Origin of the sequence: Pseudomonas sp. NPDC090208, assembly GCF_044746785.1 — a bacterium.
Classification (GTDB): domain Bacteria; phylum Pseudomonadota; class Gammaproteobacteria; order Pseudomonadales; family Pseudomonadaceae; genus Aquipseudomonas.
This window is the reverse complement of record NZ_JBIVCU010000003.1, coordinates 115,344-346,029: the sequence shown is the minus strand read 5'-3', so window position 1 is coordinate 346,029 and position 230,686 is coordinate 115,344. Positions and strand designations below refer to the sequence as shown.

General features: G+C 58.7%; 200 protein-coding genes and 6 pseudogenes (2 of these 206 only partly in view). 86 read left to right on the top strand and 120 right to left on the bottom strand.

The window, feature by feature from the left end; all coding sequences use genetic code 11:
* Positions 1-3,310, bottom strand: partial view of a hypothetical protein gene (locus tag ACIPL0_RS07315; protein ID WP_400731498.1) — the 5' portion only. 3,062 nt of this gene lie to the left of the window's left edge; the window shows 3,310 of its 6,372 coding nt (coding positions 1-3,310); the start codon lies at positions 3,308-3,310; the stop codon falls past the left edge of the window.
* 513 nt (positions 3,311-3,823) lie between these two features.
* Positions 3,824-4,294, bottom strand: coding sequence for a hypothetical protein (locus ACIPL0_RS07310; RefSeq protein ID WP_400731497.1), 471 nt, complete (start codon positions 4,292-4,294; stop codon positions 3,824-3,826).
* A 339-nt stretch (positions 4,295-4,633) separates the two neighbouring features.
* Here ACIPL0_RS07310 and ACIPL0_RS07305 point away from each other — a divergent pair, with 339 nt between their 5' ends.
* Both ACIPL0_RS07305 and ACIPL0_RS07300 read left to right on the top strand, forming a co-directional pair.
* Entirely contained in the window at positions 4,634-6,772 is a 2,139-nt protein-coding gene (locus ACIPL0_RS07305) for an AAA family ATPase (protein WP_400731496.1), read from the top strand.
* Positions 6,769-8,553 (top strand): UvrD-helicase domain-containing protein, encoded by a 1,785-nt coding sequence (locus ACIPL0_RS07300; protein WP_400731495.1) that lies wholly within the window; start codon positions 6,769-6,771, stop codon positions 8,551-8,553. Before ACIPL0_RS07305 ends, ACIPL0_RS07300 begins: the two co-directional genes overlap by 4 nt.
* An 861-nt stretch (positions 8,554-9,414) precedes the next feature.
* On the opposite strand, the gene ACIPL0_RS07295 is transcribed toward ACIPL0_RS07300, so the two are convergent.
* The 5 genes from ACIPL0_RS07295 to ACIPL0_RS07275 all read right to left on the bottom strand — a co-directional run bounded on the left by ACIPL0_RS07295 (position 9,415) and on the right by ACIPL0_RS07275 (position 18,128).
* Positions 9,415-11,397, bottom strand: a complete 1,983-nt coding sequence (locus ACIPL0_RS07295) for an ATP-binding protein (protein WP_400731494.1) — start codon at positions 11,395-11,397, stop codon at positions 9,415-9,417.
* Between the two features lie 266 nt (positions 11,398-11,663).
* Complete coding sequence (locus ACIPL0_RS07290) at positions 11,664-12,509, bottom strand: hypothetical protein (RefSeq protein ID WP_400731493.1); 846 nt, start codon at positions 12,507-12,509, stop codon at positions 11,664-11,666.
* Positions 12,506-13,747 (bottom strand): hypothetical protein, encoded by a 1,242-nt coding sequence (locus ACIPL0_RS07285; RefSeq protein ID WP_400731492.1) that lies wholly within the window; start codon positions 13,745-13,747, stop codon positions 12,506-12,508. Before ACIPL0_RS07285 ends, ACIPL0_RS07290 begins: the two co-directional genes overlap by 4 nt.
* Positions 13,744-14,406, bottom strand: coding sequence for a hypothetical protein (locus ACIPL0_RS07280; RefSeq protein ID WP_400731491.1), 663 nt, complete (start codon positions 14,404-14,406; stop codon positions 13,744-13,746). Before ACIPL0_RS07280 ends, ACIPL0_RS07285 begins: the two co-directional genes overlap by 4 nt.
* Entirely contained in the window at positions 14,403-18,128 is a 3,726-nt protein-coding gene (locus tag ACIPL0_RS07275; RefSeq protein ID WP_400731490.1) for an ATP-binding protein, read from the bottom strand. The genes ACIPL0_RS07280 and ACIPL0_RS07275 overlap by 4 nt, the downstream gene beginning before the upstream one ends.
* Before the next feature lie 180 nt (positions 18,129-18,308).
* Here ACIPL0_RS07275 and ACIPL0_RS07270 point away from each other — a divergent pair, with 180 nt between their 5' ends.
* Both ACIPL0_RS07270 and ACIPL0_RS07265 read left to right on the top strand, forming a co-directional pair.
* Positions 18,309-19,181, top strand: coding sequence for a WYL domain-containing protein (locus ACIPL0_RS07270; protein WP_400731489.1), 873 nt, complete (start codon positions 18,309-18,311; stop codon positions 19,179-19,181).
* Between the two features lie 386 nt (positions 19,182-19,567).
* The gene (locus ACIPL0_RS07265) at positions 19,568-20,710 is read left to right on the top strand and encodes an AraC family transcriptional regulator (RefSeq protein WP_400731488.1); all 1,143 of its coding nucleotides are present in this window, start codon (positions 19,568-19,570) and stop codon (positions 20,708-20,710) included.
* Positions 20,711-20,794: 84 nt separating this feature from the next.
* Here the strand turns inward: ACIPL0_RS07265 and ACIPL0_RS07260 are convergent, their stop codons facing one another.
* From ACIPL0_RS07260 to ACIPL0_RS07235, 6 genes are all read right to left on the bottom strand, one after another.
* Complete coding sequence (locus ACIPL0_RS07260) at positions 20,795-21,544, bottom strand: SDR family oxidoreductase (protein ID WP_400731487.1); 750 nt, start codon at positions 21,542-21,544, stop codon at positions 20,795-20,797.
* A gap of 101 nt (positions 21,545-21,645) precedes the next feature.
* Positions 21,646-22,260, bottom strand: coding sequence for an isochorismatase family cysteine hydrolase (locus ACIPL0_RS07255; RefSeq protein ID WP_400731486.1), 615 nt, complete (start codon positions 22,258-22,260; stop codon positions 21,646-21,648).
* A 169-nt stretch (positions 22,261-22,429) separates the two neighbouring features.
* A complete protein-coding gene (locus ACIPL0_RS07250; RefSeq protein ID WP_400731485.1) occupies positions 22,430-22,885 on the bottom strand; it encodes a MarR family winged helix-turn-helix transcriptional regulator in 456 nt (151 codons plus the stop codon).
* A 162-nt stretch (positions 22,886-23,047) separates the two neighbouring features.
* On the bottom strand, positions 23,048-23,584 hold the full coding sequence (locus tag ACIPL0_RS07245) for a carbonic anhydrase (protein WP_400731484.1): 537 nt from the start codon (positions 23,582-23,584) through the stop codon (positions 23,048-23,050).
* A 33-nt stretch (positions 23,585-23,617) separates the two neighbouring features.
* Complete coding sequence (locus tag ACIPL0_RS07240; protein WP_400731483.1) at positions 23,618-24,361, bottom strand: SDR family NAD(P)-dependent oxidoreductase; 744 nt, start codon at positions 24,359-24,361, stop codon at positions 23,618-23,620.
* A gap of 78 nt (positions 24,362-24,439) precedes the next feature.
* Positions 24,440-25,318, bottom strand: coding sequence for an NmrA family NAD(P)-binding protein (locus tag ACIPL0_RS07235; protein WP_400731482.1), 879 nt, complete (start codon positions 25,316-25,318; stop codon positions 24,440-24,442).
* Between the two features lie 355 nt (positions 25,319-25,673).
* Between ACIPL0_RS07235 and ACIPL0_RS07230 the strand changes: the two genes are divergently transcribed.
* From ACIPL0_RS07230 to ACIPL0_RS07220, 3 genes are all read left to right on the top strand, one after another.
* Complete coding sequence (locus ACIPL0_RS07230) at positions 25,674-26,600, top strand: LysR family transcriptional regulator (RefSeq protein WP_400731481.1); 927 nt, start codon at positions 25,674-25,676, stop codon at positions 26,598-26,600.
* 115 nt (positions 26,601-26,715) lie between these two features.
* Positions 26,716-27,270, top strand: coding sequence for a TetR/AcrR family transcriptional regulator (locus ACIPL0_RS07225; RefSeq protein ID WP_400731480.1), 555 nt, complete (start codon positions 26,716-26,718; stop codon positions 27,268-27,270).
* A 471-nt stretch (positions 27,271-27,741) separates the two neighbouring features.
* Positions 27,742-28,677 carry an AraC family transcriptional regulator gene (locus ACIPL0_RS07220; protein WP_400731479.1) on the top strand — a complete coding sequence of 312 codons (936 nt, stop codon included), beginning with the start codon at positions 27,742-27,744 and terminating at the stop codon, positions 28,675-28,677.
* A 12-nt stretch (positions 28,678-28,689) separates the two neighbouring features.
* Here ACIPL0_RS07220 and ACIPL0_RS07215 read toward each other — a convergent pair whose 3' ends face one another.
* Complete coding sequence (locus ACIPL0_RS07215; RefSeq protein WP_400731478.1) at positions 28,690-28,998, bottom strand: LysR family transcriptional regulator; 309 nt, start codon at positions 28,996-28,998, stop codon at positions 28,690-28,692.
* A 484-nt stretch (positions 28,999-29,482) separates the two neighbouring features.
* Between ACIPL0_RS07215 and ACIPL0_RS07210 the strand changes: the two genes are divergently transcribed.
* The 8 genes from ACIPL0_RS07210 to ACIPL0_RS07175 all read left to right on the top strand — a co-directional run bounded on the left by ACIPL0_RS07210 (position 29,483) and on the right by ACIPL0_RS07175 (position 41,756).
* The gene (locus ACIPL0_RS07210) at positions 29,483-30,346 is read left to right on the top strand and encodes an NmrA family NAD(P)-binding protein (RefSeq protein WP_400731477.1); all 864 of its coding nucleotides are present in this window, start codon (positions 29,483-29,485) and stop codon (positions 30,344-30,346) included.
* Positions 30,347-30,857: 511 nt separating this feature from the next.
* The gene (locus ACIPL0_RS07205) at positions 30,858-32,099 is read left to right on the top strand and encodes an efflux RND transporter periplasmic adaptor subunit (RefSeq protein WP_400731476.1); all 1,242 of its coding nucleotides are present in this window, start codon (positions 30,858-30,860) and stop codon (positions 32,097-32,099) included.
* 6 nt (positions 32,100-32,105) lie between these two features.
* The gene (locus ACIPL0_RS07200) at positions 32,106-35,291 is read left to right on the top strand and encodes an efflux RND transporter permease subunit (protein ID WP_400731475.1); all 3,186 of its coding nucleotides are present in this window, start codon (positions 32,106-32,108) and stop codon (positions 35,289-35,291) included.
* A gap of 1 nt (position 35,292) precedes the next feature.
* A complete protein-coding gene (locus tag ACIPL0_RS07195; RefSeq protein WP_400731474.1) occupies positions 35,293-36,780 on the top strand; it encodes an efflux transporter outer membrane subunit in 1,488 nt (495 codons plus the stop codon).
* Between the two features lie 248 nt (positions 36,781-37,028).
* Complete coding sequence (locus ACIPL0_RS07190; protein WP_400731473.1) at positions 37,029-37,661, top strand: isochorismatase family cysteine hydrolase; 633 nt, start codon at positions 37,029-37,031, stop codon at positions 37,659-37,661.
* A gap of 237 nt (positions 37,662-37,898) precedes the next feature.
* Positions 37,899-38,654 carry a gluconate 2-dehydrogenase subunit 3 family protein gene (locus ACIPL0_RS07185; protein ID WP_400731472.1) on the top strand — a complete coding sequence of 252 codons (756 nt, stop codon included), beginning with the start codon at positions 37,899-37,901 and terminating at the stop codon, positions 38,652-38,654.
* 15 nt (positions 38,655-38,669) lie between these two features.
* Positions 38,670-40,442 carry a GMC family oxidoreductase gene (locus ACIPL0_RS07180; RefSeq protein WP_400731471.1) on the top strand — a complete coding sequence of 591 codons (1,773 nt, stop codon included), beginning with the start codon at positions 38,670-38,672 and terminating at the stop codon, positions 40,440-40,442.
* A 12-nt stretch (positions 40,443-40,454) separates the two neighbouring features.
* A complete protein-coding gene (locus ACIPL0_RS07175; protein ID WP_400731470.1) occupies positions 40,455-41,756 on the top strand; it encodes a c-type cytochrome in 1,302 nt (433 codons plus the stop codon).
* Between the two features lie 76 nt (positions 41,757-41,832).
* On the opposite strand, the gene ACIPL0_RS07170 is transcribed toward ACIPL0_RS07175, so the two are convergent.
* The 3 genes from ACIPL0_RS07170 to ACIPL0_RS07160 form a co-directional block, all read right to left on the bottom strand.
* On the bottom strand, positions 41,833-43,134 hold the full coding sequence (locus tag ACIPL0_RS07170; protein WP_400731469.1) for a diguanylate cyclase domain-containing protein: 1,302 nt from the start codon (positions 43,132-43,134) through the stop codon (positions 41,833-41,835).
* A gap of 129 nt (positions 43,135-43,263) precedes the next feature.
* Entirely contained in the window at positions 43,264-44,487 is a 1,224-nt protein-coding gene (locus ACIPL0_RS07165) for a hypothetical protein (RefSeq protein WP_400731468.1), read from the bottom strand.
* A 42-nt stretch (positions 44,488-44,529) separates the two neighbouring features.
* On the bottom strand, positions 44,530-44,976 hold the full coding sequence (locus ACIPL0_RS07160) for an NUDIX hydrolase (RefSeq protein WP_400731517.1): 447 nt from the start codon (positions 44,974-44,976) through the stop codon (positions 44,530-44,532).
* A 245-nt stretch (positions 44,977-45,221) separates the two neighbouring features.
* Here ACIPL0_RS07160 and ACIPL0_RS07155 point away from each other — a divergent pair, with 245 nt between their 5' ends.
* On the top strand, positions 45,222-46,259 hold the full coding sequence (locus ACIPL0_RS07155) for an ABC transporter substrate-binding protein (RefSeq protein WP_400731467.1): 1,038 nt from the start codon (positions 45,222-45,224) through the stop codon (positions 46,257-46,259).
* 5 nt (positions 46,260-46,264) lie between these two features.
* Here ACIPL0_RS07155 and ACIPL0_RS07150 read toward each other — a convergent pair whose 3' ends face one another.
* From ACIPL0_RS07150 to ACIPL0_RS07140, 3 genes are all read right to left on the bottom strand, one after another.
* Positions 46,265-47,068, bottom strand: a complete 804-nt coding sequence (locus ACIPL0_RS07150) for a LuxR C-terminal-related transcriptional regulator (protein WP_400731466.1) — start codon at positions 47,066-47,068, stop codon at positions 46,265-46,267.
* Positions 47,069-47,182: 114 nt separating this feature from the next.
* Positions 47,183-48,415 (bottom strand): ethanolamine utilization protein EutH, encoded by a 1,233-nt coding sequence (gene eutH / locus ACIPL0_RS07145; protein ID WP_400731465.1) that lies wholly within the window; start codon positions 48,413-48,415, stop codon positions 47,183-47,185.
* A gap of 112 nt (positions 48,416-48,527) precedes the next feature.
* Entirely contained in the window at positions 48,528-49,292 is a 765-nt protein-coding gene (locus ACIPL0_RS07140; protein WP_400731464.1) for an SDR family NAD(P)-dependent oxidoreductase, read from the bottom strand.
* A gap of 222 nt (positions 49,293-49,514) precedes the next feature.
* Between ACIPL0_RS07140 and ACIPL0_RS07135 the strand changes: the two genes are divergently transcribed.
* Complete coding sequence (locus ACIPL0_RS07135; RefSeq protein WP_400731516.1) at positions 49,515-50,420, top strand: alpha/beta fold hydrolase; 906 nt, start codon at positions 49,515-49,517, stop codon at positions 50,418-50,420.
* 843 nt (positions 50,421-51,263) lie between these two features.
* Here the strand turns inward: ACIPL0_RS07135 and ACIPL0_RS07130 are convergent.
* The 7 genes from ACIPL0_RS07130 to ACIPL0_RS07100 form a co-directional block, all read right to left on the bottom strand.
* Positions 51,264-52,649: an efflux transporter outer membrane subunit gene (locus ACIPL0_RS07130; RefSeq protein WP_400731463.1), complete on the bottom strand. Its 1,386-nt coding sequence runs from the start codon at positions 52,647-52,649 to the stop codon at positions 51,264-51,266.
* Positions 52,646-55,804, bottom strand: a complete 3,159-nt coding sequence (locus ACIPL0_RS07125; protein WP_400731462.1) for an efflux RND transporter permease subunit — start codon at positions 55,802-55,804, stop codon at positions 52,646-52,648. Before ACIPL0_RS07125 ends, ACIPL0_RS07130 begins: the two co-directional genes overlap by 4 nt.
* A gap of 3 nt (positions 55,805-55,807) precedes the next feature.
* The gene (locus tag ACIPL0_RS07120; protein WP_400731461.1) at positions 55,808-56,941 is read right to left on the bottom strand and encodes an efflux RND transporter periplasmic adaptor subunit; all 1,134 of its coding nucleotides are present in this window, start codon (positions 56,939-56,941) and stop codon (positions 55,808-55,810) included.
* Positions 56,942-57,105: 164 nt separating this feature from the next.
* Complete coding sequence (locus ACIPL0_RS07115; RefSeq protein WP_400731460.1) at positions 57,106-57,711, bottom strand: DsbA family protein; 606 nt, start codon at positions 57,709-57,711, stop codon at positions 57,106-57,108.
* Between the two features lie 108 nt (positions 57,712-57,819).
* Positions 57,820-58,722 (bottom strand): LysR family transcriptional regulator, encoded by a 903-nt coding sequence (locus ACIPL0_RS07110; protein ID WP_400731459.1) that lies wholly within the window; start codon positions 58,720-58,722, stop codon positions 57,820-57,822.
* Between the two features lie 96 nt (positions 58,723-58,818).
* The gene (locus ACIPL0_RS07105; RefSeq protein WP_400731458.1) at positions 58,819-59,805 is read right to left on the bottom strand and encodes a DNA-binding protein; all 987 of its coding nucleotides are present in this window, start codon (positions 59,803-59,805) and stop codon (positions 58,819-58,821) included.
* Positions 59,806-60,319: 514 nt separating this feature from the next.
* Positions 60,320-60,604 carry a helix-turn-helix domain-containing protein gene (locus ACIPL0_RS07100; protein WP_038409822.1) on the bottom strand — a complete coding sequence of 95 codons (285 nt, stop codon included), beginning with the start codon at positions 60,602-60,604 and terminating at the stop codon, positions 60,320-60,322.
* An 82-nt stretch (positions 60,605-60,686) separates the two neighbouring features.
* Between ACIPL0_RS07100 and ACIPL0_RS07095 the strand changes: the two genes are divergently transcribed.
* From ACIPL0_RS07095 to ACIPL0_RS07085, 3 genes are all read left to right on the top strand, one after another.
* Complete coding sequence (locus ACIPL0_RS07095) at positions 60,687-61,145, top strand: hypothetical protein (protein WP_038409824.1); 459 nt, start codon at positions 60,687-60,689, stop codon at positions 61,143-61,145.
* Between the two features lie 78 nt (positions 61,146-61,223).
* Positions 61,224-61,700, top strand: coding sequence for an antitoxin Xre/MbcA/ParS toxin-binding domain-containing protein (locus ACIPL0_RS07090; RefSeq protein ID WP_400731457.1), 477 nt, complete (start codon positions 61,224-61,226; stop codon positions 61,698-61,700).
* 55 nt (positions 61,701-61,755) lie between these two features.
* Positions 61,756-62,517, top strand: coding sequence for an SIR2 family NAD-dependent protein deacylase (locus ACIPL0_RS07085; protein ID WP_400731456.1), 762 nt, complete (start codon positions 61,756-61,758; stop codon positions 62,515-62,517).
* 601 nt (positions 62,518-63,118) lie between these two features.
* Here the strand turns inward: ACIPL0_RS07085 and ACIPL0_RS07080 are convergent.
* Entirely contained in the window at positions 63,119-63,307 is a 189-nt protein-coding gene (locus ACIPL0_RS07080; protein WP_400731455.1) for an AbrB/MazE/SpoVT family DNA-binding domain-containing protein, read from the bottom strand.
* 1,073 nt (positions 63,308-64,380) lie between these two features.
* Here ACIPL0_RS07080 and ACIPL0_RS07075 point away from each other — a divergent pair.
* Positions 64,381-64,890, top strand: a complete 510-nt coding sequence (locus ACIPL0_RS07075) for a ProQ/FinO family protein (protein WP_400731454.1) — start codon at positions 64,381-64,383, stop codon at positions 64,888-64,890.
* A gap of 67 nt (positions 64,891-64,957) precedes the next feature.
* Here ACIPL0_RS07075 and ACIPL0_RS07070 read toward each other — a convergent pair whose 3' ends face one another.
* The 3 genes from ACIPL0_RS07070 to ACIPL0_RS07060 form a co-directional block, all read right to left on the bottom strand.
* Positions 64,958-69,427 (bottom strand): PAS domain S-box protein, encoded by a 4,470-nt coding sequence (locus ACIPL0_RS07070; protein WP_400731453.1) that lies wholly within the window; start codon positions 69,425-69,427, stop codon positions 64,958-64,960.
* Between the two features lie 35 nt (positions 69,428-69,462).
* Positions 69,463-71,151: a putative bifunctional diguanylate cyclase/phosphodiesterase gene (locus ACIPL0_RS07065; protein ID WP_400731452.1), complete on the bottom strand. Its 1,689-nt coding sequence runs from the start codon at positions 71,149-71,151 to the stop codon at positions 69,463-69,465.
* An 85-nt stretch (positions 71,152-71,236) separates the two neighbouring features.
* Positions 71,237-72,856 (bottom strand): methyl-accepting chemotaxis protein, encoded by a 1,620-nt coding sequence (locus ACIPL0_RS07060; RefSeq protein ID WP_400731515.1) that lies wholly within the window; start codon positions 72,854-72,856, stop codon positions 71,237-71,239.
* 431 nt (positions 72,857-73,287) lie between these two features.
* On the opposite strand from ACIPL0_RS07060, the gene ACIPL0_RS07055 reads away from it, so the two are divergent.
* From ACIPL0_RS07055 to ACIPL0_RS07045, 3 genes and pseudogenes are all read left to right on the top strand, one after another.
* On the top strand, positions 73,288-74,856 hold the full coding sequence (locus ACIPL0_RS07055) for a diguanylate cyclase (protein WP_400731451.1): 1,569 nt from the start codon (positions 73,288-73,290) through the stop codon (positions 74,854-74,856).
* A gap of 73 nt (positions 74,857-74,929) precedes the next feature.
* A pseudogene (locus ACIPL0_RS07050) lies at positions 74,930-75,352 on the top strand (potassium channel family protein).
* Between the two features lie 124 nt (positions 75,353-75,476).
* Positions 75,477-75,707, top strand: coding sequence for a hypothetical protein (locus ACIPL0_RS07045; protein WP_400731450.1), 231 nt, complete (start codon positions 75,477-75,479; stop codon positions 75,705-75,707).
* Positions 75,708-75,734: 27 nt separating this feature from the next.
* Here ACIPL0_RS07045 and ACIPL0_RS07040 read toward each other — a convergent pair whose 3' ends face one another.
* Positions 75,735-76,271 (bottom strand): cytochrome b, encoded by a 537-nt coding sequence (locus ACIPL0_RS07040; RefSeq protein WP_400731449.1) that lies wholly within the window; start codon positions 76,269-76,271, stop codon positions 75,735-75,737.
* 181 nt (positions 76,272-76,452) lie between these two features.
* On the opposite strand from ACIPL0_RS07040, the gene ACIPL0_RS07035 reads away from it, so the two are divergent.
* From ACIPL0_RS07035 to ACIPL0_RS07005, 7 genes are read left to right on the top strand one after another with little or no spacing between them, the layout of a single operon-like run.
* The gene (locus ACIPL0_RS07035) at positions 76,453-77,130 is read left to right on the top strand and encodes a thermostable hemolysin (protein ID WP_400731448.1); all 678 of its coding nucleotides are present in this window, start codon (positions 76,453-76,455) and stop codon (positions 77,128-77,130) included.
* Entirely contained in the window at positions 77,120-78,601 is a 1,482-nt protein-coding gene (locus tag ACIPL0_RS07030; protein ID WP_400731447.1) for an AMP-binding protein, read from the top strand. The genes ACIPL0_RS07035 and ACIPL0_RS07030 overlap by 11 nt, the downstream gene beginning before the upstream one ends.
* The gene (locus ACIPL0_RS07025; protein WP_400731446.1) at positions 78,598-79,287 is read left to right on the top strand and encodes a TenA family transcriptional regulator; all 690 of its coding nucleotides are present in this window, start codon (positions 78,598-78,600) and stop codon (positions 79,285-79,287) included. The genes ACIPL0_RS07030 and ACIPL0_RS07025 overlap by 4 nt, the downstream gene beginning before the upstream one ends.
* Positions 79,274-80,083, top strand: a complete 810-nt coding sequence (locus tag ACIPL0_RS07020; protein ID WP_400731445.1) for an SDR family oxidoreductase — start codon at positions 79,274-79,276, stop codon at positions 80,081-80,083. The genes ACIPL0_RS07025 and ACIPL0_RS07020 overlap by 14 nt, the downstream gene beginning before the upstream one ends.
* On the top strand, positions 80,080-80,721 hold the full coding sequence (locus ACIPL0_RS07015) for a tetratricopeptide repeat protein (protein WP_400731444.1): 642 nt from the start codon (positions 80,080-80,082) through the stop codon (positions 80,719-80,721). Before ACIPL0_RS07020 ends, ACIPL0_RS07015 begins: the two co-directional genes overlap by 4 nt.
* A gap of 10 nt (positions 80,722-80,731) precedes the next feature.
* Positions 80,732-81,394 carry a response regulator gene (locus tag ACIPL0_RS07010; protein ID WP_400731443.1) on the top strand — a complete coding sequence of 221 codons (663 nt, stop codon included), beginning with the start codon at positions 80,732-80,734 and terminating at the stop codon, positions 81,392-81,394.
* A complete protein-coding gene (locus ACIPL0_RS07005; protein WP_400731442.1) occupies positions 81,391-82,755 on the top strand; it encodes an ATP-binding protein in 1,365 nt (454 codons plus the stop codon). Before ACIPL0_RS07010 ends, ACIPL0_RS07005 begins: the two co-directional genes overlap by 4 nt.
* A 64-nt stretch (positions 82,756-82,819) precedes the next feature.
* Here ACIPL0_RS07005 and chrA read toward each other — a convergent pair whose 3' ends face one another.
* The 4 genes from chrA to ACIPL0_RS06985 form a co-directional block, all read right to left on the bottom strand.
* The gene (gene chrA / locus ACIPL0_RS07000) at positions 82,820-84,037 is read right to left on the bottom strand and encodes a chromate efflux transporter (RefSeq protein WP_400731441.1); all 1,218 of its coding nucleotides are present in this window, start codon (positions 84,035-84,037) and stop codon (positions 82,820-82,822) included.
* 951 nt (positions 84,038-84,988) lie between these two features.
* Entirely contained in the window at positions 84,989-87,067 is a 2,079-nt protein-coding gene (locus ACIPL0_RS06995) for a PAS domain-containing protein (protein ID WP_400731514.1), read from the bottom strand.
* A gap of 476 nt (positions 87,068-87,543) precedes the next feature.
* A complete protein-coding gene (locus tag ACIPL0_RS06990; RefSeq protein WP_400731440.1) occupies positions 87,544-87,858 on the bottom strand; it encodes a hypothetical protein in 315 nt (104 codons plus the stop codon).
* Positions 87,859-87,899: 41 nt separating this feature from the next.
* Positions 87,900-88,553, bottom strand: coding sequence for a hypothetical protein (locus ACIPL0_RS06985; protein ID WP_400731439.1), 654 nt, complete (start codon positions 88,551-88,553; stop codon positions 87,900-87,902).
* Positions 88,554-89,517: 964 nt separating this feature from the next.
* On the opposite strand from ACIPL0_RS06985, the gene ACIPL0_RS06980 reads away from it, so the two are divergent.
* The gene (locus ACIPL0_RS06980; protein ID WP_400731438.1) at positions 89,518-89,730 is read left to right on the top strand and encodes a hypothetical protein; all 213 of its coding nucleotides are present in this window, start codon (positions 89,518-89,520) and stop codon (positions 89,728-89,730) included.
* 153 nt (positions 89,731-89,883) lie between these two features.
* Here ACIPL0_RS06980 and ACIPL0_RS06975 read toward each other — a convergent pair whose 3' ends face one another.
* From ACIPL0_RS06975 to ACIPL0_RS06965, 3 genes are all read right to left on the bottom strand, one after another.
* Entirely contained in the window at positions 89,884-90,378 is a 495-nt protein-coding gene (locus ACIPL0_RS06975; protein WP_400731437.1) for a DUF1543 domain-containing protein, read from the bottom strand.
* Positions 90,379-90,404: 26 nt separating this feature from the next.
* On the bottom strand, positions 90,405-90,797 hold the full coding sequence (locus ACIPL0_RS06970; protein ID WP_400731436.1) for a VOC family protein: 393 nt from the start codon (positions 90,795-90,797) through the stop codon (positions 90,405-90,407).
* Between the two features lie 117 nt (positions 90,798-90,914).
* Positions 90,915-91,154, bottom strand: a complete 240-nt coding sequence (locus ACIPL0_RS06965) for a hypothetical protein (RefSeq protein WP_400731435.1) — start codon at positions 91,152-91,154, stop codon at positions 90,915-90,917.
* 189 nt (positions 91,155-91,343) lie between these two features.
* Here ACIPL0_RS06965 and ACIPL0_RS06960 point away from each other — a divergent pair, with 189 nt between their 5' ends.
* From ACIPL0_RS06960 to ACIPL0_RS06950, 3 genes are all read left to right on the top strand, one after another.
* Entirely contained in the window at positions 91,344-91,778 is a 435-nt protein-coding gene (locus tag ACIPL0_RS06960) for a hypothetical protein (RefSeq protein WP_400731434.1), read from the top strand.
* A gap of 215 nt (positions 91,779-91,993) precedes the next feature.
* On the top strand, positions 91,994-92,305 hold the full coding sequence (locus tag ACIPL0_RS06955; protein WP_400731433.1) for a hypothetical protein: 312 nt from the start codon (positions 91,994-91,996) through the stop codon (positions 92,303-92,305).
* Positions 92,306-93,053: 748 nt separating this feature from the next.
* Positions 93,054-93,563 (top strand): ProQ/FinO family protein, encoded by a 510-nt coding sequence (locus tag ACIPL0_RS06950; RefSeq protein ID WP_400731432.1) that lies wholly within the window; start codon positions 93,054-93,056, stop codon positions 93,561-93,563.
* A 569-nt stretch (positions 93,564-94,132) separates the two neighbouring features.
* Here the strand turns inward: ACIPL0_RS06950 and ACIPL0_RS06945 are convergent.
* Positions 94,133-96,088: a putative bifunctional diguanylate cyclase/phosphodiesterase gene (locus ACIPL0_RS06945; protein ID WP_400731513.1), complete on the bottom strand. Its 1,956-nt coding sequence runs from the start codon at positions 96,086-96,088 to the stop codon at positions 94,133-94,135.
* Positions 96,089-96,695: 607 nt separating this feature from the next.
* Between ACIPL0_RS06945 and ACIPL0_RS06940 the strand changes: the two genes are divergently transcribed.
* Positions 96,696-97,124, top strand: coding sequence for a DUF2231 domain-containing protein (locus ACIPL0_RS06940; RefSeq protein WP_400731431.1), 429 nt, complete (start codon positions 96,696-96,698; stop codon positions 97,122-97,124).
* The gene (locus ACIPL0_RS06935; RefSeq protein WP_400731430.1) at positions 97,121-98,416 is read left to right on the top strand and encodes a PQQ-dependent sugar dehydrogenase; all 1,296 of its coding nucleotides are present in this window, start codon (positions 97,121-97,123) and stop codon (positions 98,414-98,416) included. Before ACIPL0_RS06940 ends, ACIPL0_RS06935 begins: the two co-directional genes overlap by 4 nt.
* A gap of 151 nt (positions 98,417-98,567) precedes the next feature.
* Here the strand turns inward: ACIPL0_RS06935 and ACIPL0_RS06930 are convergent, their stop codons facing one another.
* From ACIPL0_RS06930 to ACIPL0_RS06900, 7 genes are all read right to left on the bottom strand, one after another.
* On the bottom strand, positions 98,568-98,867 hold the full coding sequence (locus ACIPL0_RS06930) for a DUF6021 family protein (protein WP_400731429.1): 300 nt from the start codon (positions 98,865-98,867) through the stop codon (positions 98,568-98,570).
* Between the two features lie 15 nt (positions 98,868-98,882).
* A complete protein-coding gene (locus ACIPL0_RS06925) occupies positions 98,883-99,134 on the bottom strand; it encodes a DUF1652 domain-containing protein (protein ID WP_400731428.1) in 252 nt (83 codons plus the stop codon).
* 179 nt (positions 99,135-99,313) lie between these two features.
* Positions 99,314-99,664 (bottom strand): RcnB family protein, encoded by a 351-nt coding sequence (locus ACIPL0_RS06920; protein ID WP_400731427.1) that lies wholly within the window; start codon positions 99,662-99,664, stop codon positions 99,314-99,316.
* A gap of 149 nt (positions 99,665-99,813) precedes the next feature.
* Positions 99,814-102,015 carry a xanthine dehydrogenase family protein molybdopterin-binding subunit gene (locus ACIPL0_RS06915; RefSeq protein ID WP_400731426.1) on the bottom strand — a complete coding sequence of 734 codons (2,202 nt, stop codon included), beginning with the start codon at positions 102,013-102,015 and terminating at the stop codon, positions 99,814-99,816.
* Positions 102,008-103,012: an FAD binding domain-containing protein gene (locus ACIPL0_RS06910; protein WP_400731425.1), complete on the bottom strand. Its 1,005-nt coding sequence runs from the start codon at positions 103,010-103,012 to the stop codon at positions 102,008-102,010. The genes ACIPL0_RS06915 and ACIPL0_RS06910 overlap by 8 nt, the downstream gene beginning before the upstream one ends.
* Complete coding sequence (locus ACIPL0_RS06905; protein WP_400731424.1) at positions 103,009-103,536, bottom strand: (2Fe-2S)-binding protein; 528 nt, start codon at positions 103,534-103,536, stop codon at positions 103,009-103,011. Before ACIPL0_RS06905 ends, ACIPL0_RS06910 begins: the two co-directional genes overlap by 4 nt.
* Positions 103,537-103,667: 131 nt before the next feature.
* A complete protein-coding gene (locus tag ACIPL0_RS06900; protein ID WP_400731423.1) occupies positions 103,668-103,877 on the bottom strand; it encodes a hypothetical protein in 210 nt (69 codons plus the stop codon).
* Positions 103,878-104,013: 136 nt separating this feature from the next.
* Here ACIPL0_RS06900 and ACIPL0_RS06895 point away from each other — a divergent pair, with 136 nt between their 5' ends.
* Both ACIPL0_RS06895 and ACIPL0_RS06890 read left to right on the top strand, forming a co-directional pair.
* Positions 104,014-104,199 carry a response regulator gene (locus ACIPL0_RS06895; protein ID WP_400731422.1) on the top strand — a complete coding sequence of 62 codons (186 nt, stop codon included), beginning with the start codon at positions 104,014-104,016 and terminating at the stop codon, positions 104,197-104,199.
* A gap of 392 nt (positions 104,200-104,591) precedes the next feature.
* Positions 104,592-104,978: a termination factor Rho gene (locus ACIPL0_RS06890; protein WP_400731421.1), complete on the top strand. Its 387-nt coding sequence runs from the start codon at positions 104,592-104,594 to the stop codon at positions 104,976-104,978.
* Positions 104,979-105,387: 409 nt separating this feature from the next.
* On the opposite strand, the gene ACIPL0_RS06885 is transcribed toward ACIPL0_RS06890, so the two are convergent.
* Positions 105,388-106,722, bottom strand: coding sequence for a cation:proton antiporter (locus ACIPL0_RS06885; RefSeq protein WP_400731420.1), 1,335 nt, complete (start codon positions 106,720-106,722; stop codon positions 105,388-105,390).
* 529 nt (positions 106,723-107,251) lie between these two features.
* On the opposite strand from ACIPL0_RS06885, the pseudogene ACIPL0_RS06880 reads away from it, so the two are divergent.
* Positions 107,252-107,908: pseudogene (locus tag ACIPL0_RS06880) on the top strand (DNA polymerase ligase N-terminal domain-containing protein); the annotation flags it as partial.
* Between the two features lie 14 nt (positions 107,909-107,922).
* Here ACIPL0_RS06880 and ACIPL0_RS06875 read toward each other — a convergent pair.
* The 17 genes and pseudogenes from ACIPL0_RS06875 to ACIPL0_RS06795 all read right to left on the bottom strand — a co-directional run bounded on the left by ACIPL0_RS06875 (position 107,923) and on the right by ACIPL0_RS06795 (position 124,029).
* Entirely contained in the window at positions 107,923-108,156 is a 234-nt protein-coding gene (locus ACIPL0_RS06875; protein ID WP_400731419.1) for a hypothetical protein, read from the bottom strand.
* Between the two features lie 357 nt (positions 108,157-108,513).
* A pseudogene (locus ACIPL0_RS06870) lies at positions 108,514-109,206 on the bottom strand (SDR family oxidoreductase); the annotation flags it as partial.
* Positions 109,205-109,345: pseudogene (locus tag ACIPL0_RS06865) on the bottom strand (sulfite exporter TauE/SafE family protein); the annotation flags it as partial. The pseudogenes ACIPL0_RS06865 and ACIPL0_RS06870, both read right to left, overlap by 2 nt.
* Positions 109,346-109,353: 8 nt before the next feature.
* Positions 109,354-110,238, bottom strand: a complete 885-nt coding sequence (locus ACIPL0_RS06860; RefSeq protein WP_400731418.1) for an MBL fold metallo-hydrolase — start codon at positions 110,236-110,238, stop codon at positions 109,354-109,356.
* A 60-nt stretch (positions 110,239-110,298) separates the two neighbouring features.
* Positions 110,299-110,748, bottom strand: a complete 450-nt coding sequence (gene cynS, locus ACIPL0_RS06855; protein ID WP_400731417.1) for a cyanase — start codon at positions 110,746-110,748, stop codon at positions 110,299-110,301.
* Positions 110,749-110,793: 45 nt separating this feature from the next.
* Positions 110,794-111,717: an ABC transporter ATP-binding protein gene (locus tag ACIPL0_RS06850; RefSeq protein ID WP_400731416.1), complete on the bottom strand. Its 924-nt coding sequence runs from the start codon at positions 111,715-111,717 to the stop codon at positions 110,794-110,796.
* On the bottom strand, positions 111,707-112,558 hold the full coding sequence (gene ntrB, locus ACIPL0_RS06845; protein ID WP_400731415.1) for a nitrate ABC transporter permease: 852 nt from the start codon (positions 112,556-112,558) through the stop codon (positions 111,707-111,709). Before ntrB ends, ACIPL0_RS06850 begins: the two co-directional genes overlap by 11 nt.
* Positions 112,559-112,570: 12 nt before the next feature.
* The gene (locus ACIPL0_RS06840) at positions 112,571-113,968 is read right to left on the bottom strand and encodes a CmpA/NrtA family ABC transporter substrate-binding protein (RefSeq protein ID WP_400731414.1); all 1,398 of its coding nucleotides are present in this window, start codon (positions 113,966-113,968) and stop codon (positions 112,571-112,573) included.
* Between the two features lie 27 nt (positions 113,969-113,995).
* Complete coding sequence (locus ACIPL0_RS06835; protein ID WP_400731413.1) at positions 113,996-115,327, bottom strand: FAD-dependent oxidoreductase; 1,332 nt, start codon at positions 115,325-115,327, stop codon at positions 113,996-113,998.
* Complete coding sequence (locus ACIPL0_RS06830) at positions 115,324-116,469, bottom strand: acyl-CoA dehydrogenase (protein WP_400731412.1); 1,146 nt, start codon at positions 116,467-116,469, stop codon at positions 115,324-115,326. The genes ACIPL0_RS06835 and ACIPL0_RS06830 overlap by 4 nt, the downstream gene beginning before the upstream one ends.
* Before the next feature lie 59 nt (positions 116,470-116,528).
* Positions 116,529-117,077, bottom strand: a complete 549-nt coding sequence (locus ACIPL0_RS06825) for an OsmC family protein (RefSeq protein ID WP_400731411.1) — start codon at positions 117,075-117,077, stop codon at positions 116,529-116,531.
* Positions 117,078-117,331: 254 nt separating this feature from the next.
* A complete protein-coding gene (locus tag ACIPL0_RS06820) occupies positions 117,332-118,921 on the bottom strand; it encodes a sigma-54 interaction domain-containing protein (protein ID WP_400731410.1) in 1,590 nt (529 codons plus the stop codon).
* 201 nt (positions 118,922-119,122) lie between these two features.
* Positions 119,123-120,127: an NADPH:quinone reductase gene (locus ACIPL0_RS06815; RefSeq protein WP_400731409.1), complete on the bottom strand. Its 1,005-nt coding sequence runs from the start codon at positions 120,125-120,127 to the stop codon at positions 119,123-119,125.
* 133 nt (positions 120,128-120,260) lie between these two features.
* Positions 120,261-120,737: a DUF1348 family protein gene (locus ACIPL0_RS06810; RefSeq protein WP_400731408.1), complete on the bottom strand. Its 477-nt coding sequence runs from the start codon at positions 120,735-120,737 to the stop codon at positions 120,261-120,263.
* Between the two features lie 254 nt (positions 120,738-120,991).
* Positions 120,992-121,891 (bottom strand): LysR substrate-binding domain-containing protein, encoded by a 900-nt coding sequence (locus tag ACIPL0_RS06805; RefSeq protein ID WP_400731407.1) that lies wholly within the window; start codon positions 121,889-121,891, stop codon positions 120,992-120,994.
* 238 nt (positions 121,892-122,129) lie between these two features.
* Entirely contained in the window at positions 122,130-122,957 is an 828-nt protein-coding gene (locus ACIPL0_RS06800; RefSeq protein WP_400731406.1) for a pirin family protein, read from the bottom strand.
* Positions 122,958-122,967: 10 nt separating this feature from the next.
* Positions 122,968-124,029: an alkene reductase gene (locus ACIPL0_RS06795; RefSeq protein ID WP_400731405.1), complete on the bottom strand. Its 1,062-nt coding sequence runs from the start codon at positions 124,027-124,029 to the stop codon at positions 122,968-122,970.
* 101 nt (positions 124,030-124,130) lie between these two features.
* On the opposite strand from ACIPL0_RS06795, the gene ACIPL0_RS06790 reads away from it, so the two are divergent.
* Positions 124,131-125,012, top strand: coding sequence for a LysR family transcriptional regulator (locus tag ACIPL0_RS06790; RefSeq protein ID WP_400731404.1), 882 nt, complete (start codon positions 124,131-124,133; stop codon positions 125,010-125,012).
* Positions 125,013-125,039: 27 nt separating this feature from the next.
* Here ACIPL0_RS06790 and ACIPL0_RS06785 read toward each other — a convergent pair whose 3' ends face one another.
* Positions 125,040-125,933 (bottom strand): helix-turn-helix domain-containing protein, encoded by an 894-nt coding sequence (locus ACIPL0_RS06785; protein ID WP_400731403.1) that lies wholly within the window; start codon positions 125,931-125,933, stop codon positions 125,040-125,042.
* A 205-nt stretch (positions 125,934-126,138) separates the two neighbouring features.
* Here ACIPL0_RS06785 and ACIPL0_RS06780 point away from each other — a divergent pair, with 205 nt between their 5' ends.
* Both ACIPL0_RS06780 and ACIPL0_RS06775 read left to right on the top strand, forming a co-directional pair.
* Entirely contained in the window at positions 126,139-127,590 is a 1,452-nt protein-coding gene (locus ACIPL0_RS06780) for an aldehyde dehydrogenase (RefSeq protein WP_400731402.1), read from the top strand.
* Between the two features lie 20 nt (positions 127,591-127,610).
* Positions 127,611-128,390, top strand: coding sequence for a coniferyl-alcohol dehydrogenase (locus tag ACIPL0_RS06775; RefSeq protein WP_400731401.1), 780 nt, complete (start codon positions 127,611-127,613; stop codon positions 128,388-128,390).
* A gap of 90 nt (positions 128,391-128,480) precedes the next feature.
* Here the strand turns inward: ACIPL0_RS06775 and ACIPL0_RS06770 are convergent, their stop codons facing one another.
* The 7 genes from ACIPL0_RS06770 to ACIPL0_RS06740 form a co-directional block, all read right to left on the bottom strand.
* Complete coding sequence (locus ACIPL0_RS06770; RefSeq protein ID WP_400731400.1) at positions 128,481-129,428, bottom strand: transporter; 948 nt, start codon at positions 129,426-129,428, stop codon at positions 128,481-128,483.
* Between the two features lie 141 nt (positions 129,429-129,569).
* Positions 129,570-130,523, bottom strand: coding sequence for a fumarylacetoacetate hydrolase family protein (locus ACIPL0_RS06765; RefSeq protein WP_400731399.1), 954 nt, complete (start codon positions 130,521-130,523; stop codon positions 129,570-129,572).
* An 8-nt stretch (positions 130,524-130,531) separates the two neighbouring features.
* Positions 130,532-130,909, bottom strand: coding sequence for a YciI family protein (locus tag ACIPL0_RS06760; protein ID WP_400731398.1), 378 nt, complete (start codon positions 130,907-130,909; stop codon positions 130,532-130,534).
* Positions 130,902-131,876: a VOC family protein gene (locus tag ACIPL0_RS06755; protein WP_400731397.1), complete on the bottom strand. Its 975-nt coding sequence runs from the start codon at positions 131,874-131,876 to the stop codon at positions 130,902-130,904. The genes ACIPL0_RS06760 and ACIPL0_RS06755 overlap by 8 nt, the downstream gene beginning before the upstream one ends.
* Before the next feature lie 12 nt (positions 131,877-131,888).
* Positions 131,889-132,203, bottom strand: coding sequence for an NIPSNAP family protein (locus tag ACIPL0_RS06750; protein ID WP_400731396.1), 315 nt, complete (start codon positions 132,201-132,203; stop codon positions 131,889-131,891).
* A 5-nt stretch (positions 132,204-132,208) separates the two neighbouring features.
* Positions 132,209-133,102, bottom strand: coding sequence for an NAD(P)-dependent oxidoreductase (locus tag ACIPL0_RS06745; protein ID WP_400731395.1), 894 nt, complete (start codon positions 133,100-133,102; stop codon positions 132,209-132,211).
* A gap of 232 nt (positions 133,103-133,334) precedes the next feature.
* Entirely contained in the window at positions 133,335-134,240 is a 906-nt protein-coding gene (locus ACIPL0_RS06740; RefSeq protein WP_400731394.1) for a LysR family transcriptional regulator, read from the bottom strand.
* 142 nt (positions 134,241-134,382) lie between these two features.
* Here ACIPL0_RS06740 and salA point away from each other — a divergent pair, with 142 nt between their 5' ends.
* The 4 genes from salA (at position 134,383) to catA (ending at position 139,310) form a co-directional block, all read left to right on the top strand.
* Positions 134,383-135,675: a salicylate 1-monooxygenase gene (gene salA, locus ACIPL0_RS06735; protein ID WP_400731393.1), complete on the top strand. Its 1,293-nt coding sequence runs from the start codon at positions 134,383-134,385 to the stop codon at positions 135,673-135,675.
* Between the two features lie 76 nt (positions 135,676-135,751).
* The gene (locus ACIPL0_RS06730; protein WP_400731392.1) at positions 135,752-137,155 is read left to right on the top strand and encodes an MFS transporter; all 1,404 of its coding nucleotides are present in this window, start codon (positions 135,752-135,754) and stop codon (positions 137,153-137,155) included.
* Between the two features lie 21 nt (positions 137,156-137,176).
* Positions 137,177-138,298: a muconate cycloisomerase family protein gene (locus tag ACIPL0_RS06725; RefSeq protein ID WP_400731391.1), complete on the top strand. Its 1,122-nt coding sequence runs from the start codon at positions 137,177-137,179 to the stop codon at positions 138,296-138,298.
* A gap of 76 nt (positions 138,299-138,374) precedes the next feature.
* Positions 138,375-139,310 (top strand): catechol 1,2-dioxygenase, encoded by a 936-nt coding sequence (catA, locus tag ACIPL0_RS06720; RefSeq protein WP_400731390.1) that lies wholly within the window; start codon positions 138,375-138,377, stop codon positions 139,308-139,310.
* Positions 139,311-139,380: 70 nt separating this feature from the next.
* Here the strand turns inward: catA and ACIPL0_RS06715 are convergent, their stop codons facing one another.
* The 9 genes from ACIPL0_RS06715 to ACIPL0_RS06675 form a co-directional block, all read right to left on the bottom strand.
* Positions 139,381-140,535 (bottom strand): acetyl-CoA hydrolase/transferase family protein, encoded by a 1,155-nt coding sequence (locus ACIPL0_RS06715; protein ID WP_400731389.1) that lies wholly within the window; start codon positions 140,533-140,535, stop codon positions 139,381-139,383.
* Between the two features lie 223 nt (positions 140,536-140,758).
* A complete protein-coding gene (catC, locus tag ACIPL0_RS06710) occupies positions 140,759-141,037 on the bottom strand; it encodes a muconolactone Delta-isomerase (protein ID WP_400731388.1) in 279 nt (92 codons plus the stop codon).
* Positions 141,038-141,088: 51 nt separating this feature from the next.
* Positions 141,089-141,412 (bottom strand): 4-methylmuconolactone methylisomerase, encoded by a 324-nt coding sequence (locus tag ACIPL0_RS06705; protein ID WP_400731387.1) that lies wholly within the window; start codon positions 141,410-141,412, stop codon positions 141,089-141,091.
* Between the two features lie 39 nt (positions 141,413-141,451).
* Positions 141,452-142,747: an MFS transporter gene (locus ACIPL0_RS06700; protein ID WP_400731386.1), complete on the bottom strand. Its 1,296-nt coding sequence runs from the start codon at positions 142,745-142,747 to the stop codon at positions 141,452-141,454.
* A 177-nt stretch (positions 142,748-142,924) separates the two neighbouring features.
* On the bottom strand, positions 142,925-143,599 hold the full coding sequence (locus tag ACIPL0_RS06695; protein WP_400731385.1) for a 3-oxoacid CoA-transferase subunit B: 675 nt from the start codon (positions 143,597-143,599) through the stop codon (positions 142,925-142,927).
* Positions 143,596-144,285: a 3-oxoacid CoA-transferase subunit A gene (locus ACIPL0_RS06690; RefSeq protein ID WP_400731384.1), complete on the bottom strand. Its 690-nt coding sequence runs from the start codon at positions 144,283-144,285 to the stop codon at positions 143,596-143,598. Before ACIPL0_RS06690 ends, ACIPL0_RS06695 begins: the two co-directional genes overlap by 4 nt.
* A gap of 257 nt (positions 144,286-144,542) precedes the next feature.
* Positions 144,543-145,445 carry a LysR substrate-binding domain-containing protein gene (locus ACIPL0_RS06685; RefSeq protein WP_400731383.1) on the bottom strand — a complete coding sequence of 301 codons (903 nt, stop codon included), beginning with the start codon at positions 145,443-145,445 and terminating at the stop codon, positions 144,543-144,545.
* Positions 145,446-145,562: 117 nt separating this feature from the next.
* On the bottom strand, positions 145,563-146,456 hold the full coding sequence (locus tag ACIPL0_RS06680) for an MBL fold metallo-hydrolase (RefSeq protein WP_400731382.1): 894 nt from the start codon (positions 146,454-146,456) through the stop codon (positions 145,563-145,565).
* Between the two features lie 138 nt (positions 146,457-146,594).
* Positions 146,595-147,791, bottom strand: coding sequence for an acetyl-CoA C-acetyltransferase (locus ACIPL0_RS06675; RefSeq protein WP_400731381.1), 1,197 nt, complete (start codon positions 147,789-147,791; stop codon positions 146,595-146,597).
* Positions 147,792-148,023: 232 nt separating this feature from the next.
* On the opposite strand from ACIPL0_RS06675, the gene ACIPL0_RS06670 reads away from it, so the two are divergent.
* The 4 genes from ACIPL0_RS06670 (at position 148,024) to ACIPL0_RS06655 (ending at position 151,414) form a co-directional block, all read left to right on the top strand.
* Positions 148,024-148,851: a MaoC family dehydratase N-terminal domain-containing protein gene (locus ACIPL0_RS06670; RefSeq protein WP_400731380.1), complete on the top strand. Its 828-nt coding sequence runs from the start codon at positions 148,024-148,026 to the stop codon at positions 148,849-148,851.
* Positions 148,852-148,906: 55 nt separating this feature from the next.
* Positions 148,907-150,070 (top strand): acyl-CoA dehydrogenase family protein, encoded by a 1,164-nt coding sequence (locus tag ACIPL0_RS06665; RefSeq protein WP_400731379.1) that lies wholly within the window; start codon positions 148,907-148,909, stop codon positions 150,068-150,070.
* Positions 150,071-150,082: 12 nt separating this feature from the next.
* The gene (locus ACIPL0_RS06660; RefSeq protein ID WP_400731378.1) at positions 150,083-150,892 is read left to right on the top strand and encodes an HpcH/HpaI aldolase/citrate lyase family protein; all 810 of its coding nucleotides are present in this window, start codon (positions 150,083-150,085) and stop codon (positions 150,890-150,892) included.
* A 282-nt stretch (positions 150,893-151,174) separates the two neighbouring features.
* The gene (locus tag ACIPL0_RS06655) at positions 151,175-151,414 is read left to right on the top strand and encodes a DUF2790 domain-containing protein (protein ID WP_400731377.1); all 240 of its coding nucleotides are present in this window, start codon (positions 151,175-151,177) and stop codon (positions 151,412-151,414) included.
* A 156-nt stretch (positions 151,415-151,570) separates the two neighbouring features.
* Here ACIPL0_RS06655 and ACIPL0_RS06650 read toward each other — a convergent pair whose 3' ends face one another.
* The 7 genes from ACIPL0_RS06650 to ACIPL0_RS06620 form a co-directional block, all read right to left on the bottom strand.
* Complete coding sequence (locus ACIPL0_RS06650) at positions 151,571-154,066, bottom strand: RND family transporter (RefSeq protein WP_400731512.1); 2,496 nt, start codon at positions 154,064-154,066, stop codon at positions 151,571-151,573.
* A 2-nt stretch (positions 154,067-154,068) separates the two neighbouring features.
* Positions 154,069-155,166 (bottom strand): WD40/YVTN/BNR-like repeat-containing protein, encoded by a 1,098-nt coding sequence (locus ACIPL0_RS06645; protein WP_400731376.1) that lies wholly within the window; start codon positions 155,164-155,166, stop codon positions 154,069-154,071.
* A 123-nt stretch (positions 155,167-155,289) separates the two neighbouring features.
* Entirely contained in the window at positions 155,290-156,663 is a 1,374-nt protein-coding gene (locus tag ACIPL0_RS06640) for a DUF1329 domain-containing protein (protein WP_400731375.1), read from the bottom strand.
* A gap of 32 nt (positions 156,664-156,695) precedes the next feature.
* Positions 156,696-158,366 (bottom strand): DUF1302 domain-containing protein, encoded by a 1,671-nt coding sequence (locus tag ACIPL0_RS06635; protein ID WP_400731374.1) that lies wholly within the window; start codon positions 158,364-158,366, stop codon positions 156,696-156,698.
* Between the two features lie 147 nt (positions 158,367-158,513).
* Entirely contained in the window at positions 158,514-159,278 is a 765-nt protein-coding gene (locus ACIPL0_RS06630) for an SDR family NAD(P)-dependent oxidoreductase (protein ID WP_400731373.1), read from the bottom strand.
* Between the two features lie 207 nt (positions 159,279-159,485).
* Positions 159,486-159,941: an SRPBCC family protein gene (locus ACIPL0_RS06625; RefSeq protein WP_400731372.1), complete on the bottom strand. Its 456-nt coding sequence runs from the start codon at positions 159,939-159,941 to the stop codon at positions 159,486-159,488.
* An 86-nt stretch (positions 159,942-160,027) separates the two neighbouring features.
* A complete protein-coding gene (locus ACIPL0_RS06620; RefSeq protein ID WP_400731371.1) occupies positions 160,028-160,792 on the bottom strand; it encodes an SDR family NAD(P)-dependent oxidoreductase in 765 nt (254 codons plus the stop codon).
* A gap of 262 nt (positions 160,793-161,054) precedes the next feature.
* On the opposite strand from ACIPL0_RS06620, the gene ACIPL0_RS06615 reads away from it, so the two are divergent.
* Positions 161,055-161,993 carry a LysR substrate-binding domain-containing protein gene (locus ACIPL0_RS06615; protein WP_400731370.1) on the top strand — a complete coding sequence of 313 codons (939 nt, stop codon included), beginning with the start codon at positions 161,055-161,057 and terminating at the stop codon, positions 161,991-161,993.
* 1 nt (position 161,994) lies between these two features.
* Here ACIPL0_RS06615 and ACIPL0_RS06610 read toward each other — a convergent pair whose 3' ends face one another.
* Positions 161,995-162,903: a LysR family transcriptional regulator gene (locus ACIPL0_RS06610; RefSeq protein ID WP_400731369.1), complete on the bottom strand. Its 909-nt coding sequence runs from the start codon at positions 162,901-162,903 to the stop codon at positions 161,995-161,997.
* 87 nt (positions 162,904-162,990) lie between these two features.
* The gene (locus ACIPL0_RS06605) at positions 162,991-163,371 is read right to left on the bottom strand and encodes a nuclear transport factor 2 family protein (protein WP_400731368.1); all 381 of its coding nucleotides are present in this window, start codon (positions 163,369-163,371) and stop codon (positions 162,991-162,993) included.
* Between the two features lie 358 nt (positions 163,372-163,729).
* Between ACIPL0_RS06605 and ACIPL0_RS06600 the strand changes: the two are divergent.
* Positions 163,730-164,486: pseudogene (locus ACIPL0_RS06600) on the top strand (alkene reductase); the annotation flags it as partial.
* A 393-nt stretch (positions 164,487-164,879) separates the two neighbouring features.
* Here the strand turns inward: ACIPL0_RS06600 and ACIPL0_RS06595 are convergent.
* The 3 genes from ACIPL0_RS06595 to ACIPL0_RS06585 form a co-directional block, all read right to left on the bottom strand.
* Positions 164,880-165,272: a RidA family protein gene (locus ACIPL0_RS06595; RefSeq protein ID WP_038410449.1), complete on the bottom strand. Its 393-nt coding sequence runs from the start codon at positions 165,270-165,272 to the stop codon at positions 164,880-164,882.
* 81 nt (positions 165,273-165,353) lie between these two features.
* A complete protein-coding gene (locus ACIPL0_RS06590; protein ID WP_400731367.1) occupies positions 165,354-165,848 on the bottom strand; it encodes a nuclear transport factor 2 family protein in 495 nt (164 codons plus the stop codon).
* Between the two features lie 199 nt (positions 165,849-166,047).
* On the bottom strand, positions 166,048-166,806 hold the full coding sequence (locus tag ACIPL0_RS06585; protein ID WP_400731366.1) for an SDR family oxidoreductase: 759 nt from the start codon (positions 166,804-166,806) through the stop codon (positions 166,048-166,050).
* Positions 166,807-166,986: 180 nt separating this feature from the next.
* Here ACIPL0_RS06585 and ACIPL0_RS06580 point away from each other — a divergent pair, with 180 nt between their 5' ends.
* Positions 166,987-168,414, top strand: a complete 1,428-nt coding sequence (locus ACIPL0_RS06580; RefSeq protein ID WP_400731365.1) for an MFS transporter — start codon at positions 166,987-166,989, stop codon at positions 168,412-168,414.
* A 42-nt stretch (positions 168,415-168,456) separates the two neighbouring features.
* Here the strand turns inward: ACIPL0_RS06580 and ACIPL0_RS06575 are convergent, their stop codons facing one another.
* The gene (locus ACIPL0_RS06575; protein ID WP_400731364.1) at positions 168,457-169,308 is read right to left on the bottom strand and encodes a LysR family transcriptional regulator; all 852 of its coding nucleotides are present in this window, start codon (positions 169,306-169,308) and stop codon (positions 168,457-168,459) included.
* A 118-nt stretch (positions 169,309-169,426) separates the two neighbouring features.
* Here ACIPL0_RS06575 and ACIPL0_RS06570 point away from each other — a divergent pair, with 118 nt between their 5' ends.
* On the top strand, positions 169,427-170,305 hold the full coding sequence (locus ACIPL0_RS06570; RefSeq protein WP_400731363.1) for an NAD(P)-dependent oxidoreductase: 879 nt from the start codon (positions 169,427-169,429) through the stop codon (positions 170,303-170,305).
* A gap of 183 nt (positions 170,306-170,488) precedes the next feature.
* Here ACIPL0_RS06570 and ACIPL0_RS06565 read toward each other — a convergent pair whose 3' ends face one another.
* Positions 170,489-171,424, bottom strand: coding sequence for a LysR family transcriptional regulator (locus ACIPL0_RS06565; protein ID WP_400731362.1), 936 nt, complete (start codon positions 171,422-171,424; stop codon positions 170,489-170,491).
* 196 nt (positions 171,425-171,620) lie between these two features.
* On the opposite strand from ACIPL0_RS06565, the gene ACIPL0_RS06560 reads away from it, so the two are divergent.
* Genes ACIPL0_RS06560 through ACIPL0_RS06530 form a run of 7 tightly spaced genes read left to right on the top strand, consistent with a single transcriptional unit; the run spans position 171,621 to position 175,788 of the window.
* Entirely contained in the window at positions 171,621-172,211 is a 591-nt protein-coding gene (locus ACIPL0_RS06560) for an NADPH-dependent FMN reductase (protein WP_400731361.1), read from the top strand.
* 14 nt (positions 172,212-172,225) lie between these two features.
* Positions 172,226-173,092, top strand: coding sequence for a pirin family protein (locus tag ACIPL0_RS06555; RefSeq protein WP_400731360.1), 867 nt, complete (start codon positions 172,226-172,228; stop codon positions 173,090-173,092).
* 20 nt (positions 173,093-173,112) lie between these two features.
* Positions 173,113-173,715 (top strand): malonic semialdehyde reductase, encoded by a 603-nt coding sequence (locus ACIPL0_RS06550; RefSeq protein ID WP_400731359.1) that lies wholly within the window; start codon positions 173,113-173,115, stop codon positions 173,713-173,715.
* Between the two features lie 19 nt (positions 173,716-173,734).
* Complete coding sequence (locus ACIPL0_RS06545; RefSeq protein WP_400731358.1) at positions 173,735-174,346, top strand: NADPH-dependent F420 reductase; 612 nt, start codon at positions 173,735-173,737, stop codon at positions 174,344-174,346.
* Positions 174,343-174,747, top strand: coding sequence for a hypothetical protein (locus ACIPL0_RS06540; RefSeq protein ID WP_400731357.1), 405 nt, complete (start codon positions 174,343-174,345; stop codon positions 174,745-174,747). Before ACIPL0_RS06545 ends, ACIPL0_RS06540 begins: the two co-directional genes overlap by 4 nt.
* Positions 174,744-175,559 carry an oxidoreductase gene (locus ACIPL0_RS06535; RefSeq protein ID WP_400731511.1) on the top strand — a complete coding sequence of 272 codons (816 nt, stop codon included), beginning with the start codon at positions 174,744-174,746 and terminating at the stop codon, positions 175,557-175,559. The genes ACIPL0_RS06540 and ACIPL0_RS06535 overlap by 4 nt, the downstream gene beginning before the upstream one ends.
* Positions 175,468-175,788, top strand: a complete 321-nt coding sequence (locus ACIPL0_RS06530; RefSeq protein WP_400731356.1) for a DUF2790 domain-containing protein — start codon at positions 175,468-175,470, stop codon at positions 175,786-175,788. The genes ACIPL0_RS06535 and ACIPL0_RS06530 overlap by 92 nt, the downstream gene beginning before the upstream one ends.
* A gap of 137 nt (positions 175,789-175,925) precedes the next feature.
* Here ACIPL0_RS06530 and ACIPL0_RS06525 read toward each other — a convergent pair whose 3' ends face one another.
* Positions 175,926-176,465 carry a carboxymuconolactone decarboxylase family protein gene (locus ACIPL0_RS06525; protein ID WP_400731355.1) on the bottom strand — a complete coding sequence of 180 codons (540 nt, stop codon included), beginning with the start codon at positions 176,463-176,465 and terminating at the stop codon, positions 175,926-175,928.
* A 116-nt stretch (positions 176,466-176,581) separates the two neighbouring features.
* On the opposite strand from ACIPL0_RS06525, the gene ACIPL0_RS06520 reads away from it, so the two are divergent.
* Positions 176,582-177,544, top strand: coding sequence for a cupin domain-containing protein (locus tag ACIPL0_RS06520; RefSeq protein WP_400731354.1), 963 nt, complete (start codon positions 176,582-176,584; stop codon positions 177,542-177,544).
* 78 nt (positions 177,545-177,622) lie between these two features.
* Here ACIPL0_RS06520 and ACIPL0_RS06515 read toward each other — a convergent pair whose 3' ends face one another.
* Both ACIPL0_RS06515 and ACIPL0_RS06510 read right to left on the bottom strand, forming a co-directional pair.
* On the bottom strand, positions 177,623-178,393 hold the full coding sequence (locus ACIPL0_RS06515; RefSeq protein ID WP_400731353.1) for an SDR family oxidoreductase: 771 nt from the start codon (positions 178,391-178,393) through the stop codon (positions 177,623-177,625).
* A 36-nt stretch (positions 178,394-178,429) separates the two neighbouring features.
* Complete coding sequence (locus ACIPL0_RS06510; RefSeq protein WP_400731352.1) at positions 178,430-179,404, bottom strand: zinc-binding alcohol dehydrogenase family protein; 975 nt, start codon at positions 179,402-179,404, stop codon at positions 178,430-178,432.
* A 1,140-nt stretch (positions 179,405-180,544) separates the two neighbouring features.
* On the opposite strand from ACIPL0_RS06510, the gene ACIPL0_RS06505 reads away from it, so the two are divergent.
* Positions 180,545-181,042, top strand: a complete 498-nt coding sequence (locus ACIPL0_RS06505) for a YkgB family protein (RefSeq protein ID WP_400731351.1) — start codon at positions 180,545-180,547, stop codon at positions 181,040-181,042.
* A gap of 15 nt (positions 181,043-181,057) precedes the next feature.
* Here the strand turns inward: ACIPL0_RS06505 and ACIPL0_RS06500 are convergent, their stop codons facing one another.
* A complete protein-coding gene (locus ACIPL0_RS06500) occupies positions 181,058-181,960 on the bottom strand; it encodes a LysR family transcriptional regulator (RefSeq protein ID WP_400731350.1) in 903 nt (300 codons plus the stop codon).
* 122 nt (positions 181,961-182,082) lie between these two features.
* Between ACIPL0_RS06500 and ACIPL0_RS06495 the strand changes: the two genes are divergently transcribed.
* The 5 genes from ACIPL0_RS06495 to ACIPL0_RS06475 all read left to right on the top strand — a co-directional run bounded on the left by ACIPL0_RS06495 (position 182,083) and on the right by ACIPL0_RS06475 (position 189,195).
* Positions 182,083-183,183: a tRNA-dihydrouridine synthase gene (locus ACIPL0_RS06495; RefSeq protein ID WP_400731349.1), complete on the top strand. Its 1,101-nt coding sequence runs from the start codon at positions 182,083-182,085 to the stop codon at positions 183,181-183,183.
* Positions 183,184-184,377: 1,194 nt separating this feature from the next.
* On the top strand, positions 184,378-184,827 hold the full coding sequence (locus tag ACIPL0_RS06490; protein ID WP_400731510.1) for a (2Fe-2S)-binding protein: 450 nt from the start codon (positions 184,378-184,380) through the stop codon (positions 184,825-184,827).
* Positions 184,824-187,016, top strand: coding sequence for a molybdopterin cofactor-binding domain-containing protein (locus ACIPL0_RS06485; RefSeq protein ID WP_400731348.1), 2,193 nt, complete (start codon positions 184,824-184,826; stop codon positions 187,014-187,016). The genes ACIPL0_RS06490 and ACIPL0_RS06485 overlap by 4 nt, the downstream gene beginning before the upstream one ends.
* 9 nt (positions 187,017-187,025) lie before the next feature.
* Complete coding sequence (locus ACIPL0_RS06480; protein WP_400731347.1) at positions 187,026-188,225, top strand: cytochrome c; 1,200 nt, start codon at positions 187,026-187,028, stop codon at positions 188,223-188,225.
* Between the two features lie 16 nt (positions 188,226-188,241).
* Positions 188,242-189,195 carry an XdhC family protein gene (locus tag ACIPL0_RS06475; protein WP_400731346.1) on the top strand — a complete coding sequence of 318 codons (954 nt, stop codon included), beginning with the start codon at positions 188,242-188,244 and terminating at the stop codon, positions 189,193-189,195.
* A 291-nt stretch (positions 189,196-189,486) separates the two neighbouring features.
* On the opposite strand, the gene ACIPL0_RS06470 is transcribed toward ACIPL0_RS06475, so the two are convergent.
* Positions 189,487-189,726 carry a hypothetical protein gene (locus tag ACIPL0_RS06470; protein ID WP_400731345.1) on the bottom strand — a complete coding sequence of 80 codons (240 nt, stop codon included), beginning with the start codon at positions 189,724-189,726 and terminating at the stop codon, positions 189,487-189,489.
* Between ACIPL0_RS06470 and ACIPL0_RS06465 the strand changes: the two genes are divergently transcribed.
* Positions 189,716-189,940: a hypothetical protein gene (locus tag ACIPL0_RS06465; RefSeq protein ID WP_400731344.1), complete on the top strand. Its 225-nt coding sequence runs from the start codon at positions 189,716-189,718 to the stop codon at positions 189,938-189,940. The genes ACIPL0_RS06470 and ACIPL0_RS06465 overlap by 11 nt on opposite strands.
* Before the next feature lie 194 nt (positions 189,941-190,134).
* A pseudogene (locus ACIPL0_RS06460) lies at positions 190,135-190,266 on the top strand (aldehyde dehydrogenase family protein); the annotation flags it as partial.
* A 107-nt stretch (positions 190,267-190,373) separates the two neighbouring features.
* Here the strand turns inward: ACIPL0_RS06460 and ACIPL0_RS06455 are convergent.
* From ACIPL0_RS06455 to ACIPL0_RS06435, 5 genes are all read right to left on the bottom strand, one after another.
* Positions 190,374-192,452, bottom strand: a complete 2,079-nt coding sequence (locus ACIPL0_RS06455; protein ID WP_400731509.1) for a PAS domain-containing protein — start codon at positions 192,450-192,452, stop codon at positions 190,374-190,376.
* Between the two features lie 155 nt (positions 192,453-192,607).
* Positions 192,608-193,141 (bottom strand): TetR/AcrR family transcriptional regulator, encoded by a 534-nt coding sequence (locus tag ACIPL0_RS06450; RefSeq protein ID WP_400731343.1) that lies wholly within the window; start codon positions 193,139-193,141, stop codon positions 192,608-192,610.
* 87 nt (positions 193,142-193,228) lie between these two features.
* Positions 193,229-193,981, bottom strand: coding sequence for an SDR family oxidoreductase (locus ACIPL0_RS06445; protein ID WP_400731342.1), 753 nt, complete (start codon positions 193,979-193,981; stop codon positions 193,229-193,231).
* Between the two features lie 344 nt (positions 193,982-194,325).
* Complete coding sequence (locus ACIPL0_RS06440) at positions 194,326-194,550, bottom strand: 4-oxalocrotonate tautomerase family protein (RefSeq protein WP_400731341.1); 225 nt, start codon at positions 194,548-194,550, stop codon at positions 194,326-194,328.
* 52 nt (positions 194,551-194,602) lie between these two features.
* The gene (locus ACIPL0_RS06435) at positions 194,603-195,313 is read right to left on the bottom strand and encodes an SDR family NAD(P)-dependent oxidoreductase (protein ID WP_400731340.1); all 711 of its coding nucleotides are present in this window, start codon (positions 195,311-195,313) and stop codon (positions 194,603-194,605) included.
* A gap of 79 nt (positions 195,314-195,392) precedes the next feature.
* On the opposite strand from ACIPL0_RS06435, the gene ACIPL0_RS06430 reads away from it, so the two are divergent.
* Positions 195,393-196,277, top strand: coding sequence for a LysR family transcriptional regulator (locus ACIPL0_RS06430; protein ID WP_400731339.1), 885 nt, complete (start codon positions 195,393-195,395; stop codon positions 196,275-196,277).
* 558 nt (positions 196,278-196,835) lie between these two features.
* Here the strand turns inward: ACIPL0_RS06430 and ACIPL0_RS06425 are convergent.
* Positions 196,836-197,810, bottom strand: a complete 975-nt coding sequence (locus tag ACIPL0_RS06425; protein WP_400731338.1) for a DNA-binding protein — start codon at positions 197,808-197,810, stop codon at positions 196,836-196,838.
* A gap of 78 nt (positions 197,811-197,888) precedes the next feature.
* Between ACIPL0_RS06425 and ACIPL0_RS06420 the strand changes: the two genes are divergently transcribed.
* A complete protein-coding gene (locus ACIPL0_RS06420; protein WP_400595793.1) occupies positions 197,889-199,013 on the top strand; it encodes a site-specific integrase in 1,125 nt (374 codons plus the stop codon).
* A gap of 583 nt (positions 199,014-199,596) precedes the next feature.
* Positions 199,597-200,637 carry a DNA-binding protein gene (locus ACIPL0_RS06415; RefSeq protein ID WP_400595795.1) on the top strand — a complete coding sequence of 347 codons (1,041 nt, stop codon included), beginning with the start codon at positions 199,597-199,599 and terminating at the stop codon, positions 200,635-200,637.
* Between the two features lie 1,335 nt (positions 200,638-201,972).
* On the opposite strand, the gene ACIPL0_RS06410 is transcribed toward ACIPL0_RS06415, so the two are convergent.
* Genes ACIPL0_RS06410 through ACIPL0_RS06400 form a run of 3 tightly spaced genes read right to left on the bottom strand, consistent with a single transcriptional unit; the run spans position 201,973 to position 205,482 of the window.
* Complete coding sequence (locus ACIPL0_RS06410; RefSeq protein ID WP_400595797.1) at positions 201,973-202,956, bottom strand: AAA family ATPase; 984 nt, start codon at positions 202,954-202,956, stop codon at positions 201,973-201,975.
* Positions 202,949-204,835, bottom strand: coding sequence for a Mu transposase C-terminal domain-containing protein (locus tag ACIPL0_RS06405; protein WP_400595799.1), 1,887 nt, complete (start codon positions 204,833-204,835; stop codon positions 202,949-202,951). The genes ACIPL0_RS06410 and ACIPL0_RS06405 overlap by 8 nt, the downstream gene beginning before the upstream one ends.
* On the bottom strand, positions 204,832-205,482 hold the full coding sequence (locus ACIPL0_RS06400; RefSeq protein WP_400595801.1) for a hypothetical protein: 651 nt from the start codon (positions 205,480-205,482) through the stop codon (positions 204,832-204,834). The genes ACIPL0_RS06405 and ACIPL0_RS06400 overlap by 4 nt, the downstream gene beginning before the upstream one ends.
* A gap of 806 nt (positions 205,483-206,288) precedes the next feature.
* Here ACIPL0_RS06400 and ACIPL0_RS06395 point away from each other — a divergent pair.
* A complete protein-coding gene (locus ACIPL0_RS06395; RefSeq protein ID WP_400595803.1) occupies positions 206,289-207,248 on the top strand; it encodes a site-specific integrase in 960 nt (319 codons plus the stop codon).
* Positions 207,249-207,256: 8 nt separating this feature from the next.
* On the opposite strand, the gene ACIPL0_RS06390 is transcribed toward ACIPL0_RS06395, so the two are convergent.
* The 4 genes from ACIPL0_RS06390 to ACIPL0_RS06375 form a co-directional block, all read right to left on the bottom strand.
* Positions 207,257-209,659, bottom strand: coding sequence for a TonB-dependent siderophore receptor (locus ACIPL0_RS06390; RefSeq protein WP_400595805.1), 2,403 nt, complete (start codon positions 209,657-209,659; stop codon positions 207,257-207,259).
* A gap of 67 nt (positions 209,660-209,726) precedes the next feature.
* Positions 209,727-210,692, bottom strand: a complete 966-nt coding sequence (locus tag ACIPL0_RS06385) for a FecR domain-containing protein (RefSeq protein WP_400595807.1) — start codon at positions 210,690-210,692, stop codon at positions 209,727-209,729.
* A complete protein-coding gene (locus ACIPL0_RS06380) occupies positions 210,689-211,192 on the bottom strand; it encodes a sigma-70 family RNA polymerase sigma factor (protein ID WP_400595809.1) in 504 nt (167 codons plus the stop codon). The genes ACIPL0_RS06385 and ACIPL0_RS06380 overlap by 4 nt, the downstream gene beginning before the upstream one ends.
* Positions 211,193-211,263: 71 nt before the next feature.
* A complete protein-coding gene (locus tag ACIPL0_RS06375) occupies positions 211,264-211,953 on the bottom strand; it encodes an N-acetylmuramoyl-L-alanine amidase (RefSeq protein ID WP_400595811.1) in 690 nt (229 codons plus the stop codon).
* Between the two features lie 302 nt (positions 211,954-212,255).
* Between ACIPL0_RS06375 and ACIPL0_RS06370 the strand changes: the two genes are divergently transcribed.
* Together ACIPL0_RS06370 and ACIPL0_RS06365 are read left to right on the top strand one after the other, a co-directional pair.
* The gene (locus ACIPL0_RS06370) at positions 212,256-213,551 is read left to right on the top strand and encodes a patatin-like phospholipase family protein (protein ID WP_400595813.1); all 1,296 of its coding nucleotides are present in this window, start codon (positions 212,256-212,258) and stop codon (positions 213,549-213,551) included.
* Complete coding sequence (locus ACIPL0_RS06365) at positions 213,536-215,218, top strand: hypothetical protein (RefSeq protein WP_400595815.1); 1,683 nt, start codon at positions 213,536-213,538, stop codon at positions 215,216-215,218. The genes ACIPL0_RS06370 and ACIPL0_RS06365 overlap by 16 nt, the downstream gene beginning before the upstream one ends.
* Here ACIPL0_RS06365 and ACIPL0_RS06360 read toward each other — a convergent pair.
* Positions 215,215-216,066, bottom strand: coding sequence for a cupin domain-containing protein (locus ACIPL0_RS06360; protein ID WP_400595817.1), 852 nt, complete (start codon positions 216,064-216,066; stop codon positions 215,215-215,217). The genes ACIPL0_RS06365 and ACIPL0_RS06360 overlap by 4 nt on opposite strands.
* Positions 216,067-216,141: 75 nt before the next feature.
* Here ACIPL0_RS06360 and ACIPL0_RS06355 point away from each other — a divergent pair, with 75 nt between their 5' ends.
* The 6 genes from ACIPL0_RS06355 (at position 216,142) to ACIPL0_RS06330 (ending at position 221,842) form a co-directional block, all read left to right on the top strand.
* The gene (locus ACIPL0_RS06355; protein WP_400595819.1) at positions 216,142-216,297 is read left to right on the top strand and encodes a hypothetical protein; all 156 of its coding nucleotides are present in this window, start codon (positions 216,142-216,144) and stop codon (positions 216,295-216,297) included.
* Positions 216,298-216,419: 122 nt separating this feature from the next.
* Positions 216,420-216,917 (top strand): YkgB family protein, encoded by a 498-nt coding sequence (locus ACIPL0_RS06350; RefSeq protein WP_400595821.1) that lies wholly within the window; start codon positions 216,420-216,422, stop codon positions 216,915-216,917.
* 126 nt (positions 216,918-217,043) lie between these two features.
* Positions 217,044-217,934: a LysR family transcriptional regulator gene (locus ACIPL0_RS06345; RefSeq protein ID WP_400595823.1), complete on the top strand. Its 891-nt coding sequence runs from the start codon at positions 217,044-217,046 to the stop codon at positions 217,932-217,934.
* Between the two features lie 432 nt (positions 217,935-218,366).
* Positions 218,367-219,089 carry a helix-turn-helix transcriptional regulator gene (locus tag ACIPL0_RS06340; RefSeq protein ID WP_400595825.1) on the top strand — a complete coding sequence of 241 codons (723 nt, stop codon included), beginning with the start codon at positions 218,367-218,369 and terminating at the stop codon, positions 219,087-219,089.
* A gap of 111 nt (positions 219,090-219,200) precedes the next feature.
* A complete protein-coding gene (locus tag ACIPL0_RS06335) occupies positions 219,201-219,581 on the top strand; it encodes a RidA family protein (protein WP_400595827.1) in 381 nt (126 codons plus the stop codon).
* A gap of 266 nt (positions 219,582-219,847) precedes the next feature.
* The gene (locus ACIPL0_RS06330; protein ID WP_400595829.1) at positions 219,848-221,842 is read left to right on the top strand and encodes a U32 family peptidase; all 1,995 of its coding nucleotides are present in this window, start codon (positions 219,848-219,850) and stop codon (positions 221,840-221,842) included.
* Positions 221,843-221,970: 128 nt separating this feature from the next.
* On the opposite strand, the gene ACIPL0_RS06325 is transcribed toward ACIPL0_RS06330, so the two are convergent.
* Genes ACIPL0_RS06325 through ACIPL0_RS06310 form a run of 4 tightly spaced genes read right to left on the bottom strand, consistent with a single transcriptional unit; the run spans position 221,971 to position 225,974 of the window.
* Complete coding sequence (locus ACIPL0_RS06325; protein ID WP_400595831.1) at positions 221,971-223,101, bottom strand: ABC transporter ATP-binding protein; 1,131 nt, start codon at positions 223,099-223,101, stop codon at positions 221,971-221,973.
* The gene (locus tag ACIPL0_RS06320; RefSeq protein ID WP_400595833.1) at positions 223,094-223,894 is read right to left on the bottom strand and encodes an ABC transporter permease; all 801 of its coding nucleotides are present in this window, start codon (positions 223,892-223,894) and stop codon (positions 223,094-223,096) included. Before ACIPL0_RS06320 ends, ACIPL0_RS06325 begins: the two co-directional genes overlap by 8 nt.
* A complete protein-coding gene (locus tag ACIPL0_RS06315) occupies positions 223,891-224,823 on the bottom strand; it encodes an ABC transporter permease (RefSeq protein WP_400595835.1) in 933 nt (310 codons plus the stop codon). The genes ACIPL0_RS06320 and ACIPL0_RS06315 overlap by 4 nt, the downstream gene beginning before the upstream one ends.
* Positions 224,824-224,846: 23 nt before the next feature.
* Entirely contained in the window at positions 224,847-225,974 is a 1,128-nt protein-coding gene (locus ACIPL0_RS06310) for an extracellular solute-binding protein (RefSeq protein WP_400595837.1), read from the bottom strand.
* 339 nt (positions 225,975-226,313) lie between these two features.
* On the opposite strand from ACIPL0_RS06310, the gene ACIPL0_RS06305 reads away from it, so the two are divergent.
* The 3 genes from ACIPL0_RS06305 (at position 226,314) to ACIPL0_RS06295 (ending at position 230,055) form a co-directional block, all read left to right on the top strand.
* Positions 226,314-227,123, top strand: a complete 810-nt coding sequence (locus ACIPL0_RS06305; RefSeq protein WP_400595839.1) for a creatininase — start codon at positions 226,314-226,316, stop codon at positions 227,121-227,123.
* Between the two features lie 194 nt (positions 227,124-227,317).
* Positions 227,318-228,697 carry a GABA permease gene (gene gabP / locus ACIPL0_RS06300; protein WP_400595841.1) on the top strand — a complete coding sequence of 460 codons (1,380 nt, stop codon included), beginning with the start codon at positions 227,318-227,320 and terminating at the stop codon, positions 228,695-228,697.
* Positions 228,698-229,038: 341 nt separating this feature from the next.
* On the top strand, positions 229,039-230,055 hold the full coding sequence (locus tag ACIPL0_RS06295) for a GlxA family transcriptional regulator (protein WP_400595843.1): 1,017 nt from the start codon (positions 229,039-229,041) through the stop codon (positions 230,053-230,055).
* A 138-nt stretch (positions 230,056-230,193) separates the two neighbouring features.
* On the opposite strand, the gene ACIPL0_RS06290 is transcribed toward ACIPL0_RS06295, so the two are convergent.
* Positions 230,194-230,686: the final stretch of an MFS transporter gene (locus tag ACIPL0_RS06290; RefSeq protein WP_400595845.1), read on the bottom strand. Its footprint extends 836 nt past the window's final position; the window shows 493 of its 1,329 coding nt (coding positions 837-1,329); its start codon lies off the right edge, out of view — the gene reads right to left on this strand; it ends in the stop codon at positions 230,194-230,196.

Genomic DNA, 230,686 nt, shown 5'->3' with positions numbered 1-230,686 from the left:
GCAGCTCTGGGCGCAACATCATACGCTCAGCAAACTCTAGATCCGGCTGCAAATCGGAGGCTCCCCACCTACCATGAATTCGCTTAGCGATGCGTAGAACGAAATCTGGGTCTAATTTACGGCCTACTAGCAATAGCGCGCAACGAGCGGCTGCCATGGCAAGCGCACTGGCACTGTGATCGCGCGCGAGACGCCATGTGCTGCTCTCTTTGTGCCTCGTCGCTTGTTCAAGAACATTGGCGATTGTGTCGTCACTCTTCCCGGACATCGCTATTGCAGTCGCCGCATAGATGGGATACAGCATACTGGTGAGCTCGTTTAGCTTACGATCTGCCTTCTCTTGGTAATGGGTATCGCGGCGGTCCTTTTTCTCCGCGGGCTCGGGCCGGGTCTCGTAGAGGTCGTCAGGTTTCAACTTCTCGCCGGTACGGGCCGCTCGGAGTGCGTGCGCTCGAAGAAGTAGATCCATATGACGTGTGTTACTGGTATGAACCTTGTCGACTCTCCGGTTCTCAGGCAAAAGTACAACATCCAAGAAACCATCTACATCAGTCGCATATAGCGGGTCTGCAGCAAGAAGCTCACAAGATGTCATGGCCACATCCATCATCCATGACCACAAGCTTTCCAGCAGACTGCGTGCATTCTGACGCTTGGGAGATAACATCCAGCGCCTGCAAAAAGCTCTCAGGCTGCCCGCGAGCCTTTTGTTATCAAGGGGAGCACCGGAAACCGCCAAGGGCACGAGTACAAAAAGCTCTTCCCAGGGTTTGAGATGATGTGTGTCAAGTATCCCCTCAAGCAGACCCAAGCCATCTTGCGCAATCAGCCGCGGAATAAGGTATCGCGCCACCAGCAGTCGAACCCGCTTTGGCTTCCATTTCCACAGCGACTGCAAAGCAGACTCTGGCCCATTGCTGCGAAGCGCTGCTTCAACGCTAGCTGCAACGTCTGTGACCTCAAGCCGCCAATCGCAATGCTCGGTATTTTGAATGTGGGCTTTACGTACCGCCATCCACGCTTCGATCAATCGCTGCCCTTCATGCAACGAAATTTGATCACCGTTGAGCGAGTCAATCACTTGTTTGTGGAGCAGGAAAGCGCCGTGGTACCCAATTTGTTTCGGATCGGTAAGGACGAGCCTTCCTGCAGTGTCAGCAGCAAACCGTACCGCAAGGTCTGGATTATTAGACAGGAGTGTCCGTAGCGCGCGCTCAGTCTTGAGCCCTTCGCCTCCGATGAGTACGAAGCGCAGCGCGCGCTCACTATCGCCCGCCCCCCGACAGAAGGAGATAGCTAACCTTAGGCGCGTAAGTTCCGCTTCGCGCCGCTTCACCGGATCATCAATTGCAGCCGGCGAAGGCTCGCGTTCAACGAGATCAAGCAGCTTATTGCCCAAGCCAGACGCAGCGAGTACACCTGCGACGTGCTGCGCAGCGTAAGAATCGCTTTCGCAGCGGCTCAACAGCCAATCAGCAGCGCTTTGGGTTACTTCGCTTAGCATTGCCTCCCCCGCTTCGCGGACGAAGTGCTCGAAGTCTTCGTCCGCAAAGCCGACAGTGTTTCCAGTGAGCCGAATCGCTGGGGCCATGTCGGTGCAGATGTCAATTAGCGCTGGCACCGGGATACCAATGATCTTACTGAGATCCTCTATCGGTACCGGCCGCGCAAGAGCAATGAGCCCCGCACAAAACCTTGGAAGGTCTGTTGCGATTCCGTTTTTCCCTAGGGCTCGCTCAAACTGCTCGCGAAATACTTGATCCAGTGACCTGCCCGCGGGCAAGAGGCGATCAATCGCTTTATCCGGAGGCGCATCGCCCAGATCCATCGCATACGCTTGGACTCGCGGTACACCCATCGTCAGCCTATGAAACGCATCGATCCAATCATCTGTTGCCGCCCACTTCCGCCGTACATTGATTTCAGTTTCTTGACGGGTAAATGGCTGGATCTCTGCACGTTTATAACTAGACGGTAGGGCGAGTTCAGCGAGACGGCCTGTTCTTGCCGTAACGATAAACCGGACATTGGGCGGCAAGTCACCCAGCTGCAAGAAGTCGTGTACAAAGCAAGCTTCAGGCGGTTTCCGTGTTGTCGCAGCCGTAACGGCATTGTCGGCGGCGTCAACGGCAATGACAATCAGCGCGTCGGGATACTCAGACGCGTGCGCCTGGGCTGCGTGGCCCAGGCGATTCGAAAACAGGCGCGGAGGGTCTGACAGCTGGTGACGACTCAGCAAAATTGGCAGCCGTAGCCTCGTGGCAAGCTCATTGGACAGCTGTAAAAACGCGTCCACATGTCGATGACGCAAGGTAGCTGCATCTAGATAGGTGCCAGCTCCATAACAATCGTAAGTCACCATAATCGAGTGAGGCGGGAGCAGCGCCTCAATTTGCTGGAGCGCAGTCGTCTTGCCGACCCCTCCAGGACCGTGTAGACAGACTCGCTGTTTGCCAGCAGCGATCTCGCTCGCGATGTCAGCGACGCTGCTCCGTGGCACCGGTGTATCAACTCGTTCAAGGACAGGTGGGCAAGGGAACAATGCGCCCATCGTAGAGACGCCAAGTTCGAGTAAAACTGACTCCTTCGTTATTAACTCACCCGCGAATTCAGGGCGCATGCGTTGACGAATGAACTGGCGAAGATTAGAGACTGGCGCTTGTAACTCGAGATCTGTCCATCCAGAAATATCAGCGAGCAGCTTTTTCTCAATCGCGAAGCGCGATCCTGCCCCACCATTGAATCGAAGCGTCTTTGCAAACTTGGGCAACACAGATTTGGACAGTCCGGCGGCGAACGCCATTTTTCGCTCGTCCGGCTCATCCTTTCCAGGTCGTTTCCGTGGCGCGGATACGCTACCTGTTGCGAGTTTTGCTGTAACAGCTATTAACTCAGCCGCGATCGGCTGATTGGTTACCAGTGATACTTCAACTGTTCCTTTTGGCTCCAGGGCTTGTATCCCAGCCCAGGCTTTTGCCAAGCGATTCAGGACGCTGTCCTCGCGCTTATCGCCGCTCACCATACGTGCGACAGTCCACGAACTGCGAGGATTCGCGGCGGAATACTTCAGTTGCTCCAGCAATATACGATCAGCTTCCTTTGCGTCGCCGCCGCCTTCGTACAATGCGCAGTCCACGCCATCCCACGTAGAAGGGGATGACCCAACCTCGTCACTTGGGGCAATCCCTTCTACAGTCAACGCTTGAAGCGGATCACGGTCGTCTAGAAGGCGGATAGCATGTCGGGCGGCCCATAATTCGTGGAAGTCGTCGCCGGTGTTGGAACCTCGAGCTCCTCTGAAATCACTCACTTGCGTTCCTTGCATCCATTAATTGATCACCCAACATCCACCACCGGTGCGGTCGCAGGTAGGTAGTGTGTTGATCAGCATTTTCTTCGCACGCTTTAGCAACCGTCAATGCTTCACAGCACTGTGACATCGTTACAGTGCCTCCCCTACACGGCAAAATGCCCAGCCATGGAGCACTTCTCACGAGTCGCAGACTTCCATACCCAGAATATGGCGCGCGGCCTTGATCCGTGCATCGCGGGCTTGCCTGTTTTTCATTTCGGTGGTTTGCGCCATTACGCCAGGGGGCGTTACTGCGAGTGTGTTAGTCCCCCCCTGCCCGCTGGGCCTCTATATTATCGGCCGACGTCAGGGGACCACTCCAGACGTCATCCTGTCCCTCCTACTCAACTATCCTTCGCTCGTGTCATATCAGGCTTCCGCATGGCAGCAAGCTGAGTCGGAAATACCCTCGTCTCCTTGCGCTTTCGATCACCAAAATCTGATTCGGTCACCACCGCTGCTGATTGCGAGTCAATAAAGCCTTTCGTAATCACCTCGGAAGTCACCGAGCTCCACCAAACTCTCCAATACGGCTGTGCTCCATGTGATGAGAGAATGCGTACGCTGAGGGCTGTCCCAGCCAGCAGCGCCATGCTTACCTCCATGAAAAAGATTGTTGCGAACGGTTTTCACCGCTCGGACAACTTTTGCTAGATCAGAACTACAGTTGTGAAATCCAACTGGCACCCACTCCAAAGCCAATCCATCCCCAACCACCTGCCGATCAGGTGGTGCAGCGAGAAGCTCTGCTGCCTCAGCAGTTAGCACATAGGTTCTAGCATGGCGCTCCACAAATTTATCCCAGCCTGGCTCAGCTTTTTGCCCAGTAATTTCGGATTTGAGGTACCCGTTCTCTTTGAGACAGAACTCAAATCGAGAGAACCAGTAGAAGAAGTCAAGCGCGAGCAATGATAGCTCGGTCGATATCTCACCTTTACGCATTGCAGCTCCTCATAGGGTCTGAGCACATGTGTGGAGTCTACCGAGCTTGTTCTTGCAGTAACCGACGTAACACTCATGGGAATGCCATGCGTTGCCTCCCCTCTTGGATCAAGCCAGCGTAGCCGCCCGACGGACAAAACACTGACCTCATCAGTGGAGCTCATCACCAAATGACGTAATGGCTTGCGAGAGTTCAAGCAAATCACCAAACCGCCCCGCCCTATTCCGATCCAAGCGTAGCCCACCCAAGTCATCACACCAGTCGTGGCATTGGATCCAGTGCGTTATGATCGCCTGCGATTAACCAAGGCTGCTCAGGGAGCGGCAGGCCGGAGAAACATGCACATTTCCAAATTAACCCTGGTCAACTATAGGAACTTCAAGAACTCGTCTCTCCGGTTTCACAAGGGAGTGAACACCATCATCGGAGAGAACGGCTCCGGCAAGTCGAACATCCTGCGAGCAATCCGCCTTCTGCTCGACGATACGATGGTGCGGTCTGCCTACCGCCTGGAAGAGTCTGACTTCAGCCGCTCACTCGGCCAATGGCAGGGTCACTGGATCATCATTAGTGTGGAGTTTGAAGATATCAGCACCGACGAATCCGTGCAGGCCCTGTTCCTCCACGGTGCAGCAGTGCTGGACGAGCCTGCCGTTCGTAAGGCGACCTACAACCTCATTTTCCGCCCAAAAAAAGAAATTCGATCGAAATTCGCTGCGCTCAATGTCTGGGATCAAGACGAGCTAGCGCAAGTCCGCAGCACGATTACGATCAATGACTACGAAACGATTTTCACGGGACGAAGCGAAGCTGACTTCAGCGACCCAAAAGTCTACAAAGAACTCGTTGGCGATTTCGAGCTGTGTGATTTTTCATCAGAAACGGAGTATCCAGAAATCGGGGCGAAGGTGCCCGGCTTTCTCTCCGTTACCAAGGAGGTATCGCTGACCTTCATCCAGGCTTTGCGAGACGTGGTTGCCGAGTTCCACAACAACCGTACGAACCCATTGCTTACCCTACTCAAGAGCAAGAGTGGACAAATCAACCCCGCCTCGATAGACCCCATTACCGAGATGGTCCGCGAACTCAACACTTCCATCGAGGATCTGGAGGACGTTCAGTCGGTTCGTAATCATATTCGTGAGACCATCAAGGATGCCGCGGGTGAAACCTACTCGCCAGCGTCTCTCTCGATCAAATCCGATCTGCCGGAAGAAGCCGATAAGCTTTTCCAGTCTCTTAGGCTTTTCGTGGGTGAATCAGAAGAGGGGTATGAAGGCGCGATTCATGAGTTGAGCCTGGGCGGAGCCAATCTCATTTACCTGACGCTAAAGCTGCTCGAGTTCAAGTACCAACGCGAAAAGATGGCCATGGCCAACTTCCTCCTGATCGAGGAACCAGAAGCGCACATCCATACCCACATCCAGAAAACTCTGTTTGACCGCATCGCGTACAGCGACGCGCAGATCATCTACACCACCCACTCCACTCACATCTCCGAAGTGAGCAATGTTAGCAACGTCAACATCCTGGGACGTCACGGTGCGCTCTGTGAGGCCTACCAGCCTGCCAAAGGCCTAGAAGCCGCCCAGATCAACAGCATCCAGCGCTACCTGGATGCGGTGCGTAGCAACTTGCTCTTCGCCAAAAGTGTGATACTCGTCGAAGGTGATGTGGAGGAAATTCTAATACCAATCCTCCTTAAGCAGGTGCTGGGAGTAAGCGTTGACGAGTTGGGCATCAGCGTCATCAACATTCGTAGTACAGGCTTCAAAAACGTAGCCGTCCTGTTCCACAACCTGCGCATTCGAAAGCGATGCGCCATTGTCACGGACCTGGACCAGGCGTTCTTCGACATCACCATTCAGGCAACTGATACAGAAGCCATGACGAAGAGAAAAGCCAAAGCCGCTGGGTCACAGAAAGCCGGTTTAGAACGGCAGGCCGATTTGACGGCATTCACTGCGGGAAATCCATGGCTCGAAACCTTCTACGCCAAACATACCTTCGAGGTCGACTTTGTCGCTGCCGGCAACCATGAGGCCGTCGTTCAAACCCTTCCAAAAGTCTACAAGGACGATGAAACCAGGGAGCTAGCGAAGCAGCAGCTCCAATCGGAGCATTTGAGCCAAATGGGCAGACGGACGTTGACGATGGCCAAACAGGAAGGCAAAGGATGGTTCGCTCTCTTGCTCGCTGAATACATTACTCCCGAAGTCCAGATCCCAGGCTACATCCTGCAAGCCATTCATTTCGCACATGGCACGTTCCCCCTCCCGCTTCTTGCCCGAGTCTTCCAATATCGCGCGGAATGTCGGTTCGGATCTAACCCAGTGGACCCTTCGATAAAAAAGGCATTTCTGTATGAAGTAGATCGCTATGTACGCGGACATATAGACTTGGAAACAATCAAAGCATTGATCGACCTCATGCTACCTGGGGATGCCGTCAACGCCTTCCTTGCGGAAATCCAATGATGTTCACCTGGGATCCCAACGACCTCAATCCTGAGCAGGCGGCAGCTGTGATCGAGCCGTCGAGCATCTTCCTGATTGCATGCCCTGGCAGCGGTAAAACACGCACCCTGACCTACAAGATTGCCTACGAGCTATCTCGCCGTACTGACAAGCGCATGGTTGTAGCAATTACCTACACCCATCGCGCCGCCGATGAGATTCAAGAACGTATCGAGGACCTGGGAGTCGACACCTCATGCCTATGGATCGGTACGATCCATGCGTTCTGCCTTGAATGGATCCTCAAACCATACGGCATTTATTCATCTGACCTGGCTCAGGGTTACCGCGTGATCGACACGCATGATCGCGAGCGTCTACTGGAGAGGCTATGCGCACCATATAAAGGTGTCACTCACTGGGATTGCGATTATTACGTCACCGAGACGGGCTATCAGCTTGGCTGTCCAGACAGTCGAAAGCACCCTGCGATTCAACAGGTTCTGAAAGCGTACTTCCAGGAGCTTTCGGCGAATCGACAGATCGACTTCGAATTGATCCTTTGGCATGCCTACTCTTTGATGCGGGCCAAAGCGCACATCGCGGTCCTGCTCTCACGTATGTTTTCCTACATCCTCGTGGATGAGTATCAGGACACCAAACAGATTCAGTACAGTCTCGTGACGTCCATTCTTCGTGCGGGCTGCGGACAAACTAAGACACTCATCGTCGGTGACCCCAATCAGGCCATCTATGGCACGCTGGGTGGCTACGCGATGTCGGTGGAGGATTTCCGCACTAGAGCAGGGATCCCAATCAAGGAGTTGGCGCTCAGTCTCAATTATCGGTCCAGTAAGCGAATTATCAGCTACTTTTCGAACTACAAGGTACATCCGACAAATATCAACGGTGTAGGGAAAGATGCCATGTTTCCCAGTCGGGTAACCTACAACCAGGCCGTGCCTTGTAGCAATGTGCATGACGAGATCGTCAGGTTGATTCAAGCAAGCCTTGCCGAGGGCCAATCACCTGAAAACATCTGCGTTCTTGCACCACAGTGGGTCTTACTGGCCTCAACGACGCGCAAATTGGTTGCGATGCTGCCCAACCAGCAATTTGACGGCCCTGGTCTTGTCCCCTTCAGCACTAACATCGATAACTTTTGGTTCAAGCTCTCCAAGATCTTGCTGACGGAGTCTTCCCCGAGATTGCTCGTCAGACGAATGCGCTGGGCACGCGACGTGATCACAGACCTCGATAGCTTCGGCGTCGACACAACGCGACTCTCCCCCCGCGCTTTATTGCGGGAAAGCAACGCACTCATACTCGATGAAACGGATGGGCTCCGCTATCTGGACCACGCATTCACCGACCTGCTTTCGAGATTAGGTATTACCCAAGACGTCTTTCCACAGCTTTCGACTCAACGAGAGGCATTTTTCAGTAGCTCGACCGCAAGAATAGAGAGATTGCAGAGGGATGGAGCGAGCTATATCAATCACGTCTCATTCTTCAAGAAAGTGTTTCGTGAACGAACCGGAATTACGGTTTCCACCATCCATGGCGTCAAGGGCGCCGAGTTCGACGTTGTCATCGCCTTTGGCCTGTTGGAAGGTATGGTGCCGCACTTCAACGATCCTAATGGACAGGTTGCTGCGAAGAAACTCCTCTATGTATTGAGCTCCCGCGCACGTAAACACCTGCATCTGCTCTCGGAAAAGGGACGAAGCAGAGGACGTTTTGGAGAGTATGATCCTACCGTATCACTCGCATCTTGCCGCTTCGACTACGATCCGCATTAAGATTTTCTGCCACCATTGCAAAATGGGGTTGCCAGCAGTGAGGTGCCCCGCGGGCCCAAAGATTTAACACGTGGCTGGACGATCACTCTCGTCGACCGACGACGGGGTGCTCTTCCACCCGTGCTGTTAGAACAAGAAGGTCAGCTTCTTCTACTACCCGACACTGTAAGTCAGTAACGATCCTGTCTCGAAACCTGAGCTTGATGCCGTAACCTTTCTTTTTTTGTTAGACGATATTGCATCAGACCTAAGCCACCATCCATTGCTTAAGAGCTCCCAAAGGTCGGATCGACCAGACAGGCTGAAAACTTCGCCATGAACATTAATCGATGAACAAGTGCATTCTTTTTTGTGCATTTAGACCAACGGATATGGGTTACGAGCAGCTTATGAACATCTGACATCGCCCACTTGTTAAATTATATATCCGTACGCATAAGTTGGCATGCTGTCACCTTTACCTGAAAACCGGGATTTGCCACGGATTGCCAGCCCGATTTGCCAATCGATTCTTCAGACTTGAAAGCCAGAGTCCCAATCATGCTCTGAATCCTTCTTCAACGATTGGATCTCAATGGTTAAGCCGACTGTACCTTTCCCGTTGTTCCCGCCTTTGGCGTTGCTCAAGAAGCATGCGCAGATTGAGTTGCCGATTAACCGGGAAGTCCGGGAGCGTCTGGAGTCGTTCGCTGTACGCCTAAACTCGGTGAGAACTTGGCGAACGGGCATCCCTTCAAATAGTCAGGTGCATCGCCCTCTATTTTGTGGGCGACCAGGTCATTGATACTCCTTGGGGGATCGCCCAAAATTGACTTCATAAAGTAAGCATCAATTAAGCGCTAGGCTCGATGGCCAATCGGTTCAAACTGCCTCTTCCATAGTGGAACCCGTTGTATCAGTTGTCGGCGCGGCATCCAGGTCGAAGCTCGCCTGCTCTTGAGTCGCCAGTACCTTCAGGAGAAGCGCGTCTGTTTTGAGGTTGTCATACCGGTCTTCCAGCGTTTGCCGCAGACGCATAAGCCGCAAGTTTGCTGTGCTAACCAAGGTGCCGTATGTGGTGGCGCGGACCTGTCCGTAGGTGTGTTTTTCTTCCCCAACGGTCTTGGTGGTGGCCACCCCTGCTGCCACCGACTGCCCCACTACCCAGGCGGTAATGAATGGCGAACCGCTGACATAGCCCGAGTTTGCGATGTCCTGAACGTATTCGTCAGCCTGGTTAACCTCTTTGCGATTGAGTTTGAACCCACCCTTTTTAAGCTCAATCAGAAGGATGTTTTGCATCTGAGCCAGCGAGGTGTCCTGCGGGTCGAACTTTTCGATGCCCACCAACTGAACGGTGGATCGGTCTGGCAGTACCACGACATCAGGACGTTTACGCTCGTTGATGAATGAAGCGTCTGCATTCCTCCAGAGCTGTTTCGCGACGCTTTTGAGCGTCATGTTCGAGCAGTACTCCATTGACTCGAATTCAGGCCCGAACAACCAGCGGGAGCGCAGGATCAGCGGGTGCAGTGTGTGGAGTTCATCGGTCGCCGGATCCTCCGCTAGCCTGCTGATGGCTTCGATGACACTGAGCCGGTCATCAATTTCGTCCAACACCTTCAGAGCATCCTTGACCGACCAGTCTGCCAGGAGCGAATCCAGCCCCTCGATGTCGGACGCGGGCAGGTTGGCCAGCTTGGTGAGCAAGGACGCCCCACTCTTGGATTTCTCCAGGTTGATCACCGCCTTCACTGCTGTGGCAAGAAAGTCTGGTGAGATCAGCGGGTGCGCCTGAGCGACGGCTTTGGTGAACTCAGTCACTTCCAGCTGAGCGCCCTGCCCCAAGGTTTTAAGCTCAGAACGGTTCTGTACCAATGCATCCTCGGAGGCTGCTTCCACAACCTCGTTAGCCAGCTCATTCGCAACCTGGTTGATGCAGTCCGCTGCTGCCTTGAACAATTCTTCAACGGCCGGCGTTGACTGAAACCCTGTCCAATCTTGGAATACCTGCCCCTCAAATCCTTGAGTGTCCACAATGACTTTGTAGCGTTTTGCGAAACGTGTACGACCATCGAAGTTTGCGACCTGGCCAATCACCCATGAGGGGTCGCCTACGAGCCGATTCTCAACCCAGAACGCAACGCCTTGATGAATGGACGAATGATTCTGCTGTGTGGAGTCGATGACGATGACTTTTGCACTACGGCCTTCGCTCAATTCAAGGAGGTGGGTTCGAGCGTGCTGCTCAAGCTTCGCCAACGTCAGCGGCACCCCATTCACGCGGATCTGAAATGCCGGATCATGGACGAATCGGGCGGCAAGCACTGTCACGATCTCTTTAATATCGGGTCGCTTCCGGGTGACGGAAACGGAGAGCCGGGTGCCAGATCCTTCCCGCTCGCCAAACTCTTCCGAGCGCACAACAAACGGACTGGGCCCAGACTCTGTCCCCACTACGAATGTGCAGAGCTTGCCGTCACGCCAGGTTTCGACCTGGTACTGATCACCGAAACAGAGCAGCCCATGTCGACCCACCCCGTTGCGCCCGTAAGCCTTCCTGAGTTTGGCATTTCTCCCTTTGGGAAATTCGACCTTGGAGCTCTGGTGTTTCAGGCGGTCATACCGTAGGGTCATCCAACGCTTGCTGAACTGCTGGGCGGTCATCCCGTGACCATCATCAACTACGATGAGTGTGCCGCCCGGCTCGGTTGGGAGAAACAGATCGACCTTGCTGGCCCCTGCATCCCAGGCATTCGCCACCAGCTCGGTCAACGCCACCTGGGGGACATGAGCAACCGGGCCGAGCTCACGAAGAAGGTAGTCTTCCTCAAACAACGACTGGTGACGGGTTTGCTCAGACATCGCTTTCCTCCATGAAGGGGTATTTCCATAATAATTACCCGGGTCAGACAAACGCCCGTAATCCTACAGCAACGGCCGGTCTCGCTGCATCCAGAGCTGGTTTTCACGAGATCAAACCAAGACTTAGTGCGCTCCTTCCTTGGTTGACACAGCCGCCACGGCACATGATGACCAAATCCTAGAGAGCCTTGGCTGACTATTGACGTCGTTGCGACGAGTTTTGATGATCCGATAGCGTGGGCAACAGCGCGGTACATCTTGTTACTTCAAGGCAATGGCTTGATTGGTAGGTACTCCAACTCCATACCAGCCATAGACTCCTGCGACAGTGCCAGTTTCCTCGACAGCATGTCTTGTACCGTAGGTATTGCCACGTGTTTTAGCCATTCGCGCGCTACATCCTGCCTTTCGTAATCCTTAGGTTTGTCCCGATCGGATGCGACGATTTTGGCAATGGTGTTTTCTGACGGTATGAGAATGCCCTGTGCTTTTGTCGTCAACGTATTCATCCAGCCTTGAGGGTCGAAATCAGGGAAAGAGATGACATTTTTTACGCCTGATAACGCTCTCGTCACCGCCGCCGGCGTAATTTGCGGACTTCCACGAAAGAGCATCGGCACGTGCATGACCTCGCTGGGCCAATGGTACTCACTGACCGCGAACATAACGGCCTGGTTCTCTACCAAAATCACCGTATCAAGGCCATGAAGCTCCTGCGCGGGTACACTCAGGGTTCCGCCGACCGGATGGGTGTACTCGCCGGATGCCAGCTGGATCTGTCCAGATAACGAAGCGACCATGACGATGAGATGCCCGGGCTGCAATCGAGCTAGCTTCTCATTGCGAGTCTTTTGGGCCATCGTCAGGCGATCACCCTCAAGCTCTTCCATGCTGACGAGCAGAGCGTCAATTCCTGTTTCCTGCTTAAGCATCATACGTACGGTGTGCAGCTCGGCATTCGTCAGCGTCAGGTAGCCGGCGCCTTGCCTCTTGCCAATGCTGTAGGTTGTGTTCAGCAACGACCAGGTTGCATTGATTTTCACCTTTAGTGAGTCTTGCCTGATCGCAACCACCACGGTTTTGATTGCCCTGATGTTGTCAAAGATACTCATCGTCGCTCTGCTCTTTCCAATATCAAGTCAAGAACGCATCGGTTCGCAGATATGCGCACGTACGGTGCGTAAACCGGATCAAGCCGGTAATTAAGCGGTTTGTGTCGAACCTTGCTAACCGCCCGCTGCAGCCGTACGTATCCGTCCAAAGCGTAAAGCCAGATGCTTACGGAAACGTCACTGTCCCCATGTGCTTTCCAATAGGCCACTGCAGATTGGGGTTGCTTGGACTCGTTCAGGGCGTGAAGCATGTGCATGAGATGGTCACGAGCGAAGGGTTTATCTAAGACCTTGGCAGCCTGATCGGCTGGAAGGACGGTTTTCGACTCACGTGGTTTCGCTGGTTGTTCTATCTTTCGCGCCTTAGGGGGTGGAAGTGACGCGATCAGCAATTCAAGCTCCTCCAGGCTCTCTCCTGCCTCGACGTCACAGTACACACTACCTGCCAAAGGTATTTTCGCTGCCGGAATCCAGCCAGCCGGATCTTTGCCATCAAATAGAGGCTCCAGATCGATGGGGTTGCCTGCCTGAAGGAACAGGTCAACGGCATGGGCCACTTGACGCATCTGGTTGCGCTTGCGCACTGCCAAACTCAATCGATCAAGACGTCCGATCATCTCGTCCAGGGCGAGACGATTCCGTGAAACAGCACCGAGAAGGTTGTCCAGGAGGACGCGCCGCAGAGAACGATCGCTGCCGGCCATGCCTGAAAGACCTAAATGTGTGAACAGCCCTAGTTTTTCGTGAAGACGCTTGAGTCTGCCGATCGCATTATTGATATCGCGTAGGCGATCTCGCAGCCGTGGTGAGAATCCATAACCACCCTCGATAAATGCGCGTGTCTGGGCTTGTTCGTTCCTCAAGTGGTTCGTCACCTGGCGACAGCTGTGCGTTAATCGCTTCAGGTGTCGATCAGCTTCGCTGGATAGTTGGGCTGCCTTGGCGTCATGGTATGCCTCGCAATGCTGCTCAATGGCGATCAAAGACTCCTGCAGGTCAGGAGCCGCGCGTTCAAATCCTTGGAGCGATATCTGTGCGCCGACATCCAGCAACAAACCACTGAGGTAGTAAAGCTCATCATCTTCTTCGATGAGCCCTTTGGACATCAGGTAAGAAATCCCCTTTGTCCGTCGATCAGGCAGCGCAATCCCGTCCTCGTCTGCCATCGACAATGCTTCGAGAAAAGGCGCGTTCCGTGTGAGTGCATCACCCAGCTCAATCCAGTCTGGTTCCTTCACAAATTGAGCCCTCCCTGGTACTCACCATCAACCTGATCGTTTGCACCGACGTCGAGGCTGAGCGAATTGTATTCGGCTATCCACGCCAGGAGCGTGTGAACGTATCCCATCTTGCCCGTGGCGATGTAGTTCGCTGACTCGCTGTTGCGCTTGACGATATAGCCGGCATCAGCCAACGCACGGAGGACAAGTTTCAGACGGTCGTTGTTGTCTTTACCACTTTTCGATTTGTTGAAGAAATCGTATCCGCTCAAATCCCAGAGCTGGGTACGATAGATGGGATGATTTTCGATTGAGTCGAGCATCTCCGCGAATGAAATGATGTCGCCCGGGGCGAGGCATGTCTCACTGCGCCCTGCACGGTTAATCAGCCGAATGAACTCAAGGCATGGACGAATCTGATCTCGCAGCTCGATAAGCTGAGCCGTGGCCGCTTCTCGATCTACCGGTTCTGAAAGATCAATGAACCGCGCGAAGAACGTATCAGGCGCTTCGGGCTCGCCAAGTGTCGCCAGTTTACGACCAAGCGGCGCAAGAGCGCTTTCGACGCTGTCGGTAAAGTCAGCCTCTCGTAGCTGGCGATGAAGCTCAGGATAGGCGTATTGGCAAATGAAATCGCCGGACAGAAGCTTGTTCAGTACATCTCTCAATGGGCTCATAATGCATCCTCGCGATCGTCGCTTCCTAGTGCATCGTTGAGGTCATCAAGCTCGTCCTTTTCCTCGATGCCGTATTCCTTCACCACAATCGAATCGGTGTCCGACCGGCGCTCCAGGCTATAGCGGTTATTGAACTGCCGCAGCAGCTCCGGTGCGCCTCCGGGAAAGCACGCCAGCATGGAAAGTCCGCGCTCATTGAAGTAGTTGACCAGCGCAACGTAGTTTTCAGGCGAAAGCTCCAAAGCCTCGTCGATGGGGATCGACATCTGGAAGTCCGCCTCATTGCGCAGCAGTTCAAAGAGCGACACGTAGATCATGGCGACAATGATTTTTGTCAGCCCTGTGCTACTGAGGTTGATCAGCTCGGCGTTGTTTGTCGCGACCTTCACCCTGCCTTGGTCGTTGCAGGTGACGGAGACATCGAAACAGTCTGCAAGCTGAGATGTGAACGCGCCTGCTTCAATCTGGCGTTCGATGGTGCGTAGCGCGTCCATGAATCCATCGGTTGGGAGATAATCGCTCCCCATCCCACTCCAGCGCTTGTACTGCTGTTCGTAATTCGTCATGTCATCCCAAAACGACATTTCGTGGATTCGTGACGAAACCTTGAACTCAAATTGGCGGATCTGGGCGAAAGAACTGAGCACCTCGCTCGCCTTTGCAGTCGCGTCTTTACCTAATTTCAAAATGCTTCGGTGCAGTTGCTGAAGCTTCGAGCGGTTATCGCAGAGCTCGTCCGATAGGTTCTTGGCCTGAATAATCAGTTTTGTTTTTTGATCGGGGTGGGATATTTCAATGTATTCCTGAAGGCTCGGAGCTGCCTCCAACCATGCAAGTTCAAGCTCGTGCGAGGCATTGGAGGCGTGATTGATGATCTGTTCGATGGCCGCGCCCTGCGGTGTATGCACAAGCCGATCTCGTACGAAACGATGGTGAACCTGGCGATAGAGTTCAACACCCTCACGGTGGCACGCTCCCCTGCGGCGTTTCAGCTTGCCCACCTCATCCTCGATGTCTTCCGCCTTCAATGTAGAGCCCAGATGGGCTTCAGAAGCTGCATTGATCTGGTCAAGTTCTCGCAGCACACGTGATACCGCGCCAAGCTCCAGGTCATCTGCATATCCTTGAGTGACCAGCGCCTTTCGGCGTTCAGCGATAGCTTTTTGCGCAGCCCGTAGCTCAAGTTGCAACTGTTCGATAGCACGAGTTACTCGTTCAAGCTCGGCGGTCGCGCGAGCTAGAGCCGCCTTGCGTTCAGGTACCGCTGGTACTGATTCCTTTACCCATAGTCGATAACCATCAATCTGAGACTCATGATCTCTAAGGCGTTTGACCACCTTTTCCAGCTCAGCAATTTCTGAGCTGAGCCGTTTGCCCGCTGTGTCATCGATACCAGCTGATTTGAGCCGGGCTTCCATATCAGCTTGGGCCCGCTCCAGTTCCGCAATGAGGGTGGCGTCGACACGATTTTGTGCAGTCTGCAATTCAAGATCGGCCCGAGACTGATCCTGAACCAACTGCTGTTGCGATTTCTCTCCCTCAGCCTGCAGGTCACCGAGTTCCTGCTGGTGCCGTTTCTTAAGGTTGTGTACTTGGCTGATGCTCAGATCAAGCCGATGTGCTACTTCCACAATAAGGGCCGCTTGTATCTCGATTTCCCGCACGACTTCTTCACGGGCGTGATCAATTAAGCCCGCGTGATCCCCTTTTAGCGTTTCCAGGCTCAGACATGCATTGCTCAGTTCCTTTTGAGCTGCCGAAGCCCGAATACCCGTCTGGCGCAAACGATCCTCTACTGCTCGCTGTTGCCGCTCTACTGCATCTATTTCAGTGCTGATCTCCAGGATCTGGGTGGTCAGTAAAGCCACCTCAGATTCAAGAGCGTGAGTGCTTGCGACAGTGGCTTGGGGCAGCACATCAAGATTGATTTCAACTCCATAGAGGCTTTCCTGAACTGCCTCTAGCAGCGCGGGATTTAAGTCCGTGCGCATCAGTGTCTCGGCAGGGACAAGTCGAGCGATATTCTCTGTCCAGCCAGGGTGATGGCGCCGGAGGAAACCAAGCAACGTTTCGGCACCAGCATTGATCTGTTGCTTGAGGTCTTCTCTGGCTTCGCCAAGAGCGTCCCGCCTGGCCTGCAAGCCGCTGTACTCCGCAGCTCGTGTCTGCCGCTCTTGCGATAGGCTGTCTGCTTCGGCGGACACCGCATTGAGGGCATTTTGAAACTCAGCAATAACAAGCATCTGCTCATTGATGCCGCGTTGAGACTCATCCAGCGCGATCTGTGCTTCGGGAAGCGCGCTGACGGACTTGAGTTGCTCAGCGCGGGCAAGCTCGCGGGCTTGAGCACCAGTTGCCTGAAGCTGTTCTTGCTGGTGCGCGGCGAGCTCTTCTTCATGAGCCGCCCGTCGTTCATCCAGCAGCTTTGCTTGGGTAACGGACAGTTCCTGTTGGCGTTGCTGGATCACCCGCAAAGAGGCCTGGTACTTGGAGAACGCACCATTCCTGCCATCGGCAGCGGCCTGCCTCGCCGCCGCTTCGAGCTCTTGAAACACGCTTCGGATGTCAGCACCTTGACGACTCAGTTTGACCTGGTGCTCCTGCTTGAGGTGCAACTGGTCTCGTATCTCCCCAAGCTGGTCGAATTCCTCCGATAGCTCCTGGGTACGATTTTTTAGATAACCGTCACGCTTCTCTTCAAACCTTTGCAGCCAAGTCTCTTCCGCTGCCACCAGGACGTTAGCTTCGCCCTTTTGTCCGTTGAGCCCACTCATCAGATCCCGGCTACGGCTTTGTAGTTGGTCATCTTCTGAATGCAACAGGGTCAGTGCTTCAGTTCGGGCGTTTTGTCGTTCTTTGAGCTTTTCCTCAACCATGAGAGCCCGACGTTTGTGTACGCCCATTTGTCGTATGACTGCACGAAAATCATGAGCGTGACGATTCATGTCGAAGATCGCAGGTTTCAGCGACTCCATCAGAAGGTAGCCTGCTCGATTGTCAACCACACTTCTGAAAGGTTGCGCGTTCAGCATCATGAGTGTGCGGCTGGGATCTGCGTTGTCCTGCTGAAGGATCTCCGCCATTGTTGCCTTCATGGTGTCGAATGTCCCGCCGCTTTCAATAAGCGCCAGAGTCACGAAGTCAATTCCATTGAAGTCTTTTCGCTTCGGCGCCAGAGAAAACCCCGGTCGCAAACTGACGATCAGTTTGCGCTTGCCGGCGTCCGCAACTTTCTCCAGGTGAGCTGTGCCGCTATTGAACTGGATTATTTGTCGGTAGTGATAGGGTTGCAGTTCAGGGGAGCATGAAATTCCTTGGTGGGCCAAGTGACCGTGCAGCTCCCCTGGTAGTACCAGCAATCCTGTCTCGTAGTCACGATAAAGGAGTTCAGCGCTCCAAGCGCTTGAGACCAGGCGGTACGCATACCCTTCTCCGCTGCGGTGCATGATCGCGCAACGTGCATCGCCAGCATGGTTGATGTAGTCAAATACAATGAAGCTCGACGAACGCGGCAGGTACCAGTTTGCGAAGCTCTCGCGGTTGGTTGTCGCCTTCACTAATCGGCCAGGCGATGCGCCATAAAACACAGGGATGAGTTTGATGAAGGACGACTTCCCGATGCCATTTTCGCCGGTGACACTGGTGTTTCCTTTCATGGCCAGCTCTGCTTTGGCCCCCGCACAAAGCGAATCGACCAGCACTATTTTGATTAGTTGCGACATCAGATGCCTCTCTGGTTCAGCCTTGTATGAGTGCAGCCGATCTCGATCTCGGCGGCCCGTTATAGCGGGCATCAAACTTTCGGATGACGCTTGCTCTTCCTATTCACGATATGTAGATATATCTGACACATCTACGGTGTTTACGCATACAGGTAAACTTTTCGAGCACATGGTCACGGCATGGAACGGGCTAAATCGATTGAAGCAGTACGCTGGGATTTGGCGTTGAGGTACAAGTTGATAGAGACAGTTGCCTGGTGGGAAGGCCGTTTGACGACTGGCCATTTGATGCAAAGTTTTGGCATCAGTCGTCAGCAAGCATCGAAGGATATCAATACCTACATGGATGAGCATGCACCAAAAAACCTTATATATGACAAGCACTTAAAAGGTTACGTCCCTGGCAAAAATTTCAAACCTCTCTGTATGAAGGAGAGCGCTAGCGCCTACCTTCAACTGCTGAATCAGAATCACGAGCGCGCTCCCCATATAGAAGGTTTGACGCTGGCGTACGCACACATCGACGTGCTTGATGTGCAGGATCGATCCATCCGCCCGGAAGTGCTTAGACCTTTGTTGAAGGCCTGCCGAGAGGGGCAGCGACTTGAGTGCGAGTACGCGTCTTTCCGGACGCCGGATGGGGAAACCCGGCTGATTGCTCCGCATACTCTGATTCATACAGGAATGCGTTGGCAAGTTCGTGCGTACTGCGAGAAGAATGGAGAGTATCGCGACTTCGTGCTCAGCCGGTTTCGTGGAATCCCTGAGCTGATGAATGATGTGACTGAGCACACTCGCTCGCTAGACCCTGGGTGGACGACGCCGGCAACGGTGGTTCTGGAGGCGGATTCAAGGCTCAAGCCTGGGCAGCGCGCTATTCTCGAAGCGGATTACGGGATGGAGGACGGGCAGTTGGTGATCGAGACCCGTGGCGCATTGGTTCAGTACGTGTTGAACCGCTACCAGATCGATACCGCGAAGATGCACATGAAACCGAGCGCGCAGCAGCTGACCGTAGCGAGCTTGGAAGAGCTGAGCCAATGGCTCTACTAGAGCCAGTCCAGCGCTTTGGGAGTGGGCGATGTGTAAACAAATGACACATATCGCCTCGCCCCGCGTTGATCAAATATCATGAGAGGCCTCAATTCGCACGGGCCTTCTGAAGTCATTCGCTGAATCCAGTGGAGTCGATCCGTCCTCCGCCGCTGCTGCCTCCAGTCACGCAGGCACCGGTGTATTGGACATTTGTCGATGCTCGCCGTAAGGGTTCATCAACGGGAAAATGTGCAGAGCTATGCTAAGACCTTTATAAACTGAGGTTTCACACTTCAGGTGTTCACTTACGACGTCGTCCATCTGTACAAGGTTCCGAAAATCTAAAACTCAACGACGCGGGCCGACGCAATTCCGTCCTCCCCTCATTTTTCAAGGATGAATCTATGCGTATCCATCATCTGGATGTCGCGAAGTTGCCGTTACGCCTGCAACCAAAACTGCTCCATCAGCGCTACCGAGCCATTCGACTCCCTGAATACGATTGCTTGCGTCACGTAAAAGGTTTATCCCTGAATGACGCAAGCATCGTCCGCACCTTCATAACCTTCACTTGGCCCGCTATGAACAACGCAGATCACTGGCTGAATTACCTCGTGTCCGAAGACGTTGTCCTTGCCCGCTCAAGGGTCAAGGGTTCATGGGGTGTCCGTCTGGAACAGACTGAAGGTGCGTATTTCCATTTCGTTGGCGAAGGCACTGCTTACGTCCAGGTCGACGGCGAACCGGAGATCGCGCTGGAGCCCGGTGATCTTGTGGTGTTTCCTCAAGGTGCGCCGCACCATCTTCGCGGAGTCTCCGGCGGGAAAACGCTGCCCTTGCATGAGTTCGTCGGGGACAGTCAGGCGCGAAACAGCAAGGATCCGGACGCAACGGGTTTGTTGTGCGGATCCTTTGGGATTGCCCGTTACATGACGATGCCAGCGGTCAAATCGCTGCCGGCAATCATGCATCTGCAGGCTCATTCCCAAGGCACAGATGCCCCCTTTGTCGACACGCTCAGGCAGCTTTGCGACGAGGTCGAGAACATCAGAATGGGCAGCGACGTGGTGGTCAGGCATTTGCTGTCCACGCTGTTCGTTTACGTTCTGCGCCACTGGTCAGAGACGCATCCGGTGTTGGCGACGAACTGGCTTTCGGCGTTGCAGAATCGGCACATCGCAACCGCGCTGGCGTGTATTCACAGGGATCCGGCGGGAAACTGGACAATTGATGGCCTGGCTCGTGAGGCCGGATTGTCCCGCTCACTCTTTGCCAGGCAGTTCCATGAGACGGTGGGTGAAACGCCGCATTTGTATCTGACACGCTGGCGCATCGGTATCGCCGTGCAGTTGCTGAACCAGACCGATATCACCATCGCTGAGCTGGCCGAAAAAATTGGCTACCGCTCCGAGTATTCGTTCATTCGCGCCTTCAGACAGATGCGTGGAATCACCCCCACGCAACACCGGGCTGCCCGGCTCACTCTGAAGAATGAGCCGGTGGCACCCTGCGCGCATGCGGTCCCGTTTCATGCATCTACACGGTGAATACCGGAAGTGGCAGCACCTCTCGGAACGCTTGCCGCAGAGGTGGTGTGTGCCCTGCCCTATATCGACTCCGCGATTCTCAGGTCAGAACTCCTGCGCGGTAGGCCGCAGAACGATCTCGTTGATGTCGACCTCGGCGGGTTGCTCGATGGCGTAGGCAATCGCACGGGCGACGGATTCGGCCGGGATTTCAAAGTTTTTCCAGAACTCTTGCACGCTGGCAGCGGTGTCCGGATCGGTGCTGTTGTGTTTCAGCTCCGAGCGTGTGGTGCCGGGCAGAATCACCGTGGTACGGATGTTGGGGCCCACTTCGGCGCGCAGACCTTCCGAGATTGCGCTGACGGCGAACTTGGTCGCGCTGTACACCGTGCCGATAGGCGCGAAAACTTTGCGGGCAGCGACCGACGAAATATTGATGAAATGGCCGGAGTCACGCTTCTGGAAATGCGGTAGCGCCGCAGCGATGCCATACAGCACACCTTTGATGTTGACGTCGATCATCTGATCCCATTCGTCAACCAGCAGCTTGCTCATGGGCGATAAAGGCATGATGCCGGCGTTGTTGACCCAGACGTCGATCTGGCCGAAGTGCTTCAGCGCTTCCTCGGCCAGCACTTCAAGGTCGCCGCGACGGGAAACGTCGGTTGCCACGGCAATGGCCTGAATGTTCTGCGCGTGCAGATCGGCAATGATCGCGTTCAGTTTGTCGGTGCGGCGCGCCGCCAGAACCAGTCTGGCGCCCATGCTGCCCAGGTGGCGAGCGGTCGCTTCACCCAGGCCGCTGCTTGCGCCCGTGATGACGACAACTTTGTCTTGGATACCGATGTTGGACATGAGAAGTACTCTATAAGGATAGGGACAATGGCGGTCGTGGAAGAAGGCGTCCGCGGCAACGGACGCCCTTTTCGATTCACCGGTTCAGGTGGAAATGCGGCTTACAGCTTCGCCAGGAACTGGTCGACGGTCAGGTCGGCGTGACCGATCAACGGGAACGAGTAAGTCAGTGCCGCAGCGTGTTCACCACGGTTGAACTCGGCGGTGGCGTCGTTGATGAAGGTGACGTGGTAGCCCTCTTCAAAAGCATGACGACCGGTGCTCTCGACACACTTGTGCGAAGTCAGGCCACACAGTGCGACTTTCTGAATGCCACGGGCCTGCAGTTTTTCCTGCATGTCGGTGCCACGGAACGAGTTCCACAGGCGGTGCTGGCTGATCACGATATCGCCTTCCTGTGGACGCAGCGGCTCGTAGAACTCAGCGCCCCAGGTGCCTTTCCAGAAGTACTGCTTGTCACGGGTGTTCTTGTGCAGGTACGAGTGCAGGAATGGCACGTCGTCGAAGCTGTGCTCATCGACACCGTGGGGTGCGTAGATGATTTGCAGGCCGGCCTTGCGTGCGCCTTCAACCAGACGCATCAGGTTTGGCAGGAAGCTCACGCGCTCCATTTCATCCTTGATGCCGTCGTGCAGCTTGCCGCCTGGCGACAGAAAGTCGTTCAGGGGGTCAATGATTACCAGAGCGGAAATGTCGCGTGGATATTCAGTGGTCATCTCGATTTACCTTGTGATTAACATCATCATTTCATAAGCCGATACAGGCTCGGTTTTCCGCAGCCATCACGGCCTTGGATCGTTCACTTTTGCTGCATATACAACATAGAAAGCCAAGAAAACGTTGCGCGTACGTGCTGCATATACAACATAAGAGGCAAGGCAAAACCTACTGCCCGTAGAACATCTCGTTGCCTACGCCCATGACGGTCGCAACACCGCCCTCGCCCAACAAATTCCGGGCCCGTTCCTGGGCCGTCTGCCAGGCGGGATACACGTCATGCAGCAGCTGTTTTCCGGTTTTTGTCAGCACTATGGGCCGACGGCGCCCGCCTTCGTCGCTGGCCGATTCCTCGATCCAGCCGCCGTCGAGCAACAACTTGATATTGCGGGTCAGCGTCGAGCGCTCCTGGTGAGTGAAGCGCCCTATCTCTGCCCGGCTGGCGGACTTCAGGTTGAAAACCGCCACCAACAGGGCGAACTGGGCGGAGCCGATGTCGTAGGGCCGAAGCACTTCGTCGTAGACGCTGGACAGCACCCTGGCGATGACCCGCGTTCGCGAAATCATGCAGTCGTTGACCATCTCGCTGAGAACTTTGTCTGACATCACGAACACCCCGGCCATTACGCGGCCGACACCTGTTGACGGAAACTGCGGGTCCTGTCTGGCTGGATCTGCGCAGTGCAGATCCAGCTGACCGAATCATGGTTGCATATGCAACATAGGTCGTCAAAACTTATTTCAGGCATCTGCCGACCGTTCAGCCGATAAGGATGGAAGGCAACTTCAGCCCTTCAAACGCGCGGTGGGCACGACAGTTTCGACCTTGCCGGTGGTCACGTCATACACCAGCCCTGTCACCATCGCCTCTGCAGGCATGTTCGGATTGGCTTTCAATGCGGCCACGTCGATTTTCACCGATTGGTAAGGATCGAGGATGGCCAGCGCTGCCAGCTTGTCCTCCTCCACGCCCATGTACTTCGCAAGAAGATGGGGCGCGTGATGGAAGCAACCGGTGATACCGCATTGCGTGTGGTGCAGCACGACCAGATTCCAGCCTTCGCCGATGGCATTGCCGCCGACCTTCGACACCGTGCCGAGAATCGCCATGGTCTGGAACAGCTCTGGGGTCACCCGCCCACCCACGTTGCGGATGATGGCGGCCTCACCCGCATTGAGCTTGAGAATATCCATCGGGTCCACGCGCGGGTCCACGCAACCAATGATCATCGTCTTCTGCGAAGGGATGATTTTCAGCTCGGCGGAGAAACCCTTCTCCGCATACTCTGCATTGCGTTCGGCCAGAGCCTTGATGAAGTCCATGTGTTTGCCTCCGTCATTCGACAGGTGGATGGGTTAGCGCGGTTGAGGCAGTTTGGTCAGCATCATCGCCTGGAGCTGCTGCGGGTTCGCCGTGAACTTCTCGTGGATGCCACGGGACTGGGCGCCCGCCACCATTTCGTCGTTGGTCCCCGCTTCGACCGCATCAAGGGCATCGGTGACCACTTCCAGCGGACTCAGGCGAGGCTCGGGCAGCTTGGCGCCCATCGCGGTTTCGGTTTGAACGGCGAGCACACCGACAACCTGGGTGCCCTGCCCTGCCAGTTCGGCACGGATACTGCGGTTCAGCGACAGACCAGCGGCCTTGGACGCGGCGTAGGTAGCGGCCATGGGCAGGCTGATCAGCGAGAGCATCGACAGCATGTTCAGCACGGCGCCGCCGGATTTCGCCAGCACCGGAGTGAAGGCACGGGTCATCGCCAACGGACCGAAGTAGTTCACTTCCATCTCAAGGCGAGCGTCGTCCATGCTGGGAGCCGAGATCGCACCGTCAAACGCGGCATAGCCGGCGTTGTTGATCAGCAGCGTGACATCGCTCGCCACACTGGCTGCGGCCGCAACCTGATCGGCGTCGGTGACATCCAGTGGCAGTGGGACCAGACGCTTGTCGCCACCTTTCAGCAGCTCACCCAGCGACGCGGTATCGCGTGCGGCGACATAGATTTTTGCCACGCCGCGCTTGAGCAGTTCTTCCACGAAGGTGCGGCCGATACCGCGGTTCGCGCCAGTGACCAGCGCAACAGCATTTTCGATTTTCATGACAGGCTCCTAAATATTCGACGGGTATTGATCAGTCAGGGAAACCGGCCCGCCCAGGACGGGCCGGTGAAGTCGATGTCACTTGCCGTTGAGCTTGTCGGCATGCAGGCGGGCGAACTCGCCCACGGTCATCGAACGACGCCCGGTGAGCTTCTCGATGTTGTTGTCGGCGCCGGCCATGCGACCGTTGTGGTAGTCGCGCATGGCACCGTCCAGGTGCTGAACGATGTACGGCGGCACGCCCATTTCGGCGATCGAATCGACGTATTCCTCGACCGGCAGGTCCTGGAAGACGATCTTGCGGCCCAGCGCTTCGGACAGTTCGGCAGCCATCTGTTCGTGGTCCATTTCGACCGGGCCGGACAGGTTGATGGTGGTGCCGATGTGACCTTCAGGGTTCTTCAGCAGCGCGGCAATGGCGCGTCCCTGGTCGTCTGCCGCGATCGGCGAATGACGGCCCTTGCCCACCGGCATGCGCAGCACGCCTTGTTGCAGGAACGGCAGTTGCCATGGGTACAGCAGCCATTCCAGGAAGTAGGTCGGGCGCAGGTGGATGACCGGCACACCGGACCAGTTGAGAATTTCTTCAGCGATGTAGGTGTCGCGGCAGGACTGGCTGCTGGACTCGCGGTTGGCCGAACGCTGGGACAGGTTGAGGACGGTTTTGACACCGGTCTCTCTGGCTGCCTGGGCGAAGTTCACGGTCGCATTGATCAGGCCAGGCTGTACCGGCCACACGAGGTAGGCAGCGTCGACACCTTGCATCGCATCACGAACGGTGTTGATTTCCAGCAGATCACCGACGACCACTTCGGCACCCAATGCTTTCAGCGCATCGGAGCGTTCATCCAGCTTATGCACCATGGCGCGGACATCGAGGCCCAGCGCGATGGATTCACGAACGGCGGCACGACCTGTGTCGCCAGTTGCACCAGTGATCAGAACTTTCTTGGACATGGGATTTGATCCTAAAAATATGGGTTTGGCCGTATTGGCATTACGCGTCAGTTCGGGCTGGGTGCCTTGGCGCCTCGTCTCCGATGGGGCAAATATCGTCGCTTCCCCGGGCGTCCGGTAGCCGTCGATTCGATCTAACATTTATCTTGATTCAGCATTAATCGACCTCCTTCGATAGAATGGCGGTCAACCTGGCCAAGGCAGGAATGGCGAGTGGTTGGCGCCCTTGTACTGAGCATTTTCAGAGAAGCGCACGCTTCCCATCGGGCGCGTGGCTGGACAAAAAGTGCGTGGCTAAGTGCTCTGGATTTGAGCGATACCGAAGGCAAATATCAGACAGCGAGGGGCAATCACGATGGCCTTGAAGGACTTCATTTCACTGCGGCTGTACACCCGCGTGGCGCGCCTGGGCAGCTTCTCGGCGGCCGCACGGGAGACCGGGCTTGCCCAGTCCCAGGTCTCGCGGATGGTGGCCGAGCTGGAAGCCAGCCTGGGTGCCCGCCTGCTGTCCAGGACGACCCGTGCGGTGGTGCCGACAGAGGCCGGCCTGGAGTTTCTGGCGCGGATAGAGCCTATTCTTGCGGCACTCGACGATGCCGAAAACAGCGTGCGGGAGAGCGGCGAACTTCGCGGCCTGCTGCGCGTCGGCATGCCGTCCACGATGGGCTTGCGCGTGGTGATTCCGAGGCTTTCGGCATTTACCGAGCGTCACCCTGCCCTGCACGTTGAATTGCTGCTCGAAGATCAATGGCAGGACATGGTCAAGGAAGCGGTCGACGTCGGCATCCGCGTGGGCAAGTTGCCTGACCTTGCCGGCACGGCAAAGCAGATCGGGCTCATGCGGCGGGTACTGGTGGCGTCACCCGAATACCTGGCGCGACACGGCACGCCGCTGCTGCCGGGCGACATTGCCAATCACCGCATCGTCGGCGGGCCGGCCGGGGCTCAGGTGACCTCCTGGCAGTTCGAGCGCAACGGCGAGACCGTCTCCGTCAGCCCCAACGCCCAGTTGTCGATCAACGACACTGCCGGCGCCCTGGCTGCGGCGACGGGTGGACTGGGTATCACCTCGACCACGTCCTGGGCGGCGGGCCTTGAACTCAAGACCGGCGCGTTGGTGCAGCTGATGCCGGACTGGAAAATGGCCGAGTTGCCGGTCCATGCCTATTTCCCGATGGGGCGCACCACACGCATGGCGGCACGGGCGTTCGTGGATTTTCTCGGTGAAATGCTCAACAGCGACCCGGAGCACTTCGGTCATTTCAACTCTGCGCCACGGTGAAAGATCATGCCCCCGCCATCCATCAAGCCGTACGATCGTCATACTGTTACCGAAATAACATGATGGATATACTGTTTCAAATCAGTGTCTTTTTTTGCGAGCTTTGGAGAAAGGTATGCGATATCCGGCTGAGGAAACCGCAGAGAAGCATCAACGAATCCTTGAACAGGCGTCGATCCTGTTCCGTGAGCACGGCTTCTATGGCGTCAGCGTCAGTGAAGTGATGAAGGCGACGGGGCTTACCCACGGCGCGTTCTACAACCATTTCGAATCCAAGGATGACCTCATCGCCAAGACCATCGGCGAGGCGTCTTCGAAAGCGCTGGCCTCGATGAAAGAGGCAGAGCACACCCCGGAAGCGATGCAGGCGTACGTTCAGCACTACCTGACCGAGGGCCATCGCGACGACCCCGGTACCGGCTGCCTGATGACGGCTCTGGCTTCCGAAGTCGCTAGAGAACCTTCCGTTCAGCCGGCGTTTACCCGGCACCTGAAAGGCGTGCTTGCCAGCCTCATGGCGCCGTTTGCGAAATCGAAAAAACGCCACGTTCGGCGTGACGCAATCCACAAGATCTCGACCATGGTCGGCGCGATCGTTCTCGCACGTGCCGTGGATGACCCGGCGCTCTCGGCAGAAATCCTGCGCGAAGTCCGCAACTCGCTGGACTGAGCTCGCGGACTTTTCAAGGCAGTTCTGCCGACTGGCGCTCAGTGTTCGTGGAAACGGCTTTTGCAGGCGTTGGCTACCGCACCCCGCACCATCGAGCTTTTGCTCCGGTGCAGAGGGAGGGGCCGCTTTCAGGCATGCCCCTTCACTGAACGAACCGCACGCCGGGCCAGTTTTTAAAGGCGCAAACGACCGCGATCGCACGGTACGGGTACGATCGACGGTGGCTCAATCATTGAGCCCATTGCGTCAGCAGGGAAATGAGTGGCGCGCCCGGACAGGCGGCAACAACCTGAAGTCGGTTGCGGCGTAACAGACAGCCGGACAGGGCCTGCGTGGATACAGGTGACAATGCGCTCTACAATCGCAGCACGAAACGGCTGATGTCCTGATCAGAGAGTAGGAGTCCGGTTCGGGACAGGCAACGTCAAATGCTCCACCTGAAATGACAATTCGTCTTTATTTGGGAAGCTTATGAGCAACGCCGACCACTGGCTCAAGTACCTCACTGCAGAAGGTGTCGTCGTCGCCCAGTCCAGGGTCAAGGGTGACTGGGGCATCGAAATGGAGCAGCGTGAGGGCACGTACTTTCATTTTCTAGCCCAGGGAACGGCGTACTTTTCCCTCGACGGCCAGCCCCAGATAAAGCTCCAGCCCGGTGACGTGGTGGTGCTTCCCCAAGGCGCGACTCACCAGTTGCGCAGCGCGCCGCAGAGCAAGGTGGCTTCGTTCGCTGATTTCGTCAGGAATATCCAGGCGCTTTACAGCAAGGAGCCTGACGCAACCATCGTGGTGTGCGGCTCGTTCGGCATCGACCGATACATGGTCATGCCGGCGATCAAATCCCTGCCGCCCTCCATCCATCTCCAGGCCGAATCGAACGGGGCGACCGCGCCGATCGCCGAGCTGCTCAAGCAGCTGCGCAGTGAGGTGGAGAACGCCAGAATGGGCGGCAAGATGGTGGTGAGAAACCTGCTTTCGACGCTGTTCATCTACATCCTGAGGCAATGGTCCGAGTCTGAAACCGCCGAGGCCGGCTCGTGGTTTTTTGCCATGCAGAATCGCCATATCGCCAAGGCGCTGGCGTGCATTCACCAGAAACCGGGGAATGACTGGAGCCTCGACAACCTCGCTCGCGAAGCCGGGCTTTCACGCTCGCTGTTCGCCCAGCAGTTTCGCGAATCCGTGGGTGAAACCCCGTATGGCTACCTGACGCGCTGGCGCCTGGGCATAGCGGCACAGCTTCTTGCGCAAACCGACCTGAGCATCGAGCAAATCGCGCAAAAGGTCGGGTACCGCTCGGAATATTCGTTCAATCGGGCGTTCAAGAAAGCCAGAGGAAGAACCCCCACCAAAGAACGTGAGCGCCGGTTGTCCCCGGAGAATGGCCCGCCGATTGCGATCGTTTAGCCTGGTCGACATTCATTTCGAGCTGGCGCGGGACTTCAGCGCCGCGAAGCCGTCAATGACGGCCCCCAGCGTGCTCATGGCAGGCATCAATGCATCGGCAATGGCGATTGCCTTTGCCGTCGGCCGCACGCCTCTGCCGTTTCTCACGAACAACCGATCGTCAAAACAGTTACGCAGCCGTACCAGCGACGCGCTCACTGCCGGCTGCCCCACGCTGAGCTGCTCAGCGGCCCGGGAAACGTTCCGTTCACGGAAGACAACCATGAAAACCACCAGGAGGTTCATATCCACCTTCATCAGGTTTTTTTCGTACATGAGCATCGCTTTCTCTCATCTCCACTGGTTTGAGCATTGAGTCGCAGCCACGGCCATCCATGGATGCTTAAGTCGTGGCTGGCTTGATTACATTCTCTGGAACAGCGCCTGAAACGCCGAATTGAATGCCGTGAAAACGGCTATCACCATCAATGATGATCATCATGTTTAAAGGCCGTCAATTACCGCCAGGAACAGAGTGATCATTACCCTGTTTCGACACGAAAACCCTTATGAATAAAGGCTTAAAGCGCTTTTCGCTTCCAGCGATTGGTTCACGTCAAAGGACGTTTTTCATGTCCGTTGTCCCGTAAATATCCGCTCTGCAATGGATCGGCGGGAGTTGACATCAAGCAGTATGGCTATCATGCTCTATCTCACTAAGCATGACGGCTGTACTGCTTGGCTGCATCGTAACATGATGTGCGTAATGCTTTATCCGGTTTGCTGACTTCCGACAACCTTTTATCTGTTTACCCTGGAGATGCTCATGAAAACTTATCTGATTACTGGCGCCACCGGCGCAACAGGTGCTCCTGCCGTTCAGCAGTTGTTGGAACAGGGCCATCGCGTGAACGCCTTCGTGCATCGCGAAGACGAACGCTCGCAGAAACTGAAGGACCTGGGCGCCACGATCTTCGTTGGCGATGCGCTGAAACTGAAAGAGCTGCGCCCCGCCATGGAAGGCGTAGACGGTGCCTACTTCTGCTACCCGTTGACCAATGGTCTGGTCGAAGCCGCGGCGATTTTTGCCCAGGCCGCGAAAGAGGAGAATGTCGGAATCGTCGTGAACATGTCGCATAAGCAATCGCGTCCCGATGCTCGCAGCCAGGCGACGCTGAACCACTGGCTGTCCGAACAAGTGTTCAATTGGTCCGGCGTACCGACCACCCACCTGCGCATCACCTTCTTCGCTCAATGGATGCTGTACACCGCCGCGTTGATCCGTGCAGGCCGTTACCTGACGCCTTTCGATGCCGACAGCCGCTTTGCCCCCATCGCCGCTTCCGACATCTCGAAAATCATCGTGGGTGTCCTGACCAATCCGCAAAACCACGCGAACAAGGTCTACCCACTGCACGGCCCAATCGAGTACAGCCACCAGGAACTGGCCGATCTGCTCGCCAAGACCCTGGGTAAAGAGGTTCGCTTCGAACAGGTGTCCCCTGATGAGTTCGTCAAGACCCTGGGCTGGGACGGCGACCCTTCGTACGCCGCGCACTTCGCTGCCGTGAAAGTCGATCAGCAGGAGAAGCGTCTGGAAGGCCTGGACACGACCGGTGCTGAAATCATCGGGGGCCCACTGCAAACGCCCGCCGAGTTCATCGAAGAACATCGCCACCTGCTGGCGTAAACCTCCCGGCAACGATCCCGAGAAGGCCAACAGCTCTTCCCGGGATCACACCCCTGCTCGCTTCGGCGACATGACGTGAAACGGTCAATGGCCGGCATCGACGTCAACACACGCCCCGCCAAACCTGGCGTCCGACCTGTCCTGCGCAGCGGACTGTTTCCCGTCCCGACATTCTAGCCGTGCCAGATGAGCAATCTCCTGGCCGCCAAAATAAAGACGATTTGTCTTTTCCTGCGGACTTTTTGCCCTGCCTTCGCTGTTGCCGATCACGCTATTGACGGCTCAAACAAGCGCCTTTGAATGATGATCATCATTTTCGTTGATTATCCAAATCGCAGCTTCGAAATTGCTTCTTAAGCATGACGGTCATAATGTTACATCCAGATCGCCTCATCCAACGGAAGCGTCTATTTCCTGGCCTGTTGCCGCTCGAAACCCCGCATCACCGGGTTCATGAGTGCGTAAAGCCAGCCATCAGCTAGCCAATCAACCCGACTTCTGAAGAGAAAATATGAAAACTGTTCATCACCTGAATACCCGCATCCGCCCTGTCGTCGGTGCTGTGGCGATGGCAATGGCTGGCCTGCTGGCCCTGAACCTGTCTGGCTGCGAGGATGCCAGTGGCAAGGCCGCCGAATCGGCAGCCGCTACCGGCGCCGTAGTGTCCGCTGCGACGGTCATACAGAAAGCCGTTGTTGAAACCCAGGAATTTTCCGGCCGTATGGAAGCCATCGAGCGCGTCGACATTCGCGCCCGGGTCCCCGGCTTCATCACCAGCGTCAACATCACTCCTGGCGCCATCGTCAAGAAAGGCGACGTGCTCTTTGTCATCGATCCTCGCCCTTATCAGGCCGAAGCCGATCGCACCGAAGCCGCCGCAGCCGCCGCGCGGGCCAAGGTCGAGTTGGCGCGTATCGAGCTGACCCGCTCGCAGAAACTGATCGGGGAAAAGGCTATCGCACAGCGTGAGTTGGACGAGAACACGTCGAACTTCAAGCAGCTGGAGGCCAGCGCCCGCGCAGCTGCCGCCGAGTACGACAATGCCAGGCTCAATCTGAGCTACACCCGCGTGACCTCGCCCATCGATGGCCGTGTCGGCAAAGCCGATATCACCCTGGGCAACTTGGTCGACACCAGCGCCGTGCTGACCAAGGTGGTGTCCGACGACAAGATCTACGCCTCTTTCGACGGTGACGAAGACACTTACCTGCGCGTCGGTGCCGCGCACCACAGCGGCCAGGACGTGAACGTCAGAGTCGGCCTGGCCAATGAGCAAGGCTTCCCCCATGAAGGCAAACTCGAATTCGTCGACAACCAGCTCGACCCGCAAACCGGTGGCGTACGCATGCGCGCCATCTTCACCAACGCCGACAAGACACTGGCCCCCGGTCTCTTCGCCCGCGTGCAGTTGCAGGGCGGCACCCACGGCGGCAACGAAACTCAGGCCATCCTGATCAACGAACGCGCGATCGGCACCGATCAGGATCGCAAGTTCGTGTTCGTCGTCGACGCCCAGGGCAAAGCCGAATACCGCCAGGTCACCCTCGGCAACAGCGTCGATGGCCTGCGCGTCGTGCGCACTGGCTTAAAAGCCGGCGAGCAAATCGTGGTCAACGGCTTGGTCCGGGTGATGCCGGGCGCGCCTCTGGCACCTCACACGGTTTCGATGGATTTCAATCCTGACGAACCGGTTGCCGAGACTGCTGCGGACACCGCTTCCAAAACCAGACCTGACGCCAAATCCAAGGGTTGATCGATCATGAAATTCTCGAAATTTTTCATCGACAAGCCCATCTTCGCGGCGGTCCTGTCGATCATCATCTTCGTCGCAGGGCTTATCGCGCTGTTTACCTTGCCTGTCGCAGAGTACCCGGACGTTGTGCCTCCGGCCGTGCAGATCCGCGCGCAGTACCCGGGCGCCGACGCCAGAGTGATTGCCGAAACCGTCGCCACCCCTCTGGAACAAGAGGTCAACGGCGTCGACAACATGCTGTACATGTCGTCGCAGTCGACCGCCGACGGTAACTTGCTGCTGACCGTGACGTTCAAGATCGGCACCAAGGTTTCGCAAGCTGAAACCGACGTGGAAAACCGCGTGCAACGGGCATTGCCACACCTGCCCGAAGAAGTCCGTCAGATCGGTGTCACCACGATCAAATCGTCACCCAGCCTGACGATGGTGGTGCACCTGACCTCGCCGGACGGCCGTTACGACGACCAGTACCTGCGCAACTACGCCACGATCAACGTCAAGGACCAGCTCGACCGCATTGCCGGCATCGGTCAGGTGCAACTCAACGGTTCGGGCGACTACGCCATGCGTATCTGGCTTGATCCGGTGAAGATCGCCGCGCGCAACATGACCACAATCGACGTCACCGATGCGATTCGTGAGCAGAACGTACAGGTCGCCGGCGGCGCCATCGGCCAGTCACCATCCAAAGGCAGCGACTTCCAGCTCTCCGTCAAAACCCAGGGCCGCCTGCAAACGCCGGAAGAGTTCGGCAACATCATCGTGCGCACTGGCGCTGACGGCGCGCTGACTCGTCTGCGTGATGTTGCCCGCATCGAACTGGGCGCCAACGCTTACAACCTGCGTGCCCGTCTCAACAACCAGCCTGCCGTTGCGCTGGTCATCTTCGAGGCGCCAAACGCCAACGCACTGCAAATGGCCAGCGACATCCGCGACCGTATGGAGCAGTTGAAAGCCGACTTCCCGCCGGGAATGGAATACAACATCGTCTACGACACCACCCGCTTCGTGCAGGACTCGATCAACGCGGTGATTCACACCCTGCTTGAGGCTATTGCGCTGGTGGTGCTGGTGGTGATCGTCTTCCTGCAAACCTGGCGTGCCTCGCTGATCCCACTGCTTGCGGTGCCGGTTTCCGTGGTCGGCACCTTCGCCGTGATGCTCGGTTTCGGTTTCTCGATCAATACCCTGTCATTGTTCGGCCTGGTGCTCGCCATCGGCATCGTCGTCGACGACGCCATCGTGGTGGTTGAAAACGTCGAACGGAATATCGCCGGCGGTCTGTCGCCACGTGAAGCGACGATCCAGGCGATGAAGGAAGTGAGCGGCCCTATCATTGCCATCGCCTTGGTGCTCTGCGCCGTGTTCGTGCCGATCGCCTTCGTGCCGGGTCTGTCCGGTGAGTTTTACAAGCAGTTCGCCCTGACCATTGCCATCTCGACCGTCATCTCGGCCTTCAGCTCCCTGACCCTGGCGCCTGCGCTGTCCGCTGTGCTGCTTCAGGCACACGATGCCCCTAAAGATGCACTGACCCGGGTCATGGACAAGCTGTTCGGTCGCTTTTTCAACGCCTTCAACCGCTTTTTCGGGCGCTCCTCGGAGCGTTATGAAATGGGCGTCAAGGGCACCCTCAAGCGCAAGTCCAGCTCCATCGCCATCTACCTGCTGCTGGCCGCCTGTGCCGGCATGATGTTCAAGCTGGTGCCCGCGGGGTTCGTGCCTTTGCAGGACAAAGGCTACCTGATCGGTATCGCGCAGTTGCCGACCGCCTCGTCGCTGGACCGTACCGACGCCATCATTCAGCGCATGGGCAAGATCGCCACCGACACGCCCGGCGTCCGCCACGCGGTGCAATTCCCGGGGCTGTCGGTCAACGACTTCACCGCTTCGTCCAGCGCCGGCATCCAGTTCAGCAACCTGCAAAGCTTCGATCAACGCGGCGCCAAGGACATGAGCGCTGGTGCCATCGCCGCTGAACTGAACAAGCGCATGGCGTCTATTGAAGACTCGTTCATTCTCGTCGTGCCGCCTGCTCCGGTGGACGGCCTGGGTACCCTCGGCGGCTTCAAGCTGATGGTCGAAGACCGCGGCAACGTCGGTTACGACGCGCTGAACAAGGCAACTCAGGAACTGCAGGCCCGTGCGCGCAAAGCGCCTGAACTGGCGGGTGTCTTCACCGGCTTCCAGATCAACGTGCCGCAAATCTACGCCGACATCGATCGTGATAAAGCCAAGCAGTTGAACGTGCCGCTGCAAACGATCTACCAGACGCTGCAAGTCAACCTGGGTTCGGTCTACGTCAACGACTTCAACCGCTTCGGTCGTACCTATCAGGTGCGGGTGCAGGCTGACGAACAGTTCCGCGACCACGTCGAAGACCTGAAAAAGCTCAAGATCCGCAGCACCAACGGCGACATGATTCCCCTCGCCTCGCTGATGCGCGTCTCCAACACCTACGGTCCGGAACGCGTGCAACGCTACAACGCCTATGTGTCGGCCGACCTGAATGGCAGCCCTGCTCCAGGCTATTCGTCCGGACAGGCACAAGCGGCCATCGAGCGTCTGGCAAAAGAAGTGCTGCCAAAAGGCATCACCTACGAGTTCACCGACCTTGCGTATCAGGACATCCTGGCCGGCAACACCATGTTCTATGTATTCCCGCTCTGTGTGCTGCTGGTGTTCCTGGTGCTCGCCGCGCAGTACGAAAGCTGGACCTTGCCGCTGGCCGTGATCCTGATCGTGCCGATGTCGATCCTCTGTGCACTGCTGGGCGTGAAGCTGACCGGCGGCGACAACAACGTCTTCACCCAGATCGCGCTGTTCGTACTCGTGGGGCTGGCCTCCAAGAACGCAATCCTGATTGTCGAGTTCGCCCGCGAACTGGAGCACCACGGCCGCACCACGCTGCAAGCCGCGCTGGAGTCGTGCCGCCTGCGTCTGCGTCCAATCTTGATGACCTCGATCGCATTCATCATGGGCGTACTGCCTCTGGTGTTCTCCCACGGTCCTGGTTCGGAAATGCGTCATGCAATGGGTGTGGCCGTGTTCGGCGGCATGCTCGGCGTGACCTTCTTCGGCCTGTTCCTGACACCTGTTTTCTACGTGCTGATGCGCTCGCTGGCCAAGTTTTTGAGCCGCAGCAAAGCCACTACCCCGACGGTCGTTCCTCACGCTCTCGAAGAGACTCACTAACATGAACGCCAACATCTTTATCAAACGTGCCAGTGCCGTGCTTATCGCCCTGGCCCTTGCCGCCTGCTCGGCGCCTGAGTTCAAACAGCCGCAAGTCGATGTACCGCAAGCGTTCAAGGAAGCCTCCGATGCGCCGGTCACCGCGCCGGACGGCACCCGCTGGCAAGCCGCCAGGGACGGTGAAGCGAAGTCTCGCGGCGAATGGTGGCTGGCTTTCAACGATCCAGCGCTGACCGCCCTGATCAATGAAGCGGCCAGGAGCAACAACAACCTGGCCGAAGCCACCGCCCGCCTCAAGCAGGCGCGGGCCATCGCCGGCATCGCCGAAGCGGACCGGATTCCGCAGATTGGTCTCAGCGCTGGCGCGCAAAGAAACCGTGAATCGCCCAACAGTCTGCCTGGCGGCAGTGCTGTAGGCGCCCACACGACCTATCAAGCCAGCCTGACCGCCAGTTACGAAGTCGACCTGTTCGGCCGGGTGGCGTCGAACGTCAACGCCGCCAATTCCGACGCAGCCGCCAGCGAAGCCAGCTACCACTCGGTGCTGTTGTCGCTGCAAGCGGACGTCGCGCAGACCTATTTCCGCCTGCGTGAAACCGATGCCGAGCTGGCAACCCTGAACGAGACGGTGCGCTTGCGTGAACAGACCGTCCACGTGACCCAGAGCCGCTTCGATCTGGGTGATATCGGCGAGTTCGACCTGTCGCGGGCAAAGACGGAGCTGTCGACGGCACGCGCTGAGGCGGTCGCCCTGCAACAGCAGAGAACGACCAATGAACATGCGCTGGCTGTGCTTCTGGGAAAGCCGGCGTCGAGCTTCACGGCCAGCAGCCAACCGCTCGACAATATCGCCTCGCTGCCGCAGATTCCGACCGGCATGCCGTCGGCGCTGCTTCAACGCCGTCCGGACATCGTCATCGCGCAGCATGAAATGGAAGCGGCGAACGCGCGGATCGGTGTCGCACGCGCCGCGATGTTCCCGGCGCTCAACCTTAACGGAGGTATTGGTGGCGTGGGCACCTCGGTCGCGGACATCTTCAACTGGAGCAGTCGCTCCTGGGTGCTGGGCGCGCTGATGTCGATGCCGATCATCGATGGCGGGCGCAACAAGAACAACGTCAAGCGCAGTGAGGCGGCGCTGGAAGAGTCCGTCGCCACGTACCGCCAGCAGGTGCTGGTCGCGTTTGCCGAAGTCGAGGACAACCTGGCCGGTCTGCGCATTCTGGCGAACCAGGCGCAGCAGACCGACGAGGCTGTCGTCTCGGCCCGTCGTTCGGCGGAGCTGGCCCAGATGCTGTATGAAGCCGGCCGCACGGGCTATCTGGACCTGCTGGAGGCGCAACGCAACCTGACCACGGTCGAGCGCTCCGCCGTGCAATTGCGGGGTAGCCGTGCAGTCACCACCGTCGCCCTGGTCCGCGCACTGGGCGGTGGCTGGGAGGTTCAGCCGCCAGTGAAGCCCGCGGCGACTCCTGTCGTCAGCCGCTGATCACTGGGAGCTGAACCCGTCGGAACGGTCGGCGCTTGCAACGCTGGCCGTGCTGGCGGGCCTTTCATGCGTCCCCTTTCACGGGGACGCACAAATAAAGACGTTTTGTTGTTTTTGATGGATGTTCTGACGTTGCCCCCTGTCCGGGCCAGGCCTAGCCTCAGCGAACGAATCGCCCACCTGCTTTGCGAGTCGATGTCGTTCAGCAATTGAGCGACTTACCCCGTCAGTGAACAGGAACCCCCAAAATGACTGATACCGAAACCGCCTACCCCCGCGATATCTCCGCCCTTGTCGTAATAGATCCGCTCAACGATTTTCTCGCCGAAGGCGGCAAGCTGAACGCCGGCATCCAGCCTGAACTGGAGCGCGTCAACTTCCTGCCCAATCTGTTGCGCCTGGTCGAGGGCGCCCGTGCGGCCGGCCTGCAGATTGTCTATGCGCCCCACGGAGTCGACGAGCACAGCTTCGATGACGTGCCTTACTTGCATTCCTATCTGCACAAGAACACCCACGCTCAACAGTATTTCTGGAAAGGCACATGGGGTGCGGACTTCTTTGAACCGTTGCGGCCGCAACCGGGCGACATCGTCTGCAGCCAGCACCGGATGTGGAATTCTTTCCGCGGCACCAATCTGGAAGAAAAACTCAAGGCCCGCGGACTGAAAAAGCTGGCCTTCTGTGGCCTGACTTCGCACAAATGCGTTGAAAGCTCGGCCCGTCATGCGTTTGAAGAGGGCTATCACGTCACTTTCATTCACGACGCGACCGCAGAATTCAACCGGGGCGAACACGCTGCCGCCCTCACCTACTCCTTCCCCCTCATCGGCCACGCCGACCTGAGCGTCGATCAGTTCCTCGCGGCGCTCGCCGTCGAATAACCCGCCTCGGTCCGGGCCGACAACCCGGACTGTCTCTCACCCGCGCAACCACCTCCGGTCAGAATCGACATCCTTTGCAACATCTTCTGAAACCGGTTTCAGAAAATGCGTCATAATGCCTCACTTCAAACAGATCACTGCTGCGGTTTCCACGAACGCTTCCTGCCCGTGGGCGCCAGGCGCGGTGCTGAAAAACAAGAAAAACCCCTTCCCAACCGTTAATCCATGAGGAGCTTTATGGTCGACAAAACCTCTATCCCGGACGGCGCCCGTCGGGACTTTCTGCGTAAAGGCCTGACGCTGATCCCGGTCGTCACCCTGGCCAGCACTGGCCTGGGTGTTACCACGCAACAGTTGATGGCCGCGCCGCAAGCGCCAGGTCACACGCCCGAGGTGCCTTCCGCGCCCGCGCCTGGCAATTACCATCCCACCTTCTTCACTGCCGAGGAATGGGCGTTCGTCCAGGCCGCCGTGTCGCGCATCATTCCGAGCGATGAACACGGACCCGGCGCTCTGGAAGCGGGCGCTGCCGAGTACATCGACCGGCAGATGAACACGCCTTACGCGACCGGCGCGCAGTGGTACATGCAAGGTCCTTTCGTCACCGATGCACCGGCCGAGATGGGCTATCAACTGCAGCTGGCGCCGCAACAGCTCTACCGCTTGGGCATTGCTGCGATCGATAGCTGGTGCCTCGCGCAGACGAAAAAAAATTTCGCCTCGCAAGACAGCGCTACCCGAGACCAGATTCTCGGCAAGATCGAAGCAGGTGAGCTCCATTTCGACGATGTGCCGGCCAAGGCTTTTTTCAGCCTGTTGGTACAGAACACCCGCGAAGGCTTTTTCTGCGACCCGATCCATGGCGGCAACAAAGAGCTGGTCGGCTGGCGGCAGATCGGTTTCCCCGGCGCCCGTGCGGATTTCATGGACTGGGTAGAGCGCAACGAGCCGTACCCCTTCCCGCCCGTTTCCATCGCCGGCAAGAGGGTCTGAACCGTGGCGAATGCTATGAAGAAAGTAGATGCGGTCATCGTCGGCTTCGGCTGGGCCGGCGCGATCATGGCCAAGGAGCTGACCGAGGCCGGCCTGCACGTCGTCGCGCTTGAGCGAGGCCCGATGCAGGACACCTACCCGGATGGCAACTATCCGCAGGTGATCGACGAACTGACCTACAGCGTGCGCAAGAAGCTGTTCGTCGACGTCTCGAAAGAGACCGTCACCATCCGCCACAGCGTCAATGACGTGGCCCTGCCCAACCGTCAACTGGGCGCGTTCCTGCCCGGCAAGGGTGTCGGCGGCGCCGGCCTGCACTGGTCGGGCGTGCATTTCCGTGTCGATCCGATCGAGTTGCGCATGCGCAGCCACTACGAAGAGCGCTACGGCAAGAAGTTCATTCCTGAAGACATGACCATCCAGGACTTCGGCGTCAGCTACGAAGAGCTGGAGCCGTATTTCGATTTCGCCGAAAAGGTCTTCGGTACATCCGGCCAGGCCTGGACCGTCAACGGCCAGATCGTCGGTGAAGGCAAAGGCGGCAACCCCTACGCCCCGGACCGCTCCAATCCGTTCCCCCTGCCGGCGCAGAAGAACGTGGTGTCCGCGCAGATCTTTCAGAAAGCCACTACCGAGCTGGGCTACAAGCCTTACAACCTGCCGTCCGCCAACACCTCGGGGCCGTACACCAACCCCTATGGCGCGCAGATGGGCCCGTGCAACTTCTGCGGGTTCTGCAGCGGCTACGTCTGCTACATGTACTCCAAGGCTTCGCCGAACGTGAACATCCTGCCGGCGCTGCGTCAGGTGCCGAATTTCGAGCTGCGCACCAACGCCCACGTGCTGCGCGTCAACCTCGACGACAGCAAGCGCAAGGCCACGGGCGTGACCTACATCGATGCGCAGGGCCGTGAAGTCGAGCAGCCGGCCGATCTGGTGATCCTCGCCGCGTTCCAGTTCAACAACGTGCGCCTGATGCTGCTGTCCGGCATCGGCAAGCCCTACGACCCGATCAAGAATGAAGGTGTCGTCGGCCGCAACTTCGCCTACCAGAACATGGGCACGGTCAAGGCGTTCTTCGACAAGGACACCTACACCAACAACTTCATCGGCGCCGGCGGCAATGGCGTAGCCATCGACGACTTCAACGCTGACAACTTCGACCACGGCCCTCACGGTTTCGTCGGCGGCTCGCCGATGTGGGTCAACCAGGCCGGCAGCCGCCCGATTGCCGGTGTCGCCAACCCGCCCGGTACACCGGCGTGGGGCAGCGCCTGGAAAAAAGCCACCATCGATTACTACACCCACCAGTTGTCGATGGATGCCCACGGCGCGCACCAGTCCTACCGTGGCAACTACCTGGATCTCGACCCGACCTACCGCGACGCCTACGGCCAGCCGTTGCTGCGCATGACGTTCGACTGGCAGGAAAACGACATCAAGATGAACCAGTTCATGGTCGACAAGCTGACCAAAGTGGCCCAGGCGATGAACCCGAAAGCCATTGCCGTGCTGGGCAAGAAGGTCAAGGAGCACTTCAACACCGCCAACTACCAGACCACCCACCTCAACGGCGGCGCGATCATGGGCACCGACCCGAAGACCAGCGCATTGAACCGTTACTTGCAGTGCTGGGACGTGCATAACGTGTTCGTGCCCGGCGCTTCCGCGTTCCCGCAGGGCCTCGGTTACAACCCGACCGGTCTGGTGGCGGCACTGACGTACTGGTCGGCCCGGGCGATCCGCGAGCAGTACCTGAAAAACCCCGGCCCGCTGGTTCAGGTTTAAGGAGCGACAAGCATGAAATCAACCTTGATCGCCGCACTGCTGTTCAGTGCCAGCCTTCCTGTACTGGCCGCCGATGCCGATGAGGCGCTGGTCAAACAGGGGGAATACCTGGCCCGCGCCGGTGACTGCGTGGCCTGCCACACCGCCAAGGGTGGCAAGCCGTTCGCCGGCGGCCTGCCTATGGAAACCCCCATCGGCACCGTGTATTCCACCAACATCACTCCGGATGCCAACGGCATCGGTCAGTACAGCCTCGACGAATTCTCTCAGGCTGTGCGCCACGGCGTTCGCAAGGACGGCAGCACGCTGTACCCGGCCATGCCGTTTCCATCCTATGCACGGGTCAGCGACGACGACATGAAGGCGCTGTATGCGTACTTCATGAAAGGCGTCCAGCCCGACGCCACGCCGAACAAGCCGACCGACATTCCGTGGCCATTGAGCATGCGCTGGCCGCTGGCGATCTGGCGCGGCATGTTTGCGCCGGAGGTCAAAGCCTGGCAACCGGTCGCCAATGTCGACCCTGAGGTCAATCGCGGTGCGTATCTGGTCGAAGGCCTCGGCCACTGTGGCGCGTGCCACACGCCGCGCGCCCTGACCATGCAGGAAAAGGCCCTCAACCCGGCCGACGGCAACCAGTTTCTGGCCGGCAGCGCGCCGCTGGAAGGCTGGATCGCCAAGAACCTGCGCGGTGACCACAAGGACGGCCTGGGCAGCTGGAGCGAGGCAGATCTGGTGCAGTTCCTGAAAACCGGCCGCAGTGATCGCAGCGCCGTGTTTGGCGGCATGAGCGACGTGGTCGAGCACAGCATGCAGTACATGAGCGACGCCGATCTCAAGGCCATCGCCCGTTACCTGAAAACGCTGCCGCCGAGCAATCCCGACGACAAGCCGCATGTCTACGACAAGCAAGTCGCGGAAGCGCTGTGGAAGGGTGATGACAGCAAACCGGGCGCGTCGGTCTATATCGACAACTGCGCGGCCTGCCATCGCACCGATGGTCATGGCTACACCCGGGTCTTCCCTGCCCTGGCCGGTAACCCGGTGCTGCAGACCGCTGATCCGAGTTCGTTGATCCATGTCGTGCTGGCGGGTGGCAGCCTGCCGGCTACGCAGACAGCGCCTTCCAGCATCACCATGCCGGCCTTCGGCTGGCGCCTGAACGATGAGGAAGTTGCCACCGTGGTGAGCTTCATTCGTACCAGCTGGGGGAATCAGGGCACCGCTGTGACTGCCAGCGACGTAGCGAAGCTGCGCACCCGCGAGACGGCCACTGCTACCGAGGCCAGCGCTGCCCAAGTGACACCGCACTGACGCAAGCGACTTCCGGCGCCCCGGGCAGGATGACGGGGCGCCGGATGCTCGTCAGTCAGCGACACACGCAGGGCGTCTAGCCCTGCGACTCATCGAAACAATAACGCCCCTTGCCCCGACGCTTGGCTTCATACATCGCTGAGTCGGCCGCGCGAATCAGGTCTTCGACCTTGCAGCCACTGTCTGGTAAACAGGCAATGCCAACGCTGGCCCCCAGGGGAAACGCGTCCTGATCGGCAGACACCTGCCTGATCAGTTTCTCTGCCACGGCCGCCGCGTCCGCCGGGCCATGCAAGCCTTCCACGATCACGGTGAATTCGTCACCGCCAATTCGCGCCAACCGGTCATAAGGCCGCAAACACGCCTGCAACTGACTGCTGACCCACCGCAAAGCCTCGTCGCCGCGCTCATGGCTCTGGGTGTCGTTGATCTGCTTGAAACCATCCAGATCGAGGTACAACAGCGCACTCATCTGCCCGCTGCGCTGAGTCCGCGAGATGGCCGCCTGCAACGCCTGAATGAAACCGCGACGATTGAGCAATCCGGTCAACGCGTCGGTGACCGTCAGATTTTCCAGCTGGCGATGCAGTTCGCGCACCACCGACATGTCCAGCGCCAGCAAGATCATGGCCTGCTGCCCCTCGGGTAATGGCGAACAGGACAACGCCACCGGAACGCTTCTGCCATCGCGACTGCGCAGGTTGGCGTCGTGCAGGCGAAAGCTTTCGCCGCGCTGCCAGTGATCCCGCCAAACCGAGTGCTGCCAGTCGTCTTCGTGAGGCGTCTCGATCCAGCCCAGCAATGGCGTGCCCTGTAGCGCATCGCCGACGCAGCCGAGCATGCGCGTGATCGCCGGGTTGGCGAAGCGGATCAGGCCATCGCTGCCGACCACCAGAATGCCCTCGGCAGTGTTGTCCAGAATCGAGGCATTGAACGCGCGCTCGCGCTCCAGTTGCTGGCTGGTCTGCAACAAACCACGCCGGTAGCGGTCATGTTCCAGCAGCACGCGGGCCTTGTGCAGCAGCATGTTCGGCTGCACCGGTTTGGTCATGAAATCCACGGCACCGGCGGAATAGCCCTGATCCAGCACCGCGTCGGTCTGGCGAATGCCGGAAATGAAAATGATGGGGGTAAAACGGGTTTGCGGATCGGCACGCATGCGCCGGGCGACTTCGAAGCCGTCCATGCCCGGCATCTGCACATCCAGCAGCACCAGGCCGATAGTGGCCTGAGCCATGCACGCCAGGGCACTCACCCCGGAGTTCACGCAATGCACCGTCCGGCCAAGCTCTTCGAGCAACTCCTGCATTTCCGCCAGGTTTTCTTCCTGGTCGTCCACCACAAGGATGCCCGTTGCCTGCTCTTGTCCTTGCAACACAACCACCTCCCTGTTCACCCGCCTCCCGAATCGTTTGCCAGAGAGACTGCACGGGTAAACGTCGCCACAGCATAGCTGTGGCTGGAGGTTGTCGCGTTACCAGTCACTCAAACGGAGATATCGACCTGTTCAACTGACGAGCCGATACAGGTACTCGACAAACTTCTCGCCTTCAGGCGCTGTCGATGAACTGAGTGCATCCAGCAACTCTCGTATTCTTGATTTGAAGAAAGTCCCTGCGGCCTCATCCCAGTCACTTCCCTGGGTCAAACCATACATATCAATGAACGTCAGTCGGCTGGAAAAGGTAAACAACGGAACGCCGCTATAAGCCTGGTTTTTGACTTGCCACTTCCATTTTCCATCGCTTTGCGTCGGGATGAGCTGTTCCAGCCGGGCCATGTGCTGTTCATCCGGCCCTGCGAAGCCAACGCCGTGGCCCCACACGCCTACACCGACAATCAACTCCGGCAGGCCGTCTGATGAAGGTGAAAGGTCATAGCAGCTTCTGGCCAGTACCCCGGCCCAGACGATCAATGAGGATTCATTTGCCTTATGCCCTCCAACCGTCAGCGCAGAACCGAAAAACTCCGGCGGCACCAATTGTCCGAGATGGGCCTCTCTCAGCGGAAATTGATCACTCGCTGCCATCAACGTCGCCAATCCCTGTGAAAGCTCGCGCTTTGCAATACTCCCCAACTGCGTCATGCCTTGGGAAAGTCTGTCATAAGCCGGAAGTACAACAATGTCACTCAGCTCGAAGTGGGTTCCTGCCATTCCGATGTCCTCCATATATTGCGTGATCTTCGTGCCCAGATAATGAAGCGCGGTCTGTTCATCGCGTTGCTTGCAGCAGCGACGAATGACATTGAACACCCGACTCCAGTAACTGACCGGTCCGGTCCAGCCAGGTGGCGGATCGGTGGTAAACGTGAGAAAGGCGACGCCGCCATGTTTTTCCGGTCGACTGTTCCGGTAAGCCTGATACAGCTGCAGTTGATTCTGTTCTTCACCGGTTTCAGCGCTCTCATAGGAGGTAAAACCGGCTGAGACCTTGTTTTCGATGATCAGGAAAAAGTCCTTGCCCTGCCCCACCAGATCCGGTCGTTTTCCGGTGGCATCGCGGTAGCCCGGGCCAATGATGTGTTGCGTGTCCCAGCGCACGGTTGCCAGCGTGGCTGCATCGCCAAGGGTGCCGGGGTCATAGTCGAATATCCCCTTCAACACCTCTGCGAGTAGGCCGGCCGAAGTGGCAAGTCTCAACCACTCGGCCAACAACTCGGTCAGATAATCCTCCGAGGCGTTTCTGAATTCCGATTGTTTGTAGCGGTATAACCTGGAGAAAAACGTCATGGTGTCCCTTTATGAACTCGATTGCGCCGAGCCATTCGCGGCTCAGTTCAACATGGACAGCGACTTGAGCAATGCTTCAAGCCCATCAGGCACCAATGGCGATTCGGCACTGAATGCGCGGCTGTCGAGCCAACGCGCGCTGAACGTTTCGCCATTGCTTTCCTGCCCTTCCACCGAGGCTTGTTGGTAGATGGCTGGATTGTCGAAACGGGCATCGTAGATCTGCACGATCTCGTGATGGGGCTTGCCGAGGTAGGTGAAGATGTTTTCCAGCGTGCCTAACAGGCGAAGGTCGCTGATCGACTCTCTCAGTTCTTCATGAACTTCCCTGACCAAGGTATCGGCACTGCTTTCACCGAACTCGATGCCGCCACCGATCGGGCGAAAGAGGGTCTGTTGCTTGACCGAGTCGGGGAATGCATTGACCAGAATCTTGCCCTGATGGTGGAAGACACATAAGGCAAGGGGGCGAATACGCAAGTCGGACACTTGAAAATTTCCTATAAGCATTGGCGTCGTGGTGCCATCCATTTGGCCGCCAAGGTTAACGCGCCTGAACCCGCTTTACATCTCCGGGCTGAGCTTTCAGAGCCCTGCTGCGCATAAAGCAGCGGCATATCCATATGTCTTTACGGTATTTAAATTAATTCTCTTATAGCTATAAATTCACAGCCACGACGCCAGCGTTACCCCGCTGTGCGCTATCGCCGATTTCATTGTTCAAGGAGCGTTCTGTGGCCAAACGTCTTTTTTCCCTGCCCCGCGCCGGCCGTCTGGGCACGGCGCTGTTGCTGGCCGCCAGCCTTGGCGCCGGCAGCCTGCTGACGACTCAATCCGCCCAGGCCGAGGGCCAATTGCGTATCGCCGAACAGTTCGGCGTCGTGTACCTGCTGCTGAATGTGGCGCGGGATCAGCATTTGATCGAAAAACACGGCAAGCAGGCCGGCATCGACATTAAGGTCGACTGGACGCAATTGTCCGGAGGCTCGGCGGTCAACGACGCCCTGCTGTCCGGCGCGGTCGACATTGCCGGAGCCGGTGTCGGCCCGCTGCTGACCATCTGGGACCGCACCCAAGGCAAGCAGAACGTCAAGGCGGTGGCGTCTCTCGGCAACTTCCCTTACTACCTGGTCAGTAATAACCCTAAGGTGAAATCCATCGCCGATTTCACTGAAAAAGACCGCATCGCGGTGCCGGCGGTGGGCGTGTCCGTACAGTCGCGCTTCCTGCAACTGGCATCGGCGAAACTCTGGGGTGATGCCGACTACGCGCGACTGGACAAATACACCGTCAACCTGCCCCATCCGGACGCCAGTAATGCCATCAAGACGGGGGGCACCGAGCTGACCGCGCATTTCTCCAACCCGCCCTTCCAGGAGCAGGAACTGGAAAACAGTAACGTTCACGTCGTGCTCAATTCCTACGATGTGCTCGGCCCTAACTCGCCAACGCTATTGTTTGCGACGGAAAAATTCCGCCAGGACAATCCGAAAACTTACCAGGCCTTCATCGACGCGCTGGTTGAAGCTTCCGATTACATCAAGCGGGACAAGGCCGGGGCTGCCGACACCTACATTCGGGTGACGCAATCGAAAGTGGACCGCGCACAATTGATCAAGGTCATCGACAACCCGCAGTTCGAATTCACCATCAACCCGAAAAACACCTACCCGCTGGCAGAGTTCCTCTACCGCGTCGGTGCGATCAAGACCAAGCCTGCCTCGTGGAAGGACTACTTCTTCCAGGATGCCAAATTGCTGGAAGGCAGCTGATCGCCTCAGGCGGCGCGAGTCAGGTAATTGATGAACAGCCGGTACAGCTCGGTGTTGGTCGAAATCTCCAGGCGCTGATAGATGTTGTGCTTGTGGACTTTCACCGTGCCTTCGGAGATACCCAGCACCCGCGCTATCGACCCATTGCTGTGGCCCTGCAGGATCAGCTTGGCGATGTAGCGCTGGGTTTCGGTGAGCTGGCCCTGCAGGATCTCGACGAAGGCGTCTTCGGACTGCATATCCGGGCTGTCCGGTGCGGCGTAACAGTCGCTGTGCCTGAGCCGACAGTGCAGTTCCAGCAACGAATTGACGATCGGCGCCAGCGTCTTCAGCGCGTCCATTTCATGAGGCTGAAACGTCCCGCCGGGGGCGCCGCGCATCAGCGAATAGACCACTGCTACCCGCGGTGCGACGGGAATGATCAAACCGACCTCTTCGATCAGGGCGCCATGGTGCGAGGACACGCACGGGTGAATGTCTCTGGAAATGGCGAAGCCTGACGAGAAGAAACTGTCCGGCGCCAGTTCACTCATTCGCCACACGCCTGCCGGATGGTCGTGAGTGCAGGCCACATAGAACGGATCGAGCAGATAGCCACCACGCAGGTACGCAGCCAACGTGCTCTGCGGCACCGAGCCGTGGTAGCCGTCGTGGATCAGCACGGCGTTGTGGTTGAAGCGGAAGAGATAGATGCAGCTCATGTCGAAATCGAGGGTCGGCTTGAGTGCAGCATCCAGAGCGCGGCCCAGATGATCACTGCCCACCGCACCGATCAGTGCGGCCAGCGTTTTGACGTCTTCGACTTTCATGTTTCTGCCTGGCCCGAGTGTCTGAGTGCCCGATTGTCCATTCGAGGCAAATGCCCCGGGGCGCGACAGCACGCGCCCCGGGGCCGCCGATGATACAAGCGAAGTCACCACGGTTCAGGACAATTGTGCGCTCGCACCGTAAGGGCGCTCGGCCTCGTCCTGCCGGCCCAGCTCCAGGGCCTTGGGCACCGCCAGCCAGTACGCCAGGGCAATACCGATCAAGCCGCCGAGCAGCTTGCCGACGATGACCGGGCCGATGATGCTGGGCTGGAAGTTGGCGGAGTACGCCAGGTGATCGCCGAAAGTGAAGGCGGCGCACACGGCGAAGGCAATCACCAGCACCTTGTCCTTGGGCGGCATGTCCGCCACCAACCGGAACATGGCGAGGATATTGGCCGACGCGGCGAGGATGCCGGCAGCCCCTACCGGCGACAGGCCCAGGCGGGCGGCGACTTTCTCGATAGGCCGGGACAGGAAGTGCTTGATCAGGTAGACCATCGGGAAAGCTCCGCAGAGCATGATGCCCACGTAGCCGGCAATCTCCAGGGCACGGAACTGATCCTCCTTGTCAGCGATGATCGGCGCAAAGCCCCAACTGCCGAACACCGTGCTGAAAAACTGAGTGAAGTACTCGACGATGGACGCCACCAGAATCAGGGTCACGGCGGCATACATCACCTGCCCCAGCTTGAGGAACAGGTAAACCATCAACCCCGGAAAAAAGCGCAAGGCGGCGGCCAGCACAGCGCAGAACAGGATCAACGGCATCAGGTTGCGAATCAGCATCGGCAAGCTGTAATGCAGCATCTGCGTGGCCGCGCCGCTGGTGGCGATGTCGGGCCGCACGCCGATCTCCAGCAGATCCAGCCCCATGGCGATCATGATGATGCTCAGCGGAATCGCCAGAAGCCCGGCCATGATGCCCAGCGCCATGTACTTGTGATCGGCCTTGTTGAGCATCGCCAGCCCTACCGGAATCACGAAGATGATGGTCGAGCCGGACTGAAAGCCGGTGATCAGCCCTAGAATCCAGCCTTCAGGGCTTTGCGACAGCGCCTGTGCCAGTTGATAGCCGCCCAGGTCCGAGGCGATGAAAATCGGACCGGCAATCCCGGCATCGGCGCCCATGGCCAGAAACAGCGGGCCGATCACCGTGCTGATGAAATGGGAAATGAACGGAATCGCCGCCATGATCCCGGCCACCGGGATGAAGATCGGGCCGATGCTGTGCAGCCCGGCGTTGAACTCCTTGCCCAGCTCGGATTCGGCGTTGTAGATCGATGCCACGGCGCCCAGGACGGCGCACGCCATGATCAGATAAATGACGTAGGTGCCTATGTGTTCCATTGCTGCCTCTCGCTAATTGTAAGAGTTTATGGTGCTGGCAGTTTTGAAGTGAAACGCGGGTGTTGTCGGGACGTGCCGTGCGCGGCTCTGGTGGGCGCATCGGCAGCGAGGTTCACAACGCGGTGTAGCCGTTGTCCACGAACAGGTGGGCGCCGTTGACGAAGCTGGCATCGTCGCTGGCGAGAAACAGCGCAGCCTTGGCCACTTCTTCCGGGTCGCACAGCCGGCCCTGCATCGAGGCAATGTTCTCGTCCGAGACTTCCACCCCCAGGCCACGCAACAGTTGCAGCTCGCGCTGCCCGTGCGCCGTGCCGATGAAGCCTGGACACACCGCATTGCTGCGGATGTTGCGGTCACGGTATTCCACGGCGATCGCCCGGGCGAACATGTGACAGGCCCCCTTGGTGGTGCAATACAGCACCTCCATCGGCGTGCCGACCACTGCCGAGATCGACGACGTGCAGATGATGCTGCCGCCGCCCGAGGCGATCATGTTCGGCAACACAGCCTTGGTGACCAGAAACATGCCTTTGACGTTGATGCCCATCAGCCGGTCCCATTCGGACTCGGTGGTTTCCAGAAACGGGCCGGCCGCGATGTTCCCGGCGTGGTTCATCAACACGTTGATCGCGCCGAAACGCTCTTCGGCGTGGCGTATCGCCCGCTCGACCTGCTCGGACGACGAGACATCGGCAGACACGAAGCAGGCTTCGCCGCCTGCCGCGTTGATCCGTGCCGCCACGGCCTCGCCCTGGCTGTTGGGCAGGTCAAGAATCGCGACCTTTGCGCCCTCCCGGGCAAACAGTTCACTGGCCGCCAGACCACAGCCGCCGGCACCGCCGGTGATCAGTGCCACTTTGCCTTGCAATCGCGCCATCGTATTTTCCTCTTGGTCGCTGTTTGGCTGATGTGGGCGCAACCTATGACGAGGGCTTGCAGACGTCCATATATCGGGAGATATACAGAGTGTTAACCCGTTGACTAATAAAGGAATTTATATTGATTTTTTGAATTTTCGCAGCGCTGTTCCTTGCCTCGAAACGCGCTGACGTCACAGCGTTGTAGCGTTGCTCAGGCATGATCGCCGTTTATTTTTGCGCTGCATTCGGAGGTTCCCGTGAAAACCATCCTGGCGGGCGTGCTGCAAATCGCCTATCTCGAACATGGCCCCACCGACGGCCCCGTGGCGGTGCTGTTGCACGGCTTTCCGTACGACGTGCATGCCTACGACGCGGTGGCCGAGCAGCTGGCGCAGGCCGGGTGCCGTTGCATCACGCCTTATCTGCGCGGCTATGGCCCTACCCGCTTCATCGATGCGACGACGCCGCGCTCCGGCGAACAGGCGGCGCTCGGTGCCGACCTGCTGGCCTTGCTTGACGCGTTGAAGATCCCGCGCGCGGTGCTGGCCGGTTACGACTGGGGTGGCCGGGCAGCCTGTGTGGTCGCAGCGTTGCGGCCGGAACGGGTGATCGGTCTGGTCAGTGGCGACCCGGGCTACAACATTCAGGACATTGCCGCCGCCAACACGCCCGCCTCGCCGGAAACCGAGCGCCGCCTCTGGTATCAGTACTACCTGCATGGCGACCGCGGTCATGCAGGTCTCACAGCCAACCGCGATGCGTTCTGTCGACTGCTGTGGCAGCAATGGTCGCCGAGCTGGTCGTTCAGCGAAGCCACCTACCAGGCCAGTGCGGAGTCGTTCGCCAACCCTGATTTCGTCGAGGTGGTGGTTCATTCCTATCGCCACCGCTTCGGCCTGGTCGAGGGCGACCCACGTTATAGAAAGATCGAGCAGGCGCTGGCTCAGCGCCCGCCGATCAGCGTGCCGAGCGTACTCCTCAGCGGCGCCGATGACGGCGTGTCCTCCAGACGCAGCGACAGCGCCGCCGTACGCGGCTTCAGCGGCCCGGTGCGCCGACAGGTGCTGGCCGGTGTCGGGCATAACGTACCGCAAGAGGCTCCGGCAGCCTTTGCCGAGGCGGTGCTCAGCCTGTTGCCCGGATAGAACTCTGGGCATCAAAAGCCGGACTTCTACGGGTGATGCGCATGGCAATGCCTTTGATTCTGGCCGCAGGCCCGTAGGAGCGCGCTTGCCCGCATCTGGCGCGTAGCGGCAGTGAAACCGGGCGACTCGGTTGTGTCAGACAAACCGCGTGCATCGGTTTTACGACGACTGCGGTCGAGCGCGACCCCGCCGCTCGCAGGACAAGCCAGCTCCTACAAGTTTGCGGCGTACGTCTTGTAGCAGTCCGGCTTGCCGGCGGAAGGGCCCGCTAGATCGCTGCCGCCGGCAAGCTGGATGCGACGGGTGATGCGCGCGGTGATGTCTTTGATTCTGGCCGCAGGCCGTGGGAGGGAGCTCTGCTCGCGATCTGGCGCGTAGCGGCAGTAAAACCGGGCGACTCGGTGTTGTCAGAAGCACCGCGCGCACCGCTTTTACGACGGGTACCCCGCCGGTCGCAGGACAAGCCAGCTCCTACAGGTTTGAGGCGTACGTGTTGTAGCAGTCCGGCTTGCCGGCGGAGACGTCCGCAAGACCGCCGCCGGCAAGCCGGGCTGCTACGGGTGATGTGTACGGCAATGCCATTGATTCTGGCCGCAGGCCGTGGGAGGGAGCTCTGCTCGCGATCTGGCGCGCAGCGGCAGTGAAACCGGGCGACTCGGTGGTGTCCGATACACCGCGTTTACCGGTTTCACGACGGGTTCCCCGCCGCTCGCAGGGCAAGCCAGCTCCTACAGGTTTGCGGTGTACGTGTTGTAGCAGTCCGGCTTGCCGGCGGTAGCGCCCGCCAGATCGTCACCGCCGGCAAGCCGGACTGCTACGGGGTTGTGATGACAGGCAGCGACATCAGCCCTGCCAACCACCGCCGAGCGCCTTGTACAGGTCGACGGCAGCGATCCGCTCCGCCAGTCGCTCGCTGATCAGCCCCTGTTGCGCCGAAAACAATGTGCGTTGTGCGTCCAGCAGTGTCAGCGAGCTGTCGACTCCGGTGTGATAACGCGCCTCCGCCAGGCGGTAGTACTCGTTGCTTGCGGTCACCAGTTGCTGTTGCGCCTCGACTTGCCGGCGATGGGTGGCGGTCGCCGCCAACCCGTCGCTGACTTCGCGAAAGCCGGTCTGGATCGCACCTTCGTAGCGAGCCACGTTGATGTCCCTGGTGATTTTTGCTGCATCCAGACTGGCTTGCAGGCTACCGGCGTTGAAGATCGGCAGGCTGATCTGTGGCGCGAACAGCCAGCTGCCGGAACCTGCGTTGAACAACCCCGCTAGCTCGCTGCTGGACGTGCCGCCTGCAGCGGTGAGGCTGATCCTCGGAAAAAACGCTGCCCGCGCCGCGCCGATATCGGCATTGGCGGCCATCAATTGATGCTCGGCTTGCAGGATGTCGGGCCGTTGATTCAGCAAGTCCGAGGGCAAGCCCACCGGAATCTCGCTCAGGGGCGACGGGGCCTGAGCGGCCATCTGCGAACCCGCAGGCAGATCGGCACCCAGCAGCATCACCAGCAGGTTGCGGTCTTCGGCCACTTGCCGCAGGTATTGCTGATAGCGACTTTGAGCCTCGCGCAGCAGGGTTTCGGTCTGCCGTACCGCCAGCAGGGTCGCGGTACCGACATCGGCGCTGCGCTGCGTCAACTGGTAACTCTGCTGGTAAGTGTCCACGGTGCTGCGGGTCAGTTTCAGCAATTGCTGATCGGCCTGCCAAGTCAGCCAGGCGTTGGCAACGTTGGCGATCAGGCTGATCTGCACGGTCCGTTGCGCCTGGCTGGTCGCCAGGTATTGCTGCAACGCCTCTTCGCTCAGGCTGTGTACGCGACCGAACAGGTCCAGCTCGTAGCTCATGTTCAGGCCGACACGGTATTGGCCTTCGGTATTGGCTTGGCCGCCCGGCGACAGATCGGCCGGCAATCTTTGTCGACTACCGCTTGCATCCGCTGTCACCTGTGGCAGCAGGTCTGCCTGACGGATGCGGTATCTGGCCTGATAAGCCGCAACGTTCAGGGTTGCCACGCGCAGGTCGCGGTTGTTGCGCAAAGCCGTCTCGATCAGAGGCTGCAACGCGGGATCGCGAAAGAAGCTGCGCCAGGCAAGACTGGCCACCGGCTGAGCGCCGCTGTCGGGCACCTCGGGATATTGTGCAGCGACCGGCATTGCCGGACGCTCATAGGCCGGGATCAGCGAGCAACCGCCCAGCAGGAAGGCGGCCAGCGCCAGCGAAACGATTCGGCTATTCATGCTGCAGGCTCCGGTTGTGGTTCGCGCTCATCCGCCTGACGGGAGACACGGCCAAAGAAGGAAGAAACGCTGACGTAAAACAGCGGTACCCAGAAGATCGCCAGCAGGGTCGCAGTGAGCATCCCGCCAATGACGCCGGTGCCGATGGCATGCTGGCTGCCGGAACCGGCGCCATAGGAAATCGCCAGCGGAATCACGCCGAGGATGAACGCCATCGACGTCATCACGATCGGCCGCAGGCGCTGCCGGGCCGCTTCGATGGCGGCGTCCGCGTAACTCATGCCCTCCTCGCGCAGCGCCTTGGCGAATTCAACGATCAGAATTGCGTTTTTCGCCGACAGCCCTACGGTGGTGAGCAGGCCGACCTGGAAAAACACGTCGTTGGACAGCCCACGCAACAGCGTGGCGAGCAAGGCACCAATCACGCCCAGCGGCACGACCAGCATCACCGCCAACGGAATCGACCAGCTCTCGTAGAGTGCCGCCAGGCACAGGAACACCACCAGAATCGACAAGGCATACATGGCGGGCGCCTGGGCACCGGACAGCTGCTCTTCATAGGACAAGCCGGTCCACGCGTAACCGATCCCGGGCGGCAGCTGACGGGCGATCCTTTCCACCTCGGCCATGGCTTCGCCGGTGCTGTAGCCGGGTGCCGGTACGCCGAGGATTTCCTCAGCCGGCACACCGTTGTAACGGGCCAGTTTCGGCGAGCCGTACAACCACTTGCCGGAGGCAAAGGCGGAGAACGGCACCATCTTGCCGGCGGCGTTGCGCACAAACCATTTGTCCAGGTCTTCCGGGTTCATTCGCGCAGCGGCCTGACCTTGCAGGAACACCTTCTTGACCCGGCCACGGTCGATGAAGTCGTTGACGTAGTTGCCGCCGAAGGCCACCGACAGCGTGGTGTTGATGTCGCTGTGGCTGACACCCTGGGCACGGGCGCGCTGATCGTCGATCAACAATTGGTATTGCGGCTCGTCATTCAGGCCGTTCAAGCGCACGGCGGCGAGCACCTTGCTCTGTGCGGCCAGTTGCAGGAACTGCTTGCGCGCCGCATCCAGCGCCTCGTGACCGACACCCGACTGATCCTGCAGGAACACATCGAAGCCGGACGCATTGCCAAGCTCGCGCACCGCCGGCGGCACGATGGCGAACACCAGCGCATCGCGGAACGTCTTGAAATGCGCCTGGGCACGTTTGGCCAGCGCCTCGGCGGAATCCTGCGGGCCGCGTTGCTCCCAGGGTTTGAGCAGCACGAAGGACAACCCCGAACTCTGACCGCGACCGGCAAAGTTGAAGCCGTTGACCGTGAACACCGCGTCCACGGCATTGGCCTCACCGCCTTGTTCGGGGCTGGCAAGCAAATACTCCCGAACCTGATCGAGCACCTGCTGGGTGCGCGCTGCGGTGGAACCGGCCGGGGTCTGGATCTGGGTGAAGATCACGCCCTGGTCTTCTTCCGGCAAAAAGGCCGTGGGGATCCGGGCAAACAGCAGGATCATGCCGGCCGCGATCAGCGCGTAGGCCAGCAGCGCCGGCGCCTTGTGGCGCAACAGGCCGGCGACACCGCGCTCGTAACGGCTCACGCCATGCTCGAAACCGCGGTTGAAGGTACGGAAAAACGCCAGATTCGCCAGGCCACGGCCCGACACGTGGGGTTTGAGCAAGGTCGCGCACAATGCCGGGGTGAAGATCAGAGCGGTCAGCACCGACAGGGCCATGGCCGAAACAATGGTGATCGAGAACTGCCGGTAGATCACCCCGGTCGAGCCGTCGAAAAACGCCATCGGCAGCATCACCGCCGACAGCACCATGGCAATGCCCACCAGCGCGCCCTGAATCTGCTGCATCGATTTGCGCGTCGCGTCCTTGGGCGACAGGCCCTCGTCGTGCATCACCCGCTCGACGTTTTCGACCACCACGATGGCGTCGTCCACCAACAGCCCGATGGCGAGGACCATGCCGAACATCGACAGCGTATTGATGGTGAACCCGGTGGCCGCCAGCACGCCGAAGGTGCCCAGCAACACCACCGGCACAGTGAGAGTGGTGATCAGCGTGGCGCGAAGGTTCTGCAGGAACAGCAGCATGACGAAAAACACCAGCACTACGGCTTCGCCCAGGGTGTGGAAGACACCGAGAATCGAATCGCGCACCACCGGCGTGGTGTCATACGGGTAAACCACTTTCATGCCTTGAGGAAAGAACGGCTGCAGGCGGTCGAGGGTCTGGCGAATGGCGCGGGTGGTGTCCAGTGCATTGGCGCCGGGGGCCAGGCGAATGCCAATGCCAGAGGCTGGCTTGCCGTTGAACTGGGCGTTGACGCTGTAGGTTTCGCCGCCCAGGGCAATGTCGGCGACATCGCCGAGCACCACGTGGGAACCGTCGGGGTTGACCTTGAGCAGAATGTCCTTGAACTCGTCGGCGCTCTGCAGGCGGGTCTTGCCGATGATGGTGGCGTTGAGCTGTTGGTCAGGCAACGCCGGCAGGCCGCCCAACTGGCCGGACGAAATCTGCACGTTTTGCGCCTGAATCGCGGTTTTCACATCCACCGGCGTGAGCTGGTAGTTGTTGAGCTTCGCCGGATCCAGCCAGATGCGCATCGCGTACTGGGCACCGAACACCTGGAAGTCGCCAACGCCCGGTGTGCGCGACAGCGGGTCCTGCATGTTCGACACCACGTAGTTGGCCAGGTCTTCCCGCGACATGCTGCCGTCTTCGGAAATCACCCCGACCACGATCAGGTAGTTTTTCACCGCCTTGGTCACGCGGATGCCCTGCTGCTGCACTTCCTGCGGCAGCAACGGCGTCGCCAGGTTGAGTTTGTTCTGCACCTGTACCTGAGCGATGTCCGGGTTGGTGCCCTGATTGAACGTCACCGTGATAGTCATGGTGCCGTCCGAGTTGCTCTCGGAACTCACATAGCGCAGGTTGTCGATGCCGTTGAGCTGCTGCTCGATGACCTGCACCACGGTGTCCTGCACGGTCTGGGCGGAGGCGCCCGGATAGGTGACCTGAATGGAAATCGCCGGTGGCGCGATGTCCGGGTACTGGTTGATCGGCAGTTTCAGGATCGACAGCCCGCCGGCGAGCATGACGATCAGGGCAATCACCCAGGCAAAGACGGGACGCTCGATAAAGAAGCGCGACATGGCTCAATTCCCCTTGGCGACGGTGGCGGAAACGGCAGGCTTGACATTGTTTGCCGCACTGACCTGAACCTTCATGCCCGGTTTGACGAACTGCAGGCCTTCGGTGATCAGTCGGTCGCCCGCCTGCAAACCCTGCTCCACCAGCCAGGCGCTGCCGACGGTGCGACTGGCAACCAACGTGCGCTGCTCGACCACGCCGTCGGCATTCACGACCCACGCGCCGGGGGTGCCCTTGAGGTCACGGGTCACCCCTTGCTGCGGCGCGAGAATGGCGCCCTCGCGCATGCCGCTCTGCAATTGCGCCCGCACGAACATGCCTGGCAACAACAGGTGATCGGGGTTGGGGAACACGGCACGCAAGGTGACCGAACCGGTGGACGGGTCGACCGACACCTCGGAAAACTCCAGCTGCCCTTGCAGCGGATAAGCACTGCCGTTCTCCAGGATAAGGCTGACCGAAGCGCCCTCCTTGCCGGCTTTTTGCAGGCGGCCCTGATCGAGGTCCGCGCGCTGCTGCAGCAACGCCGCAGAGGATTCGGTGATGTCGACATAGATCGGATCGAGCTGCTGCACGGTCGCCATGGCCTGGCTCTGACCGTCGCTGACCAGTGCCCCTTCGGTCACGGCAGAGCGACCGATACGCCCGCTGATCGGCGACTGCACACGGGTGTAGCGCAGGTTGATCTCGGCACTTTTCAGATCGGCATCGGCGGCCAGCGCCTTCGCTTGCGCGTCGTCGAACTCCTGGCGACTGATCGCCTGCTGCGCCACCAGTTGCCGGTAGCGGTTGAGCAGTGAAGCGGCCTGCTGCGCCACGGCCTTGGCGTGGGCGAGTGTCGCCTCGTAAGGTGCCGGGTCGATGTTGTACAGCGCCTGCCCTTCCTTGACGTCTGCACCTTCGTTGAACAGCCGGCGCTGGATGATGCCCTGCACCTGCGGCCGCACTTCGGCGACTCGATAGGCTGCGGTGCGACCCGGCAACTCGCTGCGCAGCACGTAATCCTGCGGTTGCAGGGTGACCACACCGACAGTAGGCGCGGCGACCGCTGGCGGGGTTTCATCGGACTTGCAACCGGCCAGTAACACCGCCAGAGCAAGTGCCGACAGCGTGACAGGCACCATGGCTTTGAGTTTCATATAAAGAGTCCCGTTTATTTCAGGCAAACGCCTGCCGTTCCGGCCAGATTCCGGAGTGTCGGAAATGAAAGTGAGTCGTTGAATGTGCGCCGGATGGCGGTGCTTGATCCGGGGTGTCGCCACTCTAAGCAAGCGTCAGCCGCCTGATAATCCGGCGTCGGCGCTCAACCCTGTTGCGCGTTGCGCAATAACCATTGCGTCAGGATTGCAGGCGGCTGCGCGCCGGACAGAACCGCATCACCCAGGCGCAGTGACGGCAGCAGGTGCCGGGACCAGCGCGCCACGTCCTGCTCGTCGGTCAGTAGCCTGTCCAGCAGTGCGGCGTCTGGTGGCTGCTCACTCACACCGATTCGAGCCAACAGCTCAGCCAGCGCTGTTGTATCGGCGATGTCTGTGCCGTCCCGATACAGCGCGGCGTACAGGGCGTCGAACACGACCGGGGCCTGTGCAGGCGTCGCTGCGGCCAGGGCCAGCATGGCCGGCAACGGGTCGGGGGTGCGCTCGATGTGCAGGGCACGCAACGGCACCCCTAGGTGTGCCGCTTCATCAAACAACTGCTTTTGGTGATAGCGGGTCTGGCTGCCGAAGCGCCGCTGCAGATAATCCTGATAGGAGCCGCCCACCGCCGTTTTCGACAGCGGTGCGCGGAAGGGCTGATATCGTACGGGCCAGTCGACGCGGGCCTGATCAAGGGCCAGTCGCACGCGACGCTCGGCGATCCAGCCCCACGGGTCGAGAAAATCGAAAGCAAAACACAGTGAACGGCTCATGCTCGGCAACCTGCCTGTTGAAAGTTCACCGGCACGTTAAAGCAGGTGCCTGCGCCGCAGAATGCCTAGCCGGCGCAACACTGTTTTGCAGTGAACTCAGCGCAGGACCTAGCGGTTGTCGAGGATCTCCTGAAGGAACTCGGTAAACACCCGGATACGCGATGAGCCGCGCTGGTTGGGCAGGAACATCACGTTGATCGAGGTATCGACGTTGCCTGGGCTGACCTCAAAGGACTCCAGCACACGGGTCAGACGCCCCTGACGCACGTCATCCTTCACCAGCCAGTCGGCCAGCAGAGCCAGCCCCTGCCCCTCCAGCGCTCCTTCGCGGAGGATATCGGCGTTGTTGCTTTGCAGGCGCCCCCTGACCGCAACGGCGATCTGCTCGTCACCACAGCGCAGTTGCCAGTCCTGCTGCGCATTGCCGTAGTCGAAACGCAGGCAGGCATGCGCCAGCAGGTCGTCGGGTGTCTGCGGCAGACCGTGCTGCAGCAGATACTCTGGGCTGGCGACGATCCAGCGCTCGAAGCGACCCACCGGCCGGCAGATGATGTCGTCGCTGGCGACGCTGGAACCCAGCCGCACTGACAGATCGATCCGCTCCTTGAGCAGATCGACGATCTCGTCGCTCAGGCTGAGGCTGACATCCAGCTGCGGGTAGCTGTCCAGAAAACGACCGATATGCGGAGCGATCACCCGCCGCCCGAACTCCACCGGCACGCTGATACGCAGGCGGCCCTGCACCTCTTCGCCACGGTCGGACACGGCGTTGTCGGCGCTATCCAGCGCTTCCAGAATGGCGACCGCACGATAGAAATAGGCTTGCCCGGCATCGGTGGGGCTGTTGTGCCGGGTGCTGCGGTTGAGCAACACGGTGCCCAGTTCGGCTTCCAGCGCCGCCACCTGGCGGGTCACCGACGACGTGGCGATCCCCAGCTTGCGCGCCGCGGCGGAATAGCCGCCGCAGCGCACGGTTTCAACGAACATGTTCAGCGCGAGAAACTTATCCATGGGCCCCACAGGTCAATGTTCAGGAGGTAACAGGCCTCGACTTATACCCTGTTTTCGCCGGGTTGCGCTTGTCTGGCGGTGCTCGATCGAACCGCGTCAGGCTTTGTCCTCGGCGGGTTCGGCCGTCAGGCGTTCCAGTGCAGTCTCGGCGTCCTGCAGCAAGCGCCGCGCTTCCAGGGTTTCGACGCTGGCCTGATGGGCGGCGTCGGTCAGCACGCGAGACTGTTGCTGCAACGTCGCCACCTGCTCCTGCAGCAACTCTCTGGCGCCTTCGTTCTTGGCAAGGGCCATTTTCAGCGTGGTGATTTCGCTGTTCAGCCCGTGCAGGCGGTCTTCCTGCGCGGACGAGACCTTGCCCAACTGGCGCATTTCGCCGAGCAGGCGTTCGTTGTCGCGATTCAGTTGCGTCAGTTCTTCCTGCTTGATGCTGAGCATCTGCTGCTGCTGGCGCAGTTCTACCTGAATCTGTTGCACCTGCCCTTCATGGCGACGCTGCTCCTGTTCGCGCTGGTCCTTCACCGAATTGCGGTAATGCTCCAGGGCGTCGCGGGCATGCAGGTGTTTTTCTTCCAGCGAACGAATGTGCTCGTCCTTGTCGTGGATGCGCAGTTCCAGATCGGCGCAGTTCTGGCTCAAGCGGGCATTGCGGGTCTGCTCGGCCTGAAGACTGCTGTGACAGACCTGCAATTCGGCCGATTCGCTTTGCAGCGCGACACGCTGGATGTCGAACTCCCGTTGCAAGGTTTCAAGCGCCAACTGGCTGACCGCCAGTTTGGCCTCCAGGGTGTCCTTGTCCTGATTGAAACGGGCCTGCGCCTGTTCGATGACCTCGGCGCCCTCCCCCAGTAAACGCTCTTGCAGCCGCGAGACCAGCGCTGTCAGTTCTTCGCTCAGGCTTTGCGGCGAAGACGCCAGGTCTGTACCGGCCCCTTCCAGCTCTTTGAGATAGCGATGAATGGTGGTCTTCGAGCCGGTATTACCCAGTTCGACCCGTACCGCGTCGATGCTCGGGTTTTCGCCACGGGCCAGCAGCGCTTCACGCGCCTTCTGCACAATCGTCTTGTTCACGCCGCCACGGGCCATGTTTGCTCCTACGATTTCGTACCGTGGTATGTACCACGTATTCCCGCACTGATGTAATTGTTGGAGAATTCAGCGAGTTTCGGAGCCGATTTGAGTACGGCGGGAGGTGAATCTTGGAGTATGAGTAGTAGAGGATGGTAATCCTTGGAGAAAAAGTTGCGTCAGGGATTAATTTTTGGAGAAAAAGTCGCTTTCCCCGGAAGTAGCGTAGCGGCTACTTTGCTCGTTTCGAGCATGCGTTGTTTGGGTTACCACTGCAGAAATTCGATTCTTTGTTTAGTGAAACGCTGGCCCAGCCACTTTCGCCATATCAGGGTCTAGCAACAGTTGTCTATACGTACTGCAACAGTCGAGAGCAGAGCGGCCTCGTCCTAACAAGAAATTGAGCATTGAAGATCGATGAGCTTGGGCGGCCGGGATGCATATTTGAACAGAGATCCGATCGAAGCATTGCCAATGCTTAAGCCCAGGCCAGTCCTCGCGTTCCCCGTCCATCGATCAACGCATTCACAGACTAACGCATGCCGAGCTCATCAAGCTCCATGCAGATCCGCTGGAGTAGATCCTTACGAGTGACTACACGTTCTTGGTTAAGGAACGTTGCCATGATTAGGGTGGCTGGGTGGACGTTCAGAACCTCAGCTAATTGACTTACCTTGTCAATCGTAGGGCGCTTCAAGCCACGTTCTAGAGTGCTCAGATATGTCCTACTACTGACGTCCGAGAAATCCTCCTGGGTAAGGCCTCGTTGCTTGCGGATGTCCCGAAGTGCCTCTCCAAACGCGATATTCAGTTCCAATTTTCAGGCTCACAAAAGGAACGATGAAGCCTTCTTGAGTCCTATAGGGCTACAATCTATAGTGTTCATTTTGGAGGGGCTTATGTTCACTACCTACCGAAGCTCTGAGATTCAGTTACCCGACCTCGGCGATCATCAATATGACGACACGCAGATCTGGCCATACGTTGAGCAGGAACTCATGTACCCGTGGTTTTACCTCAACGTGGTTCGGGTAGGCGCAGTTGAACCGGATACGTTCATGCTTATGATTCAGCATGCAAGGGACGTCGCTTCCCTGGTGCGTCGCGAAACGTCTCGGATGAGGGTTGAGCAGGTCCAAATTGTCACCCCAGCACACATGAACGGTACTGATCGCTGGCTTATGGAGCCCCTCACAAGAATATCTGTCCTCGAATCTCCCAGCCTAGGCGGTCCATGCGAGGCATTCGAGGTCGATGGAGGTAACTGCTATGCCCTTTCTGGTTCGGGGGTTCTAGAGAATGCCACCTTGATACAGGTGATCTTCGACGCTGCAACCGACCTCAATAAATCCCGATAGCGTTTTCGCCATCAGTGTGTAAGCCGACAACGGTCGGATCCTGTAGCAGGCAATCTCGTCAAACCTGCAAGGTGTGCAATGAAAGATCTAATACCGGACTCTATTCCCAGACCTCGCCAGGTTCGGGGACCAACAGAGACACTGACAAAGCGCCCGCTGGAGGAGCTTGGCGACCTGGATCTTTTGATACTCGTCTTGGAAGGGTTTGCGTTGAAGGACGTACACATGATGGTGTCCAGTTCAACGCTCTACACGAAGCGAAATGTAATCTGCCTAGTAATGGGAAAGCCCGAGCAGCAGGTTGCTCATCTGCTGAATTCCGGCCTCGGAATGGTGCGGCTCAATGCCCAACAAAGCGCAATGGCATTCCAATTCGCGAAGACCCTAGAGCAAGCGACGACAGTCTTTGGTACTCAGGCGCTGGCAGAGGATTGGCTATGTCGGCCATCCAGGTATTTCGGGGGCCACGTACCTGTTGACCTCATCGAGACGTCAGTCGGGTTCGCTACTGTTGAGCGTTATCTCTCGCAGATCCACCACGGGGTATACGTATAGATGCAGCCGATACCTGGTCAAGTCATCCACTTCGACCTTCGACAGGGAGGGCAATATGTCTGATATGGAGCGGGCAATCGCCGCGTTGAGGTCGGCCACTAGCATTGTGTTTTTTACTGGTGCCGGTATTTCAGCTGAGAGTGGGATACCTACGTTTCGTGACAAACTAACCGGGCTTTGGTCCACTCACGATCCCGGGAAACTGGAGACAGCTAAGGCTTTTCGTGAAAACCCTGCTCTCGTCTGGGGGTTCTATCTGTGGCGGCGTAATCAGATAAATCAAGCGAAGCCAAACGCTGCCCATTTAGCGGTACAACGCCTGGCAACTACGGGCCGGAACGTAGCTGTGATCACGCAGAATATCGACGACTTACACGAGCGCGCGGGATCGGTGGATGTTGCGCATCTTCACGGAAGCCTTAAAAGCCCCAAATGCTTCGCATGCCATAGGACTGCGGATTTGCAGCCCTCCCAGTTTGATTTACCTCAGCATGCCGTCGAGCGAGACCCTCCTCGATGCCCACGGTGCAATGGCAGACTGCGCCCAAGCATCATATGGTTCGGCGAAGACCTCTCCACTGTCGTTTGGAAGTCTGCAGTCGCAACAGTCCAAAGCTGCCAAGTGCTGGTTTCTGTCGGCACATCTGGCATCGTCACACCAGCGGCAGAGATCCCACAAATAGCGCTTTCCTCTGGAGCCGTGGTCATTCACGTGAACTTGGTCGATGTATCTCTTGGTACGCCCAATGAGTTTATGATTATCGGGAAAGCTACCGAAGCACTTCCCGCCCTCCTAAGCGCTGCTTGCGGAATCTGATTAGAAGGCTACAGCGCCTGCCTCAGGGACGTTCACACATCCGAGTGCGGCAAGCAGATATGAATGTATCCAGCAGCGCTGCCGCGCACTATAGAATTGATGAGTTGGTAGAGGCTTGGGACAGCAGAAATTCAAGCCCAGATTGAAGCAATAATGGCCCTCCGGCGGGATGTGGTGAATGGAGCTGAGCTATCCTCTGAGAGCGTGTTTGAGCGCTGATAAACGCAAAAAGCCGCTACCGAACCTTGGTGCTGAACCCTGAATGGAGGCCGTTCAGCCAGTCCATTTCCAAGGAAGAGCGCAAGCGCGTCAAGAAGCAGAACCTCCCCGCTCTACCCGATGTCTGCAAGCTCGCCCTTGTCACCGGCCTCGGATGAGGACTCCGGCCATGCCGGCGCGTCGCTGGTCCGGGTGCGAGTATCGAATCCTATTACGTGGTAGAGCATGACTGATCGCCATCTCGTCTCTACTTGTTCCAGGCATGGGAAATCCTGACTCAGGACTGGGAGGTGCTCCGCCAGCGGGCGTGCGTGACGTCAGACGGGCCGATATGGATCGTTTGATACCCTCCACCAAGGGCAGCTATGGGGCGACAGCTGTTTCAGGGTTGAAGATCCGTATCACGAATCGGTTTGAGCACTATCACCCCATTAATCAGCTCGATGCTCAAGGAGTCACCTAAACCAACGTTCATTGCTGCAAGGACATCCGGGGGAAGATCAATGATGAGCTCTCCGCTGCCCTCACCCGGACCTTGGCATTTTACGACAGCCCGCACGGATTCACTCATAGGAAAAAGCCCTCTCGGGGATGATGGAGTGGGCCTCCATTCTACGCCCACATAGCTCCTACTGGCGGCTATCGGCCAGAAGCGGTCAGGCGCGCCCCCGTTCTGATGCAATTGACACGCTACCGTACGAGGTTTCTGCACCAGATGCTCACGCTCTCGGCGCACACTGAAAGCCATCGACCACCACCGGGGTCCGTGTCAAAAATCGCCGATCCTGATCGCCCGCGTACCTGCGGCGACTGGGGGCAACATTGGGGGCATCACATCAATACTCAACTCTAAAACCCGCGTAATAGAGCCCTGTCAAAATGTTCTTCGGCTTGCCTGAGAGTCTTTAAGAGAAGCTAGCAGCATTGAAGCACTACCTAAAACGGCTCTCATACAAGGTAAAAGCATCTGAAGTGATCCATTTGAATACACATGCACATGCCTGTGGGGGTATAAACGGGGGTACGCGTAACCTGTTGTAAAAATGGTACCCCCCACGCTTTAAACTGACCTTCTGGAAGACCGGAAAAACGTTTTCCCTTCAAGATTTCGGCATTGCCGCACGGTCTCTCGCGTCGATGCCGAGGCCAGTTCAAATCCCCTCGTTTGAATACCACTCTTTGGCCGTATACATTTCGTGTGCCCGGCACTAGATCTAATCTCAAACCCGCACGCCAGATAGATTGAAAAGCATGGACAGCCATCAGAGCATGATCGTTTGGTCTTCCGCCTAGGCGCTCATGGAGGGGCGGTAGTCTGCACCGACTGCATGTGCAGCCAGTCGATCTCAGAATCCAGTGAACCATTCCCGCACGATCCAACCTGCAAAGCCCAGAACGAAGTGGCCGCCCTTAATCCATGAGCAAAGCTTCACCAAATCCTTGATGACGAGCGTGGCTGACCGATATCGGATTCAATCACACAATGCATGAGCAGCATGCAGGTGATAGTTGGCCGATCTCAGCTATCAGCGTTAATCCTTCATCCATGAGGTGAGCGGCTTTTCTCATTCCACCTGCCATCAAGGGTTCAGCATGGCGTATTCTTGGGCCACACAATCAACCTCGAAGTAGTGAATTTGACCAATGGGTTTTGAACAACTAGCAGAGCTACGCGACCGCCTCCGAGCTGAAAAAGCGCCAGCTAAGACCGACAAAGCGATCCCCTCCAAGCCGAAGTCTTCTCCTAAGGCCAAGCCTCGTGTGCTAGACCCGACAGTGGAGGCTATCTGGCCACTGCAGAAGTATTTCCCATTGGCCTTCCCCGTCAACCCAGCACCCAAGGTTCCTCTCAAAGAGGGCATTCTCAAAGATGCTGAGCAACACCTAGAGCTACTCGGGTTGACCCACGAACAGCTCAAGCTGGGCATCTCAACGTGGTGCCAAGGAAACCGGTATTGGAAAAGCATGGTGGAAAACGCACCGCGTCTAGACTTGCAGGGTGAGCCAGTTGGAAACGTGACCGCATCCCAGGCACTTCACGCGAAGCGGCAAGCTTCTCGGCAACGTGGCCAAGACCGACGGAGTCGCGCCAAACCTAAAGCCAGCGTCCCAGTGCCCGCCGTTGATGCAGTTGTAGAAGAGACGCTGGGCTGAACAACGCCCCCCACGCTTAGCGAGCGGTTGTCGAAGCGTTTCATCTGATACTGGTAAGCAAACGATTTCACCCCTGCAGCAGTTCCCGGACGACAATTACGGCGGACTTGAAATTCAGGGTGCTCAGACACTCGCTCAATCTGCCCCACGCCTGGGGCAAGCAGGGCAACTGATACTTATCCAGTGACTCGGTCAAAGTGACCCCGCGCAAGTCATGCCCCTCCAGCAGCGGCAGGATCACCTCCAGATGCTTCCTGAACTCGTCGTTGGTCAGCGCCTCCCGGCCAACCGGGCTGGCGGCCCTAGATGTGAACGCGGTCAGCTGCTGGACGCTGGTCTTTGCAAGTTGTTCCATGAGCGTAATATCCTGCTCCGTCACTCGCTCATGCAGAAGCCTGTCTGCGTCCCGATTCACTTGCCGCTCAAGGTCACCCGCCATCACACTCACGGCGCGAGCCCCAAGATTACCTGCCGTTCCTTTGATCATATGCAGTATGCGCTTGGCTCCGACGGGGTCATCGTCAGCAATTGTCTTGCGTAATTGCGCGATCGAGCCATGTACATCCGCGCCAAATTGCACGAGCAATTTTTGCAGCAAAGCCTGATTCCCGCCAAAACGCTCGCAGATTGAAACCCACGGTTCGATGTCTCCCTCCTCATGAACCGCAGGCAATTGAACCGTCGGGGCCGTTTTACCGAGGCACCGCAGGATAGCCGCCACGACCTGCGGCAAATCGATCGGCTTGGCCAAATGGGCATTCATCCCGACGGCCAGCGACGTCATCTGATCTTCCCTTGATGCATTCGCCGTCATGGCGATGATGGGGAGGTCGTGGAACCGGGGATCGTTGCGAATTCGCCTGGTGGCTTCGTAGCCGTCGATATCAGGCATCTGGACGTCCATCAGCACCGCATCAATGCGATTCTGACCCTGCACCACTCTCTGAACACCTGAAAGTCCACCGTCAGCCAGCTCCACCGAAGCCCCCTCTTGCATGAGAAGCTCCATGGCGACCTGGCGGTTCAAAGGATTGTCTTCAACCACCAACAGATTCAGCCCGGTCAGGGCTCCGGTACGGGTGAGTGACGCGGGTCTTGCAGGTTCCGCGAAGCGTTCCGGGTTGAGTGCAGCATCCACCGCCTGAGCCAATTGCAACGGCGTCAGAGGCTTGCTGAGCAATCCGTCGAACAGCGTGGCATCAGCAGCATCCAGTTGCCCCAACACATCCTGCGAATAGGCTGTCACCAGAATCACCGCCGGCGCATGGTCGTCGGTTGAACACTGGCTAATGGCCCGCGCGACAGCCAGGCCATTCATCTCCGGCATGCTCCAGTCCAGCAAGACGACGTCGTAGGAAGCGCCGCCTGAATGATCGCAAATGCGTTGTAACGCCTGCACGCCACTGGCCACGGCATCAACGCTCCACCCCAGCGCCTGAATCATCCCGGAGAGAATCTCGCGGGCGAAGTCATTGTCGTCCACTACCAGCAAGCGCAGCGGTCCAGGTTCTATTCGTTGAGGTATGCCGGGAGCAGGCACTTCACTTCTCAGCATGTCGATGTCAAACCAGAAACAGCTACCCACCTCTACCTCGCTTCGAACCTGTAACTCTCCGCCCATCATGGACACCAGCCGCTTGCAGATGGCCAGTCCCAGCCCCGTGCCACCGTATCGGCGAGAAGTTGAAGCCTGCGCCTGACTGAAGCCTTCAAAGATATGTGCGATCTGCTCCTGGCTAATGCCTATGCCGCTGTCTTCGACCTCAACTCGGATGCGCAATGGTTGATCTGAATGGATGCATTTGAATCGCACCACCACCTGCCCGGAAGGGGTGAACTTCAGGGCATTACCCGCCAGGTTAATCAGGACTTGCTGCAGCCTCAGGCTGTCCCCCCGCAGATGTATGGGTACTTGTGGGTCGAGCTCAAACAGCACCTCGACGGCCTTGCCGGATTGATTACCCAACAGAACCGCAGCCAACTCCCGTAAAAGCAGATCAAGATCGAACGGGTGTACTTCCAGTTGCAGTTTACCGGCCTCAATCTTGGAGTAATCGAGGATGTCGTTAAGCAGACTCAACAGAGATCGGGCCGCAATCCGGGCGTTGGCAACGTACCCGGCCTGACGGGAATCCATGCGGGTCTGCTCAAGCAACTGCATCATCCCCAGCACGGCGTTCATGGGCGTGCGAATCTCATGGCTCATGTTTGCCAGGAAGGTGGATTTGGCCTCGCTGGCAGCGTCAGCTTTGTCCTTGGCATCCAGTAACCGGGCCTGTAGCTCGAGCTGTGCGGTGACGTCCAGATTGATGCCGGTTGCGCGCAGAGGATCGCCTTTGGTGTCCCTCTCCAGATAGGCCTCGGACTGAATAATGCGTAGTTGGCCCTGTGTGCCCAAGACCCGGAAGGTACCGCCCTCGATCTTTTCGCCCCGCATCATGGCTTTCAATTGCTCATCCATACGCGCCTGGTCTTCCGGGTGAACCCGTTCCAGCCAATGGGTGAAGCACAGCCCCTCTTCCCTTAACTGCGTAGGCTGAAAATAGAATTCAAACATGCGGTCATTCCACTGCAATTCATTGCGCTGGAAATCCCAGGACCAAATCCCTAACTGAGCGACCTCAGCCGCCATCAAGAGTTGATCACGCGCCGCAGTCAGCTCTTTCTGGGCAGCCTCTCGCCGTGTGATATCTACCGCAATGCCCAGGTAGCCGGTCAGTTCGCCCTGCTCGTTCCGAATCTCTGTGACCATCAAGGTCACAGGAAACTGGCTGCCATCCTTGCGTACGAATGTCCATTCACGCGTACTGGCGCCTTCGGTCTTGCACTGACCGACCAGCGACTCAAACTCATCTATTTCAGAGATGGCTACATTCAGGTCTTTCATGGCCCGTTGGGCTAGTTCTTCTTTGAGATGAAATTGTTTGGGCGTTGTGCGACCAATCAACTCGTCCGCCGTGTAACCGAGCATGCGCTCGGCTCCGGCATTAAATATCTGAATAAGTCCATCACGACCTGTGGCAATAATCGCCACCTCGGTGGCCGCTCTCAGTACGCTGGAGAGCATCAGGTTGGTATCACGCAATTGACTGGTACGTTCGGCTATCTGCTCTTCCAGACTGGCGTTGAGCTCCAAAATTCGCGCCTCGGCCTGCTTCTGCCTGGTGATGTTACGGACGGTCTTGGAAGCGCCGACAAATTCACCGCGAACGCCAATCAGAGGCGAAATATTGACCGATACATCCACGAGCGTTCCGTTCTTGCGCCGACGCACCGTATCGAAATTGGAGATAGGTATGCCCCGACTGATCTTGTCGAGAATGTCCGTTTCCTCTCGAAGACGATCCGGGGGGATGATCAATGTATCAATACGTCGACCGATAGCTTCATCAGCTCTATAGCCGAAGATATCTTCAGCTCCCCGGTTCCAACTGGTCACAACACCGTCCAGGTTCTTGCTGATAATGCCGTCAGTTGAACTCTCGACAATCGCCGCCAGGTGGGTACGCTCGCGGATCAACCGGTTGCGGCGCATCGCGCTCATCACCCACAGCGCTCCGCTGATTGATAACAGCGCGGTGAAGAGGATCCCCGCAATCAGGATCATGGCCGGAGAGACCAAGTGCAGGCCTTTCAGAAAAACAGGTCCGGCTGTCGTCCGAAACCGCCAGTGTCGGCCGTAGACCTGTTGATCGGTGACAAGCGTGCTGACCACTTCAGCATCGTTGGGTATCAGGCCGCGTGAAAAAAACGCGGGCGCTTGCGCATCCTCGGTGACATCCGCGATCTCCAGGCGGATACCTGAGCGCAGCTTCAGATCATGAAATACGTCATTCATGATCAACGCGCTGAACGCCCAGCCAATGACAGCCTGCTCACGGGCAGCCTCGTCAGTCAGCGATAGGCCGGACTGATAGACAGGCATCAGCAGCAACATCGAAGGCAAGTCAGGGGCGTTGGACGTTCGCAGTGATACAGGCGCCGTCAGCCTGGGTTCGCCGCTACGCATGGCCGCTTCAGCAGCCGCGCGACGACGAGGCTCTGATGCGATATCCAGCCCAAGCCCCTCACTATTCTGCGGCAACGGTTCAATGTACTGGACAATGAAACGCTCGCCCGCATGAGGTTCGAACTGCCGCAACTGAAAGCTATCGCCATATTCTTTCCCGGCGTGCGCAGCAAAAGCGTCAAGCTGATCCCCCGCAATCCTTCGAATAAAACCGTAGCCGTAGACGCTATCGAACTCGGCGTCCGCCCCCCGCCCCTGGAAGTAGCGCTTGAACGAGGCGTAATCCAGCGTCTCGGGATTCGCCATCATCACAGCGCCCCTTATGCCCCGCAGGCCATACTGATAGTCACCCACTCTCTCAAGTACATGGGCCGCAGCCTCATCGGCAGCGACGTGGACGGCCTTGGTGAGTTGCCGGTCGTTGGCTGCGCGTACCCAAGCCTGGAGAATTCCGGTAACGGTCAATCCCACGCCAACGATCACGGCGACACATAACACAGCTTCACGACAACTGCTCATCAGGCGCATGACGACCTCAAGAACCCAATAATGAATGAAGCCCTTCACGCTCCAGCGACTGCAGCGGGTGGGCAACGGAGATAGTCGGTCATCTGCGAACACGTCATGGGCCTGCAGTACAGATACCCTTGCATCACATAGCAGCCAAGTTTGTACAAAACGTTGGCATGACGGGGGGTCTCCACGCCTTCGGCAACGAGCTGAAGGTCCAGGGCGTGGGCGAGCTGGATGATGGTTTCGACGATGGCGGCATCTTTTGGATCAAGCAGCATTTGCCGAACAAAACTCTGATCAATCTTGAGCACATCCAGAGGGAAACGCTTCAAATAGGCCAGGCTGGAATAGCCCGTGCCGAAATCGTCGACAGCAATACGAACGCCCCGACCACGCAGGCTTTCCAGAGTGCGACAGGTTTCCTCGACTTCACCGGCCAATACCCCTTCCGTTATTTCCAGTTCCAGCTGGCCAGGCGCGATACCGCTGGAGGAAAGCGCATGCTGAACGGCATCCTCAAAGTGACTGTCATGAAACTGAATGGGCGAAACGTTGACACTCACACTGACCGGGTAGCCCTGCTCGCCCCAGTGTTTCGCCGCTTGGCATGCACTGTTCAAAACGTATTCGCCCAACGGAACGATCAGTCCGCTCGCTTCAGCCACGGGTATGAAGCGATCAGGGGTCACCACCCTGCCATCCGCTTGAGGCCAGCGAACCAGAGCCTCAACCCCTATCACCCGATGCGCGGCCAGGTCGATCTTGGCCTGATAGAACACATCCAGCTGATGAGCTTCCAACGCCGCTCGCAGGTCGCGCTCCATTTGATGCCGGGCACGCACGCTGTCATTGGCTGCCGCATTGAAAAAGCGGTATTGGCCACGCCCCGCCTGCCTGGCCTCATACAGTGCAGCATCTGCGTGTTCGTGCAGCGATTCGGCATCCTGACTGTCCTGCGGGAAGGTACCGATTCCTGCACAGGCACCCAGATCATACCGGGTACCTGCCACCATGATCGGGACGCAAAGCGTAGTCAGTACCTGCTGCGCGCGATGCCCCAGCTCGGCAAGGTTGTTACAGGACAAAATGAGCAACATGAACCGCTGCCCGCCCGCACGACTCGCGGTATCGCTTGACTGACAGCATTGGACGAGACGCCTGGCTGTCTCCTGAAGCAGAGCGTCGCCGACCGCATGACCTTCCGAGTCATTGAGCGCCTTGAAATTTTCCAGATCGATGGAAAACAACCCGACCAGCGAGGCTTGATGCTGAGCACTCGCCAGCGCCTGTCTGACGCGATTGAGTAGCAGCATACGATTGGGCAACCGCGTCAGCGGATCGTAGTAAGCCAGCTGTTGAACTGCTCGTAGGTGCTTGATGTTCGCTTCCACCCGGGCGCGGGCAACCGGGAGGTTGATGGGTTTGTGCAGAAAATCTGCCCCACCCAACTTCAACGCTCGCAGCTCGTGCTCCGTCTGACGGTGAGAGGTCACAAAGATCACGACTGCATGCGCGAGTCTGGGGTCGATTTTGATCTGTTCGCAAACCGAGTATCCGTCCATAAGGGGCATGTCGACGTCCAGAAGAATGACGTCCGGCCGGTAATGCTGAGCGAGCTCCAGCGCAGTCTGTCCATCGGTGGCTGCGTGAATCTCTCCTAGCCCCTCCAGTGCCTGCCCCAAGACTCGCAAATCAGACGCCTGATCATCGACTAAAAGGATGATAGGTTGATCCAGCATCTTGCTCTTCCTCCCGCTGTCCCTGCGACTTATGCAGATTAGCCCAGGATCAACTACCGCAATGCACCATCTGTAATTTTTGCATTCAGATGGAGAAACGGGTGACGAGCCGGTTCAGATCGACGGCCAAGCGTGACAGCTCCTGACTTGCGCCGGCGGTCTGGGCCGCTGACGACGCCCCCTGTAGCGAAAGGTCTCTGATGCTGACCAGATTTTCGTCGACGGCTCTGGCGACCTGTGCCTGTTGCTCCGAGGCAGCCGCAATCATCAGATTTCGCTCGTTTATATCGACGATGGCGGCGGTGATATCACGAATGGCGGTTCCAGCTTCATGGGCAGAGCTGAGCGTGGCCTGAGCCTCTTCGCTACTGCGTCGCATCGACTGTACCGCGCTGCCGGAGTCCTTCTGGATGTCCTGAATCATCCTTTCGATTTCTTGTGTCGAGGTTTGCGTGCGATGGGCCAGAGCACGCACCTCATCTGCAACGACGGCAAATCCGCGTCCCTGCTCTCCCGCCCTGGCGGCCTCGATCGCAGCATTGAGTGCAAGTAGGTTGGTCTGTTCGGCAATAGAGCCAATCACATCCAGCACCCTGGCGATGCTTTGGGTCTTGGCCGCAAGACCTTCCACTTCAGCGCAGGTTTGCTGGATGCTTGAGTTCAGCTTTTCGATCGACGTGACAGTGTGACTGACGCGCCCCTGCCCTGTGACGGCAGAGCGCTCGGACATTTGGGTGGACTGCGAAGCTGACGAAGCGTTGCGTGCAACCTCCTCTACGGCTGCGGTCATCTGGTTGACAGCGGTCGCAGCCATTTCAGTTTCCTGATTCTGGCGCTGCGCACCCAAGGTGCTTTGCTGAGTAATTGCCCCCATTTCTTCCGCCGCCGAGGCCAATTGCCCAGATGCATTAGCAATGTGCTCAATCGTCTGACGCAAACTTGTGCGCATTTTGTCGGTAGCACTCTGTAACTCCGTCAACTCATCCGAACCACTGGTCGCGATGGCAGTTCCCAGATTGCCCTCTGCGATATCCCGCGTGGCACGCAAGAGTGTCACAACAGGATTAACCACGCTTCGAGTAAACATGATCGCTACAACGATGGTCAGTAGCACTGCCAGGACAATTAGCGTCGTGACAACAAAGCGCCCAGTCTGATAATCACGATCGGCGCCTTCACTAGAGGTATCTGCGCCTTTCTCATTGATCTTGATCAGCGCCTCAATAGCGTCTTGCATTATAAGAGCAGAGGGTTTGGTAACATCGCGAATATAATGGGAAAGTTCAGATTCGCTTGCTGTTCTGCTCATTTCAACAAGACGATCAGTCACCCTTTCATATTGAGTAATCGCCACCTTGATCTGATCATAGATGGCTCGTTCTTCCTGGCTGGATACAAGGGGGGCATAGGCATCCGCTTCGACCTGCAGTTTTTCCCTAGCCTGATTCAGCTTCTGAATGGATTCACTGCCCATTCGATCATCGTCCATGACGAAACGTCTAGCGTCCAGGCGATATAACAACCCGGCCATTTCAATCTTTCCTGCCTGGCGGACGCTCGGTAGCCAGTTATTTCTCAATTCAGAGACGGCCTCCACAATACCGTGCATCTGATACAGTGCTGCACCTCCAAGTATGACCAGCAAAGAGCAGATCAACCCAAAAGCCAGTAATGCTCTAGTGGTTAATTTCAGTTTTCTCAACATCATGATTATCTACTCCGGACTACTAACCATCAGAATAGTGTCTCTTGGCCATCATTTTTCCCACACCATCGTGAAAAAAACATGAAAAATCCAATCACTTTTTGAAAAAACTGCTCACAACTACCGAGCACCCTTTTAATAAGCAAGCTCACTATTGATCTGGATCAACTAAATAAGTGCGCTCATCTTTTTTTTTGCTGGCCGGCATGACTACCAACGCAGAGTCTGAAGAAAAAAAACAGAAAAATCAGATATCAAGGTGATAGCATCACTGCATTACCTGGTGCAGTGTCATTATTCTGAACAGGGCGCAGCGCGCAAATCGTTTAAATGCAAATGATTCGCGCCTAGTGCACGCATGGAGCGATTGTCCAGATGCAGTCCGAAACACGATTGCACCTGATCTTTCCAGACTGGCAACGTTGAACACTATGCGCAAACTCTCCGCACCTGCTCTGAACCTGGGTAACCTAATACTGACCTTGACGCTCTCAGCCGTCCTGGTTACGCTGGGTAATAGCTTGTTGGTGGCGTTCAATGTCTACCGGGATATTTTGATTCACAACACATTGTCGTCCAATGCACTTTACGCCACGAAAGTGGCCAGAGACATACGCGACACGCTGGACGCAGATCTCAGCAAGATCCGCTACAGCAGCACGGTTCTCGCCCGCCAGCCCGATCGCACAACCGAGGAGTTACAGCGCCTGCTGTTTCAAGACAGCAGTTTCACAAGTCTTGTGATCGCTAATGCCGCAGGTGAAGTCACCGCAACACTTCCCGACAAGCCAGAGCTCAAAGGAAAGGTCCTGCACTCTTGGGAGCCAGCCATGCTCACCGGTACAAGAGTCAGCTCAGCCTTCATGTCGCTGTCCGGCAACCTGGTGATCTTCATATCCAGCCCCATCTTCAATGCCGAGGAAAAAAGCATCGGCGTCATAGGCGGTACGCTTCATCTGCGCGCCGACAATTCGTTGGCCGACATCGTCGGCAACCACAGTTTTCGCAACGGCACTCAAATTTCGTTGGTGGACGGAGCCGGCACTTACATTGCCCATTCAGATCCCGCCATGCTGGGCCTAAAACTGCAAGACAACGCCCTGTTGGTGGCCATGAGCGATGCCAATGGCGGATCGCTGCTGAGCCGAAACGATAACGGTAGCGAGGCACTCGTTGGCTTCACGCTCGTTCCGGGCACACACTGGTGGGCCATCACCCGCCAACCACTCGAAATGGCCGACACGATGGTTTACGAGCTGATTCGAGCCATGGCCTGGCACACACTGCCGTTGGGTGCCGTAGGGCTGGTACTGATTTTCTGGGGCGTAGCTCGCATCAGTCGCCCGCTTCGCCAACTGGCCACAGGTGCAAAACAACTGAGCGAGCATTCCGTGTCCAGTACGGTCAACAACGTTGATGCATGGTACGTAGAGGCATGGAGAATCAAAAGAGCCTTGCTGGTCGGCATCAGCCTTGTACAGGAAAAGCTGGGAGCACTGGACGAACAGGCCCATCGAGATGCGTTGACCGGACTCGCCAACAGGCGAGCGATGGATCAAACACTTGAAGATCTTGTTGCACAAGAGACCCCGTTTTCCGTGATTGCCGCCGACATCGACCACTTTAAAAAGGTCAACGACACCCTTGGTCATGAAGCGGGTGACAAGGTATTGGCACAAGTCGCCAACTTGCTGCTGATGCACTCGAGAAACACCGACTTGGCGTGCCGTTCAGGTGGCGAGGAATTTCTCATTCTGCTGCCGAGAACAACGCTGGATGCAGCCGCAGGTATCGCCGAACGCATTCGCCTGGCTGTTCAAAATGAAGCATTCCAGAACACCGGCCAGATCACCATTTCCATCGGTGTGGCGCATTGGCAACCCCGTGGTGAGACCACCCCTTCGCAATTGTTGAAGAGAGCGGACGCGCTGCTCTACGCCGCTAAACAAGACGGGAGAAACCGCGTTGTTGTCGACATGGCCAATACCGCCGTCGCTTGACACCCGCCTGGCAGGCCCTTGGCATTCCCCTGAACAGATTGTTGCGTCACAAGGAGAGAGGAGCACTCAACGTATGCTCTACATCACTCTTATCAATGCCCTGATCATTACTACCGCTGTCATCGTCCACTACGAATGCCTGCTGCGGCTGAACATGCTGATGCCCCGGCTGAGCATATGGCATCGCTTCAGAATGGTCTTCGGTGTATTGGGTGCCCTGCTCGCTCATGCCATTGAGGTGTAGATTTTTGCGCTGGGTTACTACCTGATGAACGCGTCGGACAGCATGGGCAAGCTAACAGGCAACTACGACGGTAGCCTTCTGGATTCCATCTATTTTTCTTTCACCACCTTCACGACAATTGGTTTCGGGGACATCACCCCCATTGGCCCACTTAAATTCCTGACCGGGCTGGAAGCCTTGACCGGGCTTGTTCTCATCACCTGGACAGCATCGTTTCTGTTCATCGAGATGCAAAAATACTGGAAAAAATGAAGGCGCCGTCTCGTCAGCTGACGCCTGCGTTGCTCGCTGTTTGCTGGTTTATTCGCACTAAGACTCCATGGCTGCCTACCCGCAATGCGCCATCGGATTACAATATCCAAAAAGGGAGCCCACGATGTCGCCAGCCAATCCTCCTCGCCGCACGAACAAGAGCCAGACGAGTAAACCCGCAACATATCCCGATGTGGAACGCTTGGTAGCGGACGGAGACCTGCTCAAATGCGGGCCCGGCTACAGCGCTCAAACCGAAGCCGGTTTTCAGGCAATCAGCCCGTACATTGTTGGTCTGAGCATCGGTAGAAACGGCAAACCGACCATTTACCGCCTGGCACGCCGTACGTTGTGATGCAATTGGGCGCGCCGGCTCCACGCCTTATCGAGGCAGCATCCGTCTAAGCGTGTTATCGCGTACGTAGTAGTGATGAAAAAGACCCGCCGCCGCATGCAGGCCAATCAGCCAGTAGCCCAGACTGCCCCCCCACTCATGCCAACCTTTGATTTGCTTGGCCAGCGCGGGATCGAGAGGAACAGGGGCTGGGATGAAAAACTCGAAGTACGGTATCGGCTTTCCTCCTGCGGCGAGCATCAGCCACGCCAGGATCGGTGTGACGATCATCAGCAGATACAGCAGCCCATGCATCACGTGAGAAAACCCGATCTGCCAGGCTGGCGGTTGCGGGCTGATCGCGGGTGCCTTGTGCATCAGCCTGCCAAGCAGGCGAAACCAGACCAGCACGAAGATGGCGATACCAAACAGACCGTGAAAACCCAAGGCAGCCGAGCGCAAGCCGCTGCCACGAGGTGCCAGTCCTTTGAGTTCGATGCAGGCGTATACGCCCACAAACAGCGCCAGCATTAACCAATGGAGATAAATCGAAAGCGTTGCGTAACGAGGTGATGTGAACGTCATGTCAGTCTCGCTTCAGTAACAGTGAATGGGACATACCTGGAAGGCGAGTGGAATGTGCCGCAGCTGTCTTAAGGAAGTCTGAAGACAGCTGTCGAGCCCTCGTGTTTTTTGCAACTTCAGACTTCCTTAAGAATCGACGCCGATACTCCCCACCATTCACCACTGGGGAGGAGCCTCACCCATGCCGGGTCTGGACTGGAACATTTGTTTGCCGTTGCGCTTTGGAGCTACCGAAGCCCCCACCCTGTCACTCCACCGCGCCTTGGCTCAGGAGCCATTGCGCCATGATTTCGAAGCATTCATTCAGCAGCGCTTTCGCAATGCCCACAACGCCGAGATCCACCAATTCATGCCAGAACTGTTCGGCATGAGCGATGAAACTGGCAACCTGTGTGCCGTGGCCGGTGTACGTCCGGCAGCCTCCGGTGCCTTGTTTCTGGAGCACTATCTGGACGAGCCGATCGAGCGTGCCATCGAAGCTCATGCTGCACGACCGGTCGGTCGCGAGGGCATTGTTGAAGTCGGCAATCTGGCTGCGAGCAACCTGGGCAGTGCCCGCTTGAGCATCATTACCATTACCTGGCTGCTGGCAATGGGCGGGCTGGAATGGGTGACCTTCACCGGCAATGCCGGTCTGGTGAACAGTTTCAATCGCCTGGGCCTGCGGCCAGTTACCTTGTGCGCCGCCGATCCGATGCGACTGGGTGACGACCGACATGCCTGGGGCAATTATTACGACACCCAACCCAGCGTGCATGTTGGCGATATACGTTCCGGTTTCCTGCACCTGAGCCAAAGCGGCGTGTTCCAGCGATTCGGTTTGCCACTGACATGGGAGCGCCCCTGCCATGTCGCATGAACGGATCGCGTTTCGTCGACGAATTGCTGATCTGGCGATTGAGCAACCCCACGCCTACGCGCTGTGGGGCGACGATCTCAAGCTCGATTACGCCGAACTGGATGCCGAAATTCGTCTGCGCCAGCACAGGCTCCGGCGTCTCGGTGCCCAGGTCGTTGCAATTGCGCTGGAAAACGGGCCTGACCTGTTGATCTGGGATCTGGCTATTCTCTTCGAGGGACTTGCCTGTCTCGCTCTGCCGCCATTCTTCACAGCGGCTCAGCGTCTTCATTGCCTGGAACACAGCCAGGCGGATCTGGTGATTGCCGGTGCCGAGCATGCAGATGCGCTTGGACAAGCCGGTTTTTCAGAACACGAAGGTTTCTGGATTCGGCCTGCGCGGCGGCCCTCTCCGCTCCCTGCGGGCACCGCGAAGCTGACCTTCACTTCAGGCACCACCGGCACGCCGAAGGGCGTCTGCCTGAGCGCCGACAGCGTGCTGTCCGTTGCGCGAGAACTGCACCATGCCAGCGAGTCCCAGCAACCTCGTCACCACCTTTCGCTGTTGCCGCTGGCGATATTGCTGGAAAACATCGGTTGCTACGCCGCGCTGTATGCTGGCGCCATGGTCAGTCTGCCCAGCCAGAAGGCGTTGGGTATTCAGGGTGCCAGTGGCGTGGATCTGCCTCGATTGCTTTCAACCCTCAGACTTCGAACCCCGCACAGCATGATTCTGGTGCCGCAGTTGCTATTGCTGCTGGTGAAAGCGGGTGAGATCGGGGCGTTCAACAGCAGTCAGTTACGCTTCGTCGCCGTCGGTGGCGCAAGAGTCAGCCACGAGCTGTTACTGCGCGCCGAAGCAGTGGGTATTCCGGTTTATGAAGGCTACGGGCTCTCGGAATGCGCCTCGGTGGTCGCGCTGAATCGTCCCGATGCTCATCACCCCGGCAGTGTCGGCAAGCCGCTACCGCACGTTCAAATCCGGCTGGCAGAAGACGGTGAGGTACTGGTGGCCGGCTCCGGCATGCTGGGCTATCTCGGCGAACCGGGGCCCGTACCTGAATGGTGGCCCACCGGCGACCTGGGCGAGTTCGATGCCCAGGGTTATCTCTACCTGCATGGCCGCAAGAAACATCAGTTCGTCACCAGTTTTGGACGCAACGTCAACCCTGAGTGGGTGGAGGCCGAACTGACCCAGCTCGGCTTGATAGGCCAGGCATTCGTCTACGGCGAAGCGATGGCCCACAACCACGCGCTGATTTGGCCGCTGCGCCCGGAAATCACCGACCTGCAAATTGCTGAGGCGGTTGCACAGGCCAATCGAGCACTGCCTGATTACGCCCGCGTGCATGGCTGGTCGCGCCTTGAGCAGCCCTTCACGACAGGCAACGGCATGGCCACGGCCAACGGACGACCCAGGCGAGAGGCCATTCTCGCTCACTACCGCCATCACTTCATCGAACCCTCTCGAATGGAGGATCTGTACCCATGAGTTTTTTCGAGACGCTACAAGACGCAACCCGTACCGAGCGTGAGACGCTGTTCAATCTGCCGGTCATTCATCAGGCGCTGTTCGGCCAGGTGACGCAGGAGAGCTATCAAGCGTTCCTGACCCAAGCCTATTACCACGTCCGGCACACCGTGCCGTTGATGATGGCTTGCGGCGCCCGACTGCCTTCGCGGCTTGAATGGCTGCGTGGCGCGGTATGCGAGTACATCGAGGATGAATACGGTCATGAGCAATGGATCCTCAACGACCTGAGGGCTTGTGGAGCTGATGCGGAAGCGGTACGCGACGGCGCACCGGGCATGCCCATTGAATTGATGGTCGCCTATCTCTATGACCTGATCGCCCGTGGCAATCCAGTCGGTCTGTTCGGCATGGTGAATGTGCTCGAAGGCACCAGCATTGCTTTGGCAACTCACGCAGCGGGCAGCATCCAGCAACGTCTCGGGCTTCCCGCAACCGCGTTCAGCTACCTCAGCTCCCACGGCAGTCTGGACGTCGGGCACATGGATACCTACCGAAAATTGATGGATCGCCTCGAAGATCCGGACGATCAGGCGGCGGTGATCAAGGCTTCCAGGGTCGTGTACGCGCTGTACACCGAGATGTTCCGGCAATTGCCTGCCACTGAGCTTGTGCCACAGAAGGAAACCGCTCATGCGTCTGTCTGAAGCCCGTGTCGTATTGACCGGAGCCAGCGGCGGGATCGGCATGGCCATCGCCGAAGCCCTGTGCAGTCAGGGCTCTGAGGTGTTGGCAGTGTCCAGACACCAGGAACCTCTGATTCCCTTGCTCAAGGAATACCCGCACCTGCTGCATTGGGTCAAAGCCGACCTGACCACTTACGAAGGCCGCCAGCAGGTTCTGATGACTGCTCAATCCATGGAGGGCATCAACCTGCTGATCAATGCCGCAGGGGTCAACCATTTCGCCATGTTGGAACAACTGCCAGGGCAGGAAATCGACGCCATGCTCAACATCAACCTGCATGCGCCCATCCAACTCACCGGACTCATGCTACCCGAATTGCGCAAAGCCAAGAGCGCGATGGTGGTCAATGTCGGCTCAACCTTCGGCTCGATCGGCTATGCCGGGTACGCAGCCTATTGCGCCAGCAAATTTGCCCTGCGTGGCTTTTCCGAGGCTTTGCGAAGAGAGTTGGCGGACACACGGGTTGGCGTGTTGTACGTGGCGCCACGGGCGACGCGTACCGCGATGAATAGCCCAGCAGCACGCGCCCTGAATACCGCCCTCAAGAGCAACGAGGACGATCCGGGGACGGTGGCGGCTGCCGTTATCAGCGCTATTGTCGGCAATCAGCGCGAGTTGTATCTGGGTTGGCCGGAGCGCTTTTTCGTTCGTCTCAATGGTTTGCTGCCCGCGGTGGTCGATCGCTCACTGCGCAAACACCTGCCGCTCATTCGTCGTCTGAGCAACACGCCTTTCGAAGAGAAACACAAGCCATGAAAACACTCCTGATCACGCTGCTCGGCCTGCTCGCTTTGCCAGTATGGGCACTGGATGCGCCCGACCAGCAACGCCTGGCTTCGATCCAGCAAGAATGGGCACACATCCAGTACGAGGTGCCTGAAGGCCAGCGCGTCGCGGCCTTTGAAACGCTGGCTGCAAAATCGTCGGCATTCACACGCGAGCGCCCCAAAGTGGCCGAAGCCTGGATCTGGTCAGGCATCGTCACCAGCAGTTGGGCCGGGGCGCAAGGTGGCTTGGGCGCATTGAGCAAGGTCAAGCAGGCCAAGGCTGATCTGGAAAAGGCGCTGTCCCTTGATCCCGTCGCTCTGCAGGGCTCCGCTTACGCCAGTCTTGCGGCACTGTACGACCGGGTACCCGGCTGGCCTATCGGTTTTGGCGATTCGGACAAAGCGCAAGGCTTGCTGGAGCAAGCCTTGAAGATCAACCCGGATGGCATAGATCCGCTTTACTTCTGGGGCGATCATCTGTTTCGCCAAGGGCATTATGCTCAAGCCAAGGCGGCACTGGATAAAGCCCTGCAAGCCGCGCCGCGTCCCGGCCGTGAGCTGGCCGACAGTGGGCGACGTAAGGACATTGAGCTGCTGCTGACCGACGTGAACAAGAAACTGAAATAACGGAGCTGGCATGCGTCTGCTGTTGATCGAAGATGATGTTGCGCTGGGCGAAGGGATTCACCAGGCCCTGAATCGAGAGGGCTATACCGTCGATTGGGTAAAAGATGGCAACAGCGGGCTGCATGCGTTGCTGAGTGAAGGATTCGATCTGGCGATACTCGATCTGGGTTTACCCAAACTGGACGGACTGGTTGTCCTGCGACGCTTGCGTGAGACAGGTTCCGCCCTGCCGGTGCTGATATTGACCGCCCGCGATGCCACCGAGGATCGTATTGCAGGACTTGACGCGGGGGCTGACGATTATCTGGTCAAACCCTTCGACCTCAACGAACTCAAGGCACGCCTGCGTGCCTTGCTGCGGCGCAGTGCTGGTCGCGCACGGGTCATGATCGAGCATGCGGGCATCTGTCTGGATCCGGCGACACAGCAGGTCACCTACAACACCGAGCCTGTGCCCCTGACCCCCAAGGAATATCAGTTGCTCTATGAATTGCTGTCTCCACCCGGTCGAGTCATGACCCGTGAACGTCTCACTCAGCTGCTTTACGGCTGGAATGATGAAGCCGAGAGCAATACGCTGGAAGTCCACATCCATCACCTGCGCAAGAAGTTCTCCAGCGACCTGATCCGCACAGTTCGGGGTGTTGGCTACTTGGTGGAGGATCGTCATTGACCTCGATTCGTCGACGCACGCTGACCTTGATCATCGGCCTTGTTCTGGTGGGCCTGACGATCCTGACGCTGGTCAATATCCACGACAGCAATCACGAAATCGCTGAAGTCTACGATGCCCAGCTCGCGACCAATGCCCGGTTGCTGCAAGGCGTGATGCGCATGCCACTGGCGCGCCAGGAGCACACCCAGCTGTACCAGGCGTTTAACCAGGCACTGGGCCAGACCGACCCTAAGGTCGATGGCCACCCTTACGAAAGCAAGATCGCCTTTCAGGTGTGGGATCTTCAAGACAATCTGTTGGTGCATACACCCAGCGCGCCAAGCCTGACTCGTGCGCCAACCTACATCGGATTCAGCGACATCAATGATCTGGGGAAACATCAGTGGCGCACCTTCGTGCTCAAGGACGAGACGCATAACCTGCTGATCTGGGTGGGCGAGCGCGATGACGTGCGCTCCGATCTGGTCAATCGCATCGTGCGCCATACCGTACTGCCCAACCTCATTGGCAGCCTGTTGCTGATGGCCGCCATCTGGCTGGCGATCGGTTTGGGCTTGAAGCCGTTAGCGGATCTGGCCGTCACGTTGCGGGGACGCAATCCAGGCTCACTGGAGCCTCTGCAACTTGCGCCATTGCCCAGCGAACTCGAACCTATGCAAGCAGCACTGAACCGGCTGCTGGGGCAGATTCAGGATGTGCTGAGCCGCGAGCGGCGTTTCATCGCCGATGCCGCCCATGAAATGCGTACGCCACTCGCAGTGCTGCGAGTCCATGCGCAGAACGTATTAGAGGCAACAAACGATGAGCAACGTCGCGAGTCGCTGAATTTTTTGATTGTCGGTGTTGATCGCACTACCCGGCTGGTCAACCAGTTACTGACGATTGCACGACTGCAGCCAGGAGAGGGCCCGCTCAAAACACATCAAGGCGACCTGGTCGTCGCCGTGCGCGAAAGCCTGGCACAGATGACGCCCTGGATTCTCAGCAAGGGACTGGAGCTGTCGTTCGACAGTAACCAGGAGAGCTACCCGCTGGAAACCGACTTTGCCGCCATCGACATTGCATTGCAAAACCTGCTGACCAATGCAGCGAATTTCTCTCCGGCTGGCGGGCAGATCAGCGTCACGCTGCTGTTGGAAGATAGGCACCTTTCCCTCAGCATCTGCGATCAGGGACCAGGCGTCGAGGAAAGCGAGCTGTGTCGTTTGTTCGAGCGTTTCTACAGTCGCGGCAACGATCAAGGTGTCGGCCTGGGCCTGACCATCGTGCAAACCGTTGCCACGCGATTGGGCGGCCGGATTCGCATGGAAAACCTAGCAGGCAGGGGGTTCAGGGCAACGTTGGAGGTGGAAGTGTAGTCACTCGGGCAATCGCCAGGATCTGCAAGAAGGTCCGATGTTGCCCAAAGTCGTTAGCCGCCACTCACAGCGCAACGGACTGAACGCTCGCCAGTATCCACCCTCCGCCCCCACATCCCACCACCACTAGCCAGGGCGGCAGCTTCCAGAACATCAGTGCCGCCAATGCCAGCACCGCCATAGCCAAGTCTTGCGGCTCGTGGATGGCCCCGGTCCATACCGGATCGTATAACGCCGCAAGAAGCAGGCCCACCACCGCTGCATTGATGCCCATGAGTGCCGCCTGCATGCGTCTGTTCTGCCGTAGCGTTTCCCAAAACGGCAGGACACCCATTACCAGCAAAAACGACGGCGCAAAGATTGCCAGCAAACCGAGCAACCCACCCGTCCAACCGCCAGCCGTTAGATTGATCGAAGCCCCCAGAAACGCCGCGAACGTGAACAATGGCCCAGGCATCGCCTGAGCAGCACCGTAGCCCGCCAGAAAAGCATCGTTGCCGACCCACCCGGTAGAAACCACTTGCGCTTGCAGCAGTGGCAGCACCACATGCCCGCCACCGAACACCAAAGAACCGACCCGGAAGAACGCATCGAACACGACCAACGCAGGTTCGGGGTACACCGTGACCAGCAGGGGCAGCCCCCCGAGCATCAGCACAAACAACATCAGCCAGGTCATCCCGGCGCTGCGTCGAAGTGCAAGGGGTAACGGTTCGCGGGGTTCATGCACAGCCGGAGTGAGGAACAACATGCCAATGGCGGCTGCCAGCGCCATGCTGAGGACTTGGCCAAAGGCCGACGACACCCAGAGCGCAACGCACGCCACCAACACCATCAGGCTGATCCGCGCCGCATCCGGGCACAGGTTGCGTGCCATACCCCATAGCGCTTGGGCAACCACCGCCACGGCCACAACCTTCAAACCATGAAGCGCTCCGACGGGAATGGCTTCACTGTAGTGTGCAATACCTTTTGCGAACAGCATCATGGCAACCGCCGAAGGCGCCGTGAACCCTGCCCACGCTGCCACTGCACCGGCATACCCGGCTCGGCACAGGCCGAGTGCGATACCGACCTGACTACTGGCCGGCCCCGGCAGAAACTGACACAGCCCCACAAGATCGGCATAACCCTGCTCGCTCAGCCATCGCCGGCGCGTGACCAACTCATCCCGGAAATACCCCAAGTGGGCGACCGGGCCACCAAACGAGGTCAGCCCCAGCCGGAGGAAAACCAGAAACACACCCCATGGATGGCGATCGATGCTGCGTGGGTCGGACACAGGCGGGTATCTCTGAAGGTTGGAGCCTCAACATAACCATGACAGCACGCCGGAAACAGACCCACTCTCAACGATGACTGTGATACTCCCGGACGTGCCCTGTCAGGGCCGCATTCACGAACGATAAATCGAATGGCGTGACAGTTATCGGCCATAAGCAGCCAGGCGCGGAGCCGTCAACAGACGATTGACACGCTACTGGATAAGGTTCTGGCGCCATATGTTCAACCTCGGCGGGCACTGAGAGCCATCGACGACCACCCTGGTCCGCTTCAGAAGTCGCCGTTCGCGATCCCAATTTCATTGCAGGCGACTGGGGGTACTTCTGGGGGTATTTTGATATTTTTTAGATCCAAAATGGCCGTGCTAGAGCGCTGTCAAAATGTTTTTTGGCGATACTTGACAGTCTTCAGTCACCGGCGGGCAGGATGTTGACCTAATCATTTCTGCCTTTCTACAAACCATGGAACTCCATTTACGTCCGGTCGATTGCTAAGTTGGGGGCACATTTGAGGGCATGCGTTGGAGGGTTTGAAAACGATGCCCCCAGCTTGTGCTCCCGCAGTTTCCTTCTCAAAAAAGCCAGACACCGCTGCTCGCAAACCGCCGTTGGTCGCTACCTAATCACCTCATTTTACCGTGCATGGCTCGATGGCGTTTTCGGAGATCAATGCTTCCTACTATCGAGTGAGGATGCGCGCAATATGGCATTCAGTCCAGGCACCAGATGCCATAGTCAGTCGCTTCCGCGCTGAACTCGAACGCATCAATTAGAACGGTACCTACTGAGCCATACAAAGCTAATGGCTTCACAGCCCTGCACATTGAGTTGGGCGGTTTACGGCCGAGAAGAGGCGCCATCTTTGCCCGTGCAGCTTTCACCATTTATCCCAGCAAGCTCCGCTTCCACGCGAATATCCATCTGATTCCGTGATCGATCAAATCACGACGCTATTCGGCCTGCTCCGCCGTGTGGTGAAGCAGCGAATTGACCTCAATAGTCAAAATCTCCAAGGAGAAGGGTTTGGTCAACAAACCTGTCGAACCACTGTGTGGAAATTTTGGAAGTACACGAGGCTCGGCATAGCCGGTCATGAACAATACCGGCAACATCGGTCTGCATTCACGCCCTGCCTTGGCCAGCTCTCGACCGTCCATTCCACCTGGCAAACCTATGTCGGTAATCAGCAGGTCGATGCGCGTGTCGGACTGCAGCAACTGGAGGCCTGCCAAACCATCTACGGCCTCAATCACCGTGTAGCCAATCCCACTCAACGCCTCACCGACGAACATGCGCACGGTTGGCTCATCATCCACGACCAATATGGTGTCAGGGGTTGCTATCGGGATAGGCGTGGACGTGTGCTGAGCATCAGGCGCTTCAAGCACTTCCTCACTAGACGGCAGCTGCAAAAATACGCGGGTACCGCTCCCCTCTTTTGATTCGATTTTCAGTTGGCCGCCTGATTGCTTGGCAAAACCATAAACCATGGACAGGCCCAATCCTGTGCCCGCCCCCACCGGCTTGGTCGTAAAAAATGGATCGACTGCTTTGGCGAGGGTTTCAGGGGGCATGCCCGCACCATCGTCGGCAACGCAGATTGTTAAAAACCTGCCAGGCTGAATATCGGACTCCGCCACCGTCTCGGGCATCAATGTCTGGTTGAACGTTGTGATAGCAATGTTGCCTGTGCCTGTCAGTGCATCGCGGGCATTGATACACAGGTTGAGCAGAGAGTTCTCTACTTGAGCGGCATCCACCACACAAACAGGCGATGCGGCTCCCAGATCGACCTTCAGATTGATTGCTGGCCCCACCGTCCGGCGAATCAGCTCCTCCATGTCCGCGATCAAGACATGCACATCCGTCTGCACCGGCATCAGGGTCTGACGACGGGAAAAAGCGAGCAACCGATGCGTTAATGAAGCGGCTCGTTGAACAGCGCCCTTGGCGACCGATACGTAGCGTTCAACCTCAGAAATCCGCCCTTGGTGCAGCCTCATCCGGATCAGATCCAGGCTACCCGCAATACCCGCCAACAAATTGTTGAAATCATGAGCAATACCCCCTGTGAGTTGCCCTATCGCTTCCATCTTCTGCGCCTGGCGTAGCGCTGCTTCCACGGCCTCTCGTTCAGCCATGGCATCGGCGATACGCGCTTCCAGATGATGGTTCAGCTCCAGGAGTGCAGCTTCCGCACTTTTTCTGGCGGTCACGTCAATAGAAGACCCGACCAATCCAACGACTGCACCTGACTCGTCCAGAAGTGGAGCTTTTGCTGACAACCAGATGACTGCCGAGCCATCAGGCATGTTGACCTGCTCTTCAATCTGCTCCGCTATTCCGCTTCGCATGATCCGCTGATCTGTCTCCATGACTTGGCGAGCCTGAGCCTTGTCCTCCAGAATTTCGAGGTCGGTTTTTCCGAGGTAGAACTCTGGTGGCTTGCCGATTAGCTGAGTTGCACCGTCATTGGCGATCAGTATCCTTCCGTAGAGATCCTTGGCATAAACAACACCTGGCACTGCCGCCGTGAAGGTTTTCAATAGCGCCATGGCTCTGTCGCGCTCTGCTTCAGCTTGCTTGCGCGATTCGATATTCATCAGCACCCCAGGAAAGCGAACGGCCTGGCGCTCCGAATTCAATTCTGCCCTACCATTGGCCTCGACCCAGCGATAGTGACCATCGTCATGGCGGACACGGTACTCACATCTGAAGGCGCCGCCGCGCGCCATGGTTTCGTTGATCTCTTGAGCTAGGCGAGCCAAGTCATCCGGGTGAACGGAAGCAAACGCTTCGGAGATGGGAATACCCGCTAGACACCTTTCCAATGGAATGTCGAAGGTATGTGAAAACCGGTCGTCTGCAGTGACGCGGTCGTTTGGAATATCCCACACCCAAGTGCCGATAATCGCCCCAGCATCCAGTGCCAGCTGAAGGCGCTCAGCAGCATCGGTTGGGCACGCCTCACTTGAGGACAATAAAGACATCTCCGCGTCTTCGGGCCGCTCAGGGCTGTTTTGATCCATCACGACCTCGACTCCTCAACAAATCAACAATCCAAACGTAGAGAGTATCAGCGTGCAGTGCCAGCAATAAGCACGGCGCTATGCTTGGGCTGTTTGCGCAAACACAGCCTGTGCTGATTTCAGCTTGAATTTCGGACTGGCCAGCGGTGATGATGCCACCAGGATCAAGAGAGAACGAGAATGCTGGATTTATCCGATGACTACAGAGCCTGTCTTAACCGGATGAAAGCATTAGCTCTAGACCGTGATGGTTTAGAAGTGTTCGTCGGTCTGTCTCGCCCAGAATCAGAGAGGTACCAATTGTTGAGCTGCCCAAAGCGAGAACCCTCGTTGAAGGAGCACATGGAGTTCCTGCAGCTTGATGGGAAGCATCTGCTCGCCCGCCGTTCGGGGTCTGCACTGATCGAACCAGACGCAAGCGACATGGGCCTCGCCGAGATGTGCCTGGCCGCTGGCGCTGATCGGGTAGGTATGTCCTAGGCTATTTGCGAAAATGCAGCGCGCCATTTCGCGGGCTTGATCGCGAGCGATGCCGCGATACCCAGATAAAAACCTATGGTCGCAAAAATGTGCCGGCCAATATCATCTTCGCTCACGTAGCCAAAATGAAGTGCAGCAAGCGATACAGCAATAGCCATCCAATAGGAGATGTTCACCAGCCACACCGCCATTGAAGGGATCAAATAGCTGAATGCACGCTTCAGTGATGTCAGCGCCGTCATCAGGATTGAGCCAACAATCACTCCCCAGCCTGTGCAGACTAACGTAAACATCAAAGCCATCACTGACATTGTCCCTCCTTTGGTAGAGCAGATTACGAGCAAGGTACCCCTCAGATCGTGGTGAGAGCGCCTCGCGGATCTTCAAGTTTTCGCGCCAGCGCGATACGTTGGGCCAGAAAGTACTCCAGCGGTGCCTCCAACCACATCGAGTACGTAAGCAGCTCTACCCCTTCCTCAACGGCAGTTTTGGCGAGTCGCGCATAGCCTTCGCTGAGGATGGTGCGCCATAGGCTGCCCATCCCGAAAATCCGAGAAAAGATCAGGACGCCGAGGCCGGTTGAAAGGGAACCGAACATGGGGGTTCGGGTGAAAGCTGCGCGCGCTTCAAAGGTGTCGTTACGCCTTCCAGACCTGAATGCCTTCACGATGCAAATCAGAGCAATGTGGCTGAAAGGCCAGCACCACGCGCTGTGGCTTATGGGGTCGAAGAGCCCATCGAGCTCCCGCATGAGCAGACAGGCGAAAAAGCCGCCAGCAAGCATCTTGAATCCATGCTCAGAGGGGGAACCGGGAGCCAGCCAAAAAAGCATGGCACAGGCAAACAGCATCATTTCCTGAGAAATCTCGGTGAAGGAAATTTCGAGAATTTCGGTTTTGAATACCGCTACATCGAGCCAAAGCATTCCAAAAGAGAGGCCCACCAGAACTATTCTCAGCAGCACACCAAGAGAAACTTTCACCAAATGAGTATGTGCAGTCTGCAAAATCTAATTCCCCGAGCGCTTTTTTAAAAGGAAAAGAACTCGACTTGTAACGACTATTTACGACTTTATCACATTTGTTTCACGGTTTTTTCACATCATGAATTTTGATGGTCGCGCGGCGTACCGGTGTGCTAGTCAGCGTTTAAGGGGCAGGATGGAGAAGGCGTTTGTGCCTGGTATCTTAGATTTCACGTTGTCGCAGCATTTCCAATCGCTATGGAGCCATTAGCAGACGAGCGATTATGCTTGCCATGCGGTGGCCCTTTTTCGCCCTGTCGTTACGTCAGGCATAAAAAAACCCGCTGGAGCGGCGGGCTTGAAGTGGTGATTCAAAGGAGTGACATCGACGTTAAACGTCGAGACGTGAAGAAAATGTGAATTCCGCTTTGTAACTAATTCCCATTCATAAAATTCCGATCAGTGGTTCGCACAAGCTCTCCGGGCCGCTGCCGGCCTTGAGCGGCGACGAACACGAAAACCCCTACTGTGAAACAACGGATTCCATGGCAATTGCTGGAAGAGCCTTGGTGCCGAAGACTTCATGAACCACGTCAGGGGAGAGACCAAGGGATAATTCAATCTCGGCATGGATCGGTGCCCAGGATGAGGCCAAATCGTCCGCGTGCAACCTTTCGGGAAGCTGCAGTAGGGAGTGCAGGTACTTAACTTCTGTGGTCACGAGGTGCGTGGAGTAGACGATCCCAGCCCCCAAAAGCACACACCCAAATGACCACATAACCATCCTGAACCCTGGATGCATTTGCTTTCTCCAGATAGCAATCCGCAGACTTTAGCCACTACCGACGAAAACGCAAAGCTGGTGGTACCCTGAATCGCGCTAACACGCACCGCCTCCGTGCCTTCGTGACTATCCTCAATAATGGCGCCTCACTTGCTCGAGGAAGTATCGAGATCATGCACATATGCCCGCTTCGAGCCGATTGGATTTCAAAAGGATTTGAGTATGAAAGATCCATTTACCGCCGCTTTATCGGATGTGATTCAGAACCAGATCGAGCTCACCTCGACCATTGAATCTCTCCTCGATCAATCCCTGTCTCACGACGCGGGAGGCACCAACGCAAACGAAATTCAGAGCCGGCTCGACAACCTCAATACTCACGTAGACGCGCTGGTCAAGCGCCTTGCAGCGAAACATGACCAAGACCGAGAATAACCGCCTGACGCCCTCGAGGCTTTGACTATGCAAGCGGAGCGCGCAGGTGGGAGGATGAAAGCCCGAAGGGCCGAGACGCCTCGCAACGCGAGGCGGCTTGATTCACGACAGCCGTCCGCCGCAGGCGGCACACCTGCAGCCTGGTCTCGCCCGCTATGGAAGAACGATGTAATCATTGCGTTGGACTATCCCTGCATGTACCCCTTCAACGAGATGCACATACCGTCCACTGACTTCATCGATAGGCAGGCAATCATCCACCTCCAACACAGCATCAGTGTGTGCTTGAGTCCAATGCGACAACGCCTGCCGCTTCCCCTTTGCCATGGCCTCCCGCTTGTCCTTGGCCACCACCAGCAGGTAGTGATGCGCTTCGCCAAAGGTCTGCGATTCGTAGCCCCCCAGGTTGATGAAGTACAAGCGAGGTGAGCCGGGCGACGGGGCTAGTGAGCTGAATTCCACACGCCAGCTTTCAACGCCATCGACAGCCATCCAGGAGTCGATATGAACGCCTTTGGGGCTGCCGAACCAAGTATCACGAAGCTGCGGGTATACCTGCTCCAGTAAATCGGCGACGACAAAAGCCACGTCGTGAACCTCGATCTTGGCCCGAGGATGCTTACCACCCAGCATCACCACAAAAAGCATTCAATGCCCATCCGTAACCACATTTGTCACTCATTAAAAAACACAGCGATCTTGTTGCCGGTCGGATCTCTTAGATAGGTCACGTAGAAGTTGGGCGTATAAGCGGCTCGGGCTCCAGGAGCGCCTTCGTCCACTCCTGCCTGCGCTAGGCCGGCAGCATAAATCGCGTCGACCTCGGCCCGTGACTGAGCCCGGAACGCCGGCATCATTCCATTGCCCGCAGTGGCTGGCCCACCGTCGAAAGGCCTTCCGACGTGCACCGTACCTGGGCCATTCAATCTGTCGACAGTTTTTGGAAGCGAGTAGCTACAGACCCCTTCGGAGTAGTCCTTTTCATACCCCAGCGGCAGAAGAATTGAATCGTAGAAGGCCACGGATGCATCGACATCGTTTGCACCGATCCATAAATAGCTGAGCATGCTCGTCTCCAGTGATGTGTCAGGGATAGATCATGCGACCAACTCCTTGCAGCTAGATTCGCCACCGCCAGCCGCCGTGGGCAACGATGCCCATTCGCCTAGTTGTCCGACCTGGAGTTAGACGGGTAGCATATCGACCTGGACTATACGCCCCACAGCCACGTCCTCTGCAATCGCACTCACCTTGGCCTCCTCAATCTGGAAGATCTTGATCATGCGATACAATGCTTGTGCATCCGGCTCGTTGCCTGACTGGCTAAGCCGCTCAGCGATGCGCACGAGCTCAACCGCAGACCACTTCAGATCTGCCGCCAAGCCTTGAAGATCTCTCCTGAGGGTTAGAGTATTACCGGCCATCCACGACACTCCTGTTTGTTCCTACTGATCTATTATCGGCAACATTCGTCGATTGCTGGGTGTTATGCGAGACAGAAATCCTCGTGTTCGTTCAATTTCAGCCTCAGGCTACGCCGAGATAGCATCTGGGCAAATTCCCGGAGTCCCCGCCTGTCAAGCTCCACTCCAGCTAGTGAAACTCGTGGATTCATGCTTCTTTCACATGCGCCCGTTGACGAGAGGCCCCTGTGGGTCGATAGCAGCCCTTCACGACAGGCTGCTATCGGCCATCAAAACCCGCATCCCCCCGCACTCGGCAATTTCTCTCCCCTTGCCTGCACGGGCCTCAACCTGTTGAAACACGGTGCCATTGTGCGTTGTGAGTTGCCGCACTGCTGGGGCTTACCCCGTTTCCTCTCTGCACTTTTCCCCATTCATCAACCGCCGATGAGCAGTCTGATATCTGGCGGAACGTTCGGCACCACCGCCCACGCCAATCTGATGAACCCTATGTTCACCCAGGTCGGTGCGGTGTGCGCCACCAATTTTCCGCAGCGAACTGGGCATTTACTGGACGATGGTGTTCGGTGCGCCTTGAACGGTATTGAACACAGCTCAAAGAGCATCGTGCGCAATCATAGTTAACATCAAAGTGCCGCCAACCGTTTCAAGTTTGGGAACGGCATCACATTTATTGGATCCATTCAGTGTTGCGATGCCCGCCCAATTGCCCCTATCGTCTCTGCCTCGACGCCTGCCGGGACATCAGTTCCTGTCGACTCTTATCAAAAAATCAATAACAACACGTCGATATTTCCCGTGCGCCCGCACGTGATTTTACTTTGGAATGGAGATTGAAAATGACTACATGGAAATTGCGCGCCCTGGCCATTGCAGGGGCGAGCGTATTGCTGTCCGCTTGCGGCGCTGCACAGGTCAACATGACCGAAATGCAGACCGCCACCGCCAAGACCCTGGGCCTGGCATCCTCCGACGAAATCACCGTCACCAACGTTCAGTACGCCGAAAAGAACGCGCTGGGTGGTCAGAAGCTGAGCTACGACGCCACCACCGCCCGCGGCCGTAAGTTTGCCTGCACGGCCTTTGTGATTCCAGGGCTGACGCCACTGGACAAGGCCGCCTGGAGCGATGGCGAATGTCACCCTCGGTAAACTGCTCTCGCAGTAAGGTCGCGGGATCCAACTGCTGTGCTCCCGCGGCTGCCGGAGAACTACATTCCACTTCCCCCCTCCTAGTTTGCATTGCCGCTGACTCTTAAATTGTATTCGGCTTAACCGGTGCATGGAGTACGTCTTGGCAGGTCGACCCAAACCGGACATTCGCGAAGGGCAGGAGTCGACCGGAAACGGTGGTTCACGACGGGCTACTGTCGGCCAGAAGCGGTCAGGCGCGGATCCGTCGAGAGACGATTGACGCGCTACCGACGTAGACTTTTTGCACTATATGCTCACCCCTTTTTGCGTACACTGAAAACCATCGACGACCACCTTGTTCCGTGTCAGAAATCGCCGTTCGCGATTCCTGATCCTTACCAGGCGACTGGGGGTACTTTTGAGGGTATTTTCAGATTTTAAAGATCCATAATGCCCGCCCTAGAGCCCTGTCAAAATGTTTTTGGCGACCCTGACAGTCTCTAGTCACCGGCGGGCAGGCTGTTCACCTGATCATTTCTGCCTTTCTACAAACCGTGGAACTCCATTTACTTCCAGTCGATTGCTAAGTTGGGGGCACATCTGCGGGCATGCGTTGGAGGGTTTGAAAACGATGCCCCCAGCTTGTGCTCCAGCAGTTTTCTTCTCGAAAAAGCCAGACACGGCTGCTCACTCCATCTGCCATCAAGGGTTCAGCATGGCGTATTCTTGGGCCACGCAATCAACCTCGAAGTAGTGAATTTGACCCATGGGTTTTGAACAACTAGCAGAGCTACGCGACCGCCTCCGAGCTGAAAAAGCGCCAGCTAAGATCGACAAACCGATCCCCTCCAAGCCGAAGTCTTCCCCTAAGACGAGGCCCCGTGTCCAAGACCCGGCCTTGGAGGCAATCTGGCCACTGCAGAAGCATTTCCCGTTGGCCTTTCCCGTCAATCCAGCACCCAAGGTTCCCCTCAAAGAGGGCATTCTCAAAGATGCGGAGCAACACCTGGCGCTCCTCGGGTTGACCAGTGAACAGCTCAAGCTGGGCATCTCAACCTGGTGCCGAGGAACGCGGTACTGGAAGAGCATGGTGGAGGATGCACCGCGCTTAGACTTGAACGGTCAGCCAGTTGGTGTCGTGACTGCTTCTCAGGCTCTCCATGCGAGGCGACAAGCTTTACGACACCGGGGCCAAGACCGACGCAATCAGGGAAAACCAAAAGCCGGTGCCCCCGGGCCCGCCGTCGATGCCGCTGTAGAAGAGATGCTGGACTGAGCAACGCCGCCCACGCTTAGCGAACGGTTGTCGACACGTCGAGTCCAAGCCGGAAGCAAGTCGGCACCGGCCACGATCTCATGTAGGAAAAGGCTTACAGAATGACGAGCGAACCAGCCATTTACGCCAGAGGCGCGACCCCATAAATTGGATCCATCAACTGAGGAACATGATGTACCTCAGAGATCATGGATAGATCTGCCACTGCTTGGAATGCTGCTGACCAGGATGTTGGATGGATTTGATGGCAAAGAACCCGCTTCGGCGGGTTTTTTATTGGCCACCGTTTGTGCCGACTGACTCTATCCAACGCATGACTTCCTCCCAGCATCTGATGACCTCATCTGCGCCCCATCCGTTGGCTGGCGTGGCGGGAGCAAGCTCTCGGACAGAGATGTTCTGTCTCGGATGGCAACGCGATGATGCACCGTCTGTCCGACCCGACTGCAAGAGGGCTAAACCCACCTTCCCTCGCCGTCCTCCACAGCAGGTACACGCCATCATTCGCGTAACTTTTCATGAAAGAGAGAGGGCTTCAACGGCGAAGCAATCATCCGAAAAACTCTGGCTCAGCTATTTGAGGCGTCGGCGATCAGTGTTTCTCTTTTCCCTTGCAGCCACAGAACCGATTGTTCTGCCGACATCGGTTTTGCAATCAGGTAGCCTTGCGCCAACACGCATCCCAGGCTCTTGAGCACCTCTAGCTCTTGTACCGTTTCCAGGCCTTCACTGATGCAGTCCAGGCCCATATCGGCACTCAGAGCCAGCAGCGACTTGACGATTTTATAGCTCGCCGGGTTGCGGTGAATGCCCATAACGAAGGAGCGGTCAATCTTGAGTTTGGTCAGCGCCAGTCCGTGAAGCTGACTCAGGCTCGAATAGCCCGTGCCGAAGTCGTCCAGCGAGATCCCGCAGCCTAGCGTTCTAAAGATCGCGACAGCTCGCTGGGCCTGCTCGATGTCCTGAATCACTGCCGTTTCGGTAATTTCGAAGTCCAGTCGCGCGGGATTTACACCGCTGTCTTTAATAAAACCCACGATAGCGTTCACAACCTCCATCGAGCCGCAGTCGTGGGCCGAAAGATTGAAGGCGAGCCGGACATCTTCTGGCCACATCAGGGCGCCGGCCAACGCTTTTCCAAGCAACGGCAGGGTCAAACGGTTGATGAGACCTAATCGTTCTGCCACCGGAATGAATTGCCCAGGTGCCACTGGACCCAGTTGAGGACTTGACCAGCGAGCCAATGCTTCAAACCCCACCGTTTTACCCGAACGGATGTCCAGGATCGGCTGATAGGCGACGCTGAACTCTTCCAGTACGTTCGCATTGCGTAGCCCTTGTTCGGTGCGTATATCTCGACTGAGCTCAAGATAGTGGCTGGCTGAGAACACGCAGATGCTTCCAGCGCCCTGGCGCTTGCTCTGGTACAACGCGTAGTCAGCAAACTCGTACGCCTGGGTTGCATCGGCTGCCATGTCTGGATAGACCACCAGCCCCAGAGACGCGCTGATGGACACCTGAATCTCGCCAATGGTAAACGGCTCTTCAAGCAATGCGCGGATATCCCGACCCAGCGCAGCCATGCCCTCCTCCGATGCATCGCGCTTGAGCAGGCCGAACTCATCCCCACCCAGGCGCGCAAGGTGAAGATCGCTGTTTTCATAACGCGCCAGCCTCTGTCCGACCTGAAAGAGCAGCTTGTCTCCGACGCTGTGCCCATACAGATCATTCACCGGCTTGAATCCGTCAAGGTCAATCAGCCCCACTGCCAGTCGAGACTGGTCATTCGAAGCAGCCGCCAGGTTAGCCTCCAGCAGGGCAAAAAACTGGCGGCGGTTGGGCAGCCCGGTGAGGCTGTCCTGGTTCGCCAGGCGTTCGTTTTCTTCGCGTAGTTTCTCGGTGTGAGCCTGCAGGTTTACCAGCCGGGTGAAATCCTGATAGTGGTCGTGAAGTACCCAGATCATGCCCGCAGACACCAAGAGCACATTGGCAGCCATCGCCATGTAGACGTAGGTGCCGGTGGACAGGAAAAAACCCACGAAGGCCAGATTGACCACCGCTGTGGTAATCAACGCGGCCGAGCGTAGATGCATCATGCAAAAAATGCAGGCGATCACGGTTATCGCCATGTAGAAAGCGATGTGGGACCTCGCATAAGCGTCCCCGTAGGGGTAAAGAGCCAGCGCCCACGCAGTAAATGCAAAGGCAATGAACACTGCCAGGCGATTGGTTCTGGTCAGTGTGTGCAGGATCGCTGCGGGCGTGGCCGGCACGCCGCGCTTACGCCACCAGTGCCAGGCGCGGTAGCTACCCAACCCTGTCAAAACTGCCGGCAGATAGAGAGCAAGCCAATCGGGTGCCAGATGAAAATGGGTCACCGCCAGGGCGACTGAGTTGATCAGCAAGATGACGTACATCACTGGCATTTGCCTGGAGAGCGCAACGTGCTGAGCCCTTAGCAAAACGGGGTTATCACGCTGTACACCCAGCAGCGCCCTGAGCTGCGCGAGCACTCTGCCAATCATTGACGACGCCCGATGGATACCACACAAGTTTTCATTCCGACCTCCGCTGAGCACACGTCCACCGTCATCGATGGTTGCCCTGTACTCGGCGCTGCCCGTCGTTTCTGAAGCGCTGTCATCGGTAATTCCGACAAGACACACGTGAGCGTTCGGAAAGACATTTACATGGATGTATGCAGGTGCACGAATGCACTTGATCGGCGGGAAAATCTGCGTCAAACATGCGGACGAACCAAAGACGACGATCGTCCGGAGTTATCGATCCAAGGAGGCTGAACCTCGACAACCGCATGCTGCGGTTGAACAGGGTCCTCCATCCAGTCAGTAATCTCGTCGATGGCATCGGTCAACGCGTGTAATAGACGCTGACAACGTTCGGACTGCCATAACGCTGGAACAACTCCCCGGTGGACGATGAAAGCCCCTATGTGTCTGACCTACCGGAGGTTGCAGGTTCCACCTGCTCAATGGCATCGCGCTGCCGCAATCGGGTTGAACTAACCCCTCGGCGCAAGGCTCCCTGTTAACGCGCGTCACCGCCGCAACGTCGACGCGCTAGCTCTGGCTCGCGGTATTCGCCCGGGTCCATGAACGACAAGGAGCCACCATGACCGACACTGCCTATCCGCTCTACCGAACCCTGCCCGGCCCGATTCACGCCCTTGTGCTGGCGGGCACCTTCCCGCTGTTTCTCGGCGCATTGCTCAGCGACCTCGCCTACTACAACACCTACCTGATTCAGTGGAGCAACTTCGCGTCCTGGCTGATCGCCGGCGGCATGTTGCTGTGCGGACTGGCCCTGCTGTTCGCGTTGGTCAATCTGCTGCGTGCCCGACCGCGTTCGGGACGTCCATTGGTGTATTTCCTGTTGCTGTTGATCACGTGGGGGCTCGGCTGGATCAACGCCTTTCAGCACGCCAAGGACGCCTGGGCGGTCATGCCGCTGGGGCTGGCTCTGTCGGCCATCATCATGGTGCTCAGCGCTGCGGCGGCATGGACAGGGCTGACCCTGCCACGTTCGGGAGGTGTGCAATGAGACATTTACCTGCATTGACAACCTTGAGTGTGGCGTTGCTGTTGAGTGCCTGTGGCGGCGAGCCGGACAGCCTGCAAACCCACGGCGCCGATCCGAAAATGCCGCAGGCGCAACGGGGTCTGCTGCCGAGCATGAAAATCGCCGAGCCGGTGGCCTGGGGCGAGCAAAAGCCCAAGGTGCCGGAAGGCTTCAGCGTTTCGGCGATTGCTACCGATCTTAAAGTGCCACGCCAGACACTGGTCCTGCCCAATGGCGATATTCTGGTGGCCGAAGGCAAAGGCGGCACCGACGCGCCGAAGCTCAAACCCAAGGATGTCATCGCCAGTGTCATCAAGGCCCGGGGCAATACTCAGGTCAAAGGTGGTAACCGGCTGACCCTTTTGCGCGATGCCGATGGCGACGGCAAGTACGAACTGAAAACCGTGTTCGCCGAAAACCTGAATGCGCCCTATGGCCTGGCGTATGCCGACGGCAAGCTCTATGTGGCCAATCAGGATGTGCTGGTGCGTTTCGACTACACCGACGGCCAGACAAAGGCCAGTGGCGCACCGGTGACCGTTACCGAGCTGCCGTCGAAGATCAACCATCACTGGACCAAGTCGCTGGCGATCAGCCCGGACGGCAACACGCTGTATGTCGGTATCGGGTCCAACAGCAACGTTACCGAGCGCGGCATGGAGGTCGAGCTGGACCGCGCGCAGATCTGGCAGATCGACGCCCGCAGCGGCGCGCACAAACCCTACGCCACCGGCGTGCGCAACCCGACGGCACTGCGCATTCAACCCGGGACCGGGCAGCTCTGGGCAGTGGCCAACGAGCGTGACGAGTTGGGGCCGGACCTGGTGCCTGACTACCTGACCTCAATTCGCGAGGGCGCGTTTTATGGCTGGCCCTACAGCTATTGGGGGCAAAACGTCGACACCCGCGCCCAGCCGCAAGACCCGGAAAAAGTCGCACTGGCGGTCAAGCCGGATTACAGCCTGGGCTCCCACGTTGCGGCGTTGGGCCTGGACTTTTCGATACCGGCCATGGGCGACACCTTTGCCAACGGCGCATTCGTCGGCGAACACGGCAGTTGGAACCGCGACAACCCGGTGGGCTACAAGGTGGTTTTCGTGCCATTCAGCAATGGCCGCGCGGCAGGCGAACCAATCGACTTCGCCACCGGCTTTCGCGGCGACGACGGCAAGACCCGTGGCCGCCCGGTGGGCGTGACGGTCGATCCCAAGGGCGCGCTGATCATTGCCGACGATCTGGCCAATACGGTCTGGAGGGTGACGCGCAATCGCTGAATGACCGGGCATCGGGGCGATCCCACCCTGATGCCCATTGCCGATAAACCACACGGGTTGATTACCCTGCTCCCGCTTGCGTCGAGCGTCTACAAGGACTGAAGCCCCATGGTTGGAAAGACTCCGCACACGGCGGGGCCTTTGTCCTTGGTCAGGCGCCTGATTCCGCCTGCTCGTCGTCATCCTCGGGCGCAGGCTTGCGGCGTACGGGATCGTTGCTGGTTCTGGCCGGGTGGAGCGGGTCAACTTGCGGATCGGACAAGTCCGGTGATTCGGGGTCGAAGCCGATATCGTCTTCTACGCCGCCCTCTTCACCGGCCTCGGATGAGGGCTCCGGCCATGCCGGAGCGTCGCGCGACCGGGCGCGAGGATCGAATCCTATCCCGTGGTAGAGGGGGATGTTGATGTCCTCCTGGGCAGGATGCCCCGGTATCTCATGACTGATCGCCATCTCGTCTCTCCTCTTTCAGGCGTGGGAAATCCACGTGGCGGGCTTGCGTTCGCGTATTCGCATGCGCAACTCCCCTACCAGTTCGCAGATGGCGCGGGCGGTGTTCAGTTCGGCAACGGCAATGCCGCCCACCGTCAGATTGTTGCCCGTCTCGGGGTCGACGATTTCTACGGCAATCTCGCCGGTGGTGTTACAGGTGCATCGGCACTGCATAGGCAGAAAGGCAGATTCGATGATGTGGCGCAGTTCCAGCGGAGAGATGGCCATGGTTCGTTCCTTGTTGTGTGAACGGTCGACTGCGGCCGAAACGGGTTAATTCAAAGTTTCGGTCCAGCGCGGGCCGTGTGGTCTTCGTTATCCGCTGTCACTGTGGCCATCCGAGCGCGGGATCAGCTTGATCTGGATCAATCCGGCCACCCTCCCCGACGGGCAGGCGACCGAAGGTGTCATGGCTTTGTTTTGGCGCCGGATTTACTGATCAGTTGCCGGATGGTCCCGGTCGGGATGTTGATCAGCGCGTATGTGCCTTGAATCTCCACCCACTGCTCATGCTCATCGGGCGTCGGCAGATGGCGCGCCTGCCAGTCCTTCAGCGCCGAGCTCTCGCGCTGATAGGTCTCCGGCGCGACGTCTCCGGTCTTGAACTCGCGCAATCCGGTACCGGGTCGATCCAGCGTTACGCTGGGCTGCTCCGAAGTGGAATGCTCCGCAGCGGGCTGCCCGGCAGCATGGATGAGGCCAGCGAATGCGCAAAGCGCAGTGAACGCCAGACAGCTGAGTTGTTTACGACGGGCCATGGGAATCCCCCCTTGAGGCTTGATACAACGAAGGCCGCAGCATGCAGCCTGATCAGGTCTACTGTCTGTCGACCTGCCGGTGAAGGAATGTTTCCATCAATAAACTGATGGGCGCAGCGGAGGTCGGATGCCCTGCATCCGTCCACCCTTCACAGCATCTTGTCGAGGGTGATGGGAAACTCGCGAACGCGCTTGCCGGTGGCGTGAAACACCGCATTGGCCACCGCCGCCGCCACCCCGACGATGCCGATCTCGCCGACGCCCTTGGAACCCAGCTCATTGACGATCTCGTCATCCTCTTCGACAAACAGCACCTCGATCTCGCCGATGTCGGCATGCACCGGGATGTGGTATTCGGCGAGGCTGTGATTGAGGAAACGGCCCAGGTGATGGTCGCTCAAGGTCGCTTCCTGCAAGGCCATGCCCAGCCCCCAGACCACGCCACCGAGGATCTGACTGCGGGCGGTTTTCGGGTTGACGACCCGCCCGGCCGCAATCGCACTGACTACCCGTGTGACCCTGATCGTGCCGAGATCTTCGTCCACCTGCACTTCGACGAACACCGCCGAGTGAGTGGCCGTAGAAAAGGGTTTGCGACGGGCACCTGGTTCGGCGTCGATCTGCACTTCAAGGCTGCCGCTGTCACTGCGCGCGACGATATCGGCAATCGCAAGGCGTTGACCGTCGATATGCAGATAGCCGTCCCCGAAGCCGATCTGTTCCACCGGCACGTCGGCCCATTCGGGAAACGTCGCTCGCGCCAGTTCCAGCACTTTGGCGCGCAGAATCAGGCAAGCCTGACGCACTGCCGAGCCCACCGAAGACACGGTGAACGAACCGCCCTGCAGGGGCGCCGTCGGTAACGAGGAATCGCCGAGCACGAAGGTCACGTCGCGGGGCATGATGCCGGCCGCCTCGGCAGCAATCTGGGTCATGACCGTGTAGGTCCCGGTGCCGATATCGGTGGTGGCGCTGCTGATGGTCAGCCGGCCCTGGCTATCGAGGTGCGCCCGCGCGCTGGCCTTCATCTGCATCGCTTCCCAGACTCCGCCCGCCATACCCCAGCCCACCAGGTGTCGCCCCTGCCGCATGCTGCGCGGGGTCGGGTTACGTCTATCCCAGCCGAAACGTTCGGCGCCCTGGTCATAGCAGGCCAACAACTCTTTGCTGGAATAGGGTTTGTCTTCGTTGCCGTTGTTGGCGGCGAAGTTGACCCGCCGTAACTGCAATGGATCGATACCCGCCGCACAGGCCAGTTCATCCATGGCGCACTCCAGCGCGATGACGCCGGACGCCGCACCCGGTGCGCGCATATCCAGCGGCGTGTACACATCCAGCGGCGTCAGGCGATAGCTCAGCGCAACGTTGTCGCAGCGGTAGAGCATGCTGCTCCACTCCACAAGATGCTCGGTGAAGTCTTCAAAACGCGAGGTCTGGCCGATGGCATCGTGGGCGATGGCCTGCAGGCGGCCCTCAGCATCGGCGCCCAGACGCAGGCGCTGGCGGGTCTGCGGACGATAACCGAAGGTAAACATCTGCTGACGGGTGAGGGTCACGCGCACCGAGCGTTTCAGCTGCAAGGCCGCCATCACCGCCAGCGGCAACTGATACTGCGGGCGCAGCCCGGAACCGAAGGCGCCACCGACGAACGCCGCCAGAATGCGCACCTTGTCTTTCGGCAGGCCGAACACTTTGTGCAGATAGTCCTGACAGTTCTGGGTCCCCTGGGTCTTGTCGTGGATCTCCAGGCGGCCATCGGTTCGATACAACACCGTCGAGGCATGGGGCTCCATCGGGTTGTGGTGTTCGACCGCGGTGTCGAACGTGGCGTCCACCTGAAACGCAGCCGCGGCGAATTGCCCGGCAAAATCGCCCCGCAGCTTCGGTGTTTCGGCGGGCGCAGAGTGTGCCTGATCGAGGGACGCCAGCATGTCGGTCTGATGGGGCTGCCCGTCGTATTCGATACGTACCATCGAGCCGGCATACCGGGCCATTTCCAGCGTTTCAGCGACCACCAGTGCCAGCGGCTGACCGCTGTACAGTACGCGGTCGTTGAACAGCGGACGAAACGGCGAACCCTCGGCCGAATCGGCGTCGCTGTAATCATCGTCGTAACCGGAGAGACGGGGACGGTTGTTGTGATCGAGCACCAGCACCACCCCAGGGACTTTCAGCGCGGCTTCGCTATCGATACGCCGCACCCGCCCACTGGCGATGGTGCTGGACACCACGCTGCCGAACAGCAGGCCGGCCTCGGGGTATTCGCCGGCATACCGCGCCTGCCCCGTGACCTTGGCGACGCCGTCGACCCGGTCCATGGGCTGACCCACAACGCGAGACGGGTTATTCATCGTGGGGTGCTCCTGTGGTCGTGGCAACGGCGGCATCACTCAAGGCGCGGACGATCGCTCGCTGCGCCAGCCTGATCTTGAAACCGTTATGGCTCAGCGGCTGCGCATCGCGCAGCATGGCTTCGGCGGCCTGGGTAAACAGTTCACGGGACACCGCGCGCCCCTTGAGCAAGTCCTCCACCGCCGGATCACGCCAGGGTTTATGGGCCACGCCACCCAGCGCCAGGCGCGCGCTCTTGATCGTCTCGCCCTCCATTTCCAGTGCTGCAGCCACCGAAACCAGCGCAAAAGCATAAGAAGCACGGTCGCGGATCTTCAGATAGCAGCAGTGCTGAGTGAAAACGGCAGGCGGCAATTCGATAGCGGTGATCAATTCGTCATCGGACAGTTGATGGTCACGCTGTGGCTCATCCCCCGGCAGCCGATGAAAATCGGCGAACTCAATCACCCGTTGGCCGGCGCGTCCCTCGACATGCACCCGAGCGTCCAGCACCGCCAGGGCGACACACATGTCCGAGGGGTGGGTGGCGACGCAGGCCTGGCTGGCGCCGAGAATCGCGTGGATGCGATTGAGCCCCGTACGGGCCGGACAACCGCTGCCCGGCTCGCGCTTGTTGCACGGGGTGCCGGTGTCGTAGAAGTAATAACAGCGGGTGCGCTGCAACAAATTGCCGCCGGTGCTCGCCATGTTGCGCAACTGCGGTGAAGCGCCCGCCAGAATGGCCCGGGACAACAGTGGATAATCCCTTTCGACCCAGGGGTGCCAGGCCAGGTCGGCATTGCTGACCCGCGCACCGATCAGCAACCCGCCGGCCGGCGTGCGCTGTACGTCCTGCAAGCCCAGCGCGGAAATGTCGATCAGCCGCTGTGGGCGCAGCACGTTCTCTTTCATCAGATCGAGCAGGTTGGTGCCGCCCGCGATAAAGCGTGTATCCGGGCCTGCGAGCTTGATGGCTTCCCTGATGTCGCCGGGTTTTGAATAGGCAAAAGGCGTCATGCCGACGACCCTCCCGATTGATGCGGCCGGCTGGCGGACTGCGGCAACGCCTCTTCCACGGCCGCGACAATGTTGCTGTAGGCGCCGCAACGACACAGGTTGCCGCTCATCAGCTCCTTGATCTGCTCACGGGTGCTGGCACGTCCTTCCCGCGCCAGGCCGACCGCCGAACAGATCTGCCCAGGGGTGCAGTAACCGCACTGAAAGGCATCGTGGGCAATGAACGCGCGCTGCATGGGATGCAATTGCTCGCCATCGGCCAGCCCCTCGATGGTGGTCAGTTCGGCGCCATCGCACATCACCGCCAGGATAAGACAGGCATTGACCCGCTTGCCGTCGCGCAACACGGTACAGGCACCACACTGGCCGTGATCGCAGCCCTTTTTCGTGCCCACCCGATCGAGGCGGTCGCGCAGCAGATCGAGCAGGGTAAGCCAGGGCTGCACATGTAGCGTCAGGGGCTGGCCGTTGAGGATCAAACTGACGGGGTGCGTTTCGCCCCCTGCCGACAGGTTCGCGCTCATGAAAGACCTCACGGGGAAAGAATGTGTGCGCAGTGAACGGCGTCCGGGGCGACCGATCTGACGGTTCCGGCGAGGGTTCAGCCGATCTGGCCGAACACACTTGCAGGCACCTCGGGTCGCAGGGTTCGCCGTCAATGCTGTTCGGGGTATTCGCTGGACACCGCGTTGTTGGCCTCGACGTCGCTCATGTCTTCATCGACCGGGGATTCGTCGTCGGCAGGCAGCGGAACGTCATCGTCACCGCCGGCTTCACGGTTTTCAGGCGGGCTGACGGGCATGACATCAGGCCGACCCGGCTCCAGGGATTGTGGGGATTTCATTGCTTCGTGATCGCTGCTCATAACGCCTCCATGGCCCCGTAGAGATCGAGGCCTATGGGGGTGTTGAACTCGCAGGCAGGCAAGACGTTCGATCTTTTTCTCAGGCGGCAGCTTTTGCAGAAGATCCACGTAACTCGCCCCCGTATAATGGACACGGGTGAAGAGATGGACGAGGTTACACTGCGGACACCACGTGTGTTCGGCAAGCGGCGCCAAGGAAGCTTTGGATCTTCTCGAGCAGCAACCTTTCGATGTCATGGTCACGGACCACGCGATGCCTGGCATGACGGGCGCACAGTTGCTGACCTGTGCATGGAAAAGCATCCCCATGTGCGTTCAATAATGGTGTCAGGCTCTGCCGAAATAGCACCTGGACAGATTCCTGAAGTCCCTCGATTGGCAAAGCCGTATTCCCAGCGACAGCTGTTGGAACTCGTGGATACGGTGATGAAAAACTCACCGAACCCGGATGCATCCAGCATTAGAGTCTGAGCGTTGACGCAACACTGCCAGCGTCCTGACCGGACTCCAAGTCGCAGCGCTGCATCGCGGACCAAATGAGTTGCAGTGATGACCCCGTGGCCAAAGGTGAGACACCCACGATTGCGATGACTTTTGTACTGATCTACACGGGCTGAGGAATACGCCGGCATCATTGCCGCTCGTCCATCCCCCGGCACTTCGATTGCTGTGCGGGCTTCAAAACCTCACACACAACAAGCAGCGGAGAACATCATGCCCCGTGGTGACAAAGACAAATATACGGACAAGGACAAACAGCAGCGAAAAGCGGAACACATTGAAGAGAGTTACGAACGCAAGGGCGTGCCTGAAAGTGAAGCGCAAGCGCGTGCATGGGCCACTATCAACAAGCAATCCGGTGGCGGCGATAAGTCTGGTGGCTCAGGGAGGCAGAAGCCGGAGAAAGAGAAACGTGCTGCACGTTCTGACTCAGCGAAGCGCGCAGCGAAGTCCAGGCAAGGTCATTCTCGTACGTCAGCGGTATCGCTGGAAACCCAGACCAAGGAAAGCTTGCTGAAAGAAGCCCGCAGCCAGCAGATTCGAGGTCGCTCCACAATGAACAAGGCTCAGTTGGTAGCGGCACTAAGCAAGCACAACTGATAGCACAACGAGTTCAGCGATGATCGGCACCGTCGGAATGTCTGCGACAGTGCCGAACGTACAACGCTGCTATCAGATTTCACCGGGATGCTCCCGAGAAATCGAATTGTTTCGCTCGACTTCCGCCAACCCCTCCTCCACCGGCGCCTCGTCGTCGGGATTCAGAGGCATCGGAGTGTCGGCTGAGTCCGGATTTTTACGACCGGGTGGCGGTACGGGAATCACATACGGTCTGCCGGGCTCCAATGGCTCAATTGAATTCACGGCGTTTTCGGTCCCGCCGGGTATGCCTGCTGCGCTGCTCATGTTCACCTCACCGGGCCACGAAACGTCGCGACCTACCCGTTCGAATCCTCGGCAAGCGCCAGGTTCGAAGAGATTCTCAAACGGTCGCAATCGACGATGAAGGTCAACGCTGCTGTTTCCAGGACTCATAGCGGGCGAGCATGGGCTGAACACTGATGCCATGCACGACAATGCTCAATGCCACCACCGATAACACCAGGTTCATACTCTGCGTAGCATGAGCCGGGGCCAGCCCGTGATTGAGTGAGTAAAACAGGTAATAAAGGCTGCCGACGCCGCGGATGCCGAACCAACCCAACAGGCTGCGCTGGCGAACATTCAACAGTCCGCGCGAAGGCATCAGCAGCACACTCACCGGTCGCAAGGCCAGGAACAACGCAGCGGCAACCATCAGTGCCTGGCTATCCCAGTGATCCAGCAGCACAACACCGAGCAATGTCACCACAAAGACCTCCATGGCCCGTTCAACCAGGCTGCCAAAGGCGAGCATGTCGCCCAGCATGATGCCAGCGGCAATCTGCGAACTGTCGAGCGCTTCAACGTTGCCCTTGATGGCATGTTCGGGAGCGACATGCTGATGGCCTACCACGGGCTGAACCAAGTGTTCAGCGGCGAGATCCTGCGGGTCGGCGGAGGTTTGCACTTCGGCCTGACGCAAGCCCGCTCCCGCAGCGAATACGGCGAGAAAGCCGTAGCCGTGGACGGCCTCGGCCATCACGTAGGCGATAGCGATCAATGCCAGCGCGAGGTAGTCATTGGGGGATACCGTGCTGTCGTCGTTCTGCAGGCGCAGGTACAGGGTCAACTTGCCCAGGCCACGGCCCAGCCAGTACCCAGACAACAGGCCCGCCGCTACCGCCCATAGGACATCCCCGAGCAGCCAGTGGGTCAGCCAGCCATCCTGAGGGCTTTCCTGAAGCAGCAGCCCGAGGATGACAAAAGGGAATGCCACACCATCGTTAAGCCCTGCCTCTCCGGATAAACCGAATCGCACTGCATCGGAATCCTGCGAATCCGTCACCTGCACCAGCGTTGCCAATACCGGATCGGTCGGGGCCAGAATCGCCCCGATCAACACCGAAACGCCCCAGCTCATGCCCAGCCCGTAATGCAACAATAAGCTGACCCCGGCAATGCAGACCACCATGACCGGACCCGCCAGGTAACAGGCCGCCCACCATCGACGATTGCGCAGCGGCAAGCGCAGCTTCAGGCCGGTGAAGAACAGCGAGAACAGCACCGCCACCTCGGTAAGATGTTCCATCCAGTGACTGGCGTCAGTCATGTCCAAGTGCAACAGACCCAGCCCTGCGAGCCCCATACCCAGCCCCAGGCACACCACCGAGGAGGTCACAGGCACCCAGCGTAAGTAGGAGGACGAGAGCGCCAGCAATAACAGCACCGCCCCCAGCATGGCCAACCAGACTATGAAGGTCATCAGCTACGAAATCCTGATCGAGTGTGAGCTCCCTTTTCGACTGGCGAACTGTCCCATCGTTTACCTGAATGGCACGGACAACGCGATGCCAGGGAGCATCAGGCGGAATGAGTCGAGGACTCCCCCCTTGACGTCGAAATCGCCTGAATAGCGGCGCACCCATCCCGCGCTCGGTCTCTTCCGCTAGGCGTGAGCGCTGGCACCACCTGCCCTCCAGCGATGGAAACATCGACGTATCCCCGATCACGCAGGTAGAGCAACGCGGTGAAATCCAGCGGCTCGACCTTGCAGGCGATGCCGTCGATAAAAGAAGCCAGCAGAATCAAAGCTCGGGACTCAAGCATGAGTGGACGCCTGCAAATGAGTAATGGCGTTTTGTCATGCGAAGACGCTCTCGAGTTCCATTTGATTTGCAGCCGATTCCACTCATCTCATCCGCTGCCAATCTCGTCTCTGTCCATCGATCCCCTCTGCGGAACTCCATGTCCCATCGCCTTTCACTTATTCAGAGCACGTCGAGGAGCCGAACATGGACAAGCCGCTGGATTCGTACACCCGCAAACGGGATTTCACCGCGACGCCCGAGCCCTCCGGCGGGCAGCGCGCCAGGCGAACGGGGAAGAAACAGCCGCCACCCCACTCATTGAAATTTTGCATACAGAAGCACGACGCCTCACGTCTGCATTACGACTTCCGGCTGGAGCTCGATGGCACGCTGAAAAGCTGGGCGGTGCCCAAAGGCCCTTCGCTGGACCCCAGCGCCAAGCGACTGGCCGTGCACGTGGAGGACCATCCGTTGGATTACGCCACGTTCGAGGGAACGATTCCCGAAGGCCATTACGGCGCCGGCGAAGTCATTGTCTGGGACCGAGGTATCTGGAAGCCGCTGTCCGATCCGATCGAGGGCTACGCCAAGGGGCGGTTGAAGTTTGAATTGGTGGGAGAAAAGCTGGCCGGCGTATGGAACCTGGTCAGGACCCATTTGCCCGGCAGGCAGGAACAATGGTTTCTGATCAAGCACGAGGATGCGTTTGCTCGGGCGCAGGCTGACTACGATATCGTCACCGCCGAACCGGACAGCGTGCTGAGTGAGCGCACCATCGCTGCCAAAGCGGACTCGAAGGGGCACGCTGCTGAACAGGCGCTGCCCGCAAAGGCATCCCGTAGCCGCCGCAAGAAAACCTCCATTGGCTGATCCGCTTACAGCTGCAACAAATCCTGGGCGGTTATCATCTCCGGCACCGCCCCGTAATGCTGATGCGCCCTCACCCAGGCACGCGCCTTGACCACGTCGAAAATCTGCCCCTGATCCATCAGGGTCAGGATCAGCGCGTCGGCGATCCGGTAATGCCCGCACTCCAGGCACCGGCGCTCTTCCCAGTTCTTCAGCGAAGGTATGCGTTCGGCGGGTCCCGCACAAATTAAGCAGCTCATGGCTCACCTTTTTCTTGTCATTGGCAATCGGTGAAAGCGAGGGATAACGTTCAACTGCGGTGCCTGGCCAGGTCTATAGCCTTATCTCTTGAAAAGCACCGCCCTCACAGGGCAGCCTCACGGCAACCCCTTTTCCCTTGAACCTTGCAGAGACCTGCTCGACCAGCTTTTCGAAGCACACCGCTTCAATCACCGGCCGCGACGATCCCTGTTTGAATAGAGCCCAACCTGCGGCTGTTTTGCAAATTCTGAATACATGCACCTGACTGGCTCCATGTCCTGACGGGGTTGTTCTTGTGAGGCTGGGCGCTGTGACACGCGGTCAATCGCGTGTCACACGCCATGGTCCGGAGCTGCCTAGAGAATGGGCTTGCCCCCGGTCACCCCATAGCGAGAGCCGGAGATGAAGCTGCCTTCGTCCGAGGCCAGCAGCACATAAATCGGCGCCACCTCGACAGGTTGGCCGGGGCGTCCCAGCGGCGTGTTTTCGCCGAAATGCTCCACGTCGTCTGTCGGCATCGTCGACACGATAAGCGGTGTCCAGATCGGCCCAGGTGCCACGCTGTTGACCCGAATGCCTCGGGGTCCGAGCATCTGCGCCAGACCTGCGGTGAAGTTGGCGATTGCGCCTTTTGTGGTTGCATAAGGCAGCAACGTCGGCTTTGGGGAGTCGGAGTTCACGGAGCTGGTGTTGATGATCGAACTGCCCGCAGCCATCGACGGCAAGGCCGCCTTGCACAGGCGAAACATGGCCGTGATGTTGATATCAAAGGTTTTGACCCACTCATCATCGTCTATCTCTTCGATGCTGTTGTGGCTCATCTGAAACGCCGCGTTGTTCACCAGTACATCGATCCGGCCAAACGCTTCCACAGTCTGCTCAACTACCGCCGAACAATGCGCCTTGTCAGCCAGATCGCCAGGAAGCAGCAAGCACTGGCGTCCCGCCTCTTCGACCCAGCGAGCCGTCTCTTTGGCATCCTCATGCTCATCGAGATAGGAAATGGCGACGTCGGCACCCTCCCTGGCGAAGGCAATGGCCACGGCACGGTGCCGCCTGGGCCAGTGACAAGCCCAGACCGAATACCAAAACCGGCACGGCAAGAATCCCTCCTCCGGCGCCGGTCAGGGCGAGGATCGTACCGATACCACCGCCCAACAGCACGCTTAGCATCGCATGGTCGGACATGATTGAACTCACAGGGCATTGATCGGAATTTTCAGGTACCGCACGCCATTGGCCTCGGCCTCCGGCAAGTGTCCGCTACGCATGTTGACCTGCACCGACGGCAGAATCAGTGCAGGCATGGCGAGGGTGGCATCACGAGCTTCGCGCATGACCACGAAGTCATCCTCACCGAGGCCGTCATGCACATGGATGTTGTGCTTGCGTTGGGCGTCGACCGTCGTCAGGTATTCAACCGGCCGACCGTTCGGGCGGTAGTCGTGACACATGAAAATCAGCGTGGTGGCGGGTAACGCCAGGATTCTTTTGATGGAGCGAAACAGGGTTCTGGCGTCACCGCCGGGGAAGTCGCAGCGGGCGGTGCCGTAATCCGGCATGAACAGGGTGTCGCCGACAAATGCCAGGGTAAGATCGCCCGCGCTGACCACATAGGTCATGCAGGCCGGCGTGTGGCCGGGCGTGTGCAACGCCTGCGCCTTGAGGCTGCCGATGAGAAAATGGTCGCCATCCTCGAACAAGGCATCAAACTGGCTGCCGTCACGCTTGAACTGATCGCCCTCATTAAACAGCGCGCCAAATGCCTGCTGAACGTCGGTGATATGGCTGCCTATCGCGATTTGGCCGCCCAGCCTGTCCTTCAGATAAGGTGCGGCGGACAGGTGATCGGCATGCACATGGGTTTCCAGAATCCACCTCACCCGCACACCCAGTTGCTGCACGCGCGAAACCAAAGCGTCAGCCGATTGCGTATGGGTACGGCCGGATTTGGAATCGAAGTTCAGCACGCTATCAATGACCGCGCCGCTCAGAGTCAAGCGGTCTACCACCAGGTAACTGAAAGTAGAACTGGCCTCATCTAGAAAAGCCTCGACCAGAATATTGTCGTCGATGAGCATGCCGCCCTCCTCTGCCATCATGGAATGGCCACACCCAGGTGCGGCCGGTGCACTGCGGGATCAGTAGCTTTTGTAGGGCAGGAACTTGCCGGACAACACGACATTGACCCTGTCGCCCTTGGGGTCCGGCTGGCGCTGAATGTCCATGGAGAAATCGATCGCGCTCATGATGCCGTCGCCGAACTCCTCATGGATAAGCTCCTTGATCGTGGTGCCGTAGACGTTCACCAGCTCGTACCAGCGATAGATCAGCGGGTCGGTCGGCACCGACGTCGGCAGCGAGCCCTTGTACGGTGTCACTTGCAGCCAGGCCACGGCCTCATCCGATAGCTCGAACAGCTTGCCCAGGGTCTCGGCCTGAGCTTTGTCGAAGGTCATCTGGCCCAGGCAACCGGCAGTAGTCCACTCCTTGGACAGGCCGATACGCTCAGCCACGTCACGCCATTTCAAGCCTTTGCTGACCTTGGCGGCGAGAATCATCTGGGTCACTTGGTCGCGATCGGAAATCATGGAAACCTCTCTCATCAGTCATGCAGCGGGATTGTCAAACAGGGTTCAGGCAACGATGCGCAGCTTGGAACTGGACGGGCCATCCGGCCCCGAAGGTGGACCGTCATCGGTGAGGCCGGGATAGACGATCAGGGGCTCGGCGGGCGCGGCAGCTTGCGCGTTCTGCTCCTGAATGGTTTTGGAGCGGCGCACCAAAAAGTCCACCAAGTGGTTTCGGATGCGGTAGAACTGCGGGTCGTGGTGAATGGTTTCCCGCGAGCGGTCGCGAGGCAGCGTGTTGACGACGATTTCGGCGATGCGCGCATGGGGGCCATTGCTCATCAACATGATTTTGTCGGCCAGCAAGATCGCCTCGTCGACATCGTGGGTGATCATGTACACGGTCTGCTGGGTGGCCGCACAAATGCTCAGCAGTTCGTCCTGGATCACCCCGCGGGTCAGGGCATCCAGTGCGCCAAAAGGCTCGTCGAGCAACAACATCTGCGGCTCCACCGAAAAGGCGCGGGCAATGCCGACACGCTGCTTCATGCCGCCGGACAACTGGCTGGGCTTCTTCTGCCCTGCCCCTTTCAGGCCGACCATCTCCAGAAAGCGCGTACCGTGTTCCGCCACCTGCGCCTTCGACCACTCCGGGTGGCGCGAGCGCACGGCAAAGGCAATGTTCTGATCCACCGTCATCCACGGCAGCAGTGCGTGGTTCTGAAACACCACACCGCGATCCAGGCTCGGCCCGGACACCTCACGGCCACCCATCACCACCGTCCCGCTGCTGGCTTCGTCCAGCCCGGCGAGAATGTTGAGAATGGTGCTTTTGCCGCAACCGGAGTGGCCGATCACACACACGAACTCGCCGCGCTGGATGGAAAAACTGATGTCTTCGAATACCGGCGCAGAAGCGGCACCGTAGCGCTTGGTCAGCCCTTCGACCTTGATGAACGCAGGCGTGCGGCCGGAGTTTTCATTCAGCATAAGTCACCTTTTTTTGCAGGGTGGCGAAGAGCAGATCCAGCAACATGCCCATCACGCCGATCATGAGCACGGCGAAGATCACGTTGGACAGCGACAGGTTGTTCCATTCGTTCCAGACGAAGTAGCCGATGCCGGTACCGCCAATCAGCATCTCGGCGGCGACAATCACCAGCCAGGCGATGCCCATGGAAATGCGCATGCCAGTGATGATCGTCGGTGCCGCGGCCGGCAACACCACCATGAATGCCTTGCGCAACGGGCTGACCTCCAGGGTGCGGGCGACGTTGAGCCAGTCCTTGCGTACTGCGGCGACGCCAAAGGCGGTGTTGATCAGCATCGGCCATACCGAACAGATGAAGATCACGAAAATGGCCGACACCGACGAATCCTTGATCGTGTAGAGCGCGATCGGCATCCAGGCCAACGGCGAGATCGGCTTGAGCACCTGGATGAACGGATCGAGGGCGCGGTACAGCAGCGGCGACATACCGATGGCAAAGCCCAGCGGAATCGCCACCAGCAAGGCGATCAGGTAACCGATGGCGACCCGTCCCAGCGAATGCGCCAACTGAATGCCAATGCCTTTTTCATTGGGACCACGGTCGTAAAACGGGTCGCTCAGCTGTTTGAGCGCCAGGGTCGAGAACTCCGCCGGTGTCGGAAAACCATTGGCCTTGCGTTGCTCGCTGCTGAGGCTTTTGCCCATCAGCATGGCGTACTCTTCGTCCATCGCCGCCTTCGCGGTTTTTGCTGTCGGCAAAGTCGCCAACTGCCACACCAGCAGCAACGCCGCGAGCATGGCCAGCGACAACAGGACCGCCCTGAATCTCAGTGTTTTCATCGCCTGCTCCTTTTACGTGCGCTTGATGGCAAAGCCATCCAGATAGGCCTTGGGTTGGGTCGGATCGAACGGCCGGCCCATGACCGAAAACGCCTTGTAGCCCGACAGCGGTTCAACGCCGGCTTCGCTCATCGCCAGTTCACGCATTTGCTTGCGAGCGTCGGTCATCAGAAACACCTGCTCGGCGATGCCGTTGAAGTCCACATCGCCCTTGATGTAGCCCCAGCGCTTGAGCTGGGTGAGCATCCAAGTCGCCATGGAGTACCAGGGCATGGGGTCAAAGTCCGAGCGACGTGGGTGGTCCTGCACCACGCCCAGGCCATCGGCGAAACGGCCGGTCAGTCCTTGCCGAATGACAATTTCCGGCTGGTTCAGGTAGTTCGGTGTGGAGATGGTCTGCGCGATCATCGTCCGGTTGGCCGGATCACGGGCCAACGCTGCGGCGTTGAGAATCGCCCGGTACAGCGCGGCGAAGGTGTTGGGATTTTCTTCGATGAACTTCTGCGAGGTGCCGAACGAACAGCAGGGATGGCCGTCCCAGATGTCCTTGGAGAGGACATGGATAAAGCCGATCTCGTCGTACACCGCACGCTGGTTGAACGGATCCGGGCCGAGAAAACCGTCGATGTTGCCGGCGCGAAGGTTGGCGATCATTTCGGCAGGCGGCGTGACCCGCAGTTGCACATCGCGGTCGGGGTCCAGGCCGTGCTCGGCCAGGTAGTAGCGCAACAGGAAGTTGTGCATCGAGAACTCGAACGGAATGGCGAACTTGAAGCCCTTCCAGTTGCGCGGGTCGCGGTTGTCCTTGTGCTTGAGCGCCAGGGTGATGGCCTGGCCGTTAGTATTCTGGATGCTGGCGACGCGCATGGGTTGAGCGTTGGAGCCCAGGCCCAGCGAAATGGTCAGCGGCATGGGCGCAAGAAAGTGCGAGGCATCCAGCTCACCGTTGAGCATGTTGTCGCGCACCAGCGCCCAGCCTGCGGTCTTCTGCAAGGTCACGTTCAGCCCCTGGGCCTTATACAGGCCCAGCGGGTCGGCCATGATCAGCGGCGTGGCGCAGTTGATAGGGATAAAGCCAATCTTGAGGTTTTTCTTCTCCAGCGCGCCGTTCTTGTCCTCGGCCATCGCCTGCATGGCCTGTATCGGCAACAGGCTGTTGATTGCCGCCATGGCAGCGCCTACCCCCACCGCCTTGAGAAAGCGCCGGCGAGTAGCGTCATGGGGAAACAGAGCACGGACGGCTGCTGCCTCGATAAAATCACGGGACAGGCTTTCGGGGTTTTGCCCCCGAGCCATTCGCGCACGCTCCGCCTCGCTGTCGTGGGCTGACTGGCTGGCATGCTGGCCGCAACTGCAACCCGACAAGGGCGCATCACTGCTGTACGGTCGGTAAAAGTTCTCGTCGCTCATGCCCGCAGTCCTTCTGGTAAATGATGTTCAGGCGGCTGCCTGGCCAACTTGCAAGCTGGACGCCATGTGGCCGTCCAGATCCTGTTCCATGCGCAGGTGCCCTTCGCCCTGTTCGACGATGCGCCAGGTGCCGGCCATTGATGGCAGGCCACGCAGCACGATGGGCAAGGACCGGGTTTTGAGGCGGATCACGGGTTGCACATGGGCATAACCGGCATGTTCCCGCCCCAGCAGGCCATGGGCGATGACCTGGGCCTGCAAGGCAATCGGTTCGACAAAACGGCATGGCATGCCGGCCAGGCTGATGCAGTCGCCCAGCGCGTAGATGTCGGCGTCACTGGTGACCAGCGTCTGTGGATCAACCTGAATGCCGCGGTCGAACGCCAGGCCAGCGTTGCGCGCCAGACGGCTCTCAGTCATCAAGCCGGTGGCGGCCACTACCTGATCGAACTCGAAATGGCGATTGCATTCGGTGCTCAGGGTTTTGCTGCCATCTGCCAAACCGTTGATCTGCGCGACCCGTACCGAGCCGATGAACTCGATGCCCTGTCGGGATTGATTGCTCAGCAAAAATTCGGCCGCCAGATCGGGCAGCAGCCCTGCCAACGGCAATGGATTACGGTCGATCAGCGTGACGCTGTGCCCTGCCCGGGCAAAGTCTTCGGCCAGCTCGCAACCCACCATGCCCGCGCCGATGATTGCAATGCGCTGAGCGCTTTCACTCAAACGTGCCTGCAAGCCGGACCATTCGTTCAGGTTGTTGACGCGCCAGCACAAGGTCGGCGGCAAGGCCGCAGGCAGCGCCGGGCGCGCGCCTTGAGCCAGCACCAGCTTGGTATAGCTCATGGTGCCGCGGGTAGTGCGCAGTTGATGCAGTGCAGGCGTCAGCCCCACCACGGAGGTTTCGCTGTACAGCCGTACCCCCAGACGTTGCGCGGCATCCTGCGCGGTTTCGCGAATCAGCGATTGCGCGGTCTGGCCCCGGCTCACCGCCAGCGACAATTCAGGCTTGTGATAGCGGTTGCCGTTACAGGCGCTGACCAGGGTAATCGCCACGCTACGGTCCAGTTCGCGAATGGCCTCGACAGCCGCCCAGCCGGCCAGACCGGCACCGACCACGACAATGCCGGTACTCTGCTGAAACATCGGCATCTGGCTGACCGCTACCACTTCACGTTTGACGAACAGCTCAAAGTCGCTCTTGGTCACACCGCACAACGGGCACTCCCAGTCGTCCGGAATGTCCTCGAAGCGCGTACCCGGTGGCAGGCCGCTGTCTGGATCACCCAGTTCTTCGTCGTAGATCACGCCACAGGCGCGGCAGATGAATTGCAGCCAGGGTTTGGTAAGGGCGCTCATGCCGGCATCTCCTCTTTCATCAAGCGAGCCATTTCCCAACGAAGGTGCTTGATCGCCGGGGTCACGATGGCGACGAAGTGCGCCTCACGGATGCGCCGCTGTGGCGCGGCACTCATGCGATAGCCCCGCGCGCCTTGATGCAGCAATGCCGACTGCGAAGCCTTGAGCGCCAGCTCGGCACCCTGTACCCGGGCGTCGAGGACATCCAGCAAGAAATCCTTGCTGGTTTCATACGGGGTACGGCACAGCCTGAGCACCCGCGAATTGAGATCATCGAGTTCAAATTGCAACTCGTCGGCACCGTTGTGCAGGAACTGGTTGACATGACCCAGCGTCGGCTCGACCTCACGGATCGAATCGATACTGCCCTGGGCAACACCGCTGGCCATCCCCGACTGCAACAGAATGAAAGCACCGCGAATGCGCTGAACAAATGGCCGCGCCGGATCGGCGATCAGGGCATCTTGCGGAACAAAATAATCGACCAGACGCACACCCCAGGTGCTGGTGCCTTCCATGCCGGAAAACTCCGGACAGGTTTTAAGTTCGACACGCTCGTCGAGATCGAGCATGAACATGATTTCGTGGGAGATGGAGCCGTCGTTGCGCTCCACCCCAGCGATAGCGCCGCAATACTGCCCACGGTTGATATGGCTGACCCACGGCAACGCACCGTTGACCCGATAGCCACCAGGCACCTTGCTCGCGCGCAGGATCAGCGTTTCGATACCGGCTAGCGCCTTCATCGGGTTGGACAAGGCCGTGCCGCCGAATGTCTGGCCTTGCGTGTGCAGCGCCAGTCGCGCCAGTAAAGCAGTGTTGTCGGACTGGTCCATGTACAGGCCACAGACGTCATGGCACCACATCAAAAAGCCGGTCGAACCACAACTGCGACTGGCTTCATGCATGCTGCCCACCGCCACATCGAAACGCTGCCCCTGCTGCGTCAGGTGCGCAGCAAACGCACCTGCCTGCGCGAGGGAAGCCATGATGTCCAGCGGGTAATGACCTTCATCGATCCGCTGCGCCGATTCGGCCAATGGCCCCATGGCAATGCGGCGAACCTCCCCGAGCACCTGGGCATCATCACCCCAGTCTGCGCAGTGTTGCGCCGGTTCGAGTGCGCGTGTGATCTTGTTCATGGCAATCCCTCCCGTCAGTGTTTGCGTAAGCGGCGTGCGCTGGACTCAGCGCTGCCGGTTCAATCGGCCAGACTGATGCTGAACGGGATCGGGTTGCGCAGGGTGTTGGCCATTGGCGAGGCGTAGTTGGCCAGACGAACGATTTCATCCAGGGTTTCACGGGAGGCGTCGCCTTCCACCAGCACCTTGACGCGGATATCTTGAAAGCCCATTTCCAGCGGCTGTTTCTCGGCACCGCCAGCACCCCAGGCAGAGGGGTTGCCGATATCGCCTTCGAGGAACACTTCCAGCTTGCTGAGCTTCACGTTCATCCAGGTGGCCACGGCAGTGACGCCCACGGCGATACAACCGCCCAGGCCTGACAGAATGACTTCGCCTGGCGCCGGCGCGGTGTTCTCGCCGAACAGGTGCAGCGGCTCGTCGACCACCACCGGCGTGTGATCGCCAACGTAGCTCAGGGTACGGAACACGCCTTGCCCTACGGTATGCACCTTGTTGGTCCCACGGGTTTGTGGGTTGTTGCGGCCCTTTTCGGCGAACGCTTCCAGGCCGGCCTGGTCGATTGGTTTCAGGTAAGTGGTGGCGACTTGAGCAGTTGTAGCAGACATGTTTGATCTCCATTGGGCTGAGCAATAGGCTGGCTGCATGATGTGCAGCGCCCGTTCGCCAATGGACTATCGCAACGGCTGTGCCAGATTCTATGAGCCGGATAGGAAATTTTTATTCGCTATATAAATCAGTAGTTTGAAAGGGACGATTGGACTTTTACCAAACTTCACCCCTTACAAGCGCCTCGCCCGAACGACCTTCACATTGTCGACAATGTAAACAATGTCGACATTTTGTAAGCCTCACCCACCCGCTAGGTTTGCAGCTTTTTCCAGCGGTAGTTGAATTGCCGAGCCGTCATTCCCAGCATCTGCGCAGCACGCGATTTGTTGCCTCCGCAGCGCTCGACAGCTTGTACCAACTCATCTGCGGAATGAGAGCTGACCGCCACGTAGGGACGCACGAGATCGTGATTGAAATCGGTCGCGGGGGCACTTCGCGCAGCGGCGATGGGTGAGGTTTTCGCCCCGAGTGCCGGCAGGAAATGCTCGATGTCCCGCTCGCTCAATACTGGCTTTTCAGCCAAAAGCACCAGCCGCTCGATCAGGTTGGACATCTCCCGAATGTTGCCTGGCCAACTGTGCGCTTGCAGACGCTCAATCGCAGACGCGTCAAAGCTGACGTTACGCTGGTTGGCCTGATTGATCCGGTTGAGGAACTGCAACGCCAGCGCGGGAATGTCCTCACGGCGACTGGCCAGGGTCGGCAGGTGAATCGGAATCACGTTGAGTCGGTAATAAAGATCCTGGCGGAACACGCCCTGGCTGACCTCCGCCGCCAGATCACGGTTGGTGGCGGCCACCAGCCTGACATCCACCTTGATCTCACGCTTGCCACCCAGCCGGGTAATGGTGCCCTCCTGCAACGTGCGCAGCAGCTTGGTCTGCATCGACAGGGGCAGCTCACCGATCTCATCAAGGAAGATCGTTCCGCCATCGGCCTGCTCGAACCAACCTTCGCGGGCGGTGTTGGCGCCCGTGAATGCGCCACGTTCATAGCCGAACAATTCAGACTCAAAAAGTGTGTCGGGAATCGCGGCGCAGTTGATCTTGATGAACGGTTTGTCTTGTCGGGGACTGGCCAGGTGCAGCGCGCGTGCAAACAGCTCCTTGCCGGTGCCTGACTCGCCCAGTAACAGAACACTGGCGGTGGAATTGGAGACCCTTTCCAACTCCGAAATGGCCTGGAGCAATTGCGGCGAGCTGCCGACGATGCCATAGCGATTGGTGCGGGTTTCCAGCGCTCGCACCAGTTGCTGATTGCGTATTTCCAGCGCTTCGGTCTTCTCTTTGATGTAGGCGCGCAGGTGCAGGATCTGGCCGACCATGGTCGCCAGAATCCGCAGGATGCTGATGTCGTCAGTCAACGGCCGCGCCCGCATGCGGATTCGGTGCGTAGCGAGCACCCCGATGACTTTCTGCCCGATCATGATCGGCAAGGCGATATACGACACCGGTCCCGGCGGCAGCTTGGCCCGCTCCACCACCCTCCCCAGAAATGAAGGTTCCTTGTCGATGTCCTGGACAATAATCAATTGCCCACGGGTCAGCACCCGCCCTGTAATGCCCTCATCCGGCCCGTACACACCACGTTTGATTTCGTCTCGCGTCAGCCCGTAGGCGTAGCGGATACGGGCCTGCTCTGACGCCTCATCGAACAACACGATACGCCCGCGATTCAAGCCCAACAGTTCGGACAGCAGATGCAGCATCTCGTTGAGCACCGTATCGGAAGTGAGGTCTTTGCCCATCAAGCCGGTGACCTGCTGGAGCAAAAGCATCTCTTGTGATCGCCAGAACGCGGGGGACGCCTCGATGTCCTGATCAGCCGTTACGTTTCCCAATCGCTTTCTCCCGTTCCGTGCCGCGATGAGTGCATGAGCTGCACAATGCTTCACTGAGCGCCATGCAAGAACTCTTCCGCATCCGGCAGTCGCTCTCCAGCTCGCAAACCGCCGTCGCGAAGCACTGCTGCACCTGTGGCAAACGGAAAACCCTACTTATGGGACGGAGGCGTTGCACCTGGAGCCGTAACCAGCGGGGTATCAGGACATCATCTGGCCGGAATGGACGCGCAACAACACCTTGCCCTTGACCCGGTGTTCATCAAGCGTGTCGTGCGCCTCGGCGATGGCCTCAAAAGGGAAAACCTTGCCGATAGTGACCTTGTATCTACCTTCTGCAAGGCAGGCGGTGACGTCGCGAATCGCTTTGCGCTTGGCGGCTTCGGGAACGGTGTACACCAGCACGAAGCGAAATGCCGCACAGTTCGCCATGGCCTTTAACACCGGAACCGGCGCTTTTGCATTTGCAGCTTCAACCGAGTAGGTGCTGATCGTGCCACCTTTGGCCAGGCACGCAAGATCTAGCTCCAGATTACTGATCAGGTCCACTTCTACGATACGGTCAACGCCCGCCCCCGCAGTCGCCTCCATGAGCACCGACTCGACGTCCTGCTGCTGCATGTCGATCACCAGATCCGCCCCGGCGGCCTGTACCCGCGCGACATCGGCAGCCGTCCTGACGGTCGCTGCCACCCATGCGCCCGACCACTTGGCCAGCTGAATGGCAGCCTCTCCCACCACTCCTGCTCCCCCCTGAACAAGCACCCGACGCTGATTAAGATCACCGTCAGCAAACAGGCAGTAATGTGCCGTCAACGCCGGGATGCCGAGGCTGGCACCTGTCTCGAAAGAGACATGATCGGCGAGCCCCACCGCTTTGTCCTGGGGAACAACCACATACTCGGCAGCCGTGCCGAATGCTCGCCCCGATTGCGCTTCGTAGACCCAGACACGTTCCCCGATCCTGGATGCACCGACACCCTCCCCGACGGCATCGATAACGCCGGCACCATCCTGATGAGGAACGACGCGCTGGTACGCCATCGCACCTTTGAAACCGTTTCTGCCTTTGATGTCGGAGGGATTCAGGCCCGATACCTCGATCCTTACCCTGATCTCCCCTGGGCCCGGCTGAGGATCCGGCATGTCTCCCAGTTCCAGCACATCTTCAGCTGGACCCAATCGCTCGTAATACGCTGCTTTCATGCAAATCCCTTTTACTCAGTTTTGATTGCCTGGCCACCAGAGCCACGCTGTATGTCCTGCAAACACGCTCAACGTAAAACGCGCCGGAAAACATCGACGGTTCACCGGCGCACCGCCACGGGGCGAATAGGGATTACAAACCAAGCTCCGAAAGGCCAGGATGGTCATCAGGGCGGCGCCCCAGAGGCCAACGGAACTTGCGCTCGGCCTCGGTGATTGGCAGGTCGTTGATGCAGGCAAAACGGTGCTGCATCAGCCCGTCCGGTCCAAACTCCCAGTTTTCGTTGCCGTAAGAGCGGAACCAGTTCCCTGAATCATCGTGCCATTCGTAGGCATAACGCACGGCGATACGGTTTTCAGTGAACGCCCACAGCTCCTTGATCAGGCGGTAGTCCAGCTCTTTGTTCCACTTGCGGGTCAGAAACGCCTGCGCTTCGTCACGGTTTTTGGCGAACTCAGAGCGATTTCGCCATTTCGTGTCCAGCGTATACGCCAGTGCCACTTTGGCAGCGTCTCGGGTGTTCCAGCCATCTTCGGCCAGCCGGACCTTCAGAATGGCCGTCTCTCGGGTGAATGGCGGCAGTGGTGGACGTTCGTTTGCATTGCTCATCGACGTATTCCCCTATCGTTTCGAGTGAGATTCAAAGTTTTTTGTTACGGGGTACTCGTTGTGACGCATTGACGGTAGTTCAAATGCAAAAACCTGCTGGATCCAATAGAAGCGAGCCTGCGACCGGATGAGGAACATACTGCCGCCGCCCAGCATTCAGTATTTCACAGGATGCAATAACGCCCATTTAGAGGGAGTTCATTTCACCCTAGAGCACGGGACATCCCGTAAGTACTTTCGCAGTGCTATCGCATTTATATTGATGCAAGCGCGCTGGCCATGCCCTCTACGAGATGTTCAACGAACGTATTGACACTTTTAGACGGTCGCTCAATTCTGGAGACGATGATATTGACCGGCACCGGATTAAGTTGATAGTCCGCGAGAATAATTTCCAACTCACCCGCACTGACGTCATCCGCTACCTGATAAGACAGCGCCCGGGTTACTCCCCAACCAGACTTCGCAATGCCGATCGCGACTTTATTATCGCTGACCACCAATTGAGGCTCGACCTCAACGCTGTTGATTCGGTCATTCATCCAGTAATGCCAATCGCTCACCAATCGGCTGGCGGATGACGTGACAATCTTGTGCTTCTCCAATTCGCGTGGATGTCGGGGCCGCCCGACTCGGTTCAGATAATCCGGCGAGGCGCAAATGACCTGTGAAGCCTCACCCACCTTAACGGCCTGACGACGGTGCTCACGCAGGTGCCCAACACGCACGGCAATGTCCATACCCTCCTCCGACAAGCTGACTAACCTGTCAGTAAAGAGGGCGTTGATCGTGACATCAGGATACCGTTCCATGTAGCCGACCATCAGGGGGGCTACTAATAACTCACCCAGTACAGCCGGCGCAGTCAATGTCAGATTACCATGGGGAGCCTTGTAACTTCCCGCAGCGGCCTGCTCGGCATCTTGCAGATCCTCGAGTATTCGACGGCAATCAACCAAATAACGTTTACCGGCATCGCTTAGCGACAGGCTCCTTGTGGTTCGCGACAAGAGTTGAGTCCCGATGCGGGCCTCCATCGACGCTATGGCGCGAGTCACGGTGGCTGGAGAAACATTCATCCGCCGCGCCGCAGCCGCAAAGCCTTCTTCCTCGGCTACCGCGATGAAAGTCTGCATCTCATAAAACCTGTCCATTATTCAATATTCTCGGACGAGTAGGCATACCGGCAAGACGGCCAAGCCTAATTAGGAGGGTTATAAATGTCCAGCCCAAATCAACTAGACTCGCACCCAAGTTCATTGCATACATGCACGCACCGAAATAATAAATTTATTATTTCACGCCATGAAATACAGCCATTCATTCTTTGGCAATAAACGGGATTGCGCGACCACGCTGATCGGGCTAAAAAACTGACATAGTTACATCTACTTACAGTTCTCCAAAGTCACCGCGATTGTAACTTTCCAGCGCCTTGACCAGAGCACTCGGCGACGCCATCGCCAGCGGGCCATGCCAGAACACCGGTTGATTCAATGGCACGCCGGAAAACATCACCGCTCGCGCATTCACACCCATGGCCTTCAACACAACCATACGGTCCGCGCTTCCCGGCAGGTCCACCGGAGCAGTCGGTTCGCTCAGATTGAAGAGCTGACCGTCGACCCACAGTTCACCTCCCACCGGTAACACAAACGCGACATGGCCTTCGGGAATCGATATGCGCAACTCGTGTCCTGCATCGAGGGCGATGTCCAAGAGGCGCACCTCCGTAGGTGGCGTCACAGGCGAAATCGCATCTTCAAACCGCCCTAGCGGCACACGTACCGTGGCGCCGTTCAGATGCACGACGGGCACATCGCCGGGCTCCAGACTGAGCACGAAAGGTGGCGCCGCTTGCTTCTCGGCTGACAGGTTGACGAAGATCTGCAGCATGTGAACCATCTTGCCGTCCTCTGCCGGCACCTCTTCGTGAATCACTCCTCGCCCGGCTGCGGTCCAGTGCAGTCCGCCGGGGCGGATGAGGTTCTGGTTTCCCAAAGAGTCGCGGTTGGCGATGCCGGTTTCCGAATCCAGAAACAGGTAGGACACGGCGGAGAAGCCGGCGTGGGGATGAGGCGGAAATGTCGCACCGCTGGTCCAGGCATGATCGACACCCAAAAACGGGTCGATCGGTTTCGACTGCGCGTCGCCGCGCAGTACGAATGCCCTGAACTGGCTACCTCGATTCATGCGTTGCAGGCGTGTGATCGCTGGCATGTCCCTTTCCTCATATCGGGTCAGACAGCGTCGGGTAATCGATATAGCCCTCGGCGCCCGGCGAGTAGAACGTGTTCTTGTCAGGCACGTTCAGCTCGGCCTGGGCCCGAAATCGCTCCGGTAGATCAGGGTTGGCCAGGAAGGCGCTGCCAAAGACCACCGCATCGGCTTTACCGTCCTCGACCAGCGAGGTGGCGCGGGCCTGAGTCAGACCTGCACCGACCAGATAGCGGCCGGCGAACAATGGACGCAAGGCGTCGTGATAGTCAAAAGCGGCGCCAAACAGTGCGACATGCAGGTAAGCCAGATTCAATGGAGCCAATGCCTTGACCAGGTGGGTATAGGTCTCCTGTGGGTTTGCATCGACGATGTCGTTGAAGTTCATTTCTGGCGAAATCTTGATGCCTACCCGATCACCGCCCACTTCGCCCGCCAGCGCGGTCATGACCTCCAGCACGAAGCGTGTACGATTTTCGACCGAGCCGCCGTATGCGTCGTCACGCTGATTGCTGCCGCTGGACAGGAACTGCTCAGGCAAGTAGCCCGATGCCGCGTGCAATTCGACACCATCGAAACCGGCATCGATGGCCAGCCGCGCCGCACGACGATAGCCCTCGATCACCTCGGCGATTTCTGCAACGGTCAACGCTTCGGGAATGACGAAATCCTGCAGGCCGGAGGCGGTGTACGTCTGACCTGCGGCCTTGATCGCCGACGGCGCCTTCGGAATGGCACCGTCGATCAGTGAAGGGTGGGAGATACGGCCACAGTGCATCAGTTGCATGAAGATGCGCCCGCCTTTGGCATGCACCGCGTCAGCCACCCTTTTCCATGCCGTAGCCTGCGCAGCAGTCTCGATACCCGGGGTGCGGATGTATCCCTTGCCCAGCGCCACCGGGAACACGCCCTCGGTGACGATCAGGCCCGCACTGGCGCGTTGCGCATAATAGGTGGCAACCAGATCGGTCGGGAGGCCAGCATCATCAGCCCGCGAGCGGGTCATAGGGGCCATGACCATCCGGTTGGACAAGGTGTAGCGGCCGACATTGACTTCAGTGAATAGCGCGTTCATTTCGATGCTCCTCAGCAAGAACTGGGGCTATCATCGATCAATCCGATAACGGGATAAATCCGTTAAAATTGAATTGACTGATCCACTGATGGAGCAATCCAATGAAGCTTCTCAACGACATGGCGCTGTTCGTCGAAGTCGTCAAAGTGCGCAGCTTCCGAAGAGCCGCGGAGTCGCTTGGCATGCCCAACTCCACGCTTTCCCGGCGTATCAGTGGCCTGGAAAAGGCCATCGGCTTGCGCCTGCTCAACCGAACCACCCGCAGGATTGAGTTGACCGAAGCGGGCATGCTGTACTTCGAGCGCTGCAAGCGCATCGTCGATGAAGCGCGACTCGCTCATGAGCAATTGGGAGAAATGTTGGCCAGTCCCAGCGGCCTGCTCAGGGCATCGCTGTCCGTCGATTTCGCCATTGTCTATATCGCCCCGCTGATGGCGGAATTCTCCACCCTGTACCCAGGCATCAGCTTCGAGTTCGACCTCACACCGCGCCAGGTCGATCTGGTCAGCGAGCCTTTCGACGTCGCCATACGCATGGGCGAGCCACGCAGCTCCAACTTGATTGCACGAAAACTGGCCAGCCTGCCGCGCTATCTCTACGCCTCGCCGCGTTATCTGGAACGCTGGGGCGAACCGGAACATCCCGCGCAACTGCCGCAACACGAATGCCTGCGGCTGCGCGGCCCGGAAGTCGAGCTGCTGACCCTTCGTCGCGGCGACGAGCGCCAACAAGTGAGGTTGGGCGGCCGTTTCGAGGTTAACAGCATCGGCATGATCAAGCGCCTGGCTTCACTGGATCTGGGTATTGCTCTGCTGTCCGAAGGCGTCGCTGCCGATGAAGTCAGTCACGACAGATTGCGCAAGGTGTTGCCGCAGTGGCAGGCCGAGCCGATATCAGTGTATGCGTTGACCGAAACACGGCTGCTGCCGGCCAAGACTCAGCGCTTCATCGAATTTTTGCGAGATCGGCTGGAACGTGGCTGATGACGGCCATGCCCTGGCGCCGACCCTTCATGGCCAGTCGGAATAACCGGCAGAGAGTGCTGCCGCCGCGACTTCCTCACCACTCTCCCGAATGCTGCGACGGTACTGTGCCGGAGAACACCCGGCCTTACGCTTGAAGAAATGGCTGAAATACGTTGGGTCTCGAAAACCCAGTCCCGCCGCCACCTGCTCCACGCTACCCGATGATCGTTCAAGCCTCTGTCGCGCTTCATGCAGCAGGCGCTCGTGAATGAGTGCCAGCGGCGTGCGCTGCAACTCGCGTGTGCAGATTGCATGCAACCTGTCCGGTGTCATGCCCAGCATGCCGGCATAAAAGTTGACAGGCCGTTGCTCGCGAAAATGTGCTTCCACCATCTGACGGAAGCGTTGCAGCACCGAAGCGGTTTCTCCACTGTGCCCCTGTTCGAACATACCCGTCAGGCGGCAGACGGCGATCAGCAACAGACGCAGCCAGGAAGACACAGCCATCCACGACGATTGGGCAGCCCTCAGTTCGCGCGCCACACCGTCGAACATTGGCTGAAAGTGAGACAAGGCCTGATCGGCGCTCAAGTCATGAAAGATCACCCCATCCACCAGAATCCTCAGCGCGAAGGATTCGGCAGTATCACCGATGGCATCAGCGGTCATGGCCGACGAACAGGCGATCAAACGGACCTGCGCACCGGCTCCGACCTGCAAACGAACGCCGGTCGCAGCAGGCAGACTCGCGATCAGCGGCGCCTCGAAGACGTGACATTCGCTGCCAACCGTCACACTGACCGTTCCCTGCTCCACCAGCAGCATATGGTGCAGGCCCGGCAGAGCACGCCGACTCAGGTCAAGGCTGCGCGCCCGCAACGCCACCGGAAGGCTCTCGCATTGAACGTGACGTTCAATGTCACCCGCATAGATTTTCATAGCGTGAGTCCCGCCTGATCGGACACTGGGAACATTATCGGTTTTTCTCAGGTATCGACCAGAAAATCGCATTCTATTAAAAAAGCAATATTGCTTAAATCCAGTTGCGCCTTCTGCTCCATCCCCCGCCATCGAATGCGGTGGCTGATCGCCGAAGGCCTTGCAGGGCCCCTCAATAACAAGATCAAGGCTGGAGACTGTTGACATGTACGACGTGCGTCTGCTGATAGACGATCAGGACCTTGCTGCCTCCACGGCGGCGACTTTTCAACGGCGCAATCCGGTGACCGGAGAGGTGGCCAGCGTCGCCGCCGCCGCTACGGTGGCCGATGCCGACCGGGCCGCCAACTCGGCGGCAGCGGCTTTCCCCGCCTGGTCGAGCACCTCGCCGACTCAACGCAGAGCCATGCTCAACAAGGCGGCCAATATCCTTGACCGTCGCGCTGGCGAGTTCGCCGACGCCGCAATGATGGAAACCGGTGCGACTCGCATGTGGATACTGTTCAACTGCAAGCTGGCGGCGAATGTCCTTCGCGAAGCCGCGAGCATGACCACACAGGTGGGCGGTGAAGTGATCCCCTCCGACCATGAGGGTGCGATCAGCCTGTCGGTCCGCCAACCGGCCGGCGTATGTGTCGGCATTGCGCCGTGGAACGCCCCGGTGATTCTCGGCGTGCGTGCCATCGCCATGCCCCTGGCGTGCGGCAATACCGTCATCCTGAAAGCTTCGGAGCTGTGCCCCAAGACCCATCAACTGATTGGTGATGTCCTGCGCGAAGCCGGCCTGCCCAAGGGCGTGGTGAATGTGTTGAGCAATGCCCCGGAAGACGCTGGCGCAGTGGTCGAGGCACTGATCGCGCACCCGGCGGTGCGCCGAGTGAATTTCACCGGCTCCACGCGGGTCGGCCGACTGATCGCCGAAACCTGCGCTCGCCATCTCAAACGCTGTCTGCTGGAACTGGGCGGTAAGGCACCGCTCATCGTTTTGGATGACGCCGATCTGGACGAAGCGGTCAAGGCCGCAGCGTTCGGCGCGTTCATGAATCAGGGCCAGATCTGCATGTCGACCGAACGCCTGATCGTACTGGACAGCGTGGCCGACGAATTCGCCAGACGCTTCAAGGCCAAGGTGGCCACGTTGAAGGCTGGCGATCCTCGCCAGGGCAACACGGCGCTGGGTGCAGTGGTCAACGCGGGTGCGGTCGAGCGGATTTCTCAACTGGTGACCGATGCGGTCGAAAAAGGCGCCAGCGTTCTGACCGGAGGTGACAGTGACGGCGCCATCATGGCACCGACGGTGCTCGATCACGTCACACGGTCCATGAACATCTTCCATGAAGAAAGCTTCGGACCCTGCGTGTCGATCGTTCGAGTCGCGGACCTTGATGAAGCCGTGACCGTGGCCAACGACACCGAGTACGGCCTGTCGGCGGCGGTGTTCAGCCAGAATATTGCCCGGGCGATGGAAGTCGCCCGACGCATCGAATCCGGAATCTGCCACATCAATGGCCCGACCGTCGCCGATGAACCGCAGGTGCCATTCGGTGGGGTGAAATCCAGCGGTTACGGCCGCTTCGGCGGCAAGGCTGCAATCGACGAGTTCACCGATCTGCGCTGGATTACCCTGCAGACCGCCCCCGGCCACTACCCCATCTGAACGGATCAAGGAGACGAACCATGTTGTCAGGCAAGCTTATTGTGGTCACCGGCGCTGCGTCCGGAATCGGTGCACAAACCGCCAGGGAACTTCGCGCACAAGGCGCACGGGTGATCGGTGTCGACCGCTACCCGGTGAGCGAGCATGTCGACGAGTTTTTTCAGGCGGACCTGTCCGATCCGTCCTCGATAGACGCCTTGATCGACGCACTGCCGAACGGGGTGAACGGGCTGTGCAACATTGCCGGTCTGCCGCCGACCGCGCCCGCAGAGCAGGTGCTCAAAGTCAACGCACTGGGGCTGAAACGCTTGACCCTGGGCATGATCGAGCGGCGCCTGGCAGACGGCGCGGCCATCACCCACCTCGCGTCTCTGGTCAGCATCGGTTGGGCGGATGCAATCGATACCATCAAGGCGTTCGAGCACGTCGACTTCGCGGATGTCGGCGCTTTCTGCCAAGCACACGCTATCGTCGGGGCACGCAGCTACTTCTTTTCCAAGGAATACCTGCTGGTCTGGACATACAGGAATCGCTGGACCTGGCGCGATCGCGGAATCCGCATGAACTGCATCAGCCCGGGCCCGGTGGACACACCGATTCTCGGCGACTTCATCAAGACCCTCGGCGCTCGGGCGGAAGAGGACATGCGCGTCATGGACCGCCCTGCCCGCCCTGATGACATCGCGCCTGTCGTCGCGTTTCTGCAAAGCGACGGATCAGCCTGGCTGCGAGGAACCAACATCGCCGCGGACGGCGGCATGTCATCGATGCTGGCCTTGGCGAAACATGGCTTGAACTGATGCTCTGACAGCAATGTGCCCGGCGCTGAAAGGCCGGGCACATGGTCAGACATTGACTGAGAAGGCGATTGATCTATCGACCGGGCCAACTCAGAAACGTAGAACCGCCTGCAACCAGATCCGGTCACCCGCCGATCGGTTTTCCACCTGCGACTCATGTTGCCACTTCATCGCAAAACCGTAGTTGCCCACCTGGTATTTGACCGCTGGACCGAACGCCAGCACCTGCCCACGATTACCGTCACCGAACGTCTCACCGAACTGTCGATCGTCACTGAACTGCTTGTAGACATAGCCGTTGACGCCTACTTGCCAGCGCGGGGTCAGGTTGTAGCCGATGTTGTAGTCGGCGTTGAACTCGTCACCCGAACGATAGTGCGTCGCCTCGTTGCGGGTGTTGATCATGTAGACCATCTTGGAGCTGATCTCCAGATTGTCGATCGGGTAAGCGGTGAACGCATACCATGGCCCGAAGGACCAGACATTGCGCCCCGGATTGAGCAGTCGGTCCTTGTCGTAGGAGCCGACGGGGGTGACGATGTCCACGCCCACCAATTGATGAAGGCGCGGCGAGCTCCAGCTCAGGATGAGCGGCACCAGCGTCAGATCGCCGACGCCATCCTGATGCTCGCTGCGGTGCACCCGCCCGCGGGGCGTAGCGACGTCAAAACTGATGGCCCCCTTGACCAGCGGAAGGGCAAAACGGCTTTCCACCTTTGCACCGAACAGCGTGACGTCCGAGTAGACATAGTCCACTCGTATCGACAATGCCTGCACATCCAGGTCGAAGTTGTGCAGGCCGGCTTTGTCGTGACCGCTGCTGTCCTTGGTGGCATTGGCCTGGTAATCGCTCAGGTAATAAAAGGTCGTCAACCCCGGCGGTGGCAGGCGCCCGGAGGCAACCGTATTGACACCTACCGGATAGCCGCTGCCACCACCTTCCGTCGCCAGTGCCGCAGTGGCGGGTAACGCCATCCCCATACAGATCGCCGCCAGATGCCCCGCATGGCGCGGCAAGCGCTGGATTGAAGCTGTCATGCTCGTGTGCCCTTCTTGTCTTTTTTATGGTGGTCAGGGCCTGGCCTTTTTCAGACAAAGCCCTCCCATGCCGGCCTTTCGACCGGCCACGGGACGTGAGGGAAATGAACAGCCAGCCTGCTCGGCCGGCTTGATGAGAGGTCAGGCGATGATGGTTTCCAGTTCACCGAGTCCGTCGATCCAGACTTTCAGAACATCACCCCGCGCCAGGAAAACTCCCTTCTCCATGCCGACGCCGGCGGGGGTGCCGGTGAGCAATACATCGCCGGGAAACAGCTCGACACGACGGGTCAGATACTCGATCTGGTCGGCGATGCCGTACAGGTGATTGCGCGTATTGGAGTCCTGCTCGATCTGACCGTTGCGCCATAGTTTGATGTCGAGACTTTCAGGATCCGCGACGAATTGTGCAGGCGTGAGGTACGGGCCGAACGGACAGGCGCCATTGAAGACCTTGTGTCCGATCCAGTCGAAGCGAAACGGTGAGCCGGCATCGACCTTGTCGCGCACAAGGCTATCGCGGGAGGAGAGATCGTTGGCACAGGTGTAGCCTGCCACGTAGTCCAGCGCCCGGTCGGCACTGACCCGGAAGGCACGACGACCGATCACCACGGCCAGTTCAGCTTCCCAGTCCAGCTTCTGTGTGCCTTCCGGCATCTGCACGATCTGCTTGTGCGCTGAAAGACTGCCGCGCCCGGCCTTGATGAAATGCCAGGGTGGAATGCCTTCGCTGCGCGGGTCGAGGCACAGGTTCATGTTGAATGCCCGAGCCATGGCCTCCACATGATCGCGATAGTTGGCACCGGCAGCGTAGATCGTACCGGGCCGTTGCAACGGTGCGGCGAGCTGCAACGTTGCGCTGTCCAGCAGCGCCCAGTCGTAGGTCGTGGGGCGATGCTCAATACGGACGGCCAGGTCCTGCAGCAGGGCGTTGGCCGCTTTCCAGTCTTCCAGCAAGCCATCGACGCTGGTGGCTGGCAACGGGACCTCAGCGGCTGCGGCAGCGCGCGTCAGGTCGTAGGCCTTTTCGCCGACGCGCAAGCCGGCTGCGAGGGAAGTTGAATCGGGATGATAGGTGAACAGCTGGTATTTCATGAGCCACCTTAAAGAAGCGAAGCGCGTTTATCAGAGAAGGTCACGTGAACCGTCAGGCCGCCTTCCATCAGCATCCATTTGCGGATTTCGACGTTGAAAACGCCGTTGGCGATAAAGGGGTCGGCTTGCATCAGGCGTTCGGCTTCCGCCATATCGGCAGCCCGGAGGATGCTCATGCCGCCCAGCTCTCCAGGTGCCGCGTGATCGGAAACGAATGGGCCCGAGGCGAACAGTTCACCGCGACGCTCGGCGTCGATGGCCCATTGCAGATGGGCGCCCAGCAGGTCGTGCATCTGGCTCAGATCACGGGGCGTGCGGAAAGCCGCGTAGAGCGGCTTGTTCAGCATGCCCGCCAACAAGGCTTTCTGCGCAGACAGGTCAGCCATTAGCTAGCGCCTCGGTGAGCGACAATGAAGGCGCATCGGCCGATGGCGCCTCGTAGTTCTGGGCAAAATCGTCCTCCGGCGGGCTGACCGCCCACACTGCGGCCAGCTCATGAGGACCGGCGGCATTCAACGGTACCCACTGACTGTCGTCTTCAGGAATCACGTCGATGTCCCAGAAATACTCCACCAGGCTGTTCCACGGGTCGCGGATGTAATGGAAGTAATTGGAGCCGCCCACATGCCGCCCCAGCCCGAACGCATGCCGGTATCCCTGAGCCATGAGGTGCTGCGCGCCCATCTCGATTTCGTCGATGTTCATCACTTCGAAACTGAGGTGGTGCAAGCCGCTGTGAGAGCTTTTCGCCAGACCCAGCGCATGGTGGTCACCGCCACAACCGACCCGCAGAAAGGCGAGGATGTCCTGGGCCTTGTCTGAGACTTTCATGCCCAGAACACGGGTATAGAAGTCAATGGACCGATCGACGTCCGGAGTGAACTTGATCAGGTGACCGAGGCGCAGCGGGTGTGCAGTGCGCGATATCGACGACAGATCGCAGGCACGCTCGCCTATCCGCCTGTAGCGGCCATAAGTGTTGACCTCAGGTGTGGGACGCGGCGAGGCCGGTGCCTCGACAGCCTCGCACACGTGCACCCAGTCCTCACTAGGATCACGGAACCAGATACCCTGAGAATCGATATCGAATGGGGCAAGATGCTCTGCGATGCCGTGCAAGGCGAGGTTGTCGCGAATCTCGCGCATGCCCTGCGCGTCGGTACCGTAGGCCACATAGCTCAGTTGCTTGGGATTGCCCGGCATCAACCGGACCTGGTCCTGTGCGCGACCCTTGCAGCGCAACACCAGGTGCTCACCCGCCACGCGGGCTTCCAGACCGAACGCCTCGTAGAACGCACGACCGACTTCCAGGTCCGGAACGGACAAGCCGACATGATGAAGAAAACGGATCATTGCAGTGCTCCTTTACTTGATCGGGGAAAACGCAGCGCCGCTGAGCAACTCGACATGCTGCTCAGTCACCATGTCCCCGGCCTTGCCGAGAAACTCGCGCCATTGCGGGTTACCCGACAGCGCACCGCGGCGCTGCAGACGCTCCTCGTTGCTGGCAAAGCCCCAGAGCTGGATCACCCGATTGATATCGCCGGTGTCCGGCTTGAAATACCCGATCAGGTTGCCCAGCGCCTCGCGCTGCAACTTCAGACCCTCTTCTTCGTACATGCGAAGAAACTCGTGGATGGCGCCCGGTTTGAGGTGGTAGGTGCGTTGTTCAATGAGCATGGCGATCACTCTGATTGGGGACGTGCATGGGAATCGGCTTCGATCAACTTGATCACGGCGGCGATGTCTTCTTCGCCCATGCCCAGCTCGCGGGCACGGTTGAAATAGGATTGGGCGACGCTGAACAGCGGAGACGCACAACCGAGATCGGCAGAAAGCGCCCCAGCCATCTCCAGATACTTCTCCAGAGTCACCAGAGGGCCGGGCGCCGGCTGAAAACTGCGGCTGGCCATCATCGGTGCGCGCACGCTGAACATGGTTGAACCGCCGGCGCTCTGACGGATGACTTCAACCACCTTTTCCGCGCTGAAACCGGCGCGCACGCCTAGGTTCAGCGCCTCGGCCGCCGCCAGCGTGTGAATGGTCAGCAGGTAGTTGGCGATCAGCTTCATGGCGACTGCGCTGCCGAACTCGCCGATGCGAAATTGCAGGTCAGCAATGGCGCTGAGGACCGGCTGGCAATGCTCGATCAGTGATGGCTCGCCGCCCAGAAACAGCGACGCCTTGCGTGCTAGCACCAGAGGTGGAGAACCGCTGACTTCAGCTTCCAGCACCCGCGCGCCCTTGCTCTCGATACGCGCGGCCAGCCGCTCCTTGAACGCCCGTTCATAGGTGCCCATCTCGATCAGGGTGTGGCCGGAACGCAGCGCCGCCAGCAGTCCCTGTGGGCCTTCCATGACGTCCAGTTGAGCGTCTTCGCTCGGCAGGCAGGTGAGGATGAAATCGGCTTCGGTGGCCACCTCGGCAGGGCTGGACAGTGCGATGCCGCCGAGTCCGACAAAGGCTTCGCGATCTCGCCGACGGTAACCGACGACGCGAAAACCGGCGGCAAGCAGGTTGGTGGCAATGGGCAGGCCGAGCTGGCCGATACCCACCATGCCAATGGTGATAGCGCGCATTGTTCGCTTCTCTTGTTGTTATTGTGCCTTGCGTGAACCGCAAGGCATTCACTGGCTTCTAACTTAGGCGCGCCGGGGTGCCGGGAACAAATAACGGCAGTTATTCATAACTAGTAATCGCAGTTGTTCGAGGCGACGGGATGCGCGATCAGGGAGTGATCGACAGCGCAGGATTGCGGGCAAAGGGGCGCAGGCCATGGGCGAAACCCTCGGCAACTCGCGCGCCAAAGGCTCAGGCTTCGGAGAACATCTCGAAGATCAGTTGGCGCAGCCAACGGTTGCCGGCGTCGCGGTGATAACGCGCATGCCAGAGCATGTTCACGCTGAACTCGGGGAACGGCACCGGATGGGGCAACGCCGTGAGGCCGAAGTAATCCTGACATGAGCTGGCGAAGCGCTCGGGCACGGTGGCCAGCAGATCGGTGCGTTCGAGGATGTGGCCGACGGCGGCAAAATGCGGAATTTCCAGGCGGATCGAACGCTTGATGCCCAGCCGGGTCATCAGCGCGTCTGCCTCGCCATGCCCGGTATTGGCCGCCACTACGCGCACATGCCCGTAGTCGCAGAAGCGCTCCAGCGTCAGCGGCTCGCGCGTCGCGGGATGGTCCTTGCGACATAAACACACGTAGTGCTGGCGCATCAGGCGCCGCTGAAAGAAACCGGCCCGCAACTGCGGAATCAGGCCAATAGCCAGGTCGACCGTACCATCCTGCAGATCCTCGTTCAGGCTCATCAGGTTTTCCCGCACGGTGCTGATCACACAGCCTGGTGCCAGCGTCGCCAGACGATCCATCAGGCGCGGAATCAGGTGGATCTCACCGATATCCGTCATCACCACATTGAACTTGCGCGTGCTGCTGAGCGGGTCGAACTCACTGGAGCGACTCAATGCATCACGCAGGGTGTCCATGGCCTGCAGCACCGGTTCGGAGAGGGTTTCGGCAAACGGCGTGGGCTGCATGCCACGATAGGTTCGCACGAACAGATCATCCCCCAACGCGGCTCTCAGACGCTTGAGCGCATTGCTGACGGCGGGCTGGGTCAGGCCCAGATTTTCCGCTGCCGTTGAGACACGCCGGTCGAGCAGAAGCTGGTTGAAAACCACCAGCAGGTTCATGTCCAGATCATGCAGTTCCATCGGTCCACCCAGAATCGGCTGTCAGCGCAGCCGGAAGTGTTATTCACAGTGGGAATAGACTTTATACCGAACGGTGCATTTATCAATGTTACTGAGCTGCGCATGATGAACCCCACAACAAGAAACCAGCTTGGGTAACCTCATGAACAACTCTTCTCGTCCTCTGCGTGTCGGTATCGTCGGTGGTGGTATTTCCGGCGTCGCGCTGGCACTGGATCTGTGTCGCACCAGCAACCTCGATATCCAGCTTTTCGAAGCTGCACCAGCCTTTGGCGAAGTGGGCGCTGGCGTGGCGTTCGGTGCCAACTCGGTGCGCGCACTCAATGGTCTGGGCATCGGCGATGCCTATCGCAAGATCGAAGACCGCACCCCTGCCCCTTATGAAGACATCTGGTTCGACTGGCGCTACGGCCAGCAGGACGCCAGCCACCTGCTGGGCACCACTGAAATGCCGGGCATGGGCCAGTCCTCGGTGCACCGTGCAGACTTTCTGGACATTCTCACCACGCACTTGCCGGCAGGCATCGCCCAGTTCAACAAACGCGCGGTCAGCGTGGAACAAAACGGCCAGGAAGCCTGCGTGCGGTTCGCCGACGGCAGCGAATACCGCTGCGACCTGCTGATTGCCGCCGATGGCGTGAAATCGGTGGTACGCGGCCATGTCCAGGCCGGCATTAACGCTTCACCCGCCGAACCGCGCTTCACCGGCACCCGCGCCTATCGCGGCCTGATCGACAGCGAAACGCTGCGAGCGGCCTTTAGCGAGAACGGCCTGGACAAACGTTTGATCGATGTTCCGCAAATGTACCTGGCGCCCAACGGCCACATCCTGACCTTCCCGGTCAAACAGGGCCGGATCATCAACGTGGTGGCCTTCCTCACCGACACTCGCAAGCCTCACTGGCCCGCCGACAAACCATGGGTGATACAGACCAGCAAGGCCGACATGCTGCGCGAGTTCGCCGACTGGAACAGCGCCGCGCGCACCCTGCTGGAACAGATCGAAGAACCGACGCTGTGGGCGCTGCACGACATCGCCGAGTTGCCGGGTTATGTCTACAACCGCGTCGTGCTGATCGGTGATGCCGCCCACGCCATGTTGCCCCACCAGGGCGCCGGCGCAGGCCAGGGCCTGGAAGACGCCTATTTCCTGGCGCGCCTGCTGAGTGACCCGCAACTGAGCGCCGACAACCTGGCGGCCGTGCTCGACACCTATGACGAAATCCGCCGCCCACGGGCCTGCAAGGTCCAGCGCACATCCTGGCAAGCCGGTGAACTCTACGAAATGCGTGATCCGGACGTCGGCAGCGACGAGGCGAAGATGGCGCACAAGCTCAAAACCCGTTTCAACTGGCTGTGGAACCACGACCCCGCAACCGATGTGGCTCTGGCGCGAACGCGCCTGGGCTGGGAGCACCAGATGGCCGCTTCTTGACCGCTGGCCGCTGACCCCGGGGAGCGCGCCACGCACGCGCTCCCCGGCTCAATAAAAACAACAAGAAGAACCTGGCATGCGAAATCTCGATGTCACCGGAATGCTCGACGCAGCCCGGTTCAACGCTTTTCACGCCCGCCTGTTGCTTTGGGGCGCACTGATCATCGTGTTCGACGGTTACGACCTGGTCATTTATGGCGTCGTGTTGCCTGCGCTGATGAATGATTGGGGCCTGACGGCCTTACAGGCCGGTCTGCTGGGCAGTTGTGCCTTGATGGGCATGATGCTCGGCGCCTTGATCTTCGGTCCGCTGGCGGACTACATTGGACGGCGCAGAAGCATCTTCATGTGCGTCGCCCTGTTCAGCAGCTTCACCGTGCTCAACGGCTTTGCCGACAGCCCCGAAGCCTTTGCCGTGCTGCGTTTGCTGGCCGGTGTCGGGCTGGGTGGTGTCATGCCGAATATCATCGCCCTGATGAATGAGTACGCCCCTCGCAAGCAGCGCAGCACGCTGATCGCGCTGATGTTCAGCGGCTATGCCGCGGGCGGCATGTTATCCGCCGGGCTCGGCATGCTTATTGTGCCGGCCTGGGGTTGGCGTCCGCTTTTTTTCATGGCGGCAGTGCCGTTGTTGGTATTGCCACTGCTGATCCGGCAGTTGCCCGAATCGATCAATTTCCTGTTGCGCAGCGGTCAGCGACAGCGCGCCCAACTGCTGTTGCAGCGAGTCCTGCCCCGCTACGTGGGGCAGCCGAGCGATCATCTGCTGGGCGAAGAGGGGCAACAGACCCGCGTCTCGATCATTCAGTTGTTTCAGGACGGTCGTTTGATCAACACCCTGCTGTTGTGGCTGGCATTCGCCTGCAGCCTGCTGATGATCTATGGCTTGAGTGCCTGGCTGCCGAAAATGATGACCATGGCCGGTTATGCCCTGACCTCTAGCATTGCCTTCCTGTTGATCTTGAACGCAGGCGCCATCGTTGGCTCGCTGTTCGGCGGCTGGCTGGCTGACCGTTGCGGACTGGGGCGCGTGCTGCTGGCCTTCCTCGCGGCCAGCGGCGTCGTGCTGGGTCTTATGGCAGTGAAGTCGCCGTTGAGCGTGATGTACGTGCTGATCGGTATCGCCGGCGCCGGGACCACGGGAGCGCAGATTCTGGCCAACGCCTTTGCCGTGCAGTCCTACCCGGCGCACATCCGCTCAACGGGACTGGGCTGGGCAATGGGCATCGGCCGTATAGGTGCCATCGTCGGCCCGTTGCTGGGCGCAGTTCTTCAGGGATTCACGCTGCCCTTGCAAGTATCGTTTCTGGTGTTTGCGATTCCTGGGCTGATCGGCGCGGCGGCGATCGGTGTGTTCCTGATCCGCACCAGCCGTTGGCAGGACGTCGTACTGGAGTTCGACTTGCCGAATCCGCCCCCTCACCCCTCTGTCGATTCGCAGAACGATCCCCGGCTCTGGGTCCGCTCTCCCGATCTTTGAACACCCTTTCCGGAATTCTTTATGACTATCGCAACCATCGAACATATCGAGACGATCCTCGTCGACCTGCCGACCATTCGCCCGCACAAGCTGGCCATGCACACGATTTCCCAGCAGACGCTGGTAATCATCCGCGTGCGCTGCAGCGACGGCATTGAAGGCATCGGCGAGTCCACGACCGTTGGCGGGCTGTCGTACGCCTACGAAAGCCCGGAAAGCATCAAGACCAACATCGACTGCCACCTCGCGCCTGCGCTGATTGGCCTGGCGGCGAGCAACATCAATGCGGCCATGCAGCGCCTGGACAAGGTCGCCAAGGGCAATACCTTCGCCAAATCCGGACTGGAAAGCGCGCTGCTCGATGCCCAAGGCAAACGCTCGGGGCTGGCCGTCAGCGAACTGCTGGGTGGCCGCGTGCGTGACAGCCTGGAAGTCGGCTGGGTACTGGCCAGCGGTGACACCGCGCGCGATGTCGACGAAGCCCAGCGTCTGCTGGACCTGCGTCGCCACCGGATCTTCAAGGTGAAGGTCGGCGCCCAGCCGCTGGAACATGACCTCAAGCACGTGGTGGCGATCAAACAGGCCCTCGGTGACCGCGCCAGTGTACGGGTCGACGTCAATCAGCACTGGAACGAATCGCAGGCCATCCGGGGTTGCCGCGTATTGGGTGACAACGGCATCGATCTGATCGAACAGCCGCTGTCTCGCCAGGATCGTGCCGGCCAGGTCCGTCTCAATCAGCGAAGCCCGGTGCCGATCATGGCCGACGAGTCCATCGAATCGGTCGAGGATGCGTTCAACCTGGCCGCCGACGGCGCCGCCAGCGTATTCGCCTTGAAGATCGCGAAGAACGGCGGCCCCCGTGCAGTGCTGCGCAGCGCGCAGATCGCCGAGGCGGCGGGAATCGCCTTGTATGGGGCGACCATGCTCGAAGGCAGCATCGGCACGCTCGCCTCGGCCCATGCCTTTCTCACACTCAGACAGGTGCTGTGGGGCACCGAGCTTTTCGGCCCGCTGCTGCTGACCGAAGAGATTGTCAGCGAGCCGCCGGTCTATCGCGATTTCGCGCTGCACGTCCCGGACAGGCCCGGCCTCGGGGTAAGCCTGGATGAAGACCGCCTGCGACGTTTGCGCCGCCCATGAGCACTGCTGCAAATACCCGCCGGGAGGCCGTCCATCACCTCCCTGCGCCACCGACAACAACAAAGAGGTAGCCAACATGACCGTACGCATCAGCCACACGCCAAAGGTGCAGGAGCTTTTTCGCGAGGCCGCCGGCCTGAACAATCAACAGGGCAGCGCGCGCCTCAAGCAGTTGATCCTGCGCATGATCACCGATGCGGCACGCATCATCGAAGACATGGACGTCAGCGAAGACGAATTCTGGCTGGCGGTCGAGCACCTGAACCGGGTAGGCAAACATGCCGAATTCGGGCTGTTGCTGCCTGGCCTGAGCCTTGAGCACTTCATCGACCTGCTGCAGGACGCCAAGGACCAGCAGGTGGGTCTGACCGGTGGCACACCGCGTACGATCGAGGGTCCGCTGTACGTGGCCAATGCTCCGATGAGCGATGGCTACACCCGCATGGACGATGGTAGCGAGGATGACGTCGCCATTCCGTTGTTCATCGAAGGCCGGGTGCTCGACACCCACGGCCAGCCGCTGCCCGGTGCCATCGTTGACCTGTGGCACGCCAACACCCAAGGGACCTACTCCTACTTCGACCCCAGCCAGACCCCGTTCAACCTGCGCCGCCGTATCGTTACCGATGCCAGCGGCTACTATCGCGCACGCAGCATCATCCCGAGCGGTTATGGCCTGGATCCGGACGGTCCGGCTCAGCAATGCCTGAGTGCGATCGGGCGTCACGGCCAGCGCCCGGCACACATTCACGCGTTTATCAGTGCCGCCGGCCATCGTCATCTGACCAGCCAGATCAACCTGGCAGGCGACCAATACCTGTGGGATGACTTCGCCTATGCCACGCGGGAAGGCCTTGTAGGCGAGGCAACTGTGATCGGTGACGCTGCGGCATCCAGGGCTCATGGCCTCGACGGCAGACGATTTGCGCAACTGAAGTTCGACTTCGTTCTGCAACCGGCTGTGACCGCCGAAGCAGAACAGCGCAGCCAGCGCCCTCGCGTCGGCGCCTGACCACGCTGACCCGCTGACCCGCTGCCGTCTGCCGACGGCGCGGGTTTGTGCTTCCCTGCCCCACCTTCGATCAACGCCCGCCCAACCCCTCCCGCGCCCACGCCTGTTCCAGTTCAGCACGATGTTGCGGAGCTGCGATATCGAGCATCTTGCGCACCCGCTGACGGATCGTCAGGCCACGCAGGTCGGCGATACCGTGCTCGGTGACGATCAGCCCCGCGTCACTGCGTGGAACAGTCACCGGCCCATTGAGTCTCGCGACAATCCTGGACTTGTCACCGGCACTGGCGGGCAAGGCAATGATCGGCAAGCCGCCACGCGAAGCCTGGGCACCGCGAATGAAATTCAGCGCGCCACCGATTGCGCCCAGGTAGCTGCCAGCCGCCACCTCCGAATTGACCTGTCCGGTCAGGTCAACCTCCACCGCCGAGTTAATCGCCACCAGTCGGTCAAGGCTGGCCAACACCTGGGCATCATGGGTGTAGGCCGTTGAGCGAAGCTCAATGGCCGGGTTGCGGTGGGCGAAGCGATGAAGCCCGTCGCTGCCCAGCAGAATGCCACCAACACTGACGCCGACGTCGCGTTGTTTGCGTGCATTGGTGATTACCCCGCTTTGCATGAGGTGCATGACGCTGTCACCCAGGCTGCCAGAATGCATACCCAGGTCGCGACGATCCGACAGCGCCCCCAGCACCGCATCGGGGATCGCACCGATGCCGGTCTGCAAGATGGCGCCGTCATCAATCAGCGCGGCAATGTGCAAAGCGATCTGCTGATCCACCGGCCTGATACGGCCCGGCAGACTGCTCAAGGGGGCGCGGTCGGTGTACATCACGGCGTCCAGATCCTCTGCCTTCAGGGAACGCTCGCCGTAAGTCCAAGGCGCCTGACTGTTGACTTCGGCGATCACCACACGAGCGTGTTCCAGCGCCGCGACCAGGTATTCACTGGCCAGGCTCAGGCTGTAACGACCGTTGGCGTCGGGCGGTGACAACTGCAGCATCAGGACATCGACTCGCAAGGCACCGCTGCGCATCAGCGCGGCCATCTGTGTGTAATGCCATGGCAAGACATCCAGCACGCCGGCATCGGCCAGCGCGCGATTGGCGCCCGCGCCGCAGTAAGCCAGAAAGTCCACGGCATCGGCATGTTCGGGCAGGCAGGTGTCACTGTTGGCAATACCAAGCAGCACACGCAATCGCTGGAACGCGTGACGCTGTGTCATGAGCGCACGCGTCAGAGGGACAGGTTCGGCATTGGCTTGTCCCCATAGCACGGTATCACCGGGTCGGATCAGTGCGGCAAAGTCCGGGGCATCGGGTTGCAGTTCCAAAGGCATGACGGCGACTCGCAGGCAAGAGCCGGCCACAGGAACGGAGCCCCACGGCACGGGGCTCGGGAGGAAACGGCGGCCTGCTCGGCCGCCCTGGCATCGGGTGTTTTGGCGCTCAGAAGATCGAAGACGGGTGCTTGGCCAGCGGCGTGACCTTGATTTTCATGAACGGAAACAGCGGCAGGCTCGACAACAGGTTGTGCAGCTCGTCGTTGCTGTCGACATCGAAGATGCTGATGTTCGAGTACTCGCCCACCACGCGCCACAGGTGCGGCCATTTGCCCGACTCCTGAATCGCAATGGCACGGGCCCGCTCCGACGCCTTGATCTGCTCGACTTGTTCAACGGGAATGTCGCGCGGGATGTTCACGGTCATTTCGACGCAATACAGCATGGTGTGCTCCTTGGTATATGGATAAACCGCCGGGGCCGGCGGCACTGCCTCTCAAACCACGTCTTTGGTGACGAAAGGTTTGAGCTTGCCGATGAAATATTTGCCGTGTTCGAACCAGGCCTTGCGGATGTCGGAATCCATGTAGACCTGATAGTCCGCTTCGCTGCTGAACCAGCATTCGCCGATGGCATCGATGCGGCCGACATCCAGGTACGGCACATGGGTATCGGTCGGGTTCCTGTCTACCAGGCGGACTTCATACTTGTGCAGGCCCGGCATGCCGCGGGACATGTCGAAATGCACGACGCACTCCTTCTCGAATTGCTCGTGAGTCATGCTGTCGGGCTTAACCAACAGGTACAGGATGCGAATCATGGTGACCTCGTTCACAGGATGATTGACTGATGAATGCCGTCAGGCAGTTTTGACTTTATCGGCGACCGGCACAGCGCTGTCGACAGCCCCCGTGTCTGCGTCATGCCCATCCAGCGCATCGATACTGATGCCCCGGGTTTCCGGCAGAAGAAGCAGCGCCACCACCGACACGGCGTAGGCCGCAAAGCAGAACAGACCGATGGCCTGGGACAACCCCAGATGACTGGCCAGCAGACCGACCGCCGTGACCGCCGTGGCGCCGACCGACTTGCCGACGTTGTAGGAGAACCCCATGCAGGTTGTGCGCACCGAGGTGGGAAACAGTTCGCTGAGAAACGGCCCCAGTGCCGCGTACATGCCGATGGCGGCAAAGCCCACCAGGAAGCCCATGACTTGGGCGATCAGCGGGTTGAGCGGAATCAGCATATAGGCCACGGTGACCACCCACGACACCAGCGACAGCAGAATCAGCGTAGGGCGACGGCCCATCTTGTCCGACAGATAGGCGGCGCTGGCAAAGCCGAGCAGGCAGCCGAAGGCCATGACCAGGATGGTCGCGATCAGCGACCCTGAGGCAATGCCGCGGTCTTTGAGCAGCGACGGAATCCACACCAGGATCACGTAGCAACCCGCTTGCAAACCGATAACCAGCACGCTGGAGAGCGTGGTCAGCTTCAGGTATTGCGGCTGGAAGACCGTCAGCAATGAGGCTTTGGGCGCTTTGCTGGCGACGGCTTGCACAAAGGCATCGGAATCTTTCACGTGGCGACGGATGAACAGCACCACCAGTGCCGGCACCACGCCAAACCAGAACGCCACGCGCCAGCCCAGTTCGGCCGGGAACAACGCCAGAATCGTGGTGATGATCAACACAGCGCCTGCCCAGCCCAGAGCGAAACCCGACTGCACGAAGCCCATCGCCCGTCCACGGTAGCGCGGCTGGATCACCTCGGCCATCAGCGCTGCGCCTACTGCCCACTCACCACCAAAACCAAAACCCTGCAAAGTTCTGGCGATCAGCAGTTGCTGAAAATCGCGAGCGAAGCCGGCCAGCACACCGAAAAACGTGAACCAGACGATGGAAACAATCAGCACACGGACACGGCCATAGCGGTCGCTGAGGATGCCGGCAATCCAGCCACCCAGCGCTGCGGACAACAGCGCCGCGGTGCCGACCATGCCGGCTTCGGCCTTGGTCAGACCCCACAACGCGATAAGCGTCGGCAGCAGGAAGCTGAACATCTGCAGATCGTAGGAATCCAGCGCCCAACCTGAATAACAGGCCCAGAATGTTTTGCGCTCGCGGGGCGAGCCATTTCGGTACCAATCGAACATCGTGAGCTTCCTTCTTGTTATTGGATGTCGGACGCACGTTGCCAAAGCCGTTGCATGAGCCCGGCCCAAGCATGGGGCAACGACGCGGCGCTGCCCATTTGCCGTTGTGAAAGCGTGTCTTTCGATTGCGTGAACCCACTGTCACTCGCCGGGCCTGCGCCGCATGGTTCGGTGTGGTCAGGCAACTGTCCACAGGTTCGACAGCAGGCTGAAATCCAGCGTCACCGGCGTCAGCGCCTGCAGCCGCTCGGCCGTCATGTCACCGATCAGTTCCAGCACCTTCACCCCACCCTCGGTCAACTCCAGCGTCGCCAGATCGGTGTAGACCCGGCTGACACAGGCGAGTCCGGTCAGTGGGTATGTACAGGCGTTGAGGAACTTGCTCTGCCCGTCCTTGCTCAGGTGATCCATCATCACGTAAATACGTTTGGCGCCGATGGCCAGGTCCATCGCACCGCCCACGGCGGGAATGGCATCCGCAGCCCCCGTGTGCCAGTTGGCCAGATCGCCGTTGGCGGCCACCTGGAACGCGCCCAGCACACAGATATCCAGGTGGCCGCCGCGCATCATGCCGAAGGAGTCGGCGTGGTGAAAAAACACCACCCCTGCCGAAGGCTTGATCGGTTCCTTGCCTGCATTGATCAGATCCCAGTCTTCCTCACCGTCCGGCGCAGCGACCCAGCGGCCGAGGACACCGTTTTCACTGTGCAGGAAAATGTCCTTTTCCGAGGGCAGATGGTTGGCCACCAGCGTCGGCAGACCGATGCCAAGGTTGACATAAGCGCCCTCGGGAATATCGCGCGCCACACGAGCGGCCATTGCATTGCGAACCGTCTTGTCCATGCTGCTCATCCCACCTGTTGCGTCGAGGCGACCAGGGCGCGTCGGACGATATGTTTGACGAAGATGCCAGGGGTGACGACGTGTTCCGGGTCCAGTTCGCCGAGTTCCACGACACGGGCCACCGAAGCGATGGTGTTGCGTGCCGCCATCGCCATGACCGGGCTGAAATTGCGTGCCGTCTTGCGGTACACCAGGTTGCCCCAGCGATCTCCGGCTTCGGCGTTGATCAGGGCATAGTCGACATGGATCGGCGACTCGAGCACGTAGTGACGACCGTCAATGAGTCGGGTTTCCTTGCCCTCGGCGAGCAATGTGCCGTAGCCGGTCGGCGTGTAAAAGCCACCGATACCGCATCCGGCCGCACGCAGGCGTTCGGCCAGATTGCCTTGAGGCACGATTTCCAGCTCGATCTGTCCGGCGCGGTACAAGGTTTCGAAAACGTGCGATCCCACCATGCGCGGATAGGAGCAGAGAATCCGCCGCACCCGGCCCGCCTTGAGCAAGGCGGCCAGTCCAGTATCGCCCTGCCCTGCGTTGTTGCTGACCAAGGTAAGATCACGCGCACCCTGAGCGATCAAACCTTGAATCAAATCGTCGGGCATACCCGCCCCACCGAAGCCACCGACGGCCACCACGGCCCCGTCGGGTATATCTGCCAGCGCCTCGGCGGCACTGCTAAGCAACTTGTTGATCATGGCTGCACGTTCCTTATTTTTTGTCGTCCGCCGCAATCACGGCGGGCGTTGCGCAAGGCGCGGTCTGCATGGGAAGTAGCTTGCCAGTGCCCCTGTAGAGCGACAATTTCAGTCTGCGAAAGAGCTGCTTAACACGGCGTTAAACGCGCCATTGCCTCGCCTTTTTCATGACGCGCACCGCTTCGCATCTGCACCATCGTCGTTGGCGGATGATGCGGGTGGAGGGAGATGAAGCGCGTGCCCGACTACAGAACGGATCAAGTGTTGCGGTAGCGCTCGATCAGGCTGTCGGCAAACTCGCGGGCGAAGGTCGAGAGGCTGTCGAAGTCCTGAGCACACAGCTGGAAGCTTCGCACCGCCCATGGATCGAGCAGTTGGCAGGCACCGACGGCCTGGCGCCCCTTGAGCCGGTCATAGCTGGCCTGGGGAACGATGGCGATGCCCGCTCCCGCTTCGACCATACGGAAAATGGCATCGGAGCTAGCCACCTGAATGCGCACGGTGAGTGGCAAGTGCAAGGCGGCTGCCGCACGTGTCAGGAACACATGGATGGCGCTGCCTTCGAGCAGCGAGACGAAGGCGTGGCTCAGCGCTTCCTTGAAATGCACTTCACCCTTGTCCAGGATCGGATGCCCGAGCGGTGCAATGACCATCAGCCGACTGGACACCAGCGGCACACTCTGCAGGCCATCGGTGACCACGCTGCCAGATACGATGCCCAGGTCCGTACTGCCCTCGCGCACGGCCCGCACGATGTCATCGCTGAGGCGCTCGCGCATGTCGATGTGTACGTCGGGATGGCTGATCAGGTACTCGCCCACCACCGGCGGCAGATATTCGGTGATGGCAGTGGTGTTGGCCTGGATGCGCAGCTGGCCCGTGAGCCCCTCGGTGTACTGCTGCAAATCGCCGGTGAGCAAGGCCAGCTGGGCAAGAATGACCCGTGCATGTTGCAGATAGGTCCTGCCGGCATTGGTCAAGGTCACGCCCTGCGGCGAGCGCTCCAGCAAACGCATGCCCAAGTTCTCTTCGAGATTCTTGATACGGTTGCTGGTGGCCGGCACAGAAAGAAATGAACGCTCGGCACCGCGTGTCAGACTGCTGGTCTCCGCGATGTTGATGAACAGTCTGAAATCAGTGATATCGAAGTGCATTGCCATGTTTGAGTCGTTCTGGTCGGATGAGTCCCAACAGTACCCGCAGCATCAAGCGGTTGATAGTCTCAGTTGACGCCGTCACACACCGAACAGCGAGGGCGCGACGGCGCTCCGAGCTGATCAGCGCCAGTGAGAAGGCTCGAAGACAAATCCATCACCCTGCCGGCGAATGAATCCGCAATGGGGCTCACCGAAATGGACGGGCATGATCAATGCCTCACGGTCCGCTGCACGATTGAGAAATTCCAGTCGGGTGCGACGCGCGACGTCTTCCCATATGCAGTAACCGGAGTTGATATCGGGCCGCACGATCTGGATCGGACTGTGCAGAATGTCGCCGCAGAAAATGCCTTCTTCGTTCTGCGAGCGCACGCGGAAAGCCACCTGCCCCGGGCTGTGTCCGGGTGCGGCTTCGACCACCAGACAGTCCGCCACTTCTTCTCCGGGTTGCATCATCTGCGCCAGGCCTTCGTTGACGATCGGCATGACGCTGTCGAAGAATGCCTCACCGAACACGTCGATCACACCCGCCTCTTTGTTCTTGCCCTGATGGCAGAAATCGAAGTCGTCCTTGGGCAGGTAATAGCGGGCGTTGGGGAATGTCGGCACCCAGCGGCCGTCCTGCCAGGTGGTGTTCCAGCCCACATGGTCGGAGTGCAGGTGCGTGATCACCACGTGGGTGACCTTTTCCGGTGGAGCACCCGCGGCGATCATCCATTCGCGGACCAGTGTATTGAGCATGTTCATCCGCGCAATACCCGGCCGCGGTTTGAAGTTGCCAACGCCGGTGTCGATCACAATGATGTTGCTGCCGGCATGAACCACCCAGAACTGGATGGTCACCAACAGCTTGTTCATGTGCTCGATCCAGTGATTCGGCGCCATCAGTTCGCGGTGTTCCTGCAGGACGCCCGGCTCCATTTTCGGAAACAGGAAAGCGGGATCGTGGGTAGGCCCCGCGTATTCCAGGATACGGGTTACCTTGATGTCACCGATCATGCGGGACTGCATCATCGCATTGCACCTCATCAGTTCTTATTGGAGAGCAGCCAGCTGCCCTTGTGGGATTATCGGTTGCGTACGCCGCCCGCGCCGTTGCGATCTCGTTAAGACCCGCTTAACACGCCATTAACTCGTTCGCCCGGATGAGCGTCAGACGCGCTCGAACAACGCGGCCAGGCCCTGCCCACCGCCGATGCACATGGTTTCCAGGCCATAACGGGCCCCCCGGCGACGCATCTCGTGCAACAGCGTGGTCATGATCCGCACCCCGGTGGCGCCAATCGGGTGGCCCAGCGAAATCCCGGATCCGTTGACATTGACCCGGGAAAAATCCTCCAGCCCCCAGGCTTTAAGGACCGCCAGCGCCTGGGCGGCAAAGGCCTCATTGAGCTCGATCAGGTCCAGATCCGCCAGCGTCAGCCCAGTACGTGCCAACAGCTTCCCGGTCGCAGGAACAGGCCCGATCCCCATGCGAGACGGTTCGCAGCCGGCAGCCGCCCAATCCACCAGCCGAGCGAAAGGAGTCAGTCCATAGCGCGCTGCGTAGTCGGCAGATACCACCAGACAAGCCGCCGCAGCATCGTTCTGTTGGCTGGAATTACCTGCGGTGCAAACACCTTCAGGGCGCAGCAGACGCAAGCCGCTCATGCTGTCGAGGCTGGCGTCCTCACGGATGCCTTCATCTTTCTCCACCCGTGTCACGCTACCACGCTTGCCGGGTACGTCGACGGGCACTACCTCATTGGCAAAGCGGCCTTCGCGCCAGGCCGACGCCGCACGCTGATGACTCAGGACAGCGAAGCGGTCGGCGTCTTCCCGGCTGATGGCGTAATCACTCGCCAGGTTGTCGGCGGTTTCCGGCATGCCCGAAATGTGGCCGAAACGCTCCACCGGCTGAGAACGCTCGCGCCCACGTTCCAGACGATCATGGAAACGGACACTACCGGCCCGCGCCCCCCAACGCATGTCGGTGCTGTAGTACTCGATATTGCTCATGCTTTCGACACCGACCACCAGCACCGCTTCGGCATGCCCGGTCTGCACCTTGAGCGAAGCATCGATCACTGCTTGCAGGCCCGAGCCGCAGCGACGGTCAAGGGTGTAGCCAGGAACTTCCACGGGCAATCCAGCGGCCAGCGCCGCATAGCGACCCATGCACGGTGCCTCGCTGGAGGCATAGGATTGCGCCACGATCACTTCGTCCAGCGACTGCGCCGGTATCGCCACCCGTGCCATCAACTGGCGAATCATGAACGCCGCCAACTGGTCGGCACTCAACGGCGACAACGCACCACCAAACTTGCCGATGGGCGTACGTAATGGTGAAACGATCAGCGCATCTTTCATGACCTGCATATCTCAGAGTAAGGGCGATACCCCGAGCATGGGCGCCAGATCGGCGTTTCGGCAATTTTGTATCGCGAAAGCCGGCCTTTTGCCCTGCCTAAGCAACCTCATTTTGCAAGCAAGGCTTGTGGGCTTCTTAGCCATTGATTGAGTCGGTCTTCCGCAAAAGCGAATTCCGGCATCGCCAGCGCTGCTTGCATGATGCATCGCACAAAAACAGCGGATGCCTATCATGCTCAGCTTTGATCCTTCTCAATGGCTCGGCCGTACGCAAGAGGTGCATGACTCACTCAGCACCAACCTCATCCAGCGCATAGCCGCCACATTCGATACTCCGGCACCAGCGCCTGGCCAGGAACTGCCGTGGCTGTGGCATTGGTGCTTTTTCATCGATCCTGTCGACACCGCCGAACTCGGCCCCGACGGTCACCCTGCGCTCGGTGATTTCATGCCGCCTGCACACGGGCGCAATCGCATGTGGGCAGGCGGTCGTCTCGAATTCCATGCGCCGTTGTGGGTGGGCGGCAACGCTACGCGCAAGACACGTATCGCCGATATCAGCGAGAAGCATGGCAAGACCGGCACACTATTGTTTGTCACCCTCGTACACGAGTACTGGCAGGACGATCGTCTGTGCATCCGTGAAGAACAGGACATCGTCTATCGAGAACCGACGCCACCGAAACTGGGCACCGGAGAATGGGTACCCGAGGGTCAGTGGCAGGCGACCATCGATCCGACGCCTGTGCTGCTGTTTCGCTACTCGGCACTCACTTTCAATGCGCACCGCATTCACGTGGACAAACCCTATGTTACCGAGGTCGAGGGCTACCCCGATCTGGTAGTACACGGCCCCCTCACAGCCACCCTGAGCCTGGCTGCGTTCGTGCGCGCCAACCCACTGGCCCGCGTGCAACGCTTCGCCTTCCGGGGCTTGCGCCCTTTGATCGCACCCGAAGCCTTCCAGGTCGCAGGTCGTCAGACCGGTTCGGGCACCGCAGAACTGTGGGCCAGCAACAGCAGCGGCTTGTGCCAGCACGCCGAAGTGCATTTCGACTGAATCTGTAATCGATGCGGCTGCCGGCGTTGTAGCCGCCCATCTCGAGGAACCTGATATGTCCCATCGCAATAGCGAAGAATTGAATGCCATCCGTGAAGGCGTGCGCGCCTTGTGCGCCGAATTTCCGGCGGAGTACTGGCGCAAGATCGACGAAGACAAGGGCTTCCCGGAAGCCTTTGTCAGTGCCATGACGGAAGCCGGCTGGTTGTCGGCGATGATCCCTGAAGAGTATGGCGGATCGGGTTTGGGCCTGGCCGAAGCCTCGGTGATCCTTGAAGAGGTCAACCATTGCGGCGGCAACTCCGGCACCATTCACGGCCAGATGTACAACATGTTCACCCTGCTGCGTCACGGCAGCGACGCGCAGAAGAGCTACTACCTGCCGAAGCTCGCCAGCGGCGAACTGCGCCTGCAATCGATGGGCGTGACCGAGCCGACCACCGGCACCGACACCACCAAGATCAAGACCACCGCCGTGAAGCAGGGCGACAAATACGTCATCAACGGCCAGAAAGTCTGGATCTCGCGCATTCAGCATTCCGACCTGATGATCCTGCTGGCGCGCACCACGCCGCTGGCCGAGGTGAAGAAAAAATCCGAAGGCATGTCGATCTTCCTGGTCGACCTGCGCGAAGCCATCGGCAACGGCCTGACCGTGCAGCCGATTGCCAACATGGTCAACCATGAAACCAACGAGCTGTTCTTCGACAACCTGGAGCTGCCGGCCAGCAGCCTGATCGGTGAAGAAGGCAAAGGCTTCAAGTACATCCTCGACGGCCTCAACGCCGAGCGCACACTGATTGCCGCCGAGTGCATCGGTGACGGTCGCTGGTTCATCGAAAAGGCCAGTGCCTACGCCCGCGACCGCGTGGTGTTCGGCCGGCCCATCGGGCAGAACCAGGGCGTGCAGTTCCCGATTGCCGAAGCGCATATCGAGATCGAAGCGGCTGACCTGATGCGCTGGCGCGCCTGCGAGGAATACGACAGCGGCAAGAACGCTGGCGCCGCCGCCAACATGGCCAAGTACCTCGCGGCCAAGGCGTCGTGGGAAGCGGCCAACGCCTGCCTGCAGACCCACGGTGGTTTCGGCTTCGCCAACGAATACGACGTCGAGCGCAAATTCCGTGAGACCCGCCTGTACCAGGTGGCGCCGATCTCGACCAACCTGATTCTTTCCTACGTGGCCGAGCATTTGCTCGAGCTGCCACGTTCGTTCTAGGCGGAAATCTTCATGCAAACGACCCCCATGCGCTCTGCGCTTTTCGTCCCGGGCAATCGCCCGGAGCGCTTTACCAAAGCCCTGGCCAGCGGTGCTGATATTGTCATCGTCGATTTTGAGGATGCCGTCGAAGAAACGCAGAAAGCTCAGGCGCGCGACCACCTGTGCGCCTTTCTCGACGCCAATCCGGACGCTCGTGTCTGGGTCCGGGTGAACACGGCCGGCCATGCAGAGCACGCTGCGGACCTGAATGCGTGCCAACACGCCAGTGTCGTCGGCATTCTGCTACCCAAAGCTGAAAGCCGTGAACAAGTGGCATTGGTGGCAACCACCGGCAAGCCAGTCATGCCCATCATCGAAAGCGCCAAAGGGTTGGCCGAACTGGCAGCCATCGCGCAGGCCCCCGGCGTCACACGGCTGACCTATGGCCGGCTGGATCTGGGGCTCGATCTTGGTCTGAATGAAGGCAGCAGCGGTGCCGAACGGATGCTTGACCAGGTGCGCTATGCCCTGCTGCTGCACAGCCGATTGGCCGCACTGGCGGCTCCGCTGGAGAGTGTGTTTCCAGCCATCGACAACAGCGATGGATTGGCCGACGCCACCCGTGCGGCAGCGGGCATGGGCTTCTCAGGGCTCCTGTGTATCCATCCCCGGCAAATCGCGGTGGTACATAGCGCCTTGAGACCCAGCGCCGATGAGCTGGACTGGGCACAACGAGTCATCGCAGCCAGCGAGGGGCGCGGTGCATTCCGGCTGGACGGCGCGATGGTCGACGCCCCCGTGATCGCCAGAGCCCGACGTCTGCTCGCCTTCGCCCTCTGAATTTTTACAGCATCGGCCTGTGCAATGCAGGTCGATGGTTTTCTCGTCGCCCTCCCCCTCTCCATCTCCCTCTGCTTATCGAACACCACCCACGCGCCAGCCCTCACCCGTCCACCAGGGAACTCCACACCCTCAAACCATAGGAAACACCAATAGTTTTTATTGTTTATCAGTCTTGGACGCTATAGACGCAAACGACCAATATGAGCTCCACAGCCGGGGGGCATCACCCACCCGACAACGGTAAACCCTTGATCGTTTGACACTTTTAGAGGATTGCACATGTACAAGGCCCTGCTTATCGCCGCACTCGCATTGACCGGCTTCGCCGCCCAGGCCGACGAAGCTGTCACAGTCACGCCTTATGCCTACGGCATAAAGCTGGACATTGCCAAAGTCATCAGCCAGACCGGACCCGACGAGTTCAAGGATGTCAGCCCTGTGCAGTTGGAGTACCTGGACTCCAATGGCGAACGCCATGTCGTGGAGTATCAAGTGGTCGGTACGGGCCATACCGGATGACCGACTGCCTTGTCGCGGCAAGCACCCGCTGGCCATCACCCAGGACAGTAAATTCCTGCCTTACCGTCCATTCTGAGCCCCGTGCCTTCAACCAAAAAGCCGCAGCCTCCCGGCGATCACGCCTTGAGGACTGCGGCTTTGCGTTGCCTTGCAGGCTTATTGAACGACCGTTCGCCCCGCTGCCTGCCTTGGCTGATACGGCGTACAGCCATGCGCTTTCCGCCTGACGACACGCGCTTCATCAAGCGAGATCTCTGTCTCATCCCGCGCGCCCTTCGCGGCCTTTGGACGCAACAGAAAGTAGGCCAGCGCCGGCAACAGGATCAATGCTCCGAGCATGTTCCAGATGAACATGAACGCCAGCAGGATGCCCATGTCAGCCTGGAACTTGATGGGCGAAAACGCCCAGGAGGCAACGCCCAGCGCAAGCGTCACACCCGTGAGCATCACCACCTTGCCGGTGAAGATCAACGCCCGGTAATAGGCCTCTGACAAACTCGCCCCCCGGCGCAACTGCGCCAGCACGATGGTCAGCACATAGAGCGCATAGTCCACCCCGATCCCGACGCCCAGTGCGATCACCGGCAGCGTCGCCACCTTGACGCCCATGCCCAGCGATACCATCAGCGCTTCGGCAAGGATCGAGGTCAGCACCAACGGGACGACTGCGCAGACCACCGCCCGCCAGGAACGGAACGAAATGAAGCACAGCAGGATCACCGCGCCATACACCCAGAACAACATCTCGTGGCTGGCTTTCTTGACCACGATGTTGGTGGCGGCCTCGATGCCGGCGTTGCCTGCGGTCAGCAGAAACTTCACGCCATCGCCATTGTTCTCGGCTGCGAAGGCTTCGACGTTTTGTACAACACGCTCCAGCGTGTCGGCCTTGTGATCCTCCAGGTACAGGAACAGCGACATCAGGTTGCAGCCCTGATTGAAGATCTCCCGGGGGGTGCGGTTGGCGACCGTGTTGAGCGACCACTGGTTGGGGACCAGTTCGTACCATTTGGGGTTGCCTTCGTTCATGCCGACAATGATTCTGCGGCTGAGCAGCGGCAACGAATTGGTGCCTTCCACGCCTTTGACGTCACGCATGCGCCACTCCAGCGCATCGACCAGGGCCTGGGTCTTGTACGACGTGCACTGGTCATTCGGCGTCTCGATCATCACCACCATCACATCGCTGCTGGCTGAATAGGCGCTGGCCATGAAGGCGTTGTCCAGGTTATAGCGCGAATCGCTGCGCAGCTCAGGAGCCCCAGGGTCCAGGTCGCCCACTTTCAAATGCAGACTGACCATGAAGCCGGCGATACCGAGTACCAGCGACACCAGCACCGCGATGCTGGCCCACTTGCGCTCGGTGAACAGATCGAGAAAGCGCCAGACCACGTGCTTCTCGCCACCCGCCGCGTCGGCGGCTTCATCCTTCATGCTGCGCACAGCGGCACGCGGACTGACGCCGGTGAAACTCAGTAACACCGGCAACAGAATCAGATTGGTGAAGATCAGCACAGCCACGCCAATACTGGCCGTGATCGCCAGTTCCTGAATGACGCGAATATTGATCACCAGCAGGACGGCAAAACCCACCGCGTCACACAACAACGCTGTCAGCCCGGCCAGAAACAGCCGGCGAAAGGTGAAGCGCGCGGCGATCAGCTTGTGCATGCCGCGGCCTACGTCCTGCATGATGCCGTTCATTTTTTGCGCGCCATGGCTGATGCCGATGGCGAAGACCAGAAACGGCACCAGAATGGAGTACGGGTCCAGTTCGAAGCCGAGCAACGGCAGAATGCCCATCTGCCACACAACGGCCACCAGCGAGGTCGCAACCACCAGCAAGGTGCTGCGGATGCAGCGCGTGTACCCATATACCGCCGCACCGGCGATCACGATGGTGAACACAAAAAACAGCAGCACCTGACGCACGCCATCGATCAGATCACCGACCACCTTGGCGAACCCTGTGATGTGCAAGTCCACTCCCTGCTCGCGATACTTGTCGCGCAGTGCCTCCAGTTGCTCGGAGAACTGCTTGTAATCCAGCGCCTTACCGGTGGCAGGATCGATATCCAGCAGCGGCACGAAGATGATGCTTGACTTGTAGTCCGAGGCTACGAATTGGTCCGCATCGCCGGAGCGTTCCAGGTTGGTTCTGATCTGGTCGAAGCTGCGGGGTGACTGATCATAATCGTCGGGAATCACCGGCCCACCATCCAGACCGTCTTCGGTCACGCCCAGCCAGCGCATGTTGGCGGTCCACAATGACTTCATGTATGACCGATCGACACCTGACAGCAGAAACACCTCATCATTGAGCTTTTTGAGGGTTTCCAGATACTCGGCAGTGAGGATGTTACCGCCACGGGCCTCCACAGCAATCCGCACCGCGTTCCCAAAACCTTTGAGATCGCCCTTGTGCTTGAGGTATTCGGCGATGTACGGATGCCCGGTGGGGATCATTTTCTCGAAGTCGGCGTTGAGCTGCAGGCGGGTTGCCTGAGCCCCCAGTACCAGCGTGATAAGCAGGCAGACCGCAAGCACAGCGACGCGGTTATTGAAGAACAGCCGTTCGACGAACGAGCCGGAGTTTCTGTCGAACTGGTCTAGCCGCCCCATGACCGGGGTCGACGCATTGCAGTGATCCATTTTCATTTTTGACTCCCCGTCACGCTGGACAGGCTGATTCGACTGACACCCCGCATACCGACGACGATCAGGCTGTCATCGGCCGACTGGGTAATGCCCGACAGGGGCGGAAGCTGGCGCAGCGGCGATACATCAAAGGAGCCGCCCTGATCCTGACTGAGCAGCAATTGGCCCGACTGGTTGACCAGCACCAGACGGCCGTCTCGCAGACGCGTGCTGCCCGTGACCGATGCGCCGGAAGGCAGTTCGACCTTGCTCCAGTCGTTGCCGTTGTCGTCCGAACGGAAGGCATTCCCGCGCAAACCGCTGACCAGCAGATTGTTCGTATCGTCGACGAACACATTGAAATAGCTGCCCTCGTAGGGCGTTTGCACGGCCTCGAAATCTTCACCGCCATTGTCGGAGCGGAAAACGCTGCCCTGCTCACCGACGATGTACAAGCGCGAGCCGACACCGCGGATGGCATACAGATGCAGATTGCCCGAATTGTCGATATGCGATTGCCACGGTTGCCAGCTTTTCCCACCGTCCTGCGTGCGCAGGATCAGGTTGTACGCGCCGACGATGTAGCCGTTGTTTTTGTCGGAGAAATACACATCGAAGAACGGCTTGTCCGGTCCGTCCGACACCATCAACTGCGCAGCCTTGACCTGACGCGCCCCTTCGTCCTCATCACCCTGAGCAGCCTTCTGCCCAGCCTGGGCGGTGCTCAACAGCAACTGCGCCAACGCGACACCGTCCAGCGTTTTGCTCCAGGTTTCACCGCCGTCCTGGGTATGCAGCAACACGCCGCCGTGGCCGGTTGCCCAGCCTTCGCGGGCGTCGACAAACTGCACCGCCGTCAGCGACACGCTCACCGGAACACTGGCCTGACGCCAGGACCGTCCGTTGTCGTCAGAGAACACGACGATGCCCCGCTCGCCAACGGCGACCACTCTGGACGCTACGGTTGTCACAGCCAGCATGACCGCACCGTCGGGATGTGCCGCCATTTGCGCAGGCCTCTCAAGAGGGCCGGGCAACGCAGCATGTGCCAGCCACGGCATGAACAGCAAAGCCGCCACCGTGACCATGTCACGGACCATTCGAATACCGCGCATAGAGCTTCTCCATCATTGACCCGGCCCCGTCCAGGCCTGCGCTCGCCAGGAGCGCAGGCCGGCCGCTTGCCGCGTATTACCTGCCGGGCGCAAGGGCGTGTCGCGCCTCTGCCCCGGCATCACTCAGCGCACGCCTTCGCCAGCCATCGCTTCAGGGGTGAAGTCGCCGGACTTGGCGTCCGTCAGCATCTTGAAGTGATAGGTGTAGGAAGGGTTGCTCCAGTCGGTGGCACCCACGCCACTCCAACCGCCGGTCTGCAGGTTGTGGGTAGACCACTGCACGTTCGGATAAACGAATGGGCCATCCATCATCAGGAATGGCAACGCAATCTGGGTTCGCCACAGTTGCCCCTGAGCATCCCAGCCATCAGCCAGGATCGCGCCCCAAGTGTCCTCGTCCAGGTAATAACGGCGCTTGGGCACCACATGTCGCTTGCCCGGCGCCAGGTCGGCCTCGACCACCCAGACCCGGTGCAGTTCCCAGCGGGTCGAGTCGGGGTTGACGTGATGCGGCATCAACTGTTTGTCGAGGCTCACGTTCTTCTGCAGAAACTTGTTGTTGTTGTAAGGGATGTACAGCTCCTTCTTGCCGACCAGCTTCCAGCTATAGCGGTCGATATCGCCCAGAAAAATGTACGACTCGTCGTAATACTCCATACCGGAGTTCACGTCCGACGGCGTGTCGTAACCCAGCGTCGGCGCCTTGCGCACCCGGCGCTGGCCGGGCAGGTACTGCCAGGCCTGACGCGGTTTGTTGACCGAATCGATCAGCACGAACTGCTCACCGGATTTGATGGGCGGATCGGTCATCCAGACGCGCAGCAGTTGCGTCTGCCCCTTGAAGCTGTCGATCGAGCCGTTCTTGTTGTAGTACGGAAACAACGACTTGTTGTAGCCACGGACCGACAGCACCAGCTTGCCGTCGGGCGTGCCGACGTAGTTGTTGAAGGCGAAGGACGTGGCCTCGCCGACCCAGGCCAGCTTGTGGTTCCACATGGCTTCGGCGCCGTTCTTGGGAATCGGGAACGGAACGCCGCCATAGGCGCCGTCTACCCAGACGCCGTCTTTGAGGTTGGCGCGGGTGGCGTTGGCGTAGGTGTTGTCGTAGACCCACTGTGGCGCTGCGGCCGTGCGATGGGTCGGGTACACGTCCAGACGGTAGGTGTCCGGGTATTTCTTCAACATGGCCTTGATTCCGTCGCTGAGCTTATCGGCGTAGGTGTCCATGTTTTTCGAGGTGATGGTCAGCAACGGCTTTTCATTGGCGAAAGGGTCGGGCCGCGAATCGCCGTTCTTGTAGCCGGCGGGAACCGTGGTATAGCCACCGTCCCACGCGGGAATGCTGCCGTCCTTGTTACCGGCCTTCTCCGCACCCATCGGCGTGAGTGTGCTTTTCAGTTGCGCCGCTTCGTCGGGCGAAACGGCCGCCAGGGCGTAAGGCGCGGAACAGAGGATGCCGCAGAGGGCAGCGCCTAGAAGCGTCTGTTTTGCTTGCATGTCTGAAACTCCTGCTCGAATTGTTGTTATGGCTAGAGCGAACGCTGTATGGAGAACGCGATGAAGTCGCGGTCCTTGAGCGGTTGACCGTAGGAATAAGCCTGTACCGGGGAGTTGGCCGGCTCGACGCTGGTGGCTTCTCCACCGAAGAAGCCGGTGTATGTCAGGCTGAATTTCCAGGTCTTCAGATAGTCAGCTTTCACGCCGATGCTGAAGTCGCCGCCGTGATAATTGCTGAAGCCCGGGTTGATAACCGAGGACTTGCCGAACAGGCCGTAACCCACGCCAATCGGCACCGTAAGGTCCATGCCGTCGAGGACTTGGTAGTACGCAGGTTCGAAAATCATGCGCACCGCGCCAGCATCCCGTGTGGCATTCGGGTCCAGTGCGTCAGCGTTCTTGGTGATGCTCAGGCGGCGGTTCCAGGCCACCTCGCCCAGAAAGTTGCCGCCCTGCCAGAACGGGCTGGCATCGAGCAACGCAATCCACGACACCTGCCCATGGGCGGTGCGGCCCACCGGGTACAGCGGATGGTTACGGTTGTCCCACTCGACACCCGGCAGCACGGTGACGGCACCGGCCTGAGGCACCAAGGGCATGTTGTCGCGGATCGAAAATTCGCCGGCGACGTTGGTTTCCCCGACCGTGGTACTGAAGCTGACACCCAGGGCGCGGATCTTCTCGGGATACACCAGGTTGTACGTGGTCGGCGCAAAGGCGTCGGACAGAGACGTCTGCACCACCGGGCTTTTGGCGTTGTACTGAATGGCGTAGAGGCCGAACTCCGCATCGAGGCTTTCAGGGCGCCAGCGCAATTGCAGGCCGCCCTGGCCGGAGTCCCGCGCATCCTTGTCCTTACCGCGAATAAAACTGACGCCCGGGCCCGCCAAAATCTGTTCACCACCATCGTCCAGCAGATCCACGGACGAGAAATAACTGCCAGCCGCCGGCAAGCGGTCCTTTTCCCAATGCAACTGGTAGTAGGCGCCCAGCGACAGGTTGTCGCGAAGCTGGATCTGCCCGGAGATCTGCGGCACCGGACGCACCAGCTCCTTGAATTGAGTACCGGGCACCGACAGCAGCTTGACGATGTCGGTGGGCGCCTGGCCGCCAGCGATGCCGTTGGCACCGTAAAACAGGCTCTCGCCGTAAAGCACCGTGTGCTGCCCCAGGCGGACCGTGGTCGGCATGTCGCCGATATCGGTCTTGCCGAAGACAAACGCATCAAGCAACTCGGCCTTGCGCCCGTGCAGTTTTTCGGTGTCCGAGGTGAACTCGTCATAATCCACGGACGTGGAGTTATTGGTGAACGGCGAGTTGTTATCGTTTTTACGGTTATAAACGCTGTCGTACCAGCCGGCGCCGCTGACACGAAGGCCCATATTGTTTTTCGTCAGGTCGAACTCCGACAGAAGGTCCACGCGGTTGGAAATCAGGCCTTTGCTGAAGTTACGGTCGCCATCATCCTGGTTGGCATCGCCGGTCAGCTTGGACGATTGATCCTTGACCCGCCATGCAGCACTGTATTTCAGAGTATTGTCCCAGCGTATACGCAGGTCTTCGACACCGGTATTGAACTCGAACGCGCGCGCCATGGGCGTGGCAAGTGTCGCCATGGCCGTAATGACCGCATACGCCACAGCGCGAGATTGAAGTGAATGGTCGTCCGCAGTTGCAAGGCTTTTTGTACGTCTTGTTATCATTTCTCTTCACCCACTTAGTTATTATAAGTACGTTGGTCATGAAGAATCTTTGTTAAGTACCCGTCCCGTGGGTGCATACACACTAAACAGCCAGTCGTCATTGCCTCCGCACTTCCAGCCTCCGCAGGCCACCCGTGCCGAATCTGACTACCAGGCGGTGGTCCCTCCATCGATCTTGATATCGGTACCGGTAATGAACGAACTTTCATCGCTGGCCAGAAACAGTGCGGCAGCGGCCACTTCTTCCGGTTTGCCGATCCGGCCCAGCATGATCTTGCCCACCATCACCTCGACCCATTCGGGATCTTCCAGCAACGGCAACGTCTGCTTGGTTTCGATCAGGCCGGGTGAAATCGTATTGGCCCGGAGTTGATGAACGCGCCCTTCCATCGCCAGTTGTCGAGTCATTGCCAATACCGCGCCTTTAGCGGCGCTGTGGGCAATGCCCGGCAACATGCGATACGTCGACCACGCCGAGACGGACGCGGTATTGATGATGGAAGCGCCAGGTGACTTGATCAGTTCAGGCCAGGCCGCGCGGACCATGTTGAACACCAGGTTCAGTTCCTGATCGATCGTCCGGTGCCAGTCGTTCTGGGAAATCTCGTCAACCCAACCGAAATAGGCCATGGCCGCATTGTTGAACAGCACGTCGACCCGCCCGTAGGTGGACACTGCCAGTTCCACCAGGCGCTGGCACTGTTCGGTGTCGGTCAGGTCGCATGGGCTTAGCGACACCATGTCGCCGCCCTCGGAAACGACCTGATCGAGCGTGGAATCGGCGGCTTCAGGATTGACGTCGCAGCCGACCACTTTGGCCCCCTGACGCGCGAACATCAGTGCCGCAGCGCGTCCCATCGACCCGCTTGTGCCAGTGATGATGCAAACCTTGTCGCGAAGACGGTCACTCATGACTCACTCCTCGGGGAGCGGTGCCCTCTTGAACCGAACGGGGCTCAAAAAGGGCAATTCTCCAGTATTGAAAAACAATGGATCGCCGCTGGAACAGCCTGCATAGGGCACGAGTTGGGGCGTGCCGGATAACTGTCCAACCAGAAAAGACACTTGATAACGTGTGACTTATCGAAGGCGAGTTTTTATTTATCCAGTTCGATCAGTTCAGGCGGCACTTTTGGCGCGCATACGTCCCAGCGTGGTATTGACCGCCTCGCAATAAGACGTTTCCATTCCCTCGGCAAACGCTTTTTCTTCAGCACTGCCAGGCGCTACGCCTTCAAGGGAAAAGGTGAAAGTGAAGCGCAGGAACAACTTTCCGTTTTCCTCTTCAATAATGTTTTTGATGATGCCGCGCGCATTACCGGAAATACGCACAAACTCGACACGCTCCTGCGGGAACAGCGTGATCAATTCCTGCAATGTTTCACCGTGCAATGACACTTCACGAATGAACGGATTGCGGCCATCGGCCTCCTCGACCACGGTGCACTTTTCGATAGGCTTTACATAACCAATCGGATTACGTGCCTTTTCTTCAAGTCCTTCCCACACCTGAGCACGGCTCAATTGAACTTCACCCGCCGGATTGACTTCCAGGCGCTTGCTGACGTTGATCATAATTCACCCTTGTAGATTGAATAGGCGGCCACTGTGATAAGTGCCGCGTGTTTCACACTTCTTTAAAAGAGGATTTACAGCGTGCTTCAGATTGCCAGGTAGCCACCGTCGACCGACATGGAAGTACCCGTGATAAAACTGGCTGCATCCGAGAGCAGCCATTGCGCGGCCGCAGCCACTTCTTCGGGTTTGCCAAAACGACCGATGGGATGGCGCTCACGCAAGGCTTGAAACTGGTTGGCGAAGTTGGCTTCCTGGCTCAGGCGCAGGATCATCGGCGTTTCGATGATGCCTGGCAGGATGGCATTGACGCGGATGTTGTTGGGGCCGTAATCGACCGCCGCCGCCTTGGTCAGCCCCAACACCCCGTGCTTGGCAGCGATGTAATCGGACGCTGCAGCAATCGCCACCGCACCGAGCGCCGAAGCAGTATTGACGATCGATCCGCCGCCGCTTGCCAGCATGGCGCGAATCTGATGTTTCATGCAGAAGAAAACGCCGGTCAGGTCGACCTTGATAATGCGTTCCCATGCGTCGGCAGAAATTTCATGCAACGGCAGATGGCTCTGCTCGATACCGGCGTTGTTGAAGGCACCGTGCAGCACGCCGAACCGGCCTGTGATCTCGTCGACTGCTGCAGCGACCGCCGCTTCGTCTGTCACGTCGCAAGGGATGGCGTGGATCGCGCCGCCGCTGGCGCTGACCTGCTCGACAACGTCGTTCAGGCCGGCGATGTCGCGGTCAAGCATGATCACTCGAGCGCCTGCATGCGCAAAGGCGACGACAGAAGCCCGACCGATACCACCGGAGGCGCCGGTGACGATGATATTGCGCTGTTTCAAATCACTCATGACATAAACCCATTGGCAACTTTTTTGTTATTCATCTCGTTGCGGATGCCGATAGGCATATGCGCAACCATGACTGCCCTGGTGCCTGCCGCCACTCACGGTGTGAGGAGAAGCAATGACTTCACTGTAGGTATCGTGCCCTCCCCTGACTAGACAAAGAATTTGCCAAAGACTGTTGCATGAATGCACCAATGCCCGGTATTTTGCGCAGCACCGGTCTATGTCCAGCCAAGCGTTGAAGGCCTTGCCAGAGAGGTGAAACATGAATGATCTGAACGATCTGTATTACTTCGTTCTGGTGGTCAAACACGGAGGATTCTCGCCTGCCTCTCGCGCCACAGGCATCGAAAAGACCCTGCTCAGTCGGCATATCGCTCATTTGGAAAAACGCATTGGCGCGCGCCTGTTGCACCGCACCACACGCCAAGTGTCGCTGACCGAGGCCGGCCAGCATTTCTTCACACTTAGCCAAGCTGTGGTCGACGGCGCCCAAACGGCCTACGACAGCGTCGAGCATTTGCGTCGTGAGCCAGTGGGGCTGGTACGCCTGAGCTGTCCGCAAGTGATGGCGCGCACCTACCTCTCCCCGCTGCTGCCGGTGTATATGGCCAAATATCCCAAGGTTCGTCTGGAATTGAGCGCCGTGGACCGCGAAGTGGACGTGTATGACGAGCGCCTGGACATTGCGCTGCGCGCCCGCAGTCAAATTGAGGAAACGGCCGGATTGGTCGCCAAGAGTCTCGGAACGGCCAGACGTATTCTGGTGGCAAGTCCGCAGTTTCTGGACCGCGTCGGCCGTCCGGATTCCATTCAGGAGCTGTCCAATATTCAGACGCTGTGCCTGCCGGCAGATATGCATGACGGCGTGGGTCGATGGCTGCTTCGGGATGGGGAAAACGAGGACATTCTGGTCACTCACCGGCCCTGCCTGATTTCAGACGATCTGAGTATGCAATTGGCTGCGGCCAGCGACGGGCTGGGTGTGGCGATGCTGCCAGAACCTATTGCTCTGGAATCCATTCGCGACAAACGCCTGGAGGTGGTCGGACCGGGCTGGTTCGGCCCCTCCCACCTCATCCACCTGCTGTACCCCAAACCTAAGGGCATGCTGCCTTCGGTGCGCAGTGTGATCGATTTTCTCAGCCTTCATCTGCCCCGCCGCATTCAGCAAGACAGATTAATGGCCGAGCAACTGGCCTGATTCATTGCCACTGCGGTTGCTGACTGCGTAGCACCTCGCCGATCGTCTCTCGCAGCCATTTGTTTTGCGGATCCCTGTGAAAGCGATCATGCCAATACAGATCGATTTCGAACGATGGAATGGGCAGTGGCATGGGTCGAATCTGCAGCGGATAGTACGCTGCGAGCGTCCTGCCCAACGCACAGGGCAGTGTCCAGATCATGTCGGTTTCCAGCAACAAATGCGGCCCGGACAAGTAATGCGGCACTCGCATCCTGATGCAGTCCCGCCCTCCTGCATCGACAAGTGCCCGCTCCAGCGCCTGATGGCCGGTACCTCCGGTTTCGACCAGCAAATGGTCACTGGCCAGAAAAGCTTCGATGGATAGCGGTTTGTTGGCCAATGGGTGGTCCCGCCGCATCGCGCACACGTAGTATTGGGAAAACACCGGCAAACGGTGAATATCGGTCAGCAAGGCGGGCATGTACCCGAAAGCCAGATTGACCCGCCCTGTTGCCAGCCCGTTGAGGGTGTCGGTGATATCGCCTCCGACCGTGTTCAAACGTGCCTGTGGTGCAACTGCCGCAAGTTTTTTCAGGATCGGCGGCAAGCAGACCACTTCGCCCACATCTCGCATGTTGATGGTGAAAGACGTCCGACACAGCGCCGGGTCGAACTCGACGGTCTGGCTTTCGGCCGCACGTATCAACGCCAGGGATTCCAATAGCCGCGGCGCAATCTGAGCGCAGAACGGGGTCGGTTCCATTCGCCGTCCCACCAGCGTGAACAATCGGTCGCCATAGGACTGACGCAGGCGCTTGAGGCTGCTGCTGACAGCCGCTTGGGTCACGCCCAGATTGTGCGCTGCAATGGACGTTGAATGGTCGCGCCAGAGCGCTTCAAAGGTGTAAAGCAGGTTGAGGTCTTTCATCGCCGAGTTCCGTACCCGTGATCGCGGCACCTTGGCAAGCCGACCTGTAGCCAGATCGACCTGCGTATCGGCGCCAGCGGTCTCGCGTCAGGCGGAGGCCCGGATAAGAAAGGTGTCTGGCGCGGTGGCAAACACCGGTGAGAGGTCGATGTTGATGCGGTAATCACTGATCCTGCGCTGAGGATTGAAGCGCAAAACCACAACGCATGGCACGCCCACTACCATCTCGTCGTGCCGTGTGTAATAGCTGTCGAACTCAAGGATGGTGGTGTGTTCGTGCGTCCACACGCCATTGAGCACATGCTCCAGTGAAACGATCTGCGAATTGAAATGGAGGACACCTTCACGCACCGCTTGCTTGCCACGCATCGGCTGAGCGTTGCCGAATCGAAACACCACATCGTCAGCCAGATAGCTCAAAAAGCCTTCAACGTCCTTGCAGTCGACGCAGTCGAACATGTCTTTCATTGGGTATGTCATGGAAGGAGTCCATTTTTTGTTGTTCTTGGCCCGACTCTATTTTCCAGAAGGTGTTCTGACAATACGGCAAAATCACTAAAGCTTGTTGCGCACCTGCACTAATCGCCCCCCGCACCGGGCCTCGTACGTCGTGAGACGGGATGGAGAGGCGATGTGTTTGGCGAGAGCCAGCTATCACCCGACTCCGTTGAAAAAGTCGGAATTTCAGATCGCCTGAACCTAGGCACGACCACCACCGGCGAACCTATTAAGCACTTTGATTGGTTTTTTGGCCCTTCGATGACCTTTGCTGCTCTGTTATTCGGTATCTCATGGGTTTGTGACTCAAGCGACAAACTCTTGGCTTGTGCCAGTCCCCGACGGCAAGACGTTCATCGTCGACGAACATGGCAACGGGATATGGGCACCCGTCCCTCCCCCAAGCGTTCTCCGTTGAAGGCATCCAGTCAATCATTCAGGACTACAGAGCTGCTGCGCGCAATGCCATCCTGGCAGGAATGGACGGCGTTGAGATTCACGCCGGAAACGGCTACCTGTTAGACCAATTCATCGACTCCAACAGCAACCAGCGTAACGACCTGTACGGCGGTACCATCGAGAATCGCGCACGCTTGCTCCTCGAAGTGACGAAGGCTGTTATTGAAGAAGTAGGAGCCGACAGGGTGTCCGTACGGCTCACCCCCATGGGACGGTTTATGGGTATGGGAGACGCGACTCCCGAGGAGACATTTGGCTACATCGCGCAACAGCTCAATACGATGAACCTCGCCTACCTGCATCTAGTTGAACCAGCGATAGTCGGGATCGTGCGTGACGAGAACTATGACCCTCGTTGGGACTCCATCATCAAACACCTGCGCACCCTGTACACAGGCGTCCTCATGCTCGCTGGCGGCTACGATGCAGAAACCGCCGAACAAGCACTGTCCAGCGGACGCGGAGACATCATTGCCTTTGGTCGCACGTTCATCGCCAACCCTGATCTGCCCTCCCGACTCAAATACGGAAAGCCGTTGAACAGCGCCGACGCAACAACATTCTTCGGTGGCAGTGAAGTCGGCTACACCGACTATCCATTTGCTGATCACTTCGAGTCCGTGTAGGTCTGACAGCCAATCTACAGCACGCATGACGTTACAGATTGATGCCAGATTGCGAGCGGTCGAACACGCTCCCTTTTGTACTGGAAATTCATCCGCGTCAGGAGGCTGGTTGACATGAGGGTGTTGGCGATGATGCTGGATTGAACTAGGTGCCGACGCAAGAATGACCCAAATTATGTTGCGTCAAATCCAGCAAAGGCATGCGCAGGTGAGGCGAAGAAACGGGCTTCGCGGTCAATGATGGTTATCGGCCGTGGATTCAGCCGCTCAGACGGAATGCGAAAGACGAACCTCGTTTTCTGCATATAGCTGCCCCAAGTCGAGCACCACCAATCCACAGGCCAGGTCGTCAAGCTTGGCTCTGTCGGGGCAGCTACCACTTCCCAAACGCAGCTATCGCTCTACTGCAATGCACTTGATCTCCACAAGAAGGCCGGGACGAGCCAGTTCAGCGACACCCACGCACGTCCATGCACAAGTGATCCTGGGAAAGACCGCATCTTTCACGCGTCTAAAAATTGGCATGTGATTGTGCATATCTACGTGATATGTCGTCATTTCTACGACATCTTCAAATGTGCAGCCACCGGCATCCAACACGAGCCGGAGGTTGTCCCATACTGCCAAAAACTGCTGCTCAGGATCTTCGATAACGGATAAGTCCGGCGCCCGGCCTACCTGACCTGCGCAGTACAGAGTTTTTCCCACCTTTACAGCCGGTGCATAGCCAGCACGCTCGCTGAGCAATTTCATAGCATCTGGAATAATGATCTTACGGTCAGTCATGGTCGGGGAGCCCTGAATAGACGGATGCGAACGCTAACCCTGCTGCCGGGGCAGCGTCCACTTGGGATCCGCAAGCTGTATTTAACCTGCGGCCACTGCGATCGAGCCCCCCGAGAACACCTCCATTCCCGCAACCGGTCGCCAGTCATGCAAAGGCGTCAGATAGTGCAGTTCGAATCGCCTCGACAAAAACGCCCACACCCCTGCCCGCCGTTCAAACCGGTCGTGATACAGCCCGCTGACTTGCACTGGGCCCTTGTCAATGTCATGGAACAGGCAGTTTGCAGCGACCGTTCCTGTTGCGCCTTCCCCCGCGATCTCTATTAAAGGATTTGCCATCCAGTGGTGCATGTGAGGCATCTGGCGCCAGCTGCTTTCAGCCATGGCAAGGATCCCGTCACGTCCCACGGCACTACCGAACCCCGGAAGATCCAGGCTGGCGTCCAGGTGCCGGATGTCCCGCAAGAGAGCTGCATCGATACGGTCAAACGCGTTCGCGTAAACGCTGATAAGTCGATCTATCGCGGCGCGGCTTTCCAGTGCGTCGAGTCGAGCGCTGAGAGTTTCGATGTTCATAATGATCTCCTGATTAAGCAATGATCGCCCCGGCCGGCCCCCTTCCTCCGCAATGAAATCCATACGAATGGCGCGCGCGGGTGGGTCAACTGTCAGTACGCGAAAAGTTGGAGTTAGTGCCGGCACTGTTACCCGATGAGTAGGCCCCAGTCCAAGCCGAGGGCAGCCTAATGTCGGTTTGCGAATGCCCAACGAAACGTCAGATTTGAGACAAGCCACCATCGACCATCAACTCGACACCGTTCACATACCGCGCATCGTAGGACGCCAGGAACAGGGCGGACGAGGCGATCTCCTCAGGTTGCGCCATGTAGCCCAGTGGCGTGATTTGCTCCACGTGCTTGCGCAGCTCGGCGATGTCGCTTTCGCTCATCCCTAAACCGTTGTCCATCAGCGGGGTACGAGTGAAACCGGGGCTCAGTACGTTCGCCCGAATCCTGCGTCCCCCGAGTTCATTGGCCCACGTGCGTGCGAAGGACCGCACGGCTGCCTTGGAAGCGTTGTAGAGACTCAGCCCTTCCATACCATTGCTGGAGCAGATCGAGGCGGTCAGGACGATCGACGAACCATTCTTCATGAGCGGCAGCAGCGTCTGAACAGTGAAGAAGACACCCTTCACGTTAATGTCGAACATCGTGGAGTAAGCCGCCTCACTGGTCTCGCCCAGTGGATTCTTTTCGCAGATACCCGCGTTGGCAAACACAGCATCTACTTGGTCACCCCGTGCCTCGATCACAGCCTTGAGCTCATCAAGATCAGCCTGGCGGGAAACATCGGAGATCACCGCCACGGCCTTGTCGCCCAACTTGGCAATCGCCGCCTCCAGCGTGGCTGCCGAACGGCCGGTGATGTAAACGCGGTTGGCACCTTCGGCAATAAGCCCCTGCGCAATAGCGAATCCGATGCCGGTGGACGCGCCTGTTACAACGGCAATCTGATGAGTGAATTTACCTGACATGCCTGACTCCTCAGCGTTGGATGAGTGGATCAATTGAAACACCAGTCGGGCCATTGTGAGCGGCATTTGCAGGCGGCGGCACTGCCATAACTGAACGTGGACCGTGCATTTTTGTGAGGCGAAAACGGCTGAGAAAATCGCTAAGTTGGCGCCACTCAGTTTTCTTGAAGAAGCCTTTTCATGTCACAGAACGCAACCCTTTCCCTCGAACCCAAACGCTGGTTCATGTTCGTCATCCTACTGGTCGGCGCGTTCCTGCCGCCTCTGGATTTCTTCATCGTCAACGTTGCCCTGCCCTCCATTCAGAATGATTTGGGAACGGGCTCTTCCGCCGAACAATTGGTGATCTCCTCTTACGCGACGCTGTATGCCGTCACACTGATCACCGGCGGGCGCCTGGGCGATCTGTACGGTCGCGGGCGGATGTTTTTTCTGGGATTGGCCGGGTTCGCGGCAGCATCATTGCTCTGCGGACTCGCCTCCTCGCCATGGATACTGATTATCGGGCGTGCCCTGCAAGGCGTGACCGCGGCCGTGATGGCGCCTCAGGCACTCGCATCGGTGCAGGCCATCTTTCCGGAATCTGAAAAGCCCCTGGCGTTGAGCATCTACGGCGCCGTATTTGGGCTGGCGTCCGTGATCGGTCAGGCGTTGGGCGGCATTCTGATTGCCCTCAACGTCATGGGGACGGGATGGCGAGCGATCTTTCTGGTGAACCTACCGATTGCATTGCTGGTTGTGTTGTTCGGGATTCCCGTGTTCAAGGAAACCCGCGCGGCGCATGCAAGCAAGCTGGACATCTGCGGCACCGCGTTGTCGATCCTGACGCTGGGTGCGTTGATCGTACCCTTGATCGAAGGCCGCGAAGCCGGCTGGCCGCTGTGGGCCTGGCTGTCGCTGGCTGCGGTCCCCGTTCTGGCCTGGCTGTTCTGGCAATACGAAATCCGTTTGCATCGCGCCGGTGGTACCCCCCTGCTCAACCCTGCCGCGTTAAAGGCGCCAGGCCTGGGCCGAGCACTGTTGGTCGCGCTGTGCTTCTATGCGATCGGTGTGTTCTTCCTGTTGTTTTCGATTTATCTGCAGGGCGCTCTGCACGCAACACCGCTCCATGCGGGTCTGATCTTTCTTCCTTTTGGTGCGGGCTTTCTCTTGGGGCCTTTGTCGACCGGCCAGTTCAAACGCCTCTTTGGCGCTTACGTCAATCCTGTGGGCATGGCATTGGAGGTCATCGGATTCCTGGCGCTGGCATGGCTTGTGTCAGCGACGCCCACTGACCTCACTCCGTCTGGTCCGCTGCTGGCCATCATTCTGTTTGTGATCGGATTTGGGCAAGGCCTGGCCCTGCCAACGTTGATGCGAATGGTCACGGGAAGGGTGGCGCCGGACTACTCGGGCATGATCGCGGGGATCACCAGCGCGTCGTTGCAGATCAGTACTTCGCTGAGCGTCGCTGTGATTGGTGGGGTCTTCTATACCCTGCTGGGGACGCACACGGACGCGACGGTGATTACCCACGCTTTCAACATTTCCGTACTCTGCATCGCTGGCTTCCTGGCCTTGGGTGCGGGGCTTAGTTTCAGCCTGTTGCGCCAGCCAGTCGCCCCATGATTCTCCTATACGCTACGCTGATATCGCAGGTTCAGCGCATCGCTAATCAGACCCGAGCATGCTCGATGCCAAGTCAGCGAGCGCGCGCAGTCTGTCCATCTGGCGCATGTCTTGGTGATAGCCCATCCAGATATCTCGACCCGGTGGCGGCTCGTCCGGATCCAGCAGTTGAAGGCCCGGCGTGCGGTCGCCAAGCGGACGCGGCAGGACCGCCACGCCAAGGCCGCTCGCACACACCCGGGCCTGTACTGTGCGGCTGCTGCTGGTGAACACGACGCGGGCCAGCGGATAACGCTGCTGCAACCATTGCACGTCGGGATAGTGGGCTTGGGCGATGTTCATGGTAATTAACCCCAAGCCTTCGCCATCAGGCTTTGGCGCTGTACTTTCAACGCTCGCGTACAGGCCGTAGCGCATGGTCGTCAGCTTGCGATGAACGATGTCGGGCTCAGTGAAGGGCACGATGCGAAAAGCGATATCCGCATCGCGGCGGGACAAATCAAACAGTCGATGCCCAGGAATAACCTCAGGCACGATCAACGGATAACGTCGCGCCAACTCCCTCAGGACCGGTGCCAGAACGTAACCGGCGAACCAGTCTGCGGAGGAGATCCGCAACAGGCCCTCAGGCTGATCGCTGTCACCGGCCAGGCGACGCTCAATCGCCAGCGCGCTGTGCTCCATCTCCTGAGCCAGACCGAGAATCTGTTCACCACTGTCGGTCAGCACCAGCCCCTGAGCAGTGCGCAAAAAAAGGGGTTGGCCACTGCTTTGCTCAAGCACCTGTAAGCGGCGGCCTACCGTCGGATGGCTGACACCCAGCTGCTTCGCCGCCGCGCCTAATGAGCCGCTGCGGGCAATCGCCAGAAAGACCCGCATGTCACTCCAGTCCATGCCTCACCCCGTACAAAAATGAACGACGAGGTTGCAACAATGGCACTCCCGTAGCAATCCCCCAACTCACATACTGGCTCGCAGGCACGTTCACTCAACAGCAAGGCAGGAGTTGGTGATGAAGATTGGTTTTATCGGCACAGGCAGCATGGGAAAAGCCATGATCCCGTTGCTCATCGACGCAGGGCATTGTGTATCGGCCTGGAATCGCAGCGCGGATGCGCTGGCGGATCTGCCAAACGTACACCCGCTGGACTCACCGGCAGGCGCATTCCAGGCAGATGTGGCCATCACCCTGTTGGCGGATGATCAGGCGGTGCGCGAGGTGCTGCTCGCTTCGAACGCTCTGGGCAGCGCCGATAAAGGTTGCGTACACATTGTGATGTCGACGCTATCGCCTGTGCTGATGACGGAGCTTCAATCCGCTCATCACGACAGCGGTGTCGAATTGGTCGCTGCGCCAGTGTTTGGTGTGCCCGCAGTGGCAGCCAGAGGCGAGCTGAATATCCTGGTGGCCGGCTCGCCGTCAGCCATCGCGATTGTCCAGGGAATCTTTGACGTGCTGGGCAAGCACACCTGGCCTCTCGGCGATCAGCCCATTCAGGCGTCCATCGCAAAAATCGCAGGCAACATGATGATCACCCAGGCGATCCAGTCCCTCGGCGAAGCCAGCGCACTCGCCGAATGTTACGGAGTGACGCCCGATGTTTTCATCACCCTCATGACCCAAACCCTCTTCCCCTCCCCCAGCTATCAACGGTATGGGCAGAACATCATCAACGGTACGTTCGAGCCTGGCTTCAAATTGTCGCTGGGTCTGAAGGACATAAACCTGGCCATCAAGGCAGCCCAAAGCGTAAACCTGGAATTGCCTGCAGCCGACGCGGTGCGGGCCAAAATGACAGAGGCAGTGGCCCGTGGGCTGGGACATAAGGACTGGTCGATTTTTGCTACCGGGGCGCTTACCCGCCTGGCCGAACATCCCTATGCTCCCTGAAATGCCCTCCTGTGAAGTAATTAAGCCGAGGCAATTTCTGGACAACCGGGCCGCGCACGAATGGCCCCCTGAACGCTATCCGAATGAGCTTTCGGGATGGTCAGGCACGGGTTCCCATTTCGAGTGAGGCTCTGGATCCTAACGGGTCGAAAGGAGAGTCTCACTCGGTTGGCAGGCGGATCTCTATCTCTTGAGCGATGACTTCTCACTGCGTTTACCGCTGTCCATCAACCCCATTTCCTTGATGGTGTTTGCTGCGAATTCGATGAACGCAGATACCGCACGAGGCAGTTGACGGCGGCTGTGATAGACAAGATGCACGCCTATTGCGCCTGAAGTGTAATCAGGGAGCACTTCCTTCAATCGCCCTGCGTCGATATGGGCAGCGCTGAGTGCTATGGGCAGCAGCGCAATACCCAATCCGGCCAGTGCAGCTTCAAGCTGCGCAGAAGACGTATTGGCTTGAAACGGTCCGTCCACTTCGATGGTCGCCGCTTGATTGTCGACACCGCCTAGTCGCCAGGTGGTGCGAGGACCACCGTGAGACGGTGAGGTGATGCAGTGATGGCCACTTAGATCTCCAGGTTGGGCCGGTACGCCGTGTGCCGCCAAGTAGCCTGGGCTCGCCACCATCGTTTGATAACTCGTGCCCAGTTTGCGTGCGAACAGCGATGGATCGCGATCACCGCCGCGCATGGCGACGTCTATTCCTTCGCCCAGCAGATCGACGCGCGCGTCATTTAGCTCGAACTCAAGACGCACTCGCGGATGCTCGGCGATGAATTGCGCCACAGCCTGTGCCGGAAACCAGTTGAAAAAATCCACAGGAGCCGCCACCCGAACGCGACCGGCAATCTCGGCAGAATCATTTGTCACCTGACCGGCAACCCGCAGCAACGCATCGATCTGATCGGCAGATTCGGCGTAAAAATTGGTCCCTGCATCGGTCAACACTAAACGCCGCGTGGTGCGCTGCATCAGCCGTGTACCTAACGCGGCCTCCAATTGCTGCACACGCCTGCTGGCAGTACTGGGTGGCATGCCGAGACGCCGCCCTGCTTCGGCGAAACTCCCCGCTCGAACGACTTGAACAAAAAGTGCAACATCATTCAGGTCCACGTGATTACCGCCGTTTCTGCATGAGTGAGAGAGATCCGCCCATTCTAGACCGAGCCTGAACCGGCCAATAGTCCTACTAATTGCACTCATTTATGAACGAGTGCATCTCACCCACCCATCTTTCTGAATTATCGATGACTTCCTAAAGTGGGCTCCATGGCGCACAGGCGCCTCACTTTTTCTCAGGAGACTCACCATGACCACCGTTTCCGTCATCGTCGGCAGCACTCGTAACAGCCGCTTCTCCAGCGCCCCAGCCAACTGGATCAAGCACCACATGGAACAACGTGAAGGGCTCAAGGTGCGCTTGCTCGACCTGCGCGATTTTGATCTGCCGTTCTTCGACAGCGCCATGCTTCCCGGCTTTCCTGGCCGTCCGGCGTATGAAAACGAAAATGTTCGTCGCTGGACTGAACAGATTGCGACCACTGATGCGTTCGTGGTGGCCACGGCCGAATACAACTTTGGCCCGCCCGCGGTTCTGAAGAACGCGCTGGACTGGGTCTACCCGGAGTGGAATCGCAAGCCGATTGGTTTCGTGAGCTGGGGCAGCGTTGGCGGCGCCCGCGCCGTACAGCAACTGCGCGAAATCGCGACCGAGCTTCAAATGGCATCGATTCGTACAGCAGTGCATATCCCGGTCGGCGCGATCTATGCCCATTTCCAGGGCAAAACCGATGAAATCGAGGCCGCGTTGCAGGCACAGAACGATCAGGCGGGACGCATGATCGACGACCTGCTCTGGTGGTCGGATGCCCTGAAAACCGCTCGCAACACAACCGCCTGATCGAGGAGATGACCATGTCCCGCGCTGCTGAAAAAACCACTGTGCAACTGCGTCAGATCACTCATCGCACCCATGGGCGACGCAACGGCCCTGCCGTGCGCCTGATGAGCCCATCCGATTTCGGCCAGATCCTCAAACCGTTTGTGTTCCTGGATTTCTTCGACATGCAGGGCCCGCCCTTCGTGGGCGACCTTCATCCACATTCGGGGATTGCCACGTTGTCCTATCTGATCGATGGGCGAATGGACTTGATTGATCCGGATGGCACCACGGTCGTTCTGCCCAGCGGCGGCGTCGAGTGGATGCAGGCAGGTAAAGGCATGTGGCACGGCGGCAGCGTCGGCGATGAGGATCATGGTCGTGTTCGTGGCTTTCAGCTCTGGGTTGCTCTGCCCCCCGAGTCGGAACTCGGGCCAACACACTCTGCCTTTCAGAAGGCTGAAGACATCGTCAGCGCAGGTCCGGCACGTGTTCTGCTGGGCAGCTACGGCAGTGTCAACAGCGCAATCGAAACCCCGTCGCCTATGAATTTCCTGGCCGTGAAACTCAAGGCTGGAGAGCGGTGGACCTATGTCTCGCCTACGGGGCATACGGTGCTCTGGGTATCACCCGTTGAAGGAGGGCTGCTGGCCAACGGTGAAGAGCTTCACCCTGAAGAGTTGGTTGCGTTCGAACGTTCCAGTCAGTCGGTTCACTTCGAGGCCTTGACTGATACCCAGTTCATCCTGGGGTCTGCCATACCTCACAAGCACGATCTCGCCCTGGGCTATTACTCGGTTCACACCTCACCGCAGGCGCTGAAGGTCGGAGAAGCCCACATCCAAACCATCGGCAAACGCCTGGTCGAAGAAGGTCGCCTGGACCGCCGGTACATTCGATAACAGGTTCGGAGGAGAACACCATGTCTATTCGTTCTGCGATGACCAACGATGTGCTGGCTCAACTGTTCACAGATGCCCGGTCTCACCACCACTGGACAGATAGAGCCGTATCGGACGAGTCGCTCAAGGCACTCTACGAACTGGCCAAATGGGGCCCTACCAGCGGGAACCTTCAGCCTGCCCGCATCGTTTTTGTCCGCTCCGAGGAAGGGAAACGCAAGCTTTACCCCGCGCTTGAGGGCATGGGCAGCAACCCCGAGCAAGTGCGGATGGCGCCTGTGACGGCCATCGTGGCTCAGGATACGAGGTTCTTCGACCAGGCACCTCGCCTGTTCCCTCGAATGAATTTCAAGCCGATGTTCGAGGCTGACGCAGCCTTTGCCGAGTCGATTGCCTACCGCAGCAGCTCGCTGACGGGAGCATACCTGATGATCGCAGCGCGCGGCCTGGGGCTGGATGTGTGCCCCATGTCCGGTTTCCACAACGCGATCATCGATGAGGCTTTTTTCAGCGGCACGTCATGGAAAGCAAATTTCATTTTCACCATCGGCTATGGCGATGACGCGCGCCTGTACCCACGTGACCCTCGGCTGTCCTTCGAGGAAGCCTGCCGCTTCGAGTGAAGGATAAACAGGAGCAGATATGAAAAGCATCGGAATCATTGGCGCCGGACAGATCGGCAGCGCAATCGCTCAGCAGCTCGCGCGTTTGAACATTGAAGCAACACTGGCCAACAGCCGAGGACCTGAAACCCTCCACGAGCAGGTCAGGCAACTGGGTCCTTCGATCAAGGCCGGGACACGCGAAGACGCAGCTGCCAAGAACATCGTGTTCGTGGCGGTTCCCTGGAAGCACTTGAAGGAGGCACTCACGGGCCTGCCAGACTTCGAAGGGCGCATCGTGGTGGACACAACCAATCCACTGCAAAAGCAGCCCTTCTCTGCCATCGATATCGGTGGTCAAGCCTCTTCAGCGCTGGTCGCGCAAATGGTCCCTGGTGCCCGTTTAGTCAAGGCGTTCAATCATCACGCCTATTGGAATCTGGCGGCCGAGCCTACAAAAGAAGGCGGTCAACGGATTCTGTTCTACGCAGGCGAGGATGCGGCTGCCAAGGCTGAGATCGCATCTCTGATCGAGCGCCTGGGGTTCTTCGGCGCCGACATGGGAGATATCGAAACGGGCAGTCGTTTGTTCCAGCCACCGACAGGCCCGCTGGCAGGCCCCAATCTCGTGAAGATGGAGTTGCAGGCATGAGCCAACTGTTCACACCCACAATGCTTGGCAGCGCATTGCTTCAAAATCGCATCGTCATGGCGCCGATGACCCGAGCCCGCGCCAATGTTGACGGCTCACCCGGACCACTTGCCGCCCAGTACTACGCGCAGCGCGCAAGCGTGGGTCTGATCATCACGGAAGGCACCCAGCCTTCCGACGACGGCCAAGGATATCCCGCAACACCCGGCATCTACACGGATGCACACGTGACAGGCTGGCGTGAAGTTACAGCCGCAGTACACGCTCAGGGTTCTCGCATCTTCTTTCAACTGATGCATGCCGGGCGCATGTCACATCCGCTCAACACGCCTCATCATCGGCAAGGTGTGGCGCCCTCGGCCATAGCCCCTGTGAACAGATATTTACCTTGTCAGGTATGAAGGACATCCCAGTGCCGCGTGCGCTCGGACTCGATGAAATCCCGCAGGTGATCAACGAGTACCAACACGCCGCACGCCGGGCAGTGGATGCCGGAGGCGACGGTGTGGAGATCCATGGCATCGCCTACCTCATTCATCAGTTCCTGGCGATCAGCAGCAACCAGCGTACGGATCGCTACGGCGGTACGCTGGAGAACCGCGCACGTTTTGCCATCGAGGTTGCACAGGCTGTGGTGGAGGAAATTGGAGCGGATCGAACGGGTATTCGCCTGTCGCCCGGATTCGGCGGGATGGGACTCAACCATGGTGGTGAGGGCCCCGATCTGTATCGTTATCTGGTGGGCGAACTCGATAAGCTCGGCCTCGCGTACCTGCATATTGTTCACTACGGCGGCGACGCGCTTTTGCACGATCTGCGCAAGCTCTGGCATCAGGCGCTCATTCTGAACCGACCTGATCGGCCGCGTGAGGACGTCGGGAAAGACATTGCCAGCGGTCTGGCAGATCTTGAATCGTACGGGCAAATGACGCTAGCCAATCCAGATTTAATTCACCGATTGAAAAGCGATGCACCGCTCAATGCGGCCGACCCCAGCACCTATTTTGGCATAGCCCAGAAGGCTATGCGGACGGATACACCGACTATTCCACATTGGCTTGATCTCTCATCCCTTGCGAACATTTCCAGCATGGCCGCTGCCACTTGGCAAATGAAAACATTTGTACATTCCCTCGTCTTGGCTTGCTTCGCCGACCTCGGCACGATCACTGGACATCGTCCAGGTCATCAGTCAGACGACCGACGACGCTAGCTGTACCCTCGTACCGATGCACCTGGTGTACAAGGACTTCAGAGACCTCGTTCATACCCTCGATTACACGATCATTGGCAGCGGCCGTTCCAACGGCTGGTTGATGCCCAAGGGCCGCCTCCATGGAGGCGGCCTTTTATCACCTTTGTCCCGAAGATCATTCCCTTGTGATTCTGGCGGGCTTATAGCCGCCATCCAGAGAACGACAGCTATCGAAAGCGGACGCTGAGCCTTGCAGGTTTTCAGGGTATCCATGAAGCGCGGCAGCCTCGCAAAGGCTTCCAATACCAAGATGGCTAAAAATGCAAAAGAGGCTCGAAGGCCTCTTTCTTCTAGTGCACTGTGGCGCCCGGATCCCGGCGCAATTCACTTCACCGGCGGCATGTCGATGTCGGTGTCGTTGATGCGGTTGAAGGTGTTGGTGAAGATGGTCAGCGCGATCGTCAGCGAGATTTCCGCCAGTTGCGCATCGCTGTAACCCGCCTGGCGGATCGCAACAACATCGGCATCGCTCAGGGTGCCGCTGGTCTTCTGCAGCTTCAGTACGAAGCTGACCAGGGCATCGCGTTTGCTGTCCCCTGTGGACGCGCCCTGACGGATCTGGGACAGGATCTGGGATGGCAGCCCGGTCATCTTGCCCAACATCACGTGGGCCGCGACGCAGTAGTCACAACCGGTCTGCTCGCTGATCAGCAACTTGATCGTTTCCAGGTCCTGCTTGCTCAAGCTGCCGCTAGCCAGGACGCCTTCTGCGTTGAGAACAGCCGACAATGCATCAGGTACCAGATGACCTAACGCGGCGAACAGATTAGGCACCGTGCCGCCGGCGATTTTCCGGACTTCGGCATAGACGTCAGCGGTGGCGCCGGTGGCAGTTGCAACAGCGGGGATTGCGATGCGGCTCATGGTGAAACTCCTGCTCGGTGGGTTAGATGGCTCCACTTTATCCAGCACAATTGATCTTGTAGAGACTATAATTGCTCACTATAGTGCTCATAAGTATCAATAAACGGAACTCGTTCATGACCACCTCTTCTCGCCAACAGGACTGGCTCAGCCGTCTACTAGACATGATTTCCGTCAAAGGGCGCCTGGAACTGCGGTGCACATACGGAGCCCCGTGGCAGGTCGTCTACGAAGACTCAGAACCGGGAGAGATGCCTTATCACGTGGTGATGCGCGGATCGGCCATTCTTGAAACACCGGGTCTTGGCGCGCAGCAACGATTACAGGCAGGTGACGTACTGCTGATGCTGCATGGGTCTGAACACGTGTTGCATGACGGCAGCGGCATCACGCCGCCCCAAGCAAGCTACCGTGATGAACTCAATCTGGTGGTCAGCGAAAATACCGGCGACGGTGAGCCACTGGAGATGCTTTGCGGCCGCTTCGTGATCCAGCCGCCCCATGACCGCTTCATCAGGGATTATTTGCCGGGTCGCTTGATCGTACGCACAGCCAGCCAGCCCTCTGACACGCAGACGCACCCGCAACTGACTCATCTGCTGGCCCTAATGCGGCAAGAGTCACTGGTCGCAAGCCTGGGGGGCAACGCCATGCTGGATGCACTGTCTACCGCGCTGTTCACCATGACCCTGCGCCTTGCCAGCGAATCGGCGGATACACCGGTAGGCTTGCTGGCGATGGCAGGCCACCCAAGGCTGGCGCCCGCGTTGACCGCCATCTTCAACGACCCAGCCCGCGCCTGGACGCTGCCGGAGCTGGCGGATCTGTGCAACATGTCCCGGGCGACCCTGATTCGTCATTTTCAGGACAAAGTGGGCAAGTCGGCGAACGCCATCCTCACCGACGTGCGCATGACCATGGCCGCCAATGAACTGACCTCCACGACCCTGCCTACCGAGGCGATTGCCGAAGCCGTCGGGTATCAATCCGTCGCTGCGTTTCGGCGGGCGTTCACCCAACGCATGGGCATGACCCCGGGCGACATTCGCAGGTCCAAACACTTGGTCGCAACTCAGTGAAGGGGCCATGAATGCAAAAGCCAAGTGCCACACCGCTTCGGTGACACCTGGCTTGTTGGGCAGGATGTGCAATCAACCTCAGACGGATTTCACCTCTCCCCCGTCGATTCGCAGCGCAGATCCGGTCATCCACTTCGCAGTCGGCGACACCAGGAACGCCAGCAGGTCGGCAATCTCTTCAGGCTCGCCAAATCTTGAAATCCCGGCGTTCTGCGGGAACCTGATCGTCGCCTCTTCAACGCTCATGCCATTGGCAGGTGCCCATTTCTCCAGAAAGGAACGGCGACGCCCCGTCATCACCGGCCCCGGCAACACACTGTTGACCTGTACGCCGTCCTGAATACCGCGATCAGCGAACGCCTTGGCCAACGCCACAATGGCAGCGTTGATGGTCGCGACCGCTGCATAGCCGGCTTTTGGCGTATCCGCCGAGTTGCCGGACATCAGTACCACCGAACCTCGTGATGCCTTGATCTCAGGCCACGCCGCCAGCGTCATCCGCCGTGCGCCGTGTAACTTGAGCTCGGCACCGTTGTGCCACTGCTCGTCGGTCATCTCGAACAGATCGATCTGAGGCACGGCCCCGGCGATGTTCAACAGGGCGTCAATCCTGCCAAACCGGGCCACCGTCTGTTCAACCACTTCTGAGGGCACACCCGGCGCGGAGATATCGGCGTCTAGCACCAGCGTTTGCGCGCCGATCGCCTCGACCTGCCGGGCCGTGTCTTGCAGGTTTTCGCGGTTTCTCGCCACCAGAACCAGTGCCTCAAAATCCTTGGCCAGGCGAAGGGCCGTGGCGCGACCAATCCCCTGACTTGCACCCGTGACAATAGCTACAGACTTCACCATCGCAATCTCCTCATTCAACGCATTTGGGTTGGGGGATCAATCGACAACCACGACCATTTTACCGGCTGCTTCATTGGCCTCCATGACGCGATGAGCCTCATGGATTTCCTCGAATTTGAAGACTCGCGTCGGTTTGACGTCGAGCCTGCCTTCGGCTGCTTCTCGGGCAATTGCCTGCAACGGCACATCGGCCAACGGGAAGCCTTCGGTGCCAAAGACGAAGCTTCCGAAGAAGGTCAGATAGACGCCACTGGACATCTGCAACAGCGGATTGAAATCAGCGATCGGCTCAAGCCCACCCAACCAGCCTGCCAAGCAGACACGCCCACCGCGGCGAACGATTGCCAGCGAATCGATCACCGTGCTGTTGCCCACGAGATCGAGTACCGCATCGAAAGTCTTCGCACCTTTGATGCGGGCCGATAGCTGCGGTCCTTCTAGCTCCACCGCAACCGCGCCGAGATCCGTAAGCATCTGCGCACGTTTCTCGCTACGGGTCGTGGCAACCACACGCGCCCCTGCATTCACCGCCAGTTTCACCGCTGCCTGGCCGAACGACGAGGTAGCACCTCGAATGAGGACGGTCTGGCCTTTTTCGATTTCCAGACTGCGGAAAAGACAGGTCCAAGCCGTGGCGTAGGTTTCCGGAATTGCTGCCAGATCGGCCCACGGCAGATCGGCGTCGATCAACGCGACGTTGGAAACCGGCGCACGGGTAAAGTGCGCGTAGCTGCCGTTGATGGTTCGGCCCAGCCCTCCCATCAAGGCGGCCACCTTCGCGCCGACCGGGAATTCGCCACTAGGGCATGACTTCACAATCCCCACGCATTCAATGCCGCTGACCGGTGCTGCCTCCGCCCATTCACCCCGGCGCATGTGCATCTCGGCGTGATTGATGCCGAACGCCTTGATCTCGATGACAACATATCCGTCCTTGGCGGTGGGTTCCGGAATGTCTTGATAAACCAGGCTATCCAGACCGCCAAATTTCTCTAGAACGATCGCTTTCATAAGATTCTCCTGTAGGGCCGTTTAGGCACTTGGTCCGATTGGCTGGGAGGGAGCGTCACGCGAGAGACCACCCATTTTTCGTCGCTTGAGGCGCCAGTCACGTAACCCCTCTAGACACAAATTAGAGGTTAGCCACGACCTAAAAACCTGTCAAACAAATTTTGAATGGTTACTCGTTTCCGCCACTACGAGAGCGAGCATTCGACGAACTGCCATTTGCACGGTCCGGCGAAGTGCGTCAGCGCAGACACCCTTGCGCTGCCATTTCCTAACTACATGGCATTGAAGGCGGATATGTCATTACCTAGACTGGCGATGCGCAAGAGCTGCTCGGCTGGCTGCACCAATCAGAATGGGGGACAGTACGAGCGCCGGCGTCAGACCTGGAGAACGCTCCTACAGACGAAACAGAGCGGATACAAAATAACCTTTTAAAAGCACAATTTAAGGTTATTAAAAATATGCGGATTTTAGATACGCAATGGAAGGCAGTAGGTGGCCGTAAGCACACGGCGTCAGACAGCCAGAGCTGATAACCCCAGATCCGGCACACTGGATGCTCTGTAGATGGAGCGACCAGGGAACAAGGACATCCCGCTTGATCTGTTTCTGGACTACGCCAATAAGCTAAAGCCGCACCCGGAACTTTAGGTGCTCTTGCCTACGTCTCAGGTCCAGAAGCTGGCTGTCTAGGACAACCACGACCCATTCTTCATCCCCTCGGACCCTGAGGCCTCATATCGGGATAATCCGCAAGCCGTCGTCGAACTTTTGGATATGGGCCACTTAGCGCCGCCACCTATGCCGGGGATATTGCTGTTCGCATCATCGAAGTGATCCACTGACCGCCGTAGCACCGCCCTTCACAAGTCAATGCCATGGGCGGGTCACTTTGTTTCCCACGATATGAAGCCCGCCGCCAGTGTGTTGATTCCATGCGTCGACACAGTTTACGCCATGATACTTTAGGGCATTTTTTAGAGACGTTTAAGACTTAAAGGTGTTATCCAATCGCCATACCATGGCTCCGTTGACGAATACCTAACACTCAATGGAGTTTCCAATGTCTCGCACTCACATCCCACTCATGAGGCCCATCGCTTGTGCCGCAAACCACGCAGTTGCACAGAGGAAGCAACCATGAACGATCTGGTCAATCTTCTCGGGCGCTCGGGCCTCATGAAACGCGACCTCGACTACCACCTGCTGCGCGCCGCGATGGTGGTCATTTTTGTCTGGTTCGGCTATGACAAATGGTTCGTTGCCGAGATCACCGACTTGCTGCCATTGATCACCAACGGCCCACTGATCTCCTGGACGATTCCGGTCTTGGGAGTCAAAGGCACCAGTGTCTTCCTGGGTACTGCTGAATGGACGTTTGGCCTGCTAATTTTCCTGGGTTTCTGGAACAAGAAACTGGGGATACTGGGCGCTCTGGGGTCTTGCGCCACCTTCATCGGTACCGTCACGATCATGCCGTTTGCCCCCGGAGCATGGCATGAAGGTGCCGGCGGTTTCCCTGCGATGACTATTGTCGCGGCCTTTCTTTTGAAGGATCTGGTGTTGCTCACGGTTTCTGTCTACCTGCTCCGGCAGGACGTTGCCCGACAGTTGAAGGTAATTGAGCACGCAGTCTGAACCATCTGCGGACATTCAAGATTTCGAAACGGTGCTCCGAACCCGCGCGGCCATATCGGCTTCGAGCATCTGCAAGAAAAGCTTCACTCTGGCAGGAACATACTGCCGAGTCGGGGTAACAGCCCAGACAGACAATTGTTCCATTTCTCCGTCCGCTAACTGGATTTCCTTCAGAGAACCGTCTCGCAACTGGGGCAGAACGTCCCAGTACGCCAGCATGGCAATCCCCAAACCTTCAATTGCTGCGTCGCGCACTGCGCCAACAGTGCTGATAATCACCCGTCCCTCTACGCGTCTGCGCACGATTTCGCCGTTCACCACGAACGGCCATCTCGGTACGGCTTGAAGAACGATGCACGAGTGCTTCTCAAGTTCCTCCAGCGTGGAGGGCGTTCCGTGCTGTCGCAGATAGTTCGGGGCCGCACACAGAACTCGCGGGTTGGGTGCGACACGCTTGGCAATCAGTTCGGAATCGGCCAGAGGTGCGACCCGCAGCGCGAGGTCAAATCCGCGGCCTACCAGATCGACCACCGTATCGGAAACGTCGAGTTCCACGCGCAGATCAGGGTATTGCTGCAACAGTCGCGGCAGCATGGGCAAGACAATGGACTGCCCGAAGACGCTGGGCGCCGTCACCCGCAACAGCCCTGTCACCTGGCTAGAAGAAGGCTGCAACGTTTCCAGCGCACTCTCCTCAGCCTCGACCATCGTGTGGGCGTAAGGCAGGAACGCTTCGCCCTCGGCAGTAAGCGACACCGCCCGGGTAGTGCGCTGAAACAGCCGCACGCCCAGTTCCTGCTCAAGCGCATTGATGCGCCGTGACACTTGCATGGGCATCACGTCCAGCTTGCGCGACGCTTCCGACAGGCTGCGCGCAGTGGCGACCGCGAGGAAGATACGCAGGTCGGCAATCAGCATGATTATATCCTTTTACGTTATACCTGCTTCACACCAAGCCAGCTTGGTCTGGCCATGACACCTCCGTAGTATCGCTAACAACAGGCAATTACGCCCACTACGCTTGAAGACGAGGTGCAGCCATGAACCATTCGACCCCATCGATTCTAACGCCTTTCGATATCAAGAACCTCACCCTGCGCAACCGCCTGGCGGTGGCCCCCATGACTCGCGTCAGCGCCACGCAAACCGGCGTCGCGACCGACGCGATGGTGCGCTACTACGAACGCTTCGCCAAAGGCGGGTTCGGCCTGGTCATCACCGAAGGGATCTACACCGACCAGCGCTTCTCCCAGGGCTACCCTTTCCAGCCCGACATGACAGATGCTGAACAGGCCCAAGCATGGCGCACAGTCACAGACCGAATCCACCCTCAGGAAGCGGCTGTTTTCGCACAACTCATGCACGCCGGGGCACTGAGCCAAGGCAATCGCTTCACCCAGCACACCGCAGCCCCCTCGGCGGTTCGCCCGAAAGGCGAGCAAATGCGCTTCTACTTCGGGGAAGGCCAGTACCCGGTGCCCGTTGCCATGACGGACGAAGACATCGCCGACGCCATCGCCGGGTTCGCCCAGGCAGCCAAGCGTGCAATGCTGGATGCAGGCTTCGATGGCGTCGAGATCCATGGCGCCAACGGCTACCTGCTTGACCAGTTCCTCACCGACTTCAGCAATCAACGCAACGACCGCTGGGGTGGCAGCACCCAACAACGCGTCGGCTTGATTCTGGAAGTGATCAAGGCCGTCCGTGAGGCGGTAGGTAGCGCCCCCGTCGGCGTTCGCATCTCCCAAGGCAAGGTCAACGACTTCGGACACAAGTGGGCAAACGGTGAGCACGACGCCGAAATCATCTTCGGCTCGCTCAAGGACGCCGGCGTCGATTACATCCACGTGACCGAATTTGAAGCGTGGCAACCCGCTTTCGCGAACAGTACAAAGAGCCTGGCCGCGTTGGCCCGTCGCTATGCACCCGGGGTCGTGTTGATCGCCAACGGCGGCCTGCATGAGGAAGAACATGCCAACGCCGTGCTGGGCGACGGCGTCGATATCCTGGCGATCGGCAAGGCGGCATTGGCAAACCCTGACTACCCGAACCGATTTGCCGAGGGCCGCACGCTGACAGAGTTTGATGCGTCGATCCTGGGACCTATTGCGAATATCAAGGAAAGCGAATTGGCGATGTAATCGAACGGGGAGCGTCCTGAAGCGGCCTTCTGAGAGTCCGCTTTGGGTCGATTCTGTTGAAAAAGTCGCCCCGGTCTTTTTATTCACGCATTGAGCGGTGAATCTGAATCCTGAACCTTCTGCGCAGAGCACAGATTTCAATCTCGGACGCGTACTTTTCTGCCGTGGAAATCGAAGCCAATTTTTTCAACAGAATCGGATGAAAGCGGCCAGGGCCGAGCGCCTTCGATCCGGCTATGTTTCCATTGGTCCCCACGGCGGGATTGGCACTCAGTCTGAATCGATATTCTTGCATTAGCGGAGCCCTGCGAAAGGGCTCCAAACTACTCACGCCTTGCGCCCGCAAAATCCGCTCTATCCGCTGACGCGCAGGGCCCGTAAGGCGCTTCACGCCAAGTAACCTAGCGACTTCCAATGCGGGGTCAGCTGCATCAATGATGCTCGCTGCGATACGCAACTCCTCTGCTGCAATAATGTACTCGTAAAATCAAGGACGTATCGCCTACAAATCTTTTAAATCGAATGCGTAACAGTATTTTACTTTGATCCTACGTGAACCATTCACACACCCATGCCCCACGAGAACGCGCAGCCACTGACAACTTCTGTACCCTTGCTAGAACTATATTTCCGTACAGCCAGCAGGCTCAAACAACCACATAACCTCATCGACGATACATACTGAAATATTGACAGCTTCTAGAGCATTGACATGCACGTTACAGAGAGCGATTTTTTTCGATACGCTGTTTTTTCGTGCCTTTTCTTTGCGCGATTACCTTCATACGAAACGTCAACGTAAGGCACGTCATAGCAACGTTCATCACCCCGCACTAATCAATGATCGTGGTAATCATGTGGGAAATATCTGCTCGTATTTAGAAAGACCTCCATCGCGCCCTTTTCAAAGCATTCATCAGGCTAAAATGCATCCGGAAGACCAACTATGAGCCCTTTGAAATTTAAGTCGCCTAACACAGTTCAGCCATGAGCATAATCGACACGGCTTAGCCTCCCCTACGCCGACCTCAGGCGGCTTACAACTATACCGCGGTATAAATTGTGCCGAGGCTTTAGACGGATAAAATCAAGATATCCCTAAGTCCGAACCTCGGAAACCTTATGGGCAAACCCAACCACGCACGATCACATTCAAAAAATATCTGTGCGCTAGACGATATGGGGATAACCGTGATGCAGACCGTGAATATCAATGGCGAGAACCATCAACTGAATGTGCCGGACCAGATGCCTTTGCTCTGGGTTCTGCGTGATGTATTGGGTTTGACGGGAACAAAATATGGCTGCGGCATTGCTCAATGTGGTGCCTGTACCGTCCACCTAGATGGGACGGCAGTTCGATCATGCGTACTGCCTGTCAGTGCAGCCGTAGGACACACTATCACCACAATCGAAGGCGTTGGCGAAACTCCCGTCGGACGATCAGTGCAGCAGGCATGGTTGGCTCATGAAGTGGTCCAATGTGGGTACTGCCAATCTGGTCAGATCATGGCAGCCAGTGCGTTGCTACAGCACACACCTAAGCCCGATGATCAGGCTATCGATTTGGCAATGTCCGGGAATCTCTGCCGATGCGCGACTTACACCCGAGTGCGCGCTGCAATCAAGGCGGTGAGTCTATGAACACGTCCGACTCATCCTCGCAATCGCCAGGTATTTCCCGTCGGCGTCTGTTGCAAAGCAGCGGTATTGCTCTTGGTGGTTTAATTTTGACGACCTGGTTGCCCTCGATACGAGCCCAAGGAGCGGCCAAAGCGATCACCTCCCCTCGCCTAGGTGACATTAATGAAGGATTTGGGGCCTTCGTCCGAGTAGGTGTCGATGGTCGAGTGACCGTCATTTCGCCGAAGATCGAAATGGGCCAAGGTATTCACACCGGCATCGCGATGATGGTGGCAGAAGAGCTGGAGGTGGGGTTGGATGTAGTCGACCTAGAGGAGGCTCCGCCGGATGCCAAGCTCTATACCGATCCGCTTCTCACCTTCCAGGCAACGGGTGGATCTACCTCAACCCGGTACACGTGGGAACCTTTGCGTAGGGCCGGAGCGACTGCTCGCATTCTCCTGATTCAAGCAGCCGCAAAACGCTGGAAAGTAGCACCTTCGCAATGTCACGCCGAGCAAGGTCGCGTCACGGGCCCAGCCGGACAATCTGCGGGATACGGGGAGCTGGTGGACGATGCAGCGGAGCTTCCATTGCCCAAAGAGGTGCCTCTCAAGCCTATTGAGGCATTCAAGCTGTTAGGCAAGCCGACCCCCAGAATGGACACCCCTGACAAGGTCAATGGTAAAACTCGCTTCACCATCGACCTTCAAATCCCAGGTGCCATGATCGCTTCAACCCTCACCTGCCCGGTGTATGGGGGAACACTCCGATCAATGGACGAAGGCGCAGCGCGGCAAGTCGCTGGGGTGCGCGACATAGTGCGCTTGGACAATGCGATTGCGGTAACCGCCGAGAATTTCTGGGCCTGCCAACAAGCTTTACAGGCCCTGACTGTTGATTGGGATCTGGGCAAGCACGCGGGCATCAGCTCAGAAGAGATAGACGCCGCACTGCAAAAAGCGAGCACCGCCGACGGCGTCATCGCAAAAAAAGAGGGGGATGTGGGAGCCGCACTAAGCAAAGCGACCAGTCGCTTTGAGGCGGTCTATGAGCAGCCCTTCCTGTCCCACTCGCCGCTCGAACCCATGAGCTGCGCAGTACACGTGACCGCTGAGCGATGTGACCTTTGGGTCGGTACTCAAGTCCCCGGTTTTGCCCAGATGACCGCAGGGGAAATAACCGGCCTCAAGCCAGAACAGATTTACATCCATAACCAACTAATCGGCGGTGCGTTCGGCCGCAGGTTGGATTTCGACTTCATCACACAGGCAGTCAAGATAGCGAAGCAGGTTCCCTATCCGATCAAGATGATCTGGAGTCGCGAGCAGGACATGACTCACGACATGTACCGACCGCATTATGTGGATCGGATCGAAGCCGCTCTGGACGCGAAAAAACAGCCTGTCGCGTGGCAGCATCGTATCGCTGGTGCTTCCATCGTGGCGCGCTATCTCGGAGGATTGCCACCGGACGGGGTAGACTTTGATGCGGTCGATGTATCCGTAGAGCCGATCTACGACCTTTCAGGCCTGCAAGTGCATTTTGTTCGTGAAGAACCGAAAGCCATTCCTGTTTCATGGTGGCGGGGTGTCGGACAGTTGCGCGGGACATATGTCCACGAAAGCTTTATCGACGAACTGGCGCGTAATGCAAAAGCGGATCCTGTGGACTATAGACTTGCTCTGATGAGCAAGCACCCTAGAGCGCAAAACCTGCTGCGTATTCTTGCGGAAAAATCAGACTGGAGAACCGCACTACCCTCCGGTTCCGGGCGCGGTATAGCCGTGAGCCATGTATTTGGTGGCTACGTGGGTACCATGGTCGAGCTGGAAATGCATGGCGACAAAGGACTCAAGATCAAACGTCTGGTTAGTGTCATCGACTGTGGATTTGTTCACAACCCGACCTCTGTGATAGCTCAAATTGAGGGGGGCACACTGTTCGGCCTATCTGCGGCTTTGTTCAACGAAATCCTAATTGATAAGGGTCAGGTTCAACAGACTAACTACCACCAATATCGGGTGCTGCGTATGAGCGACGCCCCTCCCGTAGAAGTGCACCTCATACCAAGTGTCGAAGCACCTGGGGGGGTGGGCGAGGCTGGGACCGCTTTGATAGCGCCAGCCCTTGTTAACGCCCTGCACGCTGCCAGCGGAACGCGTATTCGCAGGCTACCTCTGGCGCGCTTCGGCTACTACACGGTTTGAGGAGGCCCGATGAAAACTTTGACCACAAAGCTGAGTCTCGCATTTCTTACTTGTGCGAGCCTACCTGCAATAGCCGATGAAACTCAGATACAACGCGGTGAATACCTCGCTCGTGCTGCAGACTGTGTAGCTTGTCATACCGTGCCGGGTGGCAAACCCTTTGCCGGCGGCGTCGAGTTCAAGCTGCCATTTGGCTCTTTGTATTCGCCAAATATCACACCTGATAAGCAGACAGGGATCGGGGCCTGGACGGACGATGACTTTGTTGACGCCTTGCAGAAAGGCGTCGGTCGAGATGGCAAACACTACTACCCGGCCTTTCCTTACACGGCCTACACCAAAATGTCCCGGGACGAGATACTGGCGATCAAAGCCTACGTATTCAATCAGCCCCCCGTCAGCCAAACCAGCCAACCCGATACGCTGTCATTCCCATTTAACCAGCGTTGGGGAATGGCATTTTGGAATGTACTTTTCCACGATAACGAACGTTTCATACCTAATCTGAAACAAACGCCTGAGTGGAACCGCGGAGCGTACCTGGTAGAGGGGCCGGGTCACTGCGGCGAATGCCATACGCCGCGTAACCTGATGCAAGCGCTCGATAACGGCCGGAGCTTGGCCGGTAATGTCATCGAAGGTTGGAATGCCTACAACATCAGCTCTGACGCCAAACATGGCGTAGGTGCATGGGACGAAGGAGCTTTAGTGAGGTTCCTACGAACCGGTTCTGCCCCAGGCTTTGGGACAGCTAGCGGCCCTATGGCTGAGGTTATCGAAAATAGCCTGCAATACCTGAGCACAGAGGATCTCAAGGCCATAGCGGTGTACCTGAAATCATCGCCAGCTCGAAATGACGGCGTGGCTAAGCCTGAACCAGCTGTACTTGCAAACACCAAGGCTCAACCAGCGCTGGGCCAGAAGGTGTTTGCTGACGCGTGCGCGTCGTGTCATCGACCAGACGGTCACGGCAATCAGACGCCTGTAGCTACGCTCCTGGGCTTGAAAACAGTAAACGATCCAGGGGCCCATAACCTCATAGGCGTCATCCTGCACGGGCATCCCGCTACAAGGGTAGAGCAACGCATGCCTGCATTTGCCAAAGCTTACAATGACCAGGAACTGGCCGCGGTGAGCACATACACCCTCCAGCGCTTTGGCACGACTAACAGTACCGTTGCGGCCGAAGCTATCACCCAACGACGCTAGGCGGAATGGACGTCACATGGATAACGTAGACCTTGACGTGTTGCGTACCGTACTGGCTTGGCGCCGGGCGGGACACGGTGTGCATTTGTATACCGTGGTCCAGACTTGGGGAAGCGCACCGCGCCAACCAGGCTCGATGCTGGCGCTACGCGAAGATGGAGCCGTCATCGGCTCAGTATCAGGTGGTTGTATTGAGGACGACCTCATTCACCGCCAGGCAAGTGAAGTTAAAGCGGGGAATCAATCGCCAGTTCGTCTGATCGCGTACGGACTGTCACGTGAAGAAGCCGCGCGATTTGGATTGCCCTGCGGCGGCACGCTGCGTTTAACCGAGGAAAAAATAGACAAGTGGGATTGGGTTGAGGAGCTTGTCTCGCGGTGCGAACACCAACAGTTGAGCAAGCGAGTGGTCAACATCACCAGTGGACATGTCCGATTGACTGAAGCCCTACCCCATGATCGCTTTCAGTTTGATGAGCATCAGATGGAAGCGGTTCATGGTCCCAGTTGGAGGCTGATGATGATCGGAGCGGGTCAGGTCAGCCGCTATGCCGCCGAGATGGCTCTGCTCCTGGGTTTCAAAGTGATGGTATGCGACCCACGCCCTGAGTTTGCGGTCGAGTTCGACGATCCGAGAGTAACTCTCGTTCCGGGCATGCCCGATGACGCTGTCGAAGCCATTAAACCCGATGAGCGAACTGTGATAGTGACTTTGACTCATGACCCTCGACTGGACGACATGGCGCTTATGACCGCTCTGAAATCGCGAGCCTTCTACGTAGGTGCGCTCGGCTCGAAACAGACCACGACGCGGCGTAGGGAGTACCTGCTTGAACTCGGTATTACTCCTCAGGAAATCAGCCGTCTGCATGGCCCGATAGGGCTGTACATTGGCAGTCACACGCCCGCAGAAATTGCATTATCGTTGATGACGCAGATCGTAGCGCTAAAAAATGGAGTAGCCCACTAAGCAGCAAGTGATGCACAGCGCGGCTCAACGCCATCCAAACCGCAGTGCGGAAGACAACTAGCGTGACGTGGAGGATTCCCGCTCGTTGTCATCGCGAACGAGGACAATCCTTGCTGAGACACCTCCTCGAACCGCACCGCTCCGCCGGCCGCCTCAATAGCCGAATCAATGAGATTGTTCATGTGATTTTCCTTTTGTGAAGGTTATAAATTAGCTCGGGCGATCACCGCGCCGATGCCCGCAGCGCCACCTGTTATCACGGCTTTCAGATGTGCAGCCGGCTTGAGTAAATCAACAATCTTCACAGCGCCTCCCTACCCTCGACTCGATAAGCGTCTTGTCAACCAACGGACGACGGCCTTCTGCGTTGATGGCCATCCCTAACAACGGCACCAGCAACAGCCCCAGCACAGCGGCCGCCACAATCACCAGAAAACCGGACGAACTCAGGCCCGACGCCTTCTCGGCAAGGCCGAACAGAAAAGGTCCCACAAAACCGCCGAGCAGCCCGAGGGTGTTGATGAACGCCACCCCGGCCGCGGCCTCGATGGGTATCGCCTATCATTTTGAACGAGATGGCGTGGCTGAGCCGTTGGCCGAGGGACGATTGGTTCAAGTCTCGGCGCAATGGTCGATCTCGCGCCCCGGGCTGTTCCTCTACTACTCGAACAGGTTGCACCGCCCCGCTGCTCTCGGCGCGTTCATCGATTGCCTGCTGGATCGAAAACCGTTTGATCAGTCCTGATTCGGGGCTTTGAGCCTTACTCAAAGCCTCGGCGATGAGGGCGAAGCGAAGGGCGTCCCGCCATCACCCGCTTTCGCACAAACGCGTCATGATCATGCAGCAGTCGCGGATACTCCGGTGACGCGACGACGATCAATCGCTGTGGGCCGCCTACGAGCACAGCAATCATGTCGCGCTGCAACGCGCGCCCCAAGGTCAACGAATACAGCGGCGGCTTTGTCCAGACGCCCTGTGGTGGGTTCAAACAAAGTGGTTATGGTTGCGAACAGGGTGTCGATGCGCTGTCGCACTACACCCAGTTGAAGTCCGTCATCATCCGGTTGTGATGACAAGAAATGCCAGGGGGGCATTGATGATTGCTTGAGCCGGTTGGGGCCGGGTGCAGAAGAGCAGCCGGTACCCAAAGCACCTCACCGGTTCCAAAAAAGCCCTGCTATCCACTTGGCTCATCGGTATGCCCCAGCAGGGCATTGACCTCCCGTGTCAACACTTCCAACGCAAAGGGTTTGGTCAGCACCTTACCCGGTGATCCTTGCGAACTCGCGCTGAACACCTGAGGTTCGGCATAGCCGGTCATAAACAGCACAGGCAATGTCGACCTGCACCAGCGGCCCTCTTCGGCCAATTGGCGCCCATCGATACCGCCTGGCAAACCGACGTCAGTAATCAACAAGTCAATGCGGGCGTCTGATTGCAGGAGTTGGAGAGCTGCCAGTCCATCGGCTGCTTCGATCACGGTGTAACCCAGGCCACTCAGCGTTTCACTGACGAACAAGCGGACGGTCGGCTCATCGTCGACCACCAACACGGTGTCGTGGACGGCAACGGTCGGTTGCCGGGTCGGTGATTGTTGTTGAGGCGACGCCTGAAGCGGTCGGGCATCGCACGGCAATTGGAGAAACACGCGGGTGCCCTCGCCCTCTTTCGATTCGATCCTCAACTGCCCACCCGATTGCTTGGCGAAGCCATAGACCATGGATAAACCCAGACCGGTACCGGCGCCAACCGGTTTGGTCGTGAAGAATGGATCGACCGCTTTGGCAAGTGTCTCGGCGCTCATCCCCATACCCGTGTCCGTCACGCATATCGTCAGAAATATTCCCGATGGCAACTCCGAATCCGGGTCGGTGCCTTGCTCAAGGATTTGGTTGAACGTGGTGATGGCAATAGTCCCCACGCCGTGAAGCGCATCGCGGGCATTGATGCACAGGTTGAGCAATGAGTTTTCCACTTGAGCCACATCCACGACACACAAGGATGATGCTGCGCCCGTCTCGACCTTGAGACGGATGGTAGGTCCCACTGTCCGACGAATCAGTTCCTCCATATCAGCGATCAGCACATGGACATCGGTCAGTACCGGAGTCAGGGTCTGTCGGCGAGAAAATGCCAACAATCTGTGTGTCAATCCGGCAGCTCTCTGGGCCGCCCCGTGAGCCACGGAAATGTATCGTTCGATATCCCCTGTCCGCCCTTGGTGGAGGCGCATCTGGACCAGCTCCAGGCTACCGATGATGCCTGCCAACAGGTTGTTGAAGTCGTGGGCGATGCCGCCGGTCAGTTGGCCGATCGCTTCCATTTTTTGCGATTGACGCAAGGCAGCCTGCGCAACTTCCCGCTCGGCAATCGCATCGGCGATTCGCGCTTCCAGCGTTCGGTTAAGCTCCAGTAATGCAGCCTCGGCACTTTTCCTTGCGGTCACATCAATGGAAGAACCCACCAGGCCTACAACCGAACCCGACTCATCCCGCAGCGGTGCCTTCGCTGAAAGCCAGGTGGTGGCCGAGCCGTCAGGCATGTCCACACGCTCCTCGACCTGCTCAGCCCGACCACTGCGCATGATGCGCTGGTCCGTCTCCATTACCTGGCGGGCCTGGAGCTTGTCTTCCAGAATTTCAAGATCGGTCTTACCCAGATAAAACGCCGGCGGTTTGCCGATCAGCTGAGTGGCGCCATCGTTGGCGACGAGGATTCTGCCTTGTAGATCCTTGGCGTAAACAACTCCCGGCACCGCCGCCGTGAAAGTTCTCAGCAGCGCGGCAACCCTGTCGCGCTCCGCCTCGGCCAGCTTGCGCGACTCGATGTTCATGAGCACGCCGGGAAAGCGTATCGCCCTGCCGGTGGCATCGAGTTCGGCCCGGCCATTGGCCTCGACCCAGCGGTAATGCCCATCGTCGTGACGGACACGGTACTCGCACCTGAAAGCGCCACCACGGGCCATGGTGTCCTGGATCTCCTGAGTGAGCCTTTCGACGTCATCTGGATGGACAGAGGCAAAAGCTTCGGCAATCGGAATGCCCGCCAAGCATCTATCAAGCGGAATATCGAAGGTATGAGAAAACCGCTCGTCAGCCGTGACACGATCATTGGGAATGTCCCAGACCCATGTCCCGATGATCGCCCCTGCAGCCAGCGCCAGTTGCAGGCGTTCGGAGGCATCGGTTGGAAACTCTGCAGACGAAGTCAAATGATCGCCCGGCTGAAAAGGTAGTTTGGCGCTTTCTTGATCCATCGCACCCTCAACGCTGGCAGCTTGAAAACGGTAAGCATACCCGGCGGGATCGAAGAAACACTGCAGAAAGCTCAATCATAGAGGGCTCCCCCGACTTCTTGTCACTCACAGCATGCTGGGCTCGCATGGCGGGTTCATGTTCGCTGGCAACCTTGTCAATCAAGGGTTTTCAGGGCCCTGATAGCGAATTCAGCAATCGCGCTGAGCTGCGCGGTGCTCATGCCGCCCTTCGCACTCACCTTCATTCCGCTCAGCGTAGAAAGCAGAAAATCACAAGCGCCGGCGACATCAATCCCGGCCGGAAGCTCATGAGCCTCGATACATCGACTCAACGTATCTTCAAGCGCCTTGCGAAGGGTTTGTCCCGCGTGCTGATTGAGCTGATTGAGCTCGATGTCACTGAGCCCGAATTCACAGATGGCGTTGACGCCCATGCACCCTGCCGTTCCTTCGCGTTCAACACGCGACGCAAATGACAGTAGGGTGTTGTAGAGAGACTCAAGCGGCGTTGCGTCTTTCCCCAAGCGCCAGGCGAGATCGGAGATGCTGTTGGTCTGGTACTGTTGCAGGGCCTCGACATAGAGTTGGCGTTTATCGCCAAAGGCGTTGTACATGCTCTGGCGACTCAAGCCCATGGCATGCATCAGTTCATCTGTCGAGGCCGCCGCAAAGCCTTTTTCGCAGAACACGTTTATCGCCTGAAGCAGTGCCTGGTCACGGTCGAATTGTCTCGGTCTTGCCACAACTACTGCCTCAGGGATGAAAAACGTATCGGGTCACGCCAGAAAGCCACCATCAGCGGTCAGGCTGGCGCCCGTCACGAACGATGCTTCCGCACTGGCCAGGTAAGCAGCAAGGCTTGCGATCTCCTCGGCAGTACCCAAACGACCCAACGGAATCAGGCCGATAACGTGGTCGATGTAGGGAGCATCTGCCGGGTTCATGTCGGTCGCAATCGGGCCGGGCTGAATGTTGTTGACGGTGACTCCACGAGCAGCGAAGTCGTGCGCCAGGCCGCGGATCATACCGCCGATTGCGGCTTTGGTCATCGAGTACGCGCTGGCTCCCGCCAGGCCAGTGCGCTGACCCGACACGCTGCCGATGGTGATGATGCGATCACCCTGCTTCAGAAATCTCGATGCGGCTTTCGCAGCGACATAGGTCGCCCGAACGTTGACCGCATACATCTCATCGAACGCCTCGACGCTGAACTCATCGACGGTACCCAGGCCGAGGACGCCAGCGTTGTTGATTAGAATATTCAGAGCGCCGAAGTGCTCGATCGTCTTGATGACCGCTTGCTCGACCTCCAGAGCGACCTTGCTGTCCGCCTTGATTGCCAGGGCGCTGCCTCCTTCGCCGCGGATCTTGTCGACCAGCGACTCAGCGTTCGCCGTTGAGGCTGAGTAAGTGAAGGCGACTGCGGCCCCCTCCTCGGCAAGACGGCGGACGATGGCGGCCCCGATACCGCGGGATCCTCCGGTGACAAGGGCAATTTTTCCCGTGAAGCGTTTAGTGAGGGGGGTCATATCGATAAGCCTTTAGTGGATTAATTTATCTATAACGCGATCATTAGGCCTTTCTTTGGCGACCAAATCAACAGTTAATAGATTTAATTATCCATAATTGCTCGTTTTTCAGGTTCGACGACGCGCATCACCCCTGACGTGAACGATTTTCAGGGCGCTGTGCAACGCTCATCAGCCCCAGATCATGAATCGTGTCAGCGGCAAAATCGATGAACGCCGGGACAGCGCGAGGTAGCCGCCCGCGGCTTTGATAGTCGATACCGACGCCGGTTGCCCCCATCCGTTTCGTGCGAGAAGCACGGGAACGAGACGCTGAGCTGTGATCAAGCGTCCGTCAGACCATCTTAGGCACGGTGCCGACGGCAAGCCGACAATGGCAACCCGCCTTGGCTGATGTCGTCGATTTCGTGCTCGTGGAAGATCACGGTCGTGTCCTCGCGAGGCTTCCCCATCACGTTGAAGAGCAAATCGGCGATGCCTTTGTAAACAGCTGCTTTCTGGTCGGCAGTGGTCCGGTCCGCCCCTGGCGTCGTGCCTTCCCGGGTTACTAGGATATTTACGATTGGCATTGGAAACTCCAAGGTAATAAGGGGAGCGCGCTTGGCGCCCCCTCCGAAAATTTCAACGGCCAGCGATAAGGCCGCCATCAACGTGCAGGATCTCACCGGTCGAGAAAGCGGCGTCTTCAAGGTAGAGAACAGCACGGACGATGTCCTCGACCTCGCCAAGCTTGTTCATGGGATGAAAGGCTGCCAACTGCTCGATAATTTCAGGGTTGTGCATCGGCGTGCGAATAACACCAGGCGCGACAGCGTTAACACGAATCCCACACGTGGCGTATTCGATCGCCAGGCTCTTGGTAGCCGAATTCATGCCGCCTTTAGTAAGCATGGCAATGAAGGCAGGAGCGCGCGAGCTGGCGAACTCTGCCGTCGAGGCTGTAATCTGAACGACATGGCCGCTGCCCTGATCAAGCATCACAGGAATGACTGCCTGAGTGGCAAAGTAAAAGCCATCAACGTTAGTCTTCAACTTCAGGCGGTAATCGTCTTCTGTGTAATCAGTGAACGCTTTGCCAATGAAAATGCCGGCATTGTTGACCAGCGTGTCGATGCGACCAAAGCGCTCCAGCGCCGCTGCCACGAGCCTTTTGCTCGTCTCGGGATCGCCTATGTCGCCGGCGATGGTGATCAAGTCCGGATTTGTGGATGGCTGAATGGAGCGCGAGGTGGCGATGACACCGTACCCCTTTTTCAGAAACGCATTCACGATGGCCTCACCCATCCCCTGTGAAGCGCCGGTCACAATCGCAACTTTCTGTACGTTGGACATAGCTTGACTCCTGCATATTTGTCTGGTGAGCAGAAGATAAGCCGTTGTCAGGTGTTCGAAAATTACCTATCTTCGCCCAATGACTGTTCAAAAACGCACAAACCTCGATTGGCAAGACGTCAGGATTTTCTTGGCGCTGGCACGACATGGAAGCCTGTCTGCCGCCGCGCGAGCGCTGTCGGTCAACCATGCGACGATCGCACGGCGGCTCCATTCGCTGGAGGAGACTCTTGGCGAGAAGCTCGTCGAGCGCAGACCTGACGGCTACGCATTGACGCTGGCGGGTACACACGTGCTTGAAGCGGCAAGCGACATGGAGCAAGCCGCACAGACTCTTAGTCGAGGAATGCAGGACGGCACACCTTCCGGTCTTGTCAGAATCAGTGCCTCGCCCGGCCTCTCTGGCGGCTTTCTTATATCGCGGCTGCCTGCCTTGACAGCCCGTTATCCCAAGCTGGATATAGATCTTTCCCCTGCCTTGCGTTCCATCAGCCTCGACCGGCATGAAGCTGATATTGCCATCCGCTTCGACAGGCCCAAGGACGGTAATATCATCGCGCGTCCGCTTGTCAGTGTCGGCTTTGGGTTCTATGGAACGGAGGAGGCCTGTCACTCGTTTGAAGCCGGAAGCAATCTGGTTTTGATCGGCTTCAATGAGGCCGATGGTCACTTGGCGCAAGAAAAGTGGGTGGCCCGGCATTTCCCCCGTGCTCGCATCGCATTTCGCGCCAAAGATCAGGCTCTTCATGCCGTAGCCGCCCGCTCAGGAATCGGACTGGCGTTGATTCCGCACTATATCGGGCGAGCGGACCCGACACTTCGGGTGTGCGACCTTGGCGCAGTGCCCTCCAGCCGGGAGGTGTTTGTATTGACGCGCAGTCGCGATCGAAAGGACGTATCCATCCGAGTTGTTGCCGATGAAGTGGCTGACATGTTTGATCAGGAACGTGACCTTTTCTTGTAAGTTGCAAAAAACTTACCGTATCAAACGTGCATTGCATGGCAACTCCGCAGATGAACCTTCGCATTATATTGGTCCGATAACACTGTGTTGATGCAGGCAGGGCTGAGATTCTTGTGTGCAGCTTCACCTAGCCTCTGGGCGAGTGGCAGCTTTCGAAAGCAGCCACTCGCAGTCCTGTTGAAGCGACGCTTACCTTAATATCCAGACAAACTCTGGTTGGGAGATGAGCGCCGCTTGTTTTGAGTGAGAAAACCATTGATGGAAGTGGCTGGTCAAATCACTCTTCGGTACAACTTGAAAGGCACAACGTTGGGCGCATAGGAGCCTTTTACCAGATTGCTGGTACGCTCAGCGCTGGCACACGCCAGAGTCCATCCAAGCGCACCATGCCTAGTGTTCACGAACAGGTTTTATACGGCGGTGGCGTCGATGTATGGCAATCCGTCTACCGTCATAGGACGCATCCCACACCACGCGTTGACCTCCAAAGGCAAGCTCCCTGAGCACTCAGACGACTAAAGTTTCACAAACCTGATCAGCAAACTTCTGACACCGAGGCTAAGTGTCTTTCGTTGCCGCAGGTTTGGTGACACGTTTCCTGCGAATCGGCTGCACCTGTGAGCGCAAATGGGTAATCACCTGCTCCAAGGTTTCTGCCCTCACTTGCTGTGTCGTTGCGGCATGCTGCGCGTTTTCAAGAAGGGTGGAATGGACGGCGAATTTGGCCTCCCATTCAGCCACTTGCCTAGCGCTTTGAGCTGCAAGGGCCTTCTCCGCCGCCAACTCGGGTTTGATGAGGTCCAAGGTTTTTAGCGCTGTGTCTAGCTGCTTCTGCAACTGGGCCGACTGCTTCCCTGCCTCTTTAAGTTGCACACCAGTCGCCTTGGCTTCCTCACGGGCGCGGTCGACTTCCCGGTGGGCACGCTCTTCCACTCCTTTCACATAGGTTTCCTGCGCTTTACGCGCCTGGTCTGCGTCATACCGGTGCGAGAGCAACTGCCGCTCTACCGTCTGGATACGCTCTCGCCCGATTTCGCACTCAGCCTTCAATCCATCGCGTTGTTGTGTGAGGTCATCGATTTGTCGCTGACCCTGCTCGAGCAGACGCTCCAGATCAGCCAGTCGGCGCTCAGCAAACTGCTGCTGCGCGATTGCAGTTACGGCTTGCTGACGATACTGAGCTGCCTCCTGTCGAGCAGCATCCTCTATCGCAAACACTTCGGCTCTCTCGTCCATAAGGACTTTACGCTGTTCGTCTAGCGATTGTTCCACTACGGCTTCGGCGAGTTGAACCGCCTGCTGCCAGATCGATAAAAACGCCTGCGACACCTCAGACGGCAATGATGGGAGGCGAGTTTCACCTCTCAACCGTTGAGCCAAACGGTCCCACCATTGATCCAACAGGCTACCAACGCGTGCAGGACTGCCGCGGCCCAATTCAAGGCGGACGCGCTCGACTGTTGGGCGCTCACCTCTTGCCAATACCGTATCTGCAGCGGCAAAGACGTCTGTTTCTGGAACTCCTACCGCCACGGGCCACCTCCGGCTATATTAGGTCTGATAAATGAAGTTTATCCGACTCTATTTTCTGACAATGACTATTTTACTACGTTGAACGTAATGAATAAAACGAATGAATTGAAAATTGTCATTGATGCCCCGCTGGAGCTGAATCAGCTCACGGATAGCGCTCAACAGGCTGCAAAAGCTTTCATTGCCGCCGGCACGGCAGCCAATACGGTGCGCAGCTACTGCAGCGCCCTCGCCTACTGGTCAGCGTGGCTGCAGCTGCGCTACGGCCGCGCGCTGGGCGACAGCCCCTTGCCTGACACCGTTGCCATGCAGTTCATTGTCGATCACCTGGCACGGCCGCTGGATGACGGCGGTTGGGCACATCTGCTGCCGCCACCGATTGACGCAGCATTAGTTGCGGCCAAGGTGAAAAGCAAAACAGGCGCACTGGCCTTCAACACTGTCAGCCACCGATTGGCGGTGTTGAGCAAATGGCATCAGGTGAATCAATGGCCAAGCCCCACCGAATCCAGCACCGTCAGAACCCTGCTGCGCGAAGCGCGCAAGGCGCAGAGCCGGCAGGGTGTGCAGGTGCGCAAGAAAACGGCGGCGGTGCTCGAACCCCTACAGGAGCTGTTGGCCACCTGTAGCGACGGCGTGCGCGGCATCCGCGATCGCGCCCTTCTGCTCCTGACCTGGAGCGGCGGTGGTCGACGGCGATCCGAAGTTGTCAAACTCACGGTCAATGATGTGCGCCCCCTGGATGGCGATACCTGGCTGTACACCCTGGGAGCGACCAAAACGGACACCAGCGGGGTGCGGCGAGAAAAGCCATTACGCGGACCGGCAGCGCAGGCGCTGGCTGCATGGCTCGCCGCCGCCCCGGCCAGTTGCGGCCCACTATTTCGGCGCGTGTACAAAGGCGGCAAGATCGGTGACCAAGGCCTATCTGCGGACCAGGTCGCGCGCATCGTCCAGCGCCGCGCAAAATTGGCCGGTCTGGAAGGCGACTGGGCTGCGCACAGCCTGCGCTCCGGCTTTGTCACGGAAGCTGGACGCCAGGGGGTGCCCTTGGGTGAGGTCATGGCGATGACCGAACATCGCAGTGTTGGCACTGTCATGGGTTATTTTCAGGCAGGTTCGCTGCTGGATAGTCGGGCTAGCCAGTTGCTAACGAATGCTACTGCTGCAGCGGAGCGCGCCGACGAGAGCGGACAAAGCTAACTCCGGTCGCTGAATTCCCCGCCCCGCGCGACTAACCACGCACGTACGGTGTCAGGCTTCCTCTAGTTTTGCGGGACCAACGACTAAAAGGAGAGCCCCCTCCCCGATGAGCCTGTGCCGCCCTAGCGGCATTTTTCAGTGTTTATCGTTCGCTCATAAAATTGGATGCGCGCTCGGCCGTAGTATCCTTATCGAGCGGTGGCTGATCCGATCCCACACCAAACGCTGGCCACGACCTCCTAACCACGTGCTCAAGCGCTTCCACCCTACCATTTGCCGCGAAACTCACGAGACTCCTTCGAGGAGGTCTTAATAGGCACTGGCATTACCAAAGGGCAGGTAATGCTGGCCAATCAACGAGAGAAATTTGACCAGCCCCATGTAGCGGTATACTTCTGGAAACGGGCTCAGACCTGTGCCGCAGAGTCCGCCATGAGAGCTTCTCAGATGACCGAGAGTGGCCATCCATGGTACCGCAGGGTTTCGGAGTGGAGCGGTCTCGGCACAGGGTGGAGTTCACCCACACAAGCGGGCTTTGAATCGCAAGTTTCTCCCAATTGACAGGTCACTCAAGGATGCCGCCATGACGCTCGTGACTCAGAAGCAAGTTCGTCAAGCTGTGAACTCGTTGACCGCCCAGGGCCGGGTGCCAACCCCAAAGTCGATTAGCGAGCACTTAGGCGGCGGGTATTCTGCCGCCTCGATTAAAGCTCAACTAACAGCCTTGGCCAAGGAAGCCAGCCGACCAATTGCGAACCAAACACCTCCGCCGACACCGGTGCGCCCGACAAACAAAAAAGAACAGCATCTGGTTGAGCGCCTACGTATGGTGGAGTTCGCGCTGTACAGGTTAAAGCAAGCGCTCGACAGCGAATGCAGAGAGAACGAGAAACTGCGTGAGCGCCTCACTAATTGCCAAAATGATCTGACCCACGCTGAACTGAAGGTTCGCACCCAGCAATCAGCACTAGAGACGCTAGAGGATAAGCACCAATGCCTGCAAGAAACGGCGCGTATCAGCGAAGCTCAGTTCTGGGAACTGTATCTTTTGAGAGCTGCATTGGCTGACCTTGCTGGTAAGAGATTGGCGTACGAACGACTGAGAATTCGACCAACCGTGCTCCTGTGGCCTGAGCGTTTTCCACTCACCCCCGAGAACCCGACCAGTGAGCACCCGGTTGTGATCACCGCGATGCATCGTGTCAGTCAGTACGAGGAATCATTGAGACGTGATTATGGCGATAAACAGACACAAACGGCACTGCTGACAGAGTGCGAAAACCTCAAGCTGAAATTACGCGCTCAAGAATACCTTTCGACAGGGATTCGAGCCGACCTCGAAAAATGCCGTGAGCGACTGTTTAAACTCACGCAAAAAAAAACATCGAGACGCTCTCACCAGTCTACGAGTGATACCACGGAAAAGATCGATTTAAGTAAAAATGTTGGTATTGGCCCCCCGGAAACCAATCCTCGATGCGGATTCTGGAGAGTCTGCGGTTGCCGTTATGGTCTATGCCAACGCGCCATGCTGCAGATGGCAAGCCTGCTTGCCCTACATCCGCGCGAAATGCCACCCTCGGAATCCGATCAAGAAAACGATGATGATAGCCACCAACGATGAGCCTACTTCGAGGCAGCATCCAGCAACAGGGTTGGTTCTTGATAGAGCAGTTGACTCAAGAAACGCTGCTGGCGCAGGAGTCGGTATGATCGTCGATCATGTTCGTGTATCAATTCCAGCGGCCAGATTGGTCGGTGTTTTCCTGCGACGTACGCCAGGATGAAAGCACGGTCCACATCGGATGACCATGCCGATGTCTCCGCACAACGGCTGAGACTGTCCAGCACATGTGACGAGAAGCTATGTGTTGTGAACCATGCGCAGGCCGATCGAGGCCAGTGCCGTGTATCTCCAGCGTCATAGTGACAGGCAAGCCAAGTTCCAACTGCCGTCTCCAAGCGAGCAGCAGCGCGCTCTGGCGTAATCGAATCCTGGCTGATCCCCCAGCTCTCACAAAAGAGCTGATAGACGCCCCTCTTTTCCTCGCTCGCTCGGGATGGGCAGCAGGTAAGTAATCGAAGTCGCCAGGCCTTTCGCACGTGTCGAAGGATGGACTTGAGGCATTGAATCAATTCACGAATCCCAACCTCGCTGGCCTCCTGCAACTTACCATTGTGACCTAGCAGCGTTCGCGCCTGGACAAATCCTTTTTCAAGAGACCAGTTGACCTCGCTTACACGCCGCTCAAGCAATGGGGGTTGCTCTTGGTTGAAGGAGTCTAAACAAGCCATCTTCGGATGCGTAAGCAGAAAACCAGGACAGCCCAGATTCCCTGCGTGAGAGCCCTCTGTAGATGTCGGTATACGACCGTATCGCTGAAATAGCGCTTCACGATGCGGCGTAAGTAGATCGAAAAAGCTTTGCCGCACCTGAGCCCCCGCCAAGGGGACTTTGCAAGCCGGGCAGCAAAACGGCAGCAAGAACAATCCCGCGCCCCAGGTGTATTCTGCATGGTGGCCGCATGCAGGGCAGCGGTTAAGCAGCACCGTATGGTGAAACGGGCAGCGATGCAGCTGCTCTCTCTGAAAAAACACAAAGTGGCGACGAGCCCCCATACAGATCGTGCAAAATCGTAAGTAGGGGGAACACACATCACCCTGGTCAAAGGGGGCGACCCGAAGGAACATGCTTTCAATGACCTTCCAACTGACACCCAGACGTTTTACTGCGGCGCTCAGATTCAACACAGCGAGCGTTTCGAGACCTGCTATTCCAGGTCGCTGGGTAATACGGCGCCGCGTCGACTTGAACCCTCGCTCAATCGCGTTTCCTGGCACCCCTGTTACTTGCGCGAACCGCGAGAGCACGGTGTATATCGACTCATGCGGCCAGCACTTAATATCAGCGCAACGGCTACCCCATAACGTGAGCTTGTCCCCGTCAGAGTAATGTAACTCAGGATATTCGGCCATAAATAGTCACATCAGCCATTGTCAGGTAATCGAAAAAAAATACTTCGGACAGCAGGTGATCCACGAGGGATTGCTTAAGTTGAAAACTTTCATCGTCGAGTTCGTAATATTCAGAGAACAAGATTTCCACGATGCCAGTCAGATATTTCATCGGCACTCGACATTCCGTGAATCTGCCTTGACTGTCGATAGCAATGGTGAACGCTTGCCAAATGACAGTGGCGCAGTCCTCGAGCCTGAACCCTCGCGCGTAGGCTCGCGGGAAGAAAAAACGAGTCGAGGGCCAGTCTGGGTCGCTTTCGATTAAGGTGTCATAGCCTTGTAGAACATATGCGACTTCGTTAATGCTGCGCAGCCCCATAAACTCATTGATAGTATTCATCAGTCGCGTAATAATTACTCCGTTGCCCCGCTCAAGGTATAGCTTACGAAAAGTCAGCAATTCGCGCTGTCCAACCAACACGGCAATTAGCCGCACATTGCTTTCTTCCAGCTTGTCGAATAACTGGCAAAGCCAGGTCAGTTGGAGGTCCGTCCATCTCTGAGGTTCGTCGATAAACAGGAGGTAAACTTGAGGTGGATTGCGCTTGCCCTGCTCCACCATACGCTGAATCGCTTGGCGCTTACACTCACCCGCAGTGCCAACAGCTGAGGCTCCTACAGCATTGCACAGGCCAACATAAAACTCCTTCGGCGACGCATAGCTATTCACTTCAGCATCCATTTTTGCGGTCGGAAGGTCGCGATATCGCGACTTTGCTTCTAGTTCTAAATACTCAATCATTTTACTCTTGCCTGCGCGATACATTCCCCAGAAAACAAGACCTCCACTGCGGCGCCTTATAGCTTTGTCCAAATGTTCCCATGCATGAGAGATTGGGTCGCTCGACAAGAGGTACTGGCGTTTTACCACTGGATGCTGTTCAACTGGATAAGGTCTAATCAGAGTAGGATCGTAATTACTCATGGCTATCATCCTTGGTGATATAGCTCCGGCGCAAGCGTTCTTTGGGAGGATGAGGGGGTGGTAGCGGTGGCGGCGTGCTAACAGGTAAAGTCGCTGCGCCGGTATGCTTAAGGTTGTAAGTAGCAATATCCCGTTCGCCCCAATTATTGGCCTTTTGTAACGCATGCAGCATGTCAGCCAGCGAGTTCTCGCTGTAGTCAATTTGCCCGTGCTTCACTGCACTCATTAATCGGCTGCGCAACTTTTCGCTATGAGGCGTCGTCCAAGGTCTCGGTGGATAAACCTCACCCAAATAATCACCAGTACGAGTATACACTTTCACATAGCTTATATTGTAAGGATCCCACTGAATTATCACTTCCTCACCAACTGAGCTCTTCAGTGCCGGCAGGTTACGGTAGCGTACATGCATGAAGTTAATGTAAGCACTTAATTTCCCATCGCTTCGCACCCTGACCAATTGAGTCTTGTCAGTGAAGGCGTGGATATCGTGAAAGCGTTTATCTAATCGGTTGAACAACAACCCCAACTCCCGAGCGGTCCGCACAAACAAATCCAGCGGTGAATGCGGAGCGATGCTAGTATGCGACCGGCCATTGTAGTCGGAAATGACGATATCCAACGCGTGGTGCATCTCCTCCAACGTCAACAGAAGTGATAAGTCCCCTCCCTTCGGCGCGAGACGCTTGATGATTTGATCTCGAGAATGGGAACCCTTACTCCCCACTATCCGATGTGAAAAATTGTCGATAAGGAACCTGAAGAAAGCTTCTACGATCGCCCGGTCATTCGGTCGATGAGGCGGTCCATAGTCCACAACCGAACCTAGTAAGTTTTCCACTTTCTTCCAAACGTCGGTTGCATGGTGGGACAACGCATTATCGACTTTGTATATCAATCCAGTCGCCCAAGCGAGTTCCTCCATTTTCTCTGCCGGGAATCCGCCTTCGACTTTATACATTACATCTGGAACGACTGAAACAGGCCTATCATGTGGTGCTATCGAGCGGTAAATAGCCTTAAGCAGGTCGGTTTGATCGTAATTTCGACCCAGCGCGAGACTGTAACCTAGAACACAGCGCGTATATACATCAATCACCAAGATGATCCAGACACAAATAATCTCATAATAGGACGTCAGACCATACTGATCCTTTTCCCGAACAGTGAGACGCAGATCAAGCTGGTGTCCGTCAATCTGAATCTCCTGCAGTGGTGCGGACGCCTGGATATAAATTCGCTCTTCCAACTGCCTAGCCAAGTCTTCCCGTTGTTCGTTTGCCCGTTCGCGCGCACAGCGCTTAATGTACTCGGCCAAGGCGCGCTTCCCTTTGCCTCGCCGGTTAAACGGGTATTCAGACATTGTAACCCCTTGTTTTCTGCACTCCTTGAGGAAAAGGTCATGGAACGAGGCCAAGCGCTTCTCGCCTCCTCCGGCACGCGGCTTATATTGCTTAACCCAAGGTCTAATTTTCTCCACCAGTTTAGGGTGTTGCATGAGTAACTGACCGAATACCCCGGCATCGCCGTTCGTCGCTGGCTCAGATGACGCATCACCAACCTGGGCTTTTCGACTATAGCTATTTAAACGATAGTTGGGGAGTGCCGCCCGAAAGCCTACCAACTCCCCATCCGAATCAGTTATGATCGCCCTTTCTATCATTTTAAAAAGCGACGAGGAGGACACCTTATATTTTTCTTCTATTTCCAGCACCGTAGCGCCATACAGAAGATACGCCTGCAAGGCCTTCAGTCGCGATTCAACACGTTCTTTTTTCTCATCCGCCAGTGCTTCTATATTGAGCACTGGCCATGAGGCTACATCGACACTTTCTCTTATCAATTGAAACTTAGAAAACCTTTTCTTGGCATCGCTCATATTTTTACCATTCTCGTTACTTTGAGCACAGATGAACTACTCAGCAGTTCATCACCAAGGCTACTTATAGAAAAGTATCCGATGCGCACCAACTCGAAAGCATATGCAATGGCTTCTTGATTAGAATACGCCGACATCCGTTCTAGCTCGCCAACTGATACCTCGCTACCTCTAATCGAGCTAGCAAATTTCTTAAGATTTCTACTTGATAGTTTGTCGCGCACACTTACCAACACTGACAGCATATTAACTCTATTCCAGAATAGAGTTTCATTAAACGGGCTTTTCTCCGGCATCAAAGGAGATAGCCTCACACTGAAAGACTTAGCGTATTTCGCTAGCGCTTGCATTGCCATAGTGCGCGACGGGTTAGGAACATACAAAAAACAATCGCAGTCTATATATCGTACGTAGTATGCAATGTATATGGCGCCGCTATCATGGTCAAACCAGCGGTTGGTAGCTTCAAAGCTGACGACCGCTGGATCGAACTCTAGCATCGACCACGCCAATAGTTGCTCTTGGTAAAAAAGTGTCATAGGAGCATGATTTGTTAAGCTAAACACACGATACAGATGCCCCCCCTTCGGACGTACTGCTTCGCGCAACCCGGCATACGGGAACGATGCATTGGGGTCGTTAGACATAGTAACTACCCCGCTGCTCCCCGAGACCGAGGCACGACGCAGAATCAATAATCAACTCAGATTCAGAAGGGGGACAATCGTAATGCTGGCGGCACAAATATTCGATGGCTAGCGCCAGTGGCCTCCCCAGCGAGCTAGGGACAACAACCCTACTCGCAATAGAAAAAACGTATATGACAATAGCATCAGAAATTAACGGTGCGGACAGCGACATTCCTACTCTCCAAAATGAGTCATGGAAAGTAAGATCGTCCTGTTCCTCTTAGCGGGGGCCGTCTTACGTGCAACGGCCCTATCCTAGACGATTAAGAATAGGAGGGAAATAGAGAATATCTATCAATTGTTAATTTTTCGTGCATTTGCCATATCACCACACAAGGCGAAAGTTTCCATTTTCCAAAATCTCTACAAAACAGTAACTTGTTCAAGCCCACGGGCTTTCTCCAAGAATAAAATAGGCGACTTTTTCTCCAAATTATCCCTCGCAACGACTTTTTCTCCAAAATTTTGTTATTTTCGTGATGATGGAGAAAATAATTATTAGGTGTTTTCGTAGCAAGAATATGGGGCGTCCATTAGGAGCGGATATAAAAATGGGGACTTTAGACGCGATATTAGAAGAACTCCAATAATTCATTTCTCCAAAAATTACATCAGTGCGCGACGTATTTATGTACTAAAAATAACATGAAAATTGCCATTACGGGACACATTCACTCATGAAATAATTAAGCATTATCTTATGTCAGGTCGTTGCGAAGCGTTTTGCAGCGGCGTGGCGGTACGAAACACGGGGGATCTGCCAGATGAACAAGGCCGAGCGCTATCTACAGGCGGGCACGCGGGAAAACACCCGCAAGAGCTACCGGGCGGCCGTGGAGCATTTCGAAGTGAGCTGGGGCGGGTTTCTGCCGGCAACGGCGGACAGCATCGTGCGTTATCTGGCGGAGTACGCCGGGCAGCACGCGTTCAGTACGCTCAAGCAGAGGTTGGCGGCTCTGGCGCAGTGGCACGTCACTCAAGGTTTTCCCGATCCGACCAAAGCCCCGGCGGTGCGGCAGGTGCTCAAGGGCATTCGCGCGTTGCATCCCGCCCAGCAGAAACAGGCCAGCCCGCTGCTGTTGCACCATCTGGAACAGACGGTGGGCTGTCTGGAGCGCTCCGCCGCCGCGGCCGCTGAACGTGGCGACTTCAAAGACGTGATGAGACACCGACGCGATATCGCCCTGGTGCTCATCGGTTTCTGGCGCGGGTTTCGCGGCGACGAATTGGCGCGGCTACAGGTCGAGAACACCCAGGCGCAGGCCGGCACAGGCATCAGCTTCTACTTGTCGCACAGTAAAGGTGATCGCAGTCATGCCGGCGTCACGCTGCATACGCCGGCCCTGAAGAAGCTGTGCCCGGTCGAGGCCTACATCAACTGGATCACCGTCGCCGGTATCGCACGCGGGCCGGTGTTCAGAAAGCTGGATCGCTGGGGCAATCTGGCCGAAGACGGCATCAATCCGAACAGCCTGATTCCCTTGCTGCGGCGGATCTTCAAACAGGCCGGCATCCCCGCCGAGGCCTACAGCAGCCACTCCATGCGCCGCGGCTTCGCCACCTGGGCATCGGCCAATGGCTGGGACATCAAATCGCTGATGACCTATGTCGGCTGGAAGGACGTGAAGTCGGCGCTGCGTTATGTGGATGCCGGTGTTTCGTTTGGCGGGTTGGCGCAGGGATCGTCGGTTTCCCGAATTGAAAGCGGCGATCCCCTCGCCTGAGGCGGCACTCAAAGCGCCAGTGTCGCCGACAGTAGCCAGGTGCGCGGCGTCGACAGGGTCAGCCCCGGTTCGCTGTCATCGGAGGCGCCGGCAGAACTCCAGTAGCGCTTGTCCAGCACGTTCTCGACGTTGGCTCGCAGGGTGACCGTCTTTTCCTCGACCTTGAAGGCGTAACGCGCGCCGACATCGAAGCGCTCCCAGGCGTCGATGGACTTGCTGTTGGCCTGATCCAGGTACTGCGAGCTGGAGTAAATACCGCGACCGGTCAAGGTCAGCCCCTGCACACCGGGAACGTCCCACTCGGCGCCGAGGTTGACGTTGTATTTCGGCGTGGCCGGCGCCCGGTTGCCGTCGAAGGCGCCGTTGACGGTATGGGTCAGCTCGCTGTCGATGTACATCACCCCGCCCAGCAGACGAAAACCCTTGAGCGGCTCGCCGAACACGCTCAGCTCGACGCCGTCGTTTTGCCGTTTGCCATTGGGGCCGAACACCCGTGAAGTGGCGTTGGTTTCATAGGCCGGCTGCTTGATGCGGAACGCTGCGGCGGTCAATGCGAAGGCGCCGAGGTCGTATTTCGCGCCCACTTCCACCTGACGGCTGATGAAGGGCGGGAAGATTTCGTCTTCGTTGATCGAGGTCGATGGCGCGATCTTGCCCTGGCTCAACCCCTCCATGTAGTTGACGTACAGCGACAGCTGATCCGTGGCCTTGAACAGCAGACCACCGGAAGGCGAAACCTTTTCCTCGTCATAGGACGTGTCGCCTTTGACGTCGTCAGTCCAGTCATCCACCTTGACCCGCTGCCAGCGCGCACCGAGGGTCAGCAGCAGGCGATCGTCGAAGAACCCCAGGGTGTCGGACAGTGCCAGGCCGCTGAAGCGGTTTTCGGTGTAGACCTCGGAGTCGAAACGCGTGGGTCGGGACGGCGTCGGCGTATCGACCGGGTTGAACAGGTTGCTGGGCGCCGCCGCGTAACGGGCGCCGCCGTTTTCAAAGTCCATATAGAAGTAGCTGGCCGCCAGATTGACCTCATGGCTCACCGGACCGGTATGGAACCAGCTACGCGCTCCGGCCGTTGCCGTGCGCACGTTTTCGTCGCGGGTGAAGTCTCGTGGCTGCACGCTGAAGTCGCCGGCATTGTTGGTGATGGACACGGCATGGCGGAGGAAGTCGTGGTTGCTTTTGCGCGCACCGACACCGCCGTAGAGCATCACCGAGTCGTTGAGGTCGTACTCGGCATTCAACGTGCCGAACGTGTCGCGGGTCTGTGCCCTGCTCCAGGCCTGGGCATAGTTGTGGCGCACATCGTTGGCGTTCGGCACCTTGGCGTTGGCGCCGATCTGCACACGCTCCTGCGGCGCATCGGTGTCACGCTCGGTGTGGCCGATGTCCGTCGACAGGCGCAGGCGCTCGCCACGGAAGTCCAGGCCCAGCACCGCCATTTCACGGTCGACGCTCTGGTGATCCCACTCGGTGTCGCCGGACTGCTTGACGCCGTTGAAACGCACGCCGAACTGGTTGTCATCGCCGAAGCGCCGACCGACATCCACGGCCCCGCCGATCTGGTTGTTGGAGGCGTAGCTGCTGGTGAACTCGGTGATCGGCTTGTCGGTGGCGCGCTTGGGCACCACATTGATGCCGCCGCCGACACTGCCGCGCGGCGATATGCCGTTGATGAGTTGGGTCGGGCCTTTGAGGATGTCGACGCGTTCGGCCATTTCCATGTCGATGGTGTACGTCGGCAGCACGCCGTACAGGCCGTTGTAGGCGACATCACTGTTGAACAGACTGAAACCGCGAATGGTGAACTGCTCATAGCGACCGCCCGCGGGGTTGGTGGCACGTACCGACGGGTCGCTGGCGATCAGATCGCCGAGGGTGCGCGCCTGCTGGTTCTTGACGGCCTCTTGGGTGTAGGTGGTCATGCTGAACGGGGTGTCCATGAAGTCCCGCGAACCCAGCAAGCCCTGCGAGCCACGCCGCGCCACCTGGCCGCCGGCATAGACCTCGCCGTCAGCCGTTGCATTGGCGGCGTAGATCGAGGTGGGGTTGAGTTGCAGGCTTCCGGCGGCCGGTGCCGGCGTCAGGGTGTAAGCCTGCTCACCGACCGGCAGCAATTGCAGGCCGGTGCCTTGCAGCAAACGGGCAAAACCCTCCTCCACCGCGTATTCGCCGGACAGCCCGGCGCTGTTGCGACCGCTGACCAGTGCCGGATCCACCGACAGATTGACCCCGGCCAGTCCGGCAAAACGGGTCAATGCCGCGCCAAGGCTGCCCGCAGGCACCTCGTAACTGCGACGCTCGGCGGTTTGTGCCCAACTGGTGGCGACGAACAGAGGGTTGGAACTCAAGGTCAGCAACAGACCGAAATGCAGCAGCGGACGAAGGCGATAAGGGGACGCGACGGACATGAAGGCAAGCTCTCGTATTTTGTTCACTTACCCGGAATGACCAGTGAGGTGAAAAAAAGGGACAGCTTCATGCAGATTTTTTTTGCACGACAGCATGGCGCGGCAGCAGCGTGACCCAATAGCGCGTACGCATGCGCACTTCCACCGGCAGGCTCGCCGCCAGTAACGAGAGAACGCGGTCGGTATTGTCCAGACGAAAGCTACCCGTCACACGCAACGATTCAAGCGCCGGTTCCCAGCGCAACAGGCCACTGCGATAGCGCGCCAGCTCCCGGAGAAAATCTCCCAGCGGCTGGTTTTGCGCCATCAGCACACCCTCGCGCCAGCCCGGCAACAGCGCGTCGAAGGCACTGATTTGCCCCGCTCCGCCGGATTGCAAGCTGACCTGCTGGCCGCCACGCACTGTCAGCGGCGGCCCCTGCAACGGCTGCACCTGCACGCTGCCACTGACCACCGAGACCTGACAGTCGCGATCATTCAGACGCACGCAGACTTCGCTTTGACTGACCCGCACCCGGCCATAGGGACTGTCGATGGTCAGTGCCAGGGTGCCGGGCACCTTGAGCGCCATTTCGCCGCGCACCAGGGTGAGTCGGCGCGCCGGCAGGTCGACATTGACTGCACTGGCGGTGTTCAGCTGCAACGTGCTGCCGTCAGCCAGGGTGATGCGGCTCTGTTCACCGGTGGCGGTGTGCAGGTCGGCGCGCCAGACCTCCAGCGGCAATTGTCGGCTTATCAGCCACGCGGCGGGCACCAACGCCGCCACACCCAGTGCGCCCTTGAGCAGCGCGCGCCGGGACTGATCGGGACGGTCCAGTGTCGCCATCGCCAGATTCGCCGGCAGACCACTGAAGCGTTGGCGCAGTTGCTGGATTTTCTGCCAGGCGTGCTCATGGCTGGCGCTGCTGTCGCGCCAGTCCTGCAAACGGCGGTGATCGTCGTCGCTGGCGCTGCCGGACTCCAGCAATGCCAGCCATTGCGCGGCACTGCGCACGACTTCGCGCTCCTCGCGACTGAGCGACGCGCGACTCACCAGTCCACCAACAGGCAATGTTCGTAGGCCTGCGCCATGTAGCGTTTGACCGTGCGTTCGGACACCTTCAGGCGCTCGGCGATCTCGCGGTAACCCAGGCCTTCCAGCTGGCTCCAGAGAAACGCCCGACGCACCAGCGCGGGCAGACCGTCGAGCAGTTCGTCCAGCGCCTGCAGGGTTTCCAGCCACAACCAGCGCTGCTCGGGTGACGGCGCGCTGTCTTCGGGCAATTGCGTCAGCGCTTCAAGATAGGCCTGCTCCAGGCTGCGCCGGTTGTAGAAATTGCTCATCAGGCGCTTGCCCACCGTCAGCAGATACGCTCGCGGCTCGCGCATGTCGGCGATCTGCTGCGAACTGGAGAGCACCCGCAAAAAAGTGTCGTGGCTCAGGTCCGCCGCATCCCAGGCATTGCCCATGCGCCGCCGCAGCCAGCTTTCCAGCCAGCCGTGGTGGTCGCGATAAAGGGTGTCGAGGGTGTGCTGCGCTGCTTCACTCGTCACAAGAGGCCCTGCCTGAGAAGACACAAATGAGAGTGATTCTAATTTGTACAATCTCAGGAAACCAAGCCTTTTTAGTGACGTTCAAGGTGAGCGGTGTCGGTCTTGCTCGTCCATTTCCAGATCCAGCGGCGCAAACGCAACAGTGGCGGGTTCGGCAAGGCCGAGTGGCTCAGCACCATTTCCTTGAATACCGGCCAGGGAAACTGGCTGCCGGGGTCGCCCCTGCGCACCGGGTCGAGGTGCGCATGGGACACCACATGGCGCAGATTGGGGTATTTCGCCCAGGCGTACAGCACGACTCTTGCGGTGGCCACCACTTGCCAGTCCGAAAACGGGTCGCGGTAGTCGTCATTCTCCTGGGTGTTGACGATCTCGATGCCCAGGCTACGGTCATTGACGACAGGGCCTTCACCGAGAACGGTCTTGCGCACATCGATGACATCGCGCACCTGCAGCGCCGCGTTGACTTCCGCCAGCGTGGCCCAGATGAACTGCCCGTGCTGGGGTTCGTTCTTGCCGGGCACGATCCAGTGCGCGCTGACCTCTTTCCTGCGCCAGGCATCAAGCGCGTACGGGGTGCTGTCGCCAGCGGTGCAATGAATGACCAGCGTATCGACGATGTCGAGGGCATCCCTGCCTCGGGGCCGCGAGCAGTTCTGGTTCAGCCAGCTGTAGTCCTTGTGCATCTCTTCGGTGAGCGCAGAACAATCGGGGCGCTTGTCCGTCGGCAGGTTGAAGTAGTAATCCGTGGCGTCAGGCATGCATCCAACTCCCTGTTGGCAAGCGCAGCAAACTGCGCGGTCTGTCTGATGACGTGATTGACCGGTTCGCGGGGACTGCAGGCCGGATGGCACGACCAAAATCCGTTTTGGGTCGCGTTTCAGCATAGCCGAGGCTGGCAAACGCATGGATCCGAGCCTACAGTTCTCAACGGTTGTAGCCATTCATGAAGGAGACTTCATCCTCGCTCGGGTAGTCGTGCGGATCATCGTGCAGGAAGTCAGGGAACGGATAAGTCAGCACTGCGCCAACGCGCTGATTTGCAGACAGGGAGGCCTATCCCATGCCCACCAATACCCCCAGTGACGATATTGCCGTTGCCGCGACGGACTCCACCGGCAAGAAAACCCATCCGCTGACCACGCTGCAAAGCGTTCTGAATCAGGAAGCGCTGGCGCTGGCGAGAAATCCGGATTCCATTTTTCACCCCTCCAGAGCCGGCAACGAAGGCATCGCGGACATCGGCACCCCCAGCCACCGCCACAACGGTGTTGACGACAGCGCTGACACCCAGACTGACGGCGAAGCACTACGCAGCAGCCGCGCCTCCATCGGACTGGCCCTGTCCGGCGGCGGCATCCGCAGCGCCACATTTTCCCTTGGTGTACTGCAGGCATTGGCGAGCCGCCGCAAGCTGGCCTCGTTCGATTACCTGTCCACGGTGTCTGGTGGCGGCTATATCGGCAGCTGGCTGAGCGCCTGGATTCAGCGGGCCGGGATGGCCGAGGTGCAGAACAGTCTGGCCAGTGCGGCCAATATCGCGACCTCGGACACCCCGGTGTCCGCCGAACCGGCCGAGCTGGTCTGGCTGCGCCGCTACAGCAACTACCTGACGCCTCATGTCGGCATCCTGTCCATGGACACGCTGACCTTGCTGGCGACCTGGCTGCGCAACGTGACCTTGAACCTGATCATCCTGCTGGCGTTCTTCGCCTTGCTGTTCACCGCGCCCTACGGGTTGCTGCTGGGCTTCAAAACCCTCCTGCCTTACGCATCGCAGGCCGGCTATTTCGCGGCGTGGTTCGGCCTGGTGTTCATCGCCGGCATTGGCCTGAATCTGTGGCTACAGGGCGTCCATTTTCTGTGGCGCCCCAATCGCTTGCCCACCCGGCTTGGGCAGGTGCTCAAGTGGCAGACATCCACTCCCGGCGTCGTGCTGACGGTCATCGTGCCCGGCATTATTGCCGCCGTCTGTGCAGTGGTCTGGTGGGCTGAAACCAAGCCAGGCTGGGGCGATGCCCTGCCGGTCCTGAGTTACCTCGCCGGGCTGTTGCTGTGTCTGCTGGTGTTATGGGTACTCGCCGAACTGGCCAGTCGCAAGCCTTGGCTGCTGACACTCAAAGAGGCGCTGATCCAGAGCATGGCGGGCGGCGTGGCGCTGCTGGTCGGGCTGCTGCTCATTGCCGGCGCCGGCTCTCTGCTGCGCAAAAATGCCAGTGCCTTTTCTGAATACGACATCGCGCTGTTGTGCCTGGGGCTGCCGGTGTTCCTCATCGTGCTGGGCCTCACCACCACGGTGTTCACCGGCATGGTCGGGCGCGCCTATTTCGAGCGCAGCCGCGAATGGTGGAGCGACTGAACGCCTGGCTGATCATGATCGGTGCCGGTTGGGCCGTCTGGTGCCTGTTGACGTTTTTCTCGCTGCCGTCTCTGCAATGGCTGTACGCCAATATCGGCGGCTGGATTTCCCTGATCGCGACCAGTTGGGTCGGATCGCTGATCGCCTCCCTGTTTCTGCGCAGGCCCGAATCGGCCTCGATCCGCAAACAGGAACGCATCGAGTTTTACCTGAACCTGGCGTCGACGGTGTTCGTGCTGGGGTTGGTTTTTCTCGCGGCTGCGGCCACCCAGAACGTCCTGTTTGCCTTCGCTCCGGCGGGCGCAAACGCGGAAACGATCGAATGGGTGATGTCCGGTCACACCGAATTCGCCAACCTGCCGTTCTTTCTCGTCGCCATGGCGGCGCTGCTGGGTGTCGCCGTGTTGTTTGCCTGGCGAGTCGACATCAACAAGTTTTCTCTGCACAACATGTACAAGAACCGCTTGGTGCGCTGCTATCTGGGCGCCAGCCATCAGAACGAACGCAACGAACAGCCTTTCGTGGGGCTGGACGACAACGATGACCTGCCGCTGCATACCCTGGGCGGGGACGAAGAGAAGGGCATACCGCCGCAAGTGCCGCTGCACATCATCAACACCACGATGAACCTCACCCAGGGCGGGCATCTGGCCTGGCAGGAGCGCAAGGCGGCGTCCTTTGTGTTTACCCCGCTCTACTGCGGCTACTCCCTGGGGCGCACCCAGGGCGACACCACTTCACTGCAGTTCGGCGCCGCTGCCGGGCCCGGCTATCGCCCGACGGCCGGGTATGCCGCCAATGACCTGGAGGAAAAGGGCTTCACCCTCGGCATGGCGCTGGCGACCTCGGGTGCGGCGGTCAGCCCCAACATGGGCCGCGCCAGCAAACCGATGCTGGCGTTCGTGCTGACCCTGTTCAACATTCGTCTGGGTCGCTGGAGCCCGAACCCCGCCCAGGCCGACTGGTTTCTACCCAGCCCGCGTTTCGGCCTGCTGGCGCTGTTGTCCGAACTGCTGGGCTGGAGCGACGAACGCAGCGCCTATGTGTATCTCTCCGACGGTGGCCATTTCGACAATCTGGGGCTTTACGAACTGGTGCGCCGACGCTGCGCGGTAATCGTTGCGGTCGACGCCACCGCCGATGATCAGCGGGAAATGAGCGACCTGGCCGATACCGTGCGCAAATGCCGGGTGGATCTGGGCGTGGACATCGAATTCAGCGGGCTGAACGATTTTCGCGGTGGCAACCTGCGGCTCTGCAAGTCCGGCTATCTGATCGGCGATATCCGTTACGACGCGACCACGACCGGCAAACTGGTTCTGATCAAGCCGGGCATGGCGCAGGCCTACGACGAACCTGCGGACGTGTTGAACTACGCGATTCAGAACCCGACCTTCCCCCACCAGACCACGGTCGATCAGTTTTTCGACGAGAGCCAGTTTGAAAGTTTCCGTCGTCTGGGCAAGAAGCTGGGCGATCAATGCTTCGACGATCCGCAAGTCAGCATGCTCTTGCCTGCGCGCACACCTGGCCCGTTCCGGCCGAAGCCGGTGGGTACGATCAGGCAATCGGCGCCTGTCGCGGGGAACCTGGGGGCGCTGCTGGGCTGGATGAAACGGCCAAAACAACCGGGCCCACAGGACGAGCCTCAGATCGGCCACGTTTAGGCAGCGCCGGAGCCGGCCACTCCCCTGCTCTGCGCCGCTTTCATCCAGTCCCGCGGGTTCAGGCCGGCCTTGCGCCGGAACGCCCGGGCCAGCGCGGACGGGCTTTCGTAGCCCACCTGCTCGGCGATCAGCGCCATGGGCCGGCCTTCGCGTAACAGCTTTTGCGCCAGGCTGACCCGCCAGCTGAGCAGGTAGTCGGCCGGGGTCTGGCCGATGACGTCCTTGAAATGCGCGGCGTAGCTTGCCCGCGACATGTTCGACTCGCGGGCCAGGTCAGACACCGACCAGGGCTGCTGCGGCTGGTCATGGACTTTCACCAGCGAACGCGCCAGGCGCGCATCGGCAAGGCCGGCCATCATTCCCGAGTCGAGGGTGTGGTTGTCGAGCAGGTAACGAAACAGCTGGATGACGATCAGCTCGAACAACCGGTCCAGTGCCGCGTCGCGCCCGCAATGGTCGCCCGCCGCTTCGACGAACAGCCATTGCACGGCGTCCGCCAACATCGGCAGCTCGTCCAGCGCCAGCACGATCATGTCGGGCAACGAGGCCGCCAGCGGGTTACTGCCGCCACCGGCAAACTCCAGCGAAGCGCACTGCAATCGGGCGCCGTGGGTGTCGGCAGCGATCAGCCGGTGCCGGCTCGGCCTGGGGATGAAGATCAGGCTGGGTCGAGTCAGGTCCTTGACCGGGCGGCCATCGACCTCCAGGCGCAGGTTGCCTTCCTGCAACAGGTGGATGTTGCCGCGCTGATCGGCACCGTCGAACAGCGACGTTCCGCACAGCTCGCCGCTGTAGAAAAGATTCGCGCGCACCCCGAACAACGACAACAAGGTAGACAAACGGTCCATAGGCTCACCTGCTTTAGACGATTTGCAGCATTTTATCGACTAATTGATCCCAAAGCGATCACTTCCGGTTGCATCATGATCCCACTGAAGCGCACACCGCGCATCACCACTGGAGAAATCATCATGCTGCGTATGACCGCACTTGCACCTGCTCCTGAAAGCATCGCCGAAAGCGCTTCTCTCTTGGCGACTGATGCTCTTGAACACGCTGCTGCCATTAACTCGTTTTAACCAACCCTTTAACTAAGACACGGGCAAGTCGGGCAAAAACCGCACGTTTTCGAAATGACGTGGCAGGTGATTCCGCTAAGCTGGCCCAAGCCGTCAAATTCCATACCCGTCCGGAGAAAGTCATGGCTACCTACACCTCTGAAACTTCCCAACTGCTCAATAAAGAGTTGGGCGCGCGTATTACTCGTTTTGGCACTCACGCCCTCTTTTTTGCAATGACCGTGATCTACCTGTGGTTCGGCGGCATGAAATTCACCGGGTATGAAGCCAACGGCATTCACGGTTTTGTCAGCAACAGTCCACTGTTGTCGTGGATGTATAACTTCATGAGCCTGATGGGCTTCTCTTACTTCCTCGGTGTACTGGAAATCGCCATTGGCGTACTGATTGCGGCCCGCCTGTTTTCGCCGAAGTTTTCCCTTGTGGGCGGTGCGCTGTCGGCAGGCCTGTTCCTCACCACGCTGTCGTTCATGCTGACCACGCCAGGTGTGTTCGAGCCGTCCCTGGGCTTCCCGGCAATCTCGGTCGTGCCCGGCCAGTTCCTGCTCAAGGACCTCGGTCTGCTGGCGGTGTCGATCTTCATCGTCGGCAGCTCCATCACCGCATTGGAACAGGAATGACCGCTTGCCTGCACTGAGTGCTCCGGTGCAGCCGGCGTCCCTGATTCCCTTTGGCTGGGCGTGACAGTGGTTACTGTTTCGCTCAGCCTTTTTTTGCCACGCAACAAGGCTCGATCCGAATAGCGCATGAATGCACTGCTGATGACCTACAAACTCTTCGCCAGAGTCGCCCGGCACAAGAGTTTTTCAATCGCCGCCAAGGAAGTCGGCCTCGCGCAATCCTCCGTTTCACGCACCATCGCGGCGCTGGAAAGCGAGCTGGGCGTACGGCTGTTCCTGCGCACCACCCGTGCCGTGGAGCTGACTGAAACGGGCCAGATGTACCTGCAGCGCATCGAACCCCTGATTGCCCAGCTGGAAGAAGCCAACCAGGCGGTCAAGGGCAACGGCGAGCTGTCCGGCACCCTGCGCATCGGCCTGACGTCGGGCATGGCCCTGCGCGAAGTGCTGCCGATGCTGTCGGCGTTCGTCGACAGGCACCCGACCCTCAACGTCAATCTGATCCTCGACGATGCGCGCCAGGACCTGATCAAGGAAGGCGTGGACGTCGCCATTCGCTGCGGCCCGCTGGCGGATTCGACGGCCACCACGCGCGTCATCGGAACCACCCGCCGCGTTCTGGTGGCGTCCCCTGATTACCTGAAGCGCAACGGCACGCCGTCCACGCCCCATGATCTGGCGCGTCACGCGATCATCGCCGGGCCGCCCGGAGCAACGTCCGGCATCTGGAATTTCGCCAGAGACGCCCAGCAGCTGTCGGTGCGGATCGAGCCGAAGTTTGCCGTCAACATCAACGACGTGGCGATGGGCGCGGCCGTTCAGGGGCTGGGCATCACCATGACCAGTTGCTGGGCCTGCAAGCGCGAAGTGGCCGACGGCAGCCTGGTGCGCATTCTCGATGACTGGACGCTGGCGGCGGTGAAGATGTACGCCGTGTTCCCGGCCGGCCTGGCGTCGAAACCGGCCGCCCGGGCGTTCGTCGAATACTTCATGAAACAGGGCGTGCTCGGTCAATAGGGTCTGTAGGCACAGAGCGCCGTTCTTGTGGGAGCGAATTCATTCGCGATGAGGCAGGTACTACAGACAGAGATTCGCCGCTTGAAACACCGTTTCGCGAATGAATCCGCTCCCACGGTCAAGTACGTCATTAGCGTCTAAAAGAGGATTTAAAGATTAATGCGCATGACGGATTAATCTTATCCCGGATGTACGGCTAGTCGTGCAATCCGGAATCGTTGACTATTTGTCGGAGCGTTTAGCGCCTGCATGACGTCAACTTTCAAATGCCCGGATCATTATGTCTCGTCTGCCTTACCTGAAGCCTGTTGGTATTGAATGAACAGTCATTCAAACCCCACCGCTACAACCTGTCTGTCACCCTTCGCCAGAATATTAAAAAACAGTACGCCACAGCACTATCACTCTTTATCGGGCACCGTGGTAATCGTGATGTTTCTCAGCGACTACGGCGAACTGTCATTCAGTGGTGCAGGTGGCAACGGTACGTCGAATATCGAGTACGGCAGCAGTTTCATCCTGCGCGGCGGCGATCAGGCGATTCGGGTCGCCTGGGCAGAACCCAACGATTTCGTCGAAATCACCCTGGCAGACGACTTCTTCGCCGAGGTCTGTGCCACCTTGCCGATCAAGCGACAACCATCCCGGGACCTGCTTTGCCGATTCGGTGCCGAAGCGGACTTCGCCCTGCTGGCCACTCGCCTGGCGCAGAGGCTCGAAAGCGAAGGCGACGGGATCTTCAACCATCCGTTGCACTGCCCGGCCACGGCACGCTTCATCGTCGCGATGATGCTGCGGGACAAGCGCGCCGACGGCATGCCGACACGGCAGTTGTCCGACTTGCGTTACAGCAAGGTCGCCCTTCACATCGAAAGAAGGCTCGCTTTGCCCATACCGGTGGGCGAACTGGCCGACATCGCGTCGCAGAGCCCTTACCACTTCACCCGCACGTTCAAGGCGCGCACCGGGCAGTCGCCCCACGCCTACATCCTGGAGCGTCGGCTGCGGCGTGCTGAATACCTGCTGGCGGAAACCCGTACCCGCCTGACGCAGATCTCGCAGGAGTGCGGTTTCAGCTCGCAGTCGCACTTCAACGCCACGTTCAAGCGCCACGTCGGCATGACGCCCGGTCAGTATCGCGAGCTGGGCGTCTGAACCCAGGCACAATCCGCCGCCCGGGTTGCACGGCGCGGGTCGGCCACGTTTAATGCCACTCCCTGCGTGGCCGGCCCCGGCCATCGCACTCTTTTCCGACCAGGAGGTCCCGTGGCCAACCAAGACATTACTTACATCCCCGATCCCGACGCCGACTCCATTTCCTCCGATGTGACCGGCTTCAACGGCATCCTGATGTCCACCCAGGTGCCGACCCGTGCCGATGGCAGCCTGGAACTGGGCGATATCACCGCACAAAGCGAATGCACCTTGCAGGCGCTGAAAGTCGCGCTGGAAAAGGCTGGCAGTTCCATGGACCGGGTGATGCACCTGACCATCTACCTGACCGACATGGCCGACCGCGCCGCCTTCAACGAGGTGTACAAGCGCTTCTTCGCCAAACCATGGCCGGTGCGTGCTGCGGTGGGCGTGGCAGCGCTGGCAGTGGCAGGCATGCGGGTGGAAGTCACGGCGATGGCGGCGAAGGGCTGAAAGCAGCAAATGCCCCGGCTTTGATTCTGGCCGAAGGCCGTGGGAGGGAGCCCTGCTCGCGAAAGCGTTCGATCAGTCGACGAAGCGGTGTCTGATAGGACGCCTTCGCGAGCAGGGCTCCCTCCCACAGGGTTCGCGTCCGGTCAGACATCGGTGTTTGGGGGGCAATGGTGCATGTTCAGGCCATCGGGCAGGCCACGGGTGCCGTGCGGGCGTTTCGCCGGTACAATGCGCGCCTTGACCGTGACCATGCCGACTAAAAAAACATGTCCTTGCCCAAACATCATCTGGAATTGCTCAGCCCTGCCCGCGACGTGGCCATTGCCCGCGAGGCCATTCTCCATGGCGCTGACGCAATCTACATCGGCGGCCCGAGCTTCGGCGCGCGCCACAACGCCTGCAACGAGGTGAGCGATATCGCCGAGCTGGTGGAGTTCGCCCACCGTTACCACGCCCGCGTGTTCACCACGATCAACACCATCCTGCACGACAACGAACTGGAACCGGCGCGCAAGCTGATTCACCAGCTCTACGATGCCGGCGTCGACGCGCTGATCGTTCAGGACCTCGGCGTGATGGAGCTGGACATTCCGCCCATCGAACTGCACGCCAGTACCCAGACCGACATCCGCACCCTGGCCCGGGCCAAGTTTCTCGATCAGGCCGGTTTCTCCCAACTGGTGCTGGCCCGTGAGCTGAACCTGCAGGAAATCCGCGCCATCGCCGACGAAACCGACGCGGCGATCGAATTCTTCATTCACGGGGCGTTGTGCGTGGCCTTCTCCGGCCAGTGCAACATTTCCCACGCGCAGACCGGCCGCAGCGCCAACCGCGGCGACTGCTCCCAGGCCTGCCGTCTGCCGTACACCCTGAAAGACGATCAGGGCCGTGTCGTCGCTTATGAAAAACACTTGCTGTCGATGAAGGACAATAACCAGAGCGCCAACATCCGCGCACTGGTGGAAGCCGGCGTGCGTTCGTTCAAGATCGAAGGCCGCTACAAAGACATGGGCTATGTGAAGAACATCACTGCCTATTACCGTCAGTTGCTCGACAACGTGCTCGAAGACCGCCCGGACCTGGCCCGCGCCTCCAGCGGCCGAACCGCGCATTTCTTCGTGCCGGACCCGGACAAGACCTTCCACCGTGGCAGTACCGACTACTTCGTCAGCGAGCGCAAGGTCGACATCGGCGCGTTCGACTCGCCGACCTTCACCGGCCTGTCGGTGGGCGTGGTCGAGAAAGTCGGCAAGCGCGACCTGCAAGTGGTGACCCACGAGCCGCTGTCCAACGGTGACGGCCTCAATGTGCTGATCAAGCGCGAAGTGGTCGGTTTCCGCGCCAACATCGCCGAGCCCAAGGGCGAATTTGAAGAAGACGGCGAGAAACGCTACCGCTACCGTGTCGAACCCAACGAGATGCCGGCCGACCTGTACAAGGCGCGCCCGAACCATCCGTTGAACCGCAACCTGGACCACAACTGGCAACAGGCATTGCAGAAGACATCGGCAGAGCGTCGTATCGGCCTGTCGTGGAAAGCCACCCTGCGCGAAGAGCGTCTGCACCTGAGCGTCACCAGTGAAGAAGGCGTCAGCGCCGATGTCACCCTGGAAGGTCCGTTCGGTCCGGCCAACAAGCCGGAACAGGCGCTGGAGCAACTGCGCGACCTGCTCGGCCAACTGGGTACCACGCAGTACCACGCCACCGACATCAAGCTGGATGCACCGCAGGCATTCTTCATCCCCAACTCGCAGCTCAAGGCCCTGCGCCGCGAAGCCATCGAGGCGCTGACCACAGCCCGTGTTGCCGTTCACCCGCGCGGTGGGCGCAAGGCGGAAACCAGCCCGCCGCCGGTGTACCCGGACTCGCACCTGTCGTTCCTGGCCAACGTCTACAACCAGAAGGCCCGCGATTTCTATCACCGTCACGGCGTCGAGCTGATCGATGCGGCGTACGAGGCCCATGAAGAAACCGGTGAAGTGCCGGTGATGATCACCAAGCACTGCCTGCGTTTCTCCTTCAACCTGTGCCCGAAACAGGCCAAGGGCGTCACCGGCGTACGCACCAAGGTCGCGCCGATGCAGTTGATTCATGGCGATGAAGTGCTGACCCTGAAGTTCGACTGCAAACCCTGCGAAATGCATGTGATCGGCAAGATGAAGGGCCACATCCTCGACCTGCCGCAACCGGGCAGCGTGCCGGTGGTGGGTCACATCAGCCCTGCCGACCTGTTGAAGACCATCCCTCGCGCGCCACATTGATGGCCCACGCATGCCCGTTGTAGGAGTGAGCTTGCTCGCGATAGCGTTCTGTCAGTTGACGCATACTTTTCAGACAGATTGCGATCGCGAGCAAGCTCACTCCTACAGGGTGTGGTGGCACGACCCATTCAACCGCGCAACACCAGCGCTCGCGCCGCATCCCATTCGGCAAAGATCATCTGCCCGTCGAGCAGCCCCAGACGGCTGTATTCCTCGTAGGGTTTCTGCACCTGCAATTCCAGGCCGTCGCCACTTTCCAGGTACAGATTGACCATCGAACCGTTGAACTCCTCGCCCACCACGCGACACGCCACATGGTTCTGCCGGGTCGGTTGCAGGGTCAGGTCGATGTGTTCGGCACTGATGCAGACCGTGACCTGATCGCCGAACGTCACGGGCCGTGCATCGGCGCGGCGTGCCAGAAACTCGCCGCTGGCGGTGGTCAACTGCACCAGGCCGTTGGCGTCATGGCCGCTGACTGTGCCACTGAGGATGTTCTTGCCGCCGACGAACTCGGCGACGAAACGGTTCTGCGGTTCCAGGAAAATGTCGCGCGGAGTGCCGACCTGCTCCACCCTGCCCTTGCTCATGATCACCACGCGGTCGGCCATGGCGAAGGCTTCCGACTGGCTGTGGGTGACGTACACGAAGGTGATGCCCAGATCCTTCTGCAAGCCGCTCAACACCCCCTGCATGCGCACACTCAGGTGCGCATCAAGGGCGCTCAGCGGTTCGTCGAGCAACAGCATCGGCGGCTCGGTCACCAGTGAGCGGGCCAGCGCCACCCGCTGCCGCTGGCCGCCGGACAGCAGGCTGATGTCACGGCTGGCGAACTCCTGCAGGCCCAGACGCTCCAGCCATTCCAGTGCCTTCTTGCGCCGGGCGGCCTTGGCCATGCCACGCATGCGGAGCCCGAACTCGACGTTTTCCTGCACATTGAGAAACGGAAACAGCGCCAGGTTCTGCCACACCAAAGGCGTCTCGCGCTGCCAGGAATACAGATCGTTGATGCGTTCGCCATTGAGGCGGATTTCGCCCTCGCTGGGTTTGTCGAGCCCGGCCAGCATGCGCAGCGTCGTGGTCTTGCCACAGCCGCTGGAGCCCATAATGGCGACGAACTCGCCTTTGTGGATGTCCAGGTTCATGCGCTCGACGGCTACATAGCTGCCGAAATGCTTGACCACGTTATCGAATACCACCAGCGGTTGATTCATGGGGGAGCCCTGCAAATGAGTGTGACGGTCAAGGGAGTCAGGCATGGCTGGGCGCCTTCTGGCGGCGCATCAGCAGCAACTGCGCAACGGTCACCAGGGTCATGGTGGCGACGAACACGATGGAACCGATGGCGTTGATGGTCGGGCTGACCTGGCCTTGCAGAGTGTTGAGGATGCGCACCGGCACGGTTTCCTCCAGCCCCGAGACAAACCAGGCCACGGCGAACTCGTCGAACGACACCGCCATGGTCACGAACAGCGCAGCCAGCAGACTGGGCGCGGTGAACGGCAGGATCACCCAGCGCATCGCCTGCCACTGGCTCGCACCGAGGTTCCAGGCGGCGGCTTCGATGTTCGGGTCCATCTGCGCCAGATGCATGCGGATCACCGCCATGGCGAACGGCGCACACATGACGATGTGGCTGATCATCACCGCGTAGATATCGCCGGACAGGCCGACACGCGACAGAAACGCCAGCATCGCCAGGCCCATGATCACCACCGGAATGGTCGGCGGCAGCATCGCCAGCGCCATGTACAGCGATTTGCCGAAGAACCGGTAGCGGTAGTCGGTGTACGCCGCCGTGAACCCCAGCACGGTCGAGCCCAGAGACACCACCACACCCACCGTCAGGCTGTTGCGAAACGCCTGCCACACGGCTGGATCGGCAGCGATGGCTTCGTACCAGCGCAGACTGAAACCGCCCAACGGCAACGAGGGAAAGCGGTCGGCATTCAGGGAAAACACGAAGCTGCCGACAATCGGCGTGAAAATGAACACGAACACCAGCAGCACAAACGCGCGCAACAACAGGTTGATCAAACGGTGCTCGTTCATGAACGCCTCCGGTAGGCAAAACGCACGGCGGCGAAGGCGACCACCAGCAGGGTCACGATCATCATCGTTGCGATCACCGCGGCCCGTGGCCATTGCTGGCCGGATTTGGTGGTGTCGGTGATCAGCGTGCTCAGGGTCGGCGGCTGACCGCCGCCCAGATACAGTGGGCTGACGAAGTCGCCGAAGGTCAGGATGAAACAGAACAGCGCCGCCACCACGATGCCGATCCGTGCAGCGGGAATGACGACCAGCCACACCGTTCGCAGCCGCCCGGCACCGAGGTTGTGGGCGGCTTCGATCAGCGAGCGGTCCAGATACAGCAGGCTGAACAGCTGCAACAGCACCACCAGCGGCAGGCACAGGGTGAAGTAACCGACGAAAGTGCCGAACGTGCTGTTGAGCATCGGCACGGGTCCCCAGCCGACGGCGGCCAGTGCGGCATTGACGATGCCGTTGTCGCTGAGAAACACCTGCCATGAATAGGCCCGCACCAGATAACTGGTGAAGAACGGTGTGACCAGCAACAGCAACAGCCAGCGCCGGGCCGATTCGCGAAACTTGAAGGCAATCGCGTAAGCGCAGGGAAACGCCACCAGACTGACCAGCACGGTAGCCCCCAGCGCCATGCTCAGGGTGTGCGCGTAGGCGTCCCAGAAAAAACCGCGCCCCAGCATGTATTGCCAGTTCAGCCACTCGAACGCCGGCAGCATGCGGAAATTGCGCACCTGCCAGAAACTGATCGCCAGCAGAAACAGCAGCGGCGCCAGGAAAAACAGCACCTGCCAGGCGAACATCGGCAACGACAGGCTCAGGCCATACACCGGTAGCCGTACACGGCGTTTGCGGTTCGATACCGAGCCGTTCGGCAGAGATTCGGTGTCATTGGCCGCCGGCATGGGCAGCGGCCCTTTCAATTTGTCAGACATCATCCGCATTCCCTCCCCGCGCCGGTTCATGCGCCCTTGTACTGCGACCAGAAGTCGTTCCACTCTTCCAGGCCCTGCTGTACCGGCAGTGCGCGGTACTGGATGCGGCCGTCGCGGATGTCATCCATGACATTGCGCTGGCCGATCACCATGCCCTGACGCTGCGCTTCGGCCAGATCGGTGCGGTTCAGCAGCTCCCAGCCGCGCTTGTTGGGGATCAGCGCCGGATAGGCCGCCATCTTCGCCGACTTCACCTGGCCTTCCGGCGAGGTGATGTACTGGATGAACTTCTTCGCCAGTTCCGGGCTGCGGGCCTTGCGCGCGATGCAATACGACTCGGTCCATTGCAGGCCGCCTTCCTCCGGAATCACCGTCTTGACCGGGGCCCCGGCACGCTGCAATACGCCGGTGATCCAGTCACCGATGCCGCACATGGCGTGGATCTGGCCGTTTTTCAGCGAAGAGAACGTGCCGCCGTAGTCGAAGAATCCGCCGACCTGCCCGCGCAGGCTCAGGGTCTTGTCGCGGACCTGTTGCCAGGGGGCGGCGTCGATGTCGTAGGGCTTTTTGTTGCCGCTGAGCAGGCTGATCTGGCCGAGGTTCGGCAAGTGCCAGTCGAAATGGCCGACCTTGCCCTTGAGACTGTCTTCCCAGAACAGGTTGTAACTGCGCACGCGGCTTTCCGGGATCAGCTGGGTATTGAAGGCAATGCCCAGAAAACCGAAGCGGATCAGCACCGAATACAGCTTGTCGCCCTGCCAGTGGCCGGGGAAATGCTGGAATTCGGGGTAGAAGTCGTCGAACGGGTAATCCGCCGGGTCCAGCTGTTCGATGTATTCAGCGGCGTTGAGCTGCTGCACGTATTCGGCGTCGGACAGGATCAGGTCGAAGGTGCCGGGCGGCGACTGGGCGATCAGGCCGAGCATGTTGTCGCCGCCGGTGTAGTACTTGGCGCGGACCTTGACCCCGTGCTGACGCTCGAAGTCGGCGACGATGTCCGGCTCGGCGTGGCCGGCCCAGGCCAGAATCACCAGCTCCTTTTCAGCGGCGGCCATGCTGCGCAGCGGCAGCAGGCCGGACAGCGCCGCCGTGCCCGCCAGTACGCTGCTGCCTTTTAGAAAGGTACGACGTGAAAGCTCGAAGCGCTTGCTCATGGGTGTCTCCCCGACTGATCGAAAGGTGTCCCGCTGCGTCGTTTCCCTGACCCGCGTTTGCGGCCTCATGGCCATGCGTCCCTGTCGAGGCGATTGCAGCAGATCGCCATCCGGTTTTTTTGTGTAAATCCGACCTGCAGTTTTCCCCATCCGCCCCGTTCATCCGCGCCGACAGCAGCGCGATAGAGCGCCCCATGGCAAACAGCGGTATTGCCAACTGGAGGTCGGAAATAGACAACTCAAGGTCGTTTCGATCTGATCGAATCGCTGCATGGGGTACGGCACCGGCAAACGGAGCCGCGCCATGACAGACAGCAGAACAAAGGGGGGAAACACCCTGTGAACCACAGCGTGATGATTGGTGAACTGACCTGGCCGGACTATGCGCGGCGGGTCAAGAGCGGCGGCCCGGTGTTCCTGCCGGTGGGTGCGCTGGAACAGCACGGCCACCACATGTGCATGGAGGTCGATGTGCTGTTGCCCACCGCCCTGTGCAAGGCGGTGGCGCAGAACGTCGACGGGCTGGTCCTGCCGGCGCTGGCCTATGGCTACAAGTCACAGCAGAAGTCCGGCGGCGGTAACCACTTTCCCGGCACCACCAGCCTGGATGGCGCCACCCTGACCCGCACCGTGCAGGACATCATCCGCGAACTGGCCCGTCACGGTGCCCGCCGACTGGTGTTGATGAACGGCCACTACGAGAACTCGATGTTCGTCGTCGAAGGCATCGACCTGGCCCTGCGTGAGTTGCGCTATGCCGGTATCGAAGATTTCCGGGTGGTGGTCCTGTCCTACTGGGACTTCGTCAACGACCCGGCGGTGATCGACAAACTCTACCCGGAAGGTTTTCTCGGCTGGGACATCGAACACGGCGGCGTCTTCGAGACGTCGCTGATGCTGGCCCTGCACCCGGAAAAGGTCGACCTGAGCCGCGCCGTCGACCATCCGCCGGCGAAATTCCCGCCTTACGACGTGTTCCCGATCATCCCCGAACGCACCCCGGCCTGCGGCACGCTGTCCTCGCCCAAGGGCGCCAGCCGGGAAAAAGGCGAACTGATTTTGCAGGTCTGTGTCAGCGGGATCAGCGCCGCGGTGCGCGAGGCGTTCAACCTCGCGGATGGCTACAGCGAATCGGTGCCGAATCTGTAGGAGCGCGCTTGCCCGCGATAGCTGTGTGTCAGACAGCATCGCAGCGTCTGGTCGGACGCATTCGCGGGCAAGCCCGCTCCCACAGGGGCTTGGCTTGGGTTGCGGCCAAACCGGCCTCTCGCGAATGAATTCGCTCCCACAGAGGGCATGCGTCACTGCGGATGCTTGCTTACAACAATAAAAAGGATCACTCCATGTCCAGCAGTTCCAGTCTTTCCCCAGGTCTCAAACAGCGTCATGTCACCATGCTGTCGATTGCCGGCGCGATCGGCGCCGGTCTGTTCATCGGTTCCGGGCACGCCATTGCGGCGGCAGGCCCGGCAGCGATTCTCGCCTACATCCTGTCCGGCACCCTGGTGGTGCTGGTGATGCGCATGCTTGGCGAGATGGCCGTTGCCTCACCGGACACAGGTTCCTTTTCAACGTATGCCGAGCGGGCATTGGGCCGTACCGCCGGGTTCACCATCGGCTGGCTGTACTGGTGGTTCTGGGTGTTGGTGATCCCCATCGAAGCGATTGCCGCGGCGGCGATTCTGCATGCGTGGTTTCCGGCCGTTGAAACCTGGCAGTTCGCCCTGGCGGTGACCGGTCTGCTGACCCTGACCAACCTGTTCAGCGTGGCCCGTTATGGCGAGTTCGAATTCTGGTTCGCCATGCTCAAGGTCATTGCCGTGCTGGGCTTCATTGCCCTCGGTGCCATCGCCCTGGCCGGCGGCCTGCCGCAAACCAGCGTCAGCGGCGTGCTGAGCCTCAGCCGCGATTTCGGCGGTTTCATGCCCAATGGCATGAGCGCGGTGGTCGGTGCCATGCTGACCACGGTGTTCAGCTTCATGGGCACCGAGATCGTCACCATTGCCGCCGCCGAATCGAAGAACCCGTCGAGGCAGATCACCCGCGCCACTAATTCGGTGGTCTGGCGCATGGGCATTTTCTACATCGTCTCGGTGTTTCTGATCATCTCCATCGTGCCGTGGAATGACCCGATGCTGGTGCAGGTCGGTTCCTACCAACGGGCGCTGGAGCTGATGAACGTGCCCCACGCCAAACTGATCGTCGATATCGTGGTGCTGATCGCCGTTGCCAGCTGCCTGAACTCGGCCATTTATACCGCCTCACGGATGGTCTACTCGCTGGGCAAACGCGGCGACGGACCACGCATGCTGCAACGCACCTCGGCCAACGGTGTGCCTGTCGTGGCGGTAATCGCCAGTACGGCGGTGGGCTTTCTGACCACGGCGCTGAACTACTTCGCTCCGGAACAGGTGTTTTCCTTCCTGCTGGCCAGCTCCGGCGCCGTGGCCCTCTTGGTGTACCTGGTGATTGCGCTGTCGCAATTGCTGCTGCGCAAACGGATGGAAGCCGACGGCACGCCGATTGCCTTCAGGATGTGGCTGTTTCCGGGGCTCAGCTATCTGGTGATCGCCTCCATCACCGGGATTCTGGCGGTGATGCTGATCCTGCCCGAGCACCGCATGGAAGTGATTGCCACCGGCGCCCTGGCCCTGTCGGTCGTGTGCATGAGCGCGATCTTCTCCGGTCGCCGGCAAGCCGTGCAGCGCACCGAAACGGCCTGAGTGGCACAAGGTTTCACCTCTTTCCGGCCGCTTCTCACCACGGAGCTGGCCGGTTTTTTTATGGAGCAGTTCACAAACCTCTCTGTAGGAGCTGGCTTGTCCTGCGAGCTGGCGCGAAGCGGCAGTAAAACCGGAGAACGCGGTATTCCTGATAATCCGCGTTCTCCGGTTCTACGACGACTTCGTCGCCGCTCGCAGGACAAGCCAGCTCCTACAACGAGCGCGGTATACGCCAACAAAGCGGCAGCGTCATACATCCGGGGTGTAAGCTCTCCTGCAACACCCCGAAACCCAATGGCGCACTCTTGCGTCTTTTTTCGTGCAGATGAGGAGCGGTATCGATGGCGGAATTGAAGGCGCCGATCCCCACTGCGGGCACTTCGGCCAAGGAACACCCACCTGTGAAGACCATCGGTTTTCTGATCATCCCCAATTTCACCACCATCGGCTTTGCCTCTGCGGTGGAAACCCTGCGCATGGCTAACCTGGCGGCGCGCAGGACGATGTTCCAGACCCTGATCATCGCCGCGACCATGGACCCGGTCCCTGCCAGCAATGGCATGCGCGTGTTGCCGGACCATTCGATTGCCGACGCACCGAAGCTGGACATGCTGTTCGTGGTCGGCTCCAACCCGATCGTGTCCGACCACAGCACCCGCCCCCTGCTCAACTGGCTGCGCAAACTGGCCCACGATCAGGTGCCGCTGGGCGGGATCTGCACCGGCAGCCACCTGCTGGCCCGCGCCGAACTGCTCAAGGGCTATCGCTGCACGATTCACTGGGAAGACATCGAAGCGCTGAAAGAGCGCTTCCCCGGCATCATCATTTCCAACCAGTTGTTCGAGCTCGACCGAGATCGCTACACCTGCTCCGGCGGCGTGGCGTCGATGGACATGACCCTGCAGCTGATCGCCCGCGAACCCGGCGGCCGCGACATTGCCGCCCATGCCGCCGAATTGCTGCTGTGTGACCGGGTCCGGGGTGCCCAGGAGCGTCAGCGCGTGCCGTTGCGGCAGAAGCTGGGCACCTCGCAGCCCAAACTCAGCCAGATCGTCGCGATCATGGAAGCCAATCTGGAAGAGCCGATGAGCCTGGAAGAGCTGGCGAGCCTGAATGAAGTGTCGGTGCGGCAACTGGAGCGGCTGTTTCACAAGCACCTGCAGCGCACGCCGAGTCAGTACTACCTGGAACTGCGCCTGTCACGGGCGCGACAGTTGTTGCTGCGCAGCGAGTCCCAGGTGCGTGACATCGCCCTGGCCTGCGGCTTTGTTTCGCCAGCGCATTTTTCCAAGTGCTACAGCCGGTTCTTCGGGGTTTCGCCGATGGGTGAACGCAAGCAGGTGGCGTCGGTGCATTAAGCGGCGATGTGCGAATCCTGTAGGAGCCGGCTTGCTGGCGAAAGCGTTGTGTCAGCCACCCTGATGTCGGCTGAAACCATGCGTTCGCCAGCAAGCCGGCTCCTACAGGGATTCGCGTGATGCGATGCGTATCCGTGTTTAATCCTGCAACGCCTTGTGCGCCGTCTCGCGGCTGGCGAGCATGGCGATCAACGCCACCACCGCTGCAGCCAGCAGATACCAGGCCGGGGCCAGCTTGTTGCCGGTCAGGTGTATCAGCCAGGTCGCAATAAACGGTGCCGTACCGCCAAACAGCGCATTGGCCAGGTTGAAGCTGAAGGCAAATCCGCTGAAACGCACCCGGGTCGGAAAGATCTCGGCAAGGAAGCACGGCAGCGTGCCGTCGTTCATTGCCAGCATCGCGCCGAACAGGATCTGGATCGCCAGAATCATCAGCAACGGCTGTTGATCGAGCAGACCGAACAGCGGCAGCGTCAAGCCGAGAAATAGCACCGAGGCGATCAGCAGCATGGTCTTGCGTCCAAGACGGTCCGACAGCGCGCCCATCAGAAAGATCAGGCCGATGTAGGTCGCCAGCGACACCGTCGAGGCGAGGAACGAATCCCCTTCACTCATGCCCATTTCAGTGGAG

Bases quoted from the DNA above. Each gene is read 5' to 3' on its own strand.
- ACIPL0_RS07310 (WP_400731497.1), bottom strand. From the start codon at position 4,294: ATGCGTAAAGGTGAGATATCGACCGAGCTATCATTGCTCGCGCTTGAC.
- ACIPL0_RS07305 (WP_400731496.1), top strand. From the start codon at position 4,634: ATGCACATTTCCAAATTAACCCTGGTCAACTATAGGAACTTCAAGAAC.
- ACIPL0_RS07300 (WP_400731495.1), top strand. From the start codon at position 6,769: ATGATGTTCACCTGGGATCCCAACGACCTCAATCCTGAGCAGGCGGCA.
- ACIPL0_RS07295 (WP_400731494.1), bottom strand. From the start codon at position 11,397: ATGTCTGAGCAAACCCGTCACCAGTCGTTGTTTGAGGAAGACTACCTT.
- ACIPL0_RS07290 (WP_400731493.1), bottom strand. From the start codon at position 12,509: ATGAGTATCTTTGACAACATCAGGGCAATCAAAACCGTGGTGGTTGCG.
- ACIPL0_RS07280 (WP_400731491.1), bottom strand. From the start codon at position 14,406: ATGAGCCCATTGAGAGATGTACTGAACAAGCTTCTGTCCGGCGATTTC.
- ACIPL0_RS07275 (WP_400731490.1), bottom strand. From the start codon at position 18,128: ATGTCGCAACTAATCAAAATAGTGCTGGTCGATTCGCTTTGTGCGGGG.
- ACIPL0_RS07270 (WP_400731489.1), top strand. From the start codon at position 18,309: ATGGAACGGGCTAAATCGATTGAAGCAGTACGCTGGGATTTGGCGTTG.
- ACIPL0_RS07265 (WP_400731488.1), top strand. From the start codon at position 19,568: ATGCGTATCCATCATCTGGATGTCGCGAAGTTGCCGTTACGCCTGCAA.
- ACIPL0_RS07260 (WP_400731487.1), bottom strand. From the start codon at position 21,544: ATGTCCAACATCGGTATCCAAGACAAAGTTGTCGTCATCACGGGCGCA.
- ACIPL0_RS07255 (WP_400731486.1), bottom strand. From the start codon at position 22,260: ATGACCACTGAATATCCACGCGACATTTCCGCTCTGGTAATCATTGAC.
- ACIPL0_RS07250 (WP_400731485.1), bottom strand. From the start codon at position 22,885: ATGGCCGGGGTGTTCGTGATGTCAGACAAAGTTCTCAGCGAGATGGTC.
- ACIPL0_RS07245 (WP_400731484.1), bottom strand. From the start codon at position 23,584: ATGGACTTCATCAAGGCTCTGGCCGAACGCAATGCAGAGTATGCGGAG.
- ACIPL0_RS07240 (WP_400731483.1), bottom strand. From the start codon at position 24,361: ATGAAAATCGAAAATGCTGTTGCGCTGGTCACTGGCGCGAACCGCGGT.
- ACIPL0_RS07235 (WP_400731482.1), bottom strand. From the start codon at position 25,318: ATGTCCAAGAAAGTTCTGATCACTGGTGCAACTGGCGACACAGGTCGT.
- ACIPL0_RS07230 (WP_400731481.1), top strand. From the start codon at position 25,674: ATGGCCTTGAAGGACTTCATTTCACTGCGGCTGTACACCCGCGTGGCG.
- ACIPL0_RS07225 (WP_400731480.1), top strand. From the start codon at position 26,716: ATGCGATATCCGGCTGAGGAAACCGCAGAGAAGCATCAACGAATCCTT.
- ACIPL0_RS07220 (WP_400731479.1), top strand. From the start codon at position 27,742: ATGAGCAACGCCGACCACTGGCTCAAGTACCTCACTGCAGAAGGTGTC.
- ACIPL0_RS07215 (WP_400731478.1), bottom strand. From the start codon at position 28,998: ATGCTCATGTACGAAAAAAACCTGATGAAGGTGGATATGAACCTCCTG.
- ACIPL0_RS07210 (WP_400731477.1), top strand. From the start codon at position 29,483: ATGAAAACTTATCTGATTACTGGCGCCACCGGCGCAACAGGTGCTCCT.
- ACIPL0_RS07205 (WP_400731476.1), top strand. From the start codon at position 30,858: ATGAAAACTGTTCATCACCTGAATACCCGCATCCGCCCTGTCGTCGGT.
- ACIPL0_RS07200 (WP_400731475.1), top strand. From the start codon at position 32,106: ATGAAATTCTCGAAATTTTTCATCGACAAGCCCATCTTCGCGGCGGTC.
- ACIPL0_RS07195 (WP_400731474.1), top strand. From the start codon at position 35,293: ATGAACGCCAACATCTTTATCAAACGTGCCAGTGCCGTGCTTATCGCC.
- ACIPL0_RS07190 (WP_400731473.1), top strand. From the start codon at position 37,029: ATGACTGATACCGAAACCGCCTACCCCCGCGATATCTCCGCCCTTGTC.
- ACIPL0_RS07185 (WP_400731472.1), top strand. From the start codon at position 37,899: ATGGTCGACAAAACCTCTATCCCGGACGGCGCCCGTCGGGACTTTCTG.
- ACIPL0_RS07180 (WP_400731471.1), top strand. From the start codon at position 38,670: ATGAAGAAAGTAGATGCGGTCATCGTCGGCTTCGGCTGGGCCGGCGCG.
- ACIPL0_RS07175 (WP_400731470.1), top strand. From the start codon at position 40,455: ATGAAATCAACCTTGATCGCCGCACTGCTGTTCAGTGCCAGCCTTCCT.
- ACIPL0_RS07165 (WP_400731468.1), bottom strand. From the start codon at position 44,487: ATGACGTTTTTCTCCAGGTTATACCGCTACAAACAATCGGAATTCAGA.
- ACIPL0_RS07150 (WP_400731466.1), bottom strand. From the start codon at position 47,068: ATGAAAGTCGAAGACGTCAAAACGCTGGCCGCACTGATCGGTGCGGTG.
- eutH (WP_400731465.1), bottom strand. From the start codon at position 48,415: ATGGAACACATAGGCACCTACGTCATTTATCTGATCATGGCGTGCGCC.
- ACIPL0_RS07140 (WP_400731464.1), bottom strand. From the start codon at position 49,292: ATGGCGCGATTGCAAGGCAAAGTGGCACTGATCACCGGCGGTGCCGGC.
- ACIPL0_RS07130 (WP_400731463.1), bottom strand. From the start codon at position 52,649: ATGAATAGCCGAATCGTTTCGCTGGCGCTGGCCGCCTTCCTGCTGGGC.
- ACIPL0_RS07125 (WP_400731462.1), bottom strand. From the start codon at position 55,804: ATGTCGCGCTTCTTTATCGAGCGTCCCGTCTTTGCCTGGGTGATTGCC.
- ACIPL0_RS07120 (WP_400731461.1), bottom strand. From the start codon at position 56,941: ATGAAACTCAAAGCCATGGTGCCTGTCACGCTGTCGGCACTTGCTCTG.
- ACIPL0_RS07115 (WP_400731460.1), bottom strand. From the start codon at position 57,711: ATGAGCCGTTCACTGTGTTTTGCTTTCGATTTTCTCGACCCGTGGGGC.
- ACIPL0_RS07110 (WP_400731459.1), bottom strand. From the start codon at position 58,722: ATGGATAAGTTTCTCGCGCTGAACATGTTCGTTGAAACCGTGCGCTGC.
- ACIPL0_RS07105 (WP_400731458.1), bottom strand. From the start codon at position 59,805: ATGGCCCGTGGCGGCGTGAACAAGACGATTGTGCAGAAGGCGCGTGAA.
- ACIPL0_RS07095 (WP_038409824.1), top strand. From the start codon at position 60,687: ATGTTCACTACCTACCGAAGCTCTGAGATTCAGTTACCCGACCTCGGC.
- ACIPL0_RS07090 (WP_400731457.1), top strand. From the start codon at position 61,224: ATGAAAGATCTAATACCGGACTCTATTCCCAGACCTCGCCAGGTTCGG.
- ACIPL0_RS07085 (WP_400731456.1), top strand. From the start codon at position 61,756: ATGTCTGATATGGAGCGGGCAATCGCCGCGTTGAGGTCGGCCACTAGC.
- ACIPL0_RS07080 (WP_400731455.1), bottom strand. From the start codon at position 63,307: ATGAGTGAATCCGTGCGGGCTGTCGTAAAATGCCAAGGTCCGGGTGAG.
- ACIPL0_RS07075 (WP_400731454.1), top strand. From the start codon at position 64,381: ATGGGTTTTGAACAACTAGCAGAGCTACGCGACCGCCTCCGAGCTGAA.
- ACIPL0_RS07070 (WP_400731453.1), bottom strand. From the start codon at position 69,427: ATGCGCCTGATGAGCAGTTGTCGTGAAGCTGTGTTATGTGTCGCCGTG.
- ACIPL0_RS07065 (WP_400731452.1), bottom strand. From the start codon at position 71,151: ATGCTGGATCAACCTATCATCCTTTTAGTCGATGATCAGGCGTCTGAT.
- ACIPL0_RS07060 (WP_400731515.1), bottom strand. From the start codon at position 72,856: ATGTTGAGAAAACTGAAATTAACCACTAGAGCATTACTGGCTTTTGGG.
- ACIPL0_RS07055 (WP_400731451.1), top strand. From the start codon at position 73,288: ATGCGCAAACTCTCCGCACCTGCTCTGAACCTGGGTAACCTAATACTG.
- ACIPL0_RS07045 (WP_400731450.1), top strand. From the start codon at position 75,477: ATGTCGCCAGCCAATCCTCCTCGCCGCACGAACAAGAGCCAGACGAGT.
- ACIPL0_RS07040 (WP_400731449.1), bottom strand. From the start codon at position 76,271: ATGACGTTCACATCACCTCGTTACGCAACGCTTTCGATTTATCTCCAT.
- ACIPL0_RS07035 (WP_400731448.1), top strand. From the start codon at position 76,453: ATGCCGGGTCTGGACTGGAACATTTGTTTGCCGTTGCGCTTTGGAGCT.
- ACIPL0_RS07030 (WP_400731447.1), top strand. From the start codon at position 77,120: ATGTCGCATGAACGGATCGCGTTTCGTCGACGAATTGCTGATCTGGCG.
- ACIPL0_RS07025 (WP_400731446.1), top strand. From the start codon at position 78,598: ATGAGTTTTTTCGAGACGCTACAAGACGCAACCCGTACCGAGCGTGAG.
- ACIPL0_RS07020 (WP_400731445.1), top strand. From the start codon at position 79,274: ATGCGTCTGTCTGAAGCCCGTGTCGTATTGACCGGAGCCAGCGGCGGG.
- ACIPL0_RS07015 (WP_400731444.1), top strand. From the start codon at position 80,080: ATGAAAACACTCCTGATCACGCTGCTCGGCCTGCTCGCTTTGCCAGTA.
- ACIPL0_RS07010 (WP_400731443.1), top strand. From the start codon at position 80,732: ATGCGTCTGCTGTTGATCGAAGATGATGTTGCGCTGGGCGAAGGGATT.
- ACIPL0_RS06995 (WP_400731514.1), bottom strand. From the start codon at position 87,067: ATGGATCAAAACAGCCCTGAGCGGCCCGAAGACGCGGAGATGTCTTTA.
- ACIPL0_RS06990 (WP_400731440.1), bottom strand. From the start codon at position 87,858: ATGTCAGTGATGGCTTTGATGTTTACGTTAGTCTGCACAGGCTGGGGA.
- ACIPL0_RS06980 (WP_400731438.1), top strand. From the start codon at position 89,518: ATGAAAGATCCATTTACCGCCGCTTTATCGGATGTGATTCAGAACCAG.
- ACIPL0_RS06975 (WP_400731437.1), bottom strand. From the start codon at position 90,378: ATGCTTTTTGTGGTGATGCTGGGTGGTAAGCATCCTCGGGCCAAGATC.
- ACIPL0_RS06970 (WP_400731436.1), bottom strand. From the start codon at position 90,797: ATGCTCAGCTATTTATGGATCGGTGCAAACGATGTCGATGCATCCGTG.
- ACIPL0_RS06965 (WP_400731435.1), bottom strand. From the start codon at position 91,154: ATGGCCGGTAATACTCTAACCCTCAGGAGAGATCTTCAAGGCTTGGCG.
- ACIPL0_RS06960 (WP_400731434.1), top strand. From the start codon at position 91,344: ATGCTTCTTTCACATGCGCCCGTTGACGAGAGGCCCCTGTGGGTCGAT.
- ACIPL0_RS06955 (WP_400731433.1), top strand. From the start codon at position 91,994: ATGACTACATGGAAATTGCGCGCCCTGGCCATTGCAGGGGCGAGCGTA.
- ACIPL0_RS06950 (WP_400731432.1), top strand. From the start codon at position 93,054: ATGGGTTTTGAACAACTAGCAGAGCTACGCGACCGCCTCCGAGCTGAA.
- ACIPL0_RS06945 (WP_400731513.1), bottom strand. From the start codon at position 96,088: ATGATTGGCAGAGTGCTCGCGCAGCTCAGGGCGCTGCTGGGTGTACAG.
- ACIPL0_RS06940 (WP_400731431.1), top strand. From the start codon at position 96,696: ATGACCGACACTGCCTATCCGCTCTACCGAACCCTGCCCGGCCCGATT.
- ACIPL0_RS06935 (WP_400731430.1), top strand. From the start codon at position 97,121: ATGAGACATTTACCTGCATTGACAACCTTGAGTGTGGCGTTGCTGTTG.
- ACIPL0_RS06930 (WP_400731429.1), bottom strand. From the start codon at position 98,867: ATGGCGATCAGTCATGAGATACCGGGGCATCCTGCCCAGGAGGACATC.
- ACIPL0_RS06925 (WP_400731428.1), bottom strand. From the start codon at position 99,134: ATGGCCATCTCTCCGCTGGAACTGCGCCACATCATCGAATCTGCCTTT.
- ACIPL0_RS06920 (WP_400731427.1), bottom strand. From the start codon at position 99,664: ATGGCCCGTCGTAAACAACTCAGCTGTCTGGCGTTCACTGCGCTTTGC.
- ACIPL0_RS06915 (WP_400731426.1), bottom strand. From the start codon at position 102,015: ATGAATAACCCGTCTCGCGTTGTGGGTCAGCCCATGGACCGGGTCGAC.
- ACIPL0_RS06910 (WP_400731425.1), bottom strand. From the start codon at position 103,012: ATGACGCCTTTTGCCTATTCAAAACCCGGCGACATCAGGGAAGCCATC.
- ACIPL0_RS06905 (WP_400731424.1), bottom strand. From the start codon at position 103,536: ATGAGCGCGAACCTGTCGGCAGGGGGCGAAACGCACCCCGTCAGTTTG.
- ACIPL0_RS06900 (WP_400731423.1), bottom strand. From the start codon at position 103,877: ATGAGCAGCGATCACGAAGCAATGAAATCCCCACAATCCCTGGAGCCG.
- ACIPL0_RS06890 (WP_400731421.1), top strand. From the start codon at position 104,592: ATGCCCCGTGGTGACAAAGACAAATATACGGACAAGGACAAACAGCAG.
- ACIPL0_RS06885 (WP_400731420.1), bottom strand. From the start codon at position 106,722: ATGACCTTCATAGTCTGGTTGGCCATGCTGGGGGCGGTGCTGTTATTG.
- ACIPL0_RS06875 (WP_400731419.1), bottom strand. From the start codon at position 108,156: ATGAGCTGCTTAATTTGTGCGGGACCCGCCGAACGCATACCTTCGCTG.
- ACIPL0_RS06860 (WP_400731418.1), bottom strand. From the start codon at position 110,238: ATGCTCATCGACGACAATATTCTGGTCGAGGCTTTTCTAGATGAGGCC.
- cynS (WP_400731417.1), bottom strand. From the start codon at position 110,748: ATGATTTCCGATCGCGACCAAGTGACCCAGATGATTCTCGCCGCCAAG.
- ACIPL0_RS06850 (WP_400731416.1), bottom strand. From the start codon at position 111,717: ATGCTGAATGAAAACTCCGGCCGCACGCCTGCGTTCATCAAGGTCGAA.
- ntrB (WP_400731415.1), bottom strand. From the start codon at position 112,558: ATGAAAACACTGAGATTCAGGGCGGTCCTGTTGTCGCTGGCCATGCTC.
- ACIPL0_RS06840 (WP_400731414.1), bottom strand. From the start codon at position 113,968: ATGAGCGACGAGAACTTTTACCGACCGTACAGCAGTGATGCGCCCTTG.
- ACIPL0_RS06835 (WP_400731413.1), bottom strand. From the start codon at position 115,327: ATGAGCGCCCTTACCAAACCCTGGCTGCAATTCATCTGCCGCGCCTGT.
- ACIPL0_RS06830 (WP_400731412.1), bottom strand. From the start codon at position 116,469: ATGAACAAGATCACACGCGCACTCGAACCGGCGCAACACTGCGCAGAC.
- ACIPL0_RS06825 (WP_400731411.1), bottom strand. From the start codon at position 117,077: ATGTCTGCTACAACTGCTCAAGTCGCCACCACTTACCTGAAACCAATC.
- ACIPL0_RS06815 (WP_400731409.1), bottom strand. From the start codon at position 120,127: ATGAAAGCAGCGTATTACGAGCGATTGGGTCCAGCTGAAGATGTGCTG.
- ACIPL0_RS06810 (WP_400731408.1), bottom strand. From the start codon at position 120,737: ATGAGCAATGCAAACGAACGTCCACCACTGCCGCCATTCACCCGAGAG.
- ACIPL0_RS06805 (WP_400731407.1), bottom strand. From the start codon at position 121,891: ATGGACAGGTTTTATGAGATGCAGACTTTCATCGCGGTAGCCGAGGAA.
- ACIPL0_RS06800 (WP_400731406.1), bottom strand. From the start codon at position 122,957: ATGCCAGCGATCACACGCCTGCAACGCATGAATCGAGGTAGCCAGTTC.
- ACIPL0_RS06795 (WP_400731405.1), bottom strand. From the start codon at position 124,029: ATGAACGCGCTATTCACTGAAGTCAATGTCGGCCGCTACACCTTGTCC.
- ACIPL0_RS06790 (WP_400731404.1), top strand. From the start codon at position 124,131: ATGAAGCTTCTCAACGACATGGCGCTGTTCGTCGAAGTCGTCAAAGTG.
- ACIPL0_RS06785 (WP_400731403.1), bottom strand. From the start codon at position 125,933: ATGAAAATCTATGCGGGTGACATTGAACGTCACGTTCAATGCGAGAGC.
- ACIPL0_RS06780 (WP_400731402.1), top strand. From the start codon at position 126,139: ATGTACGACGTGCGTCTGCTGATAGACGATCAGGACCTTGCTGCCTCC.
- ACIPL0_RS06775 (WP_400731401.1), top strand. From the start codon at position 127,611: ATGTTGTCAGGCAAGCTTATTGTGGTCACCGGCGCTGCGTCCGGAATC.
- ACIPL0_RS06770 (WP_400731400.1), bottom strand. From the start codon at position 129,428: ATGACAGCTTCAATCCAGCGCTTGCCGCGCCATGCGGGGCATCTGGCG.
- ACIPL0_RS06765 (WP_400731399.1), bottom strand. From the start codon at position 130,523: ATGAAATACCAGCTGTTCACCTATCATCCCGATTCAACTTCCCTCGCA.
- ACIPL0_RS06760 (WP_400731398.1), bottom strand. From the start codon at position 130,909: ATGGCTGACCTGTCTGCGCAGAAAGCCTTGTTGGCGGGCATGCTGAAC.
- ACIPL0_RS06755 (WP_400731397.1), bottom strand. From the start codon at position 131,876: ATGATCCGTTTTCTTCATCATGTCGGCTTGTCCGTTCCGGACCTGGAA.
- ACIPL0_RS06750 (WP_400731396.1), bottom strand. From the start codon at position 132,203: ATGCTCATTGAACAACGCACCTACCACCTCAAACCGGGCGCCATCCAC.
- ACIPL0_RS06745 (WP_400731395.1), bottom strand. From the start codon at position 133,102: ATGCGCGCTATCACCATTGGCATGGTGGGTATCGGCCAGCTCGGCCTG.
- ACIPL0_RS06740 (WP_400731394.1), bottom strand. From the start codon at position 134,240: ATGGAACTGCATGATCTGGACATGAACCTGCTGGTGGTTTTCAACCAG.
- salA (WP_400731393.1), top strand. From the start codon at position 134,383: ATGAACAACTCTTCTCGTCCTCTGCGTGTCGGTATCGTCGGTGGTGGT.
- ACIPL0_RS06730 (WP_400731392.1), top strand. From the start codon at position 135,752: ATGCGAAATCTCGATGTCACCGGAATGCTCGACGCAGCCCGGTTCAAC.
- ACIPL0_RS06725 (WP_400731391.1), top strand. From the start codon at position 137,177: ATGACTATCGCAACCATCGAACATATCGAGACGATCCTCGTCGACCTG.
- catA (WP_400731390.1), top strand. From the start codon at position 138,375: ATGACCGTACGCATCAGCCACACGCCAAAGGTGCAGGAGCTTTTTCGC.
- ACIPL0_RS06715 (WP_400731389.1), bottom strand. From the start codon at position 140,535: ATGACACAGCGTCACGCGTTCCAGCGATTGCGTGTGCTGCTTGGTATT.
- catC (WP_400731388.1), bottom strand. From the start codon at position 141,037: ATGCTGTATTGCGTCGAAATGACCGTGAACATCCCGCGCGACATTCCC.
- ACIPL0_RS06705 (WP_400731387.1), bottom strand. From the start codon at position 141,412: ATGATTCGCATCCTGTACCTGTTGGTTAAGCCCGACAGCATGACTCAC.
- ACIPL0_RS06700 (WP_400731386.1), bottom strand. From the start codon at position 142,747: ATGTTCGATTGGTACCGAAATGGCTCGCCCCGCGAGCGCAAAACATTC.
- ACIPL0_RS06695 (WP_400731385.1), bottom strand. From the start codon at position 143,599: ATGAGCAGCATGGACAAGACGGTTCGCAATGCAATGGCCGCTCGTGTG.
- ACIPL0_RS06690 (WP_400731384.1), bottom strand. From the start codon at position 144,285: ATGATCAACAAGTTGCTTAGCAGTGCCGCCGAGGCGCTGGCAGATATA.
- ACIPL0_RS06685 (WP_400731383.1), bottom strand. From the start codon at position 145,445: ATGGCAATGCACTTCGATATCACTGATTTCAGACTGTTCATCAACATC.
- ACIPL0_RS06680 (WP_400731382.1), bottom strand. From the start codon at position 146,456: ATGATGCAGTCCCGCATGATCGGTGACATCAAGGTAACCCGTATCCTG.
- ACIPL0_RS06675 (WP_400731381.1), bottom strand. From the start codon at position 147,791: ATGAAAGATGCGCTGATCGTTTCACCATTACGTACGCCCATCGGCAAG.
- ACIPL0_RS06670 (WP_400731380.1), top strand. From the start codon at position 148,024: ATGCTCAGCTTTGATCCTTCTCAATGGCTCGGCCGTACGCAAGAGGTG.
- ACIPL0_RS06665 (WP_400731379.1), top strand. From the start codon at position 148,907: ATGTCCCATCGCAATAGCGAAGAATTGAATGCCATCCGTGAAGGCGTG.
- ACIPL0_RS06660 (WP_400731378.1), top strand. From the start codon at position 150,083: ATGCAAACGACCCCCATGCGCTCTGCGCTTTTCGTCCCGGGCAATCGC.
- ACIPL0_RS06655 (WP_400731377.1), top strand. From the start codon at position 151,175: ATGTACAAGGCCCTGCTTATCGCCGCACTCGCATTGACCGGCTTCGCC.
- ACIPL0_RS06650 (WP_400731512.1), bottom strand. From the start codon at position 154,066: ATGGATCACTGCAATGCGTCGACCCCGGTCATGGGGCGGCTAGACCAG.
- ACIPL0_RS06645 (WP_400731376.1), bottom strand. From the start codon at position 155,166: ATGCGCGGTATTCGAATGGTCCGTGACATGGTCACGGTGGCGGCTTTG.
- ACIPL0_RS06640 (WP_400731375.1), bottom strand. From the start codon at position 156,663: ATGCAAGCAAAACAGACGCTTCTAGGCGCTGCCCTCTGCGGCATCCTC.
- ACIPL0_RS06635 (WP_400731374.1), bottom strand. From the start codon at position 158,366: ATGATAACAAGACGTACAAAAAGCCTTGCAACTGCGGACGACCATTCA.
- ACIPL0_RS06630 (WP_400731373.1), bottom strand. From the start codon at position 159,278: ATGAGTGACCGTCTTCGCGACAAGGTTTGCATCATCACTGGCACAAGC.
- ACIPL0_RS06625 (WP_400731372.1), bottom strand. From the start codon at position 159,941: ATGATCAACGTCAGCAAGCGCCTGGAAGTCAATCCGGCGGGTGAAGTT.
- ACIPL0_RS06620 (WP_400731371.1), bottom strand. From the start codon at position 160,792: ATGAGTGATTTGAAACAGCGCAATATCATCGTCACCGGCGCCTCCGGT.
- ACIPL0_RS06615 (WP_400731370.1), top strand. From the start codon at position 161,055: ATGAATGATCTGAACGATCTGTATTACTTCGTTCTGGTGGTCAAACAC.
- ACIPL0_RS06610 (WP_400731369.1), bottom strand. From the start codon at position 162,903: ATGAAAGACCTCAACCTGCTTTACACCTTTGAAGCGCTCTGGCGCGAC.
- ACIPL0_RS06605 (WP_400731368.1), bottom strand. From the start codon at position 163,371: ATGAAAGACATGTTCGACTGCGTCGACTGCAAGGACGTTGAAGGCTTT.
- ACIPL0_RS06595 (WP_038410449.1), bottom strand. From the start codon at position 165,272: ATGACTGACCGTAAGATCATTATTCCAGATGCTATGAAATTGCTCAGC.
- ACIPL0_RS06590 (WP_400731367.1), bottom strand. From the start codon at position 165,848: ATGAACATCGAAACTCTCAGCGCTCGACTCGACGCACTGGAAAGCCGC.
- ACIPL0_RS06585 (WP_400731366.1), bottom strand. From the start codon at position 166,806: ATGTCAGGTAAATTCACTCATCAGATTGCCGTTGTAACAGGCGCGTCC.
- ACIPL0_RS06580 (WP_400731365.1), top strand. From the start codon at position 166,987: ATGTCACAGAACGCAACCCTTTCCCTCGAACCCAAACGCTGGTTCATG.
- ACIPL0_RS06575 (WP_400731364.1), bottom strand. From the start codon at position 169,308: ATGGACTGGAGTGACATGCGGGTCTTTCTGGCGATTGCCCGCAGCGGC.
- ACIPL0_RS06570 (WP_400731363.1), top strand. From the start codon at position 169,427: ATGAAGATTGGTTTTATCGGCACAGGCAGCATGGGAAAAGCCATGATC.
- ACIPL0_RS06560 (WP_400731361.1), top strand. From the start codon at position 171,621: ATGACCACCGTTTCCGTCATCGTCGGCAGCACTCGTAACAGCCGCTTC.
- ACIPL0_RS06555 (WP_400731360.1), top strand. From the start codon at position 172,226: ATGTCCCGCGCTGCTGAAAAAACCACTGTGCAACTGCGTCAGATCACT.
- ACIPL0_RS06550 (WP_400731359.1), top strand. From the start codon at position 173,113: ATGTCTATTCGTTCTGCGATGACCAACGATGTGCTGGCTCAACTGTTC.
- ACIPL0_RS06545 (WP_400731358.1), top strand. From the start codon at position 173,735: ATGAAAAGCATCGGAATCATTGGCGCCGGACAGATCGGCAGCGCAATC.
- ACIPL0_RS06540 (WP_400731357.1), top strand. From the start codon at position 174,343: ATGAGCCAACTGTTCACACCCACAATGCTTGGCAGCGCATTGCTTCAA.
- ACIPL0_RS06535 (WP_400731511.1), top strand. From the start codon at position 174,744: ATGAAGGACATCCCAGTGCCGCGTGCGCTCGGACTCGATGAAATCCCG.
- ACIPL0_RS06525 (WP_400731355.1), bottom strand. From the start codon at position 176,465: ATGAGCCGCATCGCAATCCCCGCTGTTGCAACTGCCACCGGCGCCACC.
- ACIPL0_RS06520 (WP_400731354.1), top strand. From the start codon at position 176,582: ATGACCACCTCTTCTCGCCAACAGGACTGGCTCAGCCGTCTACTAGAC.
- ACIPL0_RS06515 (WP_400731353.1), bottom strand. From the start codon at position 178,393: ATGGTGAAGTCTGTAGCTATTGTCACGGGTGCAAGTCAGGGGATTGGT.
- ACIPL0_RS06510 (WP_400731352.1), bottom strand. From the start codon at position 179,404: ATGAAAGCGATCGTTCTAGAGAAATTTGGCGGTCTGGATAGCCTGGTT.
- ACIPL0_RS06505 (WP_400731351.1), top strand. From the start codon at position 180,545: ATGAACGATCTGGTCAATCTTCTCGGGCGCTCGGGCCTCATGAAACGC.
- ACIPL0_RS06500 (WP_400731350.1), bottom strand. From the start codon at position 181,960: ATGCTGATTGCCGACCTGCGTATCTTCCTCGCGGTCGCCACTGCGCGC.
- ACIPL0_RS06495 (WP_400731349.1), top strand. From the start codon at position 182,083: ATGAACCATTCGACCCCATCGATTCTAACGCCTTTCGATATCAAGAAC.
- ACIPL0_RS06490 (WP_400731510.1), top strand. From the start codon at position 184,378: ATGCAGACCGTGAATATCAATGGCGAGAACCATCAACTGAATGTGCCG.
- ACIPL0_RS06485 (WP_400731348.1), top strand. From the start codon at position 184,824: ATGAACACGTCCGACTCATCCTCGCAATCGCCAGGTATTTCCCGTCGG.
- ACIPL0_RS06480 (WP_400731347.1), top strand. From the start codon at position 187,026: ATGAAAACTTTGACCACAAAGCTGAGTCTCGCATTTCTTACTTGTGCG.
- ACIPL0_RS06475 (WP_400731346.1), top strand. From the start codon at position 188,242: ATGGATAACGTAGACCTTGACGTGTTGCGTACCGTACTGGCTTGGCGC.
- ACIPL0_RS06465 (WP_400731344.1), top strand. From the start codon at position 189,716: ATGAACGCCACCCCGGCCGCGGCCTCGATGGGTATCGCCTATCATTTT.
- ACIPL0_RS06455 (WP_400731509.1), bottom strand. From the start codon at position 192,452: ATGGATCAAGAAAGCGCCAAACTACCTTTTCAGCCGGGCGATCATTTG.
- ACIPL0_RS06445 (WP_400731342.1), bottom strand. From the start codon at position 193,981: ATGACCCCCCTCACTAAACGCTTCACGGGAAAAATTGCCCTTGTCACC.
- ACIPL0_RS06440 (WP_400731341.1), bottom strand. From the start codon at position 194,550: ATGCCAATCGTAAATATCCTAGTAACCCGGGAAGGCACGACGCCAGGG.
- ACIPL0_RS06435 (WP_400731340.1), bottom strand. From the start codon at position 195,313: ATGTCCAACGTACAGAAAGTTGCGATTGTGACCGGCGCTTCACAGGGG.
- ACIPL0_RS06430 (WP_400731339.1), top strand. From the start codon at position 195,393: ATGACTGTTCAAAAACGCACAAACCTCGATTGGCAAGACGTCAGGATT.
- ACIPL0_RS06415 (WP_400595795.1), top strand. From the start codon at position 199,597: ATGACGCTCGTGACTCAGAAGCAAGTTCGTCAAGCTGTGAACTCGTTG.
- ACIPL0_RS06410 (WP_400595797.1), bottom strand. From the start codon at position 202,956: ATGAGTAATTACGATCCTACTCTGATTAGACCTTATCCAGTTGAACAG.
- ACIPL0_RS06405 (WP_400595799.1), bottom strand. From the start codon at position 204,835: ATGAGCGATGCCAAGAAAAGGTTTTCTAAGTTTCAATTGATAAGAGAA.
- ACIPL0_RS06400 (WP_400595801.1), bottom strand. From the start codon at position 205,482: ATGTCTAACGACCCCAATGCATCGTTCCCGTATGCCGGGTTGCGCGAA.
- ACIPL0_RS06395 (WP_400595803.1), top strand. From the start codon at position 206,289: ATGAACAAGGCCGAGCGCTATCTACAGGCGGGCACGCGGGAAAACACC.
- ACIPL0_RS06390 (WP_400595805.1), bottom strand. From the start codon at position 209,659: ATGTCCGTCGCGTCCCCTTATCGCCTTCGTCCGCTGCTGCATTTCGGT.
- ACIPL0_RS06375 (WP_400595811.1), bottom strand. From the start codon at position 211,953: ATGCCTGACGCCACGGATTACTACTTCAACCTGCCGACGGACAAGCGC.
- ACIPL0_RS06370 (WP_400595813.1), top strand. From the start codon at position 212,256: ATGCCCACCAATACCCCCAGTGACGATATTGCCGTTGCCGCGACGGAC.
- ACIPL0_RS06365 (WP_400595815.1), top strand. From the start codon at position 213,536: ATGGTGGAGCGACTGAACGCCTGGCTGATCATGATCGGTGCCGGTTGG.
- ACIPL0_RS06360 (WP_400595817.1), bottom strand. From the start codon at position 216,066: ATGGACCGTTTGTCTACCTTGTTGTCGTTGTTCGGGGTGCGCGCGAAT.
- ACIPL0_RS06355 (WP_400595819.1), top strand. From the start codon at position 216,142: ATGATCCCACTGAAGCGCACACCGCGCATCACCACTGGAGAAATCATC.
- ACIPL0_RS06350 (WP_400595821.1), top strand. From the start codon at position 216,420: ATGGCTACCTACACCTCTGAAACTTCCCAACTGCTCAATAAAGAGTTG.
- ACIPL0_RS06345 (WP_400595823.1), top strand. From the start codon at position 217,044: ATGAATGCACTGCTGATGACCTACAAACTCTTCGCCAGAGTCGCCCGG.
- ACIPL0_RS06340 (WP_400595825.1), top strand. From the start codon at position 218,367: ATGTTTCTCAGCGACTACGGCGAACTGTCATTCAGTGGTGCAGGTGGC.
- ACIPL0_RS06330 (WP_400595829.1), top strand. From the start codon at position 219,848: ATGTCCTTGCCCAAACATCATCTGGAATTGCTCAGCCCTGCCCGCGAC.
- ACIPL0_RS06325 (WP_400595831.1), bottom strand. From the start codon at position 223,101: ATGCCTGACTCCCTTGACCGTCACACTCATTTGCAGGGCTCCCCCATG.
- ACIPL0_RS06320 (WP_400595833.1), bottom strand. From the start codon at position 223,894: ATGAACGAGCACCGTTTGATCAACCTGTTGTTGCGCGCGTTTGTGCTG.
- ACIPL0_RS06315 (WP_400595835.1), bottom strand. From the start codon at position 224,823: ATGATGTCTGACAAATTGAAAGGGCCGCTGCCCATGCCGGCGGCCAAT.
- ACIPL0_RS06310 (WP_400595837.1), bottom strand. From the start codon at position 225,974: ATGAGCAAGCGCTTCGAGCTTTCACGTCGTACCTTTCTAAAAGGCAGC.
- gabP (WP_400595841.1), top strand. From the start codon at position 227,318: ATGTCCAGCAGTTCCAGTCTTTCCCCAGGTCTCAAACAGCGTCATGTC.
- ACIPL0_RS06295 (WP_400595843.1), top strand. From the start codon at position 229,039: ATGGCGGAATTGAAGGCGCCGATCCCCACTGCGGGCACTTCGGCCAAG.